The sequence below is a fragment of the Paraburkholderia unamae genome, from assembly GCF_003268775.1.
Classification (GTDB): Bacteria; Pseudomonadota; Gammaproteobacteria; order Burkholderiales; family Burkholderiaceae; genus Paraburkholderia; species Paraburkholderia unamae.
The window spans coordinates 1-230686 of the sequence record NZ_QLSU01000007.1; the positions used below are offsets into that span (position 1 = coordinate 1).

A 230686-nucleotide genomic window follows, 5' to 3' on the forward strand; every position below is an offset into this window, starting at 1 on the left:
TTGCCGAATGCGTTGATGATCTGGTTCAGGTCGCCACCAGCCTGGTTGAGCTGGTTTGCCCAGTAAATCAGGCCAGCCGGGTCAGCCGGACGGCCATAGTAGGCGATGTAAGCCTGTTGTACCTGGGAGTAGTAATCTGCAGCAGCCATGTATAAACACCCCAAAAAGGTCTGTTATTGCCGTTTAATGTGTCGGCATCGCAAGAGGGACACTCATCAAGGCAAGACAATCCACATGCGATTGACGATGCCCCGCCCCGGACGGGCCGGGACGAGGGTGAATTGTCAGTTGAGTGAAAAGCACAAAATGTGATCGCACGCACAAAACCGAAAATTCCTTGCGGACTGTTGCGAGTGCTTCCTTGATGCGTAGTTGTACTTATCGGTTGCCGGACGGCAGGCGGGCAGAAGCCCGTGGGATGGGGCCGTCAACCCCGATTCTATGGAGTCGACGGCTTGCTGCTGGGTGTTACATGGCTGCCCCACTTGGGGGCTGCTCATTCTAAGCAGCGCGAATATGAAATACTGTGACGCATATCACAATTACGACAACGGTCCGCAATTGTTAGTCACTCAAAGGCAAATTAGCAGCGTGTGTGCGAGCGAATAGCCGATAGCAAAAACAGCGCAAACGTTTGCACAGAATTTGCCTTGCGATCGACACATAACGAACCAATCCGCTACCGCCATTTCTTTTCCGTTGTGCTGGAAACGTTGTCATCACAACGGCATCACGGCGATGACCCGCACGCGTTCGCCCTACGTTCGCACCAAGGTCCGACGTCACACCGCGTCACCGTCACGTCACGATCCACGCCCGCAGAAATGTGACGACCATCACATTTTGAACGCCGGGTGCACGAGATGACCTTGCGTCGTCCCCTCCCCTTTCCCGCCCTGCCTGTCCAACGCCGGCAACATCGCCGCCTCCCCCGCCACAACCGGGAGCGATCAATGACAAGTCAACATCCGCCCCTAATTGCAAACGTTTTCGTGCGCCGCCCGCTCTTCAAATCATTGAAATAAACCCTTCATTGCATCTTTATTGCCGAATCGATAGAACCTCGGCCACTGCATCATTGAAAGCAGAAGCAAGAGTTGAAAGCGCACCCTGACGTTTGAAAGTAAAAAGAAAGGGTTAGAACAATTGGAATTTGGCTGAGAAATCAGGGAATGGAATCCGCTTCTATGCCGCGCCTGGAGGCATGTGAATATGCGTGCCACATCGCACCGGCAATTGAAGAATCCGAATCGCTATTCGTCTGATGAATTAGATAAATGCCAAAGGTTTTACAGCCGGTTGCCGTAATACAAGTGCAAAACGCGCGAGACCAAAACGCAAGCGAACAACCGGCGCGCCATTCAACCAGAACGATTAAATCGTCGAGAGACCCACAACTTATCCGAGAGGCCAGGCACCACCCGTTGCTGAGAGACTGAATACACGATCGCTGCAAAAGCAAGATTCATCGACAAAGAACAAGCAAAACATCCGAGAGAGGCACGAAAGCTCCAGCGAACGCTCATTCGCTTCGCCGGGGTAGTTTCGATGCGCCAGGCAATGAATACCCATCACGACGTATTGAAAGATCAGGTTCTGCTTTGCAATGCAAGAGACGAAATCGTTGACGTCGCAACCAGATTCACCAAGGTTGCAACCGTCAAGGAGGGCGATTACATCTGCTTCCAGGGAGATGCGCAGGCACCGCTCATTTTCCTCATCGAAGGTCAGTTGCGCGTCTCGACGTATTCCGAGGACGGCACGGAACTCCCGGTGAGTGTCGTCAATCCGCGCGAATGCGCGGGCGAGGTTTCCATCCTCAACCGCGTGCCGGTGTGCGCCAATGTCGCCGCGGCCAAGGACAGCGTGGTCGGCCTGCTCGACCGCGCCCATGCGCGCCAGTTGCTCGGCGATCCCGATGTCGCGCGCGCGCTGAACAACCTCATGGCGCAGCGCTATATGGGCCTCATCACCGCCCGCAATGCGCATAGCCAGTCGCGCGCCGGCGCGCGCGTGAGCGCCGTGATCGAGTCGACCATCGGCGAGCGGCTGGCGGGCGATCTCCCGCTCGTCGAGTTGCCCAATCAGAGCACGATCGCGGCGATGGCGAAGGTGAGCCGCGAAACGGTCTCGCGCGTGATCTCGTCGCTGGAAAAGCGCGGCGTCATCAAGCGCGAAGGCCGCGCGATCCGCATCAACGATCGCATGGCGCTGCGCCAGCTCGCTGCCGGCTGAGCGACAAAGGGCGGCTACAAATCCGCCGCTACAAACAAAAATGGCCAGCGTTGCGCTGGCCATTTTTCATGCTGCGGGTTGTTACCCCCGGACTCAGACCACCACGGTCTGCGCCTCGCCTTCCTTGCTTGCGCGCACCACGCCGATCTTCCACACCTGCTCGCCGGCTGCGGCCAGTTGGGCTACGGCAGCGTCGGCCTGATCGGCCGCCACGACCACGGCCATGCCAATGCCGCAGTTGAACACGCGGTGCATTTCCGCATCGGCCACGCCGCCGTGCTTTTGCAGCCACGAGAAGAGCGGCGGCAGCGGCCATGCTGCCTGATCCAGTTCGGCCGTGAGGCCTTCGCGCAGCACGCGCGGAATGTTCTCGACGAGACCGCCGCCCGTGATGTGCGCCATGCCCTTCACGGTAATCGTTTCCATCAGCTTGAGCAGCGGCTTCACGTAGATGCGCGTGGGCGCCATCAGCGCGTCGGCAAGCGAGCGGCCGTCAAAGTCGGCGGCGAGGTCCGGCTGCGCGCGCTCGATGATCTTGCGCACGAGCGAGAAGCCGTTCGAATGGATGCCGCTCGAGGCGAGACCCAGCACCACGTCGCCGGGGGCGATCGTGCTGCCGTCGATGATCTTGCTCTTTTCCACGGCGCCCACCGCGAAGCCGGCCAGATCGTATTCGCCGTCGGGGTACATGCCCGGCATTTCGGCCGTTTCGCCGCCGATCAGCGCGCAGCCCGACAGTTCGCAGCCTTGTGCGATGCCCTTCACGACCGTGGCCGCCGTATCGACGTCCAGCTTGCCGCAGGCGAAGTAGTCGAGGAAGAACAGCGGCTCGGCGCCCTGCACGAGGATGTCATTCACGCTCATCGCGACGAGATCCTGGCCGACCGTGTCGTGTTTGTTCAGATGAAACGCGAGGCGCAGCTTGGTGCCCACGCCGTCGGTGCCCGAAACGAGCACGGGCTCCTTGTACTTCTTCGGCACTTCGAAGAGCGCGCCGAATCCGCCGATGCCGCCCATCACGCCTTCGCGCAGGGTCTTCTTCGCAAACGGCTTGATGCGATCGACGAGCGCGTCGCCCGCGACCATGTCGACGCCAGCGTCGGCGTAGGAGAGGCCTTGTTCCTGCGACTGTGCCTGATTAGCGGGGCCGGATTTCGGTTGATTCATGGGGAAGCGCCAGAAGGTCGGTAAAATGCGATTTTAACCGATTGACGGCGCCTCGCCGCCGCGCCCGGAGCGAGTTTTGGCGCGCACGCGCCTTCGCCCCCAACCGGAACCCTGGTTTTGCCGCAGAACACACCGTTTTTCACGCCGTATCCGCGTCGGACCGCTCACCGGACCGGGGGCTCGCACGCCCCTGGCGTCGTGTCGCGGCGACACTGCGGTGTCCGCGGTCATTCCCGCGGTCATAGCCGCAGTCATTGCGATAGCACGCTTTACCAGAACTGATTCCGTCCAGACAGACCGTGCAGCGACAGTTAACGCTCGATCTCGGCACCCCGCCGCCATCGACCTTCGACAACTTCCATATCGGCGCCAACGCCGAGCTGGTCGCACGCCTGCGCGGTCTCGACGCGGCGCTCACGGCGGGCCCGATCTCCGACCGCACGTTCTACGTCTGGGGCGAGCCCGGCAACGGCCGCAGCCATCTGCTGCAAGCGCTCGCCTACGAAGCGCCGCCGGGCCACGTGCGCTATATCGGGCCGCAAAGCGCGCTGGCCGCGTTCACGTTCGATCCGCGCGTGACGATCTACGCGGTGGACGACTGCGACGCGCTTTCGGGCGCCCAGCAGATCGCCCTGTTCAACCTGTTCAACGAGGTGCGCGCGTACCCCGCCTGCGCGCTCGTCGCGACGGGCAGCGCGCCGCCCATGGGGCTCGCGGTGCGCGAGGACCTGCGCACGCGCCTTGGCTGGGGCCTCGTGTTCCACCTCGCGCCGCTTTCCGACGAAGGCAAGGCGGCCATCCTCAAGCTCGCGGCGCGCGAGCGCGGCATTGCGCTGGCCGACGATGTGCCCGCCTACCTGCTCACGCATTTCCGGCGCGACATGCCGAGCTTGATGGGGCTGCTCGACGCGCTCGACCGCTTCTCGCTCGAACAGAAGCGCGCGGTGACGCTGCCGCTCTTGCGCACGATGCTCGCCAAGGGCGTGGGCGAGCTGGTGAGCGTCGCGAGCGCGATGGAGCCGGACGATCTGCCGCCCGAAGACGATCCGGCAACGGATGACACGGGCAAGGCAGGCGACGCGGGCGACGCCGATGCGGCGCAAACGCCGCCAGATGCGGGCGACGCACTGCTCTTGCCCCTGGCTGCCCCCGACGCCCCCGAGCCCGCCGTGGCAGATGCCGCGCCGGACGACTCCGCCCAACCCTACGAGGCGCCGAAGCCGCCCGCCTTGCAGGCGCGAGAGCCGCTGCCGGTGCCGTTCGACAAGCCGACCGACAACGTCGAAGGCGAATTGGGGGCCAAATACCGTCATGTGGTCCACAAGGAACTGGGCACCGAACTCAAGGGCGAAGTCGAAGCCGACGTGAGCAACGAAATGACCGGCGAGCTGCGCGGCGATCTCGATCCGCCTGCGGCGGCGGTGGAACAAACACCGGAACAAACACTGGAACAAGCGCCAGAACAAACGCCGACCGCGCCCGATGCACCAGACACACCCGCAGCGCCCGACTCAGCCGCCACGAACAACACGCCCGTGGATCACGCCGAAGGCGAAGCACCGCCCCGGCCCGACGCGCCTGCCGTGCCGGGCGGGCCGAACCCACCCGAATCTCCCGCGGACTGCGCCGCACCGACGCCGCCCGCCGGCGCAGGCAACGGCGGCCCCCGCTTCAAGTAAAATGAGCGCCCATGGCTAACCTTGCACTTTTCGATCTCGATCACACGCTGATCCCCACCGACAGCGACCACGAATGGGGCCGCTTCATGGTGAAGCTCGGCATCGTGGACGCCGAGCGCTTCGCCGAACAGAACGACCGCTTCTACGCCGACTACAAGGCCGGCCGGCTCGACATTCAGGCTTACCTCGTCGCCATGCTCACGCCGCTCGCGAAGTATTCGCGCGCGCAGTTGAAGGCATGGCACGACCAGTACATGCACGAAGTCATCACGCCGACCATCCTGCCGGCCGCGCTGGAGCTCGTGAAACAGCACAAGGAAGCGGGCGACCTCTGCTGCGTGGTCACCGCCACCAACGAATTCATCACGGCGCCCATCGCCGAGGCGTTCGGCGTGGAAAAGCTGATCGCGTGCGAAGTCGAAACCGTGGACGGCCATCCGGCGTCGGCTTTCACCGGCCGCCCGACCGGCACGCCGAGCTACCGCGAAGGCAAGATCGTGCGCGTCGAACAATGGCTCACCTCGATCGGCAAGCGCTGGTCGGACTTCGAGCACAGCTACTTCTATAGCGACTCACACAACGACATTCCGCTGCTCGAAAAGGTCACCGACCCGATCGCCACCAACCCCGACGACACCCTGCGCGCTCACGCGCAAAAAGCGGGCTGGCGCATCCTCGATTTGTTCCAAGCCCAGTGATCAAGAAACTCATCCGCAAGCTGTTCGGCCAGGACGACGCCGAAACGGCGCAAGACAGCGAAACCCAGGCCGCCGAGCCGCACGCCGCCGAACATGAAGGCGCGCAGGCCGGCAGCACGCGTGCGCGCCGCAAGCCGGCCGGCGCACAGAAGTCATCGAAGCCGCGCGCGGCCAAGGGCGTCAGCGACCCGGCCACGCCCGTGATCCTGTCCGCCGATGTCCACGGCATCAATCCCGCGCTCATTTCGCGCAACGCCGTGCGCGTGACCGAAGGCCTGCAACAGGCGGGCTTCCGGGCGTTCATCGTGGGCGGTGCGGTGCGCGACCTGCTGCTCGGCGTGGCGCCCAAGGACTTCGACGTGGCGACCGACGCCACACCCGACCAGGTGCAGAAGCTGTTCCGCCGCGCGCGCATCATCGGCCGGCGTTTTCAGATCGTGCACGTGCAGTTCGGCCAGGAAATCATCGAGGTCTCGACGTTCCGCGCGCTGGTGGACGCGCCGGCCGCCGACACCGCGCCTGCCCCCGCTCCGGCGCCCGCGAAGCGCATGCGCCGCGACGAGCTCGACCGCAAGACCCACGCCGTGGACGCAAGCGGCCGCGTGCTGCGCGACAACGTGTGGGGCGAGCAGCACGAAGACGCCACGCGCCGCGACTTCACGATCAACGCGATGTACTACGACCCGGCCACGCAGACGGTGCTCGACTATCACAACGGGATGGCCGACATGCGCGCGCGCCTGTTGCGCATGATCGGCGACCCGGCCACGCGTTACCGCGAAGATCCGGTGCGCATGATGCGCGTGGTGCGTTTCGCGGCGAAGCTCGGCTTCGAGATCGAGGAACACACGCGCGAGCCGATCACGAAGCTCGCGGACCTCATCAACAACGTGCCGGCGGCGCGTCTGTTCGACGAGATGCTCAAGCTGCTGCTCTCGGGCCACGCGCTCGAATGCCTCAAGTGGTTGCGCAAGGAAGGGCTGCATCACGGCCTGCTGCCGCTGCTCGACGTGATTCTCGAACAGCCGCAGGGCGAGCGCTTCATCACGCTCGCGCTCTCGAACACCGACGCGCGCGTGCGTGCGGGCAAGCCGGTATCGCCGGGCTTCCTGTTCGCCACGCTCCTGTGGCACGACGTGCAGCAACGCTGGCAGCAGTACACGGCCGAGGGCGAAATTCCGGTGCCGGCGCTGCATCGCGCGATGGACGACGTGATCGACGCGCAAACGGAGAAGCTCGCGATCCATCGCCGCTACTCGTCGGACATGCGCGAGATCTGGGGCTTGCAACTGCGCCTCGAAAAGCGCGGCCGCAGCGCGATGAAGCTGCTGGAACACCAAAGATTTAGAGCGGCGTATGATTTCCTCCTGCTGCGCTGCGAATCGGGAGAGCTCGACGCCGAGGTCGGCCAGTGGTGGACCGACTTCATCGACGGCGACGGCGCGGCCCGCGAAGCCCTGCTCGCGCAGGGCGGCAAGGAACGCGCGCCGCGCAAGCGCCGCCGCCGCGGCGGCGCGAAGAGCCGTAAAACGGGCGAAGATGGCGCGCCGGAGCATGGCGACGCCGGTGACGTGCGTGAAGCGAGCAGTGCAGACCATGGCGACCACGCCGGTCCGCACGAGGACTGACATCGTGCGAGGTCGCGGCACGCCGCGACGCGCATGGGTCGAACCGCAACGAAAGTCGCAGGAAGTGAAGCCATGACGGTTGCCTGGCTGGGAATTGGCGCGAATCTGGGGGATGCGCGCCAGACTCTCAAAGACGCGGTGGTGTGCCTTGCACAACAGCACACCCTCTCCGTCGTCGCCAAATCGAGTCTGTACCGCACCGCGCCCATCGACGCGGGCGGCGACGACTATTACAACTGCGTCGTGAAGATCGAGACCTGTCTCGACGTTCACGCGCTGCTTGGGCTGTGCCAGCGCGTCGAGCATCACTTCGGCCGGGAGCGTCCCTTTCGCAACGCGCCCCGCACGCTCGACATCGACATCCTGCTCTACGGCGCGCTGCGCATCGACGAACCCGATCTCATCGTGCCGCATCCGCGCATGACGGGCCGCGCGTTCGCGCTCGTGCCGCTCGTCGAGATCGATCCCGAACTCGTGATTCCGGGCCTGGGCCCGGCCAGCGCGTTCCTCACCGCCGTGGCCGACCAGCGCATCGAGAAGGTCAAGCCGATGTGCCAGTGCCTTGGCATCGCGAGCACGCCGGACGTGCCGCCGCCGGACAACTGCCGATGAGCACGACGCCCCTGCCGCTCGTGAGCGCACGCGCCCCGCGGCCCGCAGCGCTCCAGTACATCGTGATCGAAGGGCCGATCGGCGCGGGCAAGACCACGCTCGCCACGCGCCTCGCCGAACGCTGGTCGATGCAGACCCTCTTCGAATCGAACGCCGACAATCCGTTCCTGGAGCGCGTCTATCGCGAAGCCGGTGCGTCCTCGCACGCGCTCGCCGCGCAGTTGCACGTCGCGCTGCAACGCGAACGGCTCGCGCACGACGTGGCCGCGCGCCGCGCCGCGGGCGTACCGCTCGTGACGAATTTTCTGGGCGAGCGCAACGACCTGTTCGCGCGCCTCACCTTGAGCGACGACGAACTGCCGCTCTTTCGCGCACTCGCCGCGCGTCTTGCCGTGAACGCGTCCGCGCCCGACCTCGTCGTCTATTTGCAGGCGAGCCCCGAGGTGCTCTACGCACGCATCCAGAAGCGCGCGGTGCCGCGCGAGCTGCATATCTCGGACGCGTTCCTGCGAGCGCTGTGCGACAGCTACAACGACTTTTTCTATCATTACGATCGTGCGCCGGTGTTGACCGTCGGCGCGGAGCATCTGGATCTGCCCGACTCCGATGCGGACCTTGCGCTGATCGCCGAACGTATCGAGACGATGCGCGGCCGCAAGGAATCGTTCGTCAAGGGCACGTCGCTATAGCCGTCGCGCTGACGCGACCCGGCGACGCCGCCCCTCCCCGTTTTCCCCTTTCCCAACGGATTTCCCCATGACTTACCTGCAGGAAACGAGCCGCAGCGCGGTCACCGTGCCCAAACTCCAGGCCATGCGCGACGCGGGCGAGCGCATCGCCATGCTGACCTGCTACGACGCGAGCTTCTCGGCGCTGTGCGACCGCGCGGGCGTGGATACGGTGCTGATCGGCGACTCGCTCGGCAATGTGCTCCAGGGCCACACGACGACGCTGCCCGTCACCATCGACGACATCGCCTATCACACGGCCTGCGTGGCGCGCGCGCAAACGAAGGCGCTGATCGTCGCCGATCTGCCGTTCGGCACCTTCGGCACGCCCGAAGACGCGTTCGCGAACTCGGTGAAGCTCATGCGCGCGGGCGCGCAGATGGTGAAGATCGAAGGCGGCGAATGGCTCGCGCCGACGGTGAAGATGCTGGTCGAGCGCGCCGTGCCGGTGTGCGCGCACATCGGTCTCACGCCGCAGTCGGTGCATGCGTTCGGCGGGTTCAAGGTGCAAGGCAAGAGCGACGCGGCCGCCACGCAACTGATTCGCGACGCGCTCGCGCTCCAGGAAGCGGGCGCGCAGCTCGTGGTGATCGAGGCCGTGCCCGCGGCGCTCGGCACGGAAGTCACGAGGCAACTGCGCATTCCGACCATCGGCATTGGCGCGGGTGTGGACTGCTCGGGCCAGGTGCTCGTGCTGCACGACATGCTCGGCATTTTCCCCGGCAAGCGCCCGCGCTTCGTGAAGGACTTCATGACGGGCCAGCCCGATATCGAATCGGCCGTGCGGGCGTATGTGCAAGCCGTGAAGGAAGGCACGTTCCCCGGACCCGAGCACGTGTTCTGATCGGGCAATCTCGCTTCGCTGAATGAAAAAGCGCGCTCCGGGGAGCGCGCTTCGTTTTTGTGGTTCGCGACAGCCGCTTCACTGCATCAAGCGCGCCGGCACCGCGCCGCGCAGTGCGTTGGTGATGAGCAAGGCTTCGGCGTTGAGGACGTCTTCGCGCGTGAGCACGCGCTCCTTCGCGCCAAACGATGCGTCGTCGAGCAGCACGCCGCGCATCACGCCCGGCAGCACGCCCGAGGCAAGCGGCGGCGTCCACCAGGCGCCCTCGAGCTTCACGAACACGTTCGAGCGGCCGCCTTCGGTCAGCTCGCCGCGCTCGTTGAAGAACAGCATGTCGAAGCCGCCCTGCGCCTCCGCCTCGCGCCAGGCGCGATCGAATTCGGCGCGGCGCGTGGTCTTGCGCAGCAACAGCGCGTCGGCGGATTCGATCGGCGCAAAGCCGTGGTCCGGCGCGAGCAGCACGCCCACGGTGTCGTGCGCGAGCGGCGCGAGCGGCGCGCTTGTGAGCGTGGCCGCCCCGCTCTTGCCGAGCGCGAGGCGCACGCGGTGCGGCGCGCTTTCGTCGGCGAACGCGGCGCAAGCTTCGCCGATACGCGCGCGCAACGCCTCCACATCGCACGGAAAACCGAGCCACGCCGCGCTCGCCGCAAGCCGCGCGAGGTGGCGTTCGACATGGCGCACGCCGAGCGCGCGCGTCGCGAACATCGTTTCGAAGCATTCGATGCCGGGATCGGCTTCGGTCAGGAATCGGGCTTTCAAACGGCACTCCTCGTATTCGTCGGCGGCCACGCTGTCGAGCACGATGCCCGCGCCCACGCCCATCTCGCCGCGTCGCGTGGCGCCCGCGCCCTTGCCGGGCGCATCGAGCGTCAGCGTGCGGATCACGACCGAAAGGCAGAAGTCGCCGCAAGCGTCGCCTTCGCGAGGCGCGTCGAGCCAGCCTATCGTGCCCGTATAGAGCCCGCGCGGCGCGTGCTCCAACGCCTCGATCAGCTCCATCGTCCGGTGCTTGGGCGCGCCCGTGATCGAGCCGCACGGAAAGAGCGCGCGCAACGTGTCGGCGAATGTCGTGCCTTCGCGCAGCAACGCCTGAACGGTCGAGGTCATCTGCCAGACGGAGGCATAAGGCTCCACGCTGAATAGCGCCGGCACCTGCACCGAGCCCGTTTGCGCCACGCGCGAGAGATCGTTGCGCAGGAGATCGACGATCATCACGTTTTCGGCGCGATTCTTCGGGTCGGTCGCGAGAAAGCGCTCGGCGGCGGCGTCCTGCGCGGCGTCCGACGAGCGCGCGGCCGTGCCCTTCATGGGTTTCGCGCGCAACGTCGTGCCGTGCTTCTCGACGAACAGCTCCGGCGAGCACGAGAGCACCCAACGCTCGCCCGGCAACGCGATCAGCGCGCCATAGCGCACGCGCTGACGCTCGCGCAGCCGCCGGTAAAGCGCGAGCGGCGAGCCGAACGCCTCGAAGCCGAGCCGATACGTGTAGTTGATCTGATACGACTCGCCCGCGCGCAAGGCGTCCTGCACGGCGGCGATGTCCTGTTCGAAACGCGCGCGATCGACCCCGATCGTCACACCCGCCACGCCCGCGGCCGCAGGGGCTTCACAGCCCTCTTGCGCGGCGAGCCACACATCGGCCTCTTCGCGCGAAAGCTTCTCGCAGCGTTCGAACAATAAAAAACGCAGCGCGGCGTGGCCGTGCTGCGTTTGACTGGATGACGACGCTTCGTGCTTCGCGAATTCGAGCGCACGCCCGAACTCGTAGTCGCCGAGCACGAGCGCATGGCGTCCCGCGCTCAGTTCGGCGTTCGCTTGCGCGCACACCGCGTCGAGGTCCGCCGCGCGCTCGCATGCCAGCTCGCGCACGAACCCCGTATAGAGGCGGCTCGAACGGCTCGCCGCCGTCGAGTCGCCGTCGTCGAGCAGCGCGAAAACCGCCCCACCCGTCGCGCCACCAGGATTGACTGCCATTGCTTTGACTACCTGCTACTTGCCTGCTGCGTGGTGACGCCGCAAAACGGCATCAGTCGAAGAAGCTCTTCACGCGGTCGAACCAGCTCTTGCTTTGCGGGCTGTGGCGCGAGCCGCCTTCCACGAGCGACTTCTCGAATTGCTGGAGCAACTCGCGCTGGTGATCGGTGAGCTTGACCGGCGTTTCCACCTGGACATGCACGTACAGATCGCCGGCAATGCTCGAACGCAGGCCCTTGATGCCCTTGCCGCGCAGGCGGAACGTCTTGCCCGACTGCGTGCCTTCGGGCACCGTGAAGCTCGCACGGCCCGCCAGCGTCGGCACTTCGATCTCGCCGCCGAGCGCCGCCGTGGTGAACGGAATCGGCATCTGGCAGTGCAGGTCGTCGCCGTCGCGCTCGAACACCGCGTGCTGCTTGATGTGGATCTCGACGTACAGATCGCCCGACGGCCCGCCGTTGATGCCAGGCTCACCGTTGCCGGCCGAGCGAATGCGCATGCCGTCGTCGATGCCCGCCGGAATCTTCACTTCGAGCGTCTTGGTTTCCTTCACCTTCCCTGCGCCGTGGCAGTTCGTGCACGGTTCGGGAATGTAGGAACCCGTGCCGTGGCACTTCGGGCAGGTCTGCTGGATGCTGAAAAAGCCTTGCGACATGCGCACCTGGCCCGAACCGTGACAGGTCGGGCAGGTTTCCGGCTTGGTGCCGGGCTTCGCGCCCGAGCCGTGACACACTTCACAGCCGCTCCAGCCCGGCACGCGAATTTGCGTCTCGTAGCCGTGCGCCGCCTGCTCCAGCGTGATTTCCATGCTGTAGCGCAGGTCCGCGCCGCGGTACACCTGCGGGCCGCTGCGCTGGCCGCCGCGACCGCCCGCGGCCTGGCCGAAGATATCGCCGAAGATGTCGCCGAAAGCGTCCGCGAAGCCGCCAAAGCCCTGCGCACCGGCGCCGCCCATGTTGGGATCGACGCCCGCGTGGCCGTACTGGTCGTATGCCGCGCGCTTTTGCGAGTCCGACAGCATCTCGTAGGCCTCTTTGACCTCCTTGAAATGCTCTTCCGCATCCTTGTTGTCCGGATTGCGGTCGGGGTGATACTTCATCGCCAGCTTGCGATACGCCTTCTTGATTTCGTCGTCGCTCGCGTTCTTCGCGACGCCCAGAACCTCGTAGTAATCCCGTTTCGCCATATCGGTTCAACGCCGGCCGTGTGCTTCGCGGCCCACGCCGGCTCCTCTTGAATGCTGGATCTCGTGACCCGTTTGCCGTTCCTTCGAACATCCGCACGGGCGTTTTCACGCCGCGGCGGCCCCTGAAAGAGAACGGCCTCCATAAAACAAATGTGCCCGGAGAGCCGAACGGCTCGCCAGGCGCTTCAAAGCTGACACGCATCGTAACCGATGCGGCCGCTTTCGTAACGTCACGACCGCCCGCCGATCAGGCGAAACGGTCATGACCGCCACGAACCGACTTAGTCCTTCTTGACTTCCTTGAACTCGGCGTCGACCACGTCGTCCGCGTTGTTCTGCGCGCCCTGCTCGGCCGCGCCCGCACCTGCGGCGCCCGCACCGGCTGCACCTGCCGCCCCGGCTTGCTGCGCTTGCATGTCGGCGTACATCTTTTCGCCGAGCTTCTGCGAAGCGGTGGACAGCGTCTCGACCTTCGCCTCGATCGTCGCCTTGTCGGCCGACGCGTTCTTCAGCGTTTCTTCGAGGTCCTTCAGCGCGGTTTCGATCGCTTCCTTCTCGCTGGCTTCGATCTTGTCGCCGTACTCGGCCACGGCCTTCTTCGTGCTGTGAACCAGCGCGTCGCCCTGGTTGCGCGCGTCGGCCAGCTCACGCAGACGGTGATCTTCTTCCGCGTTCGCTTCGGCGTCCTTCACCATCTTCTCGATTTCGGCTTCCGAAAGACCCGAGTTCGCCTTGATCGTGATGCGGTTTTCCTTGCCGGTCGCCTTGTCCTTCGCGCCGACGTGCAGAATGCCGTTCGCGTCGATGTCGAAGCTCACTTCGATCTGCGGCACGCCGCGCGGTGCGGGCGGAATGCCTTCGAGGTTGAACTCGCCCAGCAGCTTGTTGCCCGCCGCCATTTCGCGTTCGCCCTGGAACACCTTGATCGTCACGGCCGACTGGCTGTCGTCCGCCGTCGAGTAGACCTGTGCGTGCTTGGTCGGGATCGTGGTGTTCTTGTTGATCATCTTCGTCATCACGCCGCCGAGCGTCTCGATACCGAGCGAGAGCGGGGTGACGTCGAGGAGCAGCACGTCCTTACGGTCGCCCGACAGAACCTGACCTTGAATCGCGGCGCCAACGGCCACGGCTTCGTCCGGGTTCACGTCACGGCGCGGGTCCTTGCCGAAGAACTCCTTGACCTTCTCCTGCACCTTCGGCATACGCGTCTGGCCGCCGACGAGAATCACGTCGTCGATGTCGCTGACCTTCACGCCTGCGTCCTTGATCGCCACGCGGCACGGCTCGATGGTGCGCTCGATCAGTTCTTCGACCAGCGCTTCCAGCTTGGCGCGCGTGATCTTCAGGTTCAAGTGCTTCGGACCCGATGCGTCCGCCGTGATATACGGCAGGTTGATTTCGGTCTGCTGGCCCGACGAGAGTTCGATCTTGGCCTTTTCAGCGGCTTCCTTCAGGCGTTGCAGCGCGAGCACGTCCTTCGAGAGGTCGACGCCCTGCTCCTTCTTGAACTCGCCGATGATGTAATCGATGATGCGCTGGTCGAAGTCTTCGCCGCCGAGGAACGTGTCGCCGTTGGTCGAGAGCACTTCGAACTGCATTTCGCCGTCAACGTCCGCGATTTCGATGATCGAGATGTCGAACGTGCCGCCGCCCAGGTCGAACACGGCGATCTTGCGGTCGCCCTTTTCGGCCTTGTCCAGACCGAAGGCGAGCGCGGCTGCCGTCGGCTCGTTGATGATGCGCTTGACTTCCAGACCGGCGATGCGGCCAGCGTCCTTGGTAGCCTGACGCTGGCTGTCGTTGAAGTACGCGGGAACCGTGATCACGGCTTCGGTGACCGGCTCGCCGAGGTAGTCTTCAGCGGTCTTCTTCATCTTGCGCAGCACTTCGGCCGACACCTGCGACGGCGCGAGCTTCGAGCCATGCGCTTCGACCCAGGCGTCGCCGTTGTCGTGCTTGACGATCTTGTAGGGCATCAGGCCGATGTCCTTTTGCACTTCCTTCTCGTCGAAGCGGCGGCCGATCAGGCGCTTGACCGCGTACAGCGTGTTCTTCGGGTTGGTGACCGACTGGCGCTTGGCCGGCGCGCCGACCAGCACTTCGTTGTCGTCCATGTAGGCGATGATCGACGGCGTCGTACGGGCGCCTTCGGAATTCTCGATCACCTTGACCTGATTGCCTTCCATCAGCGCCACGCACGAGTTGGTGGTGCCGAGGTCAATACCAATGATTTTGCCCATTTTTCTCAAATCTCCAATTTTGATCGCTGTGCGGACGCCGCTTTCGCGCTGCTTTAAAACTTCACGCTCAACGCCGCGTGCTTCGTTTAGCGCGGCTAGTGTCCACAAAAATTCGGAACTGCTGCCCAAATAAGTGCCGAGACGGCGTTTTCAAGGGGTTCAGGCTATGCGTTCCATCATTTTTTTCAATCGGCGCCCCGTTTTGTCGCCCAGGCCGCCGATTGCCTTTCTTTCCGCTTACTTCGGTGCCGAAACGGTCACGAGCGCCGGACGCAGCACGCGGTCGGCGATCACATAGCCCTTTTGCAGCACGTTGACGACGGTGTTGGCTTCCTGCTCGGACGGCACCATCGAAATGGCCTGGTGACGGTGCGGGTCGAACTTCTCGCCCACCGGGTTGATCGCGAGGACCTTGCCCTTCTCGAGCGCGCCGGTGAGTTGCCTGAGCGTGAGCTCGACGCCTTCGTTGACCTTGGCCAGATCGTCGGAGTTGTGCGCGAGCGCGGCTTCGAGGCTGTCCATCACCGGCAGCAGATGCTCGGCGAAGCTTTCGATGGCGAACTTGTGCGCCTTGGTGACGTCTTCCTGCGCGCGGCGGCGGACGTTTTCCGTCTCGGCCTTGGCGCGGACGAAGGCGTCCTGCAATTCGGCGATCTTCGCCTGGGCTTCCGCCAGCGCGGCAGCGTTCTGGTCCACGCCGCCTTGCGTTGCCTGCTCGGCAGCTTCGGCCGCCTGTGGCTGGCCAGCCGGCGCCTGGGCTTGCGACGCCTCGTCCGCGGGCGTGGGGTTCTGGCTCGTCGGGTTCTCTTGCGTGTTTTCCATGTCGCTGAACGTCGTTGAATAGTAAAAAAGGGAACAAAGCATCGGGCGCGTTGCCGCCGCCCTTTCCGCCGCGCCGCCGGCTGTTGCGCCAGCGCGACAGATGCTTCATACATCGGGACAGCACATGGGTGCCGGATCGCTTGTTTCAAGGCCTTCCGGCGTTTTTTTATACAGGGATCAAGGCGCCGAAACTGCCCGTTACAACCATTACCGCAGTGCCGCAAGAATGAAATTGAGTACGGGCCAACCCTGACCTACACTCAGGAACAGGTGCTGCTCATGGCGTGTTTACCCTGAGTGCGGCACCGTACCGAATGGGCCTGGGATTAGCAAATTTTTAGCCAACAAACTCGCTAACCAGGCCTCGAAACTGGCCGTTTTGCAGCAATCCCAAGGGGGAGTACCGTGAAACTGACCTTTGCCATATCGGTGGTCGCGCTGGTACTCATCGCCGGAACCACGACCATCTGCATGTCAGGCGCCGTGAACGAAAACACGACGGAGTACGGTGGCGTGCACGCCACGATGGAAGCGCTGTTCAACCCTCACGCGAAAGTTTGTCGATAGTGCGGCGGTCGCGCTTGGTCGGCCTGCCCTGCAACACGGCGGCCGGCTCCCGAAAGAGCCGCCGCCGCTCCTGTTCGGCCGTGCGCCGCTCGCGCCCGGCCGCGGTTTCCGCATAAAGCGTTTGCGCAACGCTGGCGGGGCCGCGCACGTCGCAAATGCCCAGCACTTCCACTTCCCACACCACGTGATCGATCTCGAATTCCACGAGGTCGCCCACGCGCACGTCCTTCGACGCCTTCACGGCGTCGCCGCGAATGCGCACGTGGCCCTTGTTCACGGCGTCCGAGGCGAGCGAGCGCGTCTTGAAGAAGCGCGCCGCCCAGAGCCACTTGTCGATGCGCAACCGCGCGCCAGGTTCAGTCGAGATCTTGTAGTTCATCAGATGCTTTCCGGATGAGCCGCCGAGGTGGCCACTCAGGCCACCGCGCCGGCGCTCGCCGCGGCCTGCACGGGCCAGCCCTGCAAGTGCTGCGCAACGATCTCGCCCAGCGCCGAAATCCATGCGGGCGAAGCGTTCAGGCACGGAATGCGGTGGAATTCCTTGCCGCCGCCGTGCAGGAATTCGTCGCGCACCTCCATGCCGATTTCCTCGATGGTTTCGAGGCAGTCGGCCGTGAAACCGGGGCAAAACACGTCGGCGCGCCGCACGCCGCCCGCGCCCAGCTCGCGCAGCGTCGGCGCCGTGTACGGCTGGAGCCACTGCGCGCGCCCGAAACGCGACTGGAACGTGACCCGGCACTCCACCGGCGTCAGCTCCAGCGCGTGCGTGAGCAGCGCGGCGGTCTGCTGGCACTGGTCGTGATACGGGTCGCCGAGGTCGAGCGTACGGCTCGGCACGCCGTGAAAGCTCAGCACGAGGCGATCGCCCGCGGCGAAATCGGGCTTGCCGTGTGCGTGCCAGTACTGGTGCACCTGGGCCGCGAGCGCCGCGATATAGGCCGGATGGTCGTGATAGCCGCGCACCGTGCGGATTTCCGGCTGGTTGCGCATGCGCCGCAGCGCGACGAACGCCGCGTCGAACGCCGTGGCCGTGGTCGACGCCGAATATTGCGGGTACATCGGCATGAGCAGGATGCGTTCCGCGCCCGCCAGCTTGAGCTGGTTGAGCATCGCCGGGATGTCGGGCGTGCCGTAGCGCATCGCGTAGTCGACGAGCACCGTGTAGTCGTTGATCTGTAGCAGATGGCGCAGGCCGTCGGTCTGCTTTTGCGTGTGCACGCGCAGCGGCGAGCCCTCGGGCGTCCACACCGCCGCGTACTTTTTCGCCGACGAGCGGCCGCGCAGCGGCAGGATCAGCGCGCGCAGGATGACCTGCCAGATGGGCGCCGGAATCTCGACCACGCGCGGATCGGAGAGGAACTGCGCGAGATAGCGGCGCACGGCGCGCGGCGTGGGCGCGTCCGGCGTGCCCAGATTGATGAGCAGCACGGCGACGCGATGCGCCGCGGCGGACTGCGAAGGCCGCTCCAGGTCGAAACGCATAGGCGAGTCAGTGGCGCCACGCTTTTCGCGCGGCAACGGTTGCATGAAACAAGCATTATAGCGGGCGCCCCTGGCGGGCCAACCGGGTGGCGCCGCGCCGCCGTTCGCGGGCTCGCCGCACGTTGGCCGTTCGGCTAATGGCGCGCAACGCGGCTTTCGGCGACGATCTCAGGAAAGGCGGGGGTGGCCCCGGCCCGGCGCTCAGTTCTGGCTGAGCGTGAGCGAAAGCAGGCGCGCGGTGATGTCCACGATCGGAATCACGCGGTTGTAGGCCATGCGGGTCGGCCCGATCACGCCGAGCGTACCCACGATCTTGCCGTTCACCTCGTAGGGCGCCGTCACCACGCTCATTTCCTCGATCGGCACGAGGTTCGACTCGCCGCCGATGAAAATCTGCACGCCCTGCGCGTGACTCGAAACGTCGAGCAGTTGCAGGAGGCTGGTTTTCTGGTCGAACACGTCGAACAGCTTGCGCAGGCGCGCCATGTCCGACGAAAGATCGGCCACTTCGAGCAGGTTGCGCTCGCCGGAGATGAGCACGGTGTCGCCGCTTTCGGGCTCCTCGGTGCTCGCGGTCACGGCCGCGTGCATGAGTGTCGTCATGTCGCCGCGCAGCGCGTCGATTTCCTCGCGCAAGCGGCGGCGCACCTCGTCGAACGAAAGGCCGGCAAAATGCGCGTTGATGTAATTGGAGGCTTCGATCAGCTCGGAAGGCGTGAAGTCGCGCTGCGTCGCCATGATGCGGTTCTGCACGTCGCCTTCGGGCGTCACGATGATGAGCAGGATGCGCTTGTCGGACAGGCGCATGAACTCGATCTGCTTGAACACGTGGCTGCGCCGCGGCGTGAGCACCACGCCCGCGAACTGCGAGAGGTTCGACAGCACGCTGGCCGCCGCCGCCACCACCTTCTGCGGCTCGCCGGGGCGCAGCGTGGTTTTCACCGCGCGCGTGACCGCGTCGTCCTCGGAACCTGGCTCGACGGTGAGCATGGTGTCGACGAACAGGCGGTAGCCGCGCGGCGTGGGCACGCGCCCGGCCGAGGTGTGCGGGCTGGACACGAGCCCCAGTTCCTCGAGGTCCGACATCACGTTGCGAATGGTCGCTGGGCTCAGCTCCAGGCCGGAATAGCGCGACAACGTGCGCGAGCCGACCGGCTGACCTTCGGCGATGTAGCGCTCGATCAGCGTTTTGAGGAGGGTTTGTGCGCGGGGATCTAGCATGACTGAAAATTTTAGCCTAATGGCGGGTTCACGGCGAGTACGCCGCGTGGCGCGGCCTTCGGGCAAGCCGCGCGGCACGGCGCGCGGCTTGCTGCCCGCGCCCCCGGCCGGCGCGCCTCGCGCTCGCGTTTTGTCATCGCCGTGTCACCGGCTTCGGGCTGGAAAGCGCGGCATGCAAGGCCCGGCGGGGCGTCCGGGGCCCGCGCCAGGTTCTTTTCGCGACCTGACTATGGTGTAATGCCGGCATGCAGATCCATAAGATCCAGAGCCAGTTCAAGACGGTTGCGCTAGTCGGGCGCAGCAATACGCCAGGCATCGCCGAGCCGCTGTCGGCGCTCGCCCAGACCATTGCGAAGCGCGGCTTCGAGGTCGTGTTCGAAGCGCAGACCGCGGAGGAAATCGGCGCGCAGGGCTATCCCGCGCTTCAGCCCGCCGAGATCGGCGCGCGCGCGGACGTAGCCGTGGTGCTCGGCGGCGATGGCACGATGCTCGGCATCGGCCGCCAGCTCGCGCCCTACCGCACGCCGCTCATCGGCATCAACCACGGGCGTCTCGGCTTCATCACCGACATCGCGTTTTCCGAAATGCAGGAGGTCGTGCCGCAACTGCTCGCGGGCTCGTTCGAGCGCGAGGAGCGCTCGCTGCTCGAATCGCGCATCACGCGCGACGGCGACCCGATCTATCACGCGCTCGCCTTCAATGACGTGGTCGTGAACCGCAGCGGCTTTTCCGGCATGGCGGAGCTGCGCGTGAACGTGGACGGCCGCTTCATGTACAACCAGCGCTCGGACGGCCTGATCGTCGCGACGCCCACGGGCTCGACCGCTTACGCGCTCTCGTCGCAGGGGCCGATCCTGCATCCGCAATTGCAAGGCATCGTGCTCGTGCCGATTGCCCCGCATGCGCTTTCGAACCGCCCCATCGTGCTGCCGGACGACTGCAAGGTGAGCATCCAGATCGTGGCGGGACGCGACGTCAACGTGAACTTCGACATGCAGTCGTTCACGGCGCTCGAACTGAACGACGTGATCGAGGTGCGCCGCTCGCGCCACACCGTGCCCTTCCTGCACCCCGTGGGCTACAGCTACTACCGTACGCTGCGCAAGAAGCTGCACTGGAACGAGCACCCCTCGTTGCAGAACGACCCGGAAGACTGAACCCGAGCCCTACCGAGCCCCACCACACGCCCATGCTTCGCCATCTCTCGATTCGCGACTTCGTGATCGTCGCCGCGCTCGACCTTGAGTTCGACCTTGGCTTCACCGTGTTCTCCGGCGAAACGGGCGCGGGCAAGTCGATCCTGATCGACGCCCTCGCGCTTACGCTCGGCGCGCGCGCCGATGCGTCCGTCGTGCGCACGGGCGAAAGCCGCGCCGACATCACCGCCGAATTCGACGCGCCGGCGCACGTCGCGCGCTGGCTCGACGAGCAGGCGCTCGCGAATGTCGACGCAGGCGACAGCGAGCCCTCCGTCATGATGCGCCGCGTGGTGGACAGCGGCGGCCGCTCGCGCGCCTTCATCAACGGCACGCCGGCCACGCTCGCGCAATTGCGCGAACTGGGCGAGATGCTGGTGGACATCCACGGCCAGCACGCGCATCAGTTGCTCATGCGGCCCGACGCGCAGCGCGAGCTGTTCGACACGCACGCGGGCCTCACCGATCTGGCCGCCACGGTCACGCGCGCATGGCGCGATGCGCGCGACGCCCGGCTGGCGCTGCAAACCGCCACGTCGCGCGACCGCGAACTGCAACTGGAGCGCGAGCGCCTCGCCTGGCAGCTCGCCGAACTCGACAAGCTCGCGCCGCAGCCCGGCGAATGGGAAGAGGTGAACGCCGAGCACGTGCGGCTTTCGAACTCGGCAAACCTGATCAGCGGCGTGCAGGGCGCGCTCGCGGCGTTGTCGGAATCCGACGACGCAATGATCTCGCAGCTGAATTCGATCGTCTCGAAGCTGCGCGATCTCGCCGAGGTCGACGCCGAACTCAACGACGCGCTCGCCGCGCTCGACCCCGCCGCGATCCAGCTTCAGGAAGCGGCCTACTCGCTCTCGCATTACGCGCAGCGCCTCGACCTCGATCCGCACCGGCTCGCGCAGGTGGAGCAGCGCCTCGACGCGCTGCACTCGGCCGCGCGCAAGTTCCGCCTTCAGGCCGAGGCGCTGCCCGACGAGCACGCGGCGCGCCGCCAGCAACTCGCGGCGCTCGACGCCGCGTCCGATCTCGACGGCCTGCGCGCCGCCGCGCAGAAAGCGCAGGACGCGTACCTCGCCAAGGCGCACCAGCTCTCCAAGGCGCGCGCAAAGGCTGCGCGGACGCTCGGCGCGGCGGTCACCCAGGGCATGCAGGAACTGGCGATGGCGGGCGGCAGTTTCGATGTCGCGCTCGTGCCGCTCGGCAACGCATCCAGTGGCGAGCCGATCGGCGGTGCGAACGGTCTGGAGCAGATCGAATTCCGCGTGGCGGGTCACGCGGGCGTGCCGCTGCGCCCGCTTGCGAAGATCGCCTCGGGCGGCGAGCTCGCGCGCATCAGCCTCGCGCTCGCCGTGATCGCGAGCGCCGCGAGCCCCACGCCCACGCTGATCTTCGACGAAGTCGATACGGGCATCGGCGGCGGCGTGGCGGAAGTCGTCGGGCGTCTGCTGCACCAGCTCGGCGGCGAGCGCCAGGTGCTGTGCGTCACGCACCTGCCGCAGGTCGCGGCGCGCGGCGACCGCCACTTCCAGGTATCGAAGTCCGGCGACGGCAACGGCGGCACGGTCTCGGCCGTCATGCCGCTCGACCGCGGCGGCCGCGTGGAGGAAGTCGCGCGCATGCTGGGCGGTCTGGAGATTACCGCGACAACCCGGCGGCATGCGAAGGAGATGCTGGCGGCTTGAGGGCGTCCCCTCGCGCCCTAGCCCTCCCCCCGCTCCCCAAACACCCGCTTCCACAACGCCAGCACGGCCGCGCGCTCGGCCTCCACGCGCGCCGGGTCCACCCGCGCCGTCTCCATGCCGTCCAGGCGCAACTGGTGTTGCAGCTTGCGATAGAGCCGGTAGGCCGAGCCGATCGTCTCCGCCTCCTCCTCGCTCATGAGCCCGAAGCGCGACACCTCGCGCAAGAGCGCGATATTGCCGGTATTGCGGATCAGTTCGGGGTCTTGCGCAGCGTGCAGCAGCACCCAGTACTGCACGAGGAACTCTATGTCCACCATGCCGCCGCGGTCGTGCTTCAGGTCGAAAAGCTCGGTGCGGTTCGGGTGGCCCTCCTCCACGCGCTGGCGCATCTCGACGATCTCCTTCGCGAGCGGCGCGGCGTCGCGCGGCGTGGTGAGCACCTGCACGCGAATCGACTCGAAAACCTGGCCGATCGCCGCGTCCCCGGCCGAGAAGCGCGCGCGCGTGAGCGCCTGGTGCTCCCACACCCACGCCGTGTTCGCCGCGTCGCCTTCGCGCAACTGGTAGCGCCGGAACGCGTCGAGGTCGGTCACGAGCAGCCCCGACTCGCCGTTCGGCCGCAGGCGCAGATCGATGTCGAACAGCGTGCCCGCGCCGGTGGCCGTGGTGAGCCACGTGATGAGGCGGCGCGCGAAGGTCGCGTAGATCTCCGAGGCGCGTTCGTCCTCGTCCTCGTACAGAAAGATGATGTCGAGGTCCGACGCGTAGCCCAGCTCCTTGCCGCCGAGCTTGCCGTAGGCGATCGCCGCGAAGCGCGGCACCTCGCGATGGCGCTTGGCGAACTGCTTCCACACGGTCTCGATGGTCACGTCGAGCACGGCGTCGGCGAGTTCCGAGAGGCGGTCGCTCACGTGCTCCACCGAGAGCCGCCCCGCGAGGTCGTTGAGCAGGATGCGGAACACTTCGGCCTGGTGCGCGTGGCGCAGCAGGTCCATCTGCTGCTCGACATCGGCGGCGGCGGCAAGGCGCGCGCGCAAGAGGCGCGAGAACTCGGGCCAGTCGAAGGGCGAGGAAATCGCCTCGTCGTCGAGCAGTTCGTCGAGCAGTTGGGGATGGCGGATCAGATAGCCCGCCGCCCAGCGCGACGCGCCCAGCACCTTGAGCACGCGGTTGAGCGCGTCCGGGTATTCGGTGAGCAGCGCGAGGTACGCGCCGCGCCGGATCACGGCTTCGAGCAGGTCGAACATGCGCGCGAGGGTGTCGCCGCGCCGCGCGCGCGGTTCCAGCGTGCGTGCGGCGTCGAGCGCGCGCTGCGCGACGCTGTCGAAGCGCTCGCGGCTCTTTTCGGGCAGCCCCGCGTAACGCGACGACTGCCAGAGGCCCCGCAGGCGCGCGAGCAGCGGCGCGGGGTCGTCGATGCCGAGTTGGGCGAGCCGCTCGAGCAGGCCGCCGTCGGCGCCCTCTTCACCCAGCGCGGTGCTCCAGACCCACGCGGCGGCGCCGTCGTCGGCCGCGCCATTGCCGGTCTCGCCGCCCACCTTGTCGGAGAAGATCTGCACGAACTGGCGCTCCACCCTTTCGCGGTGGCCGTCGAGCGTCGTCATCAGCGCGGCGTAATCGGCGAAGCCTAGCGACTGCGCGAGTGCGGCGCGCTCGCCGGGATCGACGGGCATGGCGTGCGTCTGGGCGTCGTCGCGGTATTGCAGGCGGTGCTCCAGCACGCGCAGGAAGTGATAGGCGCGCGTGAGGTCGCTGCACACCTCGGGCGCGATCAGCCCGCGCGCGGCGGCGTAGCCGAGCACGGCGAGCGTGGGGCGCACGCGAAAACCCGCGTCCTGGCCGCCGCGAATGAGCTGGAACACCTGGGCGCTGAACTCGATCTCGCGGATGCCGCCGCGCCCGAGCTTGATGTCGTCGGCCTTGTCGGGGCGCATCATCGCGCGCCGCTGCGCTTCCTGCCGGATCTGCACGTGCAGCGAGCGGATCGCGCTGATCACGCCGAAATCCAGGTAGCGCCGGTACACGAAGGGCTTCACGAGCGAATCGAGCTGGCGCGCAAGGCGCAGCGCGCTCTCGCTTTCCTCCTCGGAAACGAGCCGCCCCTTGATCCATGCGTAGCGCTCCCACTCGCGCCCTTGCACGTAGAAGTACTCTTCGAGCATGCCGAGGCTGCACACGAGCGGCCCCGAGTCGCCATTCGGGCGCAGCCGCATGTCGACGCGAAACACGAAGCCGTCGCCCGTCACGTCGCTCAGCGCGCCGATCAGGCGCTTGCCCACGCGCGTGAAGAAGTCCTGCGTGGCGATGGGCGAGCGCTGGCCGCCCGTGGTTTCGCCGTCGTCTTCATAAACGAAGATCAGGTCGATGTCCGACGATACGTTCAGCTCGCGCCCGCCGAGCTTGCCCATGCCCACCACGCCGAGCGTGAGGCGCTCGCCATTGGGGCCGCGCGGCTCGCCGAACAGCGTTTCGAGGTCGGCGCTCACGCAGGCGAGCGCGCGCTGGATCGCGACTTCGGCGAGATCGGTCATGCTGCCCGTGACTTCGGCGACATCGGCCACGCCGCCGAGATCGCGCTCCATGACCGCGCAGATCACTTCCACGCGCAACTGGCGCAGCACCTTCTTCAACTGTTCGTCGGTGAGCGGCGCGCCGGGTGCGGCGCTTGCTTGCGCACTCAGCGCGTCGAGCCGCGCGACAATGCGCTCGCGCGCGAGCGGCGCGGCGGCCAGCGCCTCGACCTGCGCCGCCAGTTCGGGACGCGCGGCGTAGGCACGCGCGGCGTAACGGGAATAACTGGAACTCAGAAGGGGGATGTCGGTCATGAAGGGCTGCTTGCCAGGAAGGCGCTGTCTCGTGTCTGGGGTTGCTGTGGCGCAATCGGGAGGGTCCGCCCTGTGCAACGATTGCACCGATTGCACCGCTTACCGACCTTTCCGGCGCTTTTGCCGCTGCGCGCCGAGGCACGCCGATGCATCCGGCATCGCGCACGCTGCGGTGCAATAAGTCATGTGCATCACGCGCCGCACAGCCATCCCGGCTTCCCCGGATGGTCGTCCAGGCGGCCCTGTGTGATACATTTCGTGGTTAGAACGCAACGCTACCATACCCCACCCGCCGCAGCATGTCCGAGCGAAACGATCACGCCGGCCTACCCCAATCTGGACATGCCAGCCAGGCTACCGAGCCAGGGGGTCCGCACCATCATCATCCGGTCCTGCGCCACACGTTTCGCGTGCTGGCGCTCATCGCGCTCGTCCTGTATTTCATCGTCTCGGTCCTGCTGCTCGGGCTGCGCTACGTTGTGCTGCCGCAAGTGGACAACTTCCGGCCGCGCATCGAGAAGCTCGTCTCCGAGAAGATTCACGCCGAATTCCGCATCGGCAAGCTCGCGCCGCACTGGTCGGGCTTCCAGCCCGGCATCGACATCAGCGATCTGACGATCCGCGACCGCCACGGCGAGATCGCGCTCGACGTGCCGCACGCCACGGCCTCGGTGTCGTGGCGCTCGGTCGTGCTGCTCGAGCCGCTGCTCTCCAGCATCGTGGTCGAGCAGCCCGACGTGCACATCGCCCGCGAGGACGACGGCACGCTCACCATCGCGGGCGTGCCGGTGCCGACCGCGCACACGGGCAACGCCACGTTCACGACCTGGCTCATGCGCCAGCAGGCCATCGTGCTGCGCGGCGGCACGCTGCGCTGGCACGACGCCACGCGCGACGTCCCCGACCTCGCGCTCTCGCACATCCGCCTTGCGATCCTCAACGACGGCTACGACCACCGCGTCGCGCTCCAGGCGCCCGCCGAGGGCACCGTGCTGCACGGCCCGCTCGACTTCCGCGCGCACTTCACGCACGCGCGCTTCGCGCAGGCCGGCAAGCCGATCGGCTGGACCGGCGACACCTATCTGTCGACCGGCCCCGTCGATCTGCCCACGCTCGCGCGCTACATCCACATGCCGATCGCCACCTACGCCGGGCGCATCGACAACTCGATCTGGGCGCACTTCGCGAACGGCCGCATTCTGGAAGCGAGCGGCGCGCTCGAAGGCACCAACGTCGCGCTGCGCGTGCGGCCCACGCAGCCCTTGCTCGACGTGCCCGTCGCGGGCTTCCACTGGAGCGTGGGACTCGAGCCCGGCGACTTCACGCTCAAGCTGCGCGACTTCCACGCCGAACTGGGCCAGCCGCCGCTCGACGACGGCACGCCGCTCACGCGCTCGCTCGCGCTCACGACGCTCGACGCGCGCTTTCGCCAGCAAACGCTCCAGCACGGCCAGCTCATGAGCGTGCGCGGCGACCGCATCGATCTCGGCATCCTCGCCGAATTCATGCGCGCGCTGCCGCTGCCGGGGCGCGTGCTCAACGCGCTCGTGCGCTTCGACCCGCGCGGGCTGGTGGCGAACTACGAGCTGGGCCTCGAGCGCGCGAAGCCCGAGTCGGGCGAGGCGGCCGCCGAGCAGCGCTCCACGAGCCTCGAGCCCATCACCCACTATCGCTTCAAGGGCGACCTGCAAGGCATCAGCGTGAACGCACAGGAGCCGGGGCCGGGTCTCACGCCCCGCGGCCACCCGCGCGCGGGCCTGCCGGGTGTCGAGAACCTCTGGGGACATATCGACGCCGACGAGTCGCACGGCAGCCTCAACCTCGACACCAATCAAGCCGCCATCACGCTGCCCGGCGTATTCGACAACCCGCGCCTCACATTCGACCGCCTCTACGGCGCGGCCAAATGGACCGTGGCCGCCGAGCGCGAGCCCGGCAACCGCCTGAAGGCCTTCACCGTCGACGTCTCAGACTTCGGCGTGCAAAACGCCGACGCGCGCGCGAAGCTGACCGCGCACTACACGAACCCCGGCAAGGGGCGCGGCTCGCTCGACCTGGTCGCCCATTTCGACGAGGCCCAGGTCAAGGCGATCCCGCGCTACCTGCCCACCAGCATCAGCGAGAAAACGCGCATCTATCTCGGCCACGGCCTGCAAGCGGGGCTCTCGAAGGGCGCCACGATCGAGATCCACGGCGACCTGACCAAATTCCCCTACTCGCGCGACCCCGAGGCGGGCCAGTTCCGCATCGTCGCGCCGTTCGCGGGCGGGCGCTTCGACCCGTCGCCGTTCCCGCCGCGCCCGATGCGCAACGGCGCGCCGAACGTCTGGCCGGCGTTCGACGGCATCGACGGCGTGTTCAAGCTGCACGAGAACAAGCTGCGCTTCGACGTCGAGCGCGGCCACTACCGCAACTTCGTGCTGCGCAACGTGAGCGGGCGCATCGAGGAGCTGGGCATCAAGGGCTCCGACATCGTGATCGAGGGCAGCGGGCGCGGGCCGCTCGCGGACCTGCTCGATTACGCGGACAACAGCTCGCTCGGCTACATGTCGAAGCACGCCGCCGCGAAGCTACACGCGCAAGGCCAGTCCACGCTCGCGCTCAAGCTCACGATTCCGCGCAAGCCGATGCCGAAGGTGCTGGTGGCGGGCGCCGTCGGCTTCGAGAACAACACGCTCACCGCGGCCCACCTCCCGCCGATCTCCCAGCTCAACGGCCGCGTGCGCTTCGAGAACCGCAGCGCCACCGTCGAGCGGCTCACGGCGCGCTTTCTCGGCGGCGACCTGCGCGCGAGCGGCGGGCTGCACGAGGACGGCCGCTATTCAGTGAACGTGGCGGGCGACGTGGCCGTCGACGCGGCGCGCGGGCTCGACCTGCGCGGCACGGCGGCGGCCGTGGTCGGCCGCCTTTCGGGCGCGGCGCCCTACTCGCTCTCGGTGGCGGGCGAGCGCGGCCATCTGCCCGACGTGAAGGCCGACGCCGACCTCACCGGCCTCGGGCTCGACCTGCCCGCGCCGTTCGGCAAGAAAGTGGGCGAGCCGATGCCGCTGCGCTTCGCGTTGCAGCCGGGCACGGGCGACGCGACGCAAGGCGACGCCGACGCTGCCGCGTTCCAGCACGCCGAACTCACGCTCGGGCCGCTCGCGGCGCGCTATGTGCTCAAACGCCATCCCGGCCAGGTGCCGGAGGTGATGCGCGGCGCGATCGGCATGAACCGGCCCGCCGACCTGCCTTCGGAAGGCGTGACGGCCGCCGTCGACCTGCCGACCTTCGACGCCGACGCGTGGCGCGCGGTGGTCCAGCAGTTGCGTGCAGCGGCGGCGCAAGCCCAGCTGCCAGGTGCATCGCCCGCGCCTGCGGCGGCCGCACAGCCAAACCTGCCGTCGAACGCAACCCGCACCGCCAACACAACCAACGCCACGAGCGCCACGGCCGCCGCACCCGCCACCGCCGCGTCCTCCCCGCTCGCTCCCAACGGCGCAGTCGGGCAATTCCTGCCTTCGCGCTTCGCCGTGCACGTCGGCATGCTCACGCTGCTCAAGCGGCACTGGGAAAACGTCGTGCTGGGCGCGTCGCGCAGCGGCGAGCGCGGCAACGAATGGCAGGCGAACGTCGCCTCCAACCAGGTGTCGGGCCACGTCGCGTGGAAGCCCGGCGCCGTGCCGGGCGCCCCCGGCACGCTCGAAGCCCGGCTCGCGCGCCTCACCGTGCCCGCCGCCACCGAAAACGACCTGCTCGGCCAGGCGATGTCGCAGCCCGCGCAGAACATGCCGTCGATCGATCTCGTCGTGAACCAGCTCATCGTGCGCGGGCGCGACTTCGGCCGTCTCCAGGTGAACGCGCACAACTACGACGACAACGGCGTGCCGGTCTGGCAGCTCGACCAGCTCGACATCATCAATCCGGACGCGCACTTCACCGCCACGGAGAACTGGCGCGCGGTGGGCGACTCCAGCGCGAGCGACGACTCGGCCGCCGCCGGCATGCAGGCAGAGCGCCGCACCGCGCTCGACTTCCATCTCGACATCAAGGACGCCGGCGCGCTGCTCGAGCGCGCCGGCAAGCCGCACGTGCTCAAGTCGGGCTCGGGCACGCTCACGGGCAACCTGGCGTGGCGCGGCGGCCCGACGCGCGTCGACTTCCCGTCGCTCAACGGCAACCTCGCGCTGGATCTGCACCACGGCCAGATCCTCAAGGTCGATCCTGGCGTGGCGAAGCTGCTCGGCGTGCTGAGCCTGCAAAGCCTCGCGCGCTTCGCGCAGATGGACTTCCGCGACGTGATCGGCGAAGGCCTGCCCTTCACGAGCGTGACGGGCACCGGGCAGATCCAGAACGGCATTGGCAGCACCAACGACTTCAAGCTCGTCACCGCGCCCGCGCGCGCGACGATGGCGGGCAGCGTCGACCTCGCGCACGAAACCCAAGACCTGCGCGTGCGCGTGGTGCCGACGGTCAGCGCGGGCGCGGGCGTGGTCGCGGCGGCCATCATCAATCCGCTTTTCGGGCTGGGCGCGCTGATCGGCGACATCGTGCTCTCGCACACGCTCGAACACGCCTTCGCGATGGACTTCCAGATCACGGGCCCGTGGTCCAAACCGCACGTCGAGCGGCTGCCCGGCGATCAGGGTAAGATGGACGCGCAGACGCCCGCCGCCGCGCACTGAACGCGCACCACGCGCGAACTGAGCGCACACCGGGCGCGCCTCGCGGGTACGCAATATGCGCGAGGCTTCCCAACCTCATTCAAGATCCGCCGATGAGCGCTACTCCCCTTGAGTCGTTTCGCGTCGCCGCGTTGCAGATGGTCAGCACGCCGGATCGCGAACGCAATCTCGCCGAGGCCGAAAAGCTGATCGCCGAGGCCGCCGCCGCGGGCGCGCGCCTCGTGTTGCTGCCCGAATATTTCTGCTTCATGGGCCACAAGGACAGCGACAAGCTCGCCATTCGCGAGCCGCATGGCGACGGCCCGATCCAGCGCTTTCTCGCCGACGCGGCGAAGCGGCACGGCGTGTGGGTGATCGGCGGCACGCTGCCGCTGAAGGCGCCCGAAGAAAACCGCGTGCTCAACACCACGCTCGTGTTCGACCCGAACGGCGAAGAACGCGCGCGCTACGACAAGATCCACCTCTTCAACTTCGAAAAAGGCGCCGAATCGTTCGACGAGGCGCGCACGATCCGTCCCGGCGCCGAGGTGCGCACCTTCGAGGCGCCGTTTGGGCGGGTCGGCCTCTCGGTCTGCTACGATCTGCGCTTTCCCGAGCTGTACCGGCGCATGGGCGATTGCGCGCTGATGGTCGTGCCCTCGGCGTTCACGTACACCACGGGCAAGGCGCACTGGGAAATCCTGCTGCGCGCCCGCGCGATCGAGAACCAGTGCTACGTGCTCGCCGCGGCGCAAGGCGGCAAGCACGAGAACGGCCGGCGCACCTGGGGCCACAGCATGCTGATCGACCCGTGGGGCGAGATCGTGGCCGTGCACGACGAAGAGGCAGGCGTCGTGGCCGGTGACATCGACCACGAACGCATCGCCGCGGTGCGCGCGAGCCTGCCCGCGTGGCGGCATCGCGTGCTCGACTGCGCTTGATTTCGCAGCATCGCGCCCGAATCTTCTTTAGACAGACTCATCGATCGATCCCACTCTTCGCATGAACATCATCGAACCCGGCATCCGCAATCTGGCGACCGCGAAGGAACTGCTCCTTACGCCCTATGGCCTCGACGAGGCAGTGCTCACGCGCACGCTCGGCGAGATCTTCACGCACCGCGTCGACTACGCCGACCTCTACTTCCAGACCACGCGCAGCGAGGCCTGGAGTCTTGAGGAAGGCATCGTCAAGTCGGGCAGCTTCAGCATCGACCAGGGCGTGGGCGTGCGCGCCGTGTCCGGCGAGCGCACCGCTTTCGCGTACTCCGACGACCTCTCGCCCGAAGCGATCCGTCAGGCCGCCATCGCCACGCGCTCGATTGCCAGGGCCGGCGGCGGCAAGCAGAAAATCCAGGTGGCGAAGTCGCTCACCGGCATTGCGGGCCGCGACCTTTACCTGCCGTCCGACCCGCTCTCCTCGCTCGACGCCACCGAAAAGGTGAAGCTGCTCGAGCGCATCGAACAGATGGCGCGCTCGCGCGACCCGCGCATCACCCAGGTGATGGCCGCGCTCGCGGGCGAATACGACGTGGTGCTCGTCGCGCGCAGCGACGGCGCGCTCGCCGCCGACATCCGCCCGCTCGTGCGCGTTTCCGTCACGGTGATCGCCGAGCAGAACGGCCGCCGCGAGATCGGCAACGGCGGCGGCGGCGGCCGCTACGACTACGGCTATTTCACCGACGACATCCTCTCGAAGTACGTGGACGACGCCGTGCACGCGGCTTTGGTGAACCTCGAAGCGCGCCCCGCTCCGGCCGGCGCGATGACCGTCGTGCTCGGCCCGGGCTGGCCCGGCGTGCTGCTGCACGAGGCGATCGGCCACGGCCTGGAAGGCGACTTCAACCGCAAGGGCTCGTCGGCGTTCGCCGGACGCATTGGCGATCAGGTGGCCGCCAAGGGCGTGACCGTGGTGGACGACGGCACGCTGCCCAACCGCCGCGGGTCGCTGAACATCGACGACGAAGGCAACCCCACGCAGTGCACGACGCTGATCGAGGACGGCATTCTCAAGGGCTACATCCAGGACTCGCTCAACGCGCGCCTCATGAAGATGCCTGTGACGGGCAACGCGCGCCGCGAGTCGTACGCCGCGCTGCCGATGCCGCGCATGACCAACACCTACATGCTCAACGGCGACAAGGATCCGCAGGAAATCCTCGCCTCGGTGAAGAACGGCCTCTACGCCGTGAACTTCGGCGGCGGCCAGGTGGACATCACCAACGGCAAGTTCGTGTTCTCGGCCTCCGAGGCGTACATGATCGAGGACGGCAAGATCACCTACCCCGTGAAGGGCGCGACGCTCATCGGCAGCGGCCCCGAGTCGCTCAAGTACGTGAGCATGATCGGCAACGACATGCGCCTCGACTCGGGCGTGGGCGTGTGCGGCAAGGAGGGCCAGAGCGTGCCGGTGGGCGTGGGCCAGCCGACGCTGCGCATCGACCGCATGACGGTGGGCGGCACGGTCTGAGTTGCAGGTTTCGTGCGCGGCAGTGCGGAAAAACCGCATCGCCGCGCGGACTTTCTGCATGCAATACTATTTTTTCGCGGATTGTCCGCTTTTTTGCACAACCCGGCTTGCCAGCCACGAGAAGGCCGGGTTATAAAAGCAATTACCTTTTCGACGTTACGAACGTTCAGACCCAAACCGCCATGTTCGCCACGAAGTTTTACTTTTACTTCTTTTGGTATCTCAGACCGCTGGCGGATCGAGAGGGTTGATAGTACGCGCAGGACCCCGAACACACGAGAAACCGCCAGCCAAGACTGGCGGTTTTTTTTCGCCCTTAGCTTCACGAGCCACATTTTCATCTAACCGAATTTCGAAGCACCGTCCGCACGACGCACGCTACACAGGATCCGGAGAAAACGACCATGCCCCCGCACAACACCGACGATGTCCGCATCCGCGAACTCAAGGAACTCACGCCGCCCGCTCACCTGATCCGCGAATTCCCCTGCTCGGAAGCCGCCTCGACGCTGATCTACGAATCGCGCCGCGCCATGCACCGCATCCTGCACGGCATGGACGACCGCCTGATCGTCATCGTCGGGCCGTGCTCGATTCACGACACCAAGGCCGCCGTCGACTACGCGAAGAAGCTCGTCGAAGAACGCAAGCGCTTCAAGAACGAGCTCGAAATCGTGATGCGCGTGTACTTCGAAAAGCCGCGTACGACGGTGGGCTGGAAAGGCCTCATCAACGACCCGTTCCTCGACAACAGCTTCAAGATCAACGACGGCCTGCGCACCGCGCGCGAACTGCTCGTCTCGATCAACGAACTGGGCCTGCCCGCCGGCACCGAATACCTCGACATGATCAGCCCGCAGTACATCGCCGACCTGATCTCGTGGGGCGCGATCGGTGCGCGCACAACGGAATCGCAGGTGCACCGCGAACTGGCTTCGGGACTGTCGTGCCCGGTGGGCTTCAAGAACGGCACCGACGGCAACGTGAAGATCGCCGTGGACGCCATCAAGGCCGCCTCACAGCCGCACCATTTCCTGTCGGTGACGAAGGGCGGCCACTCGGCCATCGTCTCGACCGCGGGCAATGAGGACTGCCACGTCATCCTGCGCGGCGGCAAGACGCCGAACTACGACGCACAGAGCGTGAACGCCGCGTGCAGCGACATCGGCAAGGCGGGCCTCGCCGCGCGCCTGATGATCGACGCAAGCCACGCGAACAGCTCGAAGAAGCACGAGAACCAGATTCCCGTGTGCGCCGACATCGGCCGCCAGGTCGCGGCGGGCGACGAGCGCATCGTCGGCGTGATGGTGGAATCACACCTCGTGGCGGGTCGCCAGGATCTGAAGGAAGGCTGCGAGCTGACCTACGGCCAGAGCATTACCGATGCGTGCATCGGCTGGGACGAAAGCGTAGGCGTGCTCGAAGGCCTCGCCGAGGCCGTGAAGCAGCGCCGGATCGCGCGCGGCTCGGGCAACTGATGGTGAAGTGATGGCGGCCAGTCGGCGGCGCGTCGCTGTGAAAACTCACAGCCGCGCCGCGCGCTCTGGTCTGATCGCGCCGATACACAAATCGGCGATGCCGATCACGTTGCCGATGAGCCTGCCGCGCCGGTCGAGGTGCGCCTCCGGGCGCACCGATTTCATGCAGTTCATGCTCAGCGCGCGCAGGATGTTGCTGGTCGCTTCCTTGCGCGACATCACGCCTTTGTTGCACAGGTACATTGCGTTGACCACCTGCGAGTAACCGAAGCGGCGGCCCGACACGCGCCCGCCTCGCAAGCCGAGATGGACGCCCAGCAGATAGTCGCAGTACACGACCCCGCCACGGCGCGCAAGCCGCCGCGAGAAGTCCTTGTCCTCCAGCCACCCGTAAAGCACGAGACGCTCGTCAAAGCGCAGATCGGCGATGGCCTGCGCGCGGCACGCCATGTTGCAGCCATACAGCTCCACGCAGGGCCTCAGCGGCGGACGCCGCAACACTTCGGCTTGCGCACCGTCCACGAGCGCGACCGCCTCTTCCCACGGAATCGGCTGCGTGTTGGCGCCGTCGCGCAGCGTACGGCCCGAAAAACCCACGAGCGTCGGGTCGCTTTCGAATAGCTGCACGCAGAGTTCGATCCAGTGCCGCTCGGGCGCGAAGTCGTCGTCCAGGAAGATCACGACATCGGTTTGCGGTGCAAGTGCATCGAGCGCGCGATTGCGCTGCACGCTCGACCCCGCGGTGCCGATGATTTCATCCACGCGCAGACCGTTGGCGTCGTACGGGCCGATATCGTCCGCGTTGCTCGCGGAGAGAATGATCTGGTCCGGCCGCACCGTTTGCCGCGCGAGCAGACGCACGACCCAGGCCGTCGCCGAAGGCCGCCCTTTCGTCGCGATCACCGCCGTGACGCGCATGCGCGCCTTCGCATCATGCACAGCGGCGCAGGGAAGCGGGAGATCATCGGTTGCGCGCGTCGTCATCGGTTTCTCCGCAGTCCGGTGGTCACTTCGACTCACGCCGAGGTTAGCACGGGACCCTCATACGCCCGCGACGCGCCGATTCAAGTTGTCCGAAACGTTCTATTGAACGACTGATTCCAACAGTTTGCGAACGACGTCGCATCGCGCACTGCACGCATGGCGCGTTGTGTATTGATCGCGTATTTACCGCACGCTTTTTATCGCGTTGGAGTCGCGCTTTTTACGCGCCTTTCATTACGCCTTTATCTCGCCTTTTACCGCATGTTTTGCGCGTTTTTATCGCGTCATTATCGTGCTTTTATCGATTACGCATCGCCCATAGCGCGGTAGCGTTTTCCGCTTTCGTCCAATAGCAATTTTTGGATTCCTCTTTTGCAGCCGCTCGCCTAAAACTGCTAGATGAGATTCGCGCAAATTTGACCGAATCAACCATCACCTGGAAGAATCGCCTCAACATGACCGCGTCGACACGTCGGAGCCAGGCAGTGGAAAAGGAGACCGTCACCTCCGGCACACCGCCATGCGAAGGCGAATGCGACGCGGGGCTCACGCGGCTCGCACAGACCAGGCGACCCGTGGTCTTTTACGTGCAGCCGTTGATTGCGCGCTATCGCATCGAAGTCATCGAGTCGCTCAACCGGCTTTTCTCCGTGAAGGTGTTCGCCTGCTCCAAGGGCGTGGAGACCAACGGCTTTTCGCGCGAGAAGCCCGACTGCGACGAGTTCGTCGAAACGCGTATCGCGGGCCTGCCCTCGCGACGCATCCGCATGCAAAGCCAGGTGCTGGGCCGCATCGTTCTCGAACGTCCCGACGCAGTCCTGATCTTTGCAGACGTCCGCTATCTTTCGCTGTGGCTCGCGCTCCTTGCCGGGCGCATGATGCGCGTGCCCGTGCTGATTCACGGCCAGGGGCTCTACCGGCACAAGTCCGCGGGCTTCATGCGCACGGTCTGCTACCGGCTCGCGGTCGCGCTCGCCGTGCGCTACGTCTGCTATACCGAGGCGTCGCGCCGCTCGCTCGTCGACATCGGCTGCCCGATTGCGAAGCTCGTGGTGGCGAACAACTCGCTCACCGTCTCAAGCGGCATCGAACCCGAAGCGAAAACCGGCAGCGAGAACGGCGTCCTCTTCATCGGCAGGCTGCGCGAAGGCTCGGAGATCGAACCGCTGATCGACGTGGTCGGCCAGTTGCATGACGAAGGCAACGATATCGCGCTGCACGTGATCGGCGACGGCGAGCACGGCGAGCGACTCAAACGCAAATACGCCGACCGCACCGATGTGATCTGGTACGGCGCGCTCTTCGACGACGACGCCATCGCCACGATCAGCCGGCGCTGCCGCGTGGGCTGCTATCCCGGTTCGGCGGGACTGAGCGTCGTGCACATGTTCGCGCTGAGCCTGCCGCCCATCGTGCACGACCGGCTGCCGCTGCACATGGGACCGGAGCCGGGTTATGTCGAGGACGGCCGCACCGGCTTTTTCTTCGGCCGCGACGGCGGCGCGCCGGCGCTCGCGGCCACGTTGCGGCGCATCTGGGCCATGCCGCCCGCTGAAATGCGCGCGGCGGCCGCCGCCGCGCATGCCGTGTATTGCCAGCTCAACTCGCCCACGCTCGGCCATCAGCTCGCCGAGATCGTCGAAGCGGCCTTGCGTGCGTGAGCACGTAATCGCCTCCTGAGCGTATCGAGCCAGCAGCGCCTCACTCGGCCATCGCGCCTGCCGCGCGCGCCTGGCGCGACACGCGATACAGCATCCAGCTCGCGCAGGAAGCCAGCCCGAACGTCATCGCCCATGCGATGCCGGTGACGTTCCACAGGTGCATGGCGGGCGGCACCGACACGATCAGCGCCCCGACCTGAAGCAGCGAAGCGACCGTGACCGCGCGCGCGTCGCCCACGGCGCGCAGATACGAAGCCAGCACGGAATTCAGCGCGCTGATCGCCATGTTGATGACGAAGATGCGAAAGAGCGGCACGGCGGAGAGCCACGCCGCGCCAAGCACGAGCGAAAAGAGCGGCTCGGCGGCAAAGCGCAGCACGATCACCACGCACGCGAGACCGAGCGCCGCCGCGGCGAGATACCAGCGGAACAGGCGCGCGGCCGCTTGCGCGCCGCCGCGATGATGCGCGGCGAAGGTGGGGAACAGGTACTGCGACATCGCGAGCGCGGCATCGGCGAGCAGCATCTGCGCGAGCTTCGACGACATCTGCCAGGCGCCCAGTTGCGTCGGCCCGAGCAGCTTGCCGACCACGACCTTGTCGAACTGGTTGGTGATGAGGATGATGACGCTGCTCGCCCAGATCCAGCGGCTAAAGCCGACGTAGTGGCCGATGCCCGACCAGCGCAGCCGCACCGGCGGGCGCGGCGAGAGCGCGATCCACGTGACGATGCTCTTCACCGCCTCGCCGACCATCATGCCGAGCAGCAGCGAATACGGCCCCGCGCCCGCCAGCGCGAGCGCGATGCCGAGGCCGCAGTCGATGCACGCCGACGAGATCTCGATGGCCGCGATGTACTGAAAGTGCCGCTCGCGCTGCGCGATGAAATACGCGGGCGAGGCAAGCCCGCGCAGCAGCGGCAGCAACGCCGCGAGCTGCACGAGCCCAATGGCGCCGCCCAAGTGGAACTGCGCGTCCATGAGCGGCGCGCTTGCAACCAGCAGCAGCCCGATCAGCAAGCCGCGCGTGGCGAGCGTGGTCCACACGGCACCCGCTTCGGCGCGCGAGGGCGGCGCAGGGCCCTGGATCACGGCCTGCGCGAGCCCTGTGTCGGAGAGCGCTTCGGCAATCGCCACCGCGAGCAGCGCGACGCTCGCGAGACCGATCGCGGAAGGCCCGAGAATGCGCCCGATCACGAGGAACTTGACGGCCACGAGGCCCCGCACGACGACCTGTTGCAGCAATACCCAGGTCGCCGCTCCCGGACCGAAACCCGCCTTCACCGGCAACGCCGGCAGCCGCATCGCGCGCAATGTGCCTCTCCCATGTTCGAGAACGCTTTTTGGACCCCGAGTTCTGGACGTTACCGCGGCTCGAATGTCACCGAGCGCCATCAGCCAGGTGGATTCGGACGCCCGGGCCGTGGCGCGTCCGGCCGCGCGCCGCCCCGCCCGGCAACGCAACACGCGCCCGCACCCCAGGCATTTTCGGCCAGCCCACGCTTCGATTTGGCGCGTGCTGCGCGCCCCACGCTGCTATGGTGTTCGAAACACTTTCTATTCGTCAGGCCTCCTGCATGGACACCGTGTCGATCGCCAGATACCGCAGCACCGATCCCAACTCGCCGGACGCACCGGACATGCCCGATGCCAACGACGGCGGCGCGAGCCCTGTTGCCGCGTCATCGACGGACGACGGCTGGATCGCGATCATCGAACCGAACCTCACCGGCCACCGCTGGCGCTACGTCGAGTGGATTTCGCAGGCCTGCGTGGAGGCGGGACATCGCTGCCTCATCATCACCGATACCGAATTCGCGACGCACCCGTTTGCGCAGCGCGTGGTGAGCGCGGCGCGGCCCGATGTGCGGCTCGTGCCGCTCGATCTGCATACGGTGCCTCCCGGCCCGCAATACGCGATGAGCGTGTACATGCGCTTTCGCGCGTTCTACGCGCGCGCGCTCGAACAGGTGAGCCGCACGGAACGCGTGCGCCTGGTCGTCGCGCCCTACGCCGATTACTTCTTCTACACGCTGGGCGGGCTGGGCTCGCCGTTCGGCGACACGCCCTGGATCGCCATCGTCATGGGCATGACGTTTCATCACGCGAATTTTGGCTTGCGCACGCCGCGCCGGCCGCTCGTCGATCTGGCCAAGTCGGCGCTGTTCCGGCGCGCCATGCGCGCACGCGGGTTGCGAACGCTCTTCACGATCGACCCGACCTTGCCCGACTGGTTCGCAGGCACGAAACCGCGACACGCCGCGCCGCTCGACTACGTGGCCGATCCGTTTCCGGAAATCGAGGGCGTGGACCCGCAGCTCGCGCGCGCGCGTCTCGGCCTCGACGCGCACTCGCGTTATCTGCTGGTTTATGGCGCGATCAGCGAGCGCAAGGGCATTCGCGAGTTATTGCCCGCGCTCGCGCACAAACACGACGCGCCCTGCCTCGTGATCGCCGGCGAGCAGGAGGAGTACACGCGCGCGTTCATCAACGAGCACGCGCCGCAACTCACTCATGCGCCCGTGATCTTCGACCAGTTCGTTTCCGAGGACATGGAGCGCGATCTCTTTTCCGCGTGCGACGCCGTCTGGCTCGGCTACAAGCAGCACTACGGGATGAGCGGCGTGCTCGTGCAGGCGTACCGCTTCGGCAAGCCGGTGGTGGCGAGCGCCGACGGTTTGATCGGCTGGTATTGCCGCGACGGCGCCATGGGCCCGCTGATCGACGATCTCGAACCCGCCACGATCTCGCGTGCGCTCGAAGCGCTCGCCCGGCGCTGGAACGAAGGCGCGCCGGTCATGCAGGCGAGCGGCGAGCACCTGCTCTCGCGCAACACGCTCGACCAGTTCAAGCGCACGCTGCAAGCTGCGATGGCTTGAGCGCTTCACCCTGGCAATCCGGCAAATATTTAGCAAACCAAAGCGTTGATCGACCGATCTTGCGTGCACTGCAAGCGGCTCACGCAATCCCTTCGACCTTGCCTTCCACGGCGGAACCCTCCTGGCGTTCAGCAACCACGGCCCCGCGCATGTCGGGGAACAACGCGTCGCGCAGGCGCAGGAACGGGAATTCCACGGCGCGCGTGGTCAGATAGCCCAACGCGATCGCGATGACGAACTGCGCCGCGAGCACCACGGGCCAGGCCACGAGCGAGGGCACGCCGAGCGCGCTCGCCTTGTGGATCAGGTAGTCGCCGGGCGCGAGCGCGAGCGAATGCCAGAGGTAGATCCCGTACGAATACACGCCCAGCCACGCAAGCCCGCGATACAGCCACGTCGAGCGCACGCGCCCCGAATGTTCGAGCACGAGCACGATGAAGGCGCAGAAGCCCAGCGCCTGGATCGTGTAGCCCACGCTCTCGTCGAGCGCGACGTGGGGCGTGGCGAATGCAAGCCAGGCAAGCAGCAGCGCCACCGCGCCGAGGAGCCAGCGTTTCTTCGCGGCGACGGTTTGCCAGATTTCGGGCTTCATCCAGTAGACGGTCGCGAGCATGACGCCGATGAGCAGGCTGTCCATGCGGTACTGCGTGTAATTGAACGCGCCCTCCAGGTCGCCGCTCGCGACCGCCGCACAACGCGCGCCGAGCACGATCAGGCACAGCGTGGCCATCACGACGATGAGCGCGTTCGCGCGCAGCTTGAAATGCGCGAGCAGGATGAGGAGCGCGGGCAGAAACAGATAAAAGTGTTCTTCGACGGCGAGACTCCAGGTTTGCGCAATGGAGGTGCCGAAGTAATTCTGCATGTGCGTGAGGTTTTGCCAGAGAAACGTGTCGCGCGGGTGGCGGCCGGCAATCGCATGAAAGAGGATCAGCGCGTAGTACGCCGGCCAGATCTTGAAGATGCGTCGCACGATGAAGCGCCGCGCGCCGATCCGGCCCGACTGCGCATACTGGCGCAACAGCAGCCCGCCCACGAGAAAACCGCTCAGCGTGAAAAACAGGTTCACGCCTTCGTGGCCGAAGCTTTTCAGCGGGTACTCGAGAATGCCGACCCACGCGTGGCCGGTACGCACGGTGTGAAAGTGATAGCCCATCACGACGAAGATCGCGATGCCACGCACGAAGTCGAGCTCGACGGATCGCCCACGCGTCGACAACCTCACACCGTGCATCAGCTTCATGACGCTTTCCTCGCTCAGTCCGTGCCGAAATCCCCAGCAAGGCAGACGCTGAAAACTTACTCCTGCTGACCCCATCATGCGCACAGCCGCCGTGCAGCGTGCGCCAACTTCCCGGCGTTCTCGGCCACGCGTGTACGGCAAACCACGTACCGGATCAGAATATTTTTCCGGCCGCCACAACCCAGCCGCTTCCCGCCACGCGCATGCGCAAGCCTCTTGCGCCGTTTTATATTGACTTGAGCCTTCGCATGCCACGCGTCTGCACGACGCATTCGTCATGCGACCCCATGCACCGCACCGGGAGGAATGCCGATGCGAAACAAACATGCCGTTTTGTGGATCTGGGTGTGTCTTGTGCCTCTCGCCTTCGACTACAAGGCGCCCGACTCCGGCTTCGGGCACAGCGCACAATGGCTGGCCGTTTTTCCGGCGCTCGCCGGGTCGGCCATCCTCGCGATGATCGGCCCGCGCTTCGCGCGCCCGGCTCGCCTGCGCTCGTTCGTCACGGGCGCGCTCGTATTGAGCCTCGTGGGCAGTGTGATCGCCCAGATGCTCCAGCACAACCCCGTTGGCCAGTACCTGCGCGTGATCCTGCCGTTTTTGCTGTTCGTGCTCGGCTACCTGGCGATGTGCCGCCCGTGGCACCCCATACGCGTCATGCAGATGCAGCGCGCGCTCTACTATGCGAACGTGCTGGGCCTGCTATTCACGTTTTGCTTCGGCCTGCTCGTCGTCGGCGGACCGCTCTCCGATATCCGCTTCCGGATCGTCTCGCCGACCTTGCTGGCGCTGCAAGGCATGCTGCTGCACCAGTTCATCGTCGCGCGGCGCTTCAACATGACGATGGTGCTCGTTTTCCTCGCCACGCTGGTGGTCGAATTGCTGAGCGTCACGCGCAGCCTGCTGCTCGCCACCGTGCTGCTCGCCGTGTTCGCCGCGTGGCTCGCCTCACCGTCGCTGAGCCACCTGATCAAGTCGTTCTTCCGCGCGGGCGTGGCGCTTTCGTTCGTCGTGGCGCTTGGCGTGGGGACGGCCTGGCTTTTTCCGTCCATCACGAACCACTGGAGCCAGCGCGTGAACGCCGCGCAGAAGTCGGACTCCGATCGGGACCCAACCACCGTCACGCGTATCGCGGAGATGCGCGACCAGTACGACCAGGTCACCGCGTCGGCGGAATCGCTGCTGTTCGGCAAGGGCTTTGGCCACGAGTACCGCTATTCGCCGCTCTATTTTCAGTACGTGAACCAGACGTTCAGCAAGTCTGATTATTTCAACACCAGCGACTGGGTGGCGGGCCACAACTTCTGGGTGTACCAGCTCTACGCGGAAGGCATCCTGTTCGGCGCCTGCATGCCGCTCGCGGTGATCGTCGCGCTCGTGGTCGCCGGACGGGCCTTCCGGCGCTGGCGCCGCATCGCGCCGCGCCACCCGCTGCTCATGCCGATGAGCATGGCGATTCTCATGCTCGCCGCGTTGCCGGGCGCGTCGATCGGCGGCAATCCGCTCGGCACGCGCTTCTCGGGGCTCGTGTACGGCATCGCGCTCGGCCTGATCGTTGCGCTGTACTCGCAACTGCATCACCGCATCGACCTCGTGCGCCGTCAGCAGCGCATGCACCCGGCTTACCGGCGCGAACACGCCGAACCCGCTTTCAGACCAACGGCGCCCCCGGCGGCGCCGGTGCCGCTCAATACCTATGCGACTCCGGAGCCCCGATGAACATCCTGCACCTCGTGTCCACCGTCGACCCCCGCTCGGGCGGCCCGATCGAAGGCGTGCGCCAGAGCGGCCTCGCCATGGGCGCGCTCGGCCATCAGATCGAAGTGGCCTCGCTCGATCCGATCGACGCGCCTTACGTGCGCGATTTTCCGCTTTCGCTGCATGCCCTCGGGCCCGGTCGCGGGCACTACGGCTACAGCGCCGGCTACGTGCCGTGGCTGCGCGCGAACGCCGGGCGCTTCGACGCCGCGATCGTGCACGGACTCTGGCAGTACCACGGCTTCGGCGCCTGGCGCGCGCTGCGTCACGCGCAGGTGCCCTACTACGTCTACACGCACGGCATGCTCGACCCGTGGTTCCGCACCACCTATCCCGTCAAGCATATGAAGAAATGGGCGTACTGGCCGTGGGCCGATTATCGCGTGCTGCGCGACGCCGCCGCCGTGGTCTTCACGACCGACGAGGAACGCCTGCTCGCGCGCGAATCGTTCTGGCTCTATCGCGCAAACGAGCGCGTCGTGCCGTTCGGCACCAACGGGCCGCAAGACGACGCGCGCACGTTGCGTGACGCCTTTCTGCAAGCATCGCCGCATTTGCAGAACAAGCGCATCGTGCTTTTTCTCGGCCGTCTGCATCCGAAGAAGGGCTGCGACATGCTGATTCACGCGTTCGCCGAACATGCCCGCGAAACGCCCGACGCGCACCTGCTGATGGCGGGCCCCGACAAGGGCAACTGGCAGCCGGCCTTGCAGGCGATCGCGCAATCGCACGGCATCGCGCACCGCATCAGCTGGCCGGGCATGCTGCAAGGCAACCTCAAGTGGGGCGCGTTTTTTGCAAGCGATGTGTTCGTGCTGCCCTCGCACCAGGAGAACTTCGGCGTGTCGGTGGCGGAGGCGCTCGCGTGCGGTCTGCCCGTGCTGGTCTCCGACAAGGTCGGCGTGTGGCGCGAAGTCGAAGCGGATCAAGCGGGCTTCGTCGCACCGGACACGGTAGCGGGCACGCGGCGGCTTTTCGCGGCGTGGCGCGCACTGGACGAGCGCGCGCGCGACGCGATGCGCGCCCAGGCACGGCACACCTTCGACGCGCGCTTCGCGATGGATCGCATGGTGCGCGCGCTGCTCGGCTTGTTGCAGGAGCATCCGTCGCACGCCGGCGCGCGGCTGCGCGCGGGGCGTCCCATCAACGTCATGGCGCGCGTCGATCCGGATGTGGAGCAGGCGGAGCGCACGGATCGCGCAGAGCACACAGAACACGCGGCGTCGGCACAGAACTGAATGTCGCAGCGCCTTGGCCCGAGGTTGAATCCGCGGGCGGCGCAATGAATCAGATAGCGGATTGGCTGGGATTGGCAGGGGTGACGAAGCAACGCGGCTGAAGCGTCAAAACCATACGAACGATAAGCCTGGCGTTGCACTTTCGTGGCGATGTGCGAATCCTGATAGTGAGGGGGCAAGACTATGTTAAACAACACACCGGTTGGTTCGAGCGCGCAGGCCAACGACGCAACCGCGACGCAACGCACGCACGAGGACCTCTCGTGCAGCGAGGCATGCAACAGCACACGCGCTCATCGCAGGGCGACGGCAGGCCGCGCATGGGCCGCCATGGCGGCGCTTGCGGCGATCACGGCCCTGATCGCGGGCTGCGGGCTGTCGCCCGGCATGACGGCGCCTTCGAGCGTCACCCAGGCGAAGGCCGCCACCGGCGCCGCGCACACCGGCGGCAAGGACGATCAGCCGCCGGCCGGCGCGCTCGTCGAGATCAACAACGAGCTGGTCGCGAAGGAGGCGGCGGAGCGGCCGACCACGATCCCGACCAACGTCGAAACGCTGTTCGGCACGCCCAAGCCCTACACGCTCGGGCCCGGCGACGTGCTAAGCATAGTCGTGTGGGATCACCCCGAGATGAACCTGCCCTCGGGCGGCGGTGGCGGCGGCAACGGGCAGCAGGATCAAAGCGCAAGCCAGGTCCACTCGGGCTATACCGTCGACTCGTCGGGCGCGATCCAAGTGGCCTACGTGGGCCCGATTCACGTGGCCGGGCTCACCGAGATGGAAGCGCGCAACCTCGTGGCGAGCAAGCTCGCCTACTACCTGAACAAGCCGCAGGTGACGCTGCGCATCGAGTCGTATCGCAGCCGCCGCGTGTACGTGGACGGCGAGGTGCGCACGCCGGGCCTCATGGTGCTCAACGACATGACGATGTCGCTGCCCGAGGCGATCAACCGCGCGGGCGGCTTCACGGCGGCGGGCGACCGCTCGCGGGTTAGCGTGACGCGCGGCGACAAGACGATCCTGGTGAACATCCCCGACATGATCAAGAAGGGCGTGAACCCGGACAAGATCCTGCTGCAAAACGGCGATCTCGTGCGCGTGTATTCGGCCAACGAAAGCCGGGTGTTCGTGCTGGGCGAAGTCGGCCATCCCGGTCCGCTTCCGTTCGACAACGGGCATCTGTCGCTGAACGACGCGCTGGGTAACGCGGGCGGCATCAGCCAGGGCTCGGGCGACGCCTCGCAGGTGTACGTGGTGCGCGGGCAAAAAGAAGGACATCGAACGGTCTTCCACCTCGACGCTTCCACGCCGGAAGCGATGGCCACGGCCGACGAGTTCGATCTGAAGCCGAACGACGTGGTGTTCGTCGACGCCTCCGCGCTCGTGAAGTGGAGCCGCGTGGTCAACCTGATCCTGCCGAGCACGCAGGCGGCGGCGGCAGGCCGGGCGGTGGGTTACGGGGGATACTAGTTGGGAGCCGGATGGGAGTTGATGTGAGCAGGCCTGCGGGCCTGCTCACGCTCCGTCTGGAAGCGATCCGAAGTGCTTCGGTCGCGCAGCGTTACGACTTGCCTTCCTGAAAGCGCCAGCGAATGAAGCGGCACGGATTGCCGCCATACACGCCGCCCGCTTCGAGCGAGCGATGCACGACCGAGAGCGGCGTGACGACGGCCGAGCGCCCGATGGTCACGCCCATCTGCACGACGCATTTCGACGAGACCCACGCGCCGTCCTCGATCACGATCGGGGCCACGTGCAGGTCCATGTTCGTGCGCAGGTCGTGCGAGCCCGCGCTGAGAAATGCGCCCTGCGAAATGCACACGTTCGAACCGATGCGAATGGGCGCCTGGTTGTAGATCCACACGTCCACGCCGATCCAGCAGTTCTCGCCCATCTCGAGATTCCACGGCGCCTTCACGCGCATGGGATGCACGAGGCGGCAGCCCGCGCCGACCTTCGCGCCAAAGAGGCGCAAGAGCCCCACGCGCAGCGCCGAGAGCGGCAGCAGACGGTTGTCGAGCACGCAGGTCTCGACAACGTACCACACGGCCTGCACGAGCTTGCCGCGGCGCGCGACGTAGTTGCCTTTGCCCGCGCGGCTCAAGTCGATCACGCGAATTTCCGCCTGTGTGGACGGCGACGTATGCGGCTGCGCGACGCCCGCAGGCGACGGCTCGCCCGCGCCCTCATCGCGAGCACCGATGCCCATGCTCCCGATACCTTCGACCGTTTCCGCCATGAACGCTCCTTGCCCATCCGGGTCGATTTCTGTTTGCGGCTTGCCGTTTCATTATCGGGCGGCCGTCATGCCCGCTCGCGCGCGTGGCCGACACTGCCGGGGTTTTGGCGCGGCGGCCGGGCGCGGTGTGGGCAACATGAAGGCATGACGCCGCATTGTTGGCGGCGCGCAGGATAGACGCCATGCCCAATCTTTCTCGTCGTCAGGCTCCGGGGGGCGTGCACGGCACGCTCCGCAACGCCGCCCCTTATGTGCTCGCCGTCGCGCTGCAAGCCGCGTGCGCCGCCTGGCCATGCGCTGCGCTTGCGCAACTAGCGCCAGGCGCGGCCTCGTCCGGCTCGTCTGAAACGACGAGCGGTCAAGGCGACACCCTGTCGTCCTCGGTGAGCCGTCAAAAATCCGATGAACAACGCATGCTCGGCGGCCCGAGAACGTCGGACAATCCGTACAGCGTGAGCCCGTACACCAGCAACGGCGCCTCGCCGAGCGACGCCGAAGACGCGCTCACGAACGAAAAGCACATGCACGTCGTGACGCCTGGCGATTACGCCGCGAGCGAGGCGAGCGCCTCGGGCGGCCGCGATGGCGGCCAGGCGGCCGCAAGCGGCGGCCGGGGCGCTTCGAGCCGCAGCCGGATCGCGGCCAACGGCATGTCGCGCGCGGGCAACGCGGTGTCGAAGACCGGCGGCGGCGCGAGGGGCCATTCCGCATTCTCCGGGTATGACTACGGCGCCAAGGAGACCTCGCCGACGGCCCAGCTCTATGGCAATCCGTATGCCAGTCCGTACGGATCGTCGGGTCAGTCCAACGCGCAGCTTTACAAGTCGCCCTGGTAAGCGACGCGGCACGTCGTCTCACACCCCGTCAAACGTCGGACTGCTCGACCTCCTGCAACGTCGATCCGCCCGTGCCGGCCTTGTGCGCGGCGGCCGCGCCACGCGCGCCGTTTGCGCCACGCGCGGCGGCGGGCGGCGCTCCGGCAGACGGCGGCGCGGGCACCTCGCCCGCGAGCGCAGCCAGCCTTTCTTCGAGCGCCCTGAAGGTGGCCTGCGGCGACAGCATGCGCTGCGCGTAGCGTCGCGCTGCGCGCCCGAGCGTCGCGCGCCGGCCGGGGTCGCCCGCGAGCTTGACGATCGCGGCCGCGAGCGCCTCGCCGTCCTCGGGCGGCACGACCACGCCATGGTCCGACACCACCTCGTAGAGGCTCGTGCCGGGCCGCGCCATCGCAACAACCGCACGGCCGCTCGCGAGCATGCCGGTGAGCTTGGAAGGCATCACGAGGTCGGCCGCGTCGTTGCGTTGCGGCAGCACGTGGATGTCGGCGACGTTGAGCAGTTCGTTGAGCATGGCGACTGGCTGCACTGGCAGCACGTGGCAGTTCGGCAACGCAGCACAACGCTCCTGCAACTCGCGCCTGGCCGCGCCGTCGCCGCAAAACACGAAGCTGATGTCGGGCCGCGCGGCGAGCGCCGTTGCGACATCGGCGAGAATGTCGATGCCCTGCTTCGCGCCCATGTTGCCCGAGTAGAGCACGACGGTGTTGCCCGGCGCGATGCCAAGACGCCGCCGGAACGCGCTCGGGTACGGCAACGGGAAAATCGCGTTGGTGTCCACCCAGTTCGGCAGGCACACGGCGCGCGAAGCCTCCACGCCCTTGGCGCTCACGCGCTCGACCATGCGCGGCGAAATCGACGAAACCACGTCGAAGCGCCGCAGCAGCAAGCGTTCGGCCGCGCGCGCGATGCGCGAAGCGCGCCCGCCTTGCAGCAGCCCGAGATCGAACGCCGCATCCACTTCGAAGTCCTGAATGTGCAGCCAGCTTCCCGCGCCCACGGCGCGTGCCAGCATGAGCGCGCCCGGCGCGCACAGCAGCGTGGGCGCGATCAGCATGACGACCTGCGGGCGCCACACGGCAAGCCGCATGAGCAGCGGCAGCGAGGCGAGCGCGAAGCTCGCCAGGTGCACGATGCGCTTCAGTCCGCCCTGCTGCGCCGGCACCCACAACGGCGCGCGCCAGATGTTCACGCCCTGGCGCACGTCGCGCCGGTAGCGCCACGCGCGATAGCCGTCATGCACACGCCACTGCGGATAATACGGCGGCGCACACACCACGCGCACTTCGTGCCCGTGCGCCGCGAGCAGCTCCGCCATTTCGGCCGTGTACTTGCCCACGCCCGTGACTTCGGGCGAATAGTTCAGTCCGTAGATCAGGATTCTCATTGCGTCGCTTTCCTGCGTGACTGCCGCTTCGTTTCGGCTCGCGCGCCCGAGCGAAAAAAAGCGGGCGTCGTGCATCCGGTCCGCGCACGACGCCCACCACCAACCAGACGCCCGTCGATTCAGGCCCGCATGCCCGACTCGTACGCCGGCGCCGTCTGCGTTTGGAGATAGTCGTCGTAAGTGCGCGCGAGCCCTTCGTCGAGGCCGATATGCGCGTGCCAGCCCAGCCCGCCCAGGCGCGAGACGTCGAGCAGCTTGCGCGGCGTGCCGTCGGGCTTGGTCGCGTCGAACACCAGTTCGCCTTCGAAGCCCACCACGTCGCACACGCGCTGCGCGAGGTCGTGGATCGACAGATCCTCGCCCACGCCCACGTTGTAGACACCGTCGCCGGTCTCGTGCTCCAGCACGAAGAGGGTTGCGTCCGCGAGGTCGTCGACATGGAGGAACTCGCGGCGCGGCTTGCCCGACCCCCACACGGTCAGCGTGCGCTGGCCGCTCACGCGCGCCTCGTGCGCCTTGCGGATCAGCGCGGGCAGCACGTGGCTGCTGCCGAGGTCGTAGTTGTCGTTGGGGCCGTAGAGATTGGTCGGCATCAGCGAAACGAAATGTGTGCCGTACTGGCGGTTGTACGCTTCGCACAGCTTCAGGCCCGCGATCTTCGCGATCGCGTAGGCCTCGTTGGTCGGCTCCAGCGGCGCGGTGAGCAGATAGTTCTCGCGAATCGGCTGCGGGCATTCGCGCGGATAGATGCACGAGGAGCCGAAGAACACCAGCCGCTCCACGCCCGCGTTATACGACGCGCGGATCACATTCGTCTCGATCGCCAGGTTGTCCCAGGCGAATTGGGCGGGCTGAGTGGAGTTCGCGAGAATGCCGCCCACGCGCGCCGCCGCGAGCAGCACCGCGTCGATGCTCTCGCCTTCGAAGAACGCATCGACGGCGGCCTGATCGGTGAGGTCCAGCTCCGCGCGCGTGCGCGTGACGAGGTTCCAGTAGCCGTGCGCCTGCAAGGCGCGCACGAGCGCGGAACCCACCATGCCGCGATGGCCGGCCACGAAGATTCGGGAATGCTTGTCCATGTGCGCGTCACTCGTGATGTTCGAGAGCCCGGAAGCCGGCCAGCGTGACGAGCGCGTCGCGCCGGGCGATCTGGTAGTCGGCCCGCACCATCTCCTTGACGAGCGAGTGGAACGAAGTGACCGGTTTCCAGCCGAGTTTCTCCTGCGCTTTCGAGGCGTCGCCGAGCAGCGTTTCCACTTCGGTCGGGCGGAAGTAGCGCGGGTCGACGCGCACGATCACGTCGCCCGGTTCGAGCCGCATGTCGCGCGCGTCCACATGATCGACAATGCCGACCTCGTCCACGCCGTTGCCCTCGAAGCGCACGGTGATGCCGAGTTCCGACGCCGCCGCGCGGACGAAGTCGCGCACGCTGTATTGCACGCCCGTCGCGATCACATAGTCTTCCGGCTCGGGCTGCTGGAGCATGCGCCACTGCATGTCGACGTAGTCGCGTGCGTGGCCCCAGTCGCGCATGGCCGAAAGGTTGCCGAGATAGAGCACCTTCTGCAACCCGACCGCGATGCGCGCGATGGCGCGCGTGATCTTGCGCGTGACGAAGGTCTCGCCGCGCTGCGGCGACTCGTGATTGAAGAGAATGCCGTTGCACGCGAAGATGCCGTGCGCCTCGCGATAGTTGACCGTGGTCCAGTACGCGAACAGCTTCGCGACCGCGTACGGACTGCGCGGGTAGAACGGCGTGGTCTCGCGCTGCGGCACTTCCTGCACGAGCCCGTAAAGCTCGGAGGTCGAGGCCTGGTAGAAGCGCGTTTTCTGGGTGAGCCCGAGAATGCGGATCGCCTCCAGAATGCGCAGCGTGCCGAGGCCGTCCGCATTCGCCGTGTACTCGGGTTCCTCGAACGACACCGCCACGTGGCTTTGGGCGGCGAGGTTGTAGATTTCATCGGGCGCGACGCGCTGGATCACGCGCAAGAGGGCCGTGGAATCGGTCAGCTCGCCGTGATGAAGCTGGATGCCGGGTTCCGGGTCGTGCACGTCGCGATACAGGTGATCGATGCGGTCCGTGTTGAAAAGCGACGAGCGCCGCTTGATGCCATGCACCTCGTAGCCTTTGTTCAAAAGCAGTTCTGCCAGATACGAACCGTCCTGACCGGTGATGCCGGTGATCAACGCAACCTTACGAGCCATCGCCATCGTTCTCTCCTCGCGTGAGCGATATGGGATTCGGAGGGTCCATCATCCGCGGCGGCCCCCCAGCCAACCGCGGACCCGCTGCTACCTAACCTGCAACGCTTTCGTAACCGTAGTAACCGCCGCGATAACCGCCGCCGATGAACGCGCCCGTCTTCGGCACGTCGGTGAGCAGCACGCCGCGCAGGTTCACGCCGCCGATACGCAGGCGCTTGACCGTTTCCTCCAGCTCCGAAATCGGGTGGCGACCGTGGCGAATCGCGAGCAGCGTCGTGCCCGCATAGCGCCCGATCACCGTCGAATCGGTCACGGCGAGCACCGGCGGCGTATCGACGATCACAAGGTCGTATCTCGACTTCAGTTCGTCGAGCAGCGCTTCGAAGCGCGCGCTCATGAGAAGCTCGGATGGATGCGAGTGCAACGAACCTTTGGCAAGCACGTCAAGGCCCGGCAGCACTTCGTGCTGGATCGCCGTGTCGAGCTCCGCGCCGAGCAGCACGTCCGATAGCCCCGGCTGGTGCGCGATGCCGAAGTGCGAGTGCACGTCGCCGCGCCGCATGTCGCCATCGACGATCAGCACGCGCTTGTTCACCGAAGCGACCAGCGCGGCCAGATTGACCGAGAGGAACGACTTGCCGATGTCGGGCCGCGAGCCCGTGAGCATCACGATGTTGTTGCGCGCGTCGTTGAGCGTGAGCTGGAGCGAGGTGCGCAGGCTGCGCACGCCCTCCACGGCGATATCCTGCGGATTCTGCTGCGCAAGCACGTGCAGCCCGCGGCGGCGCGACGCGACGTGATGCTGGAGGCGCAATTGCTGCGGGCTGCGCGGCACCACGGCGAAAACGGGCACGCCGAGCGCGGCTTCGAGTTCGTCGGGGCGTTCCACGCCGCCGTACAGCGACTTGCGCACGAACGCGACAAGCACGCCCAGCACGAGGCCCGCGCCGATGGCGAGCACGATCACGAGCAGCTTCTTCGGGCGCACCGGATCATCGGGCGCTTCGGCGAAGTCCACCACGCGCACGTCGCCCACCTGCCCCGCCCGCGCGACCCGCAGTTGCTGCGCGCTGTTCAGGAGGCTCGTATAAAGCTCGGTGCTCACGTGCACGTCGCGCAGGAGCCGCACGGCGGTCTGCTCGGTGTCCGGCAGTTGCGCCACGTTGCGCGTGAGTTGCGACTGCGCGCTTTGCAGCGTGCCGATCTGCGCGTCGAGCGCCTGGACAGCCGGGTGATGCTCGGTGAAGCGCTGCGCAAGTTCCGCGCGTTGCTGGCGCAGGTCTTCGAGCCGGATCTTGTTGTCGCTCACCTGCTGGAGCAGCAGCCGGCTTTCTTCGCCGAGATCGACGGTGCCGTGCTCGTTACGGAACTTGTTGTACTTCTGCTCGGCCGCGTCCACCTGCGAGCGCAGTTGCGGCAGTTGCTCGTCGAGGAAGGCAAGCATGTGTTCGGCTTCGGCCGAGCGGCTCGCCACGTCCTGCTTGATGAATTCCTGCGCGACGTTGTTGAGGATCGAGGCCGTGAGCTTGCTGTTATGGCCTTCGAGGCTCGCGCGGATCACGCCCGATTGCAGCCCCACTTCCTGGATGTCGAGCGCATGTTCGAGCCGGTCGACGGTGGTGAGCGTCGAGGCGCGCGTGACGAGGAATGGCGTGCCGGGCGCGCCGCTCAGGCTGTCCACGTGCAGCGAGATCGGCCCGACCGCCGTGTTGGCCTTCACGTCTTCGCCCACGCGGCCTTGCAGGAGCGGAATGCCGTCGGGGTCGCGCAGCGTGAAGGTGCCGGGCTCGTCGCCCGCCACGAGCGTGAAGTCGCGCTCGTAAAACGCCTCGGGCGTATCGAAGCGCGACACCTTGATGTCGCCGCCGGACCACGCGTAGCCCGTTGGCCGCAGAAACGACGGCAGATGCTGCGCCCACGGCGCGCCGAGAATGCCGGAGAGCATGCCGCCGATCACGGGCATGGTGCGCGGGCGCGCCCCGATGTCGAGGTGCAGCCGCCGCACCGTCTCTTCGGTCACGTTGCGCGACTTGAGCATTTCGATCACGCCGTTCGCAGACGACTTCTCGTCGAACATGCCCGTGAGCGGCGGCAAGCTGCTGTCCTTCTTGCTGCCGTCGCCCTTGTCGACTAGGTGGAACAGCACGTCGGCGCGATACGTCGGCGTGGCGAGGAACGCATACGCCGTGCCGAGCAGCGTGACGGCCAGCGTCACGATAGCGATCGCACGCCAGTTCGCAACCATCGTTTGCAGATAGTCGCCCAGATATCGCTCGTCGGCGCCAGCCGCGCCGTAGTAAGCGCCGTCATAGTTCATCGCCATCTTGCTTCTCCCGAAACCTGGTGATGCTCGCGCGAGTGCGCGCCCATCGGGTTCGTGCCGCCGCGCTCAGTAAGCGTTGCGGCCAACCAGCCCGTGAATGATCGTGGCCGCGATAATGCGCATGTCGAGCCAGAACGACCAGTGGCCGAGGTAATAGAGGTCGTGCGCTACGCGCATCTCCATCTTCTCGAGGCGATCGGTCTCGCCGCGAAAACCGTTGACCTGCGCCCAGCCGGTAATGCCGGGCTTGATGCGATAGCGGTGGATGTAACCGGTCACCACGCGCTGATAAAGATCGTCGTGTTCGAGCGCATGCGGGCGGGGTCCGACCACTGACATGTCGCCGCGTAACACGTTGTAGAACTGCGGCAGTTCGTCGAGACTCGTGCGGCGCAGGAACGCGCCAATGCGCGTCACGCGCGGGTCGTGCCGCGTGGCCTGACTCACGGTGCCGGGCGCTTCCTTGTGCACGCGCATCGTGCGGAACTTGTAGATCGTGAACACGCGGCCGTCCGCGCCCTTGCGCCGTTGCTTGAAGAACACCGGTCCCGGCGACGACAGCTTCACCGCGATCGCAATGCCAATCAGCAGCGGCATGAGGCTCACGAGCGCAAGGCTGGCAAACACGCGATCGAACACCGCTTTCTTGAACTGCGCGCTCGCGGGCAGCGGCGAGGCCACGAGGTTGATCGCCGGTACGCCGAGCAGCTCGATCACGCTACTGGTGTCGAAGAGGGCCAGCGAGCGCACGTCCGGAATGAAGCGGATATTCACGAGGTCGTTGCGAAATTCGGTCACGAGCCGCACCACGGTGCGCTCCTCCGCAAGCGACAGCGCAAGCCACAACTCGTGCACGTCGTGCTCGCGGATATAGCGCGCGAACCCTTCGACGGTGTCGCAAACGGTGGTCTCGCTCGCGCTCGCAGGCGACGTTTGCGGCATCGTGTTGTAGAGGGCACCCGCGCGAAAGCCCGAGCCGGGCTCCGCTGCGATACGGCGCACGATCTCGTCGCACTGCGAGGCGGAACCCGCGATGGCGACTTGATGCAGGTTCAGGCCGGCGCGCCGCACGTGCGAGAGCACGCCGTGCGCCAGGATGCGCCACGTGATGAGCAGGCCGCCCGCCACCGCGGTCCAGTAGGCAAACCACAGGCGCGAGACGGCGTCCACGTGATGCATCGTCGAGTACATCGAGATCAGCGCGCAGGCCTGCACCACGAGCCACGCCAGCGACACCTGCCCCGCGAGCAGCGCCTTGGAGCGGCCGCGCCACGACTGATAGAGTTCGAACGCCGGAAAGATCACGAGCGCGAACGCGGCCGCAAGCAGCACGAACGCTTCGTTCACGCCGCGCGGCACGACATCTTCGAAGCGGATCTCCGATGCCACGCTCGCGCCGATCATCACGGCAGCCACGTCGAGCACTCTGGCCATCAGATTCTGAAGCTCGCGCATGCTTTCTCCCTGTCGCTCGTGGCGGATCGCTCAACCGCAGCGGCCGTAGGTATCGTCGAAGCGGACGATATCGTCCTCGCCCAGATACGCTCCCGACTGCACCTCGATGATTTCGAGCGGCACCTTGCCGGGGTTTTCGAGCCGGTGCCGCACGCCAAGCGGAATGTAAGTCGACTCGTTCTCGCTCATCAGGAAGGATTCCTCACCACGCGTGACGAGCGCGGTGCCGCGCACCACCGTCCAGTGTTCGGCGCGATGGTGATGCAGTTGCAGCGACAGCCGCGCGCCCGGCGTGACCACGATGCGCTTGACCTGGAAGCGCTCGCCCTGATCGATCGAATCGTAAAAGCCCCATGGGCGCTGCACCTTGCGGTGCGAATCGGCCTCTGGTGCGCGCTGCGCCTTGATGCGCGCGACGAGCCCCTTCACGTCCTGCACTTTCGAGCGGTCGGCCACGAGCACGGCGTCGGCGGTTTCGACGACCACGAGGTTCGAGGTGCCCACGCAGGCCACGAGCCGCCCGTCGGAGTGCGCGTAAGTCGCGACCGCCCCTTCGAACAGCACGCGCCCGCGCCCCACGTTGCCGTCTTCGTCCTTGTCCATCGCGGCCCATACGGCGTCCCACGAGCCGAGGTCCGACCAGCCCGCATCGAGCGCGACCACCACGCCCTCGGGCGTCCAGCCTTCGCTGGCCGACAGGCGCTCCATCACCGCGTAATCGATCGAGTCGGCGGGTGCGCCTTTGAACGCCGCCACGGCAGGCCGGAACACGGCGCCGTCATGCTGGCCGTCCACGAAGGCTGCAAGACACGCCTCGTGCATGTCGGGTTGCAGCGCGCGCAGTGCGTCGAGCCACACGCTCGCGCGCATCACGAAGATGCCGCTGTTCCACCAGTAGCCGCCTTGCGTGACGTACTGCATGGCAAGCTCGGGCGCCGGTTTCTCGACGAAGCCGTCGATGCGGCGCGCGCCGTCTTCGAGCGCCTCGCCCACGCGGATGTAACCGAATCCTGTTTCAGGCGAGCGCGGCGGCACGCCCAGCGTGACGATGGCGCCGCGCTGCGCGTGGCGCGCGGCGCATTCGAGCGCGCGCTGTAGCGCCCCGACATCGGCGATGGCGTGGTCCGAGGGCATCACGACAAGGATCGCGTCGTCGCCGTTGGCGCACGCTAGCGCCGCGCCAAGCGTGAGCGCCGGCGCGGTATCGCGCCGCGCGGGCTCGACCACGAGCCGCGCGTCCATGCCGCAAGCACGCAGTTGATCGACGATCACGAAGCGATGTTCTTCGCCACATACGACGATCGGTGCGCTCGCGACCTGCCACTCGGGCGAAAAGCCGTCGAGACGATGCACGGTCGCTTGCAGCAGCGTGTCGCTGCCCACCACGCCAATTAGCTGTTTAGGAAAATGTTCGCGCGACATCGGCCACAACCGTGTGCCCGAGCCGCCTGCCAGCACGATGGGCACGATGCGCGTACACGCCGCCGCGCCTTCGGGCGCGCTGCGCTCGCTCTCGGCACGGGCCTGACCCTGCTGGATCGATGACCTTTCAATCATATTCGGACTCCTGCATATCGGGCAGGATCGGCTCGGCTCGCGATGTGCGATCCCCGAAGTGCGATCCCCTTTGTAACGAAGTGCGACCGTTGTTACCGCTGCGTTACGACATCGGCGTTGCGTGCGCGCGTCACGACATCTAGACGCCCGCTTCGCGACGGCTTTGTTCGCGGTATTCGGTGGGCGAAATCATCATGCGCTTGCGAAAGATCTTGGCGAGACGGTCGCCATTGCCCATGCCGGTGCGCCGCGCGATCTTGTCGACCGGCAATTCCGAATCGGTGAGCAGGCTGCACGTGATCGCAAGACGCGCATGCAACAAGTAATCCGATGGCGTGATGCCCATTTCGAGCTTGAAGCGGCGTAGAAAATTGCGTTCGCTCATGGCCGCCACCTGCGCCGCGTCCGCAATCGAAATGGCTCGCTGGCAGTTCTCCTGTAGCCAGCGCGCCGCCGCCCTGACCTTGTCGGCCGGTGCACTGCCGAGTGCGTCGCCAAGGAAAGGCATGAGGTTGCCGCCCGAATCGGGCATGAGCCGCTCCGTTACCGCGCGCGCAACATCCACACCCAGATCGCGCTTGACGAGCGTAAGGGCGCTTTTCATCGACTCGAGCCGGTCGCCGGCGTCGCCGCCGGTTTCGTCGCGACCGTTCTGCATCGCGTACGAGCCGAACTCGTGCTGTGTGCGCTGACTGCACAGGCTCGCCGCCTCGAGCAACGAACGGCCTTCGCCGATCGGACGAATGGTGCCGGTGTTCGCATGCACGTGACGCAGCCACGCAATGAGGCGCTCGTCGTTGGCGGCCGTGAAGGCGCCCTTGCCGCCCGCCACGAACAGCGCGTCGAAGCCCACATAGTGACGCGCGTCGAGCCCGTCGGTCCATACCCGCACCGACGACGAACAGGTGACGTTGCCGCCATCGGCGGAAAGGATGCTTACATCGTAAGGCGAAGTACGGGCGGTGTCGGTCGAGAGTTCATTAGCGACATGAAACACTTCCGCCACAATCCCGGCGCCGAGAAGCGAACAACCATCGAACAGCAGAATCGCGATGTGACGCACCTCTCGACTGATGCCCGCGGTAACCAGATGCGGGCGACTGTACGACGGCAAATCCAGACTTGCGTACGCCATGCTTTTCCCCTAAACAGTCCCCCGTCCGAAGCGAAAAGTCCCGGTAATAGCATTTCGATAGCATTCCGTGTGCAGTGCATCATAGGCAGATAAAAATTCCTGCAACGACGACTGACCGAAACTGGCGAGACATTGGCGCATTTAGTCCGGTCGCGGACCGATTAGAAGCATGCGCACAACTGCATGAGACAAGGAGCAAACTGCGTGAAAGGCAATTCGTTCGATTACATCAACCTGGCAAAAATGGCTGAAATGCTGATAGAGCGGTATTTTCGCCTTTGTTACTACCAATTCCTCAATGCCTGCCGATCGATGCGTGCGCACGGGATGGAGGCTAATCAGGCGATAAAAAACCGCCTGCCTATTCGTCTGATTAAATGATGTTTAAGAGGCATTGAGCACCGATTCAGCCGATGTGAAGCGCATTTTAAACCCATTAATTCCTGGGTGCGTCGCACAATAAAAAAATTCACAAACAGGCAATTTATATGAAAGCGCTAAGCGAGCACTGCACAAGTCATGCGCGAAGGCTTGTGGAGAAATTGCGAAAAATAACTGGACCCTGGCGTCAAGTGACGCGTGCAAGCAACTAGTCTTAGCCTTTCAGGTTGTGAGGAAAGCCCTATGACTGAGCGCTCCGACGTTGCGTCAACACTCATGAAGCACACCCGCGCGGCGCTCGCGCTCGCGGGTTTATTGGCCTCATTCACCTGCCACGCCGCCGATGCGCCCGTATGCAGCAGCAGCAGCGGCCGCGCCGCGGCGGCGGGCGACGAACTCATTGCGGCCGACACACCCGGCAGCGACGGCACGCAACTCTTTGCTCGCGGCAAGAGCATCCGTATCGACGTCACGACGCGCGCCACGCGCGACGACAAGGTGCGATGGGACATCTCCGACACGTGGAGCCGCACGCAGGCAAGCGGCAGCTTCGCGGTGGCGGCGGGGCCGCGCGTCACGTCACTCACCTGCACGATGCGGCAGGCGGGCTACTTCGCGTTTTCGGCTTCACTGGCATCGCAGTCGTCAGCGGGTTTGCCCCAGCGCGGCACGCGGCCCGCCGGCATCGCGACCTTCGGCGTGCTGCCCGACGTGAGCAGCGCACTGCCCGCGCCCACCTTCTCGCGCCAGGACCTGCACCGCTTCGGCGGCCAAGGCTCCGCCTATATCGCGCCTGGGCAGCACTGCTGCGGCGGCGACGGCCTGCGTCCGCTCTATACGGACCTGGGCCTCGCATGGGCCAACGACAAACGCGGCTGGTACGTCATGGAACCGAAAGGTCCCAACACGTTCGATCCCGCCAGCTCGGAACTCGATCTCCAGTTCAAGCCCGGCGACATCATGCGCTTGATCCAGCTCGACGGCATTCCCGCATGGGCGAGCCCGAACGGCCAGGAAACGCACAGCTTCGCGCCGAACTCGCTGGCTCAGTTACGCGATTACATGGCGCGCGTGGGCACGGAGTCCGCACGCATCCGAGCGAAAACCTTCCCGCGCCAGGCGCGCAATTACTATCAGGTCACCTGGGAACCCGACGCGGACGGCGGGCTGCCCTGGAAAGACACCGATGCGCATTTCGTCGATCTCTACAAGACGATTTACGAAGGCATTCACTCGACCGACCCGTCGGCGGTCGTCATGGGGCCCACCTACGCGGGCGTCCAGGGCAACACGAAGTGGTTGAAGCAGTTCGCACCGCTTGGCATTGCCAGGTATCTGGACGGTGTGACGATCCACGGCTACTACGACTTCGGCACGAGTCCCTCGCATCCACCCGAGCGGCTCTACGGCACGCCCGACAAAGGCACGCTCTCGCTGCCCGAGGCCATGCGCGAACTGCGCGCGACGATGCGCGACGTGCTCAAGCCGGGCGCACCGCTCTTCGTAACCGAAACGGGCATCAGCTACGACATCGGCAAAAACTACGCGCCTGACTATCCCGATGCGCAAACGCTCTACGCGCAGGGCGCGGTTGTCGCGCGCGCGCATCTGATCATGCTCGGCGAGGGCGCGGACACGACCTTCATTTTCTACGGCGCGGATATGCCGGAGACCACGCCGGGCTACGGCGTGTTCTTCGAGCTCGATCATCCCAAGGGCATGTACGGCGCGTCGAACATCAGCCCGAAGCCGGCCGCGCTCGCGGTCGCCACGATGACGCGGCTCGTCGACGGCACGTATACGCTCGGACCGCTGCGCGGCACGCCCGCGGGCGTCTACGCCTATGCGTTCGCGCGGCCGAACAATGACAAAAGCAATGGCAAAAGCGGCGGCAAGGTGATCACGGCGCTGTGGAGCCACGACAACGCGCGCTGGAGCGCGAAAGCCGGCTTCGACTCGATGCGCGCCACGAACTACACGCTCCAGGTGGACGCACGCGGGCGCTCGGGCCAGGTCAGCGTATTCGACATGATGGGCAACCTCACGACGATGACCTACAACGACGGCATGCTGCCGCTGCGCCTGACCGAGTCGCCCGTCTATGTCGTGTCGGACAACGCGGACGTCATGCGCTCGAATGCGATCACGCCCGCGGGATACGTCGCTCCGAAGCCATGAGCGCCGCGCGAGCGCCCCAATCTTGGCCCACGATAGCGAGACTTAGGCGGCTGCGGACAGTGCAACGCGAAATTGGGCCGCCTAGACTGCTGTTGAACGCGCTGCTGATGAACACGCCCTGCTCACAGCGGCTGCACCCGGACTATCGCATCGACACGACCGAGACCCCACGGATACGCTCCTCCATGCTGTCGCCTACCGAATTCCTCGAGGTGGTGCGGCTCGCACCGCTCGTAGCGATCGACCTGATCGTCGCCGACGCCGATGGCCGCGTGCTGCTTGGCCAGCGGCGCAATCGCCCGGCGCGCGGCACCTGGTTCGTACCGGGCGGCCGCATCCGCAAGGACGAGCGGCTCGACGCCGCGTTCACGCGCATCGTCCAGACGGAGCTCGGCATTGCGAGCATGCAGCGCTCGTCGGCGCGCTTCGTCGGCGTGTACGAGCATCACTATCCGGACAACTTCGCGGCCGAGAACGGCATCGGCACACACTACGTCGTGCTCGCCTACGCGTTCATGCTGGACAGCACGGTGCCCGTGGGCCGTTTCGACCAGCACAGCCAGTATGCGTGGCTGTGGCCGGAAGAGTTGCTCGTGCGCGATGACGTGCACAAGAATACGAAGGAGTACTTTCGATAAGGTTTGACCGGCGCGGGACGGGCGCGAGCGATGCGGCTCGCGCCTCAGGAAGGATGCGCTACCGCGCGTTCATTCCACCACAGCCGTCTGCGCAATTGATGCTGTGTCCGCCGTGCCAGCGTCGTCGGCATCGACAGCCGCGAGGTTGGCAACGAGCGCGGCCCGCTCGCGCAGCCACGCACCGAATGCGTCGCGCAGTTCGGGATGGCGCAGCGCGTAATCCACCGTCGCCTGGAGATAGCCGAGCTTGCTGCCGCAATCGAAGCGGCATCCCGTGTAGCGATACGCGAGCACCTGCTCGGCCGCGAGCATCGACTGGATCGCGTCGCTCAACTGCCACTCTTCGCGCGGCGCGGGACGCAAGGCGCGCAAATGATCGAAGATGCCCGGCATCAACACGTAGCGTCCCACGACACCGAGCGTGGAAGGCGCGTCGTCGGGCTCGGGCTTCTCCACGATGCGCGACATGCGGAACACGTGCTCGTCCCAGGGGCGACCCGTCACGACGCCATACGAGCGCGAATGCTTGCGCTCGATGTCCTCCACCGCGACGAGGGAGCAATGGTAGTGGTCGAAGCGCTCCAGCATCTGCGCGAGCACGGGCGTGTCGGCATCGATGAGGTCGTCGGCGAGGAGAACCGCGAACGGCTCGTCGCCGATGATCTTCTGCGCGCACAGCACCGCATGCCCGAGACCGAGCGGCTCGGGCTGGCGCACGAATATGCATTCGACATGCGCGGGCTTGATGCCCTGCACGGTTTCGAGCAGCGCCGCCTTGCCGCGCGCCTGAAGCTCGCGCTCGATCTCATAGGACTTGTCGAAATGGTCTTCGATGGCGCGCTTGCCGCGCCCCGTCACGAAGATCAGTTCGGTCACGCCCGCGGCCACGGCCTCTTCGACCGCATACTGAATGAGCGGCTTGTCCACGACCGGCAACATTTCCTTGGGGCTTGCCTTGGTGGCCGGCAGAAAACGCGTGCCGAGACCCGCAACCGGAAAAACAGCCTTGCGCACTTTTATCATGATCGTCTCGTGTCTCGCAGCGGTTCGGTGGCGCGCCCGGAGGTGCGGCGATCATGGACGCGAAGCCAGCTTACCCAGCGGATATCGAGCCATTCTGCCAACTTCTCGGCATTTTCAGACTGTGGCGTGCGGTGGCGGCGGACCGGCCTATCATGAATCCCGAGAGCGTGATGTGAACGCGCACACGAGCCAAGCCCGGGCGCGCGACGCAAAAACGCAACGTACTCCCGCGAATCCTTTCTGCGCGAGGAACCGGCCATGCACATCGATCGGGTGGTCTGCCGGCAAGCCGCCTTCCAGCCGCGCGGCGCTCATTTCAAGTTCGGACACGTGGCCAAACGCATCGGCATCCTGGTTTTCGAGGGCTTCCCGCTCGGGGACGTGACCTTGCTCGCCGACGTGTTTCGTCTTGCAAACGACGCCTGCGCCGACACACTCCCCGCCTACTCGCTCGTCTTGCTTTCCGAGGCGGGCGGCAACGTGGCCAGCGGCTGCGGCCTGCGCGTATGGACCGAAAGCCTGCACGGGCCGCTGCGCAGCGGCTTCGACACGCTTTTCATCGCGGGCGGCCGGGGCGCGGCCGAAGCGCGCGACAACGTGCGGCTCATCGCGCGGCTGCAAGCGCTCGCGCCGAAGGTGCGCATCCTGCGTGCGCTCGGCGAAGGCCGCGCCGTGCTCGCCGCCGCCGACGTGCCCTTCCTGCGCGGCAGCGGCAACACGGCGACCTCGGCGCAGCGGCTGCGCCGCGCGCTCGAAGCGCGCAACGCGGGCGCTTCGGTCATCGCGCCTTCGGAGGCGCTCGTCGCCGCGCTCAAGGTCGTCAAGCGCAATCACGGCGTGGCGCTCGCGCAGCGCGTGTCCGAGGACTCGATGCCGGGTTCGTGGGAGCGGCTTGGCCCCATGCTCGACGACGGCGAGTCGGACAGCGCCAACGGCAAGATCAATTCGGCCGCGCACTGGCTGCGCGAGAACTATCACCAGCCGATCTCGGTCGCCGACGCGGCGCGCGTCGCGCAGATGAGCATGCGCAATTTCCTGCGACACTTCAAGACGCAGACGGGCCTCACGCCCTCCGAGTACCTGCTGCGCACGCGGCTCGACGCAAGCTGCCTGCTGCTCGCGCAGACCAATCTGCCGATCGACGAGATCGCACAACGCTGCGGCGTGCCGCGCGGCGAACGGCTCGCGCGCATCTTCCGGCGGCGGCTGTCGATTTCGCCGTCGGGGTATCGCGCGGTGAACCGGCGCGCTTCGGGTGAGTGAGGTGGCGCGAGATTGAGGCCTTCCTGAAGCTGAAAACACGCCGCATAACAGGCCATAAATCAGGCCACAAACGCACGACGCCGCGCATTCGCGCGGCGTCGTTTTCATTCAGACGGGGTTGCCCGGCCGGTTACAGCATGCCGGAGCCGAAGATCTCCGTGTGAATGCGCGAGGCATCCACACCGCGTGCAATCAACGCCTCGCGCTGCTCGCGCATGAAGGCCACCGGACCGCACAGATAGTAATCGGCATCGGGCAGCATCACGTCCGCTTCGATGAGGCCGATGTCCATGCGGCCTTCGAAGTCGTAATCCACACCCTTGCGGTCGGCCGCGCCCACCTCTTCGTAGAACACCGCGCGCTTGACGTTTGGATACTCCGAAACAGCGTGACGCAGGAAGTCGCGGAATGCATGCACTTTCGTGTTGCGGCAGGCGTGCACGAACGTCACCTTGCGCTCGCTGCGCCCGGCGAGCAGCGTGGCGAGCATCGACTTCATCGGCGTGATGCCCACGCCGCCGCTCATCAGCACGACCGGCGTGGTCTTCTTGCGATCGAGCGTGAATTCGCCCATCGGCGCGCTCACGTGCACCACCGTCCCCTCTTCCACGCCGTCGTGCATGAGGTTCGACACGTGGCCCGGCTGCGCGTCGCCGCGGCCCGCCTCGCGCTTCACGGAGATGCGCAGCCACTTGCCGTTGGGCGCGTCAGAAAGGCTGTACTGACGCGGCTGGTCCACGCCGAGCTTGTCGACGAAGCGCGTCACGCTCACGTACTGGCCCGGCTCGAAACCGCCAGCCGACGCGCCGTCGGCCGGTGCGAGATAGAACGAGGTGATCTCGTCGCTTTCAACTTGCTTGCGCATTACCTTGAACGGGCGGAAGCCGCTCCACGACGCGCCCTCGTACAGCTTCGCCTCGGTGCCGATCATGATGTTCGCGAGCTGGTCGTAGGCGACGGTCCAGGCTTCCAGCGTGGGCGAGTCGACGGCGTCGCCGAGCACGTCCACAACGGCGCCGAGCAGATGGCGGCCGACGATCGGATAGTGCTCGGGACGGATGTTCAGGCTCGCGTGCTTGTGCGCGATATGCGTGACCGCGCCGCCCAGCACGCCGAGGTTGTCGATGTTCGCCGCATAGGCGTAGACGGCGCGCGCGAGGGTTTCGGGCTGGCTGCCGCTTTGCTGGTGCGTCTGATTGAAGATGTTCTTGAGCTCGGGATGCGCGGCAAACATGCGCTGGTAGAAATGCTTGGTGATCGTGGCGCCGTGCTCGGCGAAAACGGGCGCGGTGGCCTTGACGCGGGCGATCTGGTCAGCGGTGAGCGCAGTCATTTGCGGCTTCTCCTTGTTAAACATGCACACAAGATACATCTTTAACGCGACAGGCCGACCCAGGCATTTTGTCGCACCCCTGCATTTTCCGGATTGCGCCGCGCGCGAGGCCGCGGCGGGTGGCCGCCGCAGGGGCTCGCACAGGTCTTTTACGACGCGGGAAAGCGTGTTTCACCTCGTCGCGCATGACGGCTTGCGCCGAATCGCGAGCCTTCGTTCGAACCCTCTTTATGCGCCCTTGCCCGCACCGCGATCGTGCCGCCAGAGCACGTCGGTGCCGCTCGCCGCGCGGTTGAGCACGCGCGCGAGCACGAACAGCAGATCGGACAGCCGGTTCACGTAGCGGCGCGGCGTGTCGGCAAGTGGCGGTCCCGAGTTCGGCGCGGCGCCCAGCGCGACGACCGCGCGCTCGGCGCGCCGGCAAACGGTGCGGCAGACGTGCGCCAGCGCGGCGGCGCGAGAGCCGCCCGGCAGGATGAACTCCTTGAGCGGCGGCAGGGTGGCGTTGTAGTGCGCGAGCCAGGCGTCGAGGCGCGCGAGGTGCTCGTCGGTGACGAGCGTGTGGCCCGGTATGCAAAGCTCGCCACCCAGATCGAACAGATCGTGCTGGATCGCGACGAGCGCATCGCGCACGTCGTCGGGAAGCGTCTCGCACAGCAGCACGCCGATCTGCGAATTCAGCTCGTCGACGTCGCCGATCGCGGCGATGCGCGCGTCGTCCTTGCGCACGCGGCTGCCGTCGCCGAGTCCGGTCGAACCGTCGTCGCCGGTGCGTGTCGCGATCTTGCTCAGGCGATTGCCCATGATGTGCCCCTCCGAGGCGGTGGATTGGCGCGGCTTGCGCATGGCGCGCCATTATAGGTTTCGTGCAGCGCAGCATGGGGGCGCGCCGCGCGGGCGCGAACGTTCAGCGTAAAATGAACCGAGCCAGAAATCACGTCCATACGAAGGAGACACCCGCGTGAATCACCCCGCGCCGCCGGCTACCGCACGCCGCCCGTTCCCCACCGTTCTCCTCGATGAATTGCGCAGCGCGTTCGGCGAACGCGTCTCCGTCTCCGAAGCCGTGCGCGCCCATCACGGCCGCGACGAGTCGCCCTTCGACCCGCAACTGCCCGACGCCGTGGTGTTCGCGCAGAGCACCGAGGAAATCCAGACCATCGTCAAGCTGTGCGCCCGCCATGGCGTGCCGATCATTCCTTACGGCAACGGCTCGTCGCTCGAAGGCCACTTGCTGGCCGTGCAGGGCGGCGTGTCGATCGACCTCTCGCAGATGAACCGCGTGCTCTCGATCAACGCCGAAGACCTCACCGTGACGGTGGAGCCGGGCATCTCCCGCAAGCAGCTCAACGAAGCGCTGCGCGACACGGGCCTGTTCTTCCCGATCGACCCGGGCGCGGACGCGAGCATTGGCGGCATGTCGGCCACACGCGCCTCCGGCACCAACGCCGTGCGCTACGGCACGATGCGCGAGAACGTGCTCGGCCTCACCGCCGTGCTCGCCGACGGCCGCGTGATCAAGACCGGCACGCGCGCGCGCAAGTCGTCGGCGGGCTACGATCTCACGCGCCTGTTCGTGGGCTCGGAGGGCACGCTTGGCATCATCACCGAAATCACGGTGCGGCTCTACCCGCAGCCCGAGGCGGTTTCGGCGGCGGTGTGCGCGTTCCCCTCGATGGCCGAGGCCGTGCGCACGGTGATCGAAACGATCCAGATGGGCGTGCCGGTCGCGCGCGTGGAGTTCATCGACTCGCTCGCGGTGCGCGCGATCAACAAGCATTCGAACCTCACGCTGCGCGAGAAGCACACGCTCTTCTTCGAATTTCACGGCACCGAGGCTGGTGTTGCGGAACAGGCGCAGATCGTTCAGGAGATCGCCGCGCAGCACGGTGGCGAAGGCTTCGAATGGGCCACGCGCCCTGAAGACCGCAGCCGCCTCTGGAACGCGCGCCACAACGCTTACTTCGCGATGTTGCAACTGAAGCCCGGCTGCCGCGCGGTCACGACCGACGTGTGCGTGCCGATCTCGCGCCTTGCCGAATGCGTGATCGAGACGGAAGCCGACCTCAAGGCCTCGCCGCTGCCCTGCCCGATCGTCGGCCACGTGGGCGACGGCAACTTCCACGTGGCGATCCTGATCGACCCGGACAAGCCCGAGGAGATCGAGGAAGCCGAGCGCCTGAACCACCGCATCGTGCAGCGCGCGATCGCCATGGACGGCACCTGCACCGGCGAGCACGGCGTGGGGCTGCACAAGATGGGTTTCCTCGTGGAGGAGCACGGCGCCGACACCATCGACACGATGCGCGCGATCAAGCATGCACTCGATCCGCACAATCTGATGAATCCGGGCAAGATCTTCAGCTGGGCGGCCTGAGACGCGCCAGGCGCGTAGCGCCGCCCATGCGCCGCTGGCGCGCACGCAAGATGCGCCCGGCGGCACGACAAACACGCGGGAGGAGACATGAACGCACCGGACGGGAAAATGCCCGACCTGAGCCCGGAAGCACTCGCGCAACGCCAGCGCGAAGTGGTTCAGGCGCTGATGGCAGTGCTGCCGGCGCACTGCCTGCTGCATCGTGAAGAAGACACCGTCGCCTACGAGTGCGACGGGCTGGCCGCCTACCGGCGGCTGCCGCTCGCGGTGGCGCTGCCGGAAACCGAGTCGCAGGTGCAGCGCATCGTGCAGATCTGCCGGCGCCTCGACGTGCCGATCGTGCCGCGCGGCGCGGGCACCGGCCTCTCGGGCGGCGCCATGCCGATCCGGCACGGCATCGTGCTTTCCGTCGCGCGCTTCAAGCGCATTCTCGAAGTCGATCCCTACGCGCGCACAGCCACCGTGCAACCCGGCGTGCGCAATCTCGCGGTGTCGGAAGCCGCGGCGCCCTTCGGCCTCTACTACGCGCCCGACCCTTCCTCGCAGATCGCCTGCACGATAGGCGGCAACGTTTCGGAAAATTCGGGCGGCGTGCATTGCCTCAAGTACGGCCTCACCGTGCATAACGTGCTGCGCGTGCGCGCGGTGACGATGGAGGGCGAGGTCGTCGAATTCGGCTCGCTCGCGCCCGACGCGCCCGGCCTCGATCTGCTCGCGGTGATGATCGGCAGCGAGGGCATGTTCGCCATCGTGACCGAAGTCACCGTGAAGCTGATTCCGCGCCCGCAAACGGCGCAGGTGATCATGGCGAGTTTCGACGACGTGGTGAAGGGCGGCGACGCCGTGGCGGGCATCATCGCCTCGGGCATCATTCCGGCGGGCCTCGAAATGATGGACAAGCCGGCCACCCGCGCCGTGGAAGAGTTCGTGAACGCGGGCTACGACCTCGACGCCGCCGCGATCCTGCTGTGCGAAGCCGACGGCACGCCCGAGGAAGTGGCCGACGAGATCGCGCGTACGACCGTAGTGCTGCGCGAGCATGGCGCGACGCGCATCCAGATTTCGCGCACCGAGGAAGAACGCCTGCGCTTCTGGTCGGGCCGCAAAAACGCGTTTCCGGCGGCGGGCCGCATCTCGCCCGACTACTACTGCATGGACGGCACCGTGCCGCGCCGCGCGATCGGGCCGCTGCTCGCGCGCATCCACGAGATGGAAAAGCAGTATGGATTGCGCTGCATCAATGTTTTCCATGCGGGCGACGGCAACATGCACCCGCTCATTCTCTTCAACGGCAACGACCTCGACGAGTGGCATCGCGCCGAGGCCTTCGGCTCGGACATTCTCGAAACCTGCGTCGAGCTGGGCGGCACGGTCACGGGCGAGCATGGCGTGGGCATCGAGAAGATCAATTCGATGTGCGTGCAGTTCTCGCCCGAGGAGCGCGACGCGTTTCACGCGGTGAAGCACGCGTTCGACCCGGCCGGGCTGCTCAACCCCGACAAGGGCATTCCCACGCGCGCGCGCTGCGCCGAGTACGGGCGCATGCACGTGCGCGGGAATCTGTTGCCGCACCCCGAGTTGCCGCGCTTCTGACAGACGGACTAACAGACACACCAACAGATGCACAAGCACGCGCCAGCCACCGCGCCGCTTATGCGTTTCGCGTGACCCGCATGCGGGTCCGCTCCGGGTTGTCAGGCGAGGTTCGCTCAGTACAATCGAACGAACCATATAACGAACGAGCGCGACCATCACGACATGGAAGAGGACGACATCGTCTCGGACTGGTCCGAACGCATCCGCACCGCGAGCGCCGAAGCCCGTGCGCTGCGCATTCGCGGCGGGGGCACCAAGGACTGGTACGGCCAGACGCTCGAAGGCGAGATTCTCGACACGCGCGCGCACCGCGGCATCATTGCCTATGACCCGGCCGAACTCGTGATCACGGCGCGCGCCGGCACGCCGCTCGCGGAAATCGAGACAGCGCTCGCGGCGCACGGCCAGATGCTCGCCTTCGAGCCGCCGCATTTCGGCGCCCAGGCGACGCTCGGCGGTTGCATCGCGGCAGGCATTGCCGGGCCGCGGCGCGCGAGCGCCGGGGCGCCGCGCGACTTCGTCCTGGGCGCGGTGCTCATGAACGGCCACGGCCAGGTGCTGCATTTCGGCGGCCAGGTCGTAAAGAACGTGGCGGGCTACGACGTCTCGCGGCTCATGGCGGGATCGCTCGGCACGCTCGGCCTGTTGCTGGAGCTCTCCGTGAAGGTGCTGCCCGTGCCGCAGGCCGAAACCACGCTCAAGTTCGACATGAACGGCACCGACGCCGTGCGCAAGCTCAACGAATGGGGCGGCCACCCGCTGCCGATGACGGCGAGCGCCTGGCGCAACGGCACGCTCGCGGTGCGGCTTGCGGGCGCGGAAGCGGCCGTGAAAACGGCGCGCTCGAGCCTGGGCGGCGAAGTGGTGGACGCCGTGGAAGCCGAGCGCTTCTGGGCAAGCCTGCGCGAGCAGACCGATCCGTTCTTCGCCTCGATCGCACCGAACGCGGCGCTGTGGCGGCTCGCCTTGCCGTCCATCGCCGAGCCCCTGCAACTGCCCGGCGCACAGCTCATGGAATGGGGCGGCGCGCAGCGCTGGTGGATCACCGAAACCGACGCGCAAACGGTGCGCATCAGCGCGAAGCAGGCGGGCGGCCACGCCACGATATTTCGCACCGGGCGCGACTACGACCGCAGCGCGGGCGTGTTCACGCCCTTGCCCGCGCCGCTCATGAAGATTCATCGCGGCCTGAAAGCCGCGTTCGACCCGGCCCGCATCTTTAATCGCGGCCGGCTGTATTCCGACTTCTGACGACACCGACACGCGGCGATGCAGACGAACCTCGCGGACTTCATTCGCAACACTCCCGACGGCGACGAAGCCGACGCGATCCTGCGCAAGTGCGTGCATTGCGGCTTCTGCACCGCGACCTGCCCGACCTATCAACTGCTTGGCGACGAGCTGGATGGCCCGCGCGGGCGCATCTACCTCATGAAGCAGATGGTGGAAGGCGCACCGGTCACGAAGAGCACGCTCATGCATCTGGACCGCTGCCTCACGTGCCGCAGTTGCGAGACCACCTGCCCTTCGGGCGTGCAGTACGGGCGCCTCGTGGAGTTGGGCCGCAAGCACGCCGAGCAGATGGTGGAGCGGCCGCTGCGCCAGCGCTTCATGCGCCGCCTGCTCGCGGGCCTGTTGCCGCGCCGTGCGCTTTTCACGCCCGCCATGCGCCTCGGGCAGCAGGTGCGCCCGCTCCTGCCCAAGCGCCTGCGCGACAAGGTGCCGGTGCGCCAGCGCCCGCTCGCGTGGCCCACGGCGACGCACGCGCGCAAGATGCTGATGCTGCAAGGCTGCGTGCAGCCTTCGATGATGCCCAACATCAACATCGCCACTGCGCGCGTGCTGGACGCGCTCGGCATCGAGACGATCGTGGCGCCGCAGTCGGGCTGCTGCGGAGCGATCCGCCTGCACATGGGTTACGCCGACGACGCGCTCGCCGACGTGCGCGCGAACATCGACGCCTGGTGGCCCTACATCGAGCAAGGCGTGGAAGCGATCGTGATGAACGCCTCGGGCTGCGGCGCGACGGTGAAGGAATACGCGCACCTGCTGCGCGACGATCCGGCCTACGTGGAAAAAGCGCGCCGCGTGGTCGAACTCACGCGCGATCTTTCCGAATTGCTGCCCGCATTCGAGGAGCAACTCGTCGCGACCACGCGGCGGCGCGGCATCAAGACGGTGGCATGGCACCCGCCCTGCACGCTTCAACACGGCCAGCAGTTGCGCGGCGGCGTGGAGAAGCTGCTCACGGCGCTCGGCCTCGACGTGCGGCTGCCCGCCGACAGCCATCTTTGCTGCGGCTCGGCGGGCACCTACTCGATCATGCAGCCGCGCCTTTCCTATGCGCTGCGCAACCAGAAGGTGGACCGGCTCCAGGCCCTGGAGCCGCAACTGATCGTTTCGGCCAACATAGGCTGCATCACGCACCTGCAAAGCGGCACGGCAATTCCGGTCACGCACTGGATTGAACTGGTCGAACATATGCTGGCGGCGAATTAGGCAGGGCTGAAGGCAACCGGGCGACTGAGCGCATCGGGGACGGAACCAGCGTAACGAGGCGCCGCCTACGCAAACAGTCGGCCAAATGGCGTAGGAAGGGTCCTACGCTTTCTGGCCAGTTTTTCGCGCCTTGCGCAGTCCGTATAATGGCCGTCGTTCTGATCGTTTTGGATCCAAAACCGGCGTGCACCCGTAAGCGCGCCGGCCTCAAGCACGATGACCGATCTCTCCCACAATCTCGAAGCCGTCCGCGAGCGCATCGCCGCCGCCGCCCGCAACGCCGGCCGCGACCCGCAAAGCGTGGAGTTGCTCGCGGTTTCGAAAACGTTTCCCGCGCAGGACGTGCGCGCCGCCCACGCCGCCGGCCAGCGCGCGTTCGGCGAAAACTACGTGCAGGAAAGCGTGGACAAGATCGAGGCGCTCGCCGACCTGCGTGCAGGTCTCGAATGGCATTTCATCGGGCCGCTCCAATCGAACAAGACACGCCCCGTGGCCGAGCGTTTCGACTGGGTCCATTCAGTCGATCGTCTGAAGATTGCCGAACGCCTGTCGGCGCAGCGTCCGGCCGGCATGGCGCCGCTCAACGTCTGCCTGCAAGTCAACGTGAGCGGCGAAGCCAGCAAGAGCGGCGTCACCCCGCAAGAAGCGCAGCAGGTCGCGAGGCAGATCGCGGCCCTGCCCAACCTGCGCCTGCGCGGGCTCATGTCGATCCCAGAGCCGGAAACCTCGCTCGAGGCGCAACGCGCGCCGCACCGCCAGTTGCGCGAGCTGTTCGACGCGCTCTGCGCAGAAGGCCTCGCGCTCGACACGCTCTCCATGGGCATGTCGGCCGACCTCGAAGCCGCGGTGCTGGAAGGCGCGACGATCGTGCGCGTCGGCACCGCGATCTTCGGCGCGCGCGACTACTCCCACTGATTCACTGACCGATTCCATCACCATGAAAATTGCCTTCATCGGCGGCGGCAACATGGCCGCCGCACTCATCGGCGGCCTGATCCGCAAGGGCGTTCCCGCCGACAACCTCTACGCGATCGATCCGAACGAGGACGCCCGCAAGCGCAGCGCCGAGCAGTTCGGCGTGCGCACCGGCGCCGCCGCGGACGCCGCGCTCGCCGCGTACGACGCGGTGCTGATCGCCGTGAAGCCGCAAATCGCCAAGGCCGTGGCCGAAGGCATCGCGCCGCACCTGGGTGCGCATCAGGTCGTCATCAGCATCATGGCCGGCATTCGCATCGACGACTTGTCGCGCTGGCTGAACGGCCACGCGCGCGTCGTGCGCACGATGCCGAACACGCCCGCGCTGATCGGCATGGGCGCAACTGGCCTCGTCGCGAGCAGCGGCGTGGACGCGGCGGGCCGCCAGCTCGCCTCCGACGTGCTCGGCGCCGTCGGTCAAACCGTCTGGTTCGACGACGAAGCGAAGATCGACGCGGTCACGGGCATTTCGGGCAGCGGCCCGGCCTACGTGTTCTATTTCATCGAAGCGCTGGAAGAAGCGGCGCGCCAGCTCGGCATGGACGAGCAGCAAGGCCGCGCGCTCGCCATCGCCACGTTCACGGGTGCCGCGCAGCTCGCGCTGCAATCGGACGAGCCGCCCGCGGTGCTGCGCGAGCGCGTGACGTCGAAGGGCGGCACCACCGCCGCCGCGCTGGCGTCGTTCGACGCCTCGGGCGTGAAAGCCGCCATCGTCAAGGGCGTGCTCGCGGCCGATGCGCGCGCGAAGGAAATGGGCGAAGAGTTCGGCAAGCAATAAGCCAACTGGTCCCGAATAAAAAAGCGCCGGGTGTGTCATGCACACCCGGCGCTTTTTTTCATATGAAGTCGATACGGCCTTAAAGTCCCGCGACGGCGTAATGCGCCGCGATCCCCACGAACAGCACGCCGCCCAGCCAGTTGTTGTGGCGGAACGCCGCGAAGCACGGCATGCGCTCGCGGTCCTTGATCAGCGTGTAGTGGTAAATCGCGCAGCCCACGGCCGCCGCCCAACCGAGCCAGTAGAGCCAGCCGAAGCCCAGCGCCAGGCCCACCCACACGTAAATGCCGAGCGTGACCGCGTAGCAGAGCATGATTGCCAGCACGTCGAAGCGGCCGAAGGTGAGCGCCGAGGTGCGAATGCCGATCTTGATGTCGTCGTCGCGATCGACCATCGCGTATTCGGTGTCGTAGGCTACGGACCAGAACACGTTCGCGGCCAGCATGATCCACGCGAGCGCCGGTACGTGGTCCTGCACGGCGGCGAACGCCATGGGAATGCCAAAGCCGAACGCGATACCCAGATACGCCTGCGGAATCGCGAAAAAACGCTTCGTGAACGGATACGAGGCCGCCACGAACAGCGCCACAACGGAAAGCTGCTTGGTGAGCCCGTTCAGCGGCAGGATGAGCAGGAACGACACGAGCGCGAGCCCCGCCGCGATCGCCACGGCCTCCCACGCGCGGATACGGCCCGACGTGATCGGACGCTCGGCCGTGCGCTTTACATGGCGGTCGAAGTCGCGGTCGGCGTAATCGTTGATCGCGCAGCCCGCCGAGCGCATCAGCACCGTGCCGATGGTGAAAATGACCAGCAGCGAGACCGGCGGATGGCCGTCGGAGGCGATCCACAGCGCGTTGAGCGTCGGCCACAGCAGCAGCAGGCTGCCGATCGGCTTGTCCATGCGGACGAGCCGCAAATAGAGCGGGAGTCGGGCGAACATGATCGGGGCGGGAAAAGCAATGCCGCTATTGTAGGCCAGGGCGCGGGCGCTTCGCCGCGAGCCGCGCCCGCGTCCGCGCAAAAACGCAGGCCCGCCGGGCATCCGGCGGGCCTGCGTCGCAAACTCGTCGCAACTCGTCGCAATCAGTGAGCGGCGCCTGCGCGCCGCGTACGGATCAAGCGAGCAGCGAGCGCAGCATCCACGCGGTCTTTTCGTGCGTCTGCATGCGTTGCGTGAGCAGGTCGGCGGTCGGCTCGTCGTTGGCGGCTTCGGTTGCCGGGAAGATCGCGCGCGCCGTGCGCACCACGGCTTCCTGACCTTCCACGAGCTGGCGGATCATGTCTTCCGCCGCGGGCACGCCGTCGGCTTCCGGAATCGACGAGAGCTTCGCGAACTCCTTGTAGCTGCCCGGTGCGTGCACGCCCAGCGCGCGAATGCGCTCGGCGATCGCGTCGACGGCAAGCGCGAGTTCGTTGTACTGCCCCTCGAACATCAGATGGAGCGTGTTGAACATCGGCCCCGTGACGTTCCAGTGGAAGTTGTGCGTCTTCAGATACAGCGTGTAGGTGTCCGCGAGCAGGCGCGAGAGGCCGTCCGCGATCTTCTTGCGATCCTTGTCGCTGATGCCGATATTCACATGCTGTATGGTTGCTTTTTTGGCCATGACGACTCCTTGTGTAGCAATGAGACTACGCGTGCGTGTCGATGCGCTGCCGTCGCGCGCTCGCCTCACAGGCGCCGCGCGAGAGCTCGATCGGCTGCCAGTGTAGCCTGGAAATATCGAAAAACCGGCTCATCCGGCCCTACTGTCCGGGTCGAGCCGCGTCGATGTCCGGGCGCCTCGTGCAACGTGCACAAGGCTCAGTGACCCGCCAGATGCGCGAGGACTTGCGAGGCGATTGCGACGAAACCGCTCGCGAGAATGGCGAAGCTCACCACGCGGCGCACGATCTGCGTGCCTTCGGCGCGTGTTTGTGCCATCGCGGCGGCTGCGCCGGAGCCCAGGGTCTTGCGGGTCATCGTCATCGTTCGGGTCATGATCGTGCTCCTTTGACGTCACGGTTCCTGCTCATTGCGGGGCGGCTCGCTGGCACAACGATGCGACAACGAGCCACGCCCCGTTTCCTTACTTCGCCTGCTCCGCCAGCTTCGCGATCGCGTCGATCACGCCTTGCGCATACGCCGGATCGGCGCGGCGGAAGTGCTCGATCTGACGCTCGACGATCTCCTGCGGCACGCCTTCGATATGCCGCGCGATGTTCGCGAAGAGCCGCTCGCGCTGGCCCGCGTCGAACAACCGGAACAGCGCGCCCGGCTGGCTGTAGTAATCGTCGTCCTCGCGGTGATCGTAGTGATCGACCGCACCCGCCGCGAGCGGCGGCTCGCCCGCCTGCGGACGCTGTGCGAAGTCGCCGAAGCGGCTCGGCTCGTAGTTCACGGTGCCGCCCAGATTGCCGTCGGTGCGCATGGCGCCGTCACGGTGATACGAGTGGAACGGGCAGCGCGGCGCGTTCACCGGAATCTGGTGATGGTTGATGCCGAGGCGATAACGCTGCGTGTCGCCATACGAGAACAAGCGCCCCTGCAACAGGCGGTCCGGCGAGAAGCCAATGCCCGGCACCACGTTCGCGGGCGAGAAGGCGGCCTGCTCGACATCGGCGAAATAGTTCTCCGGATTGCGGTTCAGCTCGATCGTGCCGACGTCGATCAGCGGGTAATCCTTGTGCGGCCACACCTTCGTGATGTCGAACGGGTTGTACGGCACCTTCGCGGCGTCGGCCTCAGGCATCACCTGAATGCGGAAATGCCACTTCGGGAAATTGCCCTTCTCGATCTCGCTGAAGAGGTCGCGCTGCGCCGATTCGCGGTCCTGAGCAATCACCTGCGCCGCTTCGGCGTCGCTGTAGTTCTCCACGCCCTGCGCCGACTTGAAGTGAAACTTCACGTAAAAGCGCTCGTTGTTCGCGTTGATGAACGAGAACGTGTGCGAGCCGAAGCCGTGCTGCTTGCGATAGTTCTTCGGAATGCCGCGATCGCTCATCAGAATCGTCACCTGATGCAGCGACTCGGGGTGCCGCGCCCAGAAGTCCCACGCCGCCACGTTGCTGCGCATGTTCGTGCGCGGATCGCGCTTTTGCGTGTGGATGAAATCCGGGAACTTGAGCGGGTCGCGAATGAAGAACACCGGCGTGTTGTTGCCGACGATGTCCCAGTTGCCCTCTTCCGTGTAGAACTTGATCGAGAAGCCGCGCACGTCGCGTTCGGCGTCGGCCGCGCCGCGCTCGCCCGCCACGGTCGAGAAGCGGATGAAGAGCGGCGTTTCCTTGCCGGCTTCGCCGAACACTTTGGCCTTGGTGAAGCGCGAGATGTCGTGCGTGACCTTGAGCGTGCCGAACGCGCCCGAGCCCTTGGCGTGCACGCGGCGCTCGGGAATCACTTCGCGGTCGAAGTGCGCGAGCTTTTCGAGCAGCCACACGTCTTGCAGCATGACGGGACCGCGCGGACCGGCGGTGAGCGAGTTCTGGTTGTCGACGACGGGCGCGCCTGCGGCCGAGGTGAGGGTGCGGTCGGTCATGTGCTGGATTCCTTGTCTGCTTGTGAGTTCTGGCATGCGGTGAAACGAGGCGAAGCGGCGATGGCCGTCAGGCGGACAGCGCGCGGTCGACCAGCAGCGAGAACGCCACGGTGCGAAGGCCTGAAGCGGCGCTGGCGTTTGCCTTGGGTGCAGTGAGTGCGGCGGGTGCTGCCGTGGTCGGGACGTTGGTTTGCATCGCTTCCTCCATCGGGTATCGGTTGTGATCCGTTGGAGAGACCTTAACTCACGCTATCTATTTCGATAATTTGATTTACTCAATCTATCGAATAGGCGCAAGTTATTAGGGACGCAAGCTAAATCGGAGGGAATGGCGCGCAGCCGGATGCCGCGCGTGAAGCAAGGCTCGCGCCGCGCACCCTGTAGGCGCGCGGCGCTGGGAACATCAGACCACCTCGGCGGCGGCTTCGATCTTCTTGACGCCTGGGAGCTCGCAGGCGTGAATGGCATCGACGATTGCCTCGATCGCCGGCAGGCGCGTGAAGCTCTTGCGCCACGCAAGCACCACGCGGCGGTCCGGCACCGGCTCGTCGAACGGCACGTAGGAGAGCAGGCCGGAATCGACGCCGCCCGCGTGTGGCTTCACTTCCGTGACCGACATGCGCGGCAGCACGGTAATGCCCACGCCGCTCGCGACCATATGGCGGATGGTTTCCAGCGACGAGCCTTCAAAGGTCTTCTGGATGCCGTCCGCGTTCTGCGAGAAGCGCATCAGTTCCGGGCACACGCCCAGCACATGGTCGCGGAAGCAGTGGCCGCTGCCGAGCAGCAGCATGGTTTCCTGCTTGAGATCGTCCGGGTCGATCTTCTCGCGCTGCTCCCATGCATGGCCCGAGGGCAGCGCCACGACGAACGGCTCGTCGTAGAGCGGCCGCAGCGTGAGGCCGGTTTCCGGGAACGGCAGCGCCATGATGGCCACGTCGATCTCGCCCTGCTTGAGCAGCTCGATGAGCTTGAGCGTGTAGTTCTCTTGCAGCATGAGCGGCATTTGCGGCACGCGCTTGATCATCTGCTTGACGAGAGTAGGCAGCAGGTACGGTCCGATCGTATAGATCACGCCGAGGCGCAGCGGCCCCACCAGCGGATCCTTGCCCTGCTTGGCGATTTCCTTGATCGCGAGCGTCTGTTCGAGCACGCGCTGCGCCTGCGTCACGATCTGCTCACCGATGGGCGTCACGCTCACTTCGCTCGTGCCGCGTTCGAAAATCTGTACGTTCAGTTCGTCTTCGAGCTTCTTGATGGCGACCGAAAGCGTCGGCTGGCTCACGAAGCAGGCTTCCGCGGCCCGTCCGAAGTGGCGCTCGCGGGCTACCGCGACAATGTATTTCAGTTCAGTGAGCGTCATTGGGGGACCAATCAGGAAAGGTGAATCAATAGTTTGTAGTTATACACCTATGACGGCGATTCGCCAATAATCAACACCCCCATGCGGGGCGCGATCATCGTAAAGGGTCAGACGGCGTGGGCATGCGCAGGTTCCGCGCAATGATCCATTACGCTTTTGTCCATTACGCTTTCAGATATTGTTCGCGCGCGCCCAGCCAGCGGTTCAGGTGCTGCGTGACGACGTGCGGGAATGCCTGCAACAGGCGCTCGGCCGCGCCGCGCGCGGGCTCGATGAGCCAGGCGTCGTTTTCGAGGCTCGCAAAACGCAGCATGGCCGCGCCCGACTGGCGCGCGCCGAGGAATTCGCCGGGGCCGCGAATTTCGAGGTCCTTGCGGGCGATCTCGAAGCCGTCCGTGGTCTCGCGCATGGTTTGCAGCCGCGCGCGGCCCGTGAGCGACAACGGCCCCGTGTAGAGCAGCACACACACCGAAGCTGCGCTGCCCCGCCCCACGCGACCGCGTAGCTGGTGCAACTGCGCGAGGCCGAAGCGCTCGGCATGCTCGATCACCATGAGCGAGGCGTTGGGCACGTCCACGCCCACTTCGATCACCGTCGTCGCCACGAGCAACTGCACGTCGTTGCGGGAGAACGCATCCATCACGGCGGCCTTGTCCGTGGACGCGAGACGCCCGTGCACGAGGCCCACGGTCAGCTCGGGCAGCGCGGCCACGAGGGTTTCGTAGGTCTCTACCGCCGTTTGCAGTTGCAGCGTCTCGCTTTCTTCGATCAGCGGACAGACCCAGTACACCTGACGGCCCGTGAGCGCCGCCGCGCGCACGCGCGCGATCACTTCCTCGCGGCGTGCGTCGGACACGAGCTTCGTGAGGATCGGCGTGCGGCCGGGCGGCAATTCGTCGATGGTGGAAACGTCGAGGTCCGCGTAGTAGGTCATGGCGAGCGTGCGCGGAATGGGCGTGGCCGACATCATCAGTTGATGCGGCTGGAACTCGCGGTGCGCCTCGTCGGCCGACTTCGCGTTCTGCGCCTTCGCGCGCAACGCAAGCCGCTGCTCTACGCCGAAGCGATGCTGTTCGTCGACGATCACGAGGCCAAGGCGCGCGAATTCCACGGCCTCCTGAATGATCGCGTGCGTGCCGATCACGAGCTGCGCCGTGCCGAGCGCTGCGGCTTCGAGCGCCGCGCGCTTTTCCTTCGCCTTGAGGCTGCCCGCGAGCCACGCCACCTGCACGCCGAGCGGTTCGAGCCAGCCGCGCAGCTTGCGCGCGTGCTGCTCCGCGAGAATTTCGGTGGGCGCCATGAGCGCGGCCTGGTAGCCCGCGTCGATCGCCTGCGCGGCCGCGAGCGCCGCCACCACGGTCTTGCCGCTGCCCACGTCGCCTTGCAGCAGGCGCTGCATCGGGTGCGGCTGTTCGAGGTCGTGGGCGATCTCCGCCACCACGCGCTCCTGCGCGCTCGTCAACGTGAACGGCAGCGCGCCGCGCAGACGCGCGAGCAGCGTGGAGGCTTGCGCGCGGCCCGCGACATGGCGCGCCATCGCGGGCGCGGCGCGCGTGCGGCGCTCCTCGTGCGCGCGCTTGAGCGACAGTTGCTGCGCGAGCAGCTCGTCGAACTTGATGCGCGTCCAGGCCGGGTGCGTGCCATCGATGAACTCATGCTCGTCGGCATCGATGGGCGGGTGGTGCAGCGTCTTCACCGCGTCGATCAGCGGCGGCAGGTTCAGCGGTTGCGTGAACTCGCGCGCCACCGCTTCGGGCAGCAGCTCGGGCAAATGTGCGCGGGAGAGCGCGTTCTCGATCGCCTTGCGCAGATACGCCTGGCTCACGCCCGCCGTGGACGGATACACGGGCGTGAGCGCCTGCGGCAGCGGCGTGTCGCCCTCCACGACCTTCACGGCCGGGTGCACCATCTCCATGCCGAAGAAGCCGCCGCGCACGTCGCCGCGCACGCGCAGCCGCTTGCCGATCGCCATCTGCGCGACCTGCGAGCCGTAGAAGTTCAGGAAGCGCAGGTGCAGTTCGTCGCCGTTGTGGTCCTGGAGCTTCACGACCAGTTGCCGGCGCGGGCGGTAGGCGATCTCGTTGTCGAACACCACGCCTTCGGTTTGCGCGATGCCGCCGGGCAGCAACTCGCCGATGGGCGTGAGCGTGGTTTCGTCCTCGTAGCGCATCGGCAAATGCAGCACGAGGTCGATGTCGCTGTGCAGGCCGAGTTTGGCGAGGCGGTCGGCGGTTTTGGCGAGCTTGGGCTTGTCTTTGGCGGCGGCTTTTTCCGCGGCCTTTTCAGCGGATTTCGCCGCGGATTTCGCCGCGGACTTTTTTGCGGCGCGTTTGCGCGCGGGCAGCGCAGCGCCTTGCGCCGCCTCCGGTTGCCGCGCCGGGGCGCCGTCTTCGGGCGTGCGCGCGTCGTCGTGCGCTTCGCTCTCGGAATCGGCTTCGGACATCAATCGGCTAACGGACGGGGGCATGGGCTGCTTCGCAAGTACAATATCGGCTTTCCGGCATGGCGCGGCGCGTGCAGCGCGACGGCCCTGGCCATCGGGCACATCGCGCATGTCACGCATGTCGCACACGCGCATGTCCCGCAATCATAGCCGCTCATCACGCGTGAGCGGCCATCGCAGCCGCTTTTTGGGGCGCAACCGCTTGGCGGTTCGGCCCCGCAAAGCCGCCGCGCGCCGGGCCTCCGGCGCATTTCCGTTATTTCAGGCCGTATGTTCAAGCTTTCCGATTTCGATTTCGACCTCCCCGAGGCACTGATCGCGCAGACCGCCCTGCCCGAGCGCAGCGCGAGCCGTCTGCTGGAGGTCGACAACGCCGCGCCGTTGCCCGGCGAACCCGCGCGTCTCACCGACCGCCGCTTTTCCGACCTGCCCGCGTGCCTCGCGCCGGGCGACCTGCTCGTCTTCAACGATACCAAGGTGCTGAAGGCGCGTTTCTTCGGCCAGAAGGCCAGCGGCGGCAAGATCGAGGTGCTGGTGGAGCGCCTGACCGGCGCGCGCACGGCACTCGCGCAGATCCGCGCGAGCAAGAGCCCCGGCCCCGGCACGGTGCTGCGCCTGGCCGACGCGTTCGACGTGACGGTCGGCGAGCGCGTCGATCAGTTCTACACACTGCATTTCCCCGACGACTGCCTCACGCTCATCGAGCAATACGGCCGTCTGCCGCTGCCGCCCTACATCACGCACGACGCCGATGCGAGCGACGAAACGCGCTACCAGACGGTGTTCGCGCAGAATCCGGGCGCGGTGGCCGCGCCCACGGCGGGCCTGCACTTCGACGACGCTCTGCTCGCGCAACTCGACGCACAAGGCGTGGAGCGCGCCACGCTCACGCTGCACGTGGGCGCGGGCACGTTCCAGCCCGTGCGCGTGGAGAATATCGCCGAGCACAAGATGCACAGCGAGTGGTATCAACTGCCGCAGTCGCTCGTCGACAAGATCGCGGCCACGCGTGCGCGCGGCGGCCGGGTGATCGCGGTGGGCACGACCTCGATGCGCGCGCTCGAAGCCGCCGCGCGCGACGCCGCGAACGAAAACCGCGAACTCGCGGCAACCCAGGCGGAAACCGATATTTTCATCACGCCGGGCTACCGGTTCCGCGTGGTGGACCGGCTCGTGACGAACTTCCACCTGCCGAAGTCGACGCTCTTGATGCTGGTTTCGGCGTTCGCGGGCATCGAAACGATCCGTGCGGCGTATCGTCACGCCATTGCCGAGCGGTATCGATTCTTCAGCTACGGCGACGCCATGCTGCTCACGAAAACCGACGACGCGCTCAACAAGTAACACGCACGTTTCCCCGGCCCTCGCGCGCCACGAAAAAACGCGCGACGGCGAATCACCATTTGCGCCGGACTGTTTTCCGGTAGCACAGGAGTCCATGCATGACCGACGGTCATCAAAACAACGCACGCGCCGAACACGGCACCTATCTGGGCGAACGCCCGCAAAACGGCCTCAAATTCGAACTGCTCGGCACCGACGGCCTCGCCCGGCGCGGGCGCGTCACGCTCAATCACGGCGTGGTCGAAACGCCCATCTTCATGCCCGTGGGCACCTACGGCACCGTGAAGGCCACGCAGCCGCGCGAGCTGGAAGAGATGAAGGCGCAGATCGTCCTCGGCAACACCTTCCACCTGTGGCTGCGCCCGGGTCTGGAAACGATCGAGGCGCACGGCGGCCTGCACCGCTTCATGGGCTGGAACCGGCCCATCCTCACGGATTCGGGCGGCTTCCAGGTGTTCTCGCTCGGCGACCTGCGCAAGATCTCCGAAGACGGCGTGCGTTTCGCCTCGCCCGTGAACGGCGACAAGCTGTTCCTCTCGCCCGAAGTGTCGATGCAGATCCAGAAGGTGCTGAATTCGGACATCGTCATGCAGTTCGACGAATGCACGCCCTACGCGACCAACGGCGTGCCCACCACGCACAAGGAAGCCGCCGATTCCATGCGCATGTCGATGCGCTGGGCGCAGCGCTCGATCGACGAGTTCAACCGACTCGGCAACCCGAACGCGTTGTTCGGCATCGTGCAGGGCGGCATGTTCGAGGACCTGCGCGACGAATCGCTCGCCGGCCTTTCGCAGATGCCGTTCCACGGCTACGCAATCGGCGGCCTTTCGGTGGGCGAGCCGAAGGAAGACATGATGCGCGTGCTCGAACACATCGCGCCGAAGCTGCCCGCCGACAAGCCGCACTACCTGATGGGCGTGGGCACGCCGGAAGACCTGGTGGCGGGCGTGGCCTCGGGCGTGGACATGTTCGACTGCGTGATGCCCACGCGCAACGCGCGCAACGGCTGGATCTTCACGCGCTTTGGCGACGTCAAGATCCGCAACGCGACGCACAAGAACTCGCTGCGCCCGCTCGACGAGCAGTGCGGCTGCTACACCTGCCGCAACTTCACTCGCGGCTACCTGCATCACCTGCACCGCGTGGGCGAAATTCTCGGCGCGCAGCTCAACACGATCCACAATCTGCACTACTACCTTGAGCTGATGAGCGAGATGCGCTCGGCGATCGAAACGAAGACGTTCGCGGCGTTCCGCCAGCGCTTTGCCGAGCAGCGCGCACGCGGCGTGGACTGAGAGGGCGTCTCACGACGGCGTGCCGCGTGCCCGACGCCAGATATTACAATAACCTTTCGAAACAATGACGCAGACCGGGCATTCGCTGCGCTCCGGCCACCTCGCTTTTCACGCACGCGCATACAACGCGGGGGTGGGATTCGAGATAAACGCTTGATCGGAAAGCCTATTTTGCGTCATCGTCGTGGAGAATGCCGGTGGTAGAATAACCGGCTCGCTTTTTGTGATCGTAAAAACGGAGAGACCAACGTGTCGTTCATTTCCAATGCCTTCGCGCAAGGCAGTGCAGCAGGTGGTGCCGAATCGAGCCTCATGAGCTTCCTGCCGCTCATCCTGATGTTCGCCGTGCTGTACTTCATCATGATCCGTCCGCAGATGAAGCGTCAGAAAGAACATCGCAACATGCTCTCGGCCATGGCCAAGGGCGACGAAGTGATCACGAGCGGCGGCATCGTCGGCAAGGTGACCAAGGTCAGCGAAGCCTACGTGGGCGTCGAAATCGCCGACGGCACGGAAATCACCGTGCAGAAGTCGTCGGTCTCGACCATCCTGCCGAAGGGCACGATCAAGTCGCTGTAAGGCCTCGTAGAATCATCAGGGCCGTTGCCTTCGCACGAACGGCCTCGCGCATCCGGCCCGCCCTCGCAGCCACTGACCAGAAAACGTCAATGCAGGAACGCCCCGAAGGCTCAGCCGGACGCGCGCGCAACGCACAGGCCATCCCCCTCCCCCGTTGGGTCAACCAATGAACCGTTATCCCCTCTGGAAATATGTCGTGATGCTGGTGGCGCTCGTCATCGGCTTCGTGTACACATTGCCCAATTTCTTCGGCGAAGCGCCCGCCGTCCAGGTGTCGAGCGGCAAGGCGACCGTCAAGCTCGACTCGGGCACGCTCGCCCAGGTCGAAGCCGCGCTGGCCGCGAACAACATCAAGGCGACCGACCTCACGTTCGACAACTCGTCGATGAACGCGAACATCCGCGTGCGCGTCGCCGACACGGACACGCAGCTGCGCCTGAAAGACGCGCTCAACAAAGCGCTCAACGCCGACCTGAGCGACCCGCAGTACATCGTCGCGCTGAACCTGCAAAGCGCCTCGCCGCGCTGGCTCACGGGCCTGCACGCGCTGCCGATGTATCTCGGCCTCGACCTGCGCGGCGGCGTGCACTTCCTGCTCCAGGTCGACATGAACGGCGCGCTCAACAAGAAGCTCGATTCCGACGCTTCCGACGTGCGCACGCTCCTGCGTGACAAGAACATCCGCGACGGCGGCGTGAACCGCGTGAACCAGTCGGTGGTCGTGAATTTCGCCGACGCCGACGTGGCCGAGCAGGCGCGCAAGGTGCTCGCAAGCTCGGGCGGCATCACCGAATTGCAGTGGGCCTCGCAGAACAACCCCGAAGGCGGCGTACAGCTCATCGGCACGTTCACGCCGGCCGTGAAAACCTCGGTTCAGCAAGCCGCGCTCAAGCAGAACATCCAGACGCTGCATAACCGCGTGAACGAGCTTGGCGTGGCCGAGCCCGTGATCCAGCAGCAAGGCGACGACCGCATCGTGGTCGAGCTGCCGGGCGTGCAGGACACCGCGAAGGCGAAGGACATCATCGGCCGCACGGCAACGCTCGAAGCGCGCCTCGCCGACCCGATGGGCCTGCATCCGGACGTGAATGCGCCGGTGCCGCCGGGCGACGAGCTGTTCACGCAAGGCAACGCCGCGCCGGTGCTGCTGCGCAAGCAGGTGATCTTCACGGGCGACCGCATCATCGACGCCTCGGCCGGCTTTGACGAGCATCAGCGTCCGTCGGTCAACATCCGCCTCGACTCGGCGGGCGGCCGCGCGGTGCGCGCCGTCTCGCGCGACAACATCGGCAAGCCGATGGCGATGGTGCTGTTCGAAAAGGGCAAGGGCGAAGTGCTGACGGTGGCGACCATCCAGTCGGAACTGGGCGACCGCTTCCAGATCACGGGCCAGCCCACGCCGCAGGCCGCCGCCGACCTCGCGCTGCTGCTGCGCGCCGGTTCGCTCGCCGCGCCGATGGACATCATCGAAGAACGCACGGTCGGGCCGAGCCTGGGCGCGGACAATATTCGCAAGGGTTTCGACTCGGTGATCTACGGCTTCGCCGCCATCGCCGTGTTCATGATCGCGTACTACATGCTGTTCGGCGCGATCTCGATGATCGGCCTCTCGGTGAACCTGCTGCTGCTCGTGGCCGTGCTCTCGCTCATGCAGGCCACGCTCACGCTGCCCGGCATCGCGGCTATCGCGCTCGCGCTCGGTATGGCCATCGACGCGAACGTGCTCATCAACGAGCGCGTGCGCGAAGAACTGCGCCACGGCGCGCCGCCGCAACTGGCCATCCAGAACGGCTACGCGCACGCCTGGGCGACGATTCTCGACTCGAACGTGACCACGCTCATCGCCGGTCTCGCGCTGCTCGCGTTCGGTTCGGGCCCGGTGCGCGGCTTCGCGATCGTGCACTGTATCGGCATTCTCACGTCGATGTTCTCGGCCGTGTTCTTCTCGCGCGGTCTCGTGAACCTCTGGTACGGCGGCAAGAAGAAGCTCAAGTCGCTCGCAGTGGGCCAGGTGTGGCGTCCGGAACCCGAGGAAGCCGCACCGGCGCTCGCCGGCGCCGATGCAGGCACGGACACCGGCCGCGCCGTCACCGCCGCCACCACCGGCGGCAAGAAGCGCGAGGCGGCCAAGGAAGCCAAGGGCGCCGCGCGCGCCAAGCCGGTCGTGCGCCGCCGCGATGCCCAGGGTGGCACCGGCGGCTCAGGCAACAACACCGGCTCGTCCCGCTGATACGGAGTCAAGACCATGGAATTTTTCCGCATCCGCAAAGACATCCCGTTCATGAAGCACGCGTTGATCTTCAACGCGATCTCGTTCATTACCTTCATTGCGGCGGTGTTCTTCCTCTTCCACCGTGGCCTGCATCTGTCGATCGAGTTCACGGGCGGCACGGTCATCGAAGTGCAGTACCCGCAGGCGGTGCCGCTAGAGCCGCTGCGCGACTCGCTCACGAAGATCGGCTACGGCGACGCCCAGGTGCAGAACTTCGGCACCTCGCGCGACGTGCTGATCCGCCTGCCGCTCAAGCAGGGCCTCTCCTCGGCCCAGCAGAGCGACCAGGTGATGGCCACGCTCAAGGCGGCCGAACCCCAGGTGCAGTTGCAGCGCGTGGAGTTCGTGGGCCCGCAGGTCGGCAAGGAACTCGCCACCGACGGCCTGATGGCGCTCGCCTGCGTGGTGGCGGGCATCATCATCTACCTGTCGTTCCGCTTCGAATGGAAGTACGCCGTGGCCGGCGTGATCGCGAACCTGCACGACGTCGTGATCATCCTGGGCTTCTTCGCGTTCTTCCAGTGGGAGTTCTCGCTCTCGGTGCTCGCGGCGGTGCTCGCGGTGCTCGGCTACTCGGTGAACGAATCGGTCGTTATCTTCGACCGGATTCGCGAGACCTTCCGGCGCGAGCGCAAGATGAGCGTGAGCGAAGTCATCAACCACGCGATCACGAGCACGATGTCGCGAACCATCATCACCCACGGTTGTACGGAAATGATGGTGCTCTCGATGTTCTTCTTCGGCGGCCCGACGCTGCACTACTTCGCGCTGGCGCTGACGGTGGGTATTCTCTTCGGCATCTACTCGTCGGTGTTCGTCGCGGCGGCGCTCGCGATGTGGCTCGGCGTGAAGCGCGAGGACCTCATCAAGGACAAGAAGGAAAAGTACGATCCGAACGATCCGAACGCGGGCGCGCAGGTGTAAGCGCTCCTGAACGAAAAAACCGGTTCACACGAACCGGTTTTTTTTCGTCCGCGCCGAGCGGCCCGTGCTACTGCTTGATGCCTTCGGCCTGGATATGCAGCTTGGTCTTCATCTTGAAGCCGTACTTCTTGCCCATGTCCATGCCGAAGTCGTCGCGGTTGAATTCCGCCTCGGCCTCCACGCCGCACACCTCGCGCTTGAGCACCGGGTGCTGCACGCACTTGAACGACTCGATTTCGAGCTTGAGCGGCCGGGTCACGCCGTGCAGCGTGAGCTCGCCGATCACCTCCTTCGGCTTGTCGCCGTCGAAAACGATGCGCGTGCCCTTGTAGGTGGCGGTGGGAAATTGCGCGACGTTGAAGAACTCGTCGCTCACGAGATGCTTGTCGAGCTCGGGATTGCCGGTCTGCACGGAGGCCGGATCGATCGTCACGTCCACGGTGCCGGTTTTCGCCGCGCGATCCAGCGTGACGGTGCCCGTGGTCTTCGTGAACTTGCCGCGCCAGATGGAAAGGCCGCCGAAATGATCGGCCTCGAAGCTCGGAAAGGTGTGGTTCGGATCGAGCTGGTAAGTGTCGGCGGCGTGCGCCAGCTGGGCGGCAAACGTCACCGCGGCGGCTCCTGCGGCCATCAACGCGAACTTCGTCAAGGCGAACGTGTTCAAAGGCGGCTCCAGTCGAGGCAACGCAAAGGAACGGCGCCGCCGCGTGCGTTGCCCGCTACTTGTGCGCGACGACGATATGAAACTTGATCAGCACCTCGTCGGCCACCATCGAGGTGTCCTTCCACTCGCCCGTGCCGATGTCGAAGGCGAGGCGATGGATCGGCAGCGTGCCGTCGAAGGTTTGCGTCGCGCCTTGCTGCGTCAGCACGACGGGCACGGCCACCTTCTGCGTGCGCCCCTTGATTGTCAGGTTGCCGTCCACGCGGTACTGGTTCGGCGCGGTCGGCGCGATCGCGGTCGAGACGAAGGTGGCCTGCGGGAACGCCTTCGCGTCGAACCATTCGGGCCCGCGCACCGACTCATTGTAGGTCGCGTCGCCCAGATCGTAGCTGGTCATGTCCATCGTGATCCGAGCGGTGCCGGCGGCCGGCTTCGCCGGGTCGAAGTCGATCTGCGCGCTGAACTTCGTGAAACTGCCCTGCACCGCCACGCCCATCTGGCGCGAGACGGCGACAATCGTGCTCTTTGCCGCGTCGAGCTGCGCATAGGCGCTCGCGCCCGCAAGCAACGCCGCAGCGCCGCCCGCCCAGAGCGCAAAGGCGCCCACGGCCGAGCGCCACCGCCAGGCCAGACCCCACCCCGTGAATGCATTCATGATCGTCTCGCGTTAATTGCGCAGTTAGATTTCACGCACTGACCGCAGCCACGTTCCGCAGCCAGCCGGCCCCTATGCCCAAAAGATAATCCAATTTGCGTGACAACAAACATCTGGAGATACCGCGCACCGCCTGGGCGGGCTCGCGTACGTGAGCGGCGCAAACGTGGCACACTTCGCAGCCCGCTCGTTGCCGCGGGCGCGCGCCAGCCGGGGCTTGCCGGACCGTTTCGGTGCAGCGTCCGGCGCGTTTGGTAACATGGCGCGAGGCGTCGCCCGCACCCCGTGACATGCGCGCCGACGCCGCACGTCCTTTGTTCACGTCGTTTTGCGTCACCTGCCCGCATGGCCCAGGACAAACTGATCGCGTGTCACGATTGCGACGCGCTCTACCGAAAACCGCGGCTGCTCGGCCGCCAGACAGCGCGCTGCTCGCGCTGCGGCGCGACGCTCTACAGCAGCGCCGCGTCGCAGCTCGACCGCATCTGCGCCGTCACCGTCGCGGCGCTCGTCACCTTCCTCATCGCCCAGTCGTTTCCGATCATCGAACTCGACGCGAACGGCATCACCACGGAATCGAGCCTGTTCGGCGCGCTCGTCGTGCTGTGGCACGAGGACATGGAGATCATCGCGGTGATGGTGTTCTGCGCAACCATCCTCTTTCCGCTCACGGAGATGGTCGCGCTCCTGTACGTGCTGCTGCCGGTGAGGCGCGGCTATATCCCGCCTGGCTTCAATCTCGTGCTGCGCGCGATCCAGTTCGTGCGCCCCTGGGGCATGCTCGAAGTGTTCATGCTCGGCGTGCTCATCACGATCGTGAAGATGGTGAGCCTTGCGCGCGTGATTCCCGAAACCGCGCTGTTCGCCTTCGGCGCGCTCACGCTCATGTTCACCGTGGTCGTGACTTTCGATGCGCGCACGCTCTGGGACATCGCCGACGGCCTGCGCGACGCCGCCCGCGCGCCGCGCGAGGGCGGCGCGGGGCCGAACGGGCAGGCGGGCGGCGCCGGCGGTTCACCGCATCGCGCGCCGGACGGCCCGCCATCGCCTGCGCCACCTTCGTCGCTTTCGCCCTCCTCGCCCGCCCCGTTGGCCGAACCCGAGATTCGTGACCCCGCCGCGCCCGCGCAAGGCCCGGCGAAGCCGCGCGGCGGCCCGCTCAACAAGGCGCCCCGATGAAATACCAGACCGCGAACGACGCCGGCTATATTTCCTGCCACGCCTGCGGCCACGTGCAGCCGCACGTGCTGCCGCGCGCGGGCACGCACCAGCACTGCCACCGCTGCGGCTCGCCGCTGCACGAGCGCAACCCCGACAGCATCATGCGCACGTGGGCGCTGCTGATCGCCGCGGCGCTGCTCTACATTCCCGCCAACCTGCTGCCGGTCATGCACACGGCGTCGCTCGTCGGCGACGAGGACGACACCATCATGAGCGGCGTGGTCTACTTCTGGACCTCGGGCTCGTGGCCGCTCGCGATCATCGTGTTCATCGCGAGCATTCTCGTGCCGATGCTCAAGCTCTCGGTGCTCTCGCTGCTCACGTTCACCGCCCAGCGGCGCTCGACCTGGCGCCCCGTGGAACGCTCGAAACTCTACCGGCTCGTGGAGTTCATCGGCCGCTGGTCGATGCTTGACGTGTTCGTTGTCACGCTCACCGTCGCGCTGGTACGCTTCCAGTCGCTCGCCGTGATCACGGCGGGGCCCGGCGCCATCGCGTTCGGCTCGGTCGTGATCCTGACGATGATCGCGTCGATGCAGTTCGATCCTCGCTTGATCTGGGATCCCGTGGACGAAGACAAACACAAGCCTGCGCAACAATCTCAGGATCACCCTCATGAATAACCCGAAAGGACCGACCCCGCCCAACGGCGGCGGACCGCTCCCGCCCAACCTTCCCGAACCGGAGATCGTCAAGCCGAAGCGCTGGCTGCCTTCGCTCGTGTGGATCGTGCCGCTCATCGCCGCGCTGATCGGCGTGGCGCTCGTCGTGAAGTCGGTCGCCACGCGCGGCCCGACCATCACGATCAGCTTTTCGAGCGCCGAAGGGCTCGAACCGGGCAAGACCAAGGTCAAGTACAAGGACGTCGACATCGGCTCGGTGCGCGCGATCAAGCTCTCGCCCAACCTTTCGCACGTGATCGTCACGGTCGAGCTCACGAAGGACGCCGAACGATTCGCCGTGAAGGACAGCCGCTTCTGGGTCGTGCGCCCGCGCGTGGGTGCAAGCGGCGTTTCGGGCCTCACCACGCTGCTTTCAGGTTCGTATATCGGCGCGGACGCCGGCCGCGCGCAGGAATCGCAAAGCGATTTCGTCGGGCTGGAGGCGCCGCCCGCCGTGACCATCGACGAAAAAGGCCACCGCTACACGCTGCACAGCGCAACGCTCGGCTCGCTCGACATCGGCACGCCCATCTTCTTCCGGCGCATTCAGGTGGGCCAGGTCACGGGCTACTCGCTCGACAAGGACGGCACCGGCGTCACGGTGCAGGTGTTCGTGGGCGCGCCGTACGACCAGTACGTGGGCACCAACACGCGCTGGTGGCATGCGAGCGGCGTGAACGTGCAGCTCGATTCGAGCGGCATCAAGGTCAACACGCAGTCGCTCGCCACGGTCATCGTGGGCGGCCTCGCATTCCAGGCGCCTTCCGGCCAGCAGATGGGCCCGCAGGCGCCTGACAACGCCACCTTCGCGCTCGCCTCCGACGAGACCGATGCGATGCGCGAGCCGGACGGCGCGCCGCAACGCGTGGTGATGTACTTCAACCAGTCGTTGCGCGGGCTCTCCGTGGGCGCGCCGGTCGACTTCCGCGGCATCGTGCTCGGCCAGGTGACCGACATCGGCATCGAGTACGACCCGAAGGAGCACAACTTCCGCATGCCGGTGACGATGGATCTGTATCCGCTGCGCCTGTCGCGCCGCATCCGCGGCGAAGCGCCGGCGCCGCACACGCCGCAAAGCCAGGAGCTGCTCAAGCGCCTCGTCGCGCGCGGCCTGCGCGGCCAGTTGCGCACGGGCAACCTGATCACGGGCCAGCTCTACATCGCACTCGACATCTTCCCGAAGGCGAGCCAGGCGACGGTCGACTTCAGCCACGATCCGATGGAGCTGCCCACGGTGCCGAACTCGCTCGAAGAGTTGCAGCTTCAGGTGGCGGACATCGCGAAGAAGCTCGACAAGATTCCGTTCGACAAGATCGGCAACAACCTGAACGACTCGCTCAAGAGCGCCAACCAGCTGTTCGCGCAGGTGAACGACCAGCTCCTGCCGCAGATGCGCGGCACGCTCGACGAAGCGCAGAAGACCTTCAGCGCCGCGCAGGCCACGCTCCAGCAGGACTCGCCGCTACAGTCCGACGTGCATCAGGCGATGCAGGAGCTCACGCGCACGCTGCAATCGCTCAACGCGCTCTCCGACTATCTGGAGCGCCATCCCGAATCACTGCTGCGCGGCAAACCAGGAGACAAGCCATGACGTTCCGACGCGTCCCCGCCCTTGCCACGCTCGGCGCCGTGGTCATGGCCGCCGCGCTGGCGGGTTGCGGCTCGCCCGCCAGCCGCTTCTACACGCTCAGCCCGACCGACGACGGCGCGCGCACGACGGCCGCCGCCGCGCCGAGCGCGGGCAACGCCCCGTGGCTGATCGCGCTGGCGCCTGTAGACGTCCCGCCGCAGGTCGCGAAATTGCAGCTCGTCGTGCAAACCGACGCGAGCCAGGTGCGCGTGCTGGAGCAGGAGCGCTGGGCCTCGCTGCCCGGCGACGAGATCCGCCGCGCGCTTTCGGGCGATCTCACACAGCAGCTCGGCACCATCGACGTGTACGGCTCGCCGCATCCCGAAGGCGTGCCCGTGTACCGCGTGAGCGTGAACGTGCAGCGCTTCGAATCGTGGCCGGGCTCGCATGCGCTCATCGACGCCGTGTGGAGCGTGCGCGCGCTCGACACGCAAACCGTCCTGACCTGCCGCACCGTGCTCAACGAGCCCGTGGGCGACGGCTATGACGCGCTCGTGGTCGGCCATCGCCGCGCGGTCGCCGACCTCTCGCAGTCGATCGCAAGCGGCGTGCGCACGCTCGCGGCCGCGCCGCGCGTGAGCACGGCGACGAGCGGCGCGAAGTCCGCCGCGCACGCGAAGCCGGTCGCGCGCATTGCCTGCCCGCAGCCCGTGCCCGCCGCTGCCGCCCCCGTGCAGCAACCCTCACAACAACCCGCCGGCGGCTGAGCCGCCCGTTTCACCCAGGCGCGGCCGGCGGCGGTGCGTGGCGCGGCGCGGCAGCCCCCTGGGCTGCTTTCGCCCTCGGCCCGCCGCACCGGGCCGCCCGCCGCGCCGTCCTCACCCACGCCTCATGTTCCACTCCCTCAAGACGCTCTGGAAAAAATGGCGCGCGTCGCGCAACGCCGGACAGCAGCTCGACGCGCTGCTTGCGCTCGCCGACGCCGACGCGCCCTACGCCGAGCGCAGCGAATGGCTGATCGAACTCGCGCACTGGATCCACCGGCGCGGCCAGCTCGATCAGCCGGACTCCGGCGCGCAAGCCGACGCCCCGGCGCACCGCGCACCGCCCGAACATGCGCGCGTGCGCTACCTGCTGCACGTGCTCGATCGCAACCCAGCCTGGAAGGCCAACGTCGGCGCGATGCTGCGCAAGCTGCTGCGCGAGAGCGACAGCATTTCGCTGCTGTGCGACGCGGGCATGCCGGTGCATTCGGGTCTGCTCGGCGCGCTCGTGGGCCGCTTGCAGGCGCAGCTCATTCCGCCCGCGCCGAACCGGCGCGACCTCGCCGCGCTCGTCACGCTGATGTTCCCGGCAACGCTCGACCCCGAATGGATCGCCACGCTGCCGCCGGAACTGCTCGCGCGGCTCAAAGCGCTGGCCGCCGAACCGGTCGAAGCACCCGCGCCCGCCTCCACGCCGCAGCCCGGCGAGTTTTCGCTCGACCTGCTGACCGCGCTGCACAACCTCACCTGCCAGATCAGCTCCACGGGCCTTTCGCCGACGGTGCGCGGCCGCCTTTCGATCGACGACGCGCACGTGGCCGTCGAGCGCCTGCCGTTCTACCGCCTCACGCGCGCGATGCTCTCGGTGGAAAATGCGCGCGACGAGGGCGACGCCGCCCGTCTGCTGCACGAAGTGACGTGGCTGCGCCTCTTGCTCGACGACTGCCGCCGCGCCACCAACGACGTCTTCGCCCACCTCTACCGCAACGGCGTGCGCGTGGACACGGTGTTCCAGGTCGAGCGCATGCGCATGCGGATCGTGCGCGCGGAGCGCCTGCTCGACGCATGGATGGCCGCCGGCGACGCCCCGTTGCAGGCGCGCCTCGTGGCCGACCTCGTGAAAGCGAACCAGGAAAGCCAGAGCATCGCGCACCTGCTGCGCAGCAATTTCGCGCTGCTCTCGCGCAAGGTGGTCGAGCTTTCCGCCGACACGGGCGAGCACTACATCGCGCGCGACCGCGCCGAATACCTCGCGATGCTGCGCATGGCCGCGGGCGGCGGGCTCGTGACGGCGGTGACGGTGTATGTGAAGTTCGGCATCACGGGCGCCCATTTGCCGTCGATGATCGAGGGCGTGTTTGCGGGGTTCAACTACGCGCTGAGCTTCCTCGTCATGCACTTCTGCCACTTCTCGCTCGCGACCAAGCAGCCCGCGATGACCGCGCCCACCCTCGCGCGCGAGCTCGACGACGCGAAGGAACCGCCGGGCCGGGCGCGCTTCGCCTCGACCGTGGTGGCGCTCATGCGCACTCAGGCGGCGGCCGTGCTGGGCAATGTGCTGCTCGTGTTTCCGGCGTGCCTCGCCGTGCAATTGCTGTGCGGCTGGCTCTTTCACGCCGAGCTGATCTCGCCCGCCAAGGCGCACTCGACGCTGCAATCGTTCTCGCTCGCCGGGCCCACGCCGTTCTATGCCGCGCTGACCGGCGTGCTGCTGTGGCTCTCCAGCCTGTTCGCGGGCTGGGCCGACAACTGGTTCGTGCTGCACCGCGTGGAGGACGCGCTCGCGTGGAACCGGCGGCTGCGCATGACGCTCGGCGTCGCGGGCGCGGCGCGCCTCGCGCGCTTTTGCCGCGTGAACGCGGCGGGCGTATGGGGCAACGTCGTGCTCGGCATGATGCTCGGCTTCGTGCCCGCCGTGGTTTCGGCCATCGCGTTCCATTACGAGGTGCGGCACGTGACGCTCTCGGCGGGCTCGATCGGCGTGGCGCTGGGCGTGCTCGGCCCCGGCGCGCTGCGCTCGGGCGAACTGTGGTGGGCCGTCGCGGGCGTCGCCAGCATGGCGGTGCTCAACGTCGCGGTGAGCTTCGCGCTCGCCCTACAGATGGCGCTGCGCTCGCGCGACCTGCGGCGCAAGGACGTGCGGCCGCTCATGCGCGTGGTCTGGCGGCGCATCGTGCGGCGCCCGATCGATCTCGTGTGGCCGATGCGAAAGGGAGTGGATTGAGACAGGTTAGTAGCAAATAAAGTGATTAAGCGGGAGATTGGCTGACGATCCGTCTGAGCTAATGGGGTGCACTCCGTGACGGCGGCCGGCGTTTATCGCCCACTCGCCAGATGTGATTGCGCGCGCCCGTGCCACGGCACGGGTCGCCCGCGACACGGGTATCCGCCGCGAAGATCTCCGATGGTTCCGATAAGGCGCATGTGTTCAAGCCGCCCGCCGGATAAGCGCAGCGGGGTACGCCCTACCCCGAGCGCCGCAGCAACGACCACCCATCCCAGGCGCCCCGCGCAACCCGCGTACAATAGCGCCTTCCCCGCAGCGTCCCATCCTTCTTCATGTCTCTCGATTTCTTTGCTCCCTGCCCGCGCGGCCTCGAAGCCGCGCTCGCCGCCGAACTGGCCGAAACCGCGCAACAGCGCCTGCCGCCCGGCGCGCTCCAGGTCGGCGCCGAGGTGCCCGGCGGCGTGCACTTTCGCGGCAACTGGGCCGGCGGCATTGCCGCGAACCTGCATTCGCGCATCGCGAGCCGCGTGCTCCTGAAAATCGCCCAGCGTCCCTACCGCAGCGAGCAGGACATCTATGAGCTCGCGCGCGAACAGCGCTGGGACCAGTGGTTCACGCCGGACGAGACGCTGCGCGTCGATATCACCGCGATCAAGTCGCCGCTGCGCAGCCTCGAATTCGCCACGCTGCGCGTGAAGGACGGGATCTGCGACCGCATGCGCGACAAGGCGGGCGCGCGTCCGAGCATCGACACCGCGTATCCCGACGTGCGCGTCTTCGCCTTCCTCACCGCGAACGAGTGCACGCTTTATCTCGACACTTCGGGCGAGCCGCTTTTCAAGCGCGGCTGGCGTCTGGACAAGGGCGCGGCGCCGCTGCGCGAGAATCTCGCGGCGGGCATCCTGCGCCTCACGGGCTGGACGGCCGGCACGCCGCTCTACGACCCGATGTGCGGCAGCGGCACCTTCCTCGCGGAAGCCGCGCAAGTCGCGCAGGACATCGCGCCGGGGCTGGATCGCCGCTTCGGTTTTGAGTCGCTCAAGCAGGCCGACATGGCCGCGTGGCGCCACCTCAAGAGCGAGGCCAACACGGCGCGCAACGCCGCGCAGAGCAAGCCGCGCGATCTGCTGATTTTCGGCAGCGACATCTCCGATGTCATGTTGGAAAAGGCACGCGCGAACTTCAAGCGCGCGGGCTTCGGCAACGTGCCGCTCAAGCAGCTCGACGCACGCAACATGACGCCGCCCTCCGACGCGCCCGGCGTTCTGGTGGCGAATCCGCCGTATGGCGAGCGTATCGAGGTGCGCGGGCGCAATGCGCGCGGCGAAGCGCGCCCCACGGCGCGCGAGCTGCGCGGTGACGACGACGAAGGCTTTCGCCGCGCCAAGGACGAAGCGCCCGACGCCGAGTTCTTCCAGGCGCTCGGCGACGCGCTCAAGCAGCGCTTCACGGGCTGGCGCGCATTCGTCCTCACCTCCGACCGCAAGCTGCCGGGCCAGTTGCGCCTGCGTGAAGCCGCCAAGACGCCGCTCTACAACGGCGCGCTCGAATGCCGCCTGTTCCGCTTCGACCTGATCGCGGGCAGCGTGCGCCAGCGTCCCGCCAGCGGCGGCGCGAATCCCGCCGCCGGCAAAGACAACGGCAACGGCGACGCGAACTGACGTTCGCAAACGCGTGGCGGCGCGCGACGCTCTCGCCGCCACGCGCCCCTCAGCGCGGCGCTAAACCGCCAGCGGATACCCTTCGTACTCCGGAAACATCTTCGGCAGCGTGAACGCCGGCATCGAATAGCGCGAGAAGCAGCGCGAGGTCGAAGCCGGGTGGATCAGATGCAGGCAGCTCGCCTGCTTGTCGTCGGCGGCGAGCACCGTGCGGCCCGCCTCGACGATGCGGCGAATGAAGCTCTCGTCTTCGCAAAGATCGACCTCGTCGAAACGCGCCACGTCGAATAGCGCCTTGCGATACACGTACGAGAAGCCGTAGAAGAGGATGAAGTCCGCGCCGATCTTCATCTTGTCGTGGAATTCGACCGTCGCGACGCTGTTGCCGGTCAGCACATAGTGCAGCCCCACGCGCGCATTCAGGTCCATGTAGCCGAAGAACTGCGTGTGCGGCGCGTACATCCAGAACGTCGAGAGCTTCATGAGGTCCGCGCCGTTGTCCTCCAGCATCCGCACCATGCCCGCGAGATAGTGTGACGCGTAGTGGTCGTCGTCGTCGAAGTGCGCGATCAGCGCGCCGCGCGATTCGTTCACGAGAAAGTTGCGCTTGGCGCCGATCGACATGCGCGTTTTCGACCAGTAGTAGCGCACGCGCGCATCGGTCTGCGACAGCGCGCGGAGAAACTCGCTGGGCTGCGGGCTGTCGTCGAGGATGAGCCACTCCCACGCCACGCGCTGGCGCTCGATGCAGCGCCAGATGGCCGGCAGGAAGGGCTCGCGGTTGCCCGTGGGAGTGATGATCGAAACGGTGGGTGACATACGTGTGCGTAAGCGTTTGGAGCGGCTTGCAACCCGCAAGCGGACCCCGCGATTACACCAGATACGCCGCCGCCTCTCTCTCGAAAACCTTCGAAACGCGCGTCGCGACGCCCGGCAAGGCTACTGACAGCACGCTGTCAGCAGGCCCCCTGCACACTGCTTCTACGCCATCCGGCGAGGCCGCCGCCGCCCGGCTGCCGCCACCTACCGTCCGCCGTAGCTTACGAGGAGTGTACCGTGTCAACCGATCTGTCCCGTGTGATCTCGTGGTTCGAAATCCCCGCGCACGACCTGGAGCGCGCCGCCCGCTTTTACGAAACCGCTTTCGACACTGCACTGCAACGCGAGGTGGTCGGCGGCGTGCCCATGGCGCTTTTCGCGCACACCGAAACGGAAACCGGAGGCTGCATCGTGTTCAATCCGCACGACGCCAAGCCTGACCCGAAGGGCGTGCTCGTGTATCTGAACGCGCAGCCGTCGGTCACGGCCGTGCTCGACCGCGTGCAGAAGGCGGGCGGCAAGCAGCAGGGGCCGGCCGTCGAGTTGCCGAACAACTTCGGTTATATCGGCTTCTTCATCGACACCGAAGGCAACCGCGTGGGCCTGCACGCGCCCAAGCTCGGTTAAGCGCGAACCGCGGCGCGCGGGCGGCGATATCATTCGCGGCTAAAGGGCTTATGGTGTTTCTCGTGCCTGTCGTGCCCAAAGTGCTTACGGTGCCTAACGTGCTTATCGTCCTTATGCCGCTCACCGCGTCCGACCTCGCGCCCGCCCTGCCATGACCCGCCGCGCCGACCGCCTCTTTCGCATCGCCGAACTGCTGCGCGGCCGGCGCCTCACCACCGCGCAGCAACTCGCCGAATGGCTCGAAGTCTCGCCGCGCACGGTGTATCGCGACGTGCGCGACCTGCAACTCTCGGGCGTGCCGATCGAGGGCGAAGCGGGCATCGGCTACCGGCTCGCACGCACGGCGAGCCTGCCGCCGCTCACCTTCACCGCCGACGAACTCACGGCGCTCGCCGTGGGTGCGCGCATGGCCGAATCGTGGGGCGGTGCGGCGCTCGCGGGCGGCGCTCGGGGCGCACTCGCGAAGATCGCCGCCGCGATGCCCGCGGAAAAGCGCGCCGTGCTGGAACGGCTTGCCGTCTTCGCGCCCGCGTATCACATGGACCCCACGTTCTCGGACAAGCTCGACGCGCTGCATCGCGCCGTGGATACGCGGCTCGTCGTGCGCTTCGCCTACTGCGACCGCATCGGCGCGCATACGGAGCGGCGCATCTGGCCGCTTGGCCTCGTGTACTGGGGCGCGCAATGGACCGTGGGCGCATGGTGCGAAATGCGCGAGGATTTCCGCAATTTCAATATCGCGCGCATGGAAAACGTGGACGTGCTCGAGCCGTTTCCCGACGTGAGCGGACGGCGTCTCGCCGATTATCTGCGGCGCGTGAATGCGCCTTCGCTGTGAAGCATTCAAGCACTCGCCAATGAAAAAGGCGCGCATCGCTGCGCGCCTTTGGCGTGGGTTCGAAGCCAGCAGCGCTTACTCCACCGCCTTCACCATCTCCTCGATCACCTTCTTCGCATCGCCGAACACCATCATGGTTTTATCCATGTAGAAGAGTTCGTTGTCGAGACCCGCGTAACCGGCCGCCATCGAGCGCTTGTTCACGAGGATCGTGCGCGCCTTGTACGCCTCGATGATCGGCATGCCCGCGATCGGCGACTTCGGGTCGTTCTTCGCCGCCGGGTTCACCACGTCGTTCGCGCCCAGGACCAGCACCACATCGGTCTGGCCGAACTCGTTGTTGATGTCCTCCATCTCGTACACCATGTCGTAGGGCACTTCCGCTTCCGCGAGCAGCACGTTCATGTGGCCCGGCATGCGGCCCGCTACGGGGTGGATCGCGTAACGCACGTCCACGCCCTTCTCCACGAGCTTGTCCGTCAGTTCCTTCAACGCATGCTGCGCGCGCGCCACGGCAAGACCGTAGCCCGGCACGATCACCACGCTTTCGGCGTTGCCGAGCATGAACGCGGCGTCATCGGCCGAACCCGACTTCACCGGACGCTGCTCCTGCGCGCCGCCCGCCGTCGCCGCACTCGCCTCGCCGCCGAAGCCGCCCAGCAGCACGTTGAAGAACGAGCGGTTCATCGCGTGGCACATGATGTACGAGAGAATCGCGCCCGACGAGCCCACCAGCGACCCCGCGATAATCAGCATCGCGTTGTTCAGCGAGAAGCCGATGCCCGCCGCCGCCCAGCCCGAGTACGAGTTCAGCATCGACACGACCACGGGCATGTCCGCGCCGCCGATCGGGATGATGATGAGCACGCCCAGCGCGAACGCGATCAACGTCATGATGATGAACGGCAGCCACGACTGCGTGATGAAGAACAAGACGCCGAAGCCGATCATGCCGAGCGCGAGCATCAGGTTGATCAGATGCTGGCCGGAGTACACCACGGGCGCGCCCTGGAACAGGCGGAACTTATACTTGCCCGAGAGCTTGCCGAAGGCGATCACTGAGCCTGAGAACGTGATCGCACCGACGAACGTGCCGATGAACAGTTCGATGCGGTTGCCGTAGGGCAGGAAGCCCGGATACGGCGCATCCTCGGCCACCAGCCCGAACGCAGCAGGCTCGGAAACGACCGCGTACGCAATGCACACCGCCGCAAGACCGATCAGCGAGTGCATGGCCGCGACCAGTTCCGGCATCTTCGTCATCTCGACGCGCGCCGCGACAAAAGCGCCAAGCCCGCCGCCCACCACGAGTGCGCCGAACAGCAGCGCAAGACCCAGGCCGAGGTTCGAGCCGAACTGTGCGGACTCCTTCGCGATCAGCGCAAGCGTGGTGAGAATGGCAATGGCCATGCCGACCATGCCGAACAGGTTGCCGGCGCGTGCGCTCTTGGGGTTGGATAACCCCTTGAGCGCCTGGATGAAGCAGACCGACGCCACCAGATAAAGGAGCGTAACGACATTCATGCTCATTTATGCGCCCTCCTTGGCCGGAAGCTTCTTCGGTTCCTTCTTGCGGAACATCTCCAGCATCCGCCTCGTAACGAGGAACCCGCCGAACACGTTCACGGCCGCGAGCAGCACGGCAAACGTGCCGAAGAACTTGCCCGCGCCGCCCACGGTGAGGCCCGTGGCGAGCATCGCGCCGACGATCACGATCGCCGAGATGGCATTGGTCACTGCCATGAGCGGCGTATGCAGCGCGGGCGTGACATTCCAGACCACGTGATAGCCCACGTACACGGCCAGCACGAAGATGATCAGGTTGATGACGGTATGGTTGATGACTTCCATTCTTGTTCTCCTCCTCGTCATGCCTTGCGCGTGACAGCGCCGTCGCGCGCCAGCAGCGTGGCCGCGACGATGTCGTCCGCGAGATCGATGTTGAGCGCGCCTTCCTTCGTGACGATGAGCTTCAGGAAGTCGAGCAGGTTGCGCGCGTAGAGCGCCGAGGCGTCGGCGGCGACCATCGAGGCAAGGTTCGTGTAACCGCAGATCTGCACGCCGTGCTGCATCACCACCTTGTCGGCCTCGGTGAGCGGGCAGTTGCCGCCGCGCCGGCCGCTGGCCTGATCGGCAACGGGGCCGCGCCCTGCCGCGAGGTCGATGACCACCGAGCCGGGCTTCATCGCCTGCACGGTTTCAGAGGGCAGGAGCGTCGGCGCATCGCGGCCCGGAATCAGCGCGGTCGAAATGACGATGTCGGCCTGCTTCGCGCGCTCGTGCACCAGCGCCGACTGGCGCGTGAGCCACGAGGGCGGCATGGGGCGCGCATAGCCGCCCACGCCTTCCGCTGCTTCGCGTTCCTCATCGGTTTCGTAGGGCACGTCGAGGAATTTCGCGCCGAGCGACTCGATCTGCTCTTTTACCGCCGGGCGCACGTCCGAGGCTTCGATCACCGCGCCCAGGCGCTTCGCCGTGGCGATGGCCTGCAAGCCCGCTACCCCCGCGCCGAGAATCAGCACGCGAGCGGCTTTCACCGTACCGGCGGCGGTCATCAGCATCGGCATAAAGCGCGGATAGAGGTTCGCCGCCACAAGCACCGCCTTGTAGCCGGCGATATTGGCCTGCGAGGACAGCACGTCCAGGCTTTGCGCCCGCGTGGTGCGCGGCGCGGCTTCCAGCGCGAAGGCGGTGACACCCGCCTCGGCAAGCTTCGCGGCGTTCTCCGCGTTAAAGGGATCGAGCATGCCGACCAGCACGGCGCCGCGCTTCATGAACGGCAGTTCGCTGACGGTGGGCGACTGGACCTTGAGCACGAGTTCCGCGCCAAACGCCGTGGCGGCGTCGGCAACCTGCGCGCCAACGGCCGTATAGGCCTCGTCGGGATAGCTCGCGCCAGTGCCGGCGCCCGCCTGGATCGTGACCGTATGGCCCTGTGCGACGTACTTCTTGACTGTCTCCGGCGTCGCGGCCACGCGGGTTTCGTTCGCCCGCGTCTCGGCAGGCACTCCAATATGCATTGTTGTTTCCTCCTCGCCTTCTTGTTCTATCTGTTCTGGCTCGATTCGAGCGAAGGGAGGCCGGCAAAACGGCGTTGAAGCGCCGGCATCCATTGCAACGGCAAAACGTCGGCACCACTTTAACCGAAAGCAGCAGCGCGCTTATAGCGGGAATTGCCCGCTTTTGTGCGTTGCACACAACATCCCGCGCCGTCCGACCGGACGGTCGGGAGAACCAGGCATGTGGGACCGGCAGCCATCCCGTCAGGTTGGCAAACGATCCGGCCCCGGGCACCGTTTGCGGCGTGCCGGTAAAATACCGGCCCATGAATGAGGAAACCTGGGCACCCCACGTCACCGTGGCCGCGATCGTCGAGCGCGACGGGCGTTTTCTGCTCGTCGAGGAGCACACGGGCGCCGGCCTGCGCCTGAACCAGCCCGCCGGGCATCTGGAAGCGGGCGAGACGCTGCACGAGGCCGTGGTGCGCGAAGCGCTCGAGGAAACCGCGTACGCGTTCACGCCCGAGGCGCTCGTCGGCGTGTACATGACGCATTTCGGCAAGCCGGGCGAGAGCGGCGCGACGTATCTGCGCTTCACGTACTGCGGCAGTGTCGCGGCCGAACCGGAAAACCGCGCCCTCGACCCGGACATCGTCCGCACGGTGTGGATGAGCGCAGACGAGTTGCGCGCGGCGAGCGAGCGTCATCGCACGCCGCTCGTGATGCGCTGCGTCGACGATTACCTCGCAGGCAAGCGCGTGCCGCTGGATTTCGTCCAGACGCACGCGACGGCGCCCAAAACAGGCGCGGGACCCAAGAGCTGAACAAGGCAGCAAGGCAATGAGCAAACGTAAAGTCGTGGTAGGCATGTCGGGCGGCGTCGATTCGTCGGTTACCGCATGGCTGCTCAAGGAGCAGGGGTTCGACGTCGTCGGCCTCTTCATGAAGAACTGGGAAGACGACGACGACGGCGAGTACTGCTCGACGCGTCAGGACTGGATCGACGTCGTGTCGGTCGCGGACCTGATCGGCATCGACGTGGAAGCGGTGAACTTCGCCGCCGAGTACAAGGACCGCGTGTTCGCGGAGTTCCTGCGCGAGTATTCCGCGGGCCGCACGCCGAACCCGGACGTGCTGTGCAACGCCGAGATCAAGTTCAAGGCTTTCCTCGACCACGCCATGTCGCTCGGCGCGGAAACGATCGCCACGGGCCACTATGCGCGCGTGCGCCAGAACCCCGAGCGTGACGGTCGTTTCGAACTACTGAAGGCGCTCGACCATACGAAGGACCAGTCGTACTTCCTGCATCGCCTGAACCAGGCACAGCTTTCGAAGACGATGTTCCCGCTCGGCGAGATTCCCAAGACGAAGGTGCGCGAGATCGCCGAGCAGATCGGTCTGCCGAACGCGAAAAAGAAGGATTCCACAGGAATCTGCTTCATCGGGGAGCGGCCGTTCCGCGACTTCCTGAACCGCTATCTGCCGACCAGGCCTGGCCCGATGATGACGCCCGACGGCAAGGTCGTGGGCGAGCACATCGGCCTCGCGTTCTACACGTTCGGGCAGCGCAAGGGCATTGGCCTCGGCGGCAGCAAGGACGGCAGCGGCGAAGCGTGGTTCGTGGCGGGCAAGGACATCGCGTCGAACACGCTCTATGTCGTGCAGGGCCACGACCATCCGTGGCTGCTCGCGCATGAGCTGCGCGCGGGCAACGTGAGCTGGGTGGCGGGCGAGCCGCCCGCGCAGGATCATGCGTGCGGCGCGAAAACGCGCTATCGCCAGGCCGACGCGCCCTGCTCGTTCCACACGGCCGACGATTTCGGCGCAGGCCAGTTCACGCTGCGTTTTCCCGACGCGCAGTGGGCCGTGACGCCCGGCCAGTCGGCGGTGCTCTATGACGGCGACGTGTGCCTGGGCGGCGGCATCATCGAAGCGGTGACCACGCTCGAGCCGCACATCCCGGCCGTGCCGCCGCCCGAAGCGCCGAAGAAAAAGAAGCGCGTGGCGCGCAAGAAGCCTGCGGCAGCGGCACCGTCAACAACGGCTGCATGACGCCGGCCACGGCAGGCCAAACGTAAGGAATCACAAGGCGGCGCGCAAGGCGCCGCTTTTTTTACGTCAGACTTTTTCGCCTTGCCCGCAGATCCCTCAAGCACCCTGCCCGGTTCCCGGCCAGATTCACGAACTTGCGGCATCATTCCCGCAAGCCGCGCCCGGCAACCCGCGCGGCTGACGCGCACCGCCCCTTTACGAGAGGATGCAGGCGCGCGCATCAAATCAAGTTCGAGGAGTTCCCCCAATGTTTTCCCGACGTTATCTCGCCATGTGGGGCGCGGTGCTGCTGCTTGCAGCCTGCGTCGCCGCCGCGGCGCTCCATCATCTGTCGTGGTACTGCGTGATCGTGCCCGCGCTGCTCGTTGCGCTCGGCATCTACGACATGTTCCAGGAGCGTCACGCGATCCTGCGCAACTATCCGATCTGGGGCCATCTGCGCTTTCTGTTCGAGTTCGTGCGGCCCGAGATCCGCCAGTACTTCGTCGAGGACGACACCGACGAAAAGCCCTTCTCGCTCGCCCAGCGCAGCCTCGTCTACCAGCGCGCGAAGAACGCCGTCGACAGCCGCCCGTACGGCACCGAGCTCGACGTGAAGGCCGTGGGCCACGAGTGGATCAGCCACTCGCTCGCGCCCACCAAGCTCGAAGGCAGCGACTTTCGCGTGCTCGTGGGCGGCAACCGCGCGCAGCCGTATTCGATGTCGATCTTCAACATCTCGGCGATGAGCTTCGGCGCGCTCTCCGCCAACGCGATCCGCGCGCTCAACATGGGCGCGAAAAAAGGCGGCTTCGCGCACGACACGGGCGAAGGCTCGATGTCGAAATATCACCGCGAGAACGGCGGCGACATCATCTGGGAGATCGCCTCGGGCTACTTCGGCTGCCGCAATGAAGACGGCACCTTCAGCGCCGAGAAGTTCCAGCGCCTCGCGGGCGAACCGCAGGTGAAGATGATCGAAGTGAAGCTCTCGCAAGGCGCGAAGCCCGGCCACGGCGGCATGCTGCTCGCGGCGAAAGTCACGCCGGAGATTGCCGAAACACGCGGCATTCCTATCGGCAAGGACTGCGTTTCGCCCGCGCGCCACTCGGAGTTCTCCACGCCGCGCGGCCTGCTCGAATTCGTCGAGCGTCTGCGCAAGCTCTCGGGCGGCAAGCCCACGGGCTTCAAGCTGTGCATCGGGCATCCGTGGGAGTTCTTCGGCATCGCCAAGGCCATGCTCGAAACCGGCATCCTGCCCGACTTCATCGTCGTGGACGGCGCCGAAGGCGGCACGGGCGCCGCGCCGCTCGAATTCACCGACCATATCGGCACGCCGCTCCAGGAAGGCCTGCTGCTCGTGCACAACACGCTGGTGGGCATCGGCCTGCGCGACAAGATCAAGATCGGCGCGAGCGGCAAGATCATCACGGCGTTCGACATCGCGCGCACGCTTGCGATCGGCGCCGACTGGGTCAACTCCGCGCGCGGCTTCATGTTCGCCGTGGGCTGCATCCAGGCGCAGAAGTGCCACTCCGACCGCTGCCCGACCGGCGTCGCCACGCAAGACCCCGTGCGCCAGCGCGCGCTGAACGTGCCCGACAAGGGCGAGCGCGTCTTCAACTTCCATCACAACACGCTGCATGCGCTCCAGGAGCTGATCCAGGCCGCCGGTCTCTCCAGCCCATCGGATCTGCGTGCGCATCACATCGTGCGGCGCGTGTCGTCGTATGAAGTGAAGCTGATGTCGGAACTGCTCAGATACCTGAAGCCAGGCGATCTGCTCGAAGGCCGCTATCGTTATCAGCTGTATGAGAAGTGGTGGCCGGTTGCGCGCAGCGATTCGTTTGCGCCGGCCGAGGAAAAGATCGCCTGAGACATGGCGATCGCGCCGCCGCAATGAGCGGTGCGCGGCGAATCAGGAATCAGAGGGCGCGCCTTGCGCGCGTCCTGCTGCGAACGCCCGGGGGCAATGCCATGCCGCGCCGGGCGTTGTCACGTTAGAAGCCCGTTAGTTTTGCGGCACCGTGTCGATGAACGACTGGCGCTGCGAGAGCTTCTCGTAATGGCGCGCGAGATTCGGATGCGTCTCGCGCCAGTTCAGATCCGGTACGCGGAAGTCGAGATAGCCGAGCGCGCAACCCACGGCGATATCGGCGAGCGAATAGCGGTTGCCCGCGCACCACGTGTTGCCGCCCAGCCCCTTCGCCATCGCGTCGAGGCCTTCGTGAATCTTGCGCTCCTGGCGCTTCACCCAGGCTTCGTTGCGCTGCTCCGGCGTGCGCTGCGTGCCTTCGAGGCGAATCAGCACGGTCGCGTCGAGCATGCCGTCGGCGAGCGCTTCCCAGCAACGCACTTCGATGCGCTCACGGCCCGCGGGCGGAATGAGCTTGGCCACGGGCGACAGCATGTCGACGTATTCGCAGATCACGCGCGAGTCGAACACGGCCTCGCCGTCGTCCATCACGAGACACGGGACCTTGCCGAGCGGGTTGAAATCGTGGATCGCGGTTTCCGCGGTCCACACGTTTTCGAGCACCAGCTTGTAGTCGATTTTCTTTTCGGCGAGCGTGATCCGCGCCTTGCGGACATACGGGCTGCCGAGCGAACCGATAAGTTTCATCGCACCTGCCTTTTCTGGAATCCGGCCGAAGTATACGTGGTATTCACCTTTTTCTGACGCGTAGTCTGATTTTCGTCAGCTTTTTTCCGACAGCTAATGTCAGCGAAAGACGACAACGGCACTGGCCGCGTCCCTTTGTAGTGAGGCGCTACAATCACAGCATGGACTCGAACCCGTCGACCCTCAGGCAAACCGCCCCGGCCGCCACTGGCGAAACCCACCCCGCTGCCGACGTGCAGCACGGCCCCGACGGCGGCGCCGCGCTCTATCGCGCGCGCCGCGAACGCGTGCTGGCCGCGCTGCGCGCGCAAGGCGGCGGCGTCGCGCTCGTGCCGACCGCGCCCGAAGCGCTGCGCAACCGCGACGCCGATTATCCCTACCGGCACGACAGCTACTTCTACTACCTCACCGGCTTCACGGAGCCCGAGGCGCTGCTCGTGCTCGACGCGAACGCGGGTGAGAACCAGCCCGCCGCGGTCCTGTTCTGCCGCGCGAAGAACGTCGAGCGCGAAACGTGGGAAGGCTTTCGCTACGGACCCGACGGCGCGCGCGAGGCGTTCGGCTTCGACGCCGCATTCCCCTTCGACGAACTCGACACGCGCATCCCGCAGCTCATCGCGAACCGCCCGGCGCTGCATTACGCGCTCGCGGGCTCGGAGCGCTTCGATGCGCAGGTGAAGCGCTGGATCGACGCGGTGCGCGCGCAAGGACGCAGCGGCGTCACTGCCCCCGCCGCCGCGTACGACCTGCTGCCGCTTCTCGACGACATGCGTGTGATCAAGGACGCGCACGAACTCGACACGATGCGGCGCGCCGGGAAAATCTCGGCGCTCGCCCACGTACGCGCGATGCAAACCTGCCGCCCCGGCATGCGCGAATACGAAATCGAAGCCGAGCTGCTCTATACGTTCCGCAAGCACGGCGCGCAGACGCCGGCCTACGGCTCGATCGTCGCTGCGGGCGCGAACGCCTGCGTGCTGCACTATCCGGCAGGCAACGCCGTGGCGCGCGAGGGGGACCTCATCCTCATCGACGCCGCGTGCGAGCTGAACGGTTACGCCTCCGACATCACGCGCACGTTCCCTGCGGGCGGCCGCTTCACGAGCGCGCAGCGCGAGCTTTACGACATCGTGCTCGCCGCGCAGCAAGCCGCCATCGACGCCACGCGCGCCGGGGTGAATTTCGAGGCGCCGCACGAGGCCGCCGTGCGCGTGCTCGCACAAGGGCTGCTCGATACGGGCATCGTCGACCGGCAGCGCTTTGCGAGCGTCGACGACGTGATCGCCGAGCGCGCCTATGCGCGTTTTTACATGCATCGCACCGGGCACTGGCTCGGTATGGACGTGCACGACGCGGGCGATTACCGCGAGCGCGGCGCAGCGAAAAGCGCGGAGAATCCCGACGCCCCGCCGCCCTGGCGCACGCTGCGAGCCGGCATGACGCTGACGATCGAACCGGGCCTTTATATCCGCGCGGCCGAGGACGTGCCCGAGCGCTACTGGGACATCGGCATCCGTATCGAGGACGACGCGATCGTCACCGAAACCGGTTGCGAACTCATCACGCGCGACGTGCCCGTGGCCGCCGACGCAATCGAAGCGCTGATGCAGAACGCGCAAGGCCGCGCCTGACGCGCGCGAAGACTCCAGACGAAGCGAAGCAAACGACATGAACGCAGTTTCCGGCGGCGCGAACGCGCCTACGCCGTTCGATCACGACGTGACGATCGTCGGCGCGGGTCCGGTGGGCCTCGCGCTCGCGGGCTGGCTCGCGCGGCGCAGCGCCACGCAAGGGCTTTCGATCGCGCTGATCGACGCGCGCGAGCCCGAAGACAGCGCCGGCGACCCACGCGCGATCGCCGTCTCGCAGGGCAGCCGCACGCTGCTCGAAGCGCTCGCGTGGCCGCACGACGCGACGCCCATCGAGCGCATCCATGTTTCGCAGCGCGGCCATTTCGGGCGCACGCTGATCGACCGCCACGACTACGACCTGCCCGCGCTCGGCTATGTCGCGCGCTACGGCGCGATCGTGCAGTCGCTCGCGCAAGCCGTGCGCGGCACGGGCGTGCACTGGCTCCATCACGCGCAGGCGCATGATCCGGTCGTCGAACACGACGGCGTGACGCTGCCCGTGTTGAGCGCGGGCGTCGAACGGCGCTTGCGCACGCGCATTCTCGTGAACGCCGAAGGCGGGCTGTATCGTCCGCAAACACAGCGTCCGGTGGGAGACGAAGCCGACGAAGGCGACGCAAGCAACAACCGCGACACCGCCAGCGCCCCGTCCGCGCAGGCGCGCGGCGACATCAAGCGCACGCGTGACTATGGCCAGACGGCGCTGGTCGGCGTGGTCACGCTGTCCGCGCCGCAGCCGCACGTGGCGTGGGAGCGCTTCACGAACGAAGGCCCGATCGCGCTGCTGCCGATGGGCGGCGTGCGCGGCGCCGATTACGCGCTCGTGTGGTGCTGCTCGCCGGCGCAGGCCGGGCGCCGGGCGCAACTGAACGACGCCGATTTCCTCGCCGAGCTCGGAGCCGCATTCGGCCCGCGCATGGGGCGCTTCACGCAGGTCCACGGGCGCTCGGCGTTCCCGCTCGGCCTGAACGCGCTCGACGCGCTGGTGTCGGGCCACGGCCGCATCGCGGCGGTTGGCAACGCGGCGCAGACGCTGCATCCGGTGGCCGGCCAGGGCCTCAATCTCGGCCTGCGCGACGCCCACGCACTCACCGATTCCCTCGCGCAGCATGGCGCGACGCCGCGCGCGCTCGCCGACTTCGCGGGCCGCCGCGCGTTCGACCGGCGCATGACGATCGGCGCGACCGATACGCTCGCGCGACTGTTCACCGTCGATTTCGGCCCGCTCGCCACGCTGCGCGGGCTCGCGCTCACCGCGCTGGAATTCGTGCCGCCCGTGAAAACGGCGCTCGCGCGGCAGATGATGTTTGGGCAGCGGAGTTGACCGAATCGGCAAGACAAAATCGATTCGGATGTGTGCCTCGGGCATCTACGCTAAAATAGATACAATTTGTAGATACGCTAGGGAGGATCGAAGATGGATACTGCAAAGATCTTCAAGCACGGCGGCTCGCAGGCTGTCAGGCTCCCAAAGGACTTCCGCTTCGAGACCACGGAAGTGCGAATTCGCCGTCACGGCGCTTCTGTCATCCTCGAACCGATCGCGCAAGACTGGGCATGGCTCACGCCGCTGATCGGCCCGATCGATGCCGACTTCGAAGCCGCCGCCACCACGCAACCCGCAGACCAGGAGCGGCCTGACCTGGACTTGTTCGAGTGAAGTACCTGCTGGACACAAATGCCGTGATCGCAATTCTGAAGGGCGAACCGGCTGTCATTGCGCGCCTGCGCGCGCATCAGCCCGCCGATTTCGGACTGCCTTCGATCGTCTCGCACGAGCTCTACTACGGCGCCTATAAAAGCCAACGGGCCGCTTCAAATCTGGCTCGCATCGAAGCGCTGCAATTCGAAGTCGTATCATTCGACGCCGAAGACGCGCAGCACGCCGGTGAAATCCGGGCACAACTCGCAACCTCGGGCACACCCATTGGGCCCTATGACGCGCTGATCGCCGGTCAGGCGCGCGCCCGAGGGTTGGTGCTCGTCACCCACAACGTGCGTGAATTCGCGCGCGTGAGCGAGTTGCAAGTCGAGGACTGGCAGGGCGGAGCATGAATTGCCCCACGTACATCGTCCCAGTCGCGCACTGATGCGCACAGCGCCATCACGGGGTCGAATCACACCTCCTTAAAGCGCTTTAAAGCGTTTCACCCCGCCGCAAAACAAGACCAGGGTCCGCTTAGCGCGACCTGCCATCTCGTTAACGCTAAAATACGCGTTTCCCCTTTTCAAATACACGCCGCCCGCCGCGCCAGCCGGAATTTCATCCGGGTCGCGGCAACCGGCTTCGCACGCGCGTCATGTTCACTATCGGCCGTCACACCCTGCGTAATAACCTGTTCGTCGCCCCCATGGCGGGTGTGACCGACCGGCCGTTCCGTCAGTTGTGCAAGCGCCTTGGCGCGGGCTATGCGGTTTCGGAGATGGTCGCCTCGAACGCGCAGCTCTGGAAAAGCGAAAAGACCATGCGCCGCGCCAATCACGCGGGCGAAGTCGAGCCGATCTCCGTGCAGATCGCCGGGGCCGACCCGGAAATGATGGCCGAAGCCGCGCGCTACAACGTAGCCAACGGCGCGCAGATCATCGACATCAACATGGGTTGCCCGGCCAAGAAGGTCTGCAACGTTGCGGCCGGCTCGGCGCTCCTGCAAAACGAGCCGCTCGTCGCGCGCATCGTCAAGGCCGTGGTCGACGCCGTGGGCGTGGGCCCCGATGCCGTGCCCGTCACGCTCAAGATCCGCACCGGCTGGGACCGCGACAACCGCAACGCGCTCACCATCGCGCGCATTGCGCAGGATTGCGGCATCGCCATGCTCACCGTGCACGGCCGCACGCGCGCCGACCTCTATCACGGTGAAGCGGAGTACGAAACGATTGCCGCGGTCAAAGCCGCCGCGGGCATTCCCGTGGTCGCCAACGGCGACATTACGTCGCCCCGCAAGGCACGCGAGGTGCTCGCGCTCACGGGCGCAGACGCCATCATGATCGGCCGCGCGGCGCAGGGACGCCCGTGGCTGTTCCGTGAAATCGAACATTTCCTGGCGACGGGCGAGCTGCTGCCGCCGCCGCGCGTGGACGAAATCCAGTCGATCATGAATGAGCATCTGGAGGACCACTACGCGTTTTATGGCGAGTTTACGGGTGTGCGTACTGCGCGCAAGCATATCGGCTGGTACACTCGCGGCCTTTGCGGCGCCAATACGTTCCGGCATCGTATGAATACGCTGGACACCACGCGCGAGCAGCTCGTCGCCGTCAACCAGTTCTTCGACGAGCAGAAGGCGCGTTCCGAGCGCCTCGTCTACGTCGACGACGAGAACAACAGCGGCGATGACGGCAACGACGGCGGCGAATCAACCGATCGACTGGCAGCATGAGCAAGCACAACATCGAAAAATCCGTCCGCGAGAGTCTTGGCATTTATTTCCAGGATCTCGACGGCAGCAATCCGCACGACGTCTACGAAATGGTGATGGCGTGCGTCGAAAAACCGATGCTCGAGGTGGTGCTCGAGCAGGCAGGCGGCAATCAGTCGCTGGCCGCCGAGTATCTCGGCATCAACCGCAACACGCTGCGCAAGAAGCTCCAGCAGCACGGCCTGCTGTAACGCCGCTGCGTTTTACTGGACTTTCGGCGGGGCCCCCTCGATCTCTCGGCAATCTACCTCGTTACTCATCATGATCAGGCAAGCGCTCATCTCCGTTTCCGATAAGGCCGGCATCGTCGACTTCGCGAAGTCGCTGTCGGACCTCGGCGTCAAGATTCTCTCGACCGGCGGCACCGCGAAACTGCTCGCGGACGCGGGCCTTTCCGTCACCGAAGTGGCCGACTACACCGGCTTTCCGGAAATGCTCGATGGGCGCGTGAAAACGCTGCACCCGAAGGTCCACGGCGGCATTCTCGCGCGCCGCGACCTGCCCGAGCACATGGCCGCGCTCGAAAAGCACGACATCCCGACGATCGACCTGCTCGTCGTGAACCTCTACCCGTTCGTCCAGACGGTGTCGAAGGAAGAGTGCACGCTCGAAGACGCGATCGAGAACATCGATATCGGCGGCCCGACCATGCTGCGCTCGGCGGCGAAGAACCATCGCGACGTGACCGTGGTGGTCGACCCGGCCGACTACGCGAAGGTGCTGGAAGAGATGCGCGCGAACGGCAACACCGTGAGCTACGCGACGAACTTCCGCCTAGCGACCAAGGTGTTCTCGCACACCGCTCAATATGACGGCGCGATCACGAACTACCTCACGAGCCTGACCGAAGCGCTCGAGCACAAGTCGCGCAACACCTACCCGGCCGTGCTGAACCTCGCGTTCGACAAGGTCCAGGATCTGCGCTACGGCGAAAACCCGCACCAGAGCGCCGCGTTCTACCGCGACCTCACGACGCCCGCCGGCGCGCTCGCGAACTACACGCAGATCCAGGGCAAGGAACTCTCGTACAACAACATCGCCGACTCGGACGCGGCATGGGAATGCGTGAAGACGTTCGACGCGCCGGCCTGCGTCATCATCAAGCACGCCAACCCGTGCGGCGTGGCGATCGGCACGAACGCGCTCGAAGCCTACTCGAAGGCATTCCAGACCGACCCGACCTCGGCGTTCGGCGGCATCATCGCGTTCAACCGCGAAGTGGACGAAGCGGCGGCTCAGGCCGTGGCGAAGCAGTTCGTCGAAGTGCTGATCGCGCCGTCGTTCTCGGAAGCCGCGAAGACCGTGTTCGCCGCGAAGCAGAACGTGCGTCTGCTCGAAATCGCGCTCGGCGATGGCCATAACGCGTTCGATCTGAAGCGCGTGGGCGGCGGCCTGCTCGTGCAATCGCTCGACGCGAAGAACGTGCAGCCGCACGAACTGCGCGTGGTGACGAAGCGCCACCCCACGCCGAAGGAAATGGACGACCTGATGTTCGCATGGCGCGTTGCCAAGTTCGTGAAGTCGAACGCCATCGTGTTCTGCGCGAACGGCATGACGATGGGCGTGGGCGCGGGCCAGATGAGCCGCGTGGACTCGGCACGCATCGCCAGCATCAAGGCGGAAAACGCGGGCCTCAAGCTCGCGGGCACGGCCGTGGCCTCGGACGCGTTCTTCCCGTTCCGCGACGGCCTCGACGTGGTGGTGAACGCGGGCGCGACCTGCGTGATCCAGCCGGGCGGCTCGATGCGCGACGACGAAGTGATCGCCGCCGCCGACGAGCACAACATCGCGATGGTGATGACGGGCATTCGCCACTTCCGTCACTGATCTTCGCCGCTCTGGTTTCATTCGGTTGCATGCGGCGCGTGACCTGCACGTGACGCGCCGCCTGTGCAAAGCCCGCTGGACGCCAGTCTCGCGGGCTTTTTCTTTGCGCGGGACGCCTGGGTCGCCCGCGCCTTCAAGGCTCGCGGCATCTGTGCCGTTCGTTGTACCATCGCAGGCACATCCGCATTTCCCGCATTTCATGAGAATTCTCGGCATCGACCCCGGCTTGCGCGTCACCGGCTTCGGCGTGATCGAACGTCACGGCCATCAGCTCACGTACGTCGCAAGCGGCGTCATCCGTACCGCCGATGCCGATCTGCCCACGCGCCTCGGCACCATCTTCGAAGGCGTCTCCACGCTGATCCGCCAGCACGCGCCCGACCAGGCCGCGATCGAAAAGGTCTTCGTCAACGTCAATCCGCAGTCGACGCTCCTGCTCGGCCAGGCGCGTGGCGCGGCCATTTGCGGACTCGTCTCGGGCGGCGTGCCGGTGGCCGAGTACACCGCGCTGCAACTCAAGCAGGCCGTGGTCGGCTATGGCCGCGCGACCAAGGAACAGATGCAGCAGATGGTCGTGCGCCTGCTCGCCCTCACGGGCGTGCCCGGCACCGACGCCGCCGACGCGCTCGGCATGGCGATCTGCCATGCGCACAGCGGCGATACGCTGGCCACGCTCGGCGGGCTCGCGCCGGCGCTCGCGAAGAAAGGCGTGCGGGTGCGGCGCGGGCGTCTGATTGGCTGAATGCCCGGCGGCTAGACGGGCATAAGCGCCCTGGCCGAACGATCAACGTTCCGGCTGCGCGCTCCGCGCGGCCCTGCCCTCCGCTACACTCTCCACCTTTCCCTCATCACAGAAACCGCCATGATCGGTCGCATTGCCGGCGTATTGCTGGAAAAGAACCCGCCGCACCTGCTCATCGACTGCAACGGCGTCGGCTACGAAGTCGACGTGCCGATGAGCACGTTCTACAATCTGCCCGGCACCGGCGAAAAAATCGTGCTGCTCACGCAGATGATCGTTCGCGAAGACGCGCACCTGCTCTTCGGCTTCGGCACGCAGGAGGAACGCGCGACGTTTCGCGAGCTGCTCAAGATCAGCGGCATCGGCGCGCGCATGGCGCTTGCCGTGCTCTCCGGCATGAGCGTGAACGACCTCGCGCAGGCGGTCACGCAGCAGGACGCGGCGCGCCTCACGCGCGTGCCCGGCATCGGCAAGAAAACGGCCGAGCGTCTGCTGCTCGAACTCAAGGGCAAGCTCGGCGCGGACCTCGGCGCGATGGCCGCCGCCGCTTCGCCTTCCGACCACGCGAACGACATCCTCAACGCCCTGCTCGCGCTCGGCTATTCGGAGAAAGAAGGCCTCGCCGCGATCAAGAACGTGCCGGCCGGCACCGGCGTTTCCGAGGGCATCAAGCTCGCGCTCAAGGCGCTTTCCAAGGTCTGATTCCCGCGCGCGCACGCGGGTCCGGCAGTTAGTTGCAAGCGCTGACGCGGCGCGCGGGACGGCCCCGCCGCTGCATAGACCGCGCGGTACGCGCGGTACAATCGTTGGATGATCGAAACCGACAAACTCGCCGCCAACCATGCCGGCGCCGACCGCGTGATCGCCGCCACGCCCGCCTCGTCACGCGAGGAAGCGTTCGAACGCGCATTGCGCCCGCGCCAGCTCGACGAATATGTCGGCCAGGAAAAGGTACGCGGTCAGCTCGAAATCTTCATCGAGGCCGCCAAGCGCCGCTCCGAACCGCTCGACCACGTGCTGCTGTTCGGGCCGCCGGGCCTCGGCAAGACCACGCTCGCGCACATCATCGCGCGCGAAATGGGGGTCAACCTGCGGCAGACGTCGGGCCCGGTGCTGGAGCGCGCGGGCGATCTCGCGGCACTGCTCACCAATCTCGAAGCCAACGACGTGCTCTTCATCGACGAGATTCACCGGCTCTCGCCGGTTGTCGAGGAAATCCTGTACCCGGCGCTCGAGGACTATCAGATCGACATCATGATCGGCGAAGGGCCGGCCGCGCGCAGCGTGAAGCTCGACCTCCAGCCGTTCACGCTGGTGGGCGCGACCACGCGCGCGGGCATGCTCACGAATCCGCTGCGCGACCGCTTCGGCATCGTCTCGCGTCTGGAGTTCTACAACGCGAGTGAGCTCTCGCGCATCGTGCAGCGCTCCGCTTCGCTGCTCGGCGCGCAGATCCACCCTGACGGCGCGTTCGAAATCGCGCGCCGCTCGCGCGGCACGCCGCGTATCGCGAACCGCCTGCTGCGTCGCGTGCGCGACTATGCCGAAGTGAAGGCCGATGGCGCGATCACCGCGAACGTTGCCGACGCCGCGCTGCGCATGCTCGACGTCGACCCCGTGGGCTTCGACCTGATGGACCGCAAGCTGCTCGAAGCGATCCTGCACAAGTTCGACGGCGGTCCGGTGGGCGTTGACAACCTCGCCGCCGCGATCGGCGAGGAACGCGACACGATCGAGGACGTGCTCGAGCCGTACCTGATCCAGCAAGGCTATTTGCAGCGCACGCCACGCGGGCGCGTGGCCACGCAGCTCAGCTACCGCCACTTCGGCCTCACGGTGCCGGACGACGCATCGACGGGCGGCGACTGGGACCCGGACGCGTCGTAAGGCGCGCGAACGTCAACGCAGCACGAGCGAGAGCACGATGTCCGATCACGCCGGCCGTCCTCCCAACGCTCCCGAGCCGACCGGCTTCGCCGGCCAGCTCGCGCGCCGCTTGCGCATGACGCTCGCTGAAAGCGTCACGCATCTCACCACGGGCAGCGGCCCGAAGCTCGATTATTCGAATCCGCCGGGCGACCCCGGCCTCTTCGGCCCCGACGCCGTATGCTGGAAGGTCCACGCCGATTTCGCCGCGATGATGGCGGGCGGCGTCAGCGCGTTGCTGCTGCAAGCGCTGCATCCGCTCGCGCTCGCCGGCGTGTGGGACCACTCCACGTTTCGCACCGACATACTCGGGCGGCTGCGCCGCACTGCGACCTTCATCGCGGGCACGACCTACGGCAGCCGCGCCGACGCGCTGGCCTTGATCGAACGCGTGAAGCAGATCCACCTGGCCGTAACAGGCACCGCGCCCGATGGCCGCCCCTACCGCGCGAGCGATCCCGTCTTGCTGACGTGGGTGCACGTGGCCGAGGTCTCGAGCTTTCTCGGCGCGTATATACGCTACGTGAACCCCGCGCTGCCGGGCGAGGCCCAGGATCAGTACTACGCCGAAGTCGCGCAGATTGCCGAACTGCTCGGTGCCGTGAACGTACCCCGGTCGCGCGCGCAAGTGTCGGCGTATCTGCAATCGATGCAGCCCGAACTCGTCGCGAGCGAGCGCACGTTCGAAGTCGTGCGCGTGCTCATGGAGGCGCCCGCGCCGCGCCCGGCCATGCGCCCCGCCGGCGCGCTCATCCGCAATGCGGGCATCGACCTGTTGCCGCCCTTCGCGCAGCAGATGCTCGGCTTCGACTCGTTCGCCTTCGCGCGCCGCGCCGTCGTGCGGCCGGGCATGCGCGCCGTCGCACCGGTGCTGCGCTGGGCCCTCGTCAACGGCGTGTCGAAACGCGCGCGGCGGCGGGCTGCTGCCGCCAAGCCCACGCAATAAGCCGATAAGCCCTAGGGCACGCGATAAAAAAAGCGGCCAACCCGCTCGCGCAGGTTGGCCGCTTCATTTGCAGCGCATCGAGGCGCGTGCGTCCTTACATCTTCACCACGTCGAGCAGCGTCTTCTTGCCTGCCTTGTAGTTGTACAGCGAGATCACGCCGTGCTTGAGGTCGCCCTTCGCGTCGAAGCTCGTCTCGCCGATCACGCCCTTGTAGTCCGTGGTCGGGATTTGCGCGAGGATCTTCGCGTGGTCGGTGGAGTTCGCGCGCTTCATCGCGTCGACGATGATGTACACCGCGTCATACGTGAACGGCGCGTCGAATTCGATCGGGTGACCGAAGCGCTTCTCGTACTTCGCCGCGAACGCCGCGCCGCCGTTCATGCGCTCGACCGCCATGCCGGCCTGCGAGCAGACGATGTTGTCCGTCGCCGGGCCCGCGAGCTGCGCGAGGCTTTCCGTGCACACGCCGTCGCCCGACAGCACCTTCGCGCGCAGGCCGAGCTGCTTGGCCTGCTTCGCGAACGGGCCGCCGGTGGCGTCCATGCCACCGTACATGATCGCGTCGGGGTTCTCGCCCTTGATCTTCGTGAGAATCGCGCGGAAGTCCACGGCCTTGTCGTTGGTCGCGTCGTGCGAGAGCACCTTCATGCCGAGCGACTTCGCGGTCTTCTCGAACTCGTTCGCGAGGCCCTGGCCGTAGGCGGTCGAATCGTCGACCACGGCCACGGTCTTCACGTTCAGGCTCTTGGCCGCGTAGTCGGCGAGTGCCGGACCTTGCTGGGCGTCGGTCGCGACCACGCGATACGTGGTCTTGAAGCCCTGCTGCGTGTACGACGGATTGGTCGACGACGGCGAGATCTGCACGATGCCCGCATCGCTGTAGATCTTCGACGCCGGGATCGACGCGCCCGAGTTCAGGTGGCCGATCACGGCCGCGACCTTGTCGTCGACGAGCTTCTGCGCGACCTGGGTAGCCTGGCGCGGGTCGGCGGCATCATCCTGGGCGTCGAGCACGAGCGTGACCTTCTGGCCGTCGATCGTGAGGCCCTTGGCGTTGATTTCCTCGATGGCGAGGCGTGCGCCGTTTTCGTTGTCCTTGCCGAGGTGGGCCGAGCCACCCGTGAGCGGACCGACGTGGCCGATCTTGACGACCTGGTCGGCCGACGCATTGCCCGACATGGCCGCGAGCGCGATAACTGCCGCGCTCACCGGCAGCAGCTTGTGAAGCTTGTACGTCATTGAACTCTCTCCTGCGATTTTTTCTGGGAACTACCCGTTCGTATGCAACCCTCGGCTCGCCGCCTCACGCTCTTGTTGCGCGTGCGTCCCTCTTCAACGCAGGGCCGGGCGGATAGCCCGGTGGCCAGCGTGCCCAAAGGTCGGACAAATGTTAGCAGGCTGCTTAACTTTGTGGTTGGGCTTTGGAAAGAACCTGCAAGCGGCGGGTAAGGACGAGCGGAGAGCAGCCGCGAGCAGCGCGCCGCAGGGGAAAGGCAGGAAGAGAAAAGCGCGGCAGAACGCCGCGCTTCGTAGCGAGTCGGCTTAGCGCCCCGCTTCGGGCGTGCGCTTGAAGCCGTCGTCGGCGCTCGCGCCGCCCAGATGGGTCACGTCGCCCCATGCGACGACGCGCGCCTGCGTGACATAGCCATCGCGCTCGAAATCGACGATGTTCACGCTCGTATTGAGCAGTTGCCACGCGCGCGGTTCGTCGAGCGCGAGGCCGTTCGCGAAGCGGTACACGCAGTCGAGCACGCCGCCGTGGGCGACGCAGGCAATACGGCCGCCCGGATGCATGGCGAGAATCGGCTCAAGCGCATGCAGCACGCGATGGTAGAACTCGCGCTGCGACTCGCCCTCGGGCGGCTCGAAGCCGGGGTCGCGCGTTTGCCAATGCGCGTATTCGTCGGGAAAGCGCTCGGAAATCTCGTCGCTGTCGTGGCCCTGGAAGGCGCCGTAGTTACGCTCGCGCAAGCCTTCAGTGAGTTGCACCGGCAGGCCCAGCACCTGGGCAACAGGTTGTGCGGTCTGTTGCGCGCGCAACAGGTCGCTGGACCAGATCGCGTCGAGCCGCGCGCCCGCCTGCGCTTCCTGCGCGAAGCGCGCGCCAAGCTGCTGCGCCTGCGCCACGCCGCTTTCGGCGAGCGGAATGTCGATATGCCCCTGAATCCGCTTGATGCGGTTCCAGGCCGTTTCGCCGTGGCGGATGAAGAGGATCTGCGTGGTCATAGTCAAAAGCGCATGGCTCAGTTGCGCACTTGCAGCCAGAACGTCACGGGGCCGTCGTTGACGAGCGACACCTGCATGTCGGCGCCAAACTCGCCGGTCTCGACGGTGGGATGTTTCTCACGCGCGGCGGCGACGAAATAGTCGAAGAGACGCCGCCCCTCGTCGGGCGGCGCGGCCGGCGTGAAGCTCGGGCGCAGGCCGCTGTTCGTATCGGCCGCGAGCGTGAACTGCGAAACGAGCAGCAGGCCGCCCGCCCCGCCGTTGCCGTCGATGTTCTGCACCGGCAGGTTCATCTTGCCCGCCGCGTCGCTGAACACGCGATAGCCGAGTAGCTTCGCGAGCAGCTTGTCGGCACTCGCTTCGGTGTCGCCGCGCTCCGCGCAAACCAGCGCGAGCAGCCCCTGGCCGATCGCGCCGGTCACGCGCTCGCTGTTACCGTCCGCGACGCGCACCTCGGCGCGCTGCACACGCTGGATCAGCGCAATCATGCCGTGAGCGTCACGCGCGCGAAGCGGCGCTTGCCCACCTGCACGACGAACTCGCCCGCCTCGACCTTCAGGCCCTTGTCGGACACGGTGGCGCCGTCGATCTTCACGCCGCCCTGCTCGATGTTGCGCAGCGCCTCGCTGGTGGAGGGCACGAGTCCCGCCTGCTTGAGCAACTGGCCGATGGCGAGCGGCGCACCCGCGATCGTGACCGACGGAATGTCGTCCGGCACGCCGCCCTTCGCGCGGTGGTTGAAGTCTTCGAGCGCGCGCTCGGCGTCGCCCTGCGAGTGAAAGCGCGCGACGATTTCCTGTGCGAGCAGCACCTTGAAGTCGCGCGGATTGCGGCCCGCCTCGATCTCGCGCTTGAAGCCTTCGATTTCCGCCATCGGACGGAACGAGAGCAGCGTGAAATAACGCCACATCAGCGTGTCCGAAATGGACATGAGCTTGCCGAACATGTCGTTGGGCTTCTCGCTGATGCCGATGTAGTTGTTCTTCGACTTCGACATCTTCTCGACGCCGTCGAGACCTTCGAGCAGCGGCATCGTGAGAATGCATTGCTGCTCCTGGCCGTACTGCTTTTGCAGTTCGCGGCCCACGAGCAGGTTGAACTTCTGGTCCGTGCCGCCGAGTTCCAGGTCGGCGTTCAGCGCGACCGAGTCGTAACCCTGCATGAGCGGGTAGAGGAATTCGTGGATCGAAATCGGCACGCCGCCCTGGAAGCGCTTGGTGAAGTCCTCGCGCTCCAGAATGCGCGCAACCGTGTAACGCGATGCGAGCTTGATCATGCCGTCGGCGCCGAGCGGCATCGACCATTCGCTGTTGTAGCGGATCTCGGTCTTTTCACGGTCGAGCACCAGCGCGGCCTGCTCGAAATACGTTTTCGCGTTCGACTCGATCTGCTCGCGCGTGAGCGGCGGACGCGTGGCATTGCGGCCCGACGGATCGCCGATCAGCGAGGTAAAGTCGCCGATCAGGAAGATCACGGTATGGCCGAGATCCTGCAACTGGCGCATCTTGTTGAGCACGACCGTGTGGCCGATGTGGATGTCGGGCGCGGTCGGGTCAAGACCGAGCTTGATGCGCAGCGGCTTGCCCGTGGCCGCGCTGCGGGCGAGCTTCTGCTCGAATTCTTCTTCGATCAGCAGCTCGTCCACGCCGCGCTTCGTGACGGCGAGCGCGTGACGGACTTCGTCGGTGACCGGAAAGGCGTCTTTTGCGCCGCTGTTGGCACCGCTGTTGGCGCCGTTGCTGGAGGTGGACTCGGTGCTCATGCTTCGATCGTATCGCTCGTTAAGTCTGGGTCTAGACCGCGATTTTACGTGATTCGACTCGCCTGGCCGAAGTTTGCGGCCTCATGCGCGCACCAAAACTCGCGCCTGGCTCACGTACGGGCGGGAGCGCGCTCCACCCGCGGCACGCCCTTCGCTCGCGCCTGCCAGAGGTCGTAAGCCATCTGCATGGCAAGCCACAGGTCGGCACGGCCGCCGTTTTCCGCGCCAAGCCACGCCTCCAGGCGCAGCGCCATTTCGGGGGAGATGCCGGCGCGCCCGTTGAGCACGCGCGAAAGCGCGGCGCGCGTGACGCCGAGCTGCGCCGCGGCCTCGGTCACGGTGAGCCCCAGTTCGGGGAGGATGTCCTCGCGCAACGTTTCGCCAGGGTGCGGCGGGTTGTGCATGCGTATCGTGTCGTTCATCTTGCTCGTGCCTCGGTGGTCATCGTCAATAGCAGGTGTCAGTGGTAGTCGTGATAGTCGACGAGGATCGCGTGGCGGCCTTCGAACGCGAAGGTCAAGCGCCAGTTGCCGTTGACGCTGACCGCATGGTGCCCGTCGAAACGGCCGTCCAGCGCATGGCAGCGCCAGCCCGGCACGTTCATGTCATGCGGCGACTCGGCCTCGTCGAGCCGAGCCAGTTGGCGCCTCAGACGCGGTATGTGATCGGGCCGGATGCCCGCCTTGGTGCCGGTGAAGAACAGCGCCTTCAGCCCTTTGTGATTCCACGACTTGATCATGATTCTCCAGACCAGGCAGATCGAACATGAATGGGTCTGGAGCCTGGCGGGGCCAGTTGGCCTTGGTACGCGCCCTCCGTATAGCGTATAGCCACACTATACGAATTCGCCATTGTGAGGTCAACGTATTGCAAGCAGAGGTTGATCTCGCGCAGGGCTCCAGCGCCGCCCGTCCCTGAGCGGCCAGAAAGAGCGTCCCACGGCGCGAGGGGCCGCAACAGTCAGCCATTCGGCTTACGTTTGAGCGACATTGCCCCGATAATCTCCTGCACGGGACTGAAACCGCATTCACGAAAGGAGTACAACGTGGCGCCACGCGACGCACGAAACGAGAGCGCACACGCCGCCGACGGCGTGTATTTCGGCCTGATGTCGGGCACCAGCATGGACGGCGTGGACGGCATTGCCGTGCGCTTCGAGGCGGGCCAGCGGCCGGTGGTGCTGGCCGAGGCGTTCGTGGGCTTCGCGCAGGGACTGCGCGAGGCGCTCTTTTCGTTGCAGCAGCCTGGCGAGAACGAGATCGAGCGCGAGGCGCTCGCCGGCAATGCACTGGCGGCCCGCTACGCGGTGTGCTGCCACGAATTGCTGCGCGCGGGCAATCTCTCCGCCGACGGCGTGCGCGCGATCGGCGCGCACGGCCAGACCGTGCGGCATCGGCCCGAGAAGGGTTACACGGTGCAGATCCAGAATCCGGCGCTGCTCGCGGAGCTCGCCCACATCGACGTGATCGCCGACTTCCGTAGCCGCGATGTCGCCTCGGGCGGCCAGGGCGCGCCGCTCGTGCCCGCGTTTCACGCGACGCTGTTCGGCTCGCAGGAAGAAACGCGCGTAGTCTGCAATCTTGGCGGCATCAGCAACATCACGGTGCTTTCGTCCACGGGCGCCGTGCGGGGCTTCGACTGCGGCCCCGCCAACGCGCTGCTCGACCTCTGGGCCGAACGGCATCTGGGCAAGCCTTACGACGAGAACGGCAAGTTCGCCGCGAGCGGCAATCTGCATCAGCCGCTGTTGAACGCCCTGCTCGACGAGCCGTTCTTCGAGCAGCAGCCGCCCAAGAGTACGGGCCGCGACCTCTTCAATGCCGCGTGGCTCGACGAAAAGCTCAAGGGCTTCGAATCGCTCTCGCCCGCCGACGTGCAAGCGACGCTCGTCGCGCTGACCGCCGTGAGCGTGGCGCGCGAAATCGAACGCCACGCGAGCGATTGCCGCGCGGTGTATGTCTGCGGCGGCGGCGCGCGCAATCCCGCGTTGATGGCGGCGCTCCAGAAAGCGCTCGAAACGGGCGGCGTGGCCGGGGTGCCGGTCATGACAACCGAGGCACTCGGCGTGCCGCCGCATCAGGTCGAACCGCTCGCCTTTGCGTGGCTCGCCATGCGCTGCGTGGCGCGCGAGCCGGGCAATCTGGCGGCCGTGACCGGGGCGGCGGGCGAGCGCGTGCTCGGCGCGATCTACCCGCGCTGAGCGCGCAGGACGGCCACGCGCTGCATCAATAAAAAACGGGGCCAAAGCCCCGTTTTCATTTCAGCCAGGCCGTTCGATCAGACCGAGAACGACGAACCGCAACCGCACGTGGTGGTCGCGTTCGGGTTCTTGATGACGAACTGCGCGCCGTTGAGATCGTCCTTGTAGTCGATCTCGGCGCCGACGAGGTACTGATAGCTCATCGAGTCGATCAGAAGTTGCACACCGTTGCGGTTCATCACGGTGTCGTCTTCGTTGACCGCCTCGTCGAACGTAAATCCGTACTGGAAGCCCGAACAGCCGCCGCCCTGCACGAATACGCGCAGCTTCAGCTCCGGGTTGCCTTCCTCGTCGATCAGTTGCTTGACCTTGTCAGCCGCTGCTTCGGTGAAAACGAAGGGACCGGGCATTTCGGTCGCGGTGGTTTCGGTGACAGTGCTCATTCGAACTCTCCAGAAAAACTTCTAGCCGCTATTGTAGGGCTGTTCCTCAGATCGTGCTTAAGCCCACAAAATCAAGGGTTTCTCGCCCACGACAACAGCGCGCCAGATGTGCAAAAGCCGCCCGGCGCATGGCAGCGCGGACGGCTTTTGCAGCAGCGCCGTGCCCCGCGAGGGGCACAGGCCAAAGCGCCAATCTGAAATTAACGCTTCGAGAACTGCTTGCGGCGACGTGCCTTGTGGAAACCGACCTTCTTACGTTCCACTTCACGTGCGTCACGGGTGACGAAGCCAGCTTGCGACAGTGCCGGCTTGAGCGTCGCGTCGTAGTCCATCAGCGCGCGCGTGATGCCGTGGCGAACTGCGCCGGCCTGGCCGGTTTCGCCGCCGCCGTTCACGTTCACCTTGATGTCGAACGTCGTGCCGTGGTTCGTGAGTTCCAGCGGTTGACGCACGATCATGAGCGACGTTTCGCGCGAGAAGTAGTCGGCGATGGGCTTGCCGTTGACGATGATCTCGCCCTTGCCCGACTTGATGAAGACACGAGCGACTGCGCTCTTGCGGCGGCCCGTACCGTAATTCCAGTTACCGATCATGTGGGCTCCCCTTAGATCTCGAGCGCCTTCGGCTGTTGAGCCGAGTGCGGATGCGTTGCGTCTGCGTAGACCTTGAGCTTCTTGATCATCGCGTAGCCCAGCGGGCCCTTCGGCAGCATGCCCTTCACGGCCTTCTCGAGCGCGCGGCCCGGGAAGCGTTCTTGCATCTTGCCAAACGTCGTTTCGTAGATACCGCCCGGGTAGCCCGAGTGACGGTAGTACTTCTTGTCCGTGGTCTTGTTGCCCGTGACCTTCAGCTTGCCGGCGTTAATGATGATGATGAAATCACCAGTGTCGACGTGCGGGGTGAACTCAGGCTTGTGCTTGCCGCGAAGACGGCGTGCCACTTCGCTGGCGACACGGCCGAGAACCTTATCCGTCGCGTCAATCACGTACCATTCGCGCTGCACTTCATGTGCCTTGGCGGAAAAAGTCTTCATGATCGATCCAAAAAATATGCTGTGCCCTGATTCGGTCCTGCTTGTATGGTGACGCTCGTTGGCGCCGGCGCAGGCTCTCCCTGGCTGAGGTTCCCCATGAAATTCCATGAAGGCTTGCCCCAGTTTCCCGCGGGCATGGATGCGGGAAACCCACGATTATAAAGGAAAAAATCCGCGGGAGCCAAGTTTTTGGTGCCGCGCGCGTGCCAAGCCCGCCCCCACCTGGCGATTTGTGCGCTTCTTGCTGTCATCTCGCGTTTATTTGACGCATATCGCCCTTATTCGGACGGACGCTTGTTTTGGATCGAGTGACGCGTCACACAATCAATCCGGATTTCAGGGAATGGTCAAGCGCAGGGTCGGTCTGGCCGACGATCACCCCATCATCATGGATGCGCTGGAGTCGGCGCTGGTGGGCTCGGGTGAGTGAATGAAAGCGGGAATAAAAAAAGCCCGAACGCACTGGTTCGGGCTTAATCCACCTTTTGGAGGAGGGTGGAGGAGACATGCTGAGGTGTCGTGAAACACGACAACCAACGAAGCAAATTATACGGATCGACCTTGTGCGACGCAAGAGGATTTGCATTACGAAATTTAAAACCATAATGTGAAAAGCAATGCAGCCTCGGTAATTTCAGAAAAAGCACGGAAAATCATGGCATTGCCGATGGATCCCGCGCAAGCCATGCGACATGACTAGAGCGAAACCCCTAATTGCGTAGGGGAAATTTGCCTTGCACGTCGGATGATGCGTCGCAACATTCAAGCGGGGCGCATGGATCGTGCGCCGCGATGCCCCCCGGACATACCAGTAAGGTGCGGGCTACAATGCCGTCTGAATCGAGAACTTGCGCAGGGGCAAACGCATGGAATGCAAAGTTAGCTGGATGGGTCAGGACGGTATGGCGTTCGCGGCCGAAACGGGCAGCGGTCACCTCGTCAACATGGACGGCGCGCCGGAAGGCGGCGGCCACAACCTCGCGCCGCGGCCGATGGAAATGGTGCTGCTCGGCACGGGCGGCTGCACGGCTTATGACGTCGTGCTGATCCTGAAGAAGAGCCGCCAGGAAGTGAGCGGCTGCAACGTGACGCTCAAAGCCGAGCGCGCGAGCGAGGACCCGAAGGTCTTCACGAAGATCCACTTCCACTTCACCGTGACCGGCAAGAACCTGAACCCGGCCACTGTGGAACGCGCGATCAACCTCTCGCACGACAAGTACTGCTCGGCGTCGATCATGATCGGCAAGACCGCCGAGATCACGCACACGTTCGAGATCGTCGCGGCCTAAGGCCCGGCGACGCTCTCGCGATCGGCAAAAGACAAAGCCGGCGCGGTTCTTCGATGAACCGCGCCGGCTTTTTGCATGAATGAGGCTGCAAAGCAGGCCGATAAGCCGGATTCTGTGCACGCGGCGCGTCCGAAGACGCGCCGCGCGTGGCAGCCATTCCTCTAGGCGCGCCATTGCTGACGCGCTCAAGCTTCCTACCCGCAGACGGAATGGGGGCCCCATCCTGCATCCCGAAGATGCGCGCCTGCCTACTTGGAATTGCTCCGGGTGGAGGTTACCGTGCCGTCTACGTCGCCGCAGACGCGGTGCGCTCTTACCGCACCGTTTCACCCTTACCTGATCCCGACCGAAGTCGGGCCATCGGCGGTCTGTTCTCTGTTGCCCTGTTCCGCGTGTCGCCACGGATGGCCGTTAGCCATCACCCTGCCCTGTGGAGTCCGGACTTTCCTCGCCCCCTCGACCGAAATCTCGGGGCCGCGACTGCCTGGCCTGCTTTGCGAGGCGCGATCTTAGCACGTGCGGGCGCGTCGCGCCGGGGGCCGGATCGATTGCCGAATGCCGACGATCGCCGCCGAGCGTTTAGCGCGCGCGGCGGCCCGCACGGAATACCGTGGCATCGTCGTAGAAAGCGGAATCTTCGTTTTGCGGCCACCAGCCCGGAATGCCCAGCACCGGCAGCGGCGCGAAGCTGCGGCCGTTGAGCGCGCCGGGCGTGGCATCGGCGGCAAGCGTGGCGCTCACCGTTTCATCCAGATGCGCGTCGCGTTGCGCGCGCGGCCAGGTGAAATAGGCTTCGGGGACCTCGACCACCCACGCATGCGCCGTGCAGGCCGCATAGGGCGCGATCAACTTTTCGAGCAGCGCATGGCCGAACACGCGCACTTCACAGCGCGCGCCGCCCTCGTTGCCCTCGCCCGCGCTTGCGAACCGGGCCGGCGTTTCCCAGGCCGAGCGCCGCGCCACGAACAACGTGCGCCAGTCGAAGCTGCGCAGCGCCGCCGTGAGCGCCGGGTCCGACGACACGTACAGCACCGCATTCTCGTCGAACAACGTGAGCGCATCGCGCACGCCGCCGCGCGTGGGACCCACGCCCAGCACGTCGATGGCCGCGGCCTGGCGCGCGTTCAGCGTCGCCTTGATGCGCGGAAACGCAAACCACGCGAGCGCGTTGAAGAAGTCGTGGAGATTGTGGCGCGTGGGCACACAGCCCGTCGCGGCGATGTGCGCCTCGTAGGCCGCGCCTTCGGGCAGGTCGTCCTGGGCAATGAAGCCAAGACGCTGCCCACGCCCCGTGAACTGAACGCTGGCGCGCGCGTCGGCGTTCAGTTCGTCGAGATACGGCGCGTAACCCGCCAGCGCGGCCTGCTGCCAGCGCCGCCCGCGCGCTTCGTGTTGCGCGAACCAGGGACGCGCCCAGTCAATGTCGGCGAAACTGCCCGCGGGCAAGGTGCGACGCGGCGCTGGCATCGGTGCGTGCGCATCGATTGCCGCGACCGCAGCGACCGTTGCGCCCGCAGCCACGCCCGGCCCCGCCTCGCTCAAGCGAGCTTCCAGCCGATCGTCTCGCCGCCGCGCAGCGGCACGATGGGCGTGCCGCCCGCTTCGACTTCGGCGGGCAGCGTCCAGGTCTCGCGGTGCAGCGTGACCGTTTCGCTCGCGCGCGGCAGACCGTAGAAGTCCGCGCCGTAGAAGCTCGCGAAGCCTTCGAGCTTGTCGAGCGCGCCCGCATTGTCGAACGCCTCCGCATAGAGTTCGAGCGCGTGCAGCGCCGTGTAGCAGCCCGCGCAGCCGCACGCGTGTTCCTTCAGGCCCTTCGCATGCGGCGCGCTGTCGGTGCCGAGGAAGAAGCGATGATCGCCCGAGGTTGCGGCCTCGACGAGCGCGACGCGGTGCGTTTCGCGCTTGAGCACGGGCAGGCAGTAGTAGTGCGGACGGATGCCGCCCTGGAAGATCGCGTTGCGGTTGTACAGCAGGTGATGCGCGGTGATCGTCGCGCCGAGCAGACCAGGCGCCGCGTTATCGGCACGGATGTAGTCGACCGCGTCCTTCGTCGTGATGTGTTCGAACACCACCTTGAGCGCCGGGAAGTCGCGGCGCAGCGGCGTCATCACGCGGTCAATAAAGACCTTCTCGCGGTCGAACAGGTCGATATCGGCGCTCGTCACTTCACCGTGCACGAGCAGCGGCATGCCCACTTCCTGCATCGCTTCGAGCGTCTTCGCGCACTTGCGGATGTCGGTCACGCCGGCGTCCGAGTTCGTCGTCGCGCCCGCCGGGTACAGCTTCACGCCGTGCACGAAGCCGCTCGCCTTCGCGCGGCGGATTTCCTCGGGCGGCATGTTGTCGGTGAGATAAAGCGTCATCAGCGGCTCGAACGTCGAGCCCGCCGGCAGCGCCGCGAGAATGCGCTCGCGGTAGGCGGCGGCCTGCTCCGTGGTCGTCACGGGCGGCTTCAGGTTCGGCATGATGATCGCGCGGCCGAACTGGCGCGCGGTGTGCGGCAGCACCGCCGCGAGCATGGCGCCGTCGCGCACGTGCAGGTGCCAGTCGTCGGGGCGGGCGAGCGTGAGAGTCGTGGGGGAAGAAGCGTTCATGGCAGGAATCAGCGCGGCTACGAATGAATGAACGGCGGTGCGCTCGCCGGAACGCGCGCAGGCTGCCGGAAATTCCGGGCATATCACGGGAACAAGCACAGCGCTGACCGATGCGGGATCAAGGCGGGCGCTGTGCGCACCGTCGCGTGCACACGACAATTCGCGACGCCTGCACGCCGGCGTGCGCCCTTCGACGCAAACCTGCAATGCATCCGACAAATTTCGTATTGGCGAGCTGCGGGCCGGTGATATGCTTGGAAAATCATCATTGTACCGGTTCATGTAACAACCCAGCGGCCCCGTCTGCGAGCGTAGCCGCCTTAGTTGCATCACGCACCATCAGCACCATGTGCCAACTTCTCGGAATGAACTGCGCCGCGCCGACGGACGTCACGTTCTCCTTCACAGGATTCGCGGCGCGCGGCGGCGCCACCGATCACCACGCCGACGGCTGGGGGATCGCGTTCTTCGAGGACAAGGCCTGCCGCCTCTTCATCGACAACGAGGCTTCGGCGCGCTCGCCCATCGCCGAGATGGTCAAGCACTACCCCATCAAGTCGCGCAACACCATTGCGCATATCCGCAAGGCCACGCAAGGCAGTTGCGCACTGGAGAACAGTCACCCGTTCCAGCGCGAACTGTGGGGCCGGCACTGGATCTTCGCGCATAACGGCGACCTTCAGGACTTCAATCCGGTGATGTCGGGCGTGTACCAGCCGGTCGGCACGACCGACAGCGAGCGCGCGTTCTGCGTGCTGCTGCAAGGTCTGCGCAAGGCGTTCCCCGGCGCGCAGCCACCGCTCGACGAGCTGTTCGCCGCGCTCGAATCGCTCACGCGCGAGATCACGCAGTTCGGTGTGTTCAACTTCCTGATGTCGAACGGCCAGGCGCTGTTCGCGCATTGCTCGACGCATCTCTACTATCTGGTGCGGCGCTGGCCGTTCTCGACGGCGCATCTCGTCGACGCCGACGTGTCCATCGACTTCGCCAAGTACACGACGCCCGAGGACCGCGTGGCCGTGATCGCCACCGCGCCGCTCACCGACAACGAAGTCTGGACCCGCTTCGCCCCCGGCGACCTGATGATGTTCCAGCACGGCGACGTGATCGCGCAAACCAGCGTGCCGGTTCCGCAAAAGGTGCTCGACAAGCTCGCCAACCCTTGCCTCGATGCGTCCGCAAGCGCGCCGCGCGCGGCGCAGCCCGGCGAGCTTGCCCCGGAGGCCGTGGAAGCCTTGCAGACCTGGGGCGAGTGAGGCTCGCACAGGGCTCCCGCCCAAGGCACACGCCGGAAACGAAAAAAGCCGCGCAACTTGCGCGGCTTTTTTTCTTGCGACTCCCAGGCGATAACGGCTGACGCGCGAGCGCCCCTCAGTGCAGGATCTTCGCGAGAAAGTCCTTCGCGCGATCCGACTTCGGGCTCGCAAAGAAGGCCTCCTTCTGGTCGTCCTCGACGATGAGCCCCTGGTCCATGAAGATCACGCGGTGCGCGACCTTTTTCGCAAAGCCCATTTCGTGCGTCACGCACATCATGGTCATGCCTTCCTGGGCCAGCTCCACCATCACGTCGAGCACCTCGTTGATCATCTCGGGGTCGAGCGCCGAGGTCGGCTCGTCGAACAGCATGGCGATCGGGTCCATCGACAGCGCGCGCGCGATCGCCACGCGCTGCTGCTGACCGCCCGAAAGCTGGCCGGGGAATTTGTCGGCATGCGCGCGCAGGCCCACGCGGTCGAGCAGCTTCAGGCCCTTTTGCGTCGCTTCGTCCTTGCCGCGGCCGAGCACCTTGATCTGCGCGAGCGTGAGATTCTCGGTAATCGACAGATGCGGGAACAGTTCGAAGTGCTGGAACACCATGCCCACCTTCGCGCGCAGCTTCGAGAGATTGGTGCGCTTGTCGCCCACCGACTGGCCGTTCACGAGAATCTCGCCCTGCTGGAACGGTTCGAGCCCGTTGACGGTCTTGATGAGCGTGGATTTGCCCGAGCCCGAGGGCCCGCACACCACCACGACCTCACCCTTCTTCACTTCCGTCGTGCAGTCGGTCAGCACCTGGAACTGGCCGTACCACTTCGAAACGTTCTTAATTGAAATCATCTTGCGACCTTTTTCTGAAGACCTTTCACAAGGCTCGACGCGACCACGCAAACCACGAAATAGCATGCGCCCGCGAACAGTACCATCTCGACCGTGGTGCCGTCACGATCGCCGATATTGGTGGCCGTGCGAAAGAAGTCCGCAAGGCTGATCACGTACACGAGCGAGGTGTCCTGAAAGAGCACGATGGCCTGCGTGAGCAAAAGCGGCACCATCGCGCGAAACGCCTGCGGGAGCACCACGTAGCGCATCGCCTGGCCGTAGCGCATGCCGAGCGCGAACGACGCGTTCACCTGCCCGCGCGGCACCGCCTGGATGCCGGCGCGGATGATCTCCGAATAGTACGCGGCCTCGAACAGCGAGAACGCGACCATTGCCGAGGCAAGGCGAATGTCAATGTCAGGCGAGAGGCCCAGCACGCTTTGCAGCACCTGCGGCACGATCAGGAAGAACCACAGCAGAACCATCACGAGCGGGATCGAGCGGAAGATCGTGACGTAGCCCTTCGAGAACCATTCGAGCGGCTTCACGCTCGACAGGCGCATGAGCGCGAGCAGCGTGCCCCACAGAATGCCGATCACGATCGCGCACAGTGTGATCTTGAAGGTGACGATCGCGCCCGTCCACAGCGTGGGCAGCGCGCCTGGAATACCGCTCCAGTCGAAATGATGCATCACTTGCCTCCGATGTAGCCGGGGAGCCGGGACTTCGACTCGACCCAGCGCATGAGCGCCATCACCACGAGATTGATGAGCACGTACGCGAGCGTGACCGCGATGAACGACTCATAGGTCTGCGCCGTGTAGTCGACGAGCTGGCGAGCCTGGGCCGAGAGATCGAGCAGGCCGATCGTCGAGGCGACCGCCGAGTTCTTGAAGATGTTGAGGAACTCGGAGGTGAGCGGCGGCACGATGATGCGGTACGCGACCGGCAGCAGTACATAACGATACGTTTGCCACTGCGTGAAGCCCATCGCGAGGCCGGCTGCGCGCTGGCCGCGCGGCAACGCGTTGATGCCCGAGCGCACCTGCTCGCACACGCGCGCGCCGGTGAAAAGGCCCAGACACAGAATGGACGACGAAAAGAATTGCGCGTTGGGCGGCAACTGCTTGAACCAGTTGCCGAGCGCGGGCGGCAGCAGTTCCGGTATCACGAGATACCAGACGAAGAACTGCACGATCAGCGGGATGTTGCGAAACACGGCCACATAGACCGTGCCCGCTCCCGAGGCCCATTTATTGGGCGCCGTGCGCAGCACGCCGAAGAACGATCCCACGACGAGCGCGATCACCCACGCGGCGAGCGACACCGTGACCGTGACCCAGAGGCCCGAGATGAGCCAGCCGAGATAGGTGGTGGGTTCGCCGGTGGAAACCGGACTCAGCAGAATGCCCCAGTTCCAGTGATAGGACATGAAAGAACTCCAGGAAAAAAGAACGGAAGAAGGCGGCCTTCTTCCGTTCCGTTCCAGTTACAAGCCGGGGGCGGGACGAACCCGGTCGCCGATCAGTCGATTGCCTTGTCGTTCGGATTCTTGAACAGCGCCTTCATGTCGTCGCTCATCGGGAAGTTCAGGTTCAGGCCCTTCGGCGGAATCGGCGACTCGAACCACTTCTTGTAGATCGCGTTGCCGTCGCTCGAGGTCTGCACCTTGGCGATCGCGTCGTCGGCGATCTTCTTGAACTCGGGGTCGTTCTTGCGCATCATGCAGCCGTACGCTTCACGCGACTGCGCCTGGCCGACGATCACGAAGTCGCCCGGATTGTTCGACTTCGCGCGCTCGCCCGCGAGCAGCGCGTCGTCCATCATGAACGCCACCGCGCGACCCGTGGAGAGCGTCATGAACGACTCGCCGTGGTCCTTCGCGCTGATGATGTTCATGCCCATGCTCTTGTCCTGGTTCATCTTGCGCAGGAGGCGCTCGGACGTCGTGCCCGCCGTCGTCACGACGGTCTTGCCCTTCAGGTCGGCGAAGTCCTTGACGCCCGAATCCTTCTTCGTCATGAGGCGCGTGCCGATCACGAAGATCGTGTTCGTGAAGGCAGCCTGCTGCTGACGTTCCGCATTGTTCGTGGTCGAGCCGCACTCGATGTCCACCGTGCCGTTCTGCACGAGCGGAATGCGGTTTTGCGACGTGATCGGCACGAGCTTGACCTTGAGGTTGGGCATGTTGAGCTTCTGCTTGACCGCCTCGACGATCTTTTCTGCGTAGTCCTGCGAATAGCCGATCACATTCTGCTTGTCGTCGTAGTACGAGAACGGAATGGACGACTCGCGGTGACCCAGCGAAATGACGCCCGTGTCCTTGATTTTCTTGAGCGTGCCCGATTCCTGCGCGAAGGCGCCGGTGGCGGCGAAACCCAGGAGCGCGAGGATTGTGGCGGTCTTTTTGATCTGCATTTTTTTCTCCGTTGCAATACGTTGCAGGTAACTCATTGAGTGTAGCAAAGTAATTATTTTGAAAGAATCAAGAGTGACCCTGGCGCAACGCGCGCAGCGCATTTTCCCCTCCAGATGTGCGAAGGCGGACGCCCCCTTGTGGAGAGCGTCCGCCTTCTCTGCGCCTTGATGTGCAGCGCAAAAACTGTCACTGGCACTGATGCCAGTTCGGGCCCCGGCGCGCGCCTTTACCGGCCGCGCGCGGCGCCCTTTCTCCTGCTGGTCAGGGATACAGGCCGCGCATTTCGCGCGCCATCAGAATGCGCTTACATGCAACGATGAACGCCGCCGTACGCATCGAGACCTTCTGCTCGCTCGAAACCTGCCACACCGCCGTAAAGGCTTCGCGCATCACGCGCTCGAGACGTTCGTTGATCTCGTGCTCGGTCCAGAAGAAGCTCGAGAAGTCCTGCACCCACTCGAAGTACGAAACCGTCACGCCGCCCGCGTTCGCCACGACGTCGGGAATCACGAGAACGCCCTTGTCGTGCAGGATGTCGTCGGCTGCCGTCGTGGTCGGGCCGTTCGCGCCTTCCACGATGATCTTCGTGCGGATCTTGCCCGCGTTCTTTTCCGTGATCTGGTTTTCCAGCGCGGCCGGAATGAGGATGTCGGTTTCGACGGTCCAGAATTCGTCGTTCGCCATCACTTCGGCGCCCGCGAAGCCCGCCACGCCGCCCGTCTTCGCAACGTGCTCGAGCAGCGCTTCCGCGCTCATGCCGCTCGAGTTATAGAGCGAGCCGGTATGGTCTTGCACCGCGACGATCTTCGAGCCCGCTTCCTGGAAGAGGCGCGCGGCAATGCCGCCCACGTTGCCGAAGCCCTGCACGGCAATGCGTGCGCCGTCGATCGAAAGACCCGTGCGGCGCGCCGCTTCGCAGCCCACGACGAACACGCCGCGGCCCGTGGCCTCGCGACGGCCGAGCGAGCCGCCGAGCGAGATGGGCTTGCCCGTCACGACGCCCGTGGCCGTCTGGCCCTGGTTCATCGAGTAGGTGTCCATCATCCACGCCATGATCTGCTCGTTCGTGTTGACGTCCGGCGCGGGAATGTCGGTGTTCGGTCCGATGATGATGCCGATTTCGCTGGTGTAGCGGCGCGTGACGCGCTCGAGCTCACCACGCGAAAGCGTGCGCGGATCGACGCGGATACCGCCCTTCGCGCCGCCGTACGGCACGTTCACCGCAGCGTTCTTCACCGACATCCACGCGGACAGCGCCATCACTTCGGAGAGCGTAACGTCCTGGTGATAACGCACGCCGCCCTTGCCGGGACCGCGCGAAACGTTGTGCTGGACACGATAGCCTTCGAAGTGCGCAACGGTGCCGTTATCGAGTTCGATGGGGCAATCGACGATCAGGATGCGCTTGGGGCGCTTGAGCGTTTCGAGCCAGCGCGAGAGCGAGCCGAGATACGGCGCGACGCGATCGACCTGACGAAGATAGTTGCCCCACGGGCCGAGATCGTCGGCGTGGAGATAGGAGGGAACCGACTGCAATTGGGAAGACATGAACGCTCCGATCGAACAAGTGGTGCCATTGTCAGAAAACGCCCACGTGAAATCCAATGCCGTTTGATCATCCCGTTATGCTTTTCGTGCATAACGTCCCCGAAGTCGAAAAAACGTGTCGCGGGCACCGTGTTTCCAGCCTTACAGGCTGAAATAACATGACTGTTTGCACGATTGATGGTGATCATCACGTGATTGTTGCTGCGCGCGAAATACCTCAATGCGGCGTCGATGCATGTGCCATGCGAGAGCCGCGCTCCCGTTGCGGGCGCCGCCGTTTCGCATCGTCCTGAGCTTTACAGTGCGTTCAGGTTGGCGATTCGTCAGCCTGCGCGGCCGCCGCGCGCCGCCGCGCCTTCGCGTTGCGCAAGCTCCGCGCTCACGGCTTCCCACAGTTCGCGCACGAGCGCCTGGCGCGCGTCGTCGCCTTGCGTCGCGAGTTTGTCGCGATACAGGCGGATTTCCATGTCGAGCGTGAACTGCCCCTCGGGCACGCCGCGCGTGCCGCGATCGAGCCGGATCAGATGTCCCTGCGCCACCGCGTCCTCCACCGCGCTGTGCGGCAGAAAGGCGATGCCGTGACCGGCCAGCGCCATCGCCTTGAGGCCTTCAGCCATATCGGTTTCGTACACGCGATCCAGATAGAGCCGCGCCGGTGCGTTGGCGACGATCACCTCGGTCATGCGGCCCAGATAGGCGTTCGGCGTGTACGAGAGATACGGTGCGGGCGCATCGGGCGTGCCCGGCAGCGTGTAACGCGCGCGCCCTGCCCGCTGCGACGCGGAGTACGGACTGATCGACTCGATGCCGAGTGTAAGCGTGTCGTATCGCGCGGGGTCGAGCGTCACCGGATGGCTCGGGTGGTGGTAGCCCATCACGAGGTCGCAGCCGCCCTCCACGAGCGAGAGCACAGCGTCGTGCACGTTGAGCGCGCGCAGGCGCGTGTGGATGCGGCCGAGCTTCGCCTCGATGTGCTGGAGCCAGCGGGGAAAGTACGTGAGCGATAGCGTGTGCGGCACCGCGAACTCGATGGTCGCGGCGGGCGTGGCCGTATGGCCGCGCAGCAGCGTGCGCGCCTCGTGAAACTGCGAGAGCATCGCGAGCGCCTGCTCGTAGAAAACCTGGCCCGCGGCGGTGAGGCGTGTCGGATATACCGAACGATCGATCAGTTCGGTGCCGAGCCACGCTTCGAGTGCCTGGATGCGGCGCGAGAAGGCCGGTTGCGTCACGTGGCGCAACTCGGCCGAGCGGCTGAAACTATGCGTCTCCGCGAGCGAAACGAAGTCTTCGAGCCATTTGAGTTCCATGCGGGGCCAGCGAGCGGATGAGAAGTCCGCATTCTAGGCCCGCGCGCGCACGGCCGGGTGGCGGCGCGGCGAATTTCGCGCCGTGCCGGCGGGATGCTTTGGAAGACGCTTAACGGGACGCCGTGCCAAGCGCGGCTTGCAGTTGCGCGACCACGCCGCTCCAGTCGCCGAGCGTGGACTGGCGGAACACGCGCGCCGACGGATACCAGACCGAATCGGCGCGATCCTTGCCCCAGCGCCAGTCGGGCTGCGCGGCCAGCAGCACCCACACCGGCTTGCCGAGCGCGCCGGCGAGGTGCGCCACCGAGGTATCGACGGTAATGACGAGGTCGAGCGCCGCGATAAGCGCCGCCGTGGCCGCGAAGTCGTGCAGATCGTCGCCGAGCGCGTCCATCGGCCAGCGCCCCGCGACTCGCGCGAGTTGCGCGGCCCCCGGTCCCTTCTGGATCGCGAACCAGGCGTTGCCGGTGAGTTCGGCAAGCGGCAGGAGCGATTCGAGCGGCACGGAGCGGAACGCGTCGAAATGGTGGCGCGGGTTGCCCGCCCACACGAGCCCGATGCGGCGACGCGCGGCGCCGGACAGCGCATTCACGCGTGCGCGCCACGCAACGGCCTGCACGGAGTCGGCGCGCATGTAAGGCGTGGCGGCGTAGATCGGCCGGCCGGGGAACTTGAGCGGGAGGCTCATCACGTCGCACCTGTAGTCGTATTCCGACGCGAAGGCTTCGTCACTCGGCGCGGCGTCGAGCACGCGCGCCACGCCCGGCACCGTCGCGGCGAGCGTCGCCAGTTCCGGGGCGACCCACGCGTCGACCTGCGCGCCCATCTGCGCGAGCAGGCCCGCATAGCGCACGAACTGGATCTGGTCGCCCACGCCCTGCTCGCGGCAGATCAGAAAACGCTTGCCCGCGAGCGGCTCCCCTTGCCATTCGGCGCCAGGCCGTTTGGGGTAATTGGGCTTGCCGATGGTGGTGATCTTGCGGTTTTCGAACAGCGGCCAGCCGTCCGCATAGTCCTCGCGCCTGAGCATCAGCATGCCCAACTGGAAACCCGATTCCGGCAAGCCGGGGTTCAGTTCCAGCGCGCGGCGATATTCGACTTCCGCTTCGTCGTAACGCGCGAGCGCCGTTAGCGCGAAGGCGAGATTGTTGATGACGCCCGCCCCGTCGGGCTTGAGCTCGATCGCGCGGCGGTAAAGCGGAATCGCCTCTTCATAGCGGTGCATCGCATCGTAGGCGTAGCCGAGTTCGAAGAGCGCGAGCACGTTGTCGGGGTCGCGCGCGATCACGGGCTCGAAGCAGGCGGCGGCTTCGGCGTGCTTTTCCATGCCGCGCAGTAGCCGTCCCATATGGATCAGCGTATTCGGGTCGCGCGGGTCGAGCGCCGCGGCCGCGCGGAATTCCTCCAGCGCGTCGGCCTTTTGCCCGGCCGCTTCGAGCGCGCGCCCGAGGTTGAACGCAAAATGCGCCGAATTCGGCTCCAGCGCGCGCGCGCGACGGTAGTGCTGCGCGGCGTCCGCGCGATCGCCGAGTTCCATCAGCGCATTGCCGAGGTTGTTGTGCGCGTTCGCGAAATCGGGCGCGATAGCCAGCGCCTTGCGCTGCCACGCGGCGGCGCCCGTGTGGTCGCCCTGGCGCGCGGCGACCACGCCGCGGTTGGCCTGGTATTCGGCGTTGTCCGGCGCTTGCGTGAGAGCGCGGTCGATCAGGGCGGCGGCTTGCGCCAGGTCGTCGCGGCCGAGCGCGATCACACCGAGATAGTGCAGCGCGCCGGGATGATCGGGCTGCGCGTCGAGTGCGGACTCGTAAAGGTCGCTTGCGTCGTCGATCCGGCCCGCGCGGTGGTAGGCGAGACCGGCGTCGACCAGGGCCGCGGCCTGCTCGGAAGCGATGGTGGAAGCGAGGGGGGGAGCATCGGGAGACATGGCAGCAAACATTTGATTAGGCGCAAACTTTTGACGTGATCGCACTCTATACCCGTCTCAAAACCCCCGATCTCGTTAAGCGGCCGGCGCGACGGAACGCCTCAGGGCGCATCGCACGCCGGCGCTGAACCATGCCTGACAGCCCCGCCCTCGGGCCCTGTCGGCGAGGTGCTAAAATACGCGGTTCCCGCCGTCGTCAATCCGACCGCAACCGACCGCCAACTGAGTCCTACTGAGCGTAACGCCCCACGTTACGTCCCCATCATGTCCGACACTCGTCCCGATACCCTCTTCGCGCTCAACGCGCTCTCCCCGCTCGACGGCCGCTATGCCTCGAAAACCGAAGCCCTGCGCGACTGGCTCTCGGAAGCCGCATTCATGCGCAACCGCGTGACCGTGGAAATTCACTGGCTGATCGCGCTCTCGCAGGCGGGTTTCGCGGAAGTGCCGCGCTTCTCGGAAGCGTCGGAGCAGTTCCTGCTCAAGCTCGCCGAGAACTTCACGGCGCACGACGCCGCGCGCATCAAGGACATCGAGCGCGTGACGAACCACGACGTGAAGGCCGTGGAGTACTGGCTCAAGGAGTCGGTGAAGGGTCAGCCGGAACTGGAGCGCGCAAGCGAATTCATCCACTTCGCCTGCACCTCGGAAGACATCAATAACACGTCGCACGGCCTGATGCTCGCGGGCGCCCGCGAGCACGTGATCCTGCCGGCGTTGCGCTCGGTGCATCAGCGCCTTGTGACGCTCGCGCACACGCACGCCGAGCAGCCGATGCTCTCGCGCACGCACGGCCAGCCGGCCAGCCCGACGACGCTCGGCAAGGAAATCGCCAACGTCGCGGCGCGTCTCGCGCGCGCGATCACGCGCATCGAGAAGGTCGAACTGCTCGGCAAGATGAACGGCGCGGTCGGCAACTTCAATGCGCACCTCTCGGCATATCCGGAATTCGACTGGGAAGCATTCTCGAAGAAGGTCGTTGAAGAGCGCCTGAAGCTCACGTTCAACCCGTACACGATCCAGATCGAACCGCACGACTACATGGCGGAACTGTTCGACGCCGTCGCGCGCGCGAACACGATCCTGCTCGACCTCGATCGCGACGTGTGGGGCTACATCTCGCTCGGCTACTTCAAGCAGAAGACGAAGGCTGGCGAAATCGGCTCGTCGACCATGCCGCACAAGGTCAACCCGATCGACTTCGAAAACTCGGAAGGCAACCTCGGCCTCGCCAACGCCACGCTGCGCCACCTGGCCGACAAGCTGCCGGTCTCGCGCTGGCAGCGCGACCTCACCGACTCGACCGTGCTGCGCAACATCGGCGTGGCGTTCGGCTACTCGCTGCTGTCGTACGACGCGCTGATCCGCGGCCTGGACAAGCTCGAAGTGAACCCGCAGCGTCTGAACGACGACCTCGACGCAACGTGGGAAGTGCTGGCCGAGCCGGTGCAGACGGTGATGCGCCGCTACGGCATCGAGAACCCGTACGAGCAGTTGAAGGAACTCACGCGCGGCAAGGGCATCACGCGCGAAGCGTTGCAGACGTTCGTGAGCGGTCTCGCGATTCCTGAAGACGCGAAGAAGCGTCTGCTCGACATGACGCCCGCGTCGTACGTCGGCAAGGCCGTGGAACTGGCGAAGCGCATTTCGTAATCGCCATACGGCCAGGCCATAAAAAAAGCGCTCGATTGAATCGAGCGCTTTTTTCGTTTACCGCCGCCAACGCGTTATCGCTGCGCGCGGCGCACTTCCAGTTGCTTCATCACCTCGTCGACGATCTGCTCGGGCGAGAGTTCGATGCTCACCTCGATCGCCTCATCCGGGCCCGGCGCTTCGAGCGTCTCGAGCTGGCTTTGCAGCAGCGACGGGTCGAAGAAGTGGCCGGTGCGCGAGACGAGGCGCTCGTGCAGCACGTCGAACGAGCCCTTCAGGTACACGAAGCACACGTCGCGATCGTTGCCGCGCAGGATGTCGCGATACGAGCGCTTGAGCGACGAGCACGTGAAAACGGCCGTATCGTGCGCGCGCTGCTTCTCCTCGATCGCGGCGCGAATCGTACGCAGCCACGGCCAGCGGTCGTCGTCGGTGAGGGGGATGCCGTCGTGCATCTTCTTCTTGTTGGCTTCGCTGTGAAAAGCGTCGCCATCGGTGAAGTCGCACTTGAGGCGCTCGGCGAGCATTTCGCCGATGCGTGTCTTGCCGGCGCCCGACACGCCCATCGCTATCAGGATCATTTACCGCTCCAGTTCTACACCACCGCTGCCAAGGCAAATGTGAGGCCAAGGCCCAGCAGCGAAATAATCGTTTCCAGCAGCGACCAGGTCTTGAACGTCTGACCCACGGTCATGCCGAAATACTCCTTGATCAGCCAGAATCCGCCGTCGTTGACGTGCGAGAAGATCAGCGAGCCCGAGCCCGTAGCGAGCACGAGCAACTCCGGCTTCACCGTCATGGCGCTGGCCGACGCGATCGGCGCGACGATGCCGCATGCCGTGGTCATGGCGACCGTGGCCGAACCCGTGGCAAGACGGATCAGCGCGGCGACGAGCCAGCCGAGCAGAAGCGGCGACAGATGCTCGTTCTGTGCCAGCTCGACGATCTGCTTCGATACGCCGCTGTCCATCAGCACGCGGCCAAAGCCGCCGCCCGCGCCGACGATCAGCGTGATGCCCGCGATCGGCGCGAGACAGTCGCCGCAGAACTTCTGGATCTGCTCGCGCGTGAAGCCGCGTTGCGCGCCGAAGGTCCAGAAGCTTACCAGCACGGCGATCAGCAGGGCGACGTCCGAGGTGCCGATAAAGTGCAACAGATTGTTCGGCAGCGTCTTGGGCGTGAACACGAGATCGGCCCAGCTACCCACCAGCATCAGGATCACGGGCAGCAGGATCGTGAAGAGCGTCACGCCGAAGCTCGGCAGTTCGCTATCGGGCTTGGGATCGGCCTTGCTCACGAACTGTTCGGACAGCGGATTGCTCTCCGGCAGCTTGATGAAGCGGTGAATGAAGAGCGCGAACAGCGGCCCGGCGATGATCGCCGTGGGCACGCCTACGATCAGGCCGTAAGCGATGGTCTTGCCGATGTCGGCGTGATACGCCTGCACGGCGAGGAGCGCGGCCGGGTGCGGCGGAATCAGCCCGTGCACGACGGAGAGACCCGCCACCATCGGCAAGCCGATCAGCAGCAGCGACTTGCCGGTGCGCTTGGCGACGTTGAACGCGATCGGAATCAGCAGCACGAAGCCGACTTCGAAGAACACCGGCAAGCCGACGATGATCGCGACGACCATCATGGCCCAGTGAATGTTCTTCTCGCCGAACCAGCGGATGAGCGTCGTGGCGATGCGCTCGGCGCCGCCCGATTCGGCCATCATCTTGCCGAGCATCGTGCCGAGGCCCACCACGATGGCGATGTGGCCAAGCGTGTTGCCGTTGCCGGTTTCGAACGACTTGACGATCTGATCCATCGGCATGCCGACGGCCAGGCCGAGCAGCAGCGAAACGATGATCAGGACGAGAAACGGATAAACCTTGAAGCGCGTGATCAGCAGGATCAGCGCAGCGATCGCGACGAGCGCGTAAATCAGCAGCATGCTGCCGTGGGCCACTCCCATGAGGCTCTTCTCCAGGTAGTTGTTCGATGTCCTTTCGCCCGGTGCGCCGACGCGTGCGCGGCGGCGGCACACGCGGAATCTACGCGGTGCGAAAGGGGCCGGCCGTCGCCGGGCCGGGGATTGTAGAGGTTATAACGACTTTTGGCGCAGCGTGCTGGAAAGACGAGCGAGCCGCGCAAGGCGCGCGCCTGAAAGGCGCCGTTTGCGCGGCTCGTTATGCCCCCAGACTCGCGGGCGCAGCGTTCCGGTCATCGTTGCGCCGCAACATGCGGCGCGGGGTCAAGCGAAGCGGTATCAGCGCACCGGGCGCGACAGCTCGCTCGCGGCATGCGCGAGACGCGTGATTTCGTCCCAGTTCTGCGAAGCGAGCGCAGCCTTCGGCGTGAGCCACGAACCGCCTACGCACACCACGTTCGGCAGCGCGAGGAAGGTCGGCGCCGATTCGGCGCTGATGCCGCCCGTCGGGCAGAACTTGAGCGTCGGGAACGGGCCATGGAACGCTTGCAGCATGTTCAGACCGCCGGCCGGCACTGCCGGGAAGAACTTCACGATCTCGTAACCCAGTTCCATCGCGACGATGATGTCGGTCGGCGTCATCACGCCCGGCAGGAGCGGCAGGCCCGCGTCGAGCGACGCCTGATGGATCTCGCGCGTGAGGCCCGGCGACACGCCGAACTGCGCGCCGGCCTGCTTCGCGAGTGCGCAGTGCTCGGGCTTCGTGATCGTGCCCACACCCACGACGATGTCCGGCGCGATTTTGGCGGCGCGCTCGATGGCTTCGAGACCGGCTTTCGTGCGCAGCGTGATTTCCAGCACCTTCACGCCGCCCGCGTGCAGCGCGCGCGAAACGTGCTCGCCCTGCTCCGGCGTGTCGAAGGCGAGCACCGGAATGACGGGACCCAGGCGGACGATGTCGGCCACTGTGCTATTTGCCATGTTCAGGCTCCTTGATGATGAAATCAGTTCGCGGCGTGGGCCGCGGCGTTCGTCGTGTGCGCGACCGGTGCGGCCGGCGCAGTCGCGGCCTGCTCGCCGACGAGCGGCCCGAACACCGTTGCGCCCAGCTCGGCCGGTGCGGCGGCGGCGCGGAACACGCCAAACAGCTCGCGGCCGAAGCCCACTTCGTTGAGATCCTGGTGCGCGGGCTGCGCGACCGGGCGCGCTTCCCACTCGGCGGCGTCCACTTCGATGTCGAGCAAGCCTTCCACGGCGTCGATCACGATCGTATCGCCGTCGCGCACCTTGCCGATCGGCCCGTGCAGCAGCGTTTCCGGCGAAACGTGGATCACGGCCGGCACCTTGCCCGACGCGCCCGACATGCGCCCGTCGGTGACGAGCGCCACATGAAAGCCCTTGTCCTGCAACACGCCGAGCAGCGGCGTGAGGCGGTGCAGCTCCGGCATGCCGTTCGCGCGCGCGCCCTGGAAGCGCACGACAGCCACGAAATCGCGCTCCAGCTCGCCGCGATCGAACGCTTCCTGCACGGCTTCCTGCGAATCGAACACGATGGCGGGCGCACGCACTTTGCGGCGCTCCGGCGCCACGGCCGACACCTTGATGACGCCGCGACCCAGACGCCCCTGCATCAGGCGCAGGCCGCCGTCCGGCTGGAACGGCGTCGCGAGCGGACGCAGAACGGACTCGTCAGCGCTTTTTTCCACGGCCGAAACCCACGTGAGCTTGCCGTCGATGAGCTTCGGCTCTTCGGTGTAATGACGCAGGCCCTTGCCCGCGACAGTGTTCACGTCTTCGTGCAGCAGCCCGCCGTCGAGCAGTTCGCGCACGAGGAAGGCGATGCCGCCCGCCGCGTGGAAATGGTTCACGTCGGCCTTGCCGTTCGGGTACACGCGCGCGAGCAGCGGCACGGCGTCCGAGAGCACGTCGAAATCGTTCCAGTCGATGATGATGCCTGCCGCCCGCGCCATCGCCACGAGGTGCAGTGTGTGATTGGTCGAGCCGCCCGTGGCCATCAGCGCGACGATGCCGTTGATCACGGCCTTTTCGTCGACCACGTGACCAATCGGCGTGTAGTTGCCGCGCTCGACGGTGAGTTCGAGCACCCGGCGCGCCGCAGCGGCGGTCAGCTCGTCGCGCAGCGGCGTATGGGGATGGATGAACGCGGAGCCCGGCAGATGCAGGCCCATGATCTCCATGAGCATCTGGTTGCTGTTGGCCGTGCCGTAGAACGTGCAGGTGCCGTGACCGTGATAGGCGGCCGCCTCCGATTCGAGCAGCGCCGCGCGGTCGCACTGGCCGGTGGCGAACTGCTGGCGCACCTTGGCCTTGTCGTCGTTTGAGATGCCGCTCGTCATCGGGCCGGCGGGCACGAAAACGGTGGGCAGATGACCGAACTGCAACGCGCCGATCACGAGGCCCGGCACGATCTTGTCGCACACGCCCAGGCACAGCGCCGCATCGAACATGTTGTGCGTGAGCGCCACGGCCGTGCTCATCGCGATCACCTCGCGCGAGAACAGCGACAGCTCCATGCCGGCGTTGCCCTGCGTGACGCCGTCGCACATCGCCGGCACGCCGCCCGCGAACTGCGCCACGCCGCCGCCTTCGCGGGCCGCCTTCTTGATGATGTCGGGGAAATCCTTGTAGGGCGCGTGCGCCGAGAGCATCTCGTTATAAGCCGAGACGATGCCGATGTTCGGCTCGCGAATCGACTTGATCGAGATCTTGTCGCGGCCTTCGAGGCCGGCGAAACCGTGCGCAAGATTCGCGCACGAGAGCGCGCCACGCGCCGGGAAACGATCCTGAGCGGCCGCAATGCGCGCGAGATAGGCCTCGCGGGTCGGCTTGCTGCGCTCGATCACGCGCTGCGTGACCTTCATCAACTGAGAATGCGGGGAAACCATCGAATCTCCTTCCTTCTTGTCTCGGCGGGGACGCTCGGGGCCAGATCAGGCGCGCCTGCGGCGCTCCAGACAGCGATGGCGCGATGTTAGTAGAAAAACTACAAGCCGACAATCCCGGTTAGACCCTGGGGGCGCAACGTTACACGAACGCCTAGTCTTATTACTGACGGGACTCGCGCGACGCTGCGCAACCAACCCGGAGAGAAGCAAACGACGATCCTGTAGTTTTTGTACATAACGTACGATCCGCTATAGTCCACGGATCTTTCAGCATAGTGCGAGTTTCCCGATGCTGCTGTCCCAGGTGAAAGCCATGCGCGAGCAATTGCGCCCTTCGGAGCGCAAGCTCGCCGATTACGTGGTGGAAGCGCCGCGCGAGGTGCTCGACCTTTCGATGACCGAGGTCGCCGAGCGCGCGGGCGTGAGCCAGCCGACCATCGCACGGTTCTGTCATGCGCTGGGTTTCTCGGGATTCCGGGAGTTCAAGATCCGCCTCGCCCAGGCCGTTGCCGCCGACCTGCCAACGGAACATCCGGCCGTCTATCGCGACGTGAGTCCGAACGAACCAGTGCCGGGCGTCGCGGCGAAGGTGCTGGACCGGACCATCGGCGCGCTCGTGCAGGTGCGCAACAACCTCTCGACCGACTCGCTCGCCGCGGCCATCGACCTGCTCGCCAACGCTGCGCGCATCGAGTTCTATGGCGCAGGCGGCTCGGGCATCGCCGCGCAGGACATGCAGCACAAGTTCTTTCGCCTTGGCATGCCGAGCGTCGCGTACGCGGACCCGCACACATTCCTGATGTCGGCGGCGCTGCTCGGGCCCGGTGACGTGGTCGTGGCGATCTCGAACACGGGACGTACGCGCGACATCGTGGACGCCGCGCGCACGGCGCTCGGCCGTGGCGCGAAGGTCATCGCGATCACGCATGGCACGTCTCCGCTCGCGCGGCTCGCGAGCGTGGGCCTGCACGCAAACGTCGACGAGGACACCGACGTCTTTTCGCCGATGACTTCACGCACCTCGCATCTCGCGATCGGCGACATCCTCGCGGTGGGCGTGGCGCTCCAACGCGGCCCCGAACTCGCTGAAAAGCTCGCCGACGCGAAAGACATCATCGCGCGGCGAAGGCTGGACCCGAACGGCTAAACCCGAACCGCTGGATTCGCTGCGCCCTCTCTCGTGCTAAAAAGCGTCGACGCAAAAAAAGCGGACTCCCGAAAGAGTCCGCTTTGTCGCTTTGTGTCCGGGCGCGAACCACACGCCCGAACGCAAGCCATGATTCCGGCTGACCGGAAGCGGCCGTACCGCGCCGCGTCCGGTTCGCCCTCAGGCGCTTACCACTGATACGACATACCGCCGCCGAAGGTCGCGCCGCCGCTCGAACCATAACCACCGCCCAGCTTCACCTTGAGGTTCTGGGTGATGCGAGCCGATGCGCCCAACGCCACGGCCTGGTAGCCCTGGAAGTTCGCCGTACCGACACCCACCGCGATGGTCTTGCCCTGATCGACGTCCGGGATCATCGTGAGCGCCGTTGCCGCCGCCACGCCGCTGTATGCGGTGCGCGCCACGGAGTTCACGTTGCTCTGGAGCGCATTCAAGCCGCTCTGCAACTGACCCATGTTCGCCGCGTCGGTCGGGTTGACGCCGTTCGCCACATTGGTGATGCGACGTTCGTTGCCCTCCGAACCCACGGACACGGTGTTGTCCTCGTCCGCCACCGAGTTCGCACCCAGCGCAACCGAGTTGTTGCCCGTGGCCTTCGCGCTGTCGCCAATCGCCGTCGAGCTCGCACCCGAAGCAATCGCACCACCGCCCGCCGCGATCGAGTTGGTGCCCGTGGCCGAAGCCGCACCGCTCGTCGTGTTGGTCGACAGATACTCAGAACCGTTGACGTTGATGTTCTGGATCTGCTGGTTCAGGTTCGGGCAGCACGTATTTCCAGGCTGACGGCATAGGAGATGGCAGCGACAACGCCTATGTTGCGACGAATTCGTACGGCGTGGCAGTCGGCGCGATGTCCACCGCAACGGGTGCGAACTCCACGGCGCTTGGTTCACAGACGTTGGCAACCGGTACCGCCACAACGGCAATTGGCGTCAATTCGACGGCAAGCGGGCAAGGCGCGCTCGCGATCGGCAGCGCCAAGGCGACGGGGAAGAATGCGATCGCGTTGGGTAATGGCGAGGTCGCTTCGGGAGACAACACATTCGCCGCGGGCTTCAATGCGAAAGCTACCGGCTTGAACTCGTTGGCATTCGGCAACACGGCGGCGGCGAGCGCTACGGACTCCATGGCGTTCGGTACGATCGCTCAGGTCAGTTCGACGGCCACCAATTCCATCGCGCTCGGTCGAGCGACCAGCGTCCTCAGCGGCGCCACCGATTCGGTTGCGCTGGGCTCGAGTTCGGTTGCCGACCGCATGAATTCGATCTCGGTGGGCTCGGCGAACAGGCAGCGCCAGATCATCTACGTTGCGAAGGGCACGGCCGGCACCGATGCGGTGAACGTCAGCCAGTTGACGGATGCCGTTAGCGCATTCGGCTCTGGCGCATCGGTTGGCGCGAATGGCTCGGTCGTCAAGCCGGCCTATGCCATCGACGGCAACACCTATAACAACGTAGGTGACGCGCTTGCGGCGCTAAACGCAAGTGCCGTCCAATATGACGATACGTCGTTCTCCAAGGTGACGCTGGGTGGCTCGGGCCACGCGCCGGTTACGATGACGAACGTGGCGAATGGCGCGCTGAACGCCACGAGCCTGGACGCGGTGAATGGCCAGCAGCTTAATGCGACGAACACGAATGTGTCGAAACTGGCGGGCGATGTCACGGATATCTACGGCAAGCTCGCGGATGCCGTGATTTACGACACGTCATCGCATGATTCGGTGACGCTGGGTGGTTCGGGTCATGCCGCAGTCACGCTGACGAATGTGGCGAACGGTGGTTTGACGGCCTTGAGCGTTGACGCGGTGAACGGCTCGCAGCTTTATGCACTGGGTGCGAAGACGGATGCCTCGGGCAACATCACCAACGCGTTCGTGGCATACGACGACACGTCGATGAACACGGTGACGCTGGGCGGCTCGGATCATGATCCGGTCAAGCTGACAAACGTGGCGAACGGCGGCATGAACGCGTCGAGCGTTGACGCGGTGAACGGCTCGCAGCTCTATGCACTGGGCGCGAAGACGGATGCCTCGGGCAACATCACCAACGCGTTCGTGGCGTACGACGACACGTCGATGGGCAAGGTCACGCTGGGTGGCGATGCGGATCATGCTCCGGTCGTGTTGACGAACGTGGCGAAGTCGCGCCAACCGTCGACCCAAGCGATCGCACCGCCTGAACCTGCTGGCTGACCGCCTGAACCTGGTCGTCGACGTTCTGGATGGCAGCCAGCATCTGGTTGCTGGTCTGCTTGAGCGCCGCCTGCGTGGTCGCCGCGGTAGCGCCCATCGCCTGCGATACCTGACCGACGGTTGCCGCATCACTATCCGCCTGACCGTCCATCACATTGGTAATGCGACGCATCAGACCGGTTGAGCTGTTACCCACGGAGATCGTCAGACCCTCGTCCGCGACGGAGTTAAGGCCCAGCGCAACCGAGTTGAGAGTGGTAGCCTTAGCAGCATTCGGCGAGTTCCAGGTGCCGCCGATACCGCCGATGTACGGGTTGCCCGTCACGACGGCGTCATGCATTTGCTTCACGTTGACCGCGTCCGTGTTCGCCACACCCGCCGCCACGTTCGCCAACGTCACCGGCGTGCTCGAACCCACGCCACCCAGCGTCACAGTGGTCATCGACGTACCGTCGTAATGAACCGCCAACGGATCGGTGCCGCTACCGCCCACGTCCAGCGCAGCAAGCGCCTTGCCGACGCTGTTGTATGTCGTCCCGTTCTTGAGCACAAAGCTCGGTGTGCTGATCGAGCCGTTCGCGTTCACGGTTGTCGAGCCGCCCAGCGCGCTCGCCGTGCTCGAAGCGAGCCCATAGAGCTGCGAACCGTTAATGGCATCGATGCTGCCCGCGTTCACGGCACCCGCAGCCACGTTGGTCAGCGCGACCGGAACGTGCGATTTCCCAACGCCGCCGAGCGTGACCGCGTTATGCGCCGTTGAGTCGTACAGCACCGCGTCGATGCTGCCGCTGGCGTTCGTGATGCTGCCGTAAAGCGCGGTGAATGCATCGCCGGTGTTGAAGTAGACCTTTCCGCCGAGGTTGTACGTCGGCCCCGTAAACGAGCCCGTGCTCGTCATTGACGAACCGCTGCCAAACGCCTGAGCCACCGAGTTACCCAAGCCGTAGAGCTGCGAACCGTTGACCGCGTCCTGACTATAGGAATTGACCGCACCGTTGGCGAGAGCGATGATCTTGTTGCCGGTCAGGCTGGTCTGGTTCTCAAGGAAGATGCCGTTGCCCGCCCCAACGAGTACTGTTCCGCTAGTCGCGTTGAACGACATGTAGGTCTGGTTTCCAACTGCGGCCCCACTATAGGCGCGGTTTTGGTAACTGCCGTTGATCCACAAGCCGCCCCCGGCCGCATAGCAATCCCCGACGGCCTGGAGACCCATATTCGCAATGATGGACGTACCGTCGGTGGCACCGGCATGGCACTCCTCAATAGTCCCGCCTTCTTGGGCAGCGAATGCGGCAGGAGAAATTGCCCCCATGACCGCCAGCGCCATGGCCGAGCGGCCGAGATTCGTCCGCGTGAGTGCGCCGACCACCGCGTCGATGCCCAGACCTGCAGAGCCGCTTGCGCTCTTGCTACGTCCGCTCGCATTTTCCTGCACGGCAACCCACGTTTTCGTCGACTCGTTCCAGACCGAGCGATACACCTTATTCATTTGCAATCCTTAATTATTTGTCAAGATCCACAAAATTCGACGGGTCTTGCCATCCCGCCAGAAACCGCACTCAAACCAGCGCGAACTCTTTCGTCTACGAGCGGCCCACTGCGAAACGTCCACCGACGCCTCGTAGCCCCAACCGGACCAGCACATTGAGATTGCCGCTGGAACCACCCCCGTTTTTGCGGCCACAGCAAGCTTGCCGTGCGACAAGGAAGATTCCTGTGGATGCGTTCCCTATCGATCCATATGTCCTGTTCATTCGTTGCCCCGTTCAAGAAGGAATATCAACCGAGTCGCCCGCGTCTATACGGCATTAACGCGCCGTCATCGGATGAGCGACATAAACCAAAGACGATATTCACGAATACCCTGCTGGCGGACCTCAAAAATTTCCACCCATCGCGCAAAAGTGCACTTACTCAGAATAAAGTTAGCTATTTCTGACAGAATTTAGGGGTCCGTACGCAGTAACAGTTGCGACTTTATGGACTTGAATTCGTAAGGAACATAAGAGAACTCTTAAAGAAAAATATCTCGGAGAACGGGATAGATTTGACCGCGAATCACACTGACACGGCGTCCCAGGCTAGTCAGATCAAGCTGGCAGGATTCCAAAAAGTCAATTTAAATTTTCAGGAGTGTAAGGTTGATTTTTCTTAAATCGATAGCTTAAAGCAGTCATTTATTACGCTTAAGGTCGCCATTTATTACAATAAACATTACAAAAACCTACACGAATTAGGAATAAATCTCATTAACCATCGTCGGATGCAGTAAATATCGGTAGATTGGTCAAATAAATCCGTTGCGCGGATTTACCACGTCAATACCGCTCACGTCGCAAGACTCGTCGCACGACCGGATACTGAGACGCTCCCTTTCCACCGCGGCGCCGTTGCATCGCGACAACACATATCATCCTGGGCGGCTTTGAGACTTGTCCTATATGACTGGCTCAATCCGACGCATAGACTTCGGTATGTCGGGAAACGCTGACATACACTTCACCTCACACGAGGCCAATCGGGCGTCACGCAGACTTCGCCAGCATCGAGCCAATTGCGCGCGCTTATGCGCCGGCCACGCACCAGCCACGCCTCCTTCGTTTCCCGTTGCGCAAGCCTCACGGCTTCGTCGTCACACCCAAGGAAACGCCATGAAACGCATGTTCATCATCGCGGCCGCCAGCGTCCTGGCCACGGCCGCCTATGCTTCGGCCACGCCGAACGCGAGCAGTCCCATCTCTGAAAAGCTCCAGCTCGAACTGCTGGAGCACCAGTGGACCCAAGCCGCATCCGCAGGCGACCGCCCGGTGCTCAACGACTTGCTGGACGATAAGTTCATCGAAATATTTCCCGGCAACGTCCGGCGCAACAAGAACGACCTGCTGGCCGCTCCCGCGCTGCCGGCCGGCGGTTCACAGGTGCTGGAGGATGTGCGCGTGCAGGTGCTGGACGACGTCGCGGTCGTGACCGGCATCAACCGGTTCACGCCGGCGGCGGGCTACAAGGCGGTGGAGTATCGCTTCACCGACGTGTTCGTGAAGCGCGAGGACGGCTGGCGCGTTGCGGCGGCACGCATGCGCCGCAAGGAAGCGAGCAGCGCTTGATCTGCCCGCGGGGAAGTGAGGAAGGGAGCGTCAGAAAGGCTTGATGACGGCAAGCGCCACCGCAGCGAGCATGCCGAGCACCGGCAGTTCGTTGAACATGCGATACCACTTGTCCGAGCGCCGGTTCTCGCCGCGCTCGAAAGTCTTGAGCAGGCGTCCGCAGTAAGCGTGGTACGCGATGAGCAGCACCACCACGGCCACTTTCGCGTGGATCCAGCCCTGCCCCCGCCCGATGCCCACCACGAGCCACAGCCAAAGCCCGCAAAGCAGCGCGGGAACAGCGATCATCGTCATGAAGCGATAGAGCTTGCGCGCCATGATAAGCAGGCGCTTGACGGCCGCGGGCTCGGTTTCCATCGCGAGGTTCACGAAGATGCGCGGCAGGTAAAAGAGGCCCGCGAACCAGGAGGCGATCAGCACGATGTGAAATGTCTTGACCCAAAGCATCGACATCTTTTTTCTTCTTCGTGAGCGATTGAACAGTCAGGCGACGCGCTGCGACACGCGCCGCCGCCGGTGCCGCGCGATTACTGACGGCCTTCGCCGTGGCCCAGCACCACGTATTTGAGCGAGGTCAGCCCTTCCAGGCCAACCGGGCCGCGTGCATGCAGCTTGTCGTTCGAAATGCCGATCTCGGCGCCGAGGCCGAACTCGAAGCCGTCGGCGAAACGCGTCGAGGCGTTCACCATCACGCTGGCCGAGTCCACTTCGCGCAGGAAGCGCATGGCGCGGTCGTGGTCTTCGGTCACGATCGCGTCGGTGTGGTGCGAGCCGTAGTGGTTGATGTGCTCGACTGCGTCGTCGAGCGTGTCGACCACCTTCACCGCCAGCACGGGCGCGAGGTACTCGGTGCGCCAATCTTCTTCGGTAGCGTCCACGAGCGGGCCGACGCCGGCTTCCGCGAGAATCGCGCGTGCGGCTGCATCCACGCGCAGTTCCACTTCCTTTTCGCGATACAGACGGCCAAGCGGCGGCAGCACGTCATGCGCAATGCCGCGCGCGACGAGCAGCGTCTCCATCGTGTTGCAGGTGCCGTAGCGATGCGTTTTCGCGTTGTCGCACACGCTCAGCGCCTTCGCGAGGTCGGCGCGGTCGTCCACGTACACGTGGCAAATGCCGTCCAGGTGCTTGATCATCGGCACGCGCGCCTCGGCCATCAGGCGCTCGATCAGGCTCTTGCCGCCGCGCGGCACGATCACGTCCACGAATTCCGTCATGGTGATGAGCTTGCCCACCGCCGCACGGTCAGCCGTCTCGACCACCTGCACCGCGTCTTGCGGCAGCCCCGCCGCCGCGAGCCCTTCGCCGATCAGCTTCGCGAGCGCCGTGTTGCATTCGAGCGCCTCGGAACCGCCGCGCAGGATGGTGGCGTTGCCCGATTTCAGGCACAGCGCCGCCGCGTCGATCGTCACGTTCGGGCGCGACTCGTAGATGATGCCGATCACGCCGAGCGGCACGCGCATCTGCCCCACCTGAATGCCGCTCGGGCGGAACTTGAGGTTGCCGATCTCGCCGATAGGGTCCGCCAGCGCGGCCACCTGGCGCAGGCCTTCGACCATCGTCTTCAGCGCCTTGTCCGAGAGCGTGAGGCGGTCGATGAAGGCCGCGTCGTGGCCCTTCTCCTTCGCGCGCGCGAGATCGCGGGCGTTCGCCTCCTTGAGCTGCTGCGCGTCGCGCTCGATGGCTTGCGCCACCGCGTCGAGCGCCGCGTTCTTCGCGGCCGTCGAGGCCCGGGCCATCGCGCGCGAAGCCTTGCGGGCGCGGCGGCCGAGATCGGTCATGTACTGGTCGATATCCATGGTGTTTTCTGTAGTGCGGCGCGCCAGTCGCAGTCAGCGGGATGCGGGCGAGCGGTTCGATTCAATGCGGTTCAAGCCGATTTTAAGGCCAGCCGCCTGGGTTTGCTGGGCGTGGCCGGAAAGCCCGGGAGGCGCAGCGGGCGTCAAGCAGGTGCCGTAGCGCCAGTTGGGGCGAGCGTCGAACGCTTCAGCCCGGGCGGCGCGACGGCCCTGCGGTGCGTGGTCGGGCCGCCGCCGCAGCGGCGGCTGCCGCCGCGGCCGGGCTGGCCGGCTGGGCGCGCCCCGGCGCAGCAGCACCACGCGCGCCGCCGGCGGCGCGCGCCTGCGTCGCACCGTCGCGGGGCGCGGCCACCAGCATCGCCAGTTCGAAGAGGCCGTCCCAGGCGTCGGGCGGCAGCGCGTTGCGCCAGTCGGCGCGCGATTGTCCGGAAAGCCCCTTCACCTGGCGATCGAGGCGCGCGGCGAGCGCGAGGCCGCGTTCGAGCGTCGCTTCGGTCAGGCGCGAGAGCGCGGGCCCGATGAGCCGCTCGCGCGGCCCCCACACACGGTTCTCGCGCAGCAGCATGGCAAGCGGCTTGCCCGCCGCCACGCCGCGCTTGATGCGCAGCAGCGTGCGGATTTCCTCCACCACGGCCCACAACACGAGCACCGAGGCCTCGCCTTCGCCGCGCAGCCCGTCGAGCATGCGGGAGAGGCGGCCCACGTCGCCGGTGAGCATCGCTTCGTTGAGCTTGAATACGTCGTAACGCGCGACGTTGAGCACGGCGTCGTGAATCTGCTCGAAATTCAGCACGCCTTGCGGATAGAGCAGCCCGAGCTTCTGGATTTCCTGATGCGCCGCCAGCAGGTTGCCTTCCACGCGCTCCGCCACGAATTGCAGCGCGCGCCGGCCGTCCTCGCCGGGCGCCACGCGCTGGCCTTGCAGCGCAAGACGCTGGCCGATCCAGTTCGGCAACGCGGCGCGTTCCACGGGATCGACCTTCAGCGCGACGCCGCTTTCGGCCAGCGCCGAGAACCACGCGGACTTCTGCGTGGCCGCATCGAGCCGCGGCAGCGTGACGAGCATCAGCACGTCGGGATTCGAGGCGGCGGCGAGGGTCTTGAGCGCGTCCGCGCCTTCCTTGCCGGGCTTGCCCGAGGGAATGCGCAATTCGACCAGTTGGCGATCGCCGAACAGCGACATCGACTGGCTCGCGCCCAGCAGCGAACTCCAGTCGAAGCCGCGCTCGACCGTGAACACCGAGCGGTCGGTGAAGCCTGCCGCGCGTGCGGCCGCGCGGATGCGGTCGCACGCCTCCTGGGCGAGCAGGTGCTCGTCGCCATAGACGACGTACAGGCCGGCCAGGCCTTTCGCGAGGTGCGGTTCGAGTGCGTCGGGTCGCAGTTGCATGAATCGGTCGGAGATCGCTCAGGAAGTGGACACGGCGCGCATCAGAGCGGCGGCGGCGGCAGCGGCGCGCGCGGCGACACACCCGGCACGACCTGATCCGGCGTCGGGTTCAGCGTCTTCAGCACGGCAAGACGCCGCATGAGCTGGTCGACGGCATCGTTTTGCATGTCCGTGAACAGCAGTTCGGCTTCTTGCGACTTCGCGGTCGAGAACTGGTCGCTATAGGTCATGGCGCGGTTCAGTGCGATCGTGCTCGGCTGGATCAGCACGGTGCCGTCCTTGCCCACCAGCGTGTAGTTCAGCCAGTAGTTGATCTGGTATTCCTCGACGGAGCCGAACGAGTTGAGCGTGAGCGTGCTGAAGTTGCGCGTTTCGGTCACGTGCAACACGGCGTCGGCATTGGCCGTCGATTCGACCACCACCGAGTCGCTACCGCCCTCGACCATGCGCGTGAGGCGCCCATTGAACGACGGCGGCGCGCCGACGACGGCGAGACGCTTGAACGCGAAGTTATGCTCGCCGCGCAGCTGGAAGCCGCACGCCGAGAGGGCCAGCGCACCGCCGGCCACGAGCGGGAACAGCCTGAGGAACGATCTGCGAATCACATGGACTCCCTGGGTTCGCGACAGAGTCGCCGGTGCCGGCTCGAGCGGCGCGGCGCGTTAGATGCGCGCAGCGCCGCCAGCATGGCCTTGATTGCGCTTAGACCACGACGTTCACGAGGCGGCCCGGCACGACGATAATCTTCTTCGGTGCACGGCCTTCCGCGAACTTGACGAACATCTCGTGCGCGAGCGCGGCGGCTTCGATCGCTTCCTTCGGTGCGTCCTTCGCCACCGTCACCGCGCCGCGCACCTTGCCGTTCACCTGGAGCACGAGTTCGATTTCAGCCTGTTCCAGCGCCTTCTCGTCGACCTTCGGCCAGGGCGCGTCGAGCAGCGTGCCGTATTCGTCGCCGTAACCCAGCGCCTTCCAGAGTTCGAACGCGATGTGCGGCACGACCGGGTACAGCACGCGCAACAGCACGCCGAACGTTTCGCGCTGCACGCCTGCGCCCGCACCCTTGGCGCTGTCGATGGCGTTGAGCATCTTCATCGACGCCGAAACGACGGTGTTGTACTGCAAGCGCTGATAGTCGAAGTCGGCCTGCTTGAGCACGCTATAGACTTCGCGGCGCAGCGCCTTTTCGACGTCGGTGAGCGCGGCGGCGTCGAACGAGGCGCGCGACTTGATCGCATCGGCGTTCGCCACCCCGAAGGCCCACACGCGACGCAGGAAGCGGCTCGCGCCTTCCACGCCCGCGCCAGACCATTCGAGCTGCTGCTCGGGAGGCGCCGCGAACATCGTGAACAGACGCGCCGTATCCGCGCCGTACTGGTCGATCAGCACCTGCGGGTCGACGCCGTTGTTCTTCGACTTCGACATCTTCTCGATGCCGCCCAGCACTACGGACTGGCCGTCGGCATTGAGCGTGGCGCCGGTCGGGCGGCCCTTGTCGTCATGCACGACGGTCACGTCGGCCGGGTTGTACCAGGTCTTCTTGCCCGCGGCGTCTTCGCGGTAGAAGGTTTCGTTGAGCACCATGCCCTGCGTGAGCAGGTTCTTCGCCGGTTCGCCGAACTTCACGAGGCCCAGGTCGCGCGAGACCTTCGCCCAGAAGCGCGAGTACAAGAGGTGAAGAATGGCGTGCTCGATGCCGCCGATGTACTGGTCCATCGGCATCCAGTAGTCGGTGCGCTCGTCCACCATGTTCTTCGCGTCCGGCGCGGCGTAGCGGTAGAAGTACCACGACGAGTCGACGAACGTGTCCATCGTGTCGGTTTCGCGCTTCGCGTCGGCGCCGCAGGTCGGGCACTTGCAGTTCAGGAATGCTTCGGACTTCGCGAGCGGGTTGCCCGTGCCGTCCGGCACGAGGTCTTCCGGCAGCACGACCGGCAGATCCTTTTCCGGCACCGGCACATCGCCGCAGCTCGGGCAATGGATGATCGGGATCGGCGTGCCCCAGTAGCGCTGGCGCGAAATGCCCCAGTCGCGCAGACGCCACGTGACCTGCTTGTCGCCGAGGTCGAGCGCCTTGAGGTCGGCTGCGACGGCGTCAACGGCCGCCGTGTAGGCGAGGCCGTCGTACTTGCCGCTGTTCACGCAAACCGCGCGTTCCTTGTCGCCGTACCATTCCTGCCAGCCGTCGAGCGAATACGTCTCGCCTTCCACGGCGATCACCTGCTTGATCGGCAGGTTGTACTTCTGGGCGAACGCGAAGTCGCGCTCGTCGTGGCCCGGCACGCCCATCACGGCGCCTTCACCATAGCTCATCAGCACGTAGTTGCCGATCCACACCGGCACCTGCTCGTGCGTGACGGGGTGCGTGACGGTGAAGCCCGTGGGCACGCCCTTCTTTTCCATCGTCGCGACATCGGCTTCCGCCACGCCGCCGCGCTTGCATTCGTCAATGAACGCTTGAAGTTCCGGCTTGCCCTGCGCGAGACGCGTGGCGAGCGGGTGCTCGGCCGCGATCGCCGCGAAGGTCACGCCCATGATCGTGTCGGCGCGCGTGGTGAACACGCGCAGCAGCTTCTTCTCGCCGTCCAGCTCATACGGGAAGCCGAAGTTCACGCCGAAGCTCTTGCCGATCCAGTTCTGCTGCATGATCTTCACGCGCTCGGGCCAGCCGAGGCCGTCGAGGTCGTTCAGCAGTTCGTCGGCGTATTGCGTAATGCGCAGGTAGTACATCGGGATTTCGCGCTTTTCCACGAGCGCGCCCGAACGCCAGCCGCGCCCGTCGATCACCTGCTCGTTGGCGAGCACGGTCTGATCGACCGGGTCCCAGTTCACCGTACCGGTCTTCTTGTAGGCAATGCCCTTTTCGAGCATCTTCAGGAAGAACCACTGGTTCCACTTGTAGTAGTCGGGCTTGCAGGTGGCGATTTCACGCGACCAGTCGATGGCGAGGCCCATCGAGTTCATCTGGCCCTTCATGTACTCGATATTGTCGTACGTCCACTTCGCCGGGGGCACGCTGTTGGCCATCGCGGCGTTCTCGGCCGGCATGCCGAACGCGTCCCAGCCCATCGGCATCAACGTGTTGTAGCCGTTCATGCGCAAGTAGCGGTACATCACGTCGTTGATCGTGTAGTTCCGCACGTGGCCCATGTGCAGCTTGCCCGACGGATACGGCAGCATCGAGACGCAGTAGAACTTGGGCTTGTCGGCCTTTTCGGCCGTCCGGTAAGCGTCGGTGGCGCGCCATTCGCCTTGCGCGGCGGATTCGACGTCGGAGGGAACGTATTTTTCGAGCATGGTGTGGATGGTGAACGCTGGAAACGGGCGCTTTCGGTGCCGGATGCACCGGGCCGGCCGTTCACGATACCGGCAGGTTGCGGCGGTTTCGCGGGGCCCGTTTTTAAAGGAAACGTTGATTATACCGTTGACTGGCGCGTGCTCAGTCGCGTACTCAATGCGCCCCGCCGGGCGGCTCGGTCACGAAGCCAAGGCGCGTGAGCCCGGCCTGCTGCGCGGCCCCCATCACCTGGGCGATCACGTCGTAGCGCGTCTCGCGCGCGGCGCGCAGTTGCAGCTCGGGCTGCTGCGACTCTGGCTGCTTGCCCGCGGCCGTGAAGCGCGCGCGCAGTTCGTCGAGCGTGATGGGCTGGGCGTTCCAGTAGAGCTTGCCGGCCGCGTCGATGGAAAGCGTGACGGTTTGCGCCGTTTGCTGCGCGGGCTGCGCCTCGACTTTCGGCAAATCGAGTCGGATCGCGTGCGTGAAAAGCGGCGCGGTGATGATGAAGATGACAAGCAGCACGAGCATGACGTCGATGAGCGGCGTCATGTTGATGTCGGACATCGGCGCCCCGTCGCGCTTCTTTTCGAGTCCTCCGAATGCCATGCGCGGTGCCTCCTACGACTCGGCCCGCGCGCCTTCGCGCAGCGCGCCGTGCCCGCCTTCGCGCCGCAGCGGCGCGCCTTCCGGCGCACTGGCGTAAGCGTGCAGATCGTGCGCGAAGCCGTCGAGATCGTCGCAAAGCTGGCGCACGAGGCGACCCAGGATGTTATAGGCGAGCACCGCCGGAATCGCGACGACGAGGCCGAAGGCCGTCATGATGAGCGCCTCGCCCACCGGGCCGGCCACGTTCTCGATCATCGCCTGGCCGCTCGCGGCAATGCTGCCGAGCGCGTGATAGATGCCCCAGACAGTACCGAGCAGGCCCACGAACGGCGCCGTGCTGCCCACGGACGCGAGCAGCACCTGGCCGAATTCGAGCCGCCGCTGCGACGCCTGAAGCGCGCCGCGCAACGCCCGCAGCACGCGCTCGCCGCGGTCCACGCGGGCGAGCATCACGCCGTGCGTATCGGCTTCCTCGACGGCAAGCGCCGCCTGGGCGAGCGGCAGGAACACCCGCTCGCGATCGACGCCGCGCATGGCGGCCACGCCATCGGCGAGCGTGCGCGCCTGCCAGAAACGGGCGATGGCGCGCGGCCCCTGGCGCTTCGCGCGCAGCAGGACCCAGCTCTTCACGATGAGGAAGCACCAGCTCGCAATGGACATGGCGAGCAACACCCACGCCACCGCGTGGGTAACCGCGTCGCCGGTTTGCAGATAGTGAATGACCCCGGAACTCGCCGCCATCGGACCTCGCTCACTGTCTGTCCGGCGCACGCACCGGACGGTAAGGGAAACGCTCAGCGCAGGCCGAGCACGTCCTGCATATCGTACAGGCCGTTGGCCTTGTCTTGCAGAAAGCGCGCGGCGCGCACGCTGCCTTGCGCGTACGAAAGGCGGCTCGAGGACTTGTGCGTGATCTCGATGCGCTCGCCAATGCCCGCGAACAGCACCGTATGATCGCCGACGATGTCGCCGCCGCGAATCGCCGAAAACCCGATCGTCGAGGGGTCGCGCTCGCCCGTCACGCCTTCGCGGCCGTACACGGCGCATTCGTCGAGGTCGCGGCCGAGCGCGCGCGCCACGGCTTCGCCCATCGCAAGCGCGGTGCCCGAGGGGGCGTCGACCTTGTGGCGATGGTGCGCCTCGATGATCTCGATGTCATAGCCGGTCTCGAAAAAGCGCGCCGCGTATTCGAGCAGCTTGAGCGTGACGTTCACGCCCACGCTCATGTTCGCCGCGAACACGACGCCGACCTTTTGCGCGGCCGCGCCAAGCTGCGCCTTTTGCTGGGCGTCGAAGCCGGTGGTGCCGATCACCATCTTCACGCCGTGGCGCTGCGCCGCCTCGAGGTGCGCGAGCGTGCCCTCGGGGCGCGTGAAGTCGATCAGGCAGTCGCTTTGCGCGAAAACCTGCTCGATGTCGTCGGTGATGCGCACGCCGGTGTTCTTGCCGAGGAACGCGCCCGCGTCCTGGCCGATGGCGGCCGAACCCTTGCGCACGAGCGCGCCCGAAAGCGTGACATCGGGAGAATTGAGGACGGTTTCGATCAGCATGCGGCCCATGCGGCCCGATGCACCGGCGATTGCGATTTTCATGAGTCTTCCTGCCAAGGTGTCGCCAGCGGCACTACGCAGCGCCGCCGCCAAATGAACGCGGCGGCCGGTAGTGACACCCGGCCGCCGGCTGGATGCGTGGCGCGCCGCGCGCACCACGCCCTGATTGTGCAACGGCTGCTGCCAGCCGGGTCGGTACCGTGCGGTTGCCGATTAGTTGCTCGGGGCCGCGGCGCCCGAAGCCGGCACCGTGGGCGGCGCCGCGAGCGACGAATCGCGCGCGGGGCCGGAAGGCGCCGTGTTGGTGTCGCCCGTGCCTTGCGCGCCGGCGGCCGGGCCGACCGGGTTGCTCGGCGGCACGCCCTGGATTTGCGGCGCCGGCTGACGATGCAACTGGACCTGCGACGGCATCGTGCCGACGTTCTGCGGCAGCGCCGACGACTGCGGATTGCCCGCGCGCACCGAGGGCGTGAAGCCCGACGGCGTTTGCACGGCTTCCGTCGCGCGGTTGGCGGCGGCGGCGGCCTGCGCGTTGGCGTCCTGCGGCAGGGCGTTGGTGGCCGTGCCGAGTTCCGACGTCGGCGTGCGCGCGGTGTCGGGCACGCTCGGGCCCGTCGCGCTCGTGCCGGTGTCCGGCGCGCCGGCGGCTGCGGCCACGGGAGCCGAAGCGCCCGAAGCCGGCGCGGCGGCAGCGGCCTTCTTCTTGCCGCTGCGGTCGCCGTCGATTTCGGCGAGCAGTTCGAGGTTCGAGGGCAGGTCTTCGCCGCCCGACCAGCTCGCGACGCGATCGCCTTCGAACATCACGACAAAGTCACGCTGCTGGACCACCGCCGTCGAGCCGCGCTTGAAGTAGAAGACGTAGTCCCAGCGGTTCGCGTGGAACATGTCGGTGAGCAGCGGCGTGCCGAGCAGTTGCTTGACCTCGGCCCGCGACATGCCCACCTTCATTTGCGCCGCGGCTTCCGCCGAGACGAAATTGCCTTGCACGATGGTGATGCGGTAAGGCGTGATGCTCTGGGCGACCCGTTGCGTCAGGCTGTCGTAAGTGGAACAACCGGCGAGCGCCGCGAACGCGGCCGCAGCCAGCAGGGTGCACGCCAGGCGGCCGCCGTTCATGCGCCGGCCGATCGTTGTGAATTCTGGAATCATTTCCCTCACCGTGCGGGCTTTTCGCGAAGCCGCGCGTATTCTGTAGAAGTTCGATTGAAGTTCTGCCGAAAATGCCCGGAACGGCAAAAACGCATTAACATAAGAACCTAGCATTGTACTCCAGGGACTTATCGTCATGACCAATCCAACCGATCTCAAGAACATCGGCCTCAAGGCGACGCTGCCTCGCCTCAAGATCCTGGAGATTTTTCAGCATAGCCCGGTGCGTCACCTGACCGCCGAAGACGTCTATCGCAACCTGCTGAACGAGGAACTCGACATCGGCCTCGCCACGGTTTACCGGGTTCTCACGCAGTTCGAGCAGGCGGGACTGCTCACGCGCAGCAACTTCGAGTCGGGCAAAGCCGTGTTCGAGCTCAACGAAGGCAGCCACCACGACCACCTCGTGTGCCTCGACTGCGGCATTGTGGAGGAATTTTTCGACCCCGAAATCGAAAAGCGCCAGCAGATGATCGCCAACGAGCGCGGCTTCAAGCTCCAGGAGCACGCACTCGCCCTCTACGGCGCGTGCACGAAGGAAAACTGCCCGCACCGCAAGCACTGAGCGGTCGCAGGCTCCAGAAGGGAAAACGCCACGGCAGGGTTGCCGTGGCGTTTTCGTTTGGCGCGTCGAAACACGTCGAAGCGCGTCGAATTTTGAGAAAGAAATTCGAAAAACCCCTGCGGGCCCTCAGGCGAGGGCAAGCGGCTCGTGGGCGCGCGCCAGGCGCCACGGCGCGGCGAGCGTGATCTCGTCGCAGTTCGGCTGCGCGCCGCCACGATCGATCACCACGAAGTCGCTCACCCGGTCGAAGGCGAGTAGCGGGTGATGCCAGACGCCTTTGGCGTAGTTGACGCCCTGCCCGCGCCCGGCCCAGAACGCCCGCAGGTGCGCCGGATCGAACGCGCCCGCCGGCGCGACCACCACCGCGTAGCCCACGTCGCCGAGCGGCACGAACGCCTGGCTGCCGAGCGGATGCCGCTCCATCATCGCGATCTCGACGGGCCACGCGCGCGGCTGGGCGCGAAACACGTTCACGATGGGCCGGCCGCCCGCCTCGTCCACGTCGATGGCGGCGAGATCGTGAAAGCGCTCGGTCGTGCCGCCGTTGATCGGAAAATGGCGCGCGCCTTCGAGCTCGATGACGTCGCCAAACGGCGCGAAAGCCGCGCGCGTCAAGGGTTCCATGTGCAGGATGTGCATCGCGGCTCCTCGCTCAAACGGGTTCGCCCCACAGGCGCAGGCGCGAGACCCCGCCGTCCGGGAAAATATTGAAACGCACGTGCGTGACCGGGCCGAGCGCGGCAAGCCCGCTTTCGAACCCATGCTGCTTGTCCATTTCGAGCTTCTGCTCGCCGAGCAGCTCCGGCCAGAACATCGCCTGGGTGACGAGCGAGTCGTCGGTGCCGCCCGTCACGCTCGCCGCCTGGAGCGAGCAGCGGTCCGGATAGTTGCCCTTGAAGTGGGCCGTGTCGACTTCGATCTTGCGGATGATGCCGGGCCGCGCGAGCGCCACGATCGCCCAGTCGTTGCCCGGTTCGCGGCGGCGGCGCGTTTCCCAGCCGTCGCCCATGTTCACGCCGCGGCCCGGCATGAGGAGCGTGGAAGCCAGCCCGAAGTGCTGGTTGTTGGCGGCGACGAGATACGCGCCGTTTTCGATCGCACCAAGGTCGACCAGACTGCCGCGCTCAAGCGTGCTCCAGTCGCGCCTGGGCTGGCCGTACACGCGCAGGCGCGCCAGACCGCCATCGGGATAGAGATTCACGCGCAGATGCGTGAACGCGCGCGTATCGCTCACTTCGACGTAATGATGCTGGTTGCCCTGCAAGGTCGTCGCCGCAACGAGGGTCTGCCAGTCGGCGTTGTCGCCCGGCGCTTCGTCGTCGGCCGCCGGCGCGTAGCACGCCTCGATCGAGGCGGCCGGCGGGAAATTGCCCGTGAAATGGCTCGTGTCGAGGTCCACGCCGTAAATCACGCCGGGGCGCGCGAGCCGCACCACGCAGAAGTCGTGGCCCGTCGTACGCTTGCGGCGCGTTTCCCAGCCGTCCATCCACTTGCCGTGGTCGTCGTACTTGCCGGGGATGAACACCGCGGGTTGCGGGTCGAGCATGCGCTCCTTCGGCGCGAAGAACTCGTCGCTCGCATGCAGGGCGCGGGCGCCCAGGCGCGGGTCGGCGAGATTCATGTAGCGGCGCGTGAAGGCGGGAGCGTTGGGGTCGAGTGTCGGAATGGCCATGATGGTGTCGTTTCGCTGGGGTTGTTCAGTGAGTCGAAGGAAAGCGGCGCGCCAGCGCCAGGGTTCAGGCGTGCGCGGGCTTGCCGCCGAGCGCGCTGTCGCCGGCATGCGCGTCGTCTGCATCGCTCTCGCCTGCGGGCACGTAGAGGAAGCCTTCGTCGAGATTCAGCACGCGCCGGGCGCGCACCTTGTCGATGTCGTGCTCCCACACCGCCACGACCACCGTCGCGACGCAGTTGCCGATCAGGTTCGTGAGCGCGCGGGCGATGCCGACGAACCAGTCCACCGGCAGGATCAGCACGAGGCCGAGCACCGGAATCGCGGGAATGGCGGAGAGCGTGGCGGCGAGAATCACGATGGCCGAGCCGGGAATGCCGTGCGCACCCTTGGAGGTGATGAGCGAGACGAGCACCACGACAATGAGGTCGTGCACGGAAAGCGGCGTGTTCGTGGCCTGCGCGATGAAGATCACCGCAAGCGTCAGGTAGATCGAAAAGCCGTCGAGGTTGAACGAGTAGCCGGTCGGGATCACGAGGCCCACGGTGGAGTCCTTCACGCCCATGAATTCGAGCTTGCGCATGATTTGCGGCAGCACGGCGTCCGAGGAGGCGGTGCCGAGCACGATGGAAAGCTCCTCGCGCAGGTAGCGGATCAGCTTGAACACGTTGAAGCCGGCGAGGCGCATGACGATGCCGAGCACGACGGCGACAAACACGATGCAGCTCGCGTAGAACACGATCACGAGCAGGCCGAGTTGCTTGAGCGAGGCGACGCCGTACGTGCCGGTCGTGAACGCGATCGCGCCGAGCACGCCCAGCGGCGCGAGCTTGATGATGAAGCCCATCACGCGGAAGAACACCTGCGAGAGTTCGTCGATGAGGCTGTTCACGCGCTGCGCCTTCGGCCCGAGCAGCGAGAGCGCGCTGCCGAACAGCACCGAGAACACGAGGATCTGGAGGATGTCGCCCTTCGCGAAGGCATCGAACGCGGTGTCGGGGATGATCTTCAGCAGGAACGCGGCCGTGTCCTTGAGGTTCCTGGCGTGCTCGGTGTAAGTCGCGAGCGACGCCGCGTCGAGCGAATGCAGATCCACGTTCATGCCCGCGCCGGGACGCGTGACATACGCGAGCACGGCGCCGATCACGAGCGCGACGGTCGTCATCGCCTCGAAGTAGACCACCGACTTCAGGCCGACGCGCCCCACCTTCTTCAAATCGCCCGCGTGCGCCATGCCGCTCACCACCACGCAGAACACAATGGGCCCGATCACCATCTTGATGAGTTTGAGAAAGCCGTCGCCGAGCGGCCGCAGCGACTGGGCGAAATGGGGAAACACCGCGCCTACCACGATGCCCAGCACGAGGGCGATCACTACGCGGCCAAACAGCGAATTGAAGAACTTCGTCACGACTTTCTCCTACTGAGCGAGGGGGAGCTAGCAACTGTTCTGACTGGTCTGACCAGTACTGTTATGGCGGATAGTAGGAAGCCGATATACTGGAGTCAAGGTCGGGGAGCGCGGTGTTTACCCTTGCGCGGTCTGACCAGTTTGCGGGCCGGAGCGCAACGCCTGATGGCGCGGCCCATGGCCGTTGACGCGATGCACCATGCGGGTGCGCCACACAGGACTACAATACCGGTCAGACCACGCGAGCCAAGCGCGCCAACCGATGAAAACCGTTCCGCACACCGTTACCGACGCCGCCATCGCCACGATCCGCGAACGGATCGAAGGCGGCTTGTACCCGGTCGGCAGCCTGCTGCCCGCGCAGCGGCAGCTTTCGGAGGAACTGGCGATCAGCCGCGCGTCGCTGCGCGAGGCGCTCTCCACGCTCGAAGCGCTCGGCATGCTGTCGATCCGCGCGGGCAAGGGCGTGTACGTGACGAGCGCGCAGGCGACGAACGCACACCCGTGGCGCTTTGCCGATCAGTCGTCGCTGCCCGACACCTACCAGATGCGCTACGCGCTCGAAGGCTTCGCCGCGCGCATGGCGGCGCTGGCGATCGGCGACGCCGACGTCGCGTGGCTCGAACAGAACACCGAGGCGCTGCACAGCGCCCTCGCCTGCGACGAACTCGACGAAGCCGCGCAGCTCGACTTCGAATTCCACATGCGCATCGTGAATCTCGCGGGCAATGCGGCGATCGAGTCGATCCTGCGCAGCAGCGCCGACATCATGAAGGAGAGCCAGCGCATGCCGTTCTACCGGCGCGAGCGCGTGCTCTCCACGCATCGCGAGCACGGCCTGATCGTGGCGGCGCTCAAGGCGCGCGACTCGGCGGCAGCCGGCGAGGCGATCGAGGCGCACATCGCCAATGCGGCGCAGCGCGCAGGCGTGTATTTCCCGACGCCGCCCGCGTTCGCCGCCGCGCCCCAAAGCGCCATCGAAAGATAAGGACGAAAAAAAACCGCCCCGAGGGGCGGTTTTTTCATCCAGCGTGTAAAGCGTGCTTACTTCGCGTTCGCGAAAGCCACCGCCGTGTCCAGCATGCGGTTCGAGAAGCCCCACTCGTTGTCGTACCAGCTCGACACCTTCACGAGACGGCCCGAGACCTTCGTGAGCGTGGCGTCGAACGTCGACGATGCCGGGTTGTGGTTGAAGTCGATCGACACCAGCGGTGCCTCGTTGTAGCCCAGGATGCCCTTGAGCGCGCCTTCCGAAGCTTCCTTCATGATCGCGTTGACTTCTTCGACCGTCGTGTCGCGCTTGGCGATGAACGACAGGTCGACGATCGACACGTTGATGGTCGGGACGCGAATGGCGTAGCCGTCCAGCTTGCCGTTCAGTTCCGGCAGCACGAGGCCGACAGCCGATGCTGCACCCGTCTTCGTCGGGATCTGGCTGTGCGTGGCCGAGCGCGCGCGGCGCAGGTCTTCGTGGTACACGTCGGTCAGGACCTGGTCGTTCGTGTACGCGTGGATCGTCGTCATCAGGCCGGTTTCGAGGCCGATCTTGTCGTTCAGCGGCTTGACGAGCGGTGCCAGGCAGTTGGTCGTGCACGATGCGTTCGAGATGACCGTGTCCGTCGCCTTCAGCACGTCGTGGTTCACGCCGTAGACGATCGTTGCGTCGACGTCCTTACCGCCCGGCGCCGAGATGATGACCTTCTTCGCGCCGCCCTTCAGGTGGGCGCTGGCCTTTTCCTTGGTCGTGAAGAAGCCCGTGCACTCGAACACGATGTCGACGCCCAGCTCGCCCCACGGCAGTTCGGCCGGGTTGCGGTTGGCCAGCACGCGGATACGGTCGCCGTTGACGACGAGGTAGTCGCCGTCCACCTTCACTTCGCCCGGGAACTTGCCGTGCGCGGTGTCGTATTGCGTCAGATGCGCGTTGGTCTTCGCGTCACCCAGGTCGTTGATCGCAACGATCTGGATGTCGTGCTTCTTGCCGTTCTCGTAGAGCGCGCGAAGCGTGTTACGGCCGATGCGGCCGTAGCCGTTGATAGCGACGCGAATGGTCATGGTTTATCTCCTGAGGGCTGAAAAATTCTGTACCGGTGCTGCACTGGCGCCGACGCCTGGCTGGGGCGGCTCGAGCGGAATTCGAGCGGGCGCTCAAGGCAGCGGGCCCGCCAGATCTTGCCGATCAGGCGGGCCCGTTACGCATGCTTAGTTGTCGAGTGCGGCCTTGGCCGTCGCCACGACATGATCGACCGTGAAGCCGAAGTGCTTGAACAGCACGCCAGCCGGGGCCGATTCGCCGAACGTGTCGATGCCGACCACGCCGCCTTCGAGGCCCACGTACTTGCGCCAGAAGTCGGTCACACCGGCTTCGATCGCGACGCGGCGCACGCCCTTGGGCAGCACGCGCTCCTTGTATTCGGCGTCCTGCTTGTCGTACACGTTCGTGGACGGCATGGACACCACGCGGGCGCCGATGCCTTCGCGCTGGAGCGCTTCGACGGCCTTCATCGCCAGTTCGACTTCAGAACCCGTGGCGATCAGGATGATCTTGCGGCTCGGGATGTCGTCGTTCCAGTCCTTGAGCACGTAACCGCCCTTGGCGATGTTCGCGATCTGCGCGTCGGTGCGCTCGTTGAACTGAAGGTTCTGGCGGCTGAAAATGAGGCTCGACGGGCCGTGATGCGAGATCGACTCGGTCCAGGCCACCGCGGTTTCCACGGTGTCGGCCGGGCGCCAGAGCGTCATGTTCGGAATCAGGCGCAGGCTCGCGACCTGTTCGATCGACTGGTGCGTCGGGCCGTCTTCGCCGAGACCGATCGAGTCGTGCGTGAACACGAAGATCGAAGGGCACTTCATCAGCGCGGCCACGCGCAGCGCGTTGCGGCTGTAGTCCGAGAACGTGAGGAACGTGCCGCCGAACGCCTTGTAGCCGCCGTGCAGGTTCAGGCCGTTGAGCGCCGCGCTCATGCCGAACTCGCGCACGCCGTAGTTGATGTGGTTGCCCCACTGGATACCGGTTTCGCCCGCCTTGGCGGCGCGCACGGCCTTCGAGGCCTTCCAGTTCGTGAGGTTCGAGCCGGTCAGGTCGGCCGAGCCCCCGAGCAGTTCGGGCAGTGCGGCGGCGAGGCCTTCGATGGCCTGCTGCGAAGCCTTGCGGGTCGCGACCGTTTCCTTGCGAGAATCGGCACCGGCGACGATGGCGGCGGCCTTCTGCGCCCAGTCGGCGGGCAGCTGGTGGGCCATGCGGCGCTCGAATTCAGCGGCTTCGGTCGGGTACTTCGACTGGTAAGCGGCGAATTGTTCGTTCCACGTGGCTTCGAACTTCGCGCCGGCAGCCTTGGCGTCCCAGTCTGCGTAGACTTCCTGCGGCAGCGTGAACGGCTCCCACGTCCAGCCCACCGCTTCGCGCCACTTGGCGATTTCTTCGGCGCCGAGCGGCGCGCCGTGCACGTCGTGACCGCCCGCCTTGGTCGGCGCGCCGTGACCGATCTGCGTCTTGCAGCAGATCAGCGTGGGCTTGTCCGAAGCCTTCGCCTGCTTGATGGCGGCGTCCACTGCGTCCACGTCGTGACCGTTCACATGCGGGATCACGTTCCAGCCGTAGGCTTCGAAGCGCTTGGGCGTGTCGTCGTGGAACCAGTTGACCACGTCGCCGTCGATCGAAATGCCGTTGTCGTCGTACAGCGCGATCAGCTTGTTCAGCTTGAGCGTGCCGGCGAGCGAGCAGGCTTCGTGCGAGATGCCTTCCATCAGGCAGCCGTCGCCGAGGAACACATAGGTGTGGTGATCGACGATCTTCGCGTCGGCCTTGTTGAACTCCGCCGCGAGCAGGGCTTCAGCCAGCGCCATGCCGACCGAGTTCGCCAGACCCTGGCCGAGCGGGCCGGTGGTCGTCTCGACGCCCGGCGTGATGCCGAATTCGGGGTGGCCCGGCGTTTTCGAGTGCAGTTGACGGAAGTTCTTGAGCTCCGCCATCGGCAGGTCGTAGCCGGTCAGGTGCAGCAGCGAGTACAGCAGCATCGAGCCGTGGCCGTTCGACAGCACGAAACGGTCACGGTCGTTCCAGTGCGGGTTCGTCGGGTTATGGCGCAGATGGCGCGACCACAGCGCGACGGCGATCTCGGCCATGCCCATGGGCATGCCGGGGTGACCGGAGTTCGCTTGCTGAACGGCGTCCATGGACAGCGCGCGGATCGCGTTGGCCATCAGCTGGGTGGTAGCGGGGGAGGCGGAGGACGAGGTCGTCATGTCGAGTCCGGAAGTGTGCAAAAAGCGGCGTGGGCGGCCACGTCACGAAGCGCGGGCGCACACAGCAGCGCGGGGGTCCGAAGCTCGGCAAATCGCCCGCTCGGGCGCACATGCGGCGCCAGGAGACGCGAAACGGCCGGAGCAAACGGAGGAGGCTGCAAAGCGCAATATTCTAGCAGATCGTGGGGATTATCCCTGGCTGTAAGGCGAGAGGAACGCGGCGTCCGCCCGCGATTCTCCCCCGCTTGACCAGCCTTCGGCTTGTTGCGGGCCGCCACGGCCGGGGGCGGCTGCGCGGCGCCTATAATGCCGCTGTCGAACCGATTTTTGGCCCCATTTTTCGCGCGCTTTCGTAGGCTCACGCGCGCGGGCCATGCCTCAGGAATTCCGTGACCGCTCCCCTGCTCTTCCATCCCGCTGCCGACGCGCTTTACGGCTTTCCAGGCGCGCGCCGCCTCGCGGCCGCCGATACGCCCTGGCAGCGCATCGAGGTCTGGGACACGCCGCAACTGGGTTGCCTCTTCACGCTGGACGGCCGCCCGATGACCTCCGCCGGCGACGAGTTCATCTACCACGAGTGCATGACCCACCCGGCCGCGCTCACGCATCCCGCCCCGCGCGCGGCGCTCGTGCTGGGCGGTGGCGACGGCGGCGCGGCGCGCCAGTTGCTGCGCCATCCGGGTATCGAGCGTATCGTCGTGGCCGAGCTCGACCCCGACGTGGTGCGCCTGACGGGCGACTACCTGCCCGAAGTGCGCGGCAGCGCCTTCGAAGACCCGCGCGTAGAACTCGTGATTGGCGACGCGGCGGCGTTCGTGGCCTCCATGGGCGCATCCGGAGCCGCCACGGCCCGGCAGCGCTTCGACCTGGTCGTGTTCGATCTGACCCCGCCGGATTCGCCCGCCGCCGGGCTCTACACGCGCGAGTTCTACAGCGCCCTCAAAGGCGTGATGAGCGCCGACGCGCTCGTCTCGCTGCATCTCGGCTCGCCGTTCCATCACGCGGCGCGCGTGGGCGCGCTGCTCGCCGGTTTGCGCGAGTCCTTCGCCGTCGTGCGGCCGCTTGCCGCGTATGTCCCGCTCTACGGCTCGCTGTGGCTGATGGCGATCGCCAGCGACATGCTCGACCCCGCGTCGATCGACCCGGCCACGCTGCAAGCTCGCCAGGCCGGGCGCCAACTCGAAGCGCTGCGCTTCTACGACGCACGGTTGCACGAGTCGCTCTTAAAAGCGCCTTTCACTGCCCGCGATAAACTAGGCGAATTCCTACAGCTTTAGTGGTCCTGTCCGTGGACAATGGCAGGTCGCAAACGCTTTCTTCGTGCGCACCCACGCCCAGTAACGGCGCACGGCGCCTCATCCGAACCGCGAATCTGGAGAGACTCGATGACCGCACCCCGCCCTGCCGGCGTGCCGTGGCTGACACCGTATCTGACGGTGCGCGATGCGCGCGCCGCGCTGACCTTTTATGAGGCGGCCTTCGGTTTTGGCGTACGCGACAGCGTGGTGGACGACGGCGCGATCATGCACGTGGAAATGACCTACCACGATCAGTTGATCGTCATGTTCGCGCCGGAGGGCGCATTCGGTTCGACGGCGCGCACGCCCAAAAGCGCGCAAACCGTCGCGCCGCAATCCTTTTATTTGTATGTCGACGATGTCGACGCGGTTTATGCGCGGGCCCTCGAAGCCGGCGCGAAATCGCTGAGCGAGCCACAGGACCAATTCTGGGGGGACCGTTTTGCACAGGTCGAAGACCTCGACGGTTACCGCTGGGCGCTTGCTCGCCACCTGTCCTGAATCAATGAGAAATAGTCTTATGCCCCGCTTTTTCGTCGGCAGTTCCCTGCACACCGACGAGGTCGTCACACTCCCGGACGAAGTCACGCGTCACGTTCAGGTGCTGCGCCTGCAACCCGGCGACACCATCGTTTTGTTCAACGGCCTTGGCGGCGAATACAGCGCCGAGATTCTCGGCATGGAGCGGCGCGACACGCAGGTGCGCATTGGCCCGTTCCGCGACATCGAAACCGAGCCGCCCTACCGGCTCACGCTCGCACAAGGCATTGCCGGCAGCGACAAGATGGACTGGCTGATCGAAAAAGCGGTTGAACTGGGCGCGACGAACTTCGTGCCGCTCACCACCTCGCGCAGCGTCGTGCGGCTCTCGGGCGACCGGGCGGTGCGCCGCCAGGCGCACTGGCAGCGCATCGTGCAATCGTCGTGCGAACAGTGCGGGCGCAACCTCATGCCCGACGTCGCGCCCACACGCGAAATCGCCACCTGGCTCGGCTCGCTGCCCAAGCGCCCCGGCGAAGGCGAGCTGCGCGTGCTGCTTTCCCCGCGTGCGAACGTCTCGTTTTCGACCCTGCCGGCCGAGCCGCCCACGGGTGAAATCACGGTGCTGGTGGGCCCGGAGGGCGGTTTCTCGTCGCCCGAAGAGGCCGCGGCGCTGGACCACGGCTTTATCGCCGTGGGGCTCGGGCCGCGCGTGCTGCGCACCGAAACGGCAGGCATCGCCGTGCTGTCGGCGCTCGCCGCGCGCTGGGGCGGCTGGTAATCGCGCCGCCGGGTGCGCCGGTAAAAATGACAAAGCCCGCCGGAAGGCGGGCTCGCGGTTTTCTGTCGCATGCGCGCGACGGAATGTTCCGTTGACCGTCAGGCGAACGAATAAAAGACCCGGAACGGCACCTGGCGCTCGGCCCAGTATTCGGACGCCTCGCGGAACACGTCGAGCAGCGTCTCGCGGCCGTCCTTGTCGAACTTCTGCGCGATCGGCAGTCCTTCGAGCACGATCACGAAGCCCGGCTGCTCGCCGGCCTTCTGCACCAGATCGGTCAGGCAGTCGTACAAACCATCGTAGTTCTTGCCGAAATGCTTCGGAAACAGAAACGATGTGGCGATGGTTTCGAGCACTTCCTGCTTGGTTTGCGCATTTGCGCAGAACGCGTAGAGGAAATGCTGGTTCAGCCGCTGCGCTTCGTCGGCGAGATCCTGCACGCGAAACGCCCGAATCGACTGGACGATGTTCGGCCGCACGGTCGCAAACAGGTCCATGGCCTCCTCGTTCAATGAAAGCGCCGCCTCTTTGTCGCGCGACTCGCTGTCTTCCTTCAACTGCATGACGCGCTGGAACAGGTTGCCCTCCCCGGACGCGAACAGATCGCTCGCGACCCGCGGGTCGTGTGCGTAAACGTTATCGCTCATACCGCTCATCCCGGTGTCAATCAATAATTCGCCTGAAACTGGCGTAGTGGTCGTCGGAGTAGTAACAGTTGTCGGTCCGCTTGCGCGAGCCGCCGCAAACAATGCGCTGGGCGCCGCGGTTATGCGCGCCCGGCGTCGGAACGGTGTATTCGTGATAGTAGCCCCGCCGGTGCGGTGGCAATATCCGCTCAAAATTACCGAATACGACGCCGTCCTTCTCGTACGGGAACGGGCCGCCCGCCGCAATCAGGCTCAACGTATTCACCGCCTCGCGCGGCAGTTCGTTGACCGAAATGCTGCCGACGGAAGCGCCCGTGTCGTCCGTCTGGCTGGTGCGAGCCTGAACGCCGGTCGGCGCCAGCGCCGCCACGGCCATAAGCGCCGCCGCCATCACCCGCCGCAAGCCCGGCAGTCCGGAAAACCCGGACGATCTGGACAATCCGCCGCCGAAACAATGAGTTAGACGAGGCGCCATCACCTGGTTCCCGCTTCCCGGGTTACGCGTTCGACGACCATGGAGGGTAGGCACCCTTCCTCTCGGAAGAGCGCCCCCCTAAGAACCGTACGTGCGACTTTCACCGCATACGGCTCAAGCCTACATTCATTCCAATCAAAGCCCCATCACATCACTGTAATGGAACCGGCTTAGTTACCGCAACATTCCCAGCGTGTACCTGCTGGTGACAGTGAGGGTGTAACAGCACCCGGTTAGACAAAGCATCTGTACCACCATGCACCCGATACTCTAGGTGATGATCGTGCCAGCCTGTATCGTCCGTTAGAGCAGAGCCACAATGCGCGCATAACCCGCTTTGCGACATGTACAACTTGGCCCATTGCTTCCGGTAACGCATCGAGTCCCACATGCGTTCCTGCCGCAACTGCTCGCCGTACTGCTCCCACATCGGATCAAAGGGATCAAACCCTCCTTTAATCTTCTTGTGCCGGTGGATTTCCGTACCGCTAAGCTGGTACAGCTCCGACAACCCTTTCCTACCGTCTTCGTGAACCACGGGTGCAGAGAACACCCAATCGCGCCCACCGACGGTGTGGAAGTACGTCTTCCGCAGCCAGTCGGAGTTCTTGTTTGGATGCCTGCGCTTCGACCATCGCCAGAGCTTCCGGAAAATCAGGTGCTCTAAACGCGTGTACGCCTGCTTGGCTACCACGGGACTGTGATACTGCGCCCAGCCTCGTAGCATCGGGTTCAGCAAGCGGATCAGTTCCTCCTGCTTCACCGTCTTGTTACCGCTGATCGTTTCCGCCACCTTGCGATAGAACGTCTTCACGTTCTTCCTGCTCGGTTTGATGAGTAGTTTTCCCAAGTACTTCCGGAAATTCCACCCAAGGAAATCGAAGCCTTCGTCAATGTGTACGACCCTAGTTTTCTCCTCGGATAACCGAAGTCCTCGCTGAGCCAGGAACACTTCCACCCAAGGGCGGATTTCGCTTTCCAACAGCTCTTTCGAGTCGCCGGTGATTACGAAATCGTCCGCGTATCGCACCACATTCACTTTCAGCTTCTTAGCCCTCACGATCCCGAACTTCGCACCGAGGTGCGAAATCAGTTCACGCTCTAAGCCGTTCAGCGTCACGTTAGCCAGTGTCGGGGAAATAATGCCTCCCTGCGGCGTACCGGCCTCAGTCGCCTGTAACTGACCCTTGTAAATCAGGCCAGCTTTCAGCCACTTCCGGAGAATGCCCCTGTCCATTGGAACATGAGACAGCAGCCAGTCGTGGTTGATCCAGTCGAAGCATCCCTTGATATCCGCTTCCAGTACCCATTGGGCCGAAACCCGTTTGGATATGGTGACGAAGATCTGGGACATGGCGTCTGCCGTCGAACGATTCCTCCTGAACCCGTAAGAGTTTGGGTCGCTCGTCGATTCTGCCACTGGCTCCAAGCCCAGCAGATACAGGGCTTGCATCGCCCTGTCCCGCATGGTCGGAATGCCCAGAGGGCGCTCCTTCCCATTGGACTTGGGGATAAAGACTCTCCGTAAAGGCCGAGGCTTGTACCCGCGCCGCTTCAACCTGCCGACAGCTTCCCATCGGCTCTCAGGCGAATCCCACAGTTCGCGATCGACTCCAGCCGTTCGCGCACCCTGGTTTTGCGTAACACGTCGTACCGCATAAAGCTTCGCGGACAACGTGCGGGTCAGCATCCGTTGCAGGGCCTTCACCCTGCGCCAGTCGCCTTCCCGCGTCGCCTTCGCAATTCGAATCTGCATCCCTCTCACGTTCCGCTCAACTCGTCGCCAATCTACGGCGTACCAGTTGTTGTCCGGCGCGTGTGAAAGCGCAGACCCATCCTTTCGGACAGATACTCTCATGCTGCTCTCCCGCTTGAAGAAGTGACTTCCCGCGCGAAGAGCATCACGTCCCCTTGCGGGAGCGTTTTGCTCCCGCATCGGGGGTAAGAACAACACTGACGACCGCAAGGCCGCCAGCAATCACTATTTCCGCTAGAGGGTAGTCAGCCGTCTTGCGACGGTAGACCAGACGGAAGTCTGCCCGCTTTCGCGTGGGGTAATGTCTCAACCCCTATGCATCCCATTACAGGACACCTTTCGCTTTTTCCGTCCTCCCATACCCGCACGGCCAACAGCGTTCCTTGCGGTCCGCCTGCCTGCAATGATCCGCAGGCAACCATACGGGCTTACCACGTTCCCGGCATGTCACACGATTGACTTAGGTTCTACCTATTCCCCGGCGGTCTAGTGACGACGTAACCCGTGCTTTCAGCGAGTTATCCGACCGCGTACCGTTTGGCTTGTGCCTGTCAGCAGCTTAGGCACGGTCCTTATCACGAGGTTTATCAGTAGTTCACTAAAGTTAACCATATCAATCAGCCTAGCCCCTCAACCCCCTTGCTGCTGGGAGTCTCCGGTAGATCGTTTCACAACAGCCTACCGCCCGTGCTTCCGGGGGACGCATTGTCGAAGAAGCTTCAGACCCCACCGTTACCAGTGACGCATGTTCTTCTAGGCTACTGCTGGTCGTACAACAGGTTCTCTGCACTCACATCTACTTCCAGTGAGGCCGAACAATGACACACCGAGCTTTCGCTCGTATCCGCTAGCGAATCCCCTACCCTCAAGATAGAGGAAAATTGCAAACGACACCCCGCCTTGTCGGCGGAGGTGAAGCCGCTGACTGGGCGGGACCTAATGGTAATCAGGTCAATGCAACAAGGATTCCCGGCTGACTGCTCCGGTCTCCAATTTCACTTAAAGGTGCACCTTTATGGGATGCATCTGTTACTTCAAGTGCGACCAACAAGGTGGTCGCCCGCGGAGGGCATGGTGAGTTTCCTCAATAACCCTCTGTAAAGGTGATGCTTTTTCAGTCGATGCTCCGTGACGTGGAGCAGGCGGACACGAGCGTGCGTGTCGCACGAAAGGTGTAAGGGTATCGCTAATGATGCCTGGAAGCAACGTTAGCCGGGCGACGACGACTAGAGCTTGACGACGCACAAGCACGGGATAGGTAAATTTTACAATCTCGTTTTGCGCTTCGAGGCCCGATTTCTCCGCACAAAAAAAGCGGCGCGCTCGTCCGGAGCGCGCCGCTTTTTTGTGCAAACCGCCGGGCTCGCCGGCGTGAGCCGGCTTAACGCGATGCGTTCACGTCGGCAACGAGCAGCGCCGTCATGTTGACAATGCGGCGCACGGTGGCCGAAGCCGTCAGCACGTGCACCGGCTTGGCCGCGCCCAGCAGGATCGGCCCGATGGCGATGTTGTTGCCCGCCGCCGTCTTGAGCAGGTTGTACGAAATGTTCGCCGCGTCGATGTTCGGCATGATGAGCAGGTTCGCTTCGCCTTCGAGCGTCGACTCCGGCAGGATTTCGCGGCGCAGGGTGGCGTCGAGCGCCACGTCGCCGTGCATTTCGCCGTCCACATGCAGGTCCGGCGCACGTTCCTTGAGGAGTTCGAGCAGATCGCGCATCTTCTGCGCGGAAGGCGCGTTGCTCGAACCGAAGTTCGAGTGCGAGCACAACGCGACCTTCGGCTCGATGCCGAAGCGGCGCACTTCCTCGGCAGCCATGATGGTGATTTCGGCGAGCTGCTCGGGCGTCGGATCGACGTTCACGTGCGTGTCGACGATGAAGATCTGGCGGTTCGGCAGCACGAGCGCGTTCATCGCCGCGTACACGTTGCAGCCCGCCTTCTTGCCGATCACCTGGTCGATGAAGTGCAGATGGCGGTGCGTCGTGCTGACCGTGCCGCAGATCATGCCGTCGGCTTCGCCCCGCTGCACGAGCATCGAGCCGATCAGCGTCGTGCGGCGGCGCATTTCGAGCTTCGCCATTTGCTGCGTGATGCCCTTGCGCGCCATGAGCTTGGCGTAGCTTTGCCAGAAGTCGCGATAGCGCTCGTCGTGGTCGGTGTTGACGACCGTGTAATCCTGGCCCGCGACAAGACGCAGACCGTAACGCGCGATGCGCTGCTCGATCACAGCCGGGCGGCCGATCAGGATAGGCTTGGCGAGCTTTTCGTCGATCACGATCTGCACGGCGCGCAGGATGCGCTCTTCTTCGCCCTCGGCGAACACGATGCGCTTCTTCTCCGGCTCCACGGCGCGCGCGAGCTGGAAGATCGGCTTCATCGTCGTGCCGCTGTGGTAGACGAACTGCTGGAGATGCTGCTCGTAAGCGTCCATGTCCTCGATCGGACGCGTCGCGACGCCCGAGTCCATGGCCGCCTTCGCCACGGCCGGCGCGATCTTCACGATCAGACGCGGATCGAAGGGCTTCGGAATCAGATATTCAGGCCCGAATTGCAGATCCTGGATGCCATAGGCCGTGGCCACCACGTCGCTCTGCTCCTGGCGCGCCAGTTCCGCAATCGCGTTCACGGCGGCGATTTCCATCTCGCGCGTGATGGTGGTCGCGCCCACGTCGAGCGCGCCGCGGAAGATGAACGGGAAGCACAGGACGTTGTTCACCTGGTTCGGGTAGTCCGTGCGGCCCGTGGCGAGCACGGCGTCCGGACGCACTTCGAGCGCCAGCTCCGGCAGGATTTCCGGCGTGGGGTTCGCGAGCGCGAGAATCAGCGGCTTCGCGGCCATCTGCTTGACCATGTCCTGCTTGAGCACGCCGCCGGCGGAAAGGCCGAGGAAAATGTCGGCGCCTTCGATCACTTCGGCAAGCGTGCGCGCGTTGGTCTCACGCGCGAAACGCTCCTTGTCCGGATCCATCAGCTCGGTGCGGCCCTTGTAGACCACGCCCGCGAGGTCGGTCACGATGATGTTTTCGAGCGGCAGGCCGAGATCGACGAGCAGGTCCAGACACGCCAGCGCCGCTGCGCCCGCGCCCGAGGCGACGAGCTTCACGTCCTTGATGTCCTTGCCCACGACCTTCAGGCCGTTCGAGAAGGCGGCCGCGACCACGATGGCCGTGCCGTGCTGGTCGTCGTGGAAGACCGGAATCTTCATGCGCTTGCGCGCTTCCCGTTCGACGATGAAGCACTCGGGCGCCTTGATGTCTTCGAGGTTGATGCCGCCGAAGGTCGGCTCGAGCGCGGCGATCACGTCGACGAGCTTGTGCGGGTCCGATTCGTTCAACTCGATGTCGAAGACGTCGATGCCCGCGAACTTCTTGAAGAGCACCGCCTTGCCTTCCATCACCGGCTTCGAAGCGAGCGGCCCGATGTTGCCGAGCCCGAGCACGGCCGTGCCGTTCGACACGACGCCCACCAGATTGCTGCGCGCCGTGAAGCGCGCGGCGTTGAGCGGATTCTCGACGATCGCCTCGCAGGCGAACGCCACGCCCGGCGAGTACGCGAGCGAGAGATCGCGCTGGTTGATCATCTGCTTGGTCGGCGCAATCGCGATCTTCCCAGGCGTGGGGAACTCGTGATAATCGAGTGCGGCTTCGCGAAGCTTGTTCGTGGCGGGATTCGACATAAGAGGCAGGACGTTAGTGCGGATTAGAATGACAACTCGAACGCTAAGTTGACCGATTGTAGCGCCAATCCCTGACAGCATTCCTTACAGTTAAGGCGCAAGTGCCGCGACTCCGATGCGGGAAACGACGCGCCGGCCACGCCTCACGTAATAGACCTTTCGTCATGCTTTCCGAGTTCTCTCTCATCGACCGATATTTCGCACGCCGCGCGCGCGAGCACACACAACGCGCGACGCTTGGCATAGGCGACGACTGCGCGCTCATCGCGCCCGCCCCCGGCGAAATGCTGGCCGTTTCGACCGACATGCTGGTGGAAGGCCGCCACTTCTTCCCGGATATCGATCCGCACGCGCTCGGCCACAAGGCGCTCGCGGTCAACCTGTCGGACCTCGCCGCGATGGGCGCACAGCCGCTCGGCTTCACGCTCGCGTTCGCGCTGCCCAAGCCCGGCGAGGACTGGCTCGCCGCGTTCAGCGCCGGGCTTTTCGAGCTGGCCGACCGCTTCGACTGCGAGCTGATTGGCGGCGACACCACGGCGGGACCGCTCAATCTTTGCCTTACGGTTTTCGGTTCGGTGCGTCAGGATGTCGCACTCCGGCGCGACGCCGCGCAGGCCGGCGACGACATCTGGGTGTCCGGCACGCCCGGCGACGCGCGCGCGGGCCTCGGCATGATGCGCGGCGAATGGCAGATGGGTGCGCTGGTGGATGAGAAGGACGCCGCGCATTTTCGCCGCGCGCTCGAATATCCCGAACCGCGCGTGGCGCTCGGGCTCGCGCTGCGCGGCGTGGCGCGCGCGGCGCTCGATGTCTCCGACGGACTGGCCGGCGACCTGCGCCATATCCTGGAGCGATCGAATCTCGCGGCGACCGTCGATGTGGACGCGCTGCCGCTCTCGCCCGCGCTCGCGCGTCTGCCGCGCGACGTGCAGCTGCAATGCGCGCTCGCGGGCGGCGACGATTACGAGCTGTGCTTCACCGCCGCCCCGGCGCAACGCGAGGCCGTCGAGGCGGCGGCGCAACAGGCCGGCGTGCGCGTCACGCGCATCGGTACAATGAGTTCGCCCGCATCGACTCACGACGCCCCCGAGATTCGCTGGCGCGACGCCGCGGGCGCGCCGCTCAACCTGACGTTGCAAGGCTTCGATCACTTCCATGCAGACTGACCCCACGCCCTCGCCCGCCGACGAATACGCGACGGGGGGCCAGCCGGCTCCCGCAAAAGGCCCGGCGTCCGGCGCACCGAAACCCGGTCCGCGCCGCGCCGACGCGGCGTTCATGCTCACGCATCCGTTGCACATCGTCTCGCTCGGCTTCGGCTCCGGCCTTTCGCGCCTCGCGCCCGGCACGGCCGGCACGCTGTTCGCATGGGCCGCGTTCGAAGTGCTCAACCGCTACCTCACCGTGACCGAGTGGGGCTTGCTGATCATCGTGGGCTTTTTCGCGGGCATCGCCATCACGGGCTTCACCGCGAAGAAGCTCAGCGTGGAAGATCCCTCGGCCATCGTCTGGGACGAAATCGTCGCGTTCTGGCTCGTGCTGCTGATGATCACGCCCGTCGACTTCACGGGACGCCTGTGGGCCTTCGTGGTGTTCCGCTTTTTCGACACGGTGAAACCGCCGCCCATCCGCTATTTCGACCGGCATTTCAAGGGCGGCCTCGGCATCATGCTCGACGACATCGTCGCCGCCTTTTTCACGCTGCTCGTCATCGCGCTCTGGCGCATGTCGGTCTGAAGCGACTTCGCCACCCTTTCCACGGATTGCCGCAATGTCTACCGACTCCGTCGTTCACCAACTCGCCATCCGCGTCGGCAACAAGCTGCGCGACGGGCGTCTCATGCTCGCGACCGCCGAGTCCTGCACCGGCGGCATGGTCGCCACCGCCATCACCGACATCTCGGGTAGCAGCGGCTGGTTCGAGCGCGGCTTCGTCACCTATTCGAACCAGGCGAAGTCCGAGATGATCGGCGTGCCGTCCGAACTGATCGAAAAGCACGGCGCGGTGAGCGAGCCGGTTGCGCGCGCCATGGCCGAAGGCGCGCTCAGCAACAGCCGGGCACAAGTTTCGCTCGCCATCACCGGCGTCGCCGGGCCTGGCGGCGGCACGCCGGAAAAACCCGTCGGCATGGTGTCGTTCGGCTGGAGCAACCGGCTGCATACGAGCGTCGAGACGCTGGTGTTCAAGGGCGACCGCGAACAGATTCGCGTGCAAGCCGCCGCGCACGCGCTGCGCGGGCTGCTCGCGCTCATCGACGAACAGGAACGCTGACGCGTCCGGCGGCCTTCCCGCCGGACGCCGTCACCCAACGGTCATAAACGGCTATCACGGGCTACAGGAGGCCGCCATCATGGCAACCGCGAACCACGCAGTCGAAGAACTGATCCGCCGCTTCGGGCTCGAACCGCACCCCGAAGGCGGCTACTACAGCGAAACCTATCGCGCCGACAAGCTCGTGCGCCGTGACGGCGCAAACGACGCAGACGGCACGCGCGCGGCCTCGACGGCCATCTACTTCCTGCTTGCGGAAGGCGCGTATTCGGCGTGGCACCGCATCCGCTCCGACGAGCTCTGGCACTTCTACGCGGGCTCCCCCATCGAAATCCATTCGATCGACGAGCGCGGCGTGCTCTCCACGCGCAAGCTCGGCCATGCGCTCGACCATCCGGGCACGGTATTCCAGGCCGTGGTGCCGGCGGGCCACTGGTTCGCGGCCCGCTGCTGCGACCCGTCCACCTATGCGCTCGTGGGCTGCACCGTGGCGCCGGGGTTCGAATTCAGCGAGTTCGAAATCGCCGATGTGACCGCGCTGGCCGAAAAATATCCACTGCATCGCTCGATCATCGAATTGTTCGGCAAGCCGGCTTCGGCAGGAAGAAGCAACTGACTGGACGCCTCCGGCAACAGCCGGGCGAGGCGCCATTGGGACGTCAGCGATTCGCGGCCTTGGCAGCCGTTTCGCACAGCGCCTCAAAATCCTTGCTGACATTGAATTCGCGCATTTCGCGAAGCGACGCACAGGCAAGCTGAGCGAATCGGCGTGACGCTTCCAGGGTTAGCGCGGCGGTCGAGCCCGGAACCGCCTGCATGCCCATCATGCCGCGAAAGAAGCGCTCAGCGTGAATGGATGGGTGATAGTGCATGCGCACTCGCTTGCGGTCATGCAAACGCGGATTGCCGAATATCATGAGCAGTGCCAACGAAAACGCACCATCCTCACCGCCCAGGCGACGAAATACTTCGTCGGCAGGAAATCCTCCTAGCGCGGCGTAAGCCGAGCGTCGGATGACAAGGCTGCTGGGCACCGTATTGCTCAACGTATCCGCCACTTTCCGGAAATCCGGATGCGCGACGATATCAGCCGGAAAGCCGCAATATTCAACGTCCAGCCGGATGGAGGGCTCACGTGGGTGCCTCGCCAGATACTCGACGGCGTCACGCAGCGCGCCCGGCAAGTATTCGTCGTCGGCGTCGAGGAAAGCCAGCAGTGGATGCGCGGCATTCAGCGCCCCCCAGTTGCGCGCACGCGCGGCTCCGCCGTTCTGCGGCATGCGCAACAACTCGATTCGTGAATATTGGCGCGCGTATGCGGCGCAAACGGTCGCTGACGCGTCCTGCGAGCCATCGTCCACGACGAGAATTTGCGTCGCTTCGGGCTGCGCCAGGCAGCTATCCAGCGCGCGTGCGAGCGTGTGCCCGGCGTTGAAGCAGGGAACAATTACGGAAATTGACATAACGAAAGTCTGCAAGAGAGAAGCGCCGGTTCAAGTGCGTTCCAAACGTCGTCCGCGCGAATAACAAATATCCATCCTTCCCCTGCCGGCAGTCAATCAGCCAGCCGCGAACCCCATGAACTGCGACGCGCTCAAGCCGAGCGCTTCCACCCAAAGGCGCGAGTCGCACAAAAAAAGCGTGCCCGAAGGCACGCTCAAACGCCCCACCACGCCAGGCGGTCTGCCAGCCGCCGCCTGGTCCACGCACCCTACTGCGTGTTCTTCTGCTTGCCGCCTATTTGGCGGTGATCTCCACGCGACGGTTCGGCGCGAGGCAAGCAATGACTTCGGAGGTCGCCCGGCTGCCCGGACACATCTTCACCGGGTTCGCGGAACCCAGTCCCTTCACGTCGACCCGCTCGGCCGCCAGGCCGCGCTGCTTCAGCCCCTGCGCGACAGCCCGTGCGCGCCGCAGCGAGAGATCGAGGTTGTGCGCGTCAGGGCCGAACCGGTCGGTGTAGCCGGTGATCGTCAATGCCTGCACCTTGCGGCTCGCGCCATTGAGCTGCTGCGCGACCAGGTCGAGCTGGCGTCCGCCTTGCGCAGTCAACACCGCGCTATCGAAGCCGAATACCGCATCGGCGGACAGCGCGAGCGGCGCTTGCCCTGGCGGCGGCGGCAACGGGGCGGTCGGCGGCGCACAGCGCGCGAGTTCGGCGTCGACCTGCTGCGCCAGTTTCTGTGCGTTCTCGATCGCGTCCCAGCCGTGTATCCAGCGCGTGCCGACCGTCTCTTCCTGTTCCTTCCAGGCCTCATCGGTCAACGCCGACAGGCGTCCCGCGTCCTCGCCGCGACACGGCGATACCGATGCGCGCTGATTCACGGCATCGAGTTCGAGCAGCGCCTTCTGCCATGCGTCGCGCGTCGGCATGTACTTCGCGTGATAAATCGGATCGAACGGCACGCTGCCGTCCACGAAATGCCGTGCGTTGTTGTACGCCTTGGTGCCCGCGTCGTTGTACACGTTCGAGGCCAGCGCCACATGGCTGTCCTGACGCACCGCCACGTCGAGCCAGCCTTCGGCCAAACCGCGCTGGTAGGGATCGGCCACGCGCTGCGTCGCCGAGCGCATCGCCTGGACCTGATCTCGAGGTGCCGGAGACGAGCATGCGCTCGCCAGCGCGGCAACGAGTGCCGCACACAGGAATGTTTTTTTCATAAGTTTCTCCATGCCCGCCGCGGTTTCCCGCGGCGGGTCAGCGACGGTCTATCAGAACCCGAAGGTTGCGCCGACCGACGCGCCGGTGGCACTGCCGCTCGCCGTGGAGCGGGCGACGTGAGCGTTGAGCAGCAGACGGGTCCCGACGTAGTAGTTGGCGCCGAGCGCGAGCGCGCCCTGACCGCCATACGTACCGGCCGCAACCGACATCTGGAAGTTGCCTTCCGCGCGCGCATTCGGGATCAGCGAAGAGGCCGCCATGGCCGCCGCACCGACACCGTTCATCTGGTCGCGCACCTTGCCGATCTGCTGGTCGGTGTACGACTTCGACTGCTGCACGCCCTGCTGAACCATGGTGTTCACGTTATCCGTGACCTGGCCCACCGCATCGTTGAGCTGATTGACGTTGACCGCGTCGGTCCCCGCCGTGCCAGCCGCGACGTTGGTCACCTGGCGCTCGTTGCCCGCCGAGCCCATCGACACCGTGTTGGCACGATCGGCCACCGAACCCGCGCCCAGCGCCACCGAATTGGCCGCACTAGCCGTGGCGTTCGCGCCCAGCGCCGTCGCCTGGTCGCCGCTCGCCAGCGAGCTCGCGCCCACCGCCGTCGCCTGCGTGCCCGTTGCCGCGGCATTGGCACCCGCAGCCGTGGCATGCGTGCCGCTTGCGCTCGCCGCTTCCGTGTCGCGGTTGCCATCGGCCGCGAACATCGGATTCGTGGCGTTTTCCGCGATATTGGTCACGGTCGCGATCGCCGAATTCATCTGGCCGAGGTTCACGGCGTCGCTGTCGACCTGACCGTCTGCGACGTTGTGGATCGCCACCGCACTGGTCGCCCCGCTGCCGCCCAGCGTGACGCTGGTGTGGCTCGACGAGTCGTAGCTCACGGTGTCCGCCAGTTGACCTTGCATCTGCGTGACGCTGCCCGAGAGGTTCGTGATCGCATCGCCAACGTTGTTGAACGTCGAGCCGCCCACCCGCCGCCACGTTCGTCAGCTTCACCGTCGAGCTTGCATCCGTACCGCCCAGCGTCACTGAGGAGTGCGCCGACGAGTCGTACATCACTGCATCAGCAAGCTGACCGTTGATGCTCGTGATCTGGCCGTTGATGTCCGTGATGCTCTGGTTCGTCGCGTACAGCTGCGAACCATTCACCGCGTCCGTGCTCGACGCGCTCACGTCGCCCGCCGCCACGTTCGTCAGCTTCACCGCCATGCTTGCGCCCGAGCCGCCCAGCGTCACCGTGTCGTGCGCCGACGAGTCATACATCACCGCATCGGCAAGCTGACCGTTGATGCTCGTGATCTGGCCGTTGATGTCTGTGATCTGGCCGCCAATGCTCGTTACATCGCCAGCGATATTCGACACGTTCGTGTTCGTCGCATACAGCTGCGAACCGTTCACCGCATCCGTGCTCGACGCGCTCACGTCGCCCGCTGCCACATTCGTCAGCGTCACCGTCGAGCTTGCGCCCGTGCCACCCAGCGTCACAGAGGCATGCGCCGACGAGTCATACATCACCGCATCGGCAAGCTGGCCGTTGATCGACGTGATCTGGCCGTTGATGTTCGTCACATCGCCGGCAATGTTCGAGACATTCGTGTTCGTCGCGTACAGCTGCGAGCCGTTCACCGCGTCCGTGCTCGACGCGCTCACATCGCCTGCCGCCACGTTCGTCAGCTTCACGGCCGAGCTGGCATCCGAACCGCCCAGCGTCACTGTGCCGTGCGCCGACGAGTCGTATATCACCGCATCAGCAAGCTGGCCGTTGATGCTCGTGATCTGGCCGTTGATATCCGTGATGCCCTGGTTCGTTGCGTACAGCTGCGAGCCGTTCACCGCGTCCGTGCTCGATGCGCTCAGGACGCCCGCTGCCACGTTCGTCAGCTTCACGGCCGAACTTGCGCCCGTACCGCCCAGCGTCACCGAAGAATGCGCCGACGAGTCATACATCACCGCATCAGCAAGCTGACCGTTGATGGTCGTGATCTGCCCGCCAGGTTCGAGACGCTTTCGTTCGTCGCATACAACTGCGCACCATTGACCGCATCCGTGCTCGATGCGTTCAGGTCGCCCGCCGCCACGTTCGTCAGCTTCACCGCTGCGCTCGCGCCCGAACCACCCAGCGTCACCGTGCTGTGCGCCGACGAGTCGTACATCACCGCATCGGCAAGCTGGCCATTGATCGTCGTGATCTGGCTGTTCATGCTCGTGACCTGACCGCCAAGGTTGGTCACATCGCCAGCGATATTCGAAATGTTCGTATTCGTCGCGTACAGCTGCGAGCCGTTCACCGCGTCCGTGCTCGACGCGCTCAGGTCGCCTGCCGCCACGTTCGTCAGCTTCAACGCTGCGCTCGCAGCCGTGCCGCCCAACGTCACCGACGCATGCGCCGACGAGTCGTACAGCACCGCATCGGCAAGCTGGCCGTTGATCGTCGTGAGCTGGCTGTTGATGCTCGTCACGCTACCGGCAACGTTCGAGACGTTCGCATTCGTCGCGTACAGTTGCGAGCCGTTCACCGCGTCCGTGCTCGACGCGCTCACGCCGCCCGCCGCCACGTTCGTGAGCTTCACGGCCGTGCTTGCGCCCGTGCCGCCCAGCGTCACCGAGGCATGTGCCGACGAGTCATACATCACCGCATCGGCAAGCTGGCCGCTGATGCTCGTGATATCGCCCGACAGGTTCGACACGCTCTGGTTCGTCGCGTACAGTTGCGCGCCATTGACCGCATCCGTGCTCGACGCGCTCAGGTCGCCCGCCGCCACGTTCGTCAGCTTCACCGCCGCGCTCGCGCCCGTGCCGCCCAGCGTCACCGAGCTATGCGCCGACGAGTCGTACATCACCGCATTGGCAAGCTGACCGTTGATCGTCGTGACCTGGCCGTTGAGGTTCGTCACATCGCCGGCAAGGTTCGTCACATCGCCGGCGAGATTCGAGACGCTCGCATTCGTCGCGTTAAGCTGCGAGCCATTGATCGCATCGGTGCTCGACGTGCTCACGTCGCCCGCCGCAACGTTCGTCAGCTTCACCGCCGCGCTTGCGCCCGTGCCGCCCAGCGTCACGGAGGAATGCGCCGACGAGTCGTACATCACCGCATTGGCAAGCTGACCGCTGATCGTCGTGACCTGACCATTGAGGTTCGTCACGTCGCCTGCGAGGTTCGACACGTCCGCATTCGTCGCGTACAGCTGCGAGCCATTGATCGCGTCCGTGCTCGACGTGCTCACGTCGCCCGCCGCCACGTTCGCCAGCTTCACGGCCGCGCTCGCGCCCGTGCCGCCCAGCGTCACCTTGTTGTGCGCCGACGAGTCGTACAGCACCACATCGGCAAGCTGGCCGTTGATCGTCGTGATCTGGCTGTTGATGCTCGTGAGCTGGCCGCCGATGTTCGTCACATCGCCGGAAATATTCGAGATGTTCGTATTCGTCGCATAGAGCTGCGAACCGTTAACCGCGTCCGTGCTCGACGCGCTGACGTCGGCCGCCGCCACGTTCGTCAGCTTCACCGCCGCGCTCGCGCCCGTGCCGCCCAGCGTCACCTTGTTGTGCGCCGACGAGTCGTACAGCACGACATTAGGCAATTGCGCCTGGATGGTCGTCACCGAGCCTTGCAGGTTCGAGATATTCGTCGAATTCTGCGTGACCTGCGAATCCGTTGCGAACAACTGGGATCCGTTCACCGCGTCGGTGCTCGACGCGTTCACGTTTCCTGCCGCCACATTCGTGATCTGGCGCTCCGCGTTGGCCGCGCCCACGCTCACCACGCCCGTGGGCGATGCGCCTGCAACCGTATAGGACTTGCCGCTGATCGTGACGCTTGCCGTCGGGGTCGCCGCGGCGGAAACCGTTGCGCCATTACCGAGCGCGACCGAGTTGTTCACGGTCGAAGCCACGTAAGCACCGTTGCCGATGGCGATCGCGTTCGTACCGGCCGCAGTCGCCACCGGTCCGATTGCCGTGCTGTTCGTGCCCTTGGCCGACGAATCGCCCAGCGTGGAGTTCGTGTGGAAATACTCGATACCGCCGCCATTGGCGATATTGTTCAGCGCGCTGCCTACGTCAGTGAACGTAGCGCCGTTCTGGACATACTGAGGACTGGAAATCGAGCCGTTGCTGTTCACTGTGGAACCGGCGCCGAACGCATTCGCTTCCGAATTGGCCAATGCATAGAGCTGCGAGCCGTTCACGACATCCGTGCTCGTGGCGCTCAGGATACCGTTCGCCACATTGATGATCTGGTTCTGCGTGGTGGCAGTGCCCACCGACACCGCGTTCGCCCTGTCCGCCGTCGCACCGGCGCCCAGCGCGACGGAGTTGGTGGCCGAGGCAACGCCGGCATAGCCAATGGCCAGCGAGTTGGTTCCCCCCGCGGTGGCGGCCGTACCGAACACTTCCGCACCGTTTGCGTTTGTGACGCTTTGCGCCCCCAAGACGACCGAATAGTCGTGCAGCGCGTTGGCGCCATAGCCCAGGGCCAATGCCTGTGCGCCATTACTGACGGCCTTGGTGCCGACCGCCACGCCGGCCGGCTGCGCAACCGACATCGACCCGGGAACACCACCCGCAATGACACTGCTGCTGTAGCCGACTGCGATCGAACCATTCGCCCCCGCAGTCGCATTACCACCGATCGCCGTCGACTCCAAAGTCGTAAACGACGTGTTGGCAACCGACCCTTGGCCATAGGCAACAGCATAGCCGTTGAGCATGCCATTGTTGGGGTCGAGATAGCCGCCATCAAGCGTGCCCGCAAAGCCAACTGCGGAGTAACCGGCGAGAACAACACCGGCCGCCAGGACCACGGTGCTGGCTTGCGCCTTCTTTCCACGCGCTCTGGTGTTTTCGTCCGCCGCGACCCAAGTTCCCGTGGACTCGTTCCAGACAGAGCGATAGGTCTTGTTCACTTTCAATCCTTCGAAATATAAATATTCAACCGGCCTGAGCGCAGCATCAGCGCGCCGATCAACCAGAATTTCCGCCGCACCCGCCCGTTTTCACTGACAGGAGATTTACCAATTTATTTTGCAATCCTATCTTTTCAACCAGGATTTCTTATGTAGTCGCCTTTACCAACTGGCGCCATGGCGGGCGCTTACCCGTTCAAACCGCGATGTTTCATAAACAGTGTTACGGAAACCTGCCCGGAAAAATATCGGATAAATGCGAGAGTGATCGCCAACCGCTGTTCATCCGGTTCTCGTACGCGTTCAAAAAGAATGAGCGGCGGACCAGGTCGAGTCAGGTCATCGGCATACCGATCATCAGGACGCGCCGCAAACCTTCGACGCGGCGAATCGCAGCTACCGCCTAACTCTCATGAACTGCGGATCGCGGCGGGTCGCACGGAGCCCCTTTGTGAGCACGCGCTTCGACGCAGGGGAAGCCGACTGTAGCTGGCAGGTAAGAATAGAATGACGTCGGCGTTTCTTACATAAGCCGATTCTTATTTTTCAAATGAATATCTAAGATTTCCTAACAATCATCCAGGCCAGACATCGATCTTTCTTAAATTCATTTGACGATCGACTTAAATCGCGGCGCCCGCGATGGACCATGCCGCGCCAATCATCTTGTGGCTGGAGAATGCGACCGCAGGATGCGGGAAGCGGCGCGTCGCGCGCCAATTCAGAATCAGAAGAGCAAGCGGTGAGACACGCGGTGACAAGCGAGGCGCCAGCGTAGGCGTCACCGGCCGGGCAGGCGACCGGTGCTTCAGCGTTCAGCGGCGCGTCGACTGTGACGAGATGACTCGCCAACGGCCATCGTGCCGGACAAACACGTCGGTAAACGTGAAGTCCATGTACTGCGTCGATTGCGGAGGTTGATAGCGATTGATGCCCTGCACGACGGCCGTATCGCCATTCAGACTCACCTGCATGTCGCGCAGCGTCTGCGTAGCGCCGGCTGGCGGCGGCGGAGCGTTCATGACGTCAGCCTTGGTCCGTCGAACGCCACTGGGCGTCGTCTCGATGTAGGAGTCGTCGAGCAGTTGATCGAGCACCGTCCGGTCATGCGTAGGCGCGGCATCCACCCAGCTTTGCTCGAGCTGTAGCAATGCCGCCTGATCGGCCTGCGGCGTGGCGTGTGCGACGCTGGCTCCTGCGAGCAGGAGCGCGGCGCACAGCTTCATAAGCGTGCGTTTCATCATCGTCAAAGTCCTGAAAACCATTTCGAGCGGGGGCGTGAGCCTATCAAACGGATCGCAGCGCAACACGTCGCGCCGCGCGTAAATCGTCTGAGTCAGCCCACTCCATTGATGCTAATCACTAAAACCGCTCGATCGAATAGGACTTCTTCGAAACACACTCAACGGTACGCGTTGATCTTGTCGCGCGTGGCCATCGCGGCCGTTGCAGCCGCCTGCGCGTAATCCTCGCCCTTGCTCGCGTAGATGATCGCGCGCGACGAGTTGATGAGCATGCCCGTGCCGTTGGCCGTGCGGCCGGCCTTCACGGTGGATTCCACATCGCCGCCCTGGGCGCCGATGCCGGGAATCAGCAGGGGCATGTCGCCCACGATCGCGCGAACCGTCTCGATTTCCTTCGGGAAGGTTGCGCCCACCACGAGGCCCAGTTCACCGCTCGCGTTCCACTTCTGCGCGGCGAGGCCCGCGACGATCTGATAGAGCGGCTTGCCATCCACCGTCAGGAATTGCAGGTCGGAGCCGCCGGGGTTCGAGGTGCGGCACAGCACGATCACCCCTTTGCCCTTGTGTTCGAGCCACGGCTCGATCGAATCGAAGCCCATATAGGGATTGACCGTCACCGCGTCGGCCTTGAAGCGCTCGAACGCTTCGCGTGCGTACTGCTCGGCCGTGCTGCCGATGTCGCCGCGCTTGGCGTCGAGGATCACGGGCAGGCCGGGATGCTTCTCGTGGACGTGCGCGATCAGCGCTTCGAGCTGGTCTTCGGCGCGATGCGCGGCGAAGTACGCGATTTGCGGTTTGAACGAGCACGCGTAGGGCGCCGTGGCGTCGACGATGTCGCGGCAGAACTCGAAGATCGCGTCGCTGCGGCCGTTGAGTGCGGCCGGGAATTTCGTCGGCTCGGGGTCGAGGCCCACGCACAGCAGCGAGCCGGTGCGCTGCCAGGCAGCGCCGAGGGTCTGGGTAAAGGAAGTCATGGTGTTTGCTCGCGGCGAGCCGGTGAAGGGAAAACGGCGCGTATTTTACCCGGCTTGGCGGGCGGCGCTCCGGGCGGCCGCCATCGGCGCGCTCTTGCAAGCCGAATGGCCGCCGCGCCGCCGGTTTGCCCGGCGGCGCGGCGCATTATCGTTAGACGAATCAGACGGCCGTGCTCCGGCGCGAGCGCCGCGCCGGGCAGGCCGTTCTCAGCCGCGCCCGCGCGTGCCCTTGCCGCCCCGACCGCCCGCCCGGCCCCGTGCGCCGGCGCGATGGGGGCTCGCCATCGCGCGCATGTCCATGCGCTCCACGGTGAAGGAAAAGCGCCGCACGAGCCGCTCGCCTTGGGCGAGCACAGTCATGCCGTTGGCGTCGGCGCCGCCGTGCAGGTTCACGGCGTTGATCGGATGGTCGACCGGCTCGAAGCAGAAGAAGTCCGCGCCGGGCGGCGTGTAGAGCACGTAATAGTCGGTGTTGGCGCAGATCGACAGCGAAAGCCGGCGGCGCTCCCACACTACGGCCGCGCGCCCGCTCCAGCCGCTGAAGGCGTGATTCACGAGCTGCTCAGGCAGCGGATAGGCGACGCCGAACTGCCAGGCGGGCGGCGCGGGCACGTGGCGCACCGGCAGCCAGTCGTCGCCGGAGAGCCAGAGGCCGCTTGCGGGCGCGGAAAGCTCGGTGCTCGCGTCGCGCGCGAGGAACGGATGCACGCCGAGACCGAACGGCAGTGCGTCGCGCCCCGTGTTTTCCACTTCCAGCGCGATGCCGAGCGTGGCGCCGTCGAGCGCATAGGTGAGCGTCGCGCGGTACGAATAGGGCTCGCCCGTGCTGCGGTCGAGCACGAGCGTCACGTTCTCGCGATCGGCGCTGGCGACGCTCCAGGGCGCGAGCCAGCCGTCACCGTGAATCGGCAGCGGCTCGCTTGCGCGATTGCGCGGGACTTCGACATCGCGGCCGCCAAAGTGAAAGCGCCCTTCGCCGATACGGTTCGAATACGGCAGCAGCGGGTAGCACGCCAGCTCGTTCGGGTCCATGCGCGCGCTCACGCGTTCGCAGCGGCGGAACACGGGTTCGAGCGCGCCTTCGCTGCGCCAGTCGAAGCGCGTGATCCCGCCGCCCAGTTGCGGCGCAACGTCGAGCCGCAGATACGCGTTGGCCAGCGTCACGCAGGCCACGTCGCTCGTGCCGGCCGCGCCGATGGCGACCGCCGAGGTGCTGGGCCCCGGCAGAACGGGATGGGTGGTGGCTTCCAGCCGTGCGCGGCGCGCGGCTGCGGGCGAGGCAGGCGAAGCCGTCGAGGTGGGGGAAGTGGGCATTGGCGATGAAGCGGCGGCGTTCGACGCCGCGGCCGACGCACGGGGACTCGCGGTGGAACGGTCGGGTTGACGCACAGCGGAATTCGCGACGCTCATAAGCTGCTCCTCGAGAGGCATGTTTGATTGCCGCCGCGAACGACGGCTCACCGGTGGCCTGCCGATGCCGTGCGCTCACTCTCGCAGGGTCCGGCGGCCGCTTCTTGTGCTTGCCCTTCACCTTCTGGTCTTGCAGGTACGGCCGACTGCGTGTTTCCGATCGACTGCATCTGTTGCCGAAGAACAACGACTATCCGTCTGTTTGCGGTGTGCGCGCGGGGTTGAGGCTTACAGCTTGCTTCGGTGCGGCGCGCGCGGGCCGCTGCCCGAATCGATGCGGGTGCGCTTGCGGGCAGTGCTTGATACAGCCCGCCTCAAGCACGCCGGCGCCCCTGAAACCGCGGTTCTTCAAGGCCCTGGCGGCCGATTCGAACCGAGAACACGCCGCCTGCGTGCGGCTCGCGCGCGAGTGTTTCCTCCTCCATCTCCTCGCGCGCGCTCGTGACATAAAGCGTGTCCAGAAGCGCACCGCCGAGCGTAACGCAGCTTGGCTGCGCTGTGGGAATCTTTACTCGCTCGGTTTCCACGCCATCCACACCGTAACGCACCACTCGCTCGCCGCCCCATTGCGCGTTCCAGAGGCCGCCTTCGGCATCGACGGTGGAGCCGTCTGGCACGCCGGAGGCGTCGCCGAGCTTCACGAACGTACGTTCGTTTGCAATCGTGCCGTCCGCGCCGTAATCGCAGGCGCGAATCTCGCGCGTGGGCGAATCGCAGTAATACATCGTCGCGCCGTCGGGGCTGAATGCAATGCTGTTCGAGATGGCGGGCGCGGGCAGCGGCAGCCGCTCGAGCGTGAGGTCATGGTTCAGACGATAGAAGCCACCGATCGCCTCCCGGGGCGTCGCCTCGTATTTGGTGCCGAACACGAAGCGGCCCTGGCGGTCGCAGCGCCCGTCGTTCAGGCGCGTGGGCACGCCGGGTTCGACTTCGACGATGGTCTCGATCGCGCCCGTTTCCAGATCGAAGAACGCAAGCTGTGAGGCAAGGCCCAGCAGCAGCGTGCGCTCGTCCTCGCACAGCGCGAAGCACGCGAGGCGCTCGGGCATGTCCCACGTGAGATGCTTGCCTTCGCGCACGTCGTAGCGTTGCAGGCGCTTGCCCGAGATGTCGACCCAGTACAGCCGCCCGCTGCGCGCGCACCAGGTCGCGCCTTCGCCCAGTTCGCATTTCGCGTGAACGAGCAGTTCGGCTACCGGGTCGTCCAGTGCGTCGCCGCCGGCGCCAGCGTTTGCGTTTTCGTTTGCGCTCATGCCCAGCCTCCATCCACCACGATGTCCTGCGCGGTGATCATCCGGCTGTCGTCGGCGGCGAGGAATAGCGCCATGCGCGCGAGGTCCGCGGGCAACAGTTCGGCGTCGATGCACTGGCCCCGCCTGATGCTCTCGCGGCCTTCGTCGGTGAGCCACAGGCGGCGTTGCTTGTCCGTCATCACCCAGCCGGGCACGAGCGAATTCACACGAATGCCGTACCGCCCGAGGTCCTTCGCGAGGCCGCGCGTGAGGCCCTGCACCGCCGACTTGCTCATCGTATAGACGGGCATCTCGGCCTGCTTGAGCATCCAGCTAATCGAACCCAGATTGACGATCGAGCCCGCGCGCGCCTCCTTCATGTCTTCCGCCACGGCCTGCGCCGCGAAGAGTTGATGGCGCAAGTTCACGGCGACGCCCGCATCGAACGATTCGGGCGTCACTTCCGCCAGCGTGTGCCGTTTGTCGTTCGCGGCGTTGTTCACGAGCACCTGGATCGGCCCGAGCGCCGCCTTCACGTCGGCGATGGCGGCGCGCAGGGCCGGGATATCGGCGAGATCGACATTGGCGAACAGCGGCTTGTGGCGCGAGTCGCCGAGTTCGTCGGCGAGCGCCTGTCCCGCGCTCGTGTCGATATCGAAGAACGCCACGCGGGCGCCCTGCGCCGCGAAGTGCTCGACGAACGACGCGCCGATGCCGGTCGCGCCGCCCGTGACGAGCACCACGCGGTCGGCCAGGCTCGGATAACGCGCGTAGTTTTCGTGCGCGTGGCGCGTGAGCGCATTAGCGGGTGAATTCACGGGTGAATTCGCGGGCGAATTTGCGTTGAGCGACATCGTTCTGGATTCCTTGTGTGACCGTCGGCAAATTCAATCGCGCGCGCCGCGGTTCTTCAACTGGTCGAGCAGCACCGCCGCGAGCAGGATCGCGCCGCGCACGAGGTACTGATAGAACGCGTCGATGTTCATCAGGTTCATGACGTTCTCGACCGTCCCCATGATCAGCACGCCGATCACCACGCCCGAGATCGTCGCGCGCCCGCCCAGCAGCGACACGCCGCCCAGCACGCACGCCGAGATCACGTTCAGCTCGAAGCCTTCGGCCGCGTTCGGCTGTCCCGAGGTGATGCGCGAGGCGAGAATCACGCCCGCGAGCGCCGTGACCGCGCCCTGGATCAGGAAGATCCAGACACGCGTGCGCTCGACCTTGATACCGGCGAGACGCGACGCCTCCGGATTGCCGCCGATCGCGAGCGTGTTGCGCCCGTACACGGTTTGATTGAGCATCACGCCAAACGCGATGAAGCACACGAGCGTGACCCAGATCGGCAGTTGCACGCCGAAGAACGATGCCGTGCCCATGGCGATGAACGTGTCCGACGACACACCCACGGCCTGGCCATGCGAGACGATGAAGCCGAGGCCCCGCACGATTTCCATCGTGGCGAGCGTGGTGATCAGCGCGTTGATGCGCAGGTACGCGATCACCGCGCCGTTCACGAAGCCGATCGCCGCGCCCGCCGCCACCGCCGCGACGATGGCGATGAACGTGTTGCCGGTCGCGTTGAGCACCATCGCGCAGAGCACGCCCGCGAACGCGACTGTCGAGCCCACGGAAAGGTCGAAGTCGCGCGAGGCGAGACAGAACATCATCGTGCAGGCCACCATGCCGATCTGCGAGACCGACAGCGCGAGGCCGAGCATGTTCTCGATCGAGAAGAAGTGATCGACGGTCAGCGACATCACGATGAACATGACCGCGAAAATCACGATCAGGCTGTACTCGGTGATTTGCTGCCACCACTTCTGCTTGTCGGTGGGGCTTGGAATCAGCGCGTCGGCAACGCTTTTCGCGGCGCTGTTGGCAGACTCGGCCGCCAGGTTTTCTCTTGCTTGCATTTCAGTCACTCCTCCCCATCCACTCATGCGGCTCTCGCCTGCGTGCGCTTGGGCAGCGCAAGGTCGAGCACCGCGTGTTCGCTCGCCGCGCTGCGCGGCAACTCGCCAGAAATGCGGCCTTCGCGCATCACCACGATGCGATCCGACACGCCGAGCACCTCCGGCAACTCCGACGACACCATCACGATCGCGCAGCCGCGCGCGGCGAGCTGGTAGATCACGTTGTAGATTTCATGCTTCGCGCCCACGTCGATACCGCGTGTGGGCTCGTCGAGAATCACGACCTTCAGGTCAGGCTCGGCCAGCCAGCGCGACAGAATCGCTTTTTGCTGGTTGCCGCCCGAAAGAAAGCGGATTTTTTGGCGGCGGCTCGGCGTCTTGATCTTCAGCAGCTTGATGAAACGGTCCGCTGTTTCGGCTTCCTTCTTGCGGTCGAGGAACATGCCCGCGCGCAGGAAATGCCGGCGGCAACTGATGTTGATGTTCTCCGAAACCGTTGCCATCGCAACGATACCCTGCTCCTTGCGGTCTTCGGGGCACAGCACGATGCCGTGGCGGATCGCGTCGCTCGCGCTTTTCACGCGAATGGTCTTGCCGTCCAGTTCGATCTCGCCCGCGCGCCGCTTGTGCGTGCCGTAGATGAGCTGCATGAGTTCGCTGCGCCCCGCGCCCACCAGGCCGAAAAAGCCGACGATCTCGCCCGCCTTCACCTCGAAGCTCGCCGCTTCGTTGAGCGGATGCCCTTCGATGCCGCGCACCGCGAAGCGCACGTTGCCCTGCTCGCGCGGCGTGTAGTTGTAGATGTCGCTGATCTCGCGGCCCACCATTTCGTGCACGAGCGTTTCACGCTTCACCTCTTCGAGCTTCTCGTGCGAGGCAACCTTGCGGCCGTCGCGGAAGATCGTGCAGGCGTTGCACAGCTCGTAGATCTCGTCCATGCGGTGCGAGATGTAGATGAGCGCGCGGTTATCGGCGCGCAGCTCGCGCACGAGCTTGAACAGCACTTCGGTCTCGCGGTGCGAGAGCGAGCTGGTCGGCTCGTCGAGCGCGATCACGCGCGCATTGCGCAAGAGCGCCTTGCAGATTTCCACCATCTGGCGCTGCGCAATGGAAAGCTTGCGCAGCTTCGCAGCCGGATCGAGATCCACGCCCATTGCGGTGAGGCGCTCGCGCACGAACTTGCGCGCCTCGCCGCGCTTCACCCAGCCGAGCGCATTGGGCAACGCGCCGAGCAGCAGGTTTTCCGCAACGGTGAGATCGGGCACGTACTGCAATTCCTGGTGGATCACCGCGATGCCCGCGCCGATCGAAGCCGCTGCATCGGAGAAATGCACCTCGTTGCCATCCATCAGGATGCGGCCGGAATCGGGCTGATACTCGCCGCCGAGTATCTTCAGCAGCGTGGACTTGCCCGCGCCGTTCTCGCCCATGAGGCCGTGCACTTCGCCCGCGTTCACGTCGAACGACACGCCGTCGAGCGCACGCACGCCTGGGAACACCTTGCCGATATTGTCAAAACGCAGTGTCGCTGACACTTCGGTTTCCTCTCATTCGATTCGCTGCGGGCGCTCGCACCACCCTTGGTCTTGCGAGCGCCACGCAGCGGGAAACACCTCAAACCCCTTCCACCCTGCGCTTACTTCGAAGCGAGACCCATCTGCTGACGCACGCTCTCCACGTTGTCACGCGTGGCCAGCATGCCCGTCGTCAGCGTGAGCAGCGGCGGTTCCTTGCCTTGCGTGATCCACGTGTACATCAGGTCCGAGGTTTCCTCGCCGTGACGCTTCGGGCTGATGATGACGGTGCCGTAGAAGCCCGTCGGCTGCGGCTTCTTGAACTCGTTGAGCGCCGAGTCCGAGCCGCCGATACCGATGCCGATCATGTTGTCGGCCTTGAAGCCGCGGCCTTCCGCTGCGCGCACGGCGCCGAGCACGCCTTCGTCGTTCAGCGCGTAGGCCACCCAGTGCTTGAACTGCGGGTTCTTCGTGAGCGCGATGTTGGCGGCGTTGAAGGCGTTTTCCGTGTCGGTCTTCGCCTGCGGCGCCTGGATGATGTTCGCCTTCGGGAAGCCTGCGGCGACCAGCGCATCGGTCGCGCCGCTCGTGCGGTCATGGGCCGTCGGCAGCTGTTCGTAGGTCACGTCGATCGCGCCCACGTCCTTCATGTCCCAGCCGCGCTTCTTGATTTCGGCGGCAATGCCGTCGCCCACCTGCTTGCCGATGTTGTACGCCGAGATGCCCATGTGCGGCACCGACTCGATCGGCTTGCCCGCGCCGTCCACGAGGCGGTCGTCCACGGTCATCATCTTGAGCTTGTCGGCCTTGGCCTTGGCGACGATGCCCGGCCCGAGCTTCACGTCAGGCGTGCAGATGATGAAGCCCTGCGCCTTTTGCGCGGCAAGGTTGTCGATCGCGCTCATCACCTTCTCGCCCGAAGGCGCGCCGATCTTCACGAGCGTGAAGCCCTTCTCCTTGGCCGCCATCTCCGCGAACTTCCATTCGTCCTGGAACCACGGCTCTTCGGGCTGCTTCACGAGAAAGCCGATCTTCACCTGGTCGGCGGCCTGCGTCACGGGCGCATGGCACAGCGCGGCCGTGGTGGTGGCGGCGGCCAGCAGCGTCAGAAAGATACGTCGTTGCATGTTGTCAGTCTCCTGTCTTCTTCAGTCACGGGAAGGGTGTCGGCCGCCTCTTCTTGTTCCCGCCGAGGCGCGCGGCCAGCGCTTCGGTGGATTCCTGCTTGTTCTTTTTTCCTTCGTGCTGCGAACGGCTTTTCTGTCTGGTTCAATCGTGATGCAACGCCGTGCGCCCGCCATCGATGGTGATGCAGCTCGCGTTGATGAACGGCGCTTCGTCCGAGGCGAGGAACACCGCCGTCATCGCCACCTCCTCGGGCCGGCCGATGCGTTTCATCGGCGGCAGTTCCAGTGTGGCCTTGCGCGCCGCTTGCGGGTCGGGCTGCGCATTCCACCAGTCGTGCGTGAGCTGCGTTTCGATATAACCTGGCGCAATCGCATTCACGCGCACGTTGCGCGGCGCGTACTCGATGCCGAGCGCGCGCGTGAGGCCGATCACGCCATGCTTCGCGACCGGGTACGGAAAGCAGCCCGGAATGATCTGGAACGCGTGCGTCGAGGCGATGTTGATGATGCTGCCCGCCCGCCGCTCGACCATGCCCGGCAACACGGCGCGGCAGCCGTTCCACACGCCGTCCAGGTCGACGGCGAAGCAGCGGCGCCAGTCGTCGTCGGTCATCGTGAGCGGGTCGGCGAACACGTTGATGCCCGCGTTGTTCACGAGCACGTCCACCGGGCCGAGCGCGCGTTGCGCTTCGTCCACGGCGGCGCGCACCGAGGCGGGCTGCGTCACGTCGGTCTGCACGGCGAGCGTTCGCGCGCCCTCGATCGCACCGGCGATCTCGCGCGCGGTGGCGTCGGCGTTCGCGCCGTCGAGCTCCGCGAGCACGACGGCCGCGCCCTCGGCGGCGAACGCGCGCGCGATCGCCGCGCCAATGCCGCGTCCGGCGCCGGTCACGAGTGCGACCTTGCCCGTGAGCCGATTCACTTTGGCGCTCCGGGCGTGGCCTTCCAGCCTTCGATGAAAGCCAGCGCGTTCGCGCGCGTGGCGGCCGCGTCCTGGCCCGGCTTGTAGAGCGCCGATCCAAGGCCGAAGCCGCTCGCGCCCGCCGCGAGTTGCGGCCCCATGTTGTCGGGTTTCACACCGCCCACCGGCAAGAGCGGCACCACCGGCGGAATCACGGCGCGCCATGCCTTCGTCACGGCCGGGCCGAGTTGCTCGGCGGGAAACATCTTGAGCGCGTCCGCGCCGTGCCTGAGCGCGGCGAACGCTTCGGTCGGCGTGGCGACGCCGGGCACGCACGCGAGGCCCTGAAGCTTCGCGGCGAGGATCACGTCGGTGTCGGCGTGCGGCATCACGATCAGTTCGCCGCCGGCCTCGCGCACGTCGCGCACACGCCCGGTCGTGAGCACGGTGCCCGCGCCGATCATCGCGTCCTCGGGCAACGCCTCGCGCAGCGCCGCAATGCTGTCGAGCGGCTGCGGCGAATTGAGCGGGACTTCGATCATCCGGAAGCCCGCTTCGTAGAGCGCGCGGCCGTGTTCGGCGGCTTCGGCGGGCTTGATGCCGCGCACGATCGCGATCATGCGGCACGCGGCGAATGCGGCGACGAAGCCCGCATGGGGCGTGTAGGGGGCGGGCAGGTTCAGTTCGGCTTCCATGTCGGCTTCCTGTTGCTTCGTATCGGATTCGATTCGGCGGCGCTCACGCGCTAGCGCGGTGCGACAAGCCCCGCCTGCACGGCGATGCGCCACAGTCCAAGCTCGGTCGCGTGGCGCACGAGATGCGCGCCGCAGCCGAATGCGCCGAGCGCGAGCCGGTAACGCTCGCACAGCGCTTCCGCGCCGATCAGTTGCGGCGCGCAGCCCGCGAGCGACACGTCACGCCGCGCGAGCGCCGCTTCGAGGCCCGCGAGTTCGTGGCCGATCACAAGGCCAGAGAGATAGTCGGGTTGCTCGTCGGCGGCAAGCTGGCCCGTGAGGCCCAGCGTGCGGGAGCTGAACGCCGTGGCGAGCAGCCCCACGCAACCCTGCTCGCGCGCGACGCTCACACCGCGCAGGTACGCCGCGGTGTCGGGCTCGGCGGGATGCTTCATCGTGCGCCCGAGGATCGTATGCGCGCACAGCGCCGCGTAAATCTCGCCCGTCATGAAGGTGTAGAAGCGCGCAATGCGTTCACCCTCCACCACCACCCATTTCGCGTGCGTGCCCGGCAGGCCGATGAGCGCCGTTTGCGGCACCGCCTCGTCGCCCGTGGCCGCCAGCGCGCCGAAGATCTGCGTTTCCTCGCCACGCATGACGTTGGGTAGCGCGCCCGGTTCGAGCACGCCGGGCACCACGGCCACGTCCACGCCGCAGGCCGCGCGCACGCGCACGATGCCGGCCACCAGCGCCTGCGCGCTCGCGGGCGTTTCGACGTAGGGCGCCTGCACCCAGCCCTGGGCGCTGCCCACCATGCCGGCGGCGAGCACGGGCAAGGCGGGCGCCTCGCCGAGCCATACGCCACAGGCTTCGTCGAAGGCCGCGTCGAAGCCGCCCGCTTCGGCGGGCACCGGCAGATTCATGATCCCCGCCGTCGACATGCGCGTGGCGATCACCTTGCCCGCCGCATCGAAGAGATACGCGCGCAGCGACGTCGTGCCCCAGTCGAGCGCGATCAGCGCGGCTTTGCGGGCGATGGCGGCGTCGGTGGTCGCGTCGTGGGCGGCGGCGCTCTTGTCGGGCGACTTCATCGGCGAATCCTGCGCGTGGCGGGCTGCGGCGCGCGCCAGCCGAGTTCCTGCGAGATCGCGCGCGCTTCGCGCTGCACGACCGGAATCAGTTCGTCCATGCGCTCGAGCGGCATGTAGGGAATCGTGCTCGCCACCGAGAGCGCCGCCACGATCGCACCGGACGCGTCGCGCACAGGCGCCGCCACGCAGCGGATCGAAATTTCGTTCTCCTCCAGATCGAACGTGTACCCGCCCGCCGAGTAGGTCGCCATGCGCTTGAGGAACGTATCGGGTTCGAGGCTGTGGTCGGGCCGGAAGCTCACGCCCGCGAGCGTGCGGCGCGACGCGTCGAACAGGTCGCGCCACGACTGCGGCGCGAGGTCGAGCATCATCGCCTTGCCAATGCCCGTGGAGGCGAGCGGCATGCGGTGCCCCACGCGCGAGCGCATTTCCAGACCGCGCTGGCCGGGGATCTTGTCGATGTAGAGGACGTCGTCGCCGTCGCGCACGCCGAGGTGGATCGTGTCGAGCGTTTCGTCGGCGAGCGCCTGCAAGTGCGCGCGGGCAACGGCCGTGAGCGGCATCTGTTCGAGCGCGATGGTGCCGAGTTCGATGAGCTTGGGCCCGAGCAGATAACCGCCCTGCACCTGGCGCAGGTAGCGCGCCTGCACGAGGCTGGAGACGAGCCGGTGCGTGGTGCTGCGCGTCGTGCCGAGCACCGCGCCGAACGAGCGCAGGTCGCGCACGCCGGCGGCGGCGGCTTCGAGAATCGCGAGACCGCGCAGGAGCGTCTGGGTGCCGGCCTGCTGCATCGAGCCGTCGAGCAGCGTGCTCGCGAGGCCGATTTCATCGATGGCGGCACGGCCTTTGGGCTGCGCCTGCGCGGAGGATTCCGTGACGGCGGCCTCGTCGGGGAGGCTGGCAGCGAGAGTCTGGGACATCGCTTTGTTCATGGCGAGGGCGATGGAGGAATCGATGAGAGGCGCACGCCGTCAGGCGGCGCGCGAACCCTGCTTCGGGAGACGGCGATGCGCGAGGGGGCATCGGACAGAAAGCGGCGGGCGGCGCGTGGCCGCGCAAAGCGCTGGCTGAAGCATGGCGAACGTCTCCTTTGCTGTCCGGTTCGCCGCGCCTCTTGACGCATGCGCCGGATTTATCTGGGTCTGCCGACCGTGTTCGCCGCGTAAGGCGCGAACAGGACGTGTCGGATGGATTGGATTGTAGGCAGGTTCTTTTGAGTTCTCCAATATGTGATTGGGTCGCTCATATATTGGGAAATTTTCGTTTATCGCGCCCTTTTGCTGCCCTCTGCCGAACGGCTAACGAGGGCCGGAAGCTGGGCCGACCTTGACGCAGCAGAAGGCGCGGCCGCCCGAGCCTACAGAGACTTGAGCCACGTCATTCCCAGCGCAAACCGGGCCGCTCAACGCTCCGGAGGCTATATAAAATTTTATATAATCTTGACCAAGCCAAGCCGCTGGCGTTTTGCGGCAGTGCGCTCGCGGATCTGTGCGCGTTTCCGGTGCAGGTTCGTCAGGAGGCCGGGCGGCAGTTGCGCCGAGTCCAGCGCGGACTCGATCCGAGCGACTGGAAGCCTGTGAATCCCGTCGGGCGCGGCGCGCGCGAGATCCGTATTCGCGACGCGAACGGCGCGTTTCGTTTGATTTACGTCACGCATATCCGTGACGCCATCTACGTGCTGCATTGCTTTCAGAAAAAGTCTGAAAAAACAGCCTTCGCCGATCTTTCGCTTGCCGCGCGGCGCTATCGCGACGTGTTAAAAAAGGAGTCCCAACCATGAGTCATCGCAGCCACGAAAATCAGCGCTTCGACAGCGTCTGGGACGCGCTCGAAGCCACGCCCGAAGCCGCCCAGAACATGACATTGCGCTGCGATCTCATGATCGCGCTCGAAGAGCACATCAAGCGCAACAAGCTGAGCCAGACCCGGGCCGCCGCGCTGTTCGGCGTCACCCAGCCGCGCGTGTCGGACCTCATGCGCGGCAAGATCGACCTGTTCTCGCTCGATTCGCTCATCAACATGGCCGTGGCGGCCGGCATGAAGGTCGAGATGCGCATTACCGCCGCTACGCCGCACGATGGCGACACGCAAGAAAAAACGGCCGCCGGATAACTCCGGCGGCCGTTTCCTGTCGCATCAAATCGCGAACCGAGGCGCGCTTACTTCCCCGCCGGCGCCTTGTATGCCACGCAGTCGACCTCGACCTTGCAGTCCACCACCATGCTCGACTGCACGCAGGCGCGTGCCGGCGGATGCTCGCCAAAATACTCGCGAAACACCTTGTTGAACGAGGTGAAGTCGCGCGCGTCGTCCAGCCACACGCCGCAGCGCACCACGTGCTCCGCGCCGTAGCCCGCTTCCTTCAGGATGGCGAACAGATTCTGGATGGCCTTGTGCGACTGCTCGACGATGCCGCCGTTGATCACCTCGCCGCCTTCCATCGGCGTCTGGCCCGAGACGTACAGCCAACCGTCGGCTTCCACGGCGCGCGCGAACGGCAGATGTTGTCCGCCCTGGCCCTTGCCGCCTTCCGCTCCAATTCGTTTCATCGTTTGCTCCTTTGCAATCGTACGGCGTGCGCGGCTTCGTGAGCCACGCACGCCGGGGGTCGAAATTCGATCAATGACGTCTGCTTAAAAGGCGTTCGTCTCAGCCTGGATTTCGCGTTTGCCGCGCGCGACGAAGTGGCCCGCGCGCTCACCCGTGGGCTGACCGTCGCGGTACGAAAGCACGCCGTTCACCCACACCGCGTCGATGCCTTCGGCCACTTGCTGCGGCTTCTCGAAAGTCGCCGCGTCGCGCACCTTCGCGGGGTCGAACAGCACGAGGTCGGCATGCCAGCCCACGTGCACTTCGCCGCGCTGCGTGAGACCAAAGCGCCGCGCCGAAAGGCCCGTCATCTTGCGCACCGCTTCTTCGAGCGGCAGCAACGCCACATCGCGCGCGTAATGCCCGAGCACGCGCGGAAACGCGCCCCACAGGCGCGGGTGCGGCAACGGATCGTTGGGCAAGCCGTCAGAACCGACCATCGTGGCCGGATGCGAGAGGATGCGGCGCACATCGTCCTCGGACATGTTGTGATACACCGCGCCCGCCGGTTGCAGGCGCTTGCCCGCTTCCTGCTGCGAGACGCCCCACTCGGCCGCAATGTCCTTGATGAGCTTGCCCGCCTGCTCGGGGTGCGGCGTGGACCACGTGATCGTGATGTCGATGTCGCCGCTCACCTGCTTGAGGTCGAGCGTCGAGGAGCTGCGGCTGTACGGATAGCAGTCGCAGCCCACCGGCTGATACTTGCGCGCGCTTTCGAGCGAGGCGAGCACCTCCGTGCTGCGCCCCCAGTTCGAGGGCCCGGCGCACTTCAAATGCGAAATCACCACCGGCACACGCGCATGCTGGCCGATGTGGTACGCCTCGCTCATCGCTTCGAGAATCGCGTCGAACTCGGTGCGCATGTGCGTCGTGTAGAGCGCGCCCGCTGCGGCGAGCGGCTGCGCGAGCGAAGCGACTTCCTCGGTCGATGCTTCGAATGCCGAGCCGTAGGCGAGGCCCGTGGAAAGACCGAGCGCGCCGTGCGCCAGCGCATCTTCGAGCTGTGCGCGCATGGCCGCGATCTCGTCGCCCGTGGCGGCGCGCTTGAGGTCGTTCATGTGGTTGTTGCGCAGCGCCGTGTGGCCGATCAACGCGCCCACGTTCACGGCGGGCCGCGCCGCGTTCACGGCGTCGACATAGGCCGAAAAAGTCGGATAACTGAACGCCTCGCGCTCGCCGAGCAGATTCATCGGGTCGGGTGGATCGCCCTTGAGCGTCACGGGCGACGCGCTGATCCCGCAATTGCCGACGACCACCGTCGTCACGCCCTGGCTGATCTTCGGCAGCATTTGCGGCGAGCGGATCACGTGCGTGTCGTCGTGCGTGTGCACGTCGATGAAGCCCGGCGCGAGCGCGCGCCCGTTCGCCTCGATCACTTCCTCCGCGAGCCAGTTCGACAGATTGCCGATCGCGACGATGCGCCCGTCGCGCAGCGCCACATCGCGTTCGACGGGCGGCGCGCCGGTGCCGTCATAAAGCATCGCGCCGACGATCAGCGTGTCAGCGGCTTCGGGATGCGAATGCATACACGTCTCCTCAGGGTGGCTCTCGGTCCGATGCTCAGTCGCCGAGCGGCTGGCGTTCGCCGCCGCCGCCGCGATGCGCGTCGAGCGTGTGCTTCATGCGCCGCAGCAACTCGCGGCTCGCCTCGGGTTGGGCGAGCGCCAGTTCGGTGGCGAGCACGTCGAGTGCCATCATCATCGCGTAACGTGACGACGATGGCTTGTAGATGAAATCGGTCTCGCTCGCGACGATCGGCACGACCCAGTCGGCAAGGGCGGCGAGCGGTGAAGCGGGTGCGGTGAGCGCGATGAGCGTCGCGCCGTAATCGCGGGCAATGCGGCACGCATCGATCAGTTCGGGCACGCGTCCTGTTACGGACAGCGCGACGACCACGCATTCTTCGGAGACGGTGCTCGCCACCATGCGCTGCAACAGGCTGTCCTGGTAGGACGCGACCGGTCGGCCGAGGCGCACGAGGCGAAAACGCATTTCGTCGGCGAGCGCGCTGGAGCCGCCGCCCATGCCGAACACGTAGATCATGCGCGCGGCCCCCAGCGCCGCCGCGGCTTGCGCGAACGGCGCCTGGCGCAGCAATTCGTGGTTGCGTGCGAGCGCGGCGTGAATCTCGTCGTAGACGCGCGTGGCGAGCGGCTCGGGCGCGGCGTCCGCCACGTGCGCCGCACGTTCGCCGCCTTCAACGGCAGCGGCACCGACGCGCAGAAAACGTTCGCCCACCGCAGCCGCTTGCGCGAGCCGTAGCTTGAGTTCGCGCACGTCGTGGCAGCCCACGGTCTTGGCGAAGCGCGTGACCGAGGCGACGCTCACGCCCGCGCGCTGCGCGAGCTCGCCAATGCTCGCACGCGCGGCGCCGGCGAGATCGTCGAGAATGAGCGCGGCGACATCACGCTCGGCCGGACGCAGATCCGGCACGCATTGCGCAATGCGCGCGACGATGTCGAAGCGCGCCGGATCGGCGGCGGTATTCATCGCGGGGAGCCTGTTAGTAAATAACAATTCACGAAGCGATGTTACTTTGTGTACTATCTCCAAGTCAACGCCGGATCCGAAGAGACCGGCGCACCAGCGTCGCATGAAGCATATGGAGCGAAGGGAAATGAAAGTTACAAACTATCAGAGTGCAACGATCGACCCGAACAGCAAGGGGCTCGGCAACGTGCCGGGCGCGAGCGTGCCGCTCGGGGACGCGGGGCGCCTCGAATGGAATTTACTCGAAGAGGACGTGAGCCTGCCCGCTGCGGTGCTTTATGCCGACCGCGTCGAACACAACCTCAAGTGGATGCAGGACTTCGTCACGCGCTACGGCGTGAAGCTCGCCCCGCACGGCAAGACGACGATGGCGCCGCAGCTCTTTCGCCGCCAGATCGATACGGGCGCCTGGGGCATCACGCTCGCAACCGCACATCAAACGCGCGCCGCCTACCGTGGCGGCATCTCGCGCGTGCTGATGGCGAACCAGCTCGTGGGCCGCCGCAACATGGCGATCATCGCGGAGTTGCTGAGCGATGCGACCTTCGAGTTCTTCTGCCTCGTCGATTCGGTCGAAGGCGTGGAGCAACTGGGCGAATTTTTCCGCGCGTCGGGCCGCACGCTTCAGCTGTTGCTCGAACTGGGCGTGCCGCGGGGGCGCACCGGCGTGCGCGACACCGACACGCGCAACGCCGTGCTCGCGGCTATCGCGCGTTACCCCGATTCGCTCAAGCTTGCGGGCGTGGAGATTTACGAGGGCATCCTCAAGGAAGAAAGCGAAGTGCGCACCTTCCTGCGCGACGCGCTCAACGTCACGCAGGAACTCGCCGCCGCAGGCCGCTTCGCGCGCACGCCCGCGCTGCTCTCGGGCGCGGGCTCGGCCTGGTACGACATCGTGGCGGAGGAGTTCGCGCCGTCCACCCAGGCGGGCGCCATCGACGTGGTGCTGCGCCCCGGCTGCTACGTGACGCACGACGTGGGCGTCTACAAGCAGGCGCAGTCACAAATTCTCACGCGCAACCCCGTGGCGCGCGAAATGGGCGTGGCACTCCTGCCCGCGCTGCAACTGTGGGCCTACGTGCAGTCGATTCCGGAGCCGGGCCGCGCCATCATCGGCTTCGGCAAGCGCGACGCCGCCTTCGACGCGGGCTTTCCCGAGCCGTCGCGCCACTATCGCCCCGCCAACGGCGGCACGCCGCGCGAAGTGGCGGCGAGCGAAGGCTGGGAAGTGTTCCAGATGATGGATCAGCACGCTTACCTGAAGATCCCGGCGGGCGCCGATATCAAGGTCGGCGACATGATCGCGTTCGACATCTCGCACCCTTGCCTCACGTTCGACAAGTGGCGCCAGGTGCTGATGGTCGATCCGTCGTATCGCGTGACGGAAGTGATCGAGACGTTCTTCTGATCACGCTCCCTTGCCACGTTCTCTTGCGCGCTTCCAGCCGTTGCGCGACGAGGCGGCGCGTTGCACGCCGCCTCCTTCATCGGCAGGCATTCAGCCCGCCTCGGGCCCCTGCGCCTGCGCAATAAGCACAGGCGCCACGGCGGCTTCGCCGATGCGCGTCTCCATCATCCCGAGCGCGCCCGATAGCGCCGCGAGCGCGTCGTCGGGCAGCGACATCGTCTGGTTCAGGAACGCATTGCGGCGCGGCAGCCCGTCTTCGATGACGGCGCGGCCCGATCCGGTGAGCGTCACATTGGTGATGCGGTTGTCGCGCTGGTCGGCGCGGCGCTCGATCCAGCCGAGCGCTTCCAGCGCCTTCAACTGCCGCGTGAGCGCGCCGGGGTCCACGCGCAGCCGCTCGACGAGCCGCTTTTGCGACGACTCGCCGTTCTGGTCATAAAGCGCGAGCAAAATGCGCCAGCGCGGTAGCGGATGCCCGACCTGCGCCTCGAATGCCGACATGAACGCGCGATAAGTCCGCCCGAACTGCTGGACGATGGCGATGCGATCCTGAATTTCCATGTTTTGTTTTTTCCTGCGTGCCGACCTGGGCGCCCTGACCCGGTCACTCAATCCGCGTGAATCACGGGCTCGACTTTGCGCTGAAGCTTCACGGGTGGCACGCGCCGGGTCTGCCAGAACGAGACCAGCGCAATCACCGCCGCGAGTGCGATGCCAAGGTGAATCGCGCCTACGAGCGCCTCGCGCGCGGCCTCCAGCAAAGGCGCGCCATGATGCCCGGCGTGCGTGAGATCGGCGATGAGCGCGGTCTGCGCGTCGCGGTTGATGAGAATCTGCGGATCGGCGAGCTGCGGCAGCCAGTGCCCCGCTTGATCGGCTTCGAGCGCTTTTTGCACGCCGCTCGAATAGAGCTGCGTGACCATCGTGCCGGTGAGCGCCGTGCCGATCATGCCGCCGATCATGCGCAGCGACTGCAACAGCGCCGTGGCGATGCCGAGGTGCTCGCGCCCGGCGGTTTGCTGCGCGAACACGGTGAGATTCGGCATGACGAAACCAAGGCCGACGCCCGCCACGATCATGAACGCCATGAGCAGCCCGCGCGGCGTGCCGCGCGTGGCGAGCGACACCGCGAAGCAGGACGCCGCCAGCATGGCGAAGCCGATGTAGAGCATGAGATTCGGGTTGCGGATGCGCGAAACGATCCGCCCGTTCGCGATGCTGCCGATCGTGATGAACACCACGAGCGGCGTGATGACGACGCCCGCTTCCTTCGGCGTCATGCCGAAGCCGCCCTGGAACAGCAGCGGCGCGTAGAACAACAGCGAGAACATCGTGAAGCCGCCCAGCACGGCGAGCGTGAAAAGCGCGTTCAGGCTCGCGTTGCGGAACATGTCGACGGGCAGGATCGCCTGCGGGCAGCGCCGCTCCCACTGCCAGAGCGCCCAGCCGGCCGCCAGCGCCAGCGCGAGCAGGCCAAGGGCGGAGGTGCTCAGCCCATGCCCCGGCAACCGCTCGACGAAAAGCTGGAGACTGCCGAGCGCAACCGCGATGAGCAGCGCGCCGGGCCAGTCTAGCCGCATACGCGCCTCGTGCGCGACGTGGCGCAAATGCGGCAGGTACTTCCAGACGAAAAGGAGCGAAAGCAGGCCGACCGGCAGGTTCACGTAAAACACCGAACGCCAGCCGTAATACTGCGTGAGGAAACCGCCGAGCGACGGCCCGATCGCATTGGCGATGCCGAACGCCGAGCTCATCAGCACCTGCCAGCGCAGGCGCACCACGGAATCGGGAAAGAGATCGGGAATGCAGGCGAACGCGGTGCCCACGAGCATGCCGCCGCCGATGCCTTGCAGCCCGCGCGCGATCACGAGGAACAGCATGCTGTTGGCCGCGCCGCACAGCACGGAAGCGGCGGTGAAGACGACGATCGAGGCGATCACGAACGGCTTGCGCCCGTAGTAATCGCCGAGGCGGCCGAAAATGGGGACGGTGATGACCGAGGTCAGCAAGTACGACGTGGCGACCCACGCGTAGAGCTCGAAACCGCGCAGCTCGGCGACGATGGTCGGCAGCGCGGTGCCCACGACGGTCTGGTCGAGCGCGACGAGCATCGTCACGAATGAAACGCCGAGCATCGCGAGCAGCGACTCCCGGAACGGCAGAACCTGCCCGCTTGAGTGATGGGCGGCGGTATGAACGGCCATTTTTTGATCCAGCAACGGTTGACGCGTCAAAGATTCGCCATCATAGCACGGCCCAATCCACTACACTGGGGCGTCGAGCGGCGGCGACGCCCGCCTTTGCCGCCGCGATTCCGGGAGCGCAATTGGAACCCACCACCGAAGATCCGGCCCGCGAGGGCGCCATCTCGGCCTTCTCGGCTGCCGACCTCGACGCGCTGCGGCGCGCCAAACATGAACTCGAAACGCCGCCGCTTGGGATGAAGCTCGCGGCTATCGTCGGCGCGCCGGTGGAAAAGCTGATCGCGCGGCTACCGGGCGTCGCGAACGACAAGGTGACCGACGCGACGCAAGCCGCGTTGCGCAAATGCCTGCGGCTCGCGCTGAAAACACTCGGCAAGCCTGGCGCGCTCGCGGCGCCGAATGGCGGAAACGGCGGGAGTGAGGTCAATGGCGAGCCCGGCGTGGGCGCGAAGCCCAGCAACCTGCTCCACAAGTTCGCCGTGGCGACCACGGGCGCGGCGGGCGGCGCCTTCGGCCTTTTCGCGCTGCCCGTGGAACTGCCCGTCACGACCACGCTGATGTTCCGCTCGATCTGCGACATCGCGCGCAGCGAAGGCGAGGATCTGAAAAGCCCCGACGCGCAGTTGCAATGTCTCACCGTGTTCGGCATGGGCGGCCGTTCGGCCGCCGACGACGAAGCCGACTTCGGCTATTTCATCCTGCGCGGCGCGCTGGCGAAGGCGGTGTCGAAGGCATCGTCGGAAATGGCGACGAAGGGTTTCGCCGCGCACGGCTCGACGGCGCTGCTCAAGCTCATGCAAACCGTGGCCGCGCGCTTTTCCGTGCAGGTGAGCGAGCAGGTCGCCGCCAAGTCGATACCGGCCATCGGCGCGGTGCTCGGCGCGATGGTCAACACCGTCTTCATCGACCACTTCCAGCAGGTGGCCCACGGGCACTTCACCGTGCGCCGGCTCGAACGCCGCTATGGCGAAGCCGCCGTGCACGCAGCCTATGACGCGATCGACGTCTCGCTCGATTGAGGCGGGCGCGGGTTCTCGCTGTCGTGCGCGTCGGCAGCGGCAACGCGGCGCGCAAATTGCGCGGCGACGTGGAGCGTGCTGCGCGCCTCGGGCATGAAGGGCGCGTAGATCGGCCAGATGTGCGGCAGACCGCGCGCGATCTCGCACTCCACCACCACCCCGGCGCCCCGTGCGCGTTCGACCACGCGGCGCGTGTCGTCGAGCAGCGTTTCCGTGCTGCCCACGAAAAGGCTTAGCGGCGGCAAGCCGCGAAAGTCGGCATAGAGCGGCGAGGCGTAAGGGTCGGTCGCGCTGGCCGATCCCAGGTAGAACGGCGCGATGCGGGCGAATACACCGCCGCTGAACATCGGATCGCGGCCGTCGTTCTCGCGTATCGATGCGCCCGTCGCCGCGAGATCGGTCCAGGGTGAAAAGAGCACTGCGCCCGCCGGAAGCGGATCGCCCGCATCGCGCAGCGCGATGAGCGTCGCGAGCGCAAGGCCGCCGCCCGCCGAATCCCCGCCGATCACGATGGAGCCGGGCCGCCTGCCGTCCGCCAGCAAGCGGCGATAAGCGGCGAGCGCATCGTCGAGCGCCGCCGGAAACGGATGCTCGGGCGCGAGGCGATAGTCGAGCGAAAAGACATCGGCATCGGCTCGCTTGCCGAGACCAAACGAAATCGCGCGCTGCGAGCGCGGCGAGCAGAAGTAATAGCCGCCGCCGTGGAGATACAGAAACGTGCGCTGCGCGGGCGAGCGCTCGCAGATGAGCCACTCGCCGCGCAAAGGGGCATCGGATGCGGCGTACTGCTCGCGCAGGCGCCAGCCGTGCGGCACGCCCGGCGTCCAGATGCGCCTCGCGGTGAGCCTGCGCACGCGCGCGACGTCGATCGACTTGCGCGTTTCAGGCAGGAAGGTGCGGCGCAAGAAGCCGCAGATCAGCCTGCACTGCCAGCTCATCATCGGCTCCCCTTTCGCACGGCGTCACGTGGCAGGCTGAAGATCGAACGACGCTCAGTTGGCGGGCAGAACCTGGCCGCGAATTTCGCCCGAAGGGTTCTGCGCCGTATGAACGTTGAAGTACCACTGGCCGCCCATCAACTGGGTGACCTGCTGCTCGTTGAGCGTGGCCGAACCCTTGATCGGGCTGGCCTGCTCGCCCTTCGGAATCGGCACCTGCACACCCGCGTTCTGGCCAACCGGCGCCGGGCCGTGGAAGTGCGCGGCCGTCGCCGGGCCTGACAGACCTTCGTAGGTGACGGTCCAGTTCAGCGACTTCGTGGACGTGTCGAAGGTCGCGTTGAGCATGCCGTGGCCCTGGCTCACGCGCGGCGGCACTTCGCTGGACGGTTCGAGATCGGCCTTCAGCGCGACGGTATCGGCGAATGCGGCGCTGGAAGCAAGGACACACAGAGCGAGAGCGAGCTGGAGCGGGCGAAGCGCTTTCATGGAATTTCTCCTGTTGTTGTGGCGCGCTGCACCAGAAGGCCGCAGTCGCGCTCCCACATGCTAGAGCAAATCCGCGAGGCGCGTCCGGTGCGCCGATGTCGGCGCAACGTAAGCTTGCGGGGAATAAAAAAGGGCGCCGCAAGCGGCGCCCATCAACCCAAGTACTACCTTCTTGCCATCCGGTGCGACACATTCCCGATCGCGCTGCTTGTGGCGAACGCAACCAGGAACGCGACGACCCCGAATTCTTCTTAGAAGCGGTGACGGATACCCGTCGTGACGATGCCCTGGTTCTTGCTCGACGAGTAGTTGTCGTTGCCCTGGAAGCCCACTTGCGTGATGCCCGCCGCGTTCTGGCCCGCGCCCCACACGCCCACGCCTTCGAGGTAGACATCGGTGCGCTTGGAGAGCGCGTAGTCGGCCTGCAAACCGAACTGGTTCCAGTGCGCCGAAGCGCTGCCGGTCCCGGCGTCGATAGCCGCGCCGTTCGCGTTCGTGTACGCGTACATCGCACCAATGCCGAGCGCCGGCGTCAGGTTGTAGCGGAAGTTCGCTTCGATGTTGTTGTAACGCACCGAATCGATGAGCCGGCCATCGAGACGCGACTGCGTGAACACAACGCCGCCGACCATCGGACCATAGGTGTAGCTGCCGCCTACGCCCCAGGTGCGCTGACGGTTACCCGAGCCGATCGATGCGTACGTGCTCGCAAGCGACGAGCCCTGAACCGCGCCGCTGCCGGTGCTATCCACGCCATTGATCTGCGTGTAAGCCGCGGCGAGGCGCAGCCCCTGGTTCGCGTAGCTCATGCCGGCGCTGTACGCGCGGTTGACTGCGAAACCGCCGGCCTGGTTCGAGAATGCGTACATGCCGCCGAACTGGAAGCCCGAGAAGTTCGGGCTGGTGTACTTGATCGAGTTGTTGAGCGAGAACGTGCCGTTCAGGTTGTCGTTGTCGATCAGGTGCGCCGTGTAGGTGCCGCCCCAGGTGCCGACTGCGGTGAGCGGCGCGATGTAGTCGACCATCGAGTCGAACTGACGGCCGAACGTGAGCGTACCGTACTGCTCTTGCGTCAGACCGACATACGATTGACGATTGAACAGGCCGCCGTTTTGCTGGCCATTCGTGACGTTAAAGCCGCTTTCCAACGTGAAGATCGTCTTCAGCCCGCCGCCGAGATCCTCGACGCCGCGCAAGCCCCAACGGCTCGCCTGAATGTTGCCGCTCGTCAGCGCGTAGTTGGCGTTGCCGTTCACGTCCGTCGTGTACGTAAAGCCGGCATCGACGATACCGTATAGCGTGACGCTGCTTTGCGCGTACGACGCCGATGCAAAAGTCGCAGCGACTGCCGCCGCGAGAGCGAGTTTCTTTTTCATATGCTTCCTTCGATGCAAGGCCTTTCGGCAAAAGTGGATGCCGTCGCCGGCCTCACGCCGGCATAGCGTTTCCTTGGCGCGGTGAATGCATCACCGCATTGATTGGCATGTCGAAGTTTATGGGCGTCGCTTTCGAGCGGGCCACCCTGCATCCCGGCAAAAGATTTTTCGAATTAATTGAATTTACCTGTCGTTAACCCTCAATCGCTTACCCCTCAATGCTCACGACCTATCTCATTTTTATGGGCAGTAACACCGTTGATACGGTATCCCAATAAAATGTTGCCGCGAGACAACAGGCTCAATTCAGGATAAGGCGGCGATTCGGACGATTCCCATTCCTTCCGGCCTACGTGGATCGGTACTATCCGTCACGGCAGGCGCCAAGCGTCATCCACTTGCCATCCGCTTGCCATTCATTCGTCAGCCTTTGCGCCGCGTCGGCTTTCCATAGCAGTCCATATCAGCACATGTCCCCACTTCCCAAGAACATGAATCAGCTCCAGGCCATGCGCGTGTTCGTGAGCGTCGCGGAGCACGGATCGTTCGGCCGTGCGGCCGCGAGTCTGAACATGTCGAACGCGGTGGTCACGCGCTATGTGGCGTTGCTCGAAGCGCATCTGGAAACGCGGCTGCTCAACCGCAACACGCGCAGCGCCTCGCTCACCGAAGCGGGTCTGGCGTATGCGCAGGGCTGCCGCCAGGTTCTCGACGACCTGGAGCGCATAGAAACGCAGATCGCCCACGGCGTGTCGGTGCCCTCGGGCACACTGCGCGTGGTCGCGCACGCCTCGTTTTCGCTGCACGATCTCACGCCCATGCTCAAGCGCTTTCTCGCTGCGTTTCCGAAAGTGCGGCTTTCGCTCACGCTGCTGCACCGCCCCGTCGATCTGATCGAGGAAGGCTTCGACGCCGGCATCGTCGCGCCGCGCCAGGTGAGCGGCGGCACGCTCATCCGCCGGCCGCTCGTGAGCGTGGCGCCCGTCGCCGTCGCCGCGCCCGCGTATCTGGCCTGTCACCCCGCACCGCACCGCCCCGGCGATCTCGAATTGCACACGCTGCTCGCGCCCTCCGCCGACATCCACGGCAACGAATGGCACTTCGAGGGCCCCGACGGCGCGCGCGAGCCGGTGCTGATCGCGCCCGCCTACGCCGTGAATAATTCCGTCATGCTGCGCCAGGCCGCGATCGCGGGCATGGGCATCACCATCCTGCCCGCGAATCAGGTGAGCGCCGATCTCGCGCAAGGCCTGCTCGTCCGTGTACTGTCAGAGTGGGAAATCCGCGACGCGGACAAGGAACTCTCGCTCGTCTACCCCGGCCGCCGTCATGTACCGGCAAAAACACGCTCGTTCGTTGACTTCACCGTCGAATGGTTTCGCAAGCGCGACGACGCCTCGGCAGGCGTGATTACGAGCACTTCTTGTAATAGTTAATTGATCGAATTTGTCTCGATTTCTCTTCGCGCGCCGACTAAGCTAGGAAATGCGAGAAGTGACTCTTTATTGAAGGGTCTCCAACCTTGAACGCGGCTTCGGCCGCGTTTTTTTTCGCCTGTTTTCCGCGCTGCGCATGACGTATGCGTCATGCGCCCCATTCATGCGAGCAATGCGGCCTGCTGCTCGATGCCGCCGAGCATGGCCTGGCACGTGCGAATGAGCGCATAACCCTCTTCGCGCAATTGCGCGGCTGTGTGACTGTTCATATGACTGCGGAACGTCTCCAGCTCGGCGAGCAGCGCAGGATATTGCAACACGCCCACGGCGCCCGCGAGCCGATGATGCCACTCGCGCAAGCGCTCGATATCCACGTGTTCGAGCAGCGGCGGCAACGCTTCGAGATCGTCGCGCATGGCGGAGACGAATGAGCCGAGCAGCGTCTTGACAGTCGCCTCGCCGCCCCAGACCTGGATCATGTGCGCGAGATCGAGTGGTTCGAACGGACGAGCGCTTGCGGACCGCTCGCCCGGCGCACCCGAACCGGAACCCGATGCAATCCCGGCACCCGCCGACGGTCCTTGCGCGAGCGCGTCGCGTGCGGCGTCGTCGAGCAGCGCGCGCTGCACGCCCTCCACGCCGAACCAGCGCGCGAGATGCTCGCGCAGCGTGGCCACGCGCGTGGGCTTGATGAGGCAATCGTCCATGCCGGCCTCGCGGCATTGGCTCATGTTCTCGGGCGCCGTATTCGCGGTGATGCCGACGATCGGCAAATGCAGTCCGCCACCGGTTTCGCGCTCCGCCTCGCGCACGCGCCGCGCAAGATCGTAGCCCGATACGTTCGGCATATGACAGTCGGTAATGAGGCAGCCGTATTCGCAGCCGGCGAGCGCTTCGAGCGCCTGTGCACCGTCGTCGACGACATCGCATGCAAAGCCGATCAGCGCGAGCTGATGGCGAATCAACTCCTGGTTCACCGGATGATCTTCCGCAACGAGGATGAGACGGCCGGCCGCCAGCTCCTTTTCCCGGTCGGGCGTGGGGAGCGTGGTCTCGGCGTCGGCTGCCGGTCGCGGCGGCACCGCCGCCTTGACCGGCAGGCCAGCCAGCGCCATCGCACAGGCCGCGCTCAAGCCGCGCCAGGACAGCGGATTGACGCTCACGCGCACGCCGTTTTCCGCCACGCGGTAGCCGCTCGGTTTCGGGTTCTCGGTCAGGCAAAGCACGGGGGCACCGAGCTTGCCCAGCTCCCCGGCCAGCGCTTCAGACGCGAACACCAGATCGGCCTGCCCCGCCCGCGCCGCGCGCATGAGGTGCGCGGGCTCCACACGACGCATCTTCATGCCGAGCGCGATGCCAAAGTGCATCAACGCGGCGACCACGCTCTCCTCCTCGCACGCGACGAGCGCGCGTTTGCCCCGCAGCCCGCGCGCCACGCAGGAACGCGTCTCCACCGGCAATTCGATATGCAACGTGAGACAGGTGCCGCGATCGAGTTCGCTGCGCAACTCGAGCGTCCCGCCCATCAGCGCCGCGAGCTTGCGGCAGATCGTGAGACCGAGACCCGTGCCGCCAAAGCGCCGCGTGGTCGAAGTCTCGGCCTGCACGAAGGGCTCGAAGAGCTGCGCCTGAGCCTCGGGGGCGATGCCGATGCCGGTGTCGGTCACCGAAACCGAGAGCCGTTGGCAAGCCGGCCCGTCGCCACGGCCGCTGCGCTCACCCAGATCGCGCGCGCCAACGTGCACGCTCACATCGCCCGCCGGCGTGAACTTGATGGCGTTGCCGAGCAGGTTAAAGAGAATCTGGCGCAGCCGCACGCTGTCTCCGCGCAGAAGCGCCGCCACGCCCGGCTCCACGTCCACGCGCACCTTCAACCCCTTCTCGTGCGCACGCGCGGCGAGCAGGCCGACCGCGTTGTCGACGAGCCCGCGTACGTCGAACGGCTGCGATTCGATCACGAGGTGCCCGGCCTGGATCTTCGAGTAGTCGAGCAGGTCGTCGAGAATCTGTAGCAGCGCGCCCGCCGACTCGTGCACCATGCCGACCATCTGCGTCTGGTCGAGGTTCAGCGGCGTGCGCTCGAGCACCTCCACGAGGCCGAGCACACCGTTCATCGGCGTGCGGATCTCGTGGCTCATCATGGCGAGAAAATCGTCCTTCGCGCGCGAGGCCGCCTCGGCTATGTCTCGCGCATGTTCGAGTTCGTCGGCGCGCATATGCTCGACGTTCGCGTCCACCGCATAGCCGCTCCAGACGATCGCGCCGTCGTCGGCGCGGCGCGGCGCGAATTCGGCCCGCACCCACACGAGGCCCGCCGCGCCATGAAAGCGGAACTCGGCATGCACCGGCACGAACCGGCGCGCCGAGCGTTCGAGCCGCGAAGCGAGGCGCGCGCGGTCGTGCCGGTGCACGCGCGCGAGATCGACCGAGCTGGCGTGGCGCAGCGCGTCGGCGGTGTCGCCGAGCAGCCGCTGCGTGTCGCCGCCGATATAGGGAAACGAGTAATGGCCGTCCGGCGCGCGGCGCAACTGGAACACGATGGCCGGCAGCGAAGCCGTGACGTCCGAGAGCAGCCGCTCCGACTCGCGCGCGCGCAACTCGGCGTGGCGAATGTCGGTGACGTCGATCATGGTGCCGAGCACGCAGAACGGCGCGCCTTGCAGGTCGCGGCACAGGCGCGTCCAGAAGATGCCGTGACGGGCTTCGCCCGCCGCGCTTTCGAAGATCAGCTCGACCCGCTGGCTCTCGCCCTCGGCGATCGTGAGCCGGTAGAGCTCGTCCATGCGCAGGCTGTTTTCGGGCCCCCAGGCGTTGACGGCCGCGCCCGTGCGCCCAAGCACCGCAGCGCGTTGCAAGCCCGTCGCCTCCTCGTAGGCGCGATTGAGCGCGAGATAGTGGTTTTCGAGATCCCGGGCGCCGAGCGGATACGGGATCATCTCCATCATCGTGTCCTGCAACTCCACCTGGCGCGCGAGCACCTGCTCGGCGCGGCGGCGGCGGCGCATCTCGCGCTGCAACAACACGTAAGCGCGTAGCGTGACGAGCAGCAGCACGGCGGAAACGATCAGGAGCGGCAGCAGACGCAGCGCGTTCACGCTCCAGCCGCCGGAGCGCGTGGCGGTGGCGGCGGTCCAGCGGTTGCGGATCTGCTGCTGCTCGACGGGCGACATCGCCCCGAGCGCGCGATCGATGAGCCGCGCGAGCGGCGCGAGGTCGCAACGCACAGCGAAGACCGTTGAGTCGTCCACGCCCACCGCGCCCAGCACCTTCAGCGTGTCGAGGTAGGCGGCGCTGAGCGGCACGTCGAGCGCAGCGGCGTTGCCCACCAGCACGTCGGCGTCGTTGCGCGCGACCATCGCGAGGCCTTCATCGAGGCTGCCCACGCGCACTGCATGCGTGCCAACCGGATTGCCGCGCCCCATGCGCAGCAACGCCTCCAGTTCGGGCGCGTGCGGCGCGAGCGCGATGCGGCGGCCCGTGAAGTCGGCGAGCGAGCGCGCCATCGGCTCGTCGCGGCGCCCCACCATCACGAGCGGATAGTGTTCGAAGGACTCCGTATAGAGCGTGCCGGCGCCGATCGATCCGTCGTTCACCGAGGTCGCGGCAAGCGCGATCTCGCCACGCTCCATGGCGTCCCCGGCTTTCGTCCAGGGATAGAACGGCACACGCTCGAAGGTGATGCCGAGGGTGCGGGAAAGATAGTCGAGATAGTCGTTGGCCATGCCCGAGGGCGCACGGTCCCGGTTCGTGAAGCTGAACGGCAGCCACGCCGTGTCGTAGCCCACCTTCAGCGGCGGCAGCGTGCGCAGCCACGCGCGTTCGTCGGCGCTCAGGCTGAACGAGGGCGACGCGGCGTCCTGGCGCGCGCCGCCGTCGAGCCAGCGTGCACGCACGGCCGCCGCCGGAGCGGGTCGCACGCCCGCCAGCAGCAGGTCGAGCCGATCGCGCAGCACCGACTTCGAAACCGGCACGGCGTAGCGCAACTCGCGCATACGGTCGCGCTCCTCGAAGGCGACACGCAGGTCGCGAAAATCTTCCAGCGAGAGCTGGTAGCGTGCCACCGGCGCGAAACCCGCGTAGATGTCCGCGCTGCCCAGGGCGACGGCGTGCAGCGCGGCCGGCGTGCTCACGAACGTTTCGATGCGCGCCTGGGGAAAGCGCTCGCGCAAGGCGGATTCGAGTGCATAGCCGCGCTCGACCGCGAACGTCGCGCGCGCGAGGCGCGCGGGCTGGGTCGCGAGCGCTCCCTTGCCCGCGCGCGTGACGAATGCCGTCGTGCCGTTCAGATAAGGCACCGTGAAGGCGAGACAGCGTTCGCGCGACGGCGTGCGCGCGAGGCTCATGACGATGTCGATGTCGCCCGCACAGGCTGCCGTGAGCAACGCGGGCATATCCGCAAAGATGCGCGGTTGCAGTTTCACGCCCGCGCCCGCCAGCAGATGCAGATAGTCGGCGCTGAAGCCCGTGAGCGTGGCGCCGTCGAAGACCTCGAGCGGTGCCCAGCCCCCCGCGACCACCCCGACGACGAGCCGCGGCGGCAACGCCGTGGACACTTCGCGCGCGAGCTCGACGGATTCGCCAGGCGGCTCGCACGAAGGTGCGGCGTGCGCCGCCAGCGTGCCGAGCGCGAGCGCGCACGCGAGCACACCCACGCGCCACCATGCGGCAAGGCGCGCGCCCGGACCGGCGATGCGGATAATTGATTTCATGGGCACACGGCGCGGCACACGGGGCAACACACGACGCGGCACACGGCGCAAGGCATACGGGGCATTCAGACGCCGTCGCGCAGCGGCGCGGATAAGACATGGGATTGTTGGCGGCTCACCAACCGGTACACGACGCCGGCCGCGGCGCCTCCCAACAGCGGCGCCGCCCAGAAGAGCCAAAGCTGGTCGAGCGCCCACTCGCCGACGAAAAGCGCCGGGCCGGTCGAGCGCGCGGGATTCGAGCCGCCGTTGCTCACCGGAATGGCCACCAGATAAATGGCGGCGAGGCATACGCCTGCCGCGATCGGCGCCGCCTTGCGACGCGCAGCCGTGCTCGACATCAGCAACTGCACGAAGACAAACGCGAAAGTCACGGCCAGTTCGAGCACGAACACGGCGGCGAGGGTGTACTCGCTCGGCGAATGATCGTCATAGCCGTTGCTGCCGAAATCGGAAACCGCGACGGAAAAACCCGGCCGCCCGCTCGCGACGCGTATGAGCAACGCGGCGCCGACAATAGCGCCGATGGTCTGCGCCGCGATATACGGCCCGACCTCGCGCACGGGAAAGCGCCGCGAAATCGCATAGCCGATCGTGACCGCCGGATTGAAGTGCGCGCTCGCCGCGCGGTCGGCCGCGTAACTCGCTACCGTCAGCGCGAAACCGAATGCGGCGGCCATTTCGAGCACGTTGCAGCCCTGCGCCGGCAGGCTCGCGCTGAGCACCGTAGCCGCGCAGCCCGTGAACACGAGCCATGCGGTGCCCGCGCCCTCGACCGCCAAACGCTTACCGAGCTTCATCGTTCTTCTCCGTGTCCATCAGGAATTCGCGCGGATGCCGTCGGACCGGTTGCTGGCTCGCTACACCTTTTCCGACTGGCGCGCTCATCGATCGCATTGCCGGAGCGGCAATATCTGACGGACCGCGCGTCGAGCTAGAAATTATGGGGAGACGATCTCGGCAATCAGATAGGACAACTCTTAAAACGCGCCGGATATTGCTTTGAACGATGGAAGGGAAAATCCGCCGGGCGACGGAAAAATCTGAAACGCATCAGGTTCGCACGTGAATCACGTGAGCCCGACCTGTGTCGTGAAACGGATGAGGTCTCGTTCGGTGGCGAGGCCGAGCTTGCGCATCACGCTGCGCTTTTGCGCGCTGATGGTTTTGCCGCTGCGTTCGAGCCGGTGTGCGATCTGACGGATGGACAGGCCCTGCGCGTAAAGCTGGAAAACCTCCCACTCGCGCGCACTCGGCACACCCGCGCAGGGTGCGCACGCCGCGCCGGCCAGCGCCAGCACTTCGTGCACGCGCTCTGACAGAAACGGTGCACGGGCGCGCACCGCAGCGAGTGCGGGAAGAAGCGCAAGTGCCGTGTCGCGCTTGTCGACAATCGCGTCGATCCCGTGATGCAGCAAGCCGGTCAGAATCTGCGGCGTCGACACCATGGTCAGGACGACGATCGCCGGCGCACACGGGGCGCGAGCGAGGCGCCGCAACACGGCAAGCGAGCTGTATTCGCCGTCGAGACCCGGCATGCAGAGATCCGTGACGATGACGTCGCAGTCGACCTGGTCGAGCTGTGTGACGAGCGCAAGCGTGTCGTCCGCTTCGGCGACAACGACGGCCCACGCCGTTGCGCGCAGCAGGTTCGCCACGCCGAGCCGCACACATGCGTGGTCGTCAGCAACGATCACGCGCAAGGGGCTCGCCGCGCGCGAATCCTCCTTTCGAACCCCGTGGCTGCCAGGCATGAAAGAATCTGCGTGCAATGGAGTGGAAGGGTGAATGCGTATGAACGCACGCGCTCAGGCCGGCTCGACCTGCGTCACGCCGCATTCCACGGCAAAGCGATAAAGCTCGATGTCGTTGCCGAGCGCGAGCTTCTTCATGGCGGCGCACTTCTGCGCGCTGATCGTCTTCACGCTGCGCCCGAGCAAACCGGCGATTTCCGTCACGCCCAGTCCCCTCGCATAGTGCGTGAGCACCTCGAACTCACGCCGCGTGAGGATACGATGCACTTCTTCGCGCCGCTCGGTACGCGCCGCCTCCGCAAGCAGGTCGCGCACGACCGGGCCGACATAGTGCTCGCGCGCCATGGCCGAAACGATGGCAACAGGAATGAGGTCGAGACGGTCGCGCTTGCTGAGCACCGCGCTCACCTCCAGGTCGATGGTCTTGCGCAACACGGAAGCGTCGTTTTCCATCGTCAGCACGACGACGGCCTTCTGCGGAAACTGGACGCGAAACGCGCGGATCGCCTCGGGGCCGTCCATTTCGCCGGGCAGCGCCATGTAGAGGTCCATCAGGACGAGGTCGAAGCTGTGCTGCGCCGCGACTTCGAAGAGTTCGGGCACGCTCTGGGCGCGCGCAACGAGTTGCAGGTTTGGATAGTTGGCGAGGAGGCTTTCCAGTGCGTACAGCACGAGCGGATGATCGTCCGCGACGATCACGCGCACGGGTGCCGCGAGATCGGGCGCTTCGTGTGCCGCGGCGGCGCCCGCGCCGGACAGGCCGACACGCGGCTCGTCGTTCTCGCGCATGGTGCGCAGAGGCGGCAGGTGCGTGGCAGTGCCATGCGCCGGCGGGGAAGAAGGCAGATTCATAACAGTCCGTGCGCCCTCACGAAGGCGAAGAGTCCCGCGTCGTTGCTCACACCCAGCTTCGCCATGGCTTCGCGCTTCTGGCGGCTCACCGTGCGCACGTCGCGGTCGAGCGCGCGCGCGATTTCGGTAATCGAGCTGCCCCCCGCGAACTTGCGGATCACCTCCGATTCGCGCGGCGTCAAACGCGGCACGCGCATGATGGACCCGCCGTCCGCGCTCGCAAGCTCACGCTCGATGGCCGGGCTGATCCAGGCCGTGCCCTGCCCCGCCGCGTGCACGATGCCCGCGAGTCCGTCCAGCGGTTCGTTTTTGCGCAGCATGGCGGTCACGCCCGTGTGCGCCACCGCGCGCAGGATGGCGGCGTTCGCCACGCTGGTCAGCACGACCACGCGAATGTCAGGCCAGTCATGGCGCAAGCGGCGCACGAGGCGTAGCCCGTCTTCGGCCTCGCCGCTGGCCGCGGGCATGTTGAGGTCGGTCACCACCACGTCGCACGGCACGGTTTCGAGCAGTTCGAAGAGTTCGCTTGCGCCGCACGCTTCGCCTGTGATCTCGATATCGCCGCAGGCGACGAGTGCGGAGCGAACGCCAAGCAGAACGAATGGATGATCGTCCGCCAGAACGACACGTAGCTTCACACTGAATCTCCTTTGAGGTGGGATGACGCCACGCCAGCGCCGCACAGGTGCACCGGCAAGCCGCAACGTCAGCAAGGTCGTTTATCTGACCATTGAATCCCATCCTTCGAAATCGGAGATTTCCGAAAGGTTAAATGAATCTTAAGTAATCCTTTCGCATGTGTTATGCATTTTGATCGACTTTTCCGAGAGAAATTGCGCGCACCTCAACTTTGATTGAGATAAATCTGAAGGGCGCCAGTATCGACCGGCTATCGACCGACCATCGGCCAGCTATCAAGCGGCGGCTCGCGGCCTGACCTGCTGGCGCACCGGGCCGCCATGCTCCACGCCATTGCGCTCACGCGGATTGGCAAAGGCAGGCCACGCCAGCGCCGCGCACAGGGCGGCCGCAACCCAGACGGCGGCCCACCCGAACCACGACAACAGCATCGGAATCGCCGAGGGCGCGACCCAGAACGCGAGGAAAGCGCCGGTATTGCCCATCGCGAGCGCGCTGCCGACGCGGCCGTTGCCCGCGAGCGTAGCGAGTTCGGTGAACGCCACGCCGTGCCATGCGGAAGCCGCAATGCCGCCCAGCACGAGCAAACTCGCGAGCAGCATGACGAGCCAACCGCTCGCGTGGTGCGCCTGCGCCGTGACAGCCGTCAGCGCGGCCAGCAGCACGAAAAGCACGACGGTGAGCGCCGCGCTGCCGCGCAGCCAGGTACGCCGGTTGCCGTGGCGGTCGGTCCAGCGTCCGCCCCAAACGCGCATGAAGGCTGCGCCCCCCTGCACGGCCGCCAGCGTCGCGCTGACAGCCACGGTACCCGCATGCCCCACGTCATGCAGGAAAATGCTCGCAAAAGAAAGCACCGCCACCTGGGGCACGCACAGCACGCCAATACCCATCACGAGCCGCCACACCGCCACGCGGCGCAACGGCGAAACGGCGAGTTCCGCTTGGGCCTGCGCCTGTGGAGCGCGCGCGCCATCGAGTTCGCGCGGCGGCTCGTGCAGCCAGATGATCGTAAGCACGGCGGAGACCGCGCACATCGCGGCGAGCGCGCCAAACACAGCCGCGAAGCCCGCATGCTCGGCGAGCGCGGGCAACACGAGTGCGCCGAGACCGCCGCCCGCCGGCACGGCGGTTTGACGGATGCTCATCGCAAGGCCGCGCTCGTGCGAGGCGAACCACGCCATGACCGCGCGCCCGCTCGACCCGTTCACGCTGCCGCCAAGCAGCCCAAGCGCGAGCAGGCCCGCCGCGAGCGCTTTCGGACCCGGCACATGGACGCCTGCCGGCGCGCCCCATGCCGCCATGGCGAGCAGCGCGAGCGCCGTGGTGGTGAGCCCCGTGAGCAGCACGCGCCGGTCGCCCCAGCGATCTGTCAGGAGTCCCCAGGGAAGTTCGCTCAGCACGATGCCGAGCCCGAGCATGCCCAGCACGAAACCCAGCTCCGCCGTGCCGATGTGGTAGCCCGAACGGATCAACACCCCGGTTGCGGGAATGCCGCCGAGCGCCGCGGCAAAACTGGCGTTGGCCGCCACGCCCACCCCTAACACCTTCCAGCGATGCGTCGCACCGCGCGCTGCCATGCGTCTCATGACGCCCTCCAGAAAACGATTGACTGGGGGCATCGTAGAAGCGCACCATCCTTCGGAAAAGCGGGAAAATCCTATCGATCGATTCGGAAATTCCGAATCGTCAAAGCCAGCAAGGACAACTGTTCATGAACGCACGCGGTTTCGACCTCGCGCAGTTGCGCACGTTTATCGCCGTTACCGAGGCGGGCAGCGTCTCAGCGGGCTCGGAGCGGGTGTTTCTTTCGCAGTCGTCGGTGAGCGAGCAGTTGAAGAAGCTCGAGGAGCGCGTGGGCCAGCCGCTTTTCGTGCGCAGCAAGCAGGGCATGTCGGCCACGCCGGCCGGCGCGAAGCTGCTCGATCACGCGCGCCGCATCGTGGCGCTGTGCGACGCCGCGTTCGACGACATGCTCGGGCGTACGCTCGACGGCGAGGTGCGTATCGCCATCACGGACTACTACCGGCCGCACGACGTGGCCGAAATCATCCGGCGCTTCGCGAGCCAGCACCCGCGTTTGCGCCTGCATGTGACGGTGCTGCCCAGCGCCGTAATCGACAGCACCGCCGACGGCAACGCCTTCGACATCGGACTCTCGCTGCGTCTCGTCGAGGAAGGCGGCCGCGCCGGCGGCGCGCGCCCGAGCACGGTGATCCGGCGCGAGAAACTCCTGTGGGTCGGCGCGGCGCAAACGCTGCGCGAGCGGCCCGCGCTCACGCCGCCCTGGCCGCTCGTGCTGCTGCCCGCCACCTGCCAGTTGCAGCGCCGCGTGGTGAAGCTGCTCGACGAGTCGCGCATGCCGTACCTGATCTCGCACTCGGCGTCGGGCGTGGCCGGCCTGCAACTCGCGTTGAAGGCCGGCCTGGGCATCTCGTGCCTGAACGAATCGGCGATCGGCGAAGGGGTGATGCCCTGCCCGGCCTCGTTCGGATTGCCGGTGTTGCCCGCGGCCGAATTCCATTTGCTGCCGGCCCGGCCCGGCGAAGCCGCGCACGTGACGAACGCGCGCGCGGCGCTTGCCGAACTGCTGGGCTAACGCGCCGGGCGCAGCGGGGCGCGGCGCGGCCGGGTAGCTTAGCCCGCTGCCTGAACCAGCTCGGCGAAGCGCAGCAGGTCGACGTTGCCGCCCGAGATGAGCACGCCCACGCGCTTGCCGCGCACGTCCACCTTGCCGTGCAGCACCGCCGCCGCCGCGAGACAACCCGTGGGCTCGACCACGAGCTTCATGCGGCTTGCGAAGAACTTCATCGTCTCGACCAGTTCCGCGTCGCTCACCGTGACGATCTCGCTCACGCGCTCGCGGATCACCGCGAAGGTGTAGTTGCCGAGGTGCTGGGTCTGCGCGCCGTCGGCGAGCGTCTTCGGCGTGTCGATATGGACGATCTCGCCGCTTTGCAGACTGCGCTGGCCGTCGTTGCCGGCCTCGGGCTCGACGCCGATCACGGTGCACGCGGGCGCGAGCGCATGGGCGGCCGTGGCGCAGCCCGACAGCAGCCCGCCGCCGCCGAGCGGCGTGAGCAGCAGGTCGAGCTCACCCGTTTCCTCGAACAGCTCTTTCGCGGCCGTGCCCTGCCCCGCCATCACGTGCGGATGGTCGTAGGGCGGAATCAGCGTGAGGCCGCGCTCTGCCGCGAGCCGCTGGCCGAGCGCCTCGCGGTCCTCGGTGTAGCGATCGTAAAAGACGATCTCGCCGCCGTAGCCGCGCGTAGCCTCCACCTTCACCGAGGGCGCGTCGTGCGGCATCACGATCACGGCCTTCACGCCGAGCAGGCGTGCCGACAACGCAATCGCCTGCGCGTGATTGCCCGACGAGAACGTGATCACGCCACCCCCCTTCTGCTCCGGCGTGAACTGCGCAATCGCGTTATACGCGCCGCGAAACTTGAACGCACCCATGCGCTGGAGGTTCTCGCACTTGAAGAAAAGCTGCGCCCCCGTGCGTTCGTTCGCGGTGCGCGAGGTCAGAACCGGCGTGTGGTGCGCGACGCCACGCAGGCGTTCGTGGGCGGCGGCGACGTCTTCGAAGGTGATAGGCAGAGTGCTCATGGTCGTTCTTCGGCTGGCAGGTAGGTGTAGACGGTCGAGCGCGCGACGCCGAGTGTGGCGGCCACGTCGGCGAGCGCATGACGAAGGTTCAGGAGGCCGCCGGAGGCGAGCTCGCGCACGGCCTCGCGGCGTTGGGCGAGCGTCATGCCGATGGGCGTCGTATTGCGCGCGGCGGCGAAGCGTTCGAGCGCCTCGCGCACGCAGCCCGCGCCGCGCGGCGCGAGCGTTTCTGACACGGGCGCGGCCGTGCCGGTCTGGATCAGCTGGCCGAGGCCCGCCGTCACCGCGCCGAGCAAAGACACGTCCATGTTCAGGCAGAGCGCCGCGACGTATTCGCCCGCGCTGTTTTTCAGCCCGATCGAGGTGCTCTTGGCCGGACGCCCGTCGGGAAAGCGATTCGGATAGTTCGGCACGACCTCGGGAAAACCGGGGTCGGTGATGCGCGCGACGCCCATTTCGGTGGCGGCGTCGCCCACCTGGCGACCCGACAGGTTGTTCGCGATCGCCACAACCGAATGCTCGGGCCGCGTGAGGTCGTGCAGCACCACCTCGACGAGCGGCGCGAGCGTCTGGCCGAGCGCCTCGACGATCTTGCGCCCCTCGCGCAGGAGCAGCGCGTTTTCGTCGCCGGGCTGGCCGGAGCAGGTTTCACGGGATAGCTTCATGATATTGGACATTTTGGCAGTTTATGACTGAATGTCAATCGCTTCTGGTTCACGTCGGCTGCGTCACGCCGGGTCACCCGGCACGCGAAAAAAAACCTCGCCCGAAGGCGAGGTCAACACTGACACGGGAAAAACACGAAGCAAGACGCTGCGCCCCGCTCAAACGGTGAAGCGCTCGCTGACGAACTGCGCGGACGGCACGCGCGAGCGCGCCGCCACCGCCTGCGCGGCGCTCACCATGGCGGGCGGACCACAGACGTAGATGTCGGGCATCGCCGCCGACGTTGCCACCGAAGTTGCCGCCGAAGTTGCCACCGACGTTGCCACGGCCGCGAGCCCGGCCGCGAGCGCATCGACGGGCGTGCCGTGCGCACCCTCCCAGGCATCGTCCGGCTCGCGCACGCAAAGCTCGACATGCAACTGCGGCAGCGCCGCGCGCAGCGCATCGAGTTCGTCGAGCATGAAAAGCTCGCTCTCGCGATTCACGCCGAAGAAAAGCCGCGCATCGTTCATCTCGCCGTAGTCGGCCATGCGGCGCAGCATCGAAAGCACGGGCGCGAGGCCGGTGCCGCCCGCCACGAACCAGCGCGGACGCAGACTGTCGGCGATCAGGCCGAAGCCGCCTTGCGGGCCGTGCACGGTGAGCCGGTCGCCCGGCTGCGCGCGCTCGCGCAGGTACGCCGAAAATTCGCCCTCCGGCCGCAGCCGGATCAGGAACTCCAGCCGCCCTTCCCAGTTGCTCGTGTTGGCGAGCGAGAACGGCCGCCGCACGCCGCCCTCGGGCAACGCCAGCTCGACGAACTGGCCCGCTTCGAATTCGGCGGCGCTGCCGCTGGCGTCGTCGGGCTCGAGATGCAGTTCGAGGCGGCGCGTGTCGTCGGCGATCGTCTCCAGCGCAACGATGCGCGCCGCGCGCACCGCCACCGGCTGGAGCAGCACCTTCGTGTGGTCGTACGGCGCGGCCACGCGCAGGTCGGCCGAAGGCGTCGTTCGGCACAGCAGGACCGCGCGCGGCTCGTCGGCCGGTAACGCGTCGGCGCTGTGCTCGCCGAGCGTATACGCGCCTTCGGTCACGGTGGCATGGCACGCGCCGCAGCTACCGCGCCGGCACTGCGACGGCAGCGTGATGTCCGCCGCCGCGGCCGCCGCCAGCACGTCCTGCCCCGGCTCGCACGCGAAGCCGAACGCCTGACCGTCGCGCGTGGTGAGCTCGATCTGATAACTCATGACACTCGCTCCCCCGCTCAGGCGGCCTTGCGGGCGAGCGCCGCGTTCAGGTCCGCTTGCGCGTCGCCGATCGGCGAGATGCCGAACTGCTTGACGAGGATGTCGAGCACATTCGGCGTGAGGAAGGCCGGCAACGTCGGTCCGAGATGGATGTTGCGCAGACCGAGCGCGAGCAGCGTGAGCAGCACTGCCGCGGCCTTCTGCTCGAACCACGACACCACGAGCGTGAGCGGGAGGTCGTTCACGCCGCAGTCGAACGCCTTGGAAAGCGCGACGGCGATCTGGATCGCGGAGTAGCTGTCGTTGCACTGGCCGAGATCGAGCAGGCGCGGAATGCCGCCGATGTCGCCGAACTCGTGGCGGTTGAAGCGGTACTTGTTGCAGCCGAGCGTCATGACGACGGTGTCGTCGGGCGCGCCTTGCGCGAACTCGGTGTAGTAGTTGCGGCCGGGCGCGGCGCCGTCGCAGCCGCCGATCAGGAAGAAGTGGCGGATCTGGCCGGCCTTCACAGCGTCGATCACCTTGTCCGCCACGCCGAGCACCGTGTTGCGCGCGAAGCCAATCGTGATGGTTTCCTCGGGCGCCGTTTCGCGGAAGCCCGGCAGCGCGAGCGCGGCCTGCACGACCGGCGCGAACGCGTGATGTTCGAGGTGGCGCACGCCGGCCCAGCCCACCGGCCCGGTCGTGAAGATGCGCTGGCGATACTGCGGCAGCGGCTCGATCAGGCAGTTGGACGTCATCAGGATCGGGCCGGGGAAGTTCGCGAAGTCCGATTGCTGGTCCTGCCAGGCGCCGCCGTAGTTGCCGGCGAGATGCGGATACGCCTTGAACTTCGGATAAGCATGGGCGGGTAGCATTTCGCCGTGCGTGTAGACCTGCACGCCGGTACCCTGGGTCGCTTCGAGCAGCGCCTCCAGATCGCCGAGATCGTGGCCCGAGACCAGAATCGCCTTGCCCGCGGCCGGCGTCACGCGCACGGCGGTGGGTTCAGGCATGCCGAAGCGGCCCGTGTTCGCCGCGTCGAGCAGTTCCATCACCTTCAGATTGAGGTTGCCGAGCGCGAGCGCATGTTCGAGCAGGTCGCCGGCCTGGGTGGGATCGCTCGCGAGAAACACCAGCGCCGCCTCCACGCCCGCATAGACTTCTTCGCTCTCGTAGCCGAGCACGCGCGCGTGATGGGCATAGGCGCACACGCCCTTCAAGCCGTAGAGCACGAGCGCGCGCAAGCCCACGACGTCTTCGCCCACGGCGGGCAGCCCGGCCTGGATGCCGACGCGCGCGGCCTGCGCCTGGAGTTCGGCGAGATCGTTGCCCGGCTGCCATTGCGCGGGGCCTGCCGGTTCTTGCACGGCCACGCCTTGAGCGAGCGCGAGCGCCGCGCAGCCGGCCTTCAGGCGGTCGCGATGCTGGGCGGCCTCGCGCAGCATCGCCACGAAACGGCTCGCGTTGAAGTTGACATTGGTGAGCGTCGTGAACAGCGCGTAGAGCATGAAACGATCGGCTTCGCGATCGGGGCTGCCGAGGCTGCGCGCCAGCGCGCCGTACTGTGCGATGCCCTTGGCCGCGTAAATCAGCAGGTCTTGCAGATCGGCGGTCGTGGCGTCCTTGCCGCAGTTGCCCTTGGCCGAGGCGCACCCCGGTGTGGCCTGGGTACGGTCGGTCTGTTCACATTGATAGCAAAACACGGCTTGCTCCTTTCCTTGTGGGGATCACGGCGATGGTCTGAGCGCCTGGTACGCTGTGGGATCGACCTGCGCTCTCTTGTAAGATGCAAATTAAATGCATCTTTTTTATGGTGACTCGCCGACGGGAGTTTTGCCGTGACAAAAATCAGAAAAAGCGCCGGTTCCGGCGCACAAACGCCCAAGTGGGCGCAAACGTCGCAGCGGGTCGCGGTACATCGCGCATTGCGCCCGGCTTGCCAGAGTCACCTGGTGCGCACCGGCGAATGAAAAAGCCCCGGCTCGACCATGCGGTCGAGCCGGGGCTTCAGGTCCGGCAGATTCGTTCGGACGATTTAGAACGGGATATCGTCGTCCATCTCGTCGAAGCCGCCACCGGCCGGCGCGCTCGAACGGCCGCCGCCCGCGCCACCGCCGCTCGAACGCGGCGCACCGCCGCCGCTGTTGCCACCTGCGGCACGGCCGCCGCCGCGCGGCGCCGACGGTTCGCGGCTGTAGCCGCCGTCGTCGCCCATGTCGCTACCTGCCGACGCGCCGCCGCTGCGGCCGCCCAGCATCTGCATCTGGTCGGCGACGATTTCCGTCGAGTAACGGTCGGTGCCGTCCTGCGCTTGCCACTTGCGCGTGCGGATGCGGCCTTCGATATACACCGACGAGCCCTTCTTCAGGTACTCCGAGACGATCTCGGCCAGACGGCCGAAGAACGCCACGCGGTGCCATTCGGTCATTTCCTTGAACTCGCCGGACGCCTTGTCCTTATAGCGGTCGGTCGTCGCGAGGCGAATGTTCGCCACGGCGTCGCCGCTCGGCAGATAGCGCACTTCCGGCTCGGCGCCGAGGTTGCCGACGAGGATCACCTTGTTCACGGATGCCATGAATATTCTCCTGTTTGATTCCGTTGCGAGGAGCGGCCGCGCGGTACGCGCCGGCGAGCGCCCGATGTATCAGGCGCCTTCACCGGTCGCGGACCGCCTCCGCGAATTGCGTTGCTGTGAACCGTTGTTGGTTCGCTCAGGTTCGACTTGAGGCCCGCTTGGGCGGCGCCTTCATATTGGCCGCGATTATAAGCCAGCACAAGACGAGTCCCGAGCAGGCGTAAAACACCGCGCTCGCGCCCTCGTGCTTGAGCAGATAACCGCCCACCACGCCGCCGAGCGCGAGCCCGATCGACTGCGTGGTGTTGTACACGCCCGTGGCCGCGCCCTTGCGGTTGCCCGGCGCGAGCTTGGAAACCAGCGAGGGCTGCGACGCTTCCAGAATATTGAAGCCAAGGAAGTACACGAACAGCACGGCCGACACAATGACAAGTGTATGCGCGAGCGAGCCGAGCAACAGCTGGCCGATCAGGATAAGACCGATGGCCGAAACGAGCACGGCCTTCATCTTGCCCCGCTTCTCCGCCGCGATGATGGCGGGCACCATCAGGACGAACGCGAGGCCCATGACGGGCAGGTAAATCTTCCAGTGCGAGGCGACCGGCAGGCCCGCATCCACGAGCAGGCGCGGCACCACGAGAAAGAGCGCGGTTTGCGTGGCGTGCAGCACGAGCACGCCGAAGTTCAGGCGCAGCAGTTCGACGTTGTGCAGCACCTCGGCGAACGGGGCGCGCACGTGCACGGGCTTGCTGGGCGCGTCGGGCACGACCCAGATCACCACAGCCACCGCGAGAATCGAGAACACGCCGACCAGCGTGAACAGGCCGCTCATGCCGAGCCAGTGGAACACGATGGGCGCGCCCACGATGGCCACGGCGAACGACATGCCGATCGAGCCGCCCACCATCGCCATGGCCTTGGTGCGGTGCTCCTCGGCGGTCAGGTCGGCGATGAACGCGAGCACCGCCGACGACACGGCACCCATGCCCTGAATCACCCGCCCGACGATGATCCACACCATGTCGTGCGCGCCGGCCGCGACGAAACTGCCGATCGCGAAGATGATGAGACCGGCGGCGATGACGGGCTTGCGGCCCACCATGTCCGACACCCAGCCGTAGAAAATATAGAGGAGCGACTGCGTGACGCCGTACGCGCCGAGCGCGATACCGACCAGCAAGAGGTTGTCGCCGCCGGGAATGGTTTTCGCGTAGACGGAAAACACCGGCATGATCATGAACAGACCCAGCATGCGCAGCGCGAAGATCGCCGCGAGCGATACGGTCGCGCGCAGTTCGGGCGCGCTCATGCGTGAGGAAGTAGCGGGTGAGTTGGAGGACATCGGAGCGTTGTGGGTTTGGGCTGCTGCTTTTGACCGCAACTGCCCGCACGTTGAAGACCGGACCAAACCGGACCACGCGCGGACCAGGCGGACGCTCCCTGACGCGCCTCTTTCGAGGCCCTTGCACTTGCCGCTCCGGGCCCTTTCAAAGACCGTCAGCAAGCCGTAACGGCGGTCTGGAAAAGTCGTTATAGTAGCAGGTTTGGTTTCCCTTTCTCCCGCAGGTTCATGGAACAGATCCGTATCCGTGGGGCCCGAACCCACAACCTGAAGAACGTCAATCTGGACCTGCCGCGCCACAAGCTCGTGGTGATCACCGGGCTTTCGGGCTCGGGCAAGTCCTCGCTGGCGTTCGACACGCTCTACGCGGAAGGCCAGCGCCGCTACGTGGAGAGCCTCTCGGCCTACGCACGTCAGTTCCTGCAACTGATGGAGAAGCCCGACGTGGACCTGATCGAGGGTCTGTCGCCGGCTATTTCCATCGAGCAGAAGGCCACCTCGCACAACCCGCGCTCGACGGTCGGCACCGTCACGGAGATTCACGACTACCTGCGACTGCTTTACGCACGCATCGGCACGCCCTACTGCCCGGACCACGAGATTCCGCTGGAGTCCCAAAGCGTCTCGCAGATGGTGGACGCCGCGCTCGCCCTGCCCGAGGAAACGAAGCTCATGATCCTCGCGCCCGTGATCGCGGACCGCAAGGGCGAGCACGTCGAGCTTTTCGACGACATGCAGGCGCAAGGTTTCGTGCGTTTCCGGGTGCGCTCGGGCGGCGGCACGGCCAACGAAGGGGAAGCGAAGATCTACGAGGTCGAGTCGCTGCCCAAGCTCAAGAAGAGCGAGCGCCACACCATCGACGTGGTGGTGGACCGCCTCAAGGTGCGCCCCGACATGAAGCAGCGCCTCGCGGAGTCGTTCGAAACCGCGCTGCGTCTGGCCGACGGCCGCGCCATCGCGCTCGAAATGGACACGAACAAGGAGCACCTCTACAGCTCGAAGTTCGCCTGCCCGATCTGCTCGTACTCGCTGCCGGAGCTGGAGCCGCGCCTTTTCTCGTTCAACAACCCGATGGGCGCGTGCCCCGAGTGCGACGGTCTTGGCCAGATCACGTTCTTCGATCCGAAGCGCGTGGTGGCGCACCCGTCGCTGTCGCTCGCGGCGGGCGCCGTGAAGGGCTGGGACCGGCGCAACCAGTTCTACTTCCAGATGCTGCAAAGTCTCGCGGCGTTCTACGACTTCGACATCGACACCGCGTTCGAAGACCTGCCGGAGAAGGTGCGCAAGATCCTGCTCTACGGCTCGGGCAAGCAGGAGATCCCGTTTTCGTACATCAACGAGCGCGGCCGCACTTCGGTGCGCGAGCACGTATTCGAAGGGATCATCCCGAATCTCGAACGCCGCTACCGCGAGACCGACTCGGCCGCCGTGCGCGAGGAGCTTTCGAAGTACCAGAACAATCAGGCCTGCCCGCACTGCGAAGGCACGCGCCTGCGCCGCGAAGCGCGCTTCGTGCGCATCGGCATGGGCGAAGAAGCGCGCGCCATTTATGAGGTGAGCGGCTGGCCGCTGCGCGACACGCTCGGCTACTTCCAGACGCTGCACCTCGAAGGCGCGAAGCGCGAGATCGCCGACAAGGTGGTCAAGGAGATCGTCGCGCGCCTCATGTTCCTGAACAACGTCGGGCTCGACTATCTCTCGCTCGAACGCAGCGCCGAAACGCTTTCGGGCGGCGAGGCGCAGCGCATCCGCCTCGCCTCGCAGATCGGCTCGGGCTTGACGGGCGTGATGTACGTGCTCGACGAGCCCTCCATCGGCCTGCACCAGCGCGACAACGACCGCCTCATCTCCACGCTCAAGCATCTGCGCGACCTCGGCAATTCGGTGATCGTGGTCGAGCACGACGAGGACATGATCCGCATGGCCGATTACGTGGTCGACATGGGGCCGGGCGCGGGCGAGCACGGCGGCATGGTGATTTCGCAGGGCACGCCGGCTGAAGTCGAGCACGATCCGGCCTC

The 230686-nt window shown here is 65.8% G+C and carries 195 protein-coding genes, 1 other RNA gene and 4 pseudogenes (1 of these 200 cut by a window edge); 81 read left to right on the plus strand and 119 right to left on the minus strand.

From position 1 onward, the window contains the following. Positions 1–1560 precede the first annotated feature (1560 nt). Positions 1561–2235: a Crp/Fnr family transcriptional regulator gene (locus C7401_RS13230; protein ID WP_165841773.1), complete on the plus strand. Its 675-nt coding sequence runs from the start codon at positions 1561–1563 to the stop codon at positions 2233–2235. Positions 2236–2328: 93 nt separating this feature from the next. Here the strand turns inward: C7401_RS13230 and purM are convergent, their stop codons facing one another. Then, the gene (gene purM / locus C7401_RS13235; RefSeq protein WP_112171854.1) at positions 2329–3402 is read right to left on the minus strand and encodes a phosphoribosylformylglycinamidine cyclo-ligase; all 1074 of its coding nucleotides are present in this window, start codon (positions 3400–3402) and stop codon (positions 2329–2331) included. A 299-nt stretch (positions 3403–3701) separates the two neighbouring features. Here purM and hda point away from each other — a divergent pair. The 6 genes and pseudogenes from hda to panB form a co-directional block, all read left to right on the plus strand. Then, a pseudogene (hda, locus tag C7401_RS13240) lies at positions 3702–4379 on the plus strand (DnaA regulatory inactivator Hda); the annotation flags it as partial. Positions 4380–5092: 713 nt separating this feature from the next. After that, a complete protein-coding gene (locus C7401_RS13245) occupies positions 5093–5779 on the plus strand; it encodes a histidinol-phosphatase (RefSeq protein ID WP_112171855.1) in 687 nt (228 codons plus the stop codon). Then, the gene (pcnB, locus tag C7401_RS13250) at positions 5776–7407 is read left to right on the plus strand and encodes a polynucleotide adenylyltransferase PcnB (RefSeq protein WP_112171856.1); all 1632 of its coding nucleotides are present in this window, start codon (positions 5776–5778) and stop codon (positions 7405–7407) included. The genes C7401_RS13245 and pcnB overlap by 4 nt, the downstream gene beginning before the upstream one ends. 72 nt (positions 7408–7479) lie before the next feature. Continuing rightward, on the plus strand, positions 7480–8019 hold the full coding sequence (gene folK / locus C7401_RS13255) for a 2-amino-4-hydroxy-6-hydroxymethyldihydropteridine diphosphokinase (protein ID WP_112171857.1): 540 nt from the start codon (positions 7480–7482) through the stop codon (positions 8017–8019). After that, entirely contained in the window at positions 8016–8708 is a 693-nt protein-coding gene (locus C7401_RS13260) for a deoxynucleoside kinase (RefSeq protein WP_112171858.1), read from the plus strand. Before folK ends, C7401_RS13260 begins: the two co-directional genes overlap by 4 nt. Positions 8709–8775: 67 nt before the next feature. Further along, positions 8776–9591, plus strand: coding sequence for a 3-methyl-2-oxobutanoate hydroxymethyltransferase (panB, locus tag C7401_RS13265; RefSeq protein ID WP_112171859.1), 816 nt, complete (start codon positions 8776–8778; stop codon positions 9589–9591). Positions 9592–9669: 78 nt separating this feature from the next. Here the strand turns inward: panB and pabB are convergent, their stop codons facing one another. The 7 genes from pabB to hrcA form a co-directional block, all read right to left on the minus strand. Further along, the gene (gene pabB, locus C7401_RS13270; RefSeq protein WP_112171860.1) at positions 9670–11565 is read right to left on the minus strand and encodes an aminodeoxychorismate synthase component I; all 1896 of its coding nucleotides are present in this window, start codon (positions 11563–11565) and stop codon (positions 9670–9672) included. A gap of 52 nt (positions 11566–11617) precedes the next feature. Continuing rightward, entirely contained in the window at positions 11618–12751 is a 1134-nt protein-coding gene (gene dnaJ, locus C7401_RS13275) for a molecular chaperone DnaJ (RefSeq protein WP_112171861.1), read from the minus strand. Positions 12752–13032: 281 nt separating this feature from the next. Then, positions 13033–14991, minus strand: a complete 1959-nt coding sequence (dnaK, locus tag C7401_RS13280) for a molecular chaperone DnaK (protein ID WP_112171862.1) — start codon at positions 14989–14991, stop codon at positions 13033–13035. Between the two features lie 237 nt (positions 14992–15228). Beyond that, entirely contained in the window at positions 15229–15813 is a 585-nt protein-coding gene (gene grpE, locus C7401_RS13285) for a nucleotide exchange factor GrpE (RefSeq protein WP_112172104.1), read from the minus strand. Positions 15814–16351: 538 nt separating this feature from the next. Continuing rightward, positions 16352–16759 (minus strand): RNA-binding S4 domain-containing protein, encoded by a 408-nt coding sequence (locus tag C7401_RS13290; RefSeq protein ID WP_112171863.1) that lies wholly within the window; start codon positions 16757–16759, stop codon positions 16352–16354. Between the two features lie 35 nt (positions 16760–16794). Then, on the minus strand, positions 16795–17862 hold the full coding sequence (gene hemH, locus C7401_RS13295) for a ferrochelatase (RefSeq protein ID WP_112172105.1): 1068 nt from the start codon (positions 17860–17862) through the stop codon (positions 16795–16797). A 201-nt stretch (positions 17863–18063) separates the two neighbouring features. Then, a complete protein-coding gene (gene hrcA / locus C7401_RS13300; protein ID WP_181565578.1) occupies positions 18064–19083 on the minus strand; it encodes a heat-inducible transcriptional repressor HrcA in 1020 nt (339 codons plus the stop codon). A gap of 245 nt (positions 19084–19328) precedes the next feature. Between hrcA and C7401_RS13305 the strand changes: the two genes are divergently transcribed. Beyond that, on the plus strand, positions 19329–20240 hold the full coding sequence (locus C7401_RS13305) for an NAD kinase (RefSeq protein WP_112171864.1): 912 nt from the start codon (positions 19329–19331) through the stop codon (positions 20238–20240). 32 nt (positions 20241–20272) lie between these two features. Beyond that, positions 20273–21961 carry a DNA repair protein RecN gene (gene recN / locus C7401_RS13310; RefSeq protein WP_112171865.1) on the plus strand — a complete coding sequence of 563 codons (1689 nt, stop codon included), beginning with the start codon at positions 20273–20275 and terminating at the stop codon, positions 21959–21961. A gap of 17 nt (positions 21962–21978) precedes the next feature. Here recN and glnE read toward each other — a convergent pair whose 3' ends face one another. After that, positions 21979–24786, minus strand: a complete 2808-nt coding sequence (gene glnE, locus C7401_RS13315) for a bifunctional [glutamate--ammonia ligase]-adenylyl-L-tyrosine phosphorylase/[glutamate--ammonia-ligase] adenylyltransferase (protein WP_112171866.1) — start codon at positions 24784–24786, stop codon at positions 21979–21981. A 299-nt stretch (positions 24787–25085) separates the two neighbouring features. Between glnE and C7401_RS13320 the strand changes: the two genes are divergently transcribed. The 4 genes from C7401_RS13320 to aroG all read left to right on the plus strand — a co-directional run bounded on the left by C7401_RS13320 (position 25086) and on the right by aroG (position 33376). Continuing rightward, the gene (locus C7401_RS13320) at positions 25086–29450 is read left to right on the plus strand and encodes a YhdP family phospholipid transporter (protein ID WP_112171867.1); all 4365 of its coding nucleotides are present in this window, start codon (positions 25086–25088) and stop codon (positions 29448–29450) included. A 92-nt stretch (positions 29451–29542) separates the two neighbouring features. After that, entirely contained in the window at positions 29543–30370 is an 828-nt protein-coding gene (locus C7401_RS13325) for a carbon-nitrogen hydrolase family protein (protein WP_112171868.1), read from the plus strand. 61 nt (positions 30371–30431) lie between these two features. Beyond that, positions 30432–31898: a metalloprotease TldD gene (gene tldD, locus C7401_RS13330; RefSeq protein WP_112171869.1), complete on the plus strand. Its 1467-nt coding sequence runs from the start codon at positions 30432–30434 to the stop codon at positions 31896–31898. 404 nt (positions 31899–32302) lie between these two features. Further along, complete coding sequence (gene aroG / locus C7401_RS13335; RefSeq protein WP_112171870.1) at positions 32303–33376, plus strand: 3-deoxy-7-phosphoheptulonate synthase AroG; 1074 nt, start codon at positions 32303–32305, stop codon at positions 33374–33376. A 45-nt stretch (positions 33377–33421) separates the two neighbouring features. Here the strand turns inward: aroG and C7401_RS13340 are convergent, their stop codons facing one another. Continuing rightward, entirely contained in the window at positions 33422–34360 is a 939-nt protein-coding gene (locus C7401_RS13340) for a glycosyltransferase family 2 protein (RefSeq protein ID WP_258397050.1), read from the minus strand. 485 nt (positions 34361–34845) lie between these two features. Between C7401_RS13340 and C7401_RS13345 the strand changes: the two genes are divergently transcribed. Further along, entirely contained in the window at positions 34846–36021 is a 1176-nt protein-coding gene (locus C7401_RS13345; RefSeq protein WP_244314726.1) for a glycosyltransferase, read from the plus strand. 40 nt (positions 36022–36061) lie between these two features. Here C7401_RS13345 and C7401_RS13350 read toward each other — a convergent pair whose 3' ends face one another. Further along, positions 36062–37333 carry an oligosaccharide flippase family protein gene (locus tag C7401_RS13350; RefSeq protein WP_112171871.1) on the minus strand — a complete coding sequence of 424 codons (1272 nt, stop codon included), beginning with the start codon at positions 37331–37333 and terminating at the stop codon, positions 36062–36064. A gap of 263 nt (positions 37334–37596) precedes the next feature. Between C7401_RS13350 and C7401_RS13355 the strand changes: the two genes are divergently transcribed. After that, positions 37597–38898, plus strand: a complete 1302-nt coding sequence (locus C7401_RS13355; protein WP_373864438.1) for a glycosyltransferase — start codon at positions 37597–37599, stop codon at positions 38896–38898. Between the two features lie 79 nt (positions 38899–38977). Here C7401_RS13355 and C7401_RS13360 read toward each other — a convergent pair whose 3' ends face one another. After that, complete coding sequence (locus tag C7401_RS13360) at positions 38978–40141, minus strand: acyltransferase family protein (protein WP_112171872.1); 1164 nt, start codon at positions 40139–40141, stop codon at positions 38978–38980. A gap of 312 nt (positions 40142–40453) precedes the next feature. On the opposite strand from C7401_RS13360, the gene C7401_RS13365 reads away from it, so the two are divergent. From C7401_RS13365 to C7401_RS13375, 3 genes are all read left to right on the plus strand, one after another. Beyond that, positions 40454–41860 (plus strand): hypothetical protein, encoded by a 1407-nt coding sequence (locus C7401_RS13365; RefSeq protein WP_112171873.1) that lies wholly within the window; start codon positions 40454–40456, stop codon positions 41858–41860. Beyond that, a complete protein-coding gene (locus tag C7401_RS13370; RefSeq protein ID WP_181565579.1) occupies positions 41857–43137 on the plus strand; it encodes a glycosyltransferase in 1281 nt (426 codons plus the stop codon). The genes C7401_RS13365 and C7401_RS13370 overlap by 4 nt, the downstream gene beginning before the upstream one ends. A 330-nt stretch (positions 43138–43467) precedes the next feature. Then, positions 43468–44607: a polysaccharide biosynthesis/export family protein gene (locus C7401_RS13375; RefSeq protein ID WP_112171874.1), complete on the plus strand. Its 1140-nt coding sequence runs from the start codon at positions 43468–43470 to the stop codon at positions 44605–44607. Between the two features lie 91 nt (positions 44608–44698). Here the strand turns inward: C7401_RS13375 and C7401_RS13380 are convergent, their stop codons facing one another. After that, a complete protein-coding gene (locus C7401_RS13380; protein ID WP_258397051.1) occupies positions 44699–45376 on the minus strand; it encodes a DapH/DapD/GlmU-related protein in 678 nt (225 codons plus the stop codon). A 182-nt stretch (positions 45377–45558) separates the two neighbouring features. On the opposite strand from C7401_RS13380, the gene C7401_RS44955 reads away from it, so the two are divergent. Next, positions 45559–46212 (plus strand): hypothetical protein, encoded by a 654-nt coding sequence (locus tag C7401_RS44955; protein ID WP_165841771.1) that lies wholly within the window; start codon positions 45559–45561, stop codon positions 46210–46212. A gap of 28 nt (positions 46213–46240) precedes the next feature. On the opposite strand, the gene C7401_RS13395 is transcribed toward C7401_RS44955, so the two are convergent. The 7 genes from C7401_RS13395 to C7401_RS13425 all read right to left on the minus strand — a co-directional run bounded on the left by C7401_RS13395 (position 46241) and on the right by C7401_RS13425 (position 56271). Next, the gene (locus C7401_RS13395; protein WP_112172112.1) at positions 46241–47596 is read right to left on the minus strand and encodes a glycosyltransferase WbuB; all 1356 of its coding nucleotides are present in this window, start codon (positions 47594–47596) and stop codon (positions 46241–46243) included. Between the two features lie 119 nt (positions 47597–47715). Beyond that, positions 47716–48675, minus strand: coding sequence for a GDP-L-fucose synthase family protein (locus C7401_RS13400; protein WP_112171877.1), 960 nt, complete (start codon positions 48673–48675; stop codon positions 47716–47718). Between the two features lie 7 nt (positions 48676–48682). Next, positions 48683–49801, minus strand: coding sequence for a GDP-mannose 4,6-dehydratase (gene gmd, locus C7401_RS13405; RefSeq protein WP_112172113.1), 1119 nt, complete (start codon positions 49799–49801; stop codon positions 48683–48685). A 91-nt stretch (positions 49802–49892) separates the two neighbouring features. Next, positions 49893–52124 (minus strand): polysaccharide biosynthesis tyrosine autokinase, encoded by a 2232-nt coding sequence (locus tag C7401_RS13410; protein ID WP_112171878.1) that lies wholly within the window; start codon positions 52122–52124, stop codon positions 49893–49895. 66 nt (positions 52125–52190) lie between these two features. Continuing rightward, positions 52191–53579 carry an undecaprenyl-phosphate glucose phosphotransferase gene (locus C7401_RS13415; RefSeq protein ID WP_112171879.1) on the minus strand — a complete coding sequence of 463 codons (1389 nt, stop codon included), beginning with the start codon at positions 53577–53579 and terminating at the stop codon, positions 52191–52193. 30 nt (positions 53580–53609) lie between these two features. Continuing rightward, positions 53610–55136, minus strand: coding sequence for a mannose-1-phosphate guanylyltransferase/mannose-6-phosphate isomerase (locus tag C7401_RS13420; protein WP_112171880.1), 1527 nt, complete (start codon positions 55134–55136; stop codon positions 53610–53612). Positions 55137–55275: 139 nt separating this feature from the next. Next, positions 55276–56271: a GlxA family transcriptional regulator gene (locus tag C7401_RS13425; protein WP_112171881.1), complete on the minus strand. Its 996-nt coding sequence runs from the start codon at positions 56269–56271 to the stop codon at positions 55276–55278. Positions 56272–56475: 204 nt separating this feature from the next. On the opposite strand from C7401_RS13425, the gene C7401_RS44960 reads away from it, so the two are divergent. From C7401_RS44960 to C7401_RS13435, 3 genes are all read left to right on the plus strand, one after another. Next, the gene (locus tag C7401_RS44960; protein WP_165841770.1) at positions 56476–56652 is read left to right on the plus strand and encodes a hypothetical protein; all 177 of its coding nucleotides are present in this window, start codon (positions 56476–56478) and stop codon (positions 56650–56652) included. Between the two features lie 243 nt (positions 56653–56895). Next, the gene (locus C7401_RS13430; RefSeq protein WP_146757919.1) at positions 56896–58830 is read left to right on the plus strand and encodes a hypothetical protein; all 1935 of its coding nucleotides are present in this window, start codon (positions 56896–56898) and stop codon (positions 58828–58830) included. Between the two features lie 185 nt (positions 58831–59015). Next, the gene (locus C7401_RS13435; RefSeq protein WP_112172114.1) at positions 59016–59468 is read left to right on the plus strand and encodes a GDP-mannose mannosyl hydrolase; all 453 of its coding nucleotides are present in this window, start codon (positions 59016–59018) and stop codon (positions 59466–59468) included. 69 nt (positions 59469–59537) lie between these two features. On the opposite strand, the gene galU is transcribed toward C7401_RS13435, so the two are convergent. After that, positions 59538–60491 carry a UTP--glucose-1-phosphate uridylyltransferase GalU gene (gene galU / locus C7401_RS13440; protein WP_112171883.1) on the minus strand — a complete coding sequence of 318 codons (954 nt, stop codon included), beginning with the start codon at positions 60489–60491 and terminating at the stop codon, positions 59538–59540. A 258-nt stretch (positions 60492–60749) separates the two neighbouring features. On the opposite strand from galU, the gene C7401_RS13445 reads away from it, so the two are divergent. After that, positions 60750–61754, plus strand: a complete 1005-nt coding sequence (locus tag C7401_RS13445) for a GlxA family transcriptional regulator (protein ID WP_112171884.1) — start codon at positions 60750–60752, stop codon at positions 61752–61754. Between the two features lie 130 nt (positions 61755–61884). Here the strand turns inward: C7401_RS13445 and hmpA are convergent, their stop codons facing one another. Both hmpA and C7401_RS13455 read right to left on the minus strand, forming a co-directional pair. Further along, positions 61885–63087: an NO-inducible flavohemoprotein gene (hmpA, locus tag C7401_RS13450; protein WP_112171885.1), complete on the minus strand. Its 1203-nt coding sequence runs from the start codon at positions 63085–63087 to the stop codon at positions 61885–61887. Positions 63088–63315: 228 nt separating this feature from the next. After that, positions 63316–63891 (minus strand): cob(I)yrinic acid a,c-diamide adenosyltransferase, encoded by a 576-nt coding sequence (locus C7401_RS13455; RefSeq protein ID WP_112172115.1) that lies wholly within the window; start codon positions 63889–63891, stop codon positions 63316–63318. Positions 63892–64048: 157 nt separating this feature from the next. On the opposite strand from C7401_RS13455, the gene C7401_RS13460 reads away from it, so the two are divergent. From C7401_RS13460 to proC, 6 genes are all read left to right on the plus strand, one after another. Then, positions 64049–65464: an FAD-binding oxidoreductase gene (locus C7401_RS13460; protein WP_112171886.1), complete on the plus strand. Its 1416-nt coding sequence runs from the start codon at positions 64049–64051 to the stop codon at positions 65462–65464. Positions 65465–65572: 108 nt separating this feature from the next. Continuing rightward, entirely contained in the window at positions 65573–67057 is a 1485-nt protein-coding gene (locus C7401_RS13465; RefSeq protein WP_372460341.1) for an FAD-linked oxidase C-terminal domain-containing protein, read from the plus strand. Between the two features lie 165 nt (positions 67058–67222). Beyond that, entirely contained in the window at positions 67223–68311 is a 1089-nt protein-coding gene (gene glcE, locus C7401_RS13470) for a glycolate oxidase subunit GlcE (protein ID WP_112171888.1), read from the plus strand. An 18-nt stretch (positions 68312–68329) separates the two neighbouring features. Beyond that, complete coding sequence (gene glcF, locus C7401_RS13475; RefSeq protein WP_112171889.1) at positions 68330–69559, plus strand: glycolate oxidase subunit GlcF; 1230 nt, start codon at positions 68330–68332, stop codon at positions 69557–69559. A gap of 216 nt (positions 69560–69775) precedes the next feature. Further along, the gene (locus C7401_RS13480) at positions 69776–70474 is read left to right on the plus strand and encodes a YggS family pyridoxal phosphate-dependent enzyme (protein ID WP_112171890.1); all 699 of its coding nucleotides are present in this window, start codon (positions 69776–69778) and stop codon (positions 70472–70474) included. 22 nt (positions 70475–70496) lie between these two features. Beyond that, positions 70497–71312, plus strand: a complete 816-nt coding sequence (gene proC / locus C7401_RS13485; RefSeq protein WP_112171891.1) for a pyrroline-5-carboxylate reductase — start codon at positions 70497–70499, stop codon at positions 71310–71312. 79 nt (positions 71313–71391) lie between these two features. Here the strand turns inward: proC and ubiA are convergent, their stop codons facing one another. The 7 genes from ubiA to recG all read right to left on the minus strand — a co-directional run bounded on the left by ubiA (position 71392) and on the right by recG (position 78636). Continuing rightward, on the minus strand, positions 71392–72255 hold the full coding sequence (gene ubiA, locus C7401_RS13490; protein ID WP_112172116.1) for a 4-hydroxybenzoate octaprenyltransferase: 864 nt from the start codon (positions 72253–72255) through the stop codon (positions 71392–71394). 175 nt (positions 72256–72430) lie between these two features. Further along, the gene (locus C7401_RS13495; protein ID WP_112171892.1) at positions 72431–72919 is read right to left on the minus strand and encodes a Dps family protein; all 489 of its coding nucleotides are present in this window, start codon (positions 72917–72919) and stop codon (positions 72431–72433) included. A gap of 197 nt (positions 72920–73116) precedes the next feature. Further along, a complete protein-coding gene (locus C7401_RS44965) occupies positions 73117–73293 on the minus strand; it encodes a hypothetical protein (protein WP_165841769.1) in 177 nt (58 codons plus the stop codon). An 88-nt stretch (positions 73294–73381) separates the two neighbouring features. Further along, positions 73382–74830 carry a catalase gene (locus C7401_RS13500; RefSeq protein WP_112171893.1) on the minus strand — a complete coding sequence of 483 codons (1449 nt, stop codon included), beginning with the start codon at positions 74828–74830 and terminating at the stop codon, positions 73382–73384. 67 nt (positions 74831–74897) lie between these two features. Beyond that, positions 74898–75026, minus strand: a complete 129-nt coding sequence (locus C7401_RS45570) for a hypothetical protein (RefSeq protein WP_258397053.1) — start codon at positions 75024–75026, stop codon at positions 74898–74900. A 207-nt stretch (positions 75027–75233) separates the two neighbouring features. Next, positions 75234–76193 (minus strand): LysR substrate-binding domain-containing protein, encoded by a 960-nt coding sequence (locus C7401_RS13505; protein ID WP_112171894.1) that lies wholly within the window; start codon positions 76191–76193, stop codon positions 75234–75236. Positions 76194–76356: 163 nt separating this feature from the next. Continuing rightward, a complete protein-coding gene (gene recG, locus C7401_RS13510) occupies positions 76357–78636 on the minus strand; it encodes an ATP-dependent DNA helicase RecG (protein ID WP_112171895.1) in 2280 nt (759 codons plus the stop codon). Positions 78637–78906: 270 nt separating this feature from the next. Between recG and queA the strand changes: the two genes are divergently transcribed. The 5 genes from queA (at position 78907) to secF (ending at position 85053) form a co-directional block, all read left to right on the plus strand. After that, the gene (queA, locus tag C7401_RS13515) at positions 78907–79980 is read left to right on the plus strand and encodes a tRNA preQ1(34) S-adenosylmethionine ribosyltransferase-isomerase QueA (RefSeq protein ID WP_112171896.1); all 1074 of its coding nucleotides are present in this window, start codon (positions 78907–78909) and stop codon (positions 79978–79980) included. 98 nt (positions 79981–80078) lie between these two features. Then, a complete protein-coding gene (gene tgt / locus C7401_RS13520) occupies positions 80079–81278 on the plus strand; it encodes a tRNA guanosine(34) transglycosylase Tgt (protein WP_112171897.1) in 1200 nt (399 codons plus the stop codon). Positions 81279–81527: 249 nt separating this feature from the next. Beyond that, the gene (yajC, locus tag C7401_RS13525; protein WP_028201984.1) at positions 81528–81857 is read left to right on the plus strand and encodes a preprotein translocase subunit YajC; all 330 of its coding nucleotides are present in this window, start codon (positions 81528–81530) and stop codon (positions 81855–81857) included. Between the two features lie 166 nt (positions 81858–82023). Then, on the plus strand, positions 82024–84087 hold the full coding sequence (gene secD / locus C7401_RS13530; RefSeq protein WP_112171898.1) for a protein translocase subunit SecD: 2064 nt from the start codon (positions 82024–82026) through the stop codon (positions 84085–84087). A gap of 15 nt (positions 84088–84102) precedes the next feature. Continuing rightward, entirely contained in the window at positions 84103–85053 is a 951-nt protein-coding gene (secF, locus tag C7401_RS13535; RefSeq protein WP_112171899.1) for a protein translocase subunit SecF, read from the plus strand. 67 nt (positions 85054–85120) lie between these two features. On the opposite strand, the gene C7401_RS13540 is transcribed toward secF, so the two are convergent. Both C7401_RS13540 and C7401_RS13545 read right to left on the minus strand, forming a co-directional pair. Then, positions 85121–85684 carry a YceI family protein gene (locus C7401_RS13540; protein ID WP_112172117.1) on the minus strand — a complete coding sequence of 188 codons (564 nt, stop codon included), beginning with the start codon at positions 85682–85684 and terminating at the stop codon, positions 85121–85123. Positions 85685–85772: 88 nt separating this feature from the next. Continuing rightward, entirely contained in the window at positions 85773–86372 is a 600-nt protein-coding gene (locus C7401_RS13545; protein ID WP_112171900.1) for a YceI family protein, read from the minus strand. A 345-nt stretch (positions 86373–86717) separates the two neighbouring features. Between C7401_RS13545 and C7401_RS13550 the strand changes: the two genes are divergently transcribed. The 6 genes from C7401_RS13550 (at position 86718) to C7401_RS13575 (ending at position 94477) form a co-directional block, all read left to right on the plus strand. Then, entirely contained in the window at positions 86718–87551 is an 834-nt protein-coding gene (locus C7401_RS13550) for a paraquat-inducible protein A (RefSeq protein WP_112171901.1), read from the plus strand. Then, positions 87548–88216: a paraquat-inducible protein A gene (locus C7401_RS13555; RefSeq protein ID WP_112171902.1), complete on the plus strand. Its 669-nt coding sequence runs from the start codon at positions 87548–87550 to the stop codon at positions 88214–88216. The genes C7401_RS13550 and C7401_RS13555 overlap by 4 nt, the downstream gene beginning before the upstream one ends. Next, positions 88209–89846, plus strand: coding sequence for a PqiB family protein (locus C7401_RS13560; protein ID WP_112171903.1), 1638 nt, complete (start codon positions 88209–88211; stop codon positions 89844–89846). The genes C7401_RS13555 and C7401_RS13560 overlap by 8 nt, the downstream gene beginning before the upstream one ends. After that, positions 89843–90592, plus strand: a complete 750-nt coding sequence (locus C7401_RS13565) for a PqiC family protein (RefSeq protein ID WP_112171904.1) — start codon at positions 89843–89845, stop codon at positions 90590–90592. The genes C7401_RS13560 and C7401_RS13565 overlap by 4 nt, the downstream gene beginning before the upstream one ends. Before the next feature lie 124 nt (positions 90593–90716). Then, positions 90717–92813: a site-specific recombinase gene (locus C7401_RS13570; protein WP_112171905.1), complete on the plus strand. Its 2097-nt coding sequence runs from the start codon at positions 90717–90719 to the stop codon at positions 92811–92813. A gap of 335 nt (positions 92814–93148) precedes the next feature. Further along, the gene (locus tag C7401_RS13575) at positions 93149–94477 is read left to right on the plus strand and encodes a THUMP domain-containing class I SAM-dependent RNA methyltransferase (RefSeq protein WP_112171906.1); all 1329 of its coding nucleotides are present in this window, start codon (positions 93149–93151) and stop codon (positions 94475–94477) included. Between the two features lie 60 nt (positions 94478–94537). On the opposite strand, the gene C7401_RS13580 is transcribed toward C7401_RS13575, so the two are convergent. Then, on the minus strand, positions 94538–95296 hold the full coding sequence (locus tag C7401_RS13580) for a glycosyltransferase family 2 protein (protein WP_112171907.1): 759 nt from the start codon (positions 95294–95296) through the stop codon (positions 94538–94540). Positions 95297–95533: 237 nt separating this feature from the next. Here C7401_RS13580 and C7401_RS13585 point away from each other — a divergent pair, with 237 nt between their 5' ends. Further along, a complete protein-coding gene (locus C7401_RS13585) occupies positions 95534–95923 on the plus strand; it encodes a VOC family protein (RefSeq protein WP_112171908.1) in 390 nt (129 codons plus the stop codon). A gap of 151 nt (positions 95924–96074) precedes the next feature. Further along, entirely contained in the window at positions 96075–96761 is a 687-nt protein-coding gene (locus C7401_RS13590; RefSeq protein ID WP_112171909.1) for a helix-turn-helix transcriptional regulator, read from the plus strand. A gap of 75 nt (positions 96762–96836) precedes the next feature. Here C7401_RS13590 and C7401_RS13595 read toward each other — a convergent pair whose 3' ends face one another. The 3 genes from C7401_RS13595 to C7401_RS13605 are packed head-to-tail and all read right to left on the minus strand — an operon-like array spanning position 96837 to position 99781. Further along, positions 96837–98291: an NAD(P)(+) transhydrogenase (Re/Si-specific) subunit beta gene (locus C7401_RS13595; protein ID WP_112171910.1), complete on the minus strand. Its 1455-nt coding sequence runs from the start codon at positions 98289–98291 to the stop codon at positions 96837–96839. Next, positions 98292–98612: an NAD(P) transhydrogenase subunit alpha part 2 gene (locus tag C7401_RS13600; RefSeq protein ID WP_112171911.1), complete on the minus strand. Its 321-nt coding sequence runs from the start codon at positions 98610–98612 to the stop codon at positions 98292–98294. A 17-nt stretch (positions 98613–98629) separates the two neighbouring features. Beyond that, positions 98630–99781, minus strand: coding sequence for a Re/Si-specific NAD(P)(+) transhydrogenase subunit alpha (locus tag C7401_RS13605; protein WP_112171912.1), 1152 nt, complete (start codon positions 99779–99781; stop codon positions 98630–98632). Positions 99782–100086: 305 nt separating this feature from the next. Between C7401_RS13605 and C7401_RS13610 the strand changes: the two genes are divergently transcribed. The 3 genes from C7401_RS13610 to C7401_RS13620 all read left to right on the plus strand — a co-directional run bounded on the left by C7401_RS13610 (position 100087) and on the right by C7401_RS13620 (position 103667). Continuing rightward, entirely contained in the window at positions 100087–100584 is a 498-nt protein-coding gene (locus C7401_RS13610) for an NUDIX hydrolase (RefSeq protein ID WP_112171913.1), read from the plus strand. Positions 100585–100600: 16 nt separating this feature from the next. After that, positions 100601–101812: a tRNA 2-thiouridine(34) synthase MnmA gene (gene mnmA, locus C7401_RS13615; protein ID WP_112171914.1), complete on the plus strand. Its 1212-nt coding sequence runs from the start codon at positions 100601–100603 to the stop codon at positions 101810–101812. Between the two features lie 247 nt (positions 101813–102059). After that, positions 102060–103667, plus strand: coding sequence for an FMN-binding glutamate synthase family protein (locus C7401_RS13620; RefSeq protein WP_112171915.1), 1608 nt, complete (start codon positions 102060–102062; stop codon positions 103665–103667). A gap of 135 nt (positions 103668–103802) precedes the next feature. On the opposite strand, the gene C7401_RS13625 is transcribed toward C7401_RS13620, so the two are convergent. Continuing rightward, on the minus strand, positions 103803–104414 hold the full coding sequence (locus C7401_RS13625) for a glutathione S-transferase C-terminal domain-containing protein (RefSeq protein ID WP_112171916.1): 612 nt from the start codon (positions 104412–104414) through the stop codon (positions 103803–103805). Positions 104415–104575: 161 nt separating this feature from the next. Here C7401_RS13625 and C7401_RS13630 point away from each other — a divergent pair, with 161 nt between their 5' ends. The 11 genes from C7401_RS13630 (at position 104576) to C7401_RS13680 (ending at position 114902) form a co-directional block, all read left to right on the plus strand. Further along, positions 104576–106045: an aminopeptidase P N-terminal domain-containing protein gene (locus tag C7401_RS13630; protein ID WP_112171917.1), complete on the plus strand. Its 1470-nt coding sequence runs from the start codon at positions 104576–104578 to the stop codon at positions 106043–106045. Positions 106046–106082: 37 nt separating this feature from the next. Beyond that, positions 106083–107369, plus strand: coding sequence for a UbiH/UbiF/VisC/COQ6 family ubiquinone biosynthesis hydroxylase (locus C7401_RS13635; protein ID WP_112171918.1), 1287 nt, complete (start codon positions 106083–106085; stop codon positions 107367–107369). Positions 107370–107462: 93 nt separating this feature from the next. Continuing rightward, positions 107463–107705 (plus strand): antitoxin, encoded by a 243-nt coding sequence (locus tag C7401_RS13640; protein ID WP_112171919.1) that lies wholly within the window; start codon positions 107463–107465, stop codon positions 107703–107705. Next, positions 107702–108100 carry a type II toxin-antitoxin system VapC family toxin gene (locus C7401_RS13645; protein WP_112171920.1) on the plus strand — a complete coding sequence of 133 codons (399 nt, stop codon included), beginning with the start codon at positions 107702–107704 and terminating at the stop codon, positions 108098–108100. The genes C7401_RS13640 and C7401_RS13645 overlap by 4 nt, the downstream gene beginning before the upstream one ends. A 245-nt stretch (positions 108101–108345) precedes the next feature. Continuing rightward, a complete protein-coding gene (gene dusB / locus C7401_RS13650) occupies positions 108346–109422 on the plus strand; it encodes a tRNA dihydrouridine synthase DusB (protein ID WP_112171921.1) in 1077 nt (358 codons plus the stop codon). Beyond that, entirely contained in the window at positions 109419–109652 is a 234-nt protein-coding gene (locus tag C7401_RS13655; protein WP_112171922.1) for a Fis family transcriptional regulator, read from the plus strand. Before dusB ends, C7401_RS13655 begins: the two co-directional genes overlap by 4 nt. Positions 109653–109722: 70 nt before the next feature. Next, positions 109723–111288 (plus strand): bifunctional phosphoribosylaminoimidazolecarboxamide formyltransferase/IMP cyclohydrolase, encoded by a 1566-nt coding sequence (purH, locus tag C7401_RS13660; RefSeq protein WP_112171923.1) that lies wholly within the window; start codon positions 109723–109725, stop codon positions 111286–111288. Positions 111289–111487: 199 nt separating this feature from the next. Continuing rightward, positions 111488–112030 carry a crossover junction endodeoxyribonuclease RuvC gene (gene ruvC, locus C7401_RS13665; RefSeq protein WP_112171924.1) on the plus strand — a complete coding sequence of 181 codons (543 nt, stop codon included), beginning with the start codon at positions 111488–111490 and terminating at the stop codon, positions 112028–112030. Between the two features lie 120 nt (positions 112031–112150). After that, positions 112151–112732, plus strand: coding sequence for a Holliday junction branch migration protein RuvA (gene ruvA / locus C7401_RS13670; RefSeq protein WP_112171925.1), 582 nt, complete (start codon positions 112151–112153; stop codon positions 112730–112732). Positions 112733–112840: 108 nt separating this feature from the next. Further along, on the plus strand, positions 112841–113917 hold the full coding sequence (ruvB, locus tag C7401_RS13675; RefSeq protein WP_112171926.1) for a Holliday junction branch migration DNA helicase RuvB: 1077 nt from the start codon (positions 112841–112843) through the stop codon (positions 113915–113917). A 37-nt stretch (positions 113918–113954) separates the two neighbouring features. Further along, positions 113955–114902 (plus strand): oxygenase MpaB family protein, encoded by a 948-nt coding sequence (locus C7401_RS13680; RefSeq protein ID WP_112171927.1) that lies wholly within the window; start codon positions 113955–113957, stop codon positions 114900–114902. A 94-nt stretch (positions 114903–114996) separates the two neighbouring features. Here the strand turns inward: C7401_RS13680 and C7401_RS13685 are convergent, their stop codons facing one another. The 6 genes from C7401_RS13685 to C7401_RS13710 all read right to left on the minus strand — a co-directional run bounded on the left by C7401_RS13685 (position 114997) and on the right by C7401_RS13710 (position 119630). Further along, positions 114997–116142, minus strand: a complete 1146-nt coding sequence (locus tag C7401_RS13685) for a branched-chain amino acid ABC transporter substrate-binding protein (RefSeq protein ID WP_112171928.1) — start codon at positions 116140–116142, stop codon at positions 114997–114999. A 303-nt stretch (positions 116143–116445) separates the two neighbouring features. Further along, on the minus strand, positions 116446–117129 hold the full coding sequence (locus C7401_RS13690; RefSeq protein ID WP_112171929.1) for a histidine phosphatase family protein: 684 nt from the start codon (positions 117127–117129) through the stop codon (positions 116446–116448). A 17-nt stretch (positions 117130–117146) separates the two neighbouring features. Next, positions 117147–117617 carry a D-aminoacyl-tRNA deacylase gene (gene dtd, locus C7401_RS13695; RefSeq protein WP_112171930.1) on the minus strand — a complete coding sequence of 157 codons (471 nt, stop codon included), beginning with the start codon at positions 117615–117617 and terminating at the stop codon, positions 117147–117149. After that, positions 117614–118891: a tyrosine--tRNA ligase gene (gene tyrS, locus C7401_RS13700; protein WP_112171931.1), complete on the minus strand. Its 1278-nt coding sequence runs from the start codon at positions 118889–118891 to the stop codon at positions 117614–117616. Before tyrS ends, dtd begins: the two co-directional genes overlap by 4 nt. Before the next feature lie 110 nt (positions 118892–119001). Next, positions 119002–119313: a HigA family addiction module antitoxin gene (locus C7401_RS13705; protein ID WP_112171932.1), complete on the minus strand. Its 312-nt coding sequence runs from the start codon at positions 119311–119313 to the stop codon at positions 119002–119004. Between the two features lie 38 nt (positions 119314–119351). Then, on the minus strand, positions 119352–119630 hold the full coding sequence (locus C7401_RS13710) for a type II toxin-antitoxin system RelE/ParE family toxin (RefSeq protein ID WP_112171933.1): 279 nt from the start codon (positions 119628–119630) through the stop codon (positions 119352–119354). A 306-nt stretch (positions 119631–119936) separates the two neighbouring features. Between C7401_RS13710 and C7401_RS13715 the strand changes: the two genes are divergently transcribed. Beyond that, the gene (locus C7401_RS13715; protein WP_224039053.1) at positions 119937–121091 is read left to right on the plus strand and encodes an anhydro-N-acetylmuramic acid kinase; all 1155 of its coding nucleotides are present in this window, start codon (positions 119937–119939) and stop codon (positions 121089–121091) included. Positions 121092–121168: 77 nt separating this feature from the next. Here the strand turns inward: C7401_RS13715 and erpA are convergent, their stop codons facing one another. The 3 genes from erpA to rplM form a co-directional block, all read right to left on the minus strand. Beyond that, positions 121169–121534 (minus strand): iron-sulfur cluster insertion protein ErpA, encoded by a 366-nt coding sequence (gene erpA / locus C7401_RS13720; RefSeq protein ID WP_112171934.1) that lies wholly within the window; start codon positions 121532–121534, stop codon positions 121169–121171. Positions 121535–121734: 200 nt separating this feature from the next. Continuing rightward, complete coding sequence (gene rpsI, locus C7401_RS13725) at positions 121735–122127, minus strand: 30S ribosomal protein S9 (protein WP_112171935.1); 393 nt, start codon at positions 122125–122127, stop codon at positions 121735–121737. An 11-nt stretch (positions 122128–122138) separates the two neighbouring features. Then, complete coding sequence (gene rplM / locus C7401_RS13730; protein ID WP_027795838.1) at positions 122139–122567, minus strand: 50S ribosomal protein L13; 429 nt, start codon at positions 122565–122567, stop codon at positions 122139–122141. Between the two features lie 106 nt (positions 122568–122673). Here rplM and C7401_RS44365 point away from each other — a divergent pair, with 106 nt between their 5' ends. Then, a complete protein-coding gene (locus C7401_RS44365) occupies positions 122674–122997 on the plus strand; it encodes a hypothetical protein (RefSeq protein WP_146757920.1) in 324 nt (107 codons plus the stop codon). Between the two features lie 436 nt (positions 122998–123433). Then, positions 123434–123856: an OsmC family protein gene (locus C7401_RS13735; protein ID WP_103702197.1), complete on the plus strand. Its 423-nt coding sequence runs from the start codon at positions 123434–123436 to the stop codon at positions 123854–123856. 85 nt (positions 123857–123941) lie between these two features. Here the strand turns inward: C7401_RS13735 and rnpB are convergent. The 3 genes from rnpB to pyrC form a co-directional block, all read right to left on the minus strand. Next, an RNA gene (gene rnpB, locus C7401_RS13740) (RNase P RNA component class A) lies at positions 123942–124352 on the minus strand. Positions 124353–124435: 83 nt separating this feature from the next. After that, positions 124436–125323 carry a DUF3025 domain-containing protein gene (locus C7401_RS13745; protein WP_112172120.1) on the minus strand — a complete coding sequence of 296 codons (888 nt, stop codon included), beginning with the start codon at positions 125321–125323 and terminating at the stop codon, positions 124436–124438. A gap of 71 nt (positions 125324–125394) precedes the next feature. After that, complete coding sequence (gene pyrC / locus C7401_RS13750; RefSeq protein ID WP_112172119.1) at positions 125395–126450, minus strand: dihydroorotase; 1056 nt, start codon at positions 126448–126450, stop codon at positions 125395–125397. 347 nt (positions 126451–126797) lie between these two features. Between pyrC and C7401_RS13755 the strand changes: the two genes are divergently transcribed. Beyond that, positions 126798–127706 (plus strand): class II glutamine amidotransferase, encoded by a 909-nt coding sequence (locus C7401_RS13755; RefSeq protein ID WP_112171936.1) that lies wholly within the window; start codon positions 126798–126800, stop codon positions 127704–127706. Between the two features lie 115 nt (positions 127707–127821). Here the strand turns inward: C7401_RS13755 and C7401_RS13760 are convergent, their stop codons facing one another. The 7 genes from C7401_RS13760 to C7401_RS13790 form a co-directional block, all read right to left on the minus strand. Continuing rightward, positions 127822–128547, minus strand: a complete 726-nt coding sequence (locus C7401_RS13760) for an amino acid ABC transporter ATP-binding protein (protein ID WP_112171937.1) — start codon at positions 128545–128547, stop codon at positions 127822–127824. After that, on the minus strand, positions 128544–129221 hold the full coding sequence (gene gltK / locus C7401_RS13765) for a glutamate/aspartate ABC transporter permease GltK (RefSeq protein WP_112171938.1): 678 nt from the start codon (positions 129219–129221) through the stop codon (positions 128544–128546). The genes C7401_RS13760 and gltK overlap by 4 nt, the downstream gene beginning before the upstream one ends. Continuing rightward, complete coding sequence (locus tag C7401_RS13770) at positions 129221–129961, minus strand: amino acid ABC transporter permease (RefSeq protein WP_112171939.1); 741 nt, start codon at positions 129959–129961, stop codon at positions 129221–129223. Before C7401_RS13770 ends, gltK begins: the two co-directional genes overlap by 1 nt. 92 nt (positions 129962–130053) lie before the next feature. After that, positions 130054–130947 carry a glutamate/aspartate ABC transporter substrate-binding protein gene (locus tag C7401_RS13775; RefSeq protein WP_112171940.1) on the minus strand — a complete coding sequence of 298 codons (894 nt, stop codon included), beginning with the start codon at positions 130945–130947 and terminating at the stop codon, positions 130054–130056. Positions 130948–131209: 262 nt separating this feature from the next. Beyond that, entirely contained in the window at positions 131210–132496 is a 1287-nt protein-coding gene (locus C7401_RS13780) for a Glu/Leu/Phe/Val family dehydrogenase (RefSeq protein WP_069268469.1), read from the minus strand. Positions 132497–132819: 323 nt separating this feature from the next. Continuing rightward, positions 132820–133803, minus strand: a complete 984-nt coding sequence (locus C7401_RS13785; RefSeq protein ID WP_112171941.1) for a LysR family transcriptional regulator — start codon at positions 133801–133803, stop codon at positions 132820–132822. A 109-nt stretch (positions 133804–133912) separates the two neighbouring features. Then, positions 133913–135727: a tetratricopeptide repeat protein gene (locus C7401_RS13790; RefSeq protein ID WP_181565580.1), complete on the minus strand. Its 1815-nt coding sequence runs from the start codon at positions 135725–135727 to the stop codon at positions 133913–133915. A 264-nt stretch (positions 135728–135991) separates the two neighbouring features. Between C7401_RS13790 and purB the strand changes: the two genes are divergently transcribed. After that, entirely contained in the window at positions 135992–137380 is a 1389-nt protein-coding gene (gene purB, locus C7401_RS13795) for an adenylosuccinate lyase (RefSeq protein WP_112171943.1), read from the plus strand. A gap of 74 nt (positions 137381–137454) precedes the next feature. Here the strand turns inward: purB and C7401_RS13800 are convergent, their stop codons facing one another. The 4 genes from C7401_RS13800 to edd all read right to left on the minus strand — a co-directional run bounded on the left by C7401_RS13800 (position 137455) and on the right by edd (position 142198). Then, complete coding sequence (locus C7401_RS13800) at positions 137455–137961, minus strand: gluconokinase (protein ID WP_112171944.1); 507 nt, start codon at positions 137959–137961, stop codon at positions 137455–137457. Between the two features lie 14 nt (positions 137962–137975). Further along, a complete protein-coding gene (locus tag C7401_RS13805) occupies positions 137976–139337 on the minus strand; it encodes a GntP family permease (protein WP_112171945.1) in 1362 nt (453 codons plus the stop codon). Positions 139338–139631: 294 nt separating this feature from the next. After that, entirely contained in the window at positions 139632–140273 is a 642-nt protein-coding gene (gene eda, locus C7401_RS13810; RefSeq protein ID WP_112171946.1) for a bifunctional 4-hydroxy-2-oxoglutarate aldolase/2-dehydro-3-deoxy-phosphogluconate aldolase, read from the minus strand. Between the two features lie 23 nt (positions 140274–140296). Further along, positions 140297–142198: a phosphogluconate dehydratase gene (gene edd / locus C7401_RS13815; RefSeq protein WP_112171947.1), complete on the minus strand. Its 1902-nt coding sequence runs from the start codon at positions 142196–142198 to the stop codon at positions 140297–140299. Between the two features lie 289 nt (positions 142199–142487). Here edd and C7401_RS13820 point away from each other — a divergent pair, with 289 nt between their 5' ends. Then, a complete protein-coding gene (locus C7401_RS13820; RefSeq protein ID WP_112171948.1) occupies positions 142488–143345 on the plus strand; it encodes a MurR/RpiR family transcriptional regulator in 858 nt (285 codons plus the stop codon). A gap of 188 nt (positions 143346–143533) precedes the next feature. Here the strand turns inward: C7401_RS13820 and C7401_RS13825 are convergent. Next, positions 143534–144061, minus strand: a pseudogene (locus C7401_RS13825) (YadA family autotransporter adhesin); the annotation flags it as partial. A 155-nt stretch (positions 144062–144216) separates the two neighbouring features. On the opposite strand from C7401_RS13825, the gene C7401_RS13830 reads away from it, so the two are divergent. Next, complete coding sequence (locus C7401_RS13830) at positions 144217–145563, plus strand: hypothetical protein (RefSeq protein ID WP_146757921.1); 1347 nt, start codon at positions 144217–144219, stop codon at positions 145561–145563. Here the strand turns inward: C7401_RS13830 and C7401_RS13835 are convergent. Continuing rightward, entirely contained in the window at positions 145457–147052 is a 1596-nt protein-coding gene (locus C7401_RS13835; RefSeq protein WP_112171950.1) for an ESPR-type extended signal peptide-containing protein, read from the minus strand. The genes C7401_RS13830 and C7401_RS13835 overlap by 107 nt on opposite strands. A 1162-nt stretch (positions 147053–148214) precedes the next feature. On the opposite strand from C7401_RS13835, the gene C7401_RS13840 reads away from it, so the two are divergent. Continuing rightward, complete coding sequence (locus tag C7401_RS13840; protein ID WP_181565581.1) at positions 148215–148667, plus strand: nuclear transport factor 2 family protein; 453 nt, start codon at positions 148215–148217, stop codon at positions 148665–148667. A gap of 30 nt (positions 148668–148697) precedes the next feature. On the opposite strand, the gene C7401_RS13845 is transcribed toward C7401_RS13840, so the two are convergent. From C7401_RS13845 to C7401_RS13885, 9 genes are all read right to left on the minus strand, one after another. Further along, entirely contained in the window at positions 148698–149120 is a 423-nt protein-coding gene (locus C7401_RS13845) for a CopD family protein (protein WP_112171952.1), read from the minus strand. A gap of 74 nt (positions 149121–149194) precedes the next feature. Further along, entirely contained in the window at positions 149195–150466 is a 1272-nt protein-coding gene (locus tag C7401_RS13850) for a glutamate-5-semialdehyde dehydrogenase (protein ID WP_112171953.1), read from the minus strand. A 187-nt stretch (positions 150467–150653) separates the two neighbouring features. After that, complete coding sequence (holA, locus tag C7401_RS13855) at positions 150654–151856, minus strand: DNA polymerase III subunit delta (protein ID WP_112171954.1); 1203 nt, start codon at positions 151854–151856, stop codon at positions 150654–150656. A 41-nt stretch (positions 151857–151897) separates the two neighbouring features. Continuing rightward, positions 151898–152461: an LPS-assembly lipoprotein LptE gene (locus tag C7401_RS13860; protein WP_112171955.1), complete on the minus strand. Its 564-nt coding sequence runs from the start codon at positions 152459–152461 to the stop codon at positions 151898–151900. 97 nt (positions 152462–152558) lie between these two features. Then, positions 152559–155153, minus strand: a complete 2595-nt coding sequence (gene leuS, locus C7401_RS13865) for a leucine--tRNA ligase (RefSeq protein WP_112171956.1) — start codon at positions 155151–155153, stop codon at positions 152559–152561. Between the two features lie 154 nt (positions 155154–155307). Then, a complete protein-coding gene (locus tag C7401_RS13870; RefSeq protein WP_112171957.1) occupies positions 155308–155739 on the minus strand; it encodes an ExbD/TolR family protein in 432 nt (143 codons plus the stop codon). Between the two features lie 12 nt (positions 155740–155751). Beyond that, a complete protein-coding gene (locus C7401_RS13875; protein ID WP_112171958.1) occupies positions 155752–156480 on the minus strand; it encodes a MotA/TolQ/ExbB proton channel family protein in 729 nt (242 codons plus the stop codon). A gap of 53 nt (positions 156481–156533) precedes the next feature. Beyond that, a complete protein-coding gene (gene dapB / locus C7401_RS13880) occupies positions 156534–157331 on the minus strand; it encodes a 4-hydroxy-tetrahydrodipicolinate reductase (RefSeq protein WP_112171959.1) in 798 nt (265 codons plus the stop codon). 171 nt (positions 157332–157502) lie between these two features. Then, the gene (locus C7401_RS13885) at positions 157503–158438 is read right to left on the minus strand and encodes an outer membrane protein assembly factor BamE (RefSeq protein ID WP_112171960.1); all 936 of its coding nucleotides are present in this window, start codon (positions 158436–158438) and stop codon (positions 157503–157505) included. Between the two features lie 136 nt (positions 158439–158574). On the opposite strand from C7401_RS13885, the gene fur reads away from it, so the two are divergent. Then, positions 158575–159003, plus strand: a complete 429-nt coding sequence (fur, locus tag C7401_RS13890) for a ferric iron uptake transcriptional regulator (protein WP_065065157.1) — start codon at positions 158575–158577, stop codon at positions 159001–159003. 126 nt (positions 159004–159129) lie between these two features. Here fur and C7401_RS13895 read toward each other — a convergent pair whose 3' ends face one another. From C7401_RS13895 to C7401_RS13905, 3 genes are all read right to left on the minus strand, one after another. Continuing rightward, positions 159130–159642 (minus strand): ureidoglycolate lyase, encoded by a 513-nt coding sequence (locus C7401_RS13895; RefSeq protein ID WP_112171961.1) that lies wholly within the window; start codon positions 159640–159642, stop codon positions 159130–159132. A 13-nt stretch (positions 159643–159655) separates the two neighbouring features. Then, positions 159656–160675 carry an allantoicase gene (alc, locus tag C7401_RS13900; RefSeq protein WP_112172122.1) on the minus strand — a complete coding sequence of 340 codons (1020 nt, stop codon included), beginning with the start codon at positions 160673–160675 and terminating at the stop codon, positions 159656–159658. Positions 160676–160739: 64 nt separating this feature from the next. Continuing rightward, positions 160740–162083 (minus strand): C4-dicarboxylate transporter DctA, encoded by a 1344-nt coding sequence (locus C7401_RS13905; protein ID WP_112171962.1) that lies wholly within the window; start codon positions 162081–162083, stop codon positions 160740–160742. A 262-nt stretch (positions 162084–162345) separates the two neighbouring features. On the opposite strand from C7401_RS13905, the gene C7401_RS13910 reads away from it, so the two are divergent. After that, positions 162346–163071, plus strand: a complete 726-nt coding sequence (locus C7401_RS13910) for a FadR/GntR family transcriptional regulator (RefSeq protein WP_112171963.1) — start codon at positions 162346–162348, stop codon at positions 163069–163071. Between the two features lie 56 nt (positions 163072–163127). On the opposite strand, the gene gap is transcribed toward C7401_RS13910, so the two are convergent. Both gap and tkt read right to left on the minus strand, forming a co-directional pair. After that, complete coding sequence (gene gap / locus C7401_RS13915) at positions 163128–164138, minus strand: type I glyceraldehyde-3-phosphate dehydrogenase (protein WP_112171964.1); 1011 nt, start codon at positions 164136–164138, stop codon at positions 163128–163130. Positions 164139–164285: 147 nt separating this feature from the next. After that, positions 164286–166328: a transketolase gene (tkt, locus tag C7401_RS13920; RefSeq protein ID WP_112171965.1), complete on the minus strand. Its 2043-nt coding sequence runs from the start codon at positions 166326–166328 to the stop codon at positions 164286–164288. 389 nt (positions 166329–166717) lie between these two features. Here tkt and speE point away from each other — a divergent pair, with 389 nt between their 5' ends. The 3 genes from speE to C7401_RS13935 all read left to right on the plus strand — a co-directional run bounded on the left by speE (position 166718) and on the right by C7401_RS13935 (position 168887). Beyond that, the gene (gene speE, locus C7401_RS13925; protein WP_112171966.1) at positions 166718–167605 is read left to right on the plus strand and encodes a polyamine aminopropyltransferase; all 888 of its coding nucleotides are present in this window, start codon (positions 166718–166720) and stop codon (positions 167603–167605) included. Positions 167606–167713: 108 nt separating this feature from the next. Further along, positions 167714–168127 carry a VOC family protein gene (locus tag C7401_RS13930; RefSeq protein WP_112171967.1) on the plus strand — a complete coding sequence of 138 codons (414 nt, stop codon included), beginning with the start codon at positions 167714–167716 and terminating at the stop codon, positions 168125–168127. Between the two features lie 19 nt (positions 168128–168146). Further along, on the plus strand, positions 168147–168887 hold the full coding sequence (locus tag C7401_RS13935) for a 16S rRNA (uracil(1498)-N(3))-methyltransferase (protein ID WP_112171968.1): 741 nt from the start codon (positions 168147–168149) through the stop codon (positions 168885–168887). A 98-nt stretch (positions 168888–168985) separates the two neighbouring features. On the opposite strand, the gene C7401_RS13940 is transcribed toward C7401_RS13935, so the two are convergent. The 4 genes from C7401_RS13940 to C7401_RS13960 form a co-directional block, all read right to left on the minus strand. Beyond that, positions 168986–169543: a barstar family protein gene (locus C7401_RS13940; protein WP_112171969.1), complete on the minus strand. Its 558-nt coding sequence runs from the start codon at positions 169541–169543 to the stop codon at positions 168986–168988. A gap of 7 nt (positions 169544–169550) precedes the next feature. Beyond that, entirely contained in the window at positions 169551–169910 is a 360-nt protein-coding gene (locus C7401_RS13945; RefSeq protein WP_224038570.1) for a ribonuclease, read from the minus strand. Positions 169911–170160: 250 nt separating this feature from the next. Further along, complete coding sequence (gene ltrA / locus C7401_RS13950; protein ID WP_112171971.1) at positions 170161–171867, minus strand: group II intron reverse transcriptase/maturase; 1707 nt, start codon at positions 171865–171867, stop codon at positions 170161–170163. A 1279-nt stretch (positions 171868–173146) separates the two neighbouring features. Continuing rightward, positions 173147–175441: an NADP-dependent malic enzyme gene (locus C7401_RS13960; RefSeq protein ID WP_112171973.1), complete on the minus strand. Its 2295-nt coding sequence runs from the start codon at positions 175439–175441 to the stop codon at positions 173147–173149. Between the two features lie 164 nt (positions 175442–175605). On the opposite strand from C7401_RS13960, the gene thiL reads away from it, so the two are divergent. The 4 genes from thiL (at position 175606) to C7401_RS13980 (ending at position 178329) form a co-directional block, all read left to right on the plus strand. Beyond that, positions 175606–176607 carry a thiamine-phosphate kinase gene (gene thiL / locus C7401_RS13965; RefSeq protein WP_112171974.1) on the plus strand — a complete coding sequence of 334 codons (1002 nt, stop codon included), beginning with the start codon at positions 175606–175608 and terminating at the stop codon, positions 176605–176607. Beyond that, on the plus strand, positions 176597–177178 hold the full coding sequence (locus tag C7401_RS13970; protein ID WP_112171975.1) for a phosphatidylglycerophosphatase A family protein: 582 nt from the start codon (positions 176597–176599) through the stop codon (positions 177176–177178). Before thiL ends, C7401_RS13970 begins: the two co-directional genes overlap by 11 nt. A 34-nt stretch (positions 177179–177212) precedes the next feature. Then, entirely contained in the window at positions 177213–177713 is a 501-nt protein-coding gene (locus tag C7401_RS13975) for a CinA family protein (protein ID WP_112171976.1), read from the plus strand. Positions 177714–177792: 79 nt separating this feature from the next. Beyond that, positions 177793–178329, plus strand: a complete 537-nt coding sequence (locus tag C7401_RS13980) for a cupin domain-containing protein (protein WP_112171977.1) — start codon at positions 177793–177795, stop codon at positions 178327–178329. 43 nt (positions 178330–178372) lie between these two features. Here the strand turns inward: C7401_RS13980 and C7401_RS13985 are convergent, their stop codons facing one another. The 4 genes from C7401_RS13985 to C7401_RS46315 form a co-directional block, all read right to left on the minus strand. After that, entirely contained in the window at positions 178373–179176 is an 804-nt protein-coding gene (locus C7401_RS13985; protein WP_112171978.1) for a glycosyltransferase family 2 protein, read from the minus strand. A 274-nt stretch (positions 179177–179450) separates the two neighbouring features. After that, positions 179451–180374, minus strand: coding sequence for an OmpA family protein (locus C7401_RS13990; RefSeq protein ID WP_181565582.1), 924 nt, complete (start codon positions 180372–180374; stop codon positions 179451–179453). 51 nt (positions 180375–180425) lie between these two features. Continuing rightward, a complete protein-coding gene (locus C7401_RS46260; RefSeq protein WP_444980874.1) occupies positions 180426–180728 on the minus strand; it encodes a YadA C-terminal domain-containing protein in 303 nt (100 codons plus the stop codon). Positions 180729–180912: 184 nt separating this feature from the next. After that, positions 180913–181554, minus strand: a complete 642-nt coding sequence (locus tag C7401_RS46315; RefSeq protein ID WP_507763437.1) for a hypothetical protein — start codon at positions 181552–181554, stop codon at positions 180913–180915. Here C7401_RS46315 and C7401_RS46320 point away from each other — a divergent pair. Continuing rightward, a complete protein-coding gene (locus tag C7401_RS46320) occupies positions 181463–181663 on the plus strand; it encodes a hypothetical protein (protein ID WP_258397057.1) in 201 nt (66 codons plus the stop codon). The genes C7401_RS46315 and C7401_RS46320 overlap by 92 nt on opposite strands. A gap of 92 nt (positions 181664–181755) precedes the next feature. Here C7401_RS46320 and C7401_RS46325 read toward each other — a convergent pair. The 15 genes and pseudogenes from C7401_RS46325 to C7401_RS14075 form a co-directional block, all read right to left on the minus strand. Beyond that, a pseudogene (locus C7401_RS46325) lies at positions 181756–182124 on the minus strand (hypothetical protein); the annotation flags it as partial. 57 nt (positions 182125–182181) lie between these two features. Continuing rightward, positions 182182–182259, minus strand: a pseudogene (locus tag C7401_RS46270) (hypothetical protein); the annotation flags it as partial. A 68-nt stretch (positions 182260–182327) separates the two neighbouring features. Next, complete coding sequence (locus tag C7401_RS14015) at positions 182328–185282, minus strand: beta strand repeat-containing protein (RefSeq protein WP_146757925.1); 2955 nt, start codon at positions 185280–185282, stop codon at positions 182328–182330. A gap of 815 nt (positions 185283–186097) precedes the next feature. After that, on the minus strand, positions 186098–186526 hold the full coding sequence (locus C7401_RS14020) for a nuclear transport factor 2 family protein (RefSeq protein WP_258397059.1): 429 nt from the start codon (positions 186524–186526) through the stop codon (positions 186098–186100). 158 nt (positions 186527–186684) lie between these two features. After that, positions 186685–187500 (minus strand): orotidine-5'-phosphate decarboxylase, encoded by an 816-nt coding sequence (gene pyrF / locus C7401_RS14025; protein ID WP_112171982.1) that lies wholly within the window; start codon positions 187498–187500, stop codon positions 186685–186687. A gap of 207 nt (positions 187501–187707) precedes the next feature. Beyond that, positions 187708–188814 carry an aldose 1-epimerase gene (locus C7401_RS14030; RefSeq protein WP_112172124.1) on the minus strand — a complete coding sequence of 369 codons (1107 nt, stop codon included), beginning with the start codon at positions 188812–188814 and terminating at the stop codon, positions 187708–187710. Positions 188815–189224: 410 nt separating this feature from the next. Next, positions 189225–190163: an SMP-30/gluconolactonase/LRE family protein gene (locus C7401_RS14035; protein ID WP_112171983.1), complete on the minus strand. Its 939-nt coding sequence runs from the start codon at positions 190161–190163 to the stop codon at positions 189225–189227. After that, complete coding sequence (locus C7401_RS14040; RefSeq protein WP_181565584.1) at positions 190160–190960, minus strand: SDR family NAD(P)-dependent oxidoreductase; 801 nt, start codon at positions 190958–190960, stop codon at positions 190160–190162. Before C7401_RS14040 ends, C7401_RS14035 begins: the two co-directional genes overlap by 4 nt. 69 nt (positions 190961–191029) lie before the next feature. After that, positions 191030–192058: an L-arabinose ABC transporter permease AraH gene (gene araH / locus C7401_RS14045; RefSeq protein ID WP_112171985.1), complete on the minus strand. Its 1029-nt coding sequence runs from the start codon at positions 192056–192058 to the stop codon at positions 191030–191032. Between the two features lie 23 nt (positions 192059–192081). Further along, on the minus strand, positions 192082–193593 hold the full coding sequence (gene araG, locus C7401_RS14050; RefSeq protein WP_112171986.1) for an L-arabinose ABC transporter ATP-binding protein AraG: 1512 nt from the start codon (positions 193591–193593) through the stop codon (positions 192082–192084). Between the two features lie 101 nt (positions 193594–193694). Then, positions 193695–194699: an arabinose ABC transporter substrate-binding protein gene (locus C7401_RS14055; protein WP_112171987.1), complete on the minus strand. Its 1005-nt coding sequence runs from the start codon at positions 194697–194699 to the stop codon at positions 193695–193697. Between the two features lie 142 nt (positions 194700–194841). Next, the gene (locus C7401_RS14060; protein WP_112171988.1) at positions 194842–195621 is read right to left on the minus strand and encodes an SDR family oxidoreductase; all 780 of its coding nucleotides are present in this window, start codon (positions 195619–195621) and stop codon (positions 194842–194844) included. Then, the gene (locus tag C7401_RS14065; RefSeq protein ID WP_112171989.1) at positions 195618–196295 is read right to left on the minus strand and encodes a 2-dehydro-3-deoxy-6-phosphogalactonate aldolase; all 678 of its coding nucleotides are present in this window, start codon (positions 196293–196295) and stop codon (positions 195618–195620) included. Before C7401_RS14065 ends, C7401_RS14060 begins: the two co-directional genes overlap by 4 nt. A 50-nt stretch (positions 196296–196345) precedes the next feature. Beyond that, a complete protein-coding gene (locus C7401_RS14070) occupies positions 196346–197365 on the minus strand; it encodes a 2-dehydro-3-deoxygalactonokinase (RefSeq protein ID WP_112171990.1) in 1020 nt (339 codons plus the stop codon). Continuing rightward, positions 197362–198285, minus strand: a complete 924-nt coding sequence (locus tag C7401_RS14075; RefSeq protein WP_224044517.1) for an IclR family transcriptional regulator — start codon at positions 198283–198285, stop codon at positions 197362–197364. Before C7401_RS14075 ends, C7401_RS14070 begins: the two co-directional genes overlap by 4 nt. A gap of 566 nt (positions 198286–198851) precedes the next feature. Here C7401_RS14075 and C7401_RS14080 point away from each other — a divergent pair. Then, a complete protein-coding gene (locus C7401_RS14080; protein WP_258397069.1) occupies positions 198852–199145 on the plus strand; it encodes a type II toxin-antitoxin system RelE/ParE family toxin in 294 nt (97 codons plus the stop codon). Beyond that, the gene (locus C7401_RS14085) at positions 199142–199477 is read left to right on the plus strand and encodes a helix-turn-helix domain-containing protein (RefSeq protein ID WP_112171993.1); all 336 of its coding nucleotides are present in this window, start codon (positions 199142–199144) and stop codon (positions 199475–199477) included. The genes C7401_RS14080 and C7401_RS14085 overlap by 4 nt, the downstream gene beginning before the upstream one ends. A gap of 47 nt (positions 199478–199524) precedes the next feature. Here C7401_RS14085 and C7401_RS14090 read toward each other — a convergent pair whose 3' ends face one another. The 3 genes from C7401_RS14090 to C7401_RS14100 all read right to left on the minus strand — a co-directional run bounded on the left by C7401_RS14090 (position 199525) and on the right by C7401_RS14100 (position 202444). Next, positions 199525–199914 carry a RidA family protein gene (locus C7401_RS14090; RefSeq protein ID WP_028201897.1) on the minus strand — a complete coding sequence of 130 codons (390 nt, stop codon included), beginning with the start codon at positions 199912–199914 and terminating at the stop codon, positions 199525–199527. An 84-nt stretch (positions 199915–199998) separates the two neighbouring features. Then, complete coding sequence (locus C7401_RS14095; RefSeq protein WP_112171994.1) at positions 199999–201480, minus strand: N-acyl-D-amino-acid deacylase family protein; 1482 nt, start codon at positions 201478–201480, stop codon at positions 199999–200001. Between the two features lie 34 nt (positions 201481–201514). Beyond that, positions 201515–202444: a MurR/RpiR family transcriptional regulator gene (locus C7401_RS14100; RefSeq protein WP_112171995.1), complete on the minus strand. Its 930-nt coding sequence runs from the start codon at positions 202442–202444 to the stop codon at positions 201515–201517. Between the two features lie 127 nt (positions 202445–202571). Between C7401_RS14100 and C7401_RS14105 the strand changes: the two genes are divergently transcribed. Further along, the gene (locus tag C7401_RS14105) at positions 202572–203852 is read left to right on the plus strand and encodes an amino acid deaminase (RefSeq protein ID WP_112171996.1); all 1281 of its coding nucleotides are present in this window, start codon (positions 202572–202574) and stop codon (positions 203850–203852) included. A gap of 90 nt (positions 203853–203942) precedes the next feature. On the opposite strand, the gene C7401_RS14110 is transcribed toward C7401_RS14105, so the two are convergent. After that, positions 203943–204413, minus strand: a complete 471-nt coding sequence (locus tag C7401_RS14110) for a MarR family winged helix-turn-helix transcriptional regulator (RefSeq protein WP_112171997.1) — start codon at positions 204411–204413, stop codon at positions 203943–203945. A 47-nt stretch (positions 204414–204460) separates the two neighbouring features. Continuing rightward, positions 204461–206056: an MDR family MFS transporter gene (locus tag C7401_RS14115; RefSeq protein ID WP_112171998.1), complete on the minus strand. Its 1596-nt coding sequence runs from the start codon at positions 206054–206056 to the stop codon at positions 204461–204463. A gap of 122 nt (positions 206057–206178) precedes the next feature. On the opposite strand from C7401_RS14115, the gene C7401_RS14120 reads away from it, so the two are divergent. Beyond that, on the plus strand, positions 206179–207075 hold the full coding sequence (locus tag C7401_RS14120; protein ID WP_258397061.1) for an EcsC family protein: 897 nt from the start codon (positions 206179–206181) through the stop codon (positions 207073–207075). Here C7401_RS14120 and C7401_RS14125 read toward each other — a convergent pair. From C7401_RS14125 to C7401_RS14135, 3 genes are all read right to left on the minus strand, one after another. Beyond that, positions 207045–208013, minus strand: a complete 969-nt coding sequence (locus tag C7401_RS14125; RefSeq protein WP_112171999.1) for an alpha/beta hydrolase — start codon at positions 208011–208013, stop codon at positions 207045–207047. The two genes, C7401_RS14120 and C7401_RS14125, sit on opposite strands and share 31 nt — an antisense overlap. A 54-nt stretch (positions 208014–208067) precedes the next feature. Further along, positions 208068–208502: a CHRD domain-containing protein gene (locus C7401_RS14130; protein ID WP_112172000.1), complete on the minus strand. Its 435-nt coding sequence runs from the start codon at positions 208500–208502 to the stop codon at positions 208068–208070. A 251-nt stretch (positions 208503–208753) separates the two neighbouring features. Further along, a complete protein-coding gene (locus C7401_RS14135; protein WP_112172001.1) occupies positions 208754–209878 on the minus strand; it encodes a porin in 1125 nt (374 codons plus the stop codon). A 470-nt stretch (positions 209879–210348) separates the two neighbouring features. Here C7401_RS14135 and C7401_RS14140 point away from each other — a divergent pair, with 470 nt between their 5' ends. Then, complete coding sequence (locus C7401_RS14140) at positions 210349–211314, plus strand: LysR family transcriptional regulator (RefSeq protein ID WP_258397062.1); 966 nt, start codon at positions 210349–210351, stop codon at positions 211312–211314. 161 nt (positions 211315–211475) lie between these two features. Here C7401_RS14140 and C7401_RS14145 read toward each other — a convergent pair whose 3' ends face one another. The 6 genes from C7401_RS14145 to C7401_RS14170 form a co-directional block, all read right to left on the minus strand. Beyond that, on the minus strand, positions 211476–216023 hold the full coding sequence (locus tag C7401_RS14145) for an ATP-binding protein (RefSeq protein WP_112172003.1): 4548 nt from the start codon (positions 216021–216023) through the stop codon (positions 211476–211478). Positions 216024–216088: 65 nt separating this feature from the next. Next, entirely contained in the window at positions 216089–216823 is a 735-nt protein-coding gene (locus C7401_RS14150) for an aquaporin (RefSeq protein WP_112172004.1), read from the minus strand. Positions 216824–217093: 270 nt separating this feature from the next. After that, positions 217094–217777: a response regulator gene (locus C7401_RS14155; RefSeq protein ID WP_112172005.1), complete on the minus strand. Its 684-nt coding sequence runs from the start codon at positions 217775–217777 to the stop codon at positions 217094–217096. A gap of 54 nt (positions 217778–217831) precedes the next feature. After that, positions 217832–218629, minus strand: coding sequence for a response regulator (locus C7401_RS14160; protein ID WP_258397063.1), 798 nt, complete (start codon positions 218627–218629; stop codon positions 217832–217834). After that, positions 218626–219267, minus strand: coding sequence for a response regulator (locus tag C7401_RS14165; protein ID WP_112172007.1), 642 nt, complete (start codon positions 219265–219267; stop codon positions 218626–218628). Before C7401_RS14165 ends, C7401_RS14160 begins: the two co-directional genes overlap by 4 nt. A gap of 276 nt (positions 219268–219543) precedes the next feature. Next, complete coding sequence (locus C7401_RS14170) at positions 219544–220854, minus strand: MFS transporter (protein ID WP_112172008.1); 1311 nt, start codon at positions 220852–220854, stop codon at positions 219544–219546. Between the two features lie 125 nt (positions 220855–220979). On the opposite strand from C7401_RS14170, the gene C7401_RS14175 reads away from it, so the two are divergent. Then, positions 220980–221864: a LysR family transcriptional regulator gene (locus C7401_RS14175; protein ID WP_112172009.1), complete on the plus strand. Its 885-nt coding sequence runs from the start codon at positions 220980–220982 to the stop codon at positions 221862–221864. A 38-nt stretch (positions 221865–221902) separates the two neighbouring features. On the opposite strand, the gene C7401_RS14180 is transcribed toward C7401_RS14175, so the two are convergent. From C7401_RS14180 to C7401_RS14205, 6 genes are all read right to left on the minus strand, one after another. Then, entirely contained in the window at positions 221903–222874 is a 972-nt protein-coding gene (locus C7401_RS14180) for a threo-3-hydroxy-L-aspartate ammonia-lyase (RefSeq protein ID WP_112172010.1), read from the minus strand. After that, positions 222871–223539, minus strand: a complete 669-nt coding sequence (locus C7401_RS14185; protein ID WP_112172126.1) for a helix-turn-helix transcriptional regulator — start codon at positions 223537–223539, stop codon at positions 222871–222873. The genes C7401_RS14180 and C7401_RS14185 overlap by 4 nt, the downstream gene beginning before the upstream one ends. A gap of 159 nt (positions 223540–223698) precedes the next feature. Then, entirely contained in the window at positions 223699–224766 is a 1068-nt protein-coding gene (locus tag C7401_RS14190) for a 2Fe-2S iron-sulfur cluster binding domain-containing protein (RefSeq protein WP_112172011.1), read from the minus strand. 17 nt (positions 224767–224783) lie between these two features. Then, complete coding sequence (gene hcp / locus C7401_RS14195) at positions 224784–226451, minus strand: hydroxylamine reductase (protein ID WP_112172012.1); 1668 nt, start codon at positions 226449–226451, stop codon at positions 224784–224786. Between the two features lie 332 nt (positions 226452–226783). Continuing rightward, positions 226784–227323 (minus strand): single-stranded DNA-binding protein, encoded by a 540-nt coding sequence (locus tag C7401_RS14200; RefSeq protein WP_112172013.1) that lies wholly within the window; start codon positions 227321–227323, stop codon positions 226784–226786. A gap of 136 nt (positions 227324–227459) precedes the next feature. After that, a complete protein-coding gene (locus tag C7401_RS14205; protein WP_372460511.1) occupies positions 227460–228665 on the minus strand; it encodes an MFS transporter in 1206 nt (401 codons plus the stop codon). Between the two features lie 228 nt (positions 228666–228893). Between C7401_RS14205 and uvrA the strand changes: the two genes are divergently transcribed. Continuing rightward, positions 228894–230686, plus strand: partial view of an excinuclease ABC subunit UvrA gene (gene uvrA, locus C7401_RS14210; RefSeq protein ID WP_112172015.1) — the 5' portion only. Its footprint extends 1099 nt past the window's final position; only the first 1793 of its 2892 coding nucleotides appear in the window; the start codon lies at positions 228894–228896; its stop codon lies beyond the right edge, outside the window.

Bases quoted from the DNA above. Each gene is read 5' to 3' on its own strand.
- C7401_RS13805 (WP_112171945.1), bottom strand. From the start codon at position 139,337: ATGGGAGTGGCCCACGGCAGCATGCTGCTGATTTACGCGCTCGTCGCG.
- recG (WP_112171895.1), bottom strand. From the start codon at position 78,636: ATGTCCGAAGCCGATTCCGAGAGCGAAGCGCACGACGACGCGCGCACG.
- C7401_RS13455 (WP_112172115.1), bottom strand. From the start codon at position 63,891: ATGGGCAATCGCCTGAGCAAGATCGCGACACGCACCGGCGACGACGGT.
- gmd (WP_112172113.1), bottom strand. From the start codon at position 49,801: ATGGCTCGTAAGGTTGCGTTGATCACCGGCATCACCGGTCAGGACGGT.
- hemH (WP_112172105.1), bottom strand. From the start codon at position 17,862: ATGCGTTTCGACCTGGAGCGGCCTTCGCAGTCCGCCGCGGCGCATCGC.
- C7401_RS44365 (WP_146757920.1), top strand. From the start codon at position 122,674: ATGAAGGCTTGCCCCAGTTTCCCGCGGGCATGGATGCGGGAAACCCAC.
- C7401_RS13595 (WP_112171910.1), bottom strand. From the start codon at position 98,291: ATGAGCATGAATGTCGTTACGCTCCTTTATCTGGTGGCGTCGGTCTGC.
- ruvB (WP_112171926.1), top strand. From the start codon at position 112,841: ATGATCGAAACCGACAAACTCGCCGCCAACCATGCCGGCGCCGACCGC.
- C7401_RS14135 (WP_112172001.1), bottom strand. From the start codon at position 209,878: ATGAAAAAGAAACTCGCTCTCGCGGCGGCAGTCGCTGCGACTTTTGCA.
- erpA (WP_112171934.1), bottom strand. From the start codon at position 121,534: ATGAGCACTGTCACCGAAACCACCGCGACCGAAATGCCCGGTCCCTTC.
- C7401_RS13400 (WP_112171877.1), bottom strand. From the start codon at position 48,675: ATGGACAAGCATTCCCGAATCTTCGTGGCCGGCCATCGCGGCATGGTG.
- C7401_RS13355 (WP_373864438.1), top strand. From the start codon at position 37,597: ATGGACACCGTGTCGATCGCCAGATACCGCAGCACCGATCCCAACTCG.
- C7401_RS14085 (WP_112171993.1), top strand. From the start codon at position 199,142: ATGAGTCATCGCAGCCACGAAAATCAGCGCTTCGACAGCGTCTGGGAC.
- C7401_RS14130 (WP_112172000.1), bottom strand. From the start codon at position 208,502: ATGAAAGCGCTTCGCCCGCTCCAGCTCGCTCTCGCTCTGTGTGTCCTT.
- C7401_RS13290 (WP_112171863.1), bottom strand. From the start codon at position 16,759: ATGAACTACAAGATCTCGACTGAACCTGGCGCGCGGTTGCGCATCGAC.
- C7401_RS14020 (WP_258397059.1), bottom strand. From the start codon at position 186,526: ATGATGAAACGCACGCTTATGAAGCTGTGCGCCGCGCTCCTGCTCGCA.
- galU (WP_112171883.1), bottom strand. From the start codon at position 60,491: ATGATAAAAGTGCGCAAGGCTGTTTTTCCGGTTGCGGGTCTCGGCACG.
- C7401_RS14115 (WP_112171998.1), bottom strand. From the start codon at position 206,056: ATGGCCGTTCATACCGCCGCCCATCACTCAAGCGGGCAGGTTCTGCCG.
- C7401_RS14125 (WP_112171999.1), bottom strand. From the start codon at position 208,013: ATGAGCTGGCAGTGCAGGCTGATCTGCGGCTTCTTGCGCCGCACCTTC.
- folK (WP_112171857.1), top strand. From the start codon at position 7,480: ATGACGGTTGCCTGGCTGGGAATTGGCGCGAATCTGGGGGATGCGCGC.
- C7401_RS13975 (WP_112171976.1), top strand. From the start codon at position 177,213: ATGTCTACCGACTCCGTCGTTCACCAACTCGCCATCCGCGTCGGCAAC.
- C7401_RS14105 (WP_112171996.1), top strand. From the start codon at position 202,572: ATGAAAGTTACAAACTATCAGAGTGCAACGATCGACCCGAACAGCAAG.
- dnaJ (WP_112171861.1), bottom strand. From the start codon at position 12,751: ATGGCGAAACGGGATTACTACGAGGTTCTGGGCGTCGCGAAGAACGCG.
- C7401_RS13505 (WP_112171894.1), bottom strand. From the start codon at position 76,193: ATGACGCTCACTGAACTGAAATACATTGTCGCGGTAGCCCGCGAGCGC.
- glnE (WP_112171866.1), bottom strand. From the start codon at position 24,786: ATGACCGACATCCCCCTTCTGAGTTCCAGTTATTCCCGTTACGCCGCG.
- grpE (WP_112172104.1), bottom strand. From the start codon at position 15,813: ATGGAAAACACGCAAGAGAACCCGACGAGCCAGAACCCCACGCCCGCG.
- C7401_RS13980 (WP_112171977.1), top strand. From the start codon at position 177,793: ATGGCAACCGCGAACCACGCAGTCGAAGAACTGATCCGCCGCTTCGGG.
- proC (WP_112171891.1), top strand. From the start codon at position 70,497: ATGAAAATTGCCTTCATCGGCGGCGGCAACATGGCCGCCGCACTCATC.
- C7401_RS14145 (WP_112172003.1), bottom strand. From the start codon at position 216,023: ATGAAATCAATTATCCGCATCGCCGGTCCGGGCGCGCGCCTTGCCGCA.
- C7401_RS14065 (WP_112171989.1), bottom strand. From the start codon at position 196,295: ATGGAAGCCGAACTGAACCTGCCCGCCCCCTACACGCCCCATGCGGGC.
- C7401_RS13605 (WP_112171912.1), bottom strand. From the start codon at position 99,781: ATGCATATTGGAGTGCCTGCCGAGACGCGGGCGAACGAAACCCGCGTG.
- C7401_RS14205 (WP_372460511.1), bottom strand. From the start codon at position 228,665: ATGTCCTCCAACTCACCCGCTACTTCCTCACGCATGAGCGCGCCCGAA.
- alc (WP_112172122.1), bottom strand. From the start codon at position 160,675: ATGGCCATTCCGACACTCGACCCCAACGCTCCCGCCTTCACGCGCCGC.
- C7401_RS13710 (WP_112171933.1), bottom strand. From the start codon at position 119,630: ATGATCAAGTCGTGGAATCACAAAGGGCTGAAGGCGCTGTTCTTCACC.
- C7401_RS13985 (WP_112171978.1), bottom strand. From the start codon at position 179,176: ATGTCAATTTCCGTAATTGTTCCCTGCTTCAACGCCGGGCACACGCTC.
- C7401_RS13430 (WP_146757919.1), top strand. From the start codon at position 56,896: ATGACTGAGCGCTCCGACGTTGCGTCAACACTCATGAAGCACACCCGC.
- C7401_RS13245 (WP_112171855.1), top strand. From the start codon at position 5,093: ATGGCTAACCTTGCACTTTTCGATCTCGATCACACGCTGATCCCCACC.
- C7401_RS14090 (WP_028201897.1), bottom strand. From the start codon at position 199,914: ATGAAACGAATTGGAGCGGAAGGCGGCAAGGGCCAGGGCGGACAACAT.
- secD (WP_112171898.1), top strand. From the start codon at position 82,024: ATGAACCGTTATCCCCTCTGGAAATATGTCGTGATGCTGGTGGCGCTC.
- C7401_RS13305 (WP_112171864.1), top strand. From the start codon at position 19,329: ATGCAGATCCATAAGATCCAGAGCCAGTTCAAGACGGTTGCGCTAGTC.
- pabB (WP_112171860.1), bottom strand. From the start codon at position 11,565: ATGGCAGTCAATCCTGGTGGCGCGACGGGTGGGGCGGTTTTCGCGCTG.
- C7401_RS13565 (WP_112171904.1), top strand. From the start codon at position 89,843: ATGACGTTCCGACGCGTCCCCGCCCTTGCCACGCTCGGCGCCGTGGTC.
- C7401_RS13930 (WP_112171967.1), top strand. From the start codon at position 167,714: ATGACCGCACCCCGCCCTGCCGGCGTGCCGTGGCTGACACCGTATCTG.
- C7401_RS13820 (WP_112171948.1), top strand. From the start codon at position 142,488: ATGCTGCTGTCCCAGGTGAAAGCCATGCGCGAGCAATTGCGCCCTTCG.
- C7401_RS13940 (WP_112171969.1), bottom strand. From the start codon at position 169,543: ATGAGCGGTATGAGCGATAACGTTTACGCACACGACCCGCGGGTCGCG.
- C7401_RS13340 (WP_258397050.1), bottom strand. From the start codon at position 34,360: ATGACGACGCGCGCAACCGATGATCTCCCGCTTCCCTGCGCCGCTGTG.
- C7401_RS13410 (WP_112171878.1), bottom strand. From the start codon at position 52,124: ATGGCGATGAACTATGACGGCGCTTACTACGGCGCGGCTGGCGCCGAC.
- tyrS (WP_112171931.1), bottom strand. From the start codon at position 118,891: ATGAGCACCGAGTCCACCTCCAGCAACGGCGCCAACAGCGGTGCCAAC.
- C7401_RS13325 (WP_112171868.1), top strand. From the start codon at position 29,543: ATGAGCGCTACTCCCCTTGAGTCGTTTCGCGTCGCCGCGTTGCAGATG.
- C7401_RS13395 (WP_112172112.1), bottom strand. From the start codon at position 47,596: ATGAGAATCCTGATCTACGGACTGAACTATTCGCCCGAAGTCACGGGC.
- C7401_RS14175 (WP_112172009.1), top strand. From the start codon at position 220,980: ATGAACGCACGCGGTTTCGACCTCGCGCAGTTGCGCACGTTTATCGCC.
- C7401_RS13705 (WP_112171932.1), bottom strand. From the start codon at position 119,313: ATGAACGACACGATACGCATGCACAACCCGCCGCACCCTGGCGAAACG.
- ubiA (WP_112172116.1), bottom strand. From the start codon at position 72,255: ATGTTCGCCCGACTCCCGCTCTATTTGCGGCTCGTCCGCATGGACAAG.
- purB (WP_112171943.1), top strand. From the start codon at position 135,992: ATGTCCGACACTCGTCCCGATACCCTCTTCGCGCTCAACGCGCTCTCC.
- C7401_RS13960 (WP_112171973.1), bottom strand. From the start codon at position 175,441: ATGTCGAATCCCGCCACGAACAAGCTTCGCGAAGCCGCACTCGATTAT.
- glcF (WP_112171889.1), top strand. From the start codon at position 68,330: ATGCAGACGAACCTCGCGGACTTCATTCGCAACACTCCCGACGGCGAC.
- C7401_RS13800 (WP_112171944.1), bottom strand. From the start codon at position 137,961: ATGATCCTGATAGCGATGGGCGTGTCGGGCGCCGGCAAGACACGCATC.
- C7401_RS14110 (WP_112171997.1), bottom strand. From the start codon at position 204,413: ATGGAAATTCAGGATCGCATCGCCATCGTCCAGCAGTTCGGGCGGACT.
- C7401_RS14150 (WP_112172004.1), bottom strand. From the start codon at position 216,823: ATGAAGCTCGGTAAGCGTTTGGCGGTCGAGGGCGCGGGCACCGCATGG.
- C7401_RS13910 (WP_112171963.1), top strand. From the start codon at position 162,346: ATGAAAACCGTTCCGCACACCGTTACCGACGCCGCCATCGCCACGATC.
- C7401_RS13445 (WP_112171884.1), top strand. From the start codon at position 60,750: ATGCACATCGATCGGGTGGTCTGCCGGCAAGCCGCCTTCCAGCCGCGC.
- C7401_RS13690 (WP_112171929.1), bottom strand. From the start codon at position 117,129: ATGACCACGCAGATCCTCTTCATCCGCCACGGCGAAACGGCCTGGAAC.
- C7401_RS13760 (WP_112171937.1), bottom strand. From the start codon at position 128,547: ATGATTTCAATTAAGAACGTTTCGAAGTGGTACGGCCAGTTCCAGGTG.
- C7401_RS13735 (WP_103702197.1), top strand. From the start codon at position 123,434: ATGGAATGCAAAGTTAGCTGGATGGGTCAGGACGGTATGGCGTTCGCG.
- ltrA (WP_112171971.1), bottom strand. From the start codon at position 171,867: ATGAGAGTATCTGTCCGAAAGGATGGGTCTGCGCTTTCACACGCGCCG.
- C7401_RS13830 (WP_146757921.1), top strand. From the start codon at position 144,217: ATGTCCACCGCAACGGGTGCGAACTCCACGGCGCTTGGTTCACAGACG.
- C7401_RS13625 (WP_112171916.1), bottom strand. From the start codon at position 104,414: ATGAAACTTATCGGTTCGCTCGGCAGCCCGTATGTCCGCAAGGCGCGG.
- C7401_RS13680 (WP_112171927.1), top strand. From the start codon at position 113,955: ATGTCCGATCACGCCGGCCGTCCTCCCAACGCTCCCGAGCCGACCGGC.
- C7401_RS13935 (WP_112171968.1), top strand. From the start codon at position 168,147: ATGCCCCGCTTTTTCGTCGGCAGTTCCCTGCACACCGACGAGGTCGTC.
- C7401_RS44955 (WP_165841771.1), top strand. From the start codon at position 45,559: ATGCCCAATCTTTCTCGTCGTCAGGCTCCGGGGGGCGTGCACGGCACG.
- dapB (WP_112171959.1), bottom strand. From the start codon at position 157,331: ATGAAAATCGCAATCGCCGGTGCATCGGGCCGCATGGGCCGCATGCTG.
- C7401_RS13895 (WP_112171961.1), bottom strand. From the start codon at position 159,642: ATGCACATCCTGCACATGGAACCCTTGACGCGCGCGGCTTTCGCGCCG.
- C7401_RS13655 (WP_112171922.1), top strand. From the start codon at position 109,419: ATGAGCAAGCACAACATCGAAAAATCCGTCCGCGAGAGTCTTGGCATT.
- C7401_RS44965 (WP_165841769.1), bottom strand. From the start codon at position 73,293: ATGACCCGAACGATGACGATGACCCGCAAGACCCTGGGCTCCGGCGCA.
- C7401_RS14140 (WP_258397062.1), top strand. From the start codon at position 210,349: ATGTCCCCACTTCCCAAGAACATGAATCAGCTCCAGGCCATGCGCGTG.
- C7401_RS13790 (WP_181565580.1), bottom strand. From the start codon at position 135,727: ATGTCTCCCGATGCTCCCCCCCTCGCTTCCACCATCGCTTCCGAGCAG.
- dnaK (WP_112171862.1), bottom strand. From the start codon at position 14,991: ATGGGCAAAATCATTGGTATTGACCTCGGCACCACCAACTCGTGCGTG.
- C7401_RS13685 (WP_112171928.1), bottom strand. From the start codon at position 116,142: ATGACGTACAAGCTTCACAAGCTGCTGCCGGTGAGCGCGGCAGTTATC.
- C7401_RS13550 (WP_112171901.1), top strand. From the start codon at position 86,718: ATGGCCCAGGACAAACTGATCGCGTGTCACGATTGCGACGCGCTCTAC.
- recN (WP_112171865.1), top strand. From the start codon at position 20,273: ATGCTTCGCCATCTCTCGATTCGCGACTTCGTGATCGTCGCCGCGCTC.
- rpsI (WP_112171935.1), bottom strand. From the start codon at position 122,127: ATGATCGGTAACTGGAATTACGGTACGGGCCGCCGCAAGAGCGCAGTC.
- C7401_RS13850 (WP_112171953.1), bottom strand. From the start codon at position 150,466: ATGGATATCGACCAGTACATGACCGATCTCGGCCGCCGCGCCCGCAAG.
- C7401_RS14190 (WP_112172011.1), bottom strand. From the start codon at position 224,766: ATGAGTTATCAGATCGAGCTCACCACGCGCGACGGTCAGGCGTTCGGC.
- pyrC (WP_112172119.1), bottom strand. From the start codon at position 126,450: ATGAACGCTTCTTCCCCCACGACTCTCACGCTCGCCCGCCCCGACGAC.
- mnmA (WP_112171914.1), top strand. From the start codon at position 100,601: ATGAGCAAACGTAAAGTCGTGGTAGGCATGTCGGGCGGCGTCGATTCG.
- C7401_RS14160 (WP_258397063.1), bottom strand. From the start codon at position 218,629: ATGAATCTGCCTTCTTCCCCGCCGGCGCATGGCACTGCCACGCACCTG.
- C7401_RS14030 (WP_112172124.1), bottom strand. From the start codon at position 188,814: ATGCCCACTTCCCCCACCTCGACGGCTTCGCCTGCCTCGCCCGCAGCC.
- C7401_RS13945 (WP_224038570.1), bottom strand. From the start codon at position 169,910: ATGGCCGTGGCGGCGCTGGCGCCGACCGGCGTTCAGGCTCGCACCAGC.
- C7401_RS13775 (WP_112171940.1), bottom strand. From the start codon at position 130,947: ATGCAGATCAAAAAGACCGCCACAATCCTCGCGCTCCTGGGTTTCGCC.
- ruvA (WP_112171925.1), top strand. From the start codon at position 112,151: ATGATCGGTCGCATTGCCGGCGTATTGCTGGAAAAGAACCCGCCGCAC.
- C7401_RS14100 (WP_112171995.1), bottom strand. From the start codon at position 202,444: ATGAATACCGCCGCCGATCCGGCGCGCTTCGACATCGTCGCGCGCATT.
- leuS (WP_112171956.1), bottom strand. From the start codon at position 155,153: ATGCTCGAAAAATACGTTCCCTCCGACGTCGAATCCGCCGCGCAAGGC.
- glcE (WP_112171888.1), top strand. From the start codon at position 67,223: ATGGAAGAGGACGACATCGTCTCGGACTGGTCCGAACGCATCCGCACC.
- C7401_RS14200 (WP_112172013.1), bottom strand. From the start codon at position 227,323: ATGGCATCCGTGAACAAGGTGATCCTCGTCGGCAACCTCGGCGCCGAG.
- C7401_RS13495 (WP_112171892.1), bottom strand. From the start codon at position 72,919: ATGGCCAAAAAAGCAACCATACAGCATGTGAATATCGGCATCAGCGAC.
- C7401_RS13425 (WP_112171881.1), bottom strand. From the start codon at position 56,271: ATGGCGTACGCAAGTCTGGATTTGCCGTCGTACAGTCGCCCGCATCTG.
- C7401_RS46260 (WP_444980874.1), bottom strand. From the start codon at position 180,728: ATGGTTCAGCAGGGCGTGCAGCAGTCGAAGTCGTACACCGACCAGCAG.
- C7401_RS13545 (WP_112171900.1), bottom strand. From the start codon at position 86,372: ATGAATGCATTCACGGGGTGGGGTCTGGCCTGGCGGTGGCGCTCGGCC.
- pyrF (WP_112171982.1), bottom strand. From the start codon at position 187,500: ATGACTTCCTTTACCCAGACCCTCGGCGCTGCCTGGCAGCGCACCGGC.
- gap (WP_112171964.1), bottom strand. From the start codon at position 164,138: ATGACCATTCGCGTCGCTATCAACGGCTACGGCCGCATCGGCCGTAAC.
- C7401_RS13885 (WP_112171960.1), bottom strand. From the start codon at position 158,438: ATGATTCCAGAATTCACAACGATCGGCCGGCGCATGAACGGCGGCCGC.
- thiL (WP_112171974.1), top strand. From the start codon at position 175,606: ATGCTTTCCGAGTTCTCTCTCATCGACCGATATTTCGCACGCCGCGCG.
- C7401_RS13840 (WP_181565581.1), top strand. From the start codon at position 148,215: ATGAAACGCATGTTCATCATCGCGGCCGCCAGCGTCCTGGCCACGGCC.
- C7401_RS13610 (WP_112171913.1), top strand. From the start codon at position 100,087: ATGAATGAGGAAACCTGGGCACCCCACGTCACCGTGGCCGCGATCGTC.
- secF (WP_112171899.1), top strand. From the start codon at position 84,103: ATGGAATTTTTCCGCATCCGCAAAGACATCCCGTTCATGAAGCACGCG.
- C7401_RS13870 (WP_112171957.1), bottom strand. From the start codon at position 155,739: ATGGCATTCGGAGGACTCGAAAAGAAGCGCGACGGGGCGCCGATGTCC.
- C7401_RS13370 (WP_181565579.1), top strand. From the start codon at position 41,857: ATGAACATCCTGCACCTCGTGTCCACCGTCGACCCCCGCTCGGGCGGC.
- fur (WP_065065157.1), top strand. From the start codon at position 158,575: ATGACCAATCCAACCGATCTCAAGAACATCGGCCTCAAGGCGACGCTG.
- C7401_RS13360 (WP_112171872.1), bottom strand. From the start codon at position 40,141: ATGAAGCTGATGCACGGTGTGAGGTTGTCGACGCGTGGGCGATCCGTC.
- C7401_RS13570 (WP_112171905.1), top strand. From the start codon at position 90,717: ATGTTCCACTCCCTCAAGACGCTCTGGAAAAAATGGCGCGCGTCGCGC.
- C7401_RS13415 (WP_112171879.1), bottom strand. From the start codon at position 53,579: ATGCGCGAGCTTCAGAATCTGATGGCCAGAGTGCTCGACGTGGCTGCC.
- purH (WP_112171923.1), top strand. From the start codon at position 109,723: ATGATCAGGCAAGCGCTCATCTCCGTTTCCGATAAGGCCGGCATCGTC.
- C7401_RS46320 (WP_258397057.1), top strand. From the start codon at position 181,463: ATGCTCGTGATCTGGCCGTTGATGTCCGTGATGCTCTGGTTCGTCGCG.
- eda (WP_112171946.1), bottom strand. From the start codon at position 140,273: ATGGCAAATAGCACAGTGGCCGACATCGTCCGCCTGGGTCCCGTCATT.
- C7401_RS14035 (WP_112171983.1), bottom strand. From the start codon at position 190,163: ATGAGCGCAAACGAAAACGCAAACGCTGGCGCCGGCGGCGACGCACTG.
- C7401_RS14075 (WP_224044517.1), bottom strand. From the start codon at position 198,285: ATGTCCCAGACTCTCGCTGCCAGCCTCCCCGACGAGGCCGCCGTCACG.
- C7401_RS14155 (WP_112172005.1), bottom strand. From the start codon at position 217,777: ATGCCTGGCAGCCACGGGGTTCGAAAGGAGGATTCGCGCGCGGCGAGC.
- C7401_RS13560 (WP_112171903.1), top strand. From the start codon at position 88,209: ATGAATAACCCGAAAGGACCGACCCCGCCCAACGGCGGCGGACCGCTC.
- C7401_RS45570 (WP_258397053.1), bottom strand. From the start codon at position 75,026: ATGCAAACCAACGTCCCGACCACGGCAGCACCCGCCGCACTCACTGCA.
- C7401_RS13835 (WP_112171950.1), bottom strand. From the start codon at position 147,052: ATGAATAAGGTGTATCGCTCGGTCTGGAACGAGTCGACGAAAACGTGG.
- C7401_RS13230 (WP_165841773.1), top strand. From the start codon at position 1,561: ATGAATACCCATCACGACGTATTGAAAGATCAGGTTCTGCTTTGCAAT.
- C7401_RS13260 (WP_112171858.1), top strand. From the start codon at position 8,016: ATGAGCACGACGCCCCTGCCGCTCGTGAGCGCACGCGCCCCGCGGCCC.
- C7401_RS13375 (WP_112171874.1), top strand. From the start codon at position 43,468: ATGGCGGCGCTTGCGGCGATCACGGCCCTGATCGCGGGCTGCGGGCTG.
- C7401_RS13620 (WP_112171915.1), top strand. From the start codon at position 102,060: ATGTTTTCCCGACGTTATCTCGCCATGTGGGGCGCGGTGCTGCTGCTT.
- C7401_RS13845 (WP_112171952.1), bottom strand. From the start codon at position 149,120: ATGTCGATGCTTTGGGTCAAGACATTTCACATCGTGCTGATCGCCTCC.
- C7401_RS13500 (WP_112171893.1), bottom strand. From the start codon at position 74,830: ATGACCGACCGCACCCTCACCTCGGCCGCAGGCGCGCCCGTCGTCGAC.
- purM (WP_112171854.1), bottom strand. From the start codon at position 3,402: ATGAATCAACCGAAATCCGGCCCCGCTAATCAGGCACAGTCGCAGGAA.
- C7401_RS13600 (WP_112171911.1), bottom strand. From the start codon at position 98,612: ATGGAAGTCATCAACCATACCGTCATCAACCTGATCATCTTCGTGCTG.
- araH (WP_112171985.1), bottom strand. From the start codon at position 192,058: ATGCAAGCAAGAGAAAACCTGGCGGCCGAGTCTGCCAACAGCGCCGCG.
- holA (WP_112171954.1), bottom strand. From the start codon at position 151,856: ATGCAACTGCGACCCGACGCACTCGAACCGCACCTCGCGAAAGGCCTG.
- dusB (WP_112171921.1), top strand. From the start codon at position 108,346: ATGTTCACTATCGGCCGTCACACCCTGCGTAATAACCTGTTCGTCGCC.
- queA (WP_112171896.1), top strand. From the start codon at position 78,907: ATGTTCAAGCTTTCCGATTTCGATTTCGACCTCCCCGAGGCACTGATC.
- ruvC (WP_112171924.1), top strand. From the start codon at position 111,488: ATGAGAATTCTCGGCATCGACCCCGGCTTGCGCGTCACCGGCTTCGGC.
- rplM (WP_027795838.1), bottom strand. From the start codon at position 122,567: ATGAAGACTTTTTCCGCCAAGGCACATGAAGTGCAGCGCGAATGGTAC.
- dtd (WP_112171930.1), bottom strand. From the start codon at position 117,617: ATGATTGCGCTGATCCAGCGTGTGCAGCGCGCCGAGGTGCGCGTCGCG.
- C7401_RS14070 (WP_112171990.1), bottom strand. From the start codon at position 197,365: ATGAAGTCGCCCGACAAGAGCGCCGCCGCCCACGACGCGACCACCGAC.
- C7401_RS14180 (WP_112172010.1), bottom strand. From the start codon at position 222,874: ATGAGCACTCTGCCTATCACCTTCGAAGACGTCGCCGCCGCCCACGAA.
- C7401_RS14185 (WP_112172126.1), bottom strand. From the start codon at position 223,539: ATGAAGCTATCCCGTGAAACCTGCTCCGGCCAGCCCGGCGACGAAAAC.
- hmpA (WP_112171885.1), bottom strand. From the start codon at position 63,087: ATGACTGCGCTCACCGCTGACCAGATCGCCCGCGTCAAGGCCACCGCG.
- C7401_RS13365 (WP_112171873.1), top strand. From the start codon at position 40,454: ATGCGAAACAAACATGCCGTTTTGTGGATCTGGGTGTGTCTTGTGCCT.
- C7401_RS14170 (WP_112172008.1), bottom strand. From the start codon at position 220,854: ATGAGACGCATGGCAGCGCGCGGTGCGACGCATCGCTGGAAGGTGTTA.
- C7401_RS13420 (WP_112171880.1), bottom strand. From the start codon at position 55,136: ATGATTGAAAGGTCATCGATCCAGCAGGGTCAGGCCCGTGCCGAGAGC.
- C7401_RS14055 (WP_112171987.1), bottom strand. From the start codon at position 194,699: ATGCAACGACGTATCTTTCTGACGCTGCTGGCCGCCGCCACCACCACG.
- C7401_RS13380 (WP_258397051.1), bottom strand. From the start codon at position 45,376: ATGGCGGAAACGGTCGAAGGTATCGGGAGCATGGGCATCGGTGCTCGC.
- C7401_RS13755 (WP_112171936.1), top strand. From the start codon at position 126,798: ATGTGCCAACTTCTCGGAATGAACTGCGCCGCGCCGACGGACGTCACG.
- C7401_RS13875 (WP_112171958.1), bottom strand. From the start codon at position 156,480: ATGGCGGCGAGTTCCGGGGTCATTCACTATCTGCAAACCGGCGACGCG.
- C7401_RS13785 (WP_112171941.1), bottom strand. From the start codon at position 133,803: ATGGAACTCAAATGGCTCGAAGACTTCGTTTCGCTCGCGGAGACGCAT.
- C7401_RS13780 (WP_069268469.1), bottom strand. From the start codon at position 132,496: ATGTCTTCCCAATTGCAGTCGGTTCCCTCCTATCTCCACGCCGACGAT.
- C7401_RS14095 (WP_112171994.1), bottom strand. From the start codon at position 201,480: ATGCATTCGCATCCCGAAGCCGCTGACACGCTGATCGTCGGCGCGATG.
- C7401_RS13435 (WP_112172114.1), top strand. From the start codon at position 59,016: ATGCTGTCGCCTACCGAATTCCTCGAGGTGGTGCGGCTCGCACCGCTC.
- C7401_RS13575 (WP_112171906.1), top strand. From the start codon at position 93,149: ATGTCTCTCGATTTCTTTGCTCCCTGCCCGCGCGGCCTCGAAGCCGCG.
- C7401_RS13320 (WP_112171867.1), top strand. From the start codon at position 25,086: ATGTCCGAGCGAAACGATCACGCCGGCCTACCCCAATCTGGACATGCC.
- C7401_RS13480 (WP_112171890.1), top strand. From the start codon at position 69,776: ATGACCGATCTCTCCCACAATCTCGAAGCCGTCCGCGAGCGCATCGCC.
- C7401_RS13465 (WP_372460341.1), top strand. From the start codon at position 65,573: ATGCCCGACCTGAGCCCGGAAGCACTCGCGCAACGCCAGCGCGAAGTG.
- C7401_RS13640 (WP_112171919.1), top strand. From the start codon at position 107,463: ATGGATACTGCAAAGATCTTCAAGCACGGCGGCTCGCAGGCTGTCAGG.
- panB (WP_112171859.1), top strand. From the start codon at position 8,776: ATGACTTACCTGCAGGAAACGAGCCGCAGCGCGGTCACCGTGCCCAAA.
- gltK (WP_112171938.1), bottom strand. From the start codon at position 129,221: ATGCATCATTTCGACTGGAGCGGTATTCCAGGCGCGCTGCCCACGCTG.
- C7401_RS13540 (WP_112172117.1), bottom strand. From the start codon at position 85,684: ATGGCCGCAGGAGCCGCCGCGGTGACGTTTGCCGCCCAGCTGGCGCAC.
- edd (WP_112171947.1), bottom strand. From the start codon at position 142,198: ATGGTTTCCCCGCATTCTCAGTTGATGAAGGTCACGCAGCGCGTGATC.
- C7401_RS13990 (WP_181565582.1), bottom strand. From the start codon at position 180,374: ATGAAAAAAACATTCCTGTGTGCGGCACTCGTTGCCGCGCTGGCGAGC.
- C7401_RS13580 (WP_112171907.1), bottom strand. From the start codon at position 95,296: ATGTCACCCACCGTTTCGATCATCACTCCCACGGGCAACCGCGAGCCC.
- C7401_RS13555 (WP_112171902.1), top strand. From the start codon at position 87,548: ATGAAATACCAGACCGCGAACGACGCCGGCTATATTTCCTGCCACGCC.
- C7401_RS13635 (WP_112171918.1), top strand. From the start codon at position 106,083: ATGAACGCAGTTTCCGGCGGCGCGAACGCGCCTACGCCGTTCGATCAC.
- C7401_RS13745 (WP_112172120.1), bottom strand. From the start codon at position 125,323: ATGCCAGCGCCGCGTCGCACCTTGCCCGCGGGCAGTTTCGCCGACATT.
- C7401_RS13770 (WP_112171939.1), bottom strand. From the start codon at position 129,961: ATGTCCTATCACTGGAACTGGGGCATTCTGCTGAGTCCGGTTTCCACC.
- tkt (WP_112171965.1), bottom strand. From the start codon at position 166,328: ATGACGACCTCGTCCTCCGCCTCCCCCGCTACCACCCAGCTGATGGCC.
- C7401_RS13630 (WP_112171917.1), top strand. From the start codon at position 104,576: ATGGACTCGAACCCGTCGACCCTCAGGCAAACCGCCCCGGCCGCCACT.
- tldD (WP_112171869.1), top strand. From the start codon at position 30,432: ATGAACATCATCGAACCCGGCATCCGCAATCTGGCGACCGCGAAGGAA.
- C7401_RS13970 (WP_112171975.1), top strand. From the start codon at position 176,597: ATGCAGACTGACCCCACGCCCTCGCCCGCCGACGAATACGCGACGGGG.
- C7401_RS13590 (WP_112171909.1), top strand. From the start codon at position 96,075: ATGACCCGCCGCGCCGACCGCCTCTTTCGCATCGCCGAACTGCTGCGC.
- aroG (WP_112171870.1), top strand. From the start codon at position 32,303: ATGCCCCCGCACAACACCGACGATGTCCGCATCCGCGAACTCAAGGAA.
- hrcA (WP_181565578.1), bottom strand. From the start codon at position 19,083: ATGCTAGATCCCCGCGCACAAACCCTCCTCAAAACGCTGATCGAGCGC.
- tgt (WP_112171897.1), top strand. From the start codon at position 80,079: ATGACCGACGGTCATCAAAACAACGCACGCGCCGAACACGGCACCTAT.